This is a genomic window from Micromonospora alfalfae, assembly GCF_022230925.1.
In the GTDB taxonomy this organism is placed as follows: Bacteria; Actinomycetota; Actinomycetes; order Mycobacteriales; family Micromonosporaceae; genus Micromonospora; species Micromonospora alfalfae.
The window spans coordinates 171,160-401,039 of record NZ_JAKKFH010000008.1 but is presented as its reverse complement, the minus strand read 5'-3'; the positions used below and the strand labels follow the sequence as shown (position 1 = coordinate 401,039).

Annotated in this window: 208 protein-coding genes and 3 pseudogenes (1 of these 211 running past the window's edge); 117 read left to right on the top strand and 94 right to left on the bottom strand. The window is 69.6% G+C overall.

Annotated features, from left to right (window positions below; all coding sequences use genetic code 11):
* A protein-coding gene (locus MED01_RS08525; RefSeq protein WP_238667958.1) for a SigB/SigF/SigG family RNA polymerase sigma factor crosses the window boundary here: on the top strand, positions 1–651 show its 3' portion. 165 nt of this gene lie to the left of the window's left edge; the window shows 651 of its 816 coding nt (coding positions 166–816); the start codon falls outside the window, past its left edge; its stop codon occupies positions 649–651.
* 127 nt (positions 652–778) lie between these two features.
* Here MED01_RS08525 and MED01_RS08520 read toward each other — a convergent pair whose 3' ends face one another.
* Together MED01_RS08520 and MED01_RS08515 are read right to left on the bottom strand one after the other, a co-directional pair.
* Positions 779–1,528 carry a GAF and ANTAR domain-containing protein gene (locus tag MED01_RS08520; protein WP_238667957.1) on the bottom strand — a complete coding sequence of 250 codons (750 nt, stop codon included), beginning with the start codon at positions 1,526–1,528 and terminating at the stop codon, positions 779–781.
* A gap of 228 nt (positions 1,529–1,756) precedes the next feature.
* Positions 1,757–2,977, bottom strand: a complete 1,221-nt coding sequence (locus MED01_RS08515; protein WP_238667956.1) for a PP2C family protein-serine/threonine phosphatase — start codon at positions 2,975–2,977, stop codon at positions 1,757–1,759.
* A 194-nt stretch (positions 2,978–3,171) separates the two neighbouring features.
* On the opposite strand from MED01_RS08515, the gene MED01_RS08510 reads away from it, so the two are divergent.
* The 6 genes from MED01_RS08510 to MED01_RS08485 all read left to right on the top strand — a co-directional run bounded on the left by MED01_RS08510 (position 3,172) and on the right by MED01_RS08485 (position 7,235).
* The gene (locus MED01_RS08510) at positions 3,172–3,609 is read left to right on the top strand and encodes an ATP-binding protein (RefSeq protein WP_238667955.1); all 438 of its coding nucleotides are present in this window, start codon (positions 3,172–3,174) and stop codon (positions 3,607–3,609) included.
* A gap of 118 nt (positions 3,610–3,727) precedes the next feature.
* Positions 3,728–4,489: a cyclase family protein gene (locus MED01_RS08505; RefSeq protein ID WP_238667954.1), complete on the top strand. Its 762-nt coding sequence runs from the start codon at positions 3,728–3,730 to the stop codon at positions 4,487–4,489.
* Positions 4,490–4,500: 11 nt separating this feature from the next.
* The gene (locus MED01_RS08500) at positions 4,501–6,159 is read left to right on the top strand and encodes a thiamine pyrophosphate-binding protein (protein WP_238667953.1); all 1,659 of its coding nucleotides are present in this window, start codon (positions 4,501–4,503) and stop codon (positions 6,157–6,159) included.
* Between the two features lie 108 nt (positions 6,160–6,267).
* Positions 6,268–6,651 (top strand): VOC family protein, encoded by a 384-nt coding sequence (locus tag MED01_RS08495; RefSeq protein ID WP_238667952.1) that lies wholly within the window; start codon positions 6,268–6,270, stop codon positions 6,649–6,651.
* A 94-nt stretch (positions 6,652–6,745) separates the two neighbouring features.
* Entirely contained in the window at positions 6,746–6,928 is a 183-nt protein-coding gene (locus tag MED01_RS08490; RefSeq protein ID WP_112588640.1) for a ribonuclease, read from the top strand.
* Between the two features lie 70 nt (positions 6,929–6,998).
* Positions 6,999–7,235, top strand: a complete 237-nt coding sequence (locus tag MED01_RS08485; RefSeq protein ID WP_238667951.1) for a hypothetical protein — start codon at positions 6,999–7,001, stop codon at positions 7,233–7,235.
* 131 nt (positions 7,236–7,366) lie between these two features.
* On the opposite strand, the gene MED01_RS08480 is transcribed toward MED01_RS08485, so the two are convergent.
* The 5 genes from MED01_RS08480 to MED01_RS08460 form a co-directional block, all read right to left on the bottom strand.
* Positions 7,367–8,665, bottom strand: a complete 1,299-nt coding sequence (locus tag MED01_RS08480; RefSeq protein WP_238667950.1) for an NAD(P)/FAD-dependent oxidoreductase — start codon at positions 8,663–8,665, stop codon at positions 7,367–7,369.
* A gap of 182 nt (positions 8,666–8,847) precedes the next feature.
* Positions 8,848–9,252, bottom strand: a complete 405-nt coding sequence (locus MED01_RS08475) for a four-helix bundle copper-binding protein (RefSeq protein WP_238667949.1) — start codon at positions 9,250–9,252, stop codon at positions 8,848–8,850.
* Between the two features lie 99 nt (positions 9,253–9,351).
* Positions 9,352–10,065 (bottom strand): GAF and ANTAR domain-containing protein, encoded by a 714-nt coding sequence (locus tag MED01_RS08470; RefSeq protein WP_238667948.1) that lies wholly within the window; start codon positions 10,063–10,065, stop codon positions 9,352–9,354.
* A gap of 201 nt (positions 10,066–10,266) precedes the next feature.
* Positions 10,267–10,725, bottom strand: a complete 459-nt coding sequence (locus MED01_RS08465) for a hypothetical protein (RefSeq protein WP_238667947.1) — start codon at positions 10,723–10,725, stop codon at positions 10,267–10,269.
* A 3-nt stretch (positions 10,726–10,728) separates the two neighbouring features.
* Positions 10,729–13,164, bottom strand: coding sequence for a molybdopterin oxidoreductase family protein (locus tag MED01_RS08460; RefSeq protein ID WP_238667946.1), 2,436 nt, complete (start codon positions 13,162–13,164; stop codon positions 10,729–10,731).
* Positions 13,165–13,648: 484 nt separating this feature from the next.
* On the opposite strand from MED01_RS08460, the gene MED01_RS08455 reads away from it, so the two are divergent.
* From MED01_RS08455 to MED01_RS08445, 3 genes are all read left to right on the top strand, one after another.
* Complete coding sequence (locus tag MED01_RS08455) at positions 13,649–14,038, top strand: STAS domain-containing protein (protein WP_238667945.1); 390 nt, start codon at positions 13,649–13,651, stop codon at positions 14,036–14,038.
* Between the two features lie 351 nt (positions 14,039–14,389).
* A complete protein-coding gene (locus MED01_RS08450; protein WP_238667944.1) occupies positions 14,390–15,343 on the top strand; it encodes a hypothetical protein in 954 nt (317 codons plus the stop codon).
* Positions 15,336–16,361: an NUDIX hydrolase gene (locus MED01_RS08445; RefSeq protein WP_238667943.1), complete on the top strand. Its 1,026-nt coding sequence runs from the start codon at positions 15,336–15,338 to the stop codon at positions 16,359–16,361. Before MED01_RS08450 ends, MED01_RS08445 begins: the two co-directional genes overlap by 8 nt.
* Before the next feature lie 78 nt (positions 16,362–16,439).
* Here MED01_RS08445 and MED01_RS08440 read toward each other — a convergent pair whose 3' ends face one another.
* The 9 genes from MED01_RS08440 to MED01_RS08400 form a co-directional block, all read right to left on the bottom strand.
* Complete coding sequence (locus MED01_RS08440; protein ID WP_443677138.1) at positions 16,440–17,735, bottom strand: ricin-type beta-trefoil lectin domain protein; 1,296 nt, start codon at positions 17,733–17,735, stop codon at positions 16,440–16,442.
* 110 nt (positions 17,736–17,845) lie between these two features.
* Positions 17,846–19,207, bottom strand: coding sequence for an RICIN domain-containing protein (locus MED01_RS08435; RefSeq protein ID WP_238667942.1), 1,362 nt, complete (start codon positions 19,205–19,207; stop codon positions 17,846–17,848).
* A gap of 382 nt (positions 19,208–19,589) precedes the next feature.
* On the bottom strand, positions 19,590–20,174 hold the full coding sequence (locus MED01_RS08430; RefSeq protein WP_372493608.1) for a DM13 domain-containing protein: 585 nt from the start codon (positions 20,172–20,174) through the stop codon (positions 19,590–19,592).
* A gap of 66 nt (positions 20,175–20,240) precedes the next feature.
* On the bottom strand, positions 20,241–21,065 hold the full coding sequence (locus MED01_RS08425) for an S-methyl-5'-thioadenosine phosphorylase (RefSeq protein ID WP_238668147.1): 825 nt from the start codon (positions 21,063–21,065) through the stop codon (positions 20,241–20,243).
* Between the two features lie 59 nt (positions 21,066–21,124).
* Positions 21,125–21,535 carry a hypothetical protein gene (locus tag MED01_RS08420; RefSeq protein ID WP_238667941.1) on the bottom strand — a complete coding sequence of 137 codons (411 nt, stop codon included), beginning with the start codon at positions 21,533–21,535 and terminating at the stop codon, positions 21,125–21,127.
* The gene (locus tag MED01_RS08415) at positions 21,532–22,698 is read right to left on the bottom strand and encodes a molybdopterin-dependent oxidoreductase (RefSeq protein ID WP_238667940.1); all 1,167 of its coding nucleotides are present in this window, start codon (positions 22,696–22,698) and stop codon (positions 21,532–21,534) included. Before MED01_RS08415 ends, MED01_RS08420 begins: the two co-directional genes overlap by 4 nt.
* A complete protein-coding gene (locus MED01_RS08410; protein ID WP_238667939.1) occupies positions 22,695–23,411 on the bottom strand; it encodes a class I SAM-dependent methyltransferase in 717 nt (238 codons plus the stop codon). Before MED01_RS08410 ends, MED01_RS08415 begins: the two co-directional genes overlap by 4 nt.
* Positions 23,408–24,088, bottom strand: a complete 681-nt coding sequence (locus MED01_RS08405) for a TIGR04282 family arsenosugar biosynthesis glycosyltransferase (protein ID WP_238667938.1) — start codon at positions 24,086–24,088, stop codon at positions 23,408–23,410. The genes MED01_RS08410 and MED01_RS08405 overlap by 4 nt, the downstream gene beginning before the upstream one ends.
* Positions 24,085–24,765: a glycosyltransferase family 2 protein gene (locus tag MED01_RS08400; protein WP_238667937.1), complete on the bottom strand. Its 681-nt coding sequence runs from the start codon at positions 24,763–24,765 to the stop codon at positions 24,085–24,087. The genes MED01_RS08405 and MED01_RS08400 overlap by 4 nt, the downstream gene beginning before the upstream one ends.
* Positions 24,766–24,912: 147 nt before the next feature.
* Between MED01_RS08400 and MED01_RS08395 the strand changes: the two genes are divergently transcribed.
* On the top strand, positions 24,913–26,277 hold the full coding sequence (locus MED01_RS08395) for a hypothetical protein (protein ID WP_238667936.1): 1,365 nt from the start codon (positions 24,913–24,915) through the stop codon (positions 26,275–26,277).
* On the opposite strand, the gene MED01_RS08390 is transcribed toward MED01_RS08395, so the two are convergent.
* Positions 26,249–27,328 carry an NAD-dependent epimerase/dehydratase family protein gene (locus MED01_RS08390; protein ID WP_238667935.1) on the bottom strand — a complete coding sequence of 360 codons (1,080 nt, stop codon included), beginning with the start codon at positions 27,326–27,328 and terminating at the stop codon, positions 26,249–26,251. The genes MED01_RS08395 and MED01_RS08390 overlap by 29 nt on opposite strands.
* Positions 27,329–27,487: 159 nt before the next feature.
* Here MED01_RS08390 and MED01_RS08385 point away from each other — a divergent pair, with 159 nt between their 5' ends.
* From MED01_RS08385 to MED01_RS08375, 3 genes are all read left to right on the top strand, one after another.
* A complete protein-coding gene (locus MED01_RS08385; protein ID WP_238667934.1) occupies positions 27,488–28,183 on the top strand; it encodes a response regulator transcription factor in 696 nt (231 codons plus the stop codon).
* Complete coding sequence (locus tag MED01_RS08380) at positions 28,176–29,192, top strand: sensor histidine kinase (RefSeq protein ID WP_238667933.1); 1,017 nt, start codon at positions 28,176–28,178, stop codon at positions 29,190–29,192. The genes MED01_RS08385 and MED01_RS08380 overlap by 8 nt, the downstream gene beginning before the upstream one ends.
* Positions 29,193–29,363: 171 nt before the next feature.
* The gene (locus MED01_RS08375) at positions 29,364–29,672 is read left to right on the top strand and encodes an SUKH-4 family immunity protein (RefSeq protein ID WP_238667932.1); all 309 of its coding nucleotides are present in this window, start codon (positions 29,364–29,366) and stop codon (positions 29,670–29,672) included.
* A gap of 70 nt (positions 29,673–29,742) precedes the next feature.
* Here MED01_RS08375 and MED01_RS08370 read toward each other — a convergent pair whose 3' ends face one another.
* Positions 29,743–30,303: a GNAT family N-acetyltransferase gene (locus tag MED01_RS08370; RefSeq protein WP_238667931.1), complete on the bottom strand. Its 561-nt coding sequence runs from the start codon at positions 30,301–30,303 to the stop codon at positions 29,743–29,745.
* Positions 30,304–30,454: 151 nt separating this feature from the next.
* Positions 30,455–31,474 carry an NADPH:quinone reductase gene (locus MED01_RS08365; RefSeq protein WP_238667930.1) on the bottom strand — a complete coding sequence of 340 codons (1,020 nt, stop codon included), beginning with the start codon at positions 31,472–31,474 and terminating at the stop codon, positions 30,455–30,457.
* Between the two features lie 98 nt (positions 31,475–31,572).
* On the opposite strand from MED01_RS08365, the gene MED01_RS08360 reads away from it, so the two are divergent.
* On the top strand, positions 31,573–31,926 hold the full coding sequence (locus tag MED01_RS08360) for an ArsR/SmtB family transcription factor (protein WP_238667929.1): 354 nt from the start codon (positions 31,573–31,575) through the stop codon (positions 31,924–31,926).
* An 11-nt stretch (positions 31,927–31,937) separates the two neighbouring features.
* Here the strand turns inward: MED01_RS08360 and MED01_RS08355 are convergent, their stop codons facing one another.
* Both MED01_RS08355 and MED01_RS08350 read right to left on the bottom strand, forming a co-directional pair.
* On the bottom strand, positions 31,938–32,468 hold the full coding sequence (locus MED01_RS08355) for a GNAT family N-acetyltransferase (protein WP_238667928.1): 531 nt from the start codon (positions 32,466–32,468) through the stop codon (positions 31,938–31,940).
* A gap of 43 nt (positions 32,469–32,511) precedes the next feature.
* The gene (locus tag MED01_RS08350) at positions 32,512–33,039 is read right to left on the bottom strand and encodes a MarR family winged helix-turn-helix transcriptional regulator (protein WP_238667927.1); all 528 of its coding nucleotides are present in this window, start codon (positions 33,037–33,039) and stop codon (positions 32,512–32,514) included.
* Between the two features lie 60 nt (positions 33,040–33,099).
* Between MED01_RS08350 and MED01_RS08345 the strand changes: the two genes are divergently transcribed.
* The 7 genes from MED01_RS08345 (at position 33,100) to MED01_RS08315 (ending at position 41,783) form a co-directional block, all read left to right on the top strand.
* Positions 33,100–33,705, top strand: coding sequence for a mycothiol-dependent nitroreductase Rv2466c family protein (locus MED01_RS08345; RefSeq protein WP_238668146.1), 606 nt, complete (start codon positions 33,100–33,102; stop codon positions 33,703–33,705).
* Positions 33,706–33,801: 96 nt separating this feature from the next.
* Positions 33,802–34,155 (top strand): hypothetical protein, encoded by a 354-nt coding sequence (locus MED01_RS08340; RefSeq protein WP_238667926.1) that lies wholly within the window; start codon positions 33,802–33,804, stop codon positions 34,153–34,155.
* A gap of 525 nt (positions 34,156–34,680) precedes the next feature.
* On the top strand, positions 34,681–36,078 hold the full coding sequence (locus MED01_RS08335; RefSeq protein ID WP_238667925.1) for a family 43 glycosylhydrolase: 1,398 nt from the start codon (positions 34,681–34,683) through the stop codon (positions 36,076–36,078).
* Positions 36,079–36,114: 36 nt separating this feature from the next.
* Positions 36,115–37,554 (top strand): glycoside hydrolase family 43 protein, encoded by a 1,440-nt coding sequence (locus MED01_RS08330; RefSeq protein WP_238667924.1) that lies wholly within the window; start codon positions 36,115–36,117, stop codon positions 37,552–37,554.
* Positions 37,555–37,583: 29 nt separating this feature from the next.
* Complete coding sequence (locus tag MED01_RS08325; RefSeq protein ID WP_238667923.1) at positions 37,584–39,059, top strand: RICIN domain-containing protein; 1,476 nt, start codon at positions 37,584–37,586, stop codon at positions 39,057–39,059.
* Positions 39,060–39,984: 925 nt separating this feature from the next.
* Complete coding sequence (locus MED01_RS08320) at positions 39,985–40,695, top strand: ThuA domain-containing protein (protein ID WP_238667922.1); 711 nt, start codon at positions 39,985–39,987, stop codon at positions 40,693–40,695.
* A complete protein-coding gene (locus MED01_RS08315; RefSeq protein WP_238667921.1) occupies positions 40,665–41,783 on the top strand; it encodes a Gfo/Idh/MocA family protein in 1,119 nt (372 codons plus the stop codon). The genes MED01_RS08320 and MED01_RS08315 overlap by 31 nt, the downstream gene beginning before the upstream one ends.
* A 28-nt stretch (positions 41,784–41,811) precedes the next feature.
* Here MED01_RS08315 and MED01_RS08310 read toward each other — a convergent pair whose 3' ends face one another.
* Positions 41,812–43,311: an FAD-dependent monooxygenase gene (locus MED01_RS08310; RefSeq protein WP_238667920.1), complete on the bottom strand. Its 1,500-nt coding sequence runs from the start codon at positions 43,309–43,311 to the stop codon at positions 41,812–41,814.
* A 123-nt stretch (positions 43,312–43,434) separates the two neighbouring features.
* Positions 43,435–44,055, bottom strand: coding sequence for a TetR/AcrR family transcriptional regulator (locus tag MED01_RS08305; protein WP_238667919.1), 621 nt, complete (start codon positions 44,053–44,055; stop codon positions 43,435–43,437).
* Between the two features lie 134 nt (positions 44,056–44,189).
* Between MED01_RS08305 and MED01_RS08300 the strand changes: the two genes are divergently transcribed.
* From MED01_RS08300 to MED01_RS08250, 11 genes and pseudogenes are all read left to right on the top strand, one after another.
* Positions 44,190–44,549 carry a DNA polymerase ligase N-terminal domain-containing protein gene (locus MED01_RS08300; protein ID WP_238667918.1) on the top strand — a complete coding sequence of 120 codons (360 nt, stop codon included), beginning with the start codon at positions 44,190–44,192 and terminating at the stop codon, positions 44,547–44,549.
* A 26-nt stretch (positions 44,550–44,575) separates the two neighbouring features.
* Positions 44,576–44,674: pseudogene (locus tag MED01_RS36445) on the top strand (VOC family protein); the annotation flags it as partial.
* A gap of 162 nt (positions 44,675–44,836) precedes the next feature.
* A complete protein-coding gene (locus tag MED01_RS36315; RefSeq protein ID WP_238667917.1) occupies positions 44,837–45,451 on the top strand; it encodes a TraR/DksA family transcriptional regulator in 615 nt (204 codons plus the stop codon).
* Positions 45,452–45,607: 156 nt separating this feature from the next.
* A complete protein-coding gene (locus MED01_RS08285; protein WP_238667916.1) occupies positions 45,608–46,651 on the top strand; it encodes an aromatic ring-hydroxylating dioxygenase subunit alpha in 1,044 nt (347 codons plus the stop codon).
* Positions 46,648–46,866 carry a hypothetical protein gene (locus MED01_RS08280; RefSeq protein WP_238667915.1) on the top strand — a complete coding sequence of 73 codons (219 nt, stop codon included), beginning with the start codon at positions 46,648–46,650 and terminating at the stop codon, positions 46,864–46,866. The genes MED01_RS08285 and MED01_RS08280 overlap by 4 nt, the downstream gene beginning before the upstream one ends.
* On the top strand, positions 46,863–47,816 hold the full coding sequence (locus MED01_RS08275; protein ID WP_308193436.1) for a PDR/VanB family oxidoreductase: 954 nt from the start codon (positions 46,863–46,865) through the stop codon (positions 47,814–47,816). The genes MED01_RS08280 and MED01_RS08275 overlap by 4 nt, the downstream gene beginning before the upstream one ends.
* A 30-nt stretch (positions 47,817–47,846) precedes the next feature.
* Complete coding sequence (locus MED01_RS08270) at positions 47,847–48,608, top strand: IclR family transcriptional regulator (RefSeq protein WP_238667914.1); 762 nt, start codon at positions 47,847–47,849, stop codon at positions 48,606–48,608.
* A gap of 112 nt (positions 48,609–48,720) precedes the next feature.
* Positions 48,721–49,647, top strand: a complete 927-nt coding sequence (locus tag MED01_RS08265) for an SDR family oxidoreductase (RefSeq protein WP_238667913.1) — start codon at positions 48,721–48,723, stop codon at positions 49,645–49,647.
* 51 nt (positions 49,648–49,698) lie between these two features.
* Positions 49,699–50,580: an amidohydrolase family protein gene (locus MED01_RS08260; protein WP_238667912.1), complete on the top strand. Its 882-nt coding sequence runs from the start codon at positions 49,699–49,701 to the stop codon at positions 50,578–50,580.
* 17 nt (positions 50,581–50,597) lie between these two features.
* Positions 50,598–51,050: a MaoC family dehydratase gene (locus tag MED01_RS08255; protein ID WP_238667911.1), complete on the top strand. Its 453-nt coding sequence runs from the start codon at positions 50,598–50,600 to the stop codon at positions 51,048–51,050.
* Positions 51,051–51,110: 60 nt separating this feature from the next.
* Positions 51,111–52,637 carry an acyl-CoA synthetase gene (locus tag MED01_RS08250; RefSeq protein ID WP_238667910.1) on the top strand — a complete coding sequence of 509 codons (1,527 nt, stop codon included), beginning with the start codon at positions 51,111–51,113 and terminating at the stop codon, positions 52,635–52,637.
* Here the strand turns inward: MED01_RS08250 and MED01_RS08245 are convergent.
* From MED01_RS08245 to MED01_RS08215, 7 genes are all read right to left on the bottom strand, one after another.
* A complete protein-coding gene (locus MED01_RS08245; protein ID WP_238667909.1) occupies positions 52,561–53,448 on the bottom strand; it encodes a PaaX family transcriptional regulator in 888 nt (295 codons plus the stop codon). The genes MED01_RS08250 and MED01_RS08245 overlap by 77 nt on opposite strands.
* Before the next feature lie 39 nt (positions 53,449–53,487).
* On the bottom strand, positions 53,488–54,300 hold the full coding sequence (locus tag MED01_RS08240; protein WP_238667908.1) for an ABC transporter ATP-binding protein: 813 nt from the start codon (positions 54,298–54,300) through the stop codon (positions 53,488–53,490).
* On the bottom strand, positions 54,293–55,117 hold the full coding sequence (locus MED01_RS08235; RefSeq protein WP_238667907.1) for an ABC transporter permease: 825 nt from the start codon (positions 55,115–55,117) through the stop codon (positions 54,293–54,295). The genes MED01_RS08240 and MED01_RS08235 overlap by 8 nt, the downstream gene beginning before the upstream one ends.
* Positions 55,114–55,914 (bottom strand): ABC transporter permease, encoded by an 801-nt coding sequence (locus MED01_RS08230; protein ID WP_238667906.1) that lies wholly within the window; start codon positions 55,912–55,914, stop codon positions 55,114–55,116. Before MED01_RS08230 ends, MED01_RS08235 begins: the two co-directional genes overlap by 4 nt.
* A gap of 66 nt (positions 55,915–55,980) precedes the next feature.
* Positions 55,981–56,955 carry an ABC transporter substrate-binding protein gene (locus MED01_RS08225; RefSeq protein WP_238667905.1) on the bottom strand — a complete coding sequence of 325 codons (975 nt, stop codon included), beginning with the start codon at positions 56,953–56,955 and terminating at the stop codon, positions 55,981–55,983.
* 207 nt (positions 56,956–57,162) lie between these two features.
* Positions 57,163–58,344 (bottom strand): 4-hydroxybenzoate 3-monooxygenase, encoded by a 1,182-nt coding sequence (gene pobA, locus MED01_RS08220; protein WP_238667904.1) that lies wholly within the window; start codon positions 58,342–58,344, stop codon positions 57,163–57,165.
* A gap of 18 nt (positions 58,345–58,362) precedes the next feature.
* Positions 58,363–59,823, bottom strand: a complete 1,461-nt coding sequence (locus MED01_RS08215; RefSeq protein ID WP_238667903.1) for a benzaldehyde dehydrogenase — start codon at positions 59,821–59,823, stop codon at positions 58,363–58,365.
* A gap of 296 nt (positions 59,824–60,119) precedes the next feature.
* Between MED01_RS08215 and MED01_RS08210 the strand changes: the two genes are divergently transcribed.
* Genes MED01_RS08210 through MED01_RS08175 form a run of 8 tightly spaced genes read left to right on the top strand, consistent with a single transcriptional unit; the run spans position 60,120 to position 66,326 of the window.
* Positions 60,120–60,938, top strand: a complete 819-nt coding sequence (locus MED01_RS08210; RefSeq protein ID WP_238667902.1) for a CoA transferase subunit A — start codon at positions 60,120–60,122, stop codon at positions 60,936–60,938.
* The gene (locus tag MED01_RS08205; protein ID WP_238667901.1) at positions 60,935–61,723 is read left to right on the top strand and encodes a CoA-transferase subunit beta; all 789 of its coding nucleotides are present in this window, start codon (positions 60,935–60,937) and stop codon (positions 61,721–61,723) included. Before MED01_RS08210 ends, MED01_RS08205 begins: the two co-directional genes overlap by 4 nt.
* Positions 61,720–62,469: a protocatechuate 3,4-dioxygenase subunit beta gene (gene pcaH / locus MED01_RS08200; RefSeq protein WP_238667900.1), complete on the top strand. Its 750-nt coding sequence runs from the start codon at positions 61,720–61,722 to the stop codon at positions 62,467–62,469. Before MED01_RS08205 ends, pcaH begins: the two co-directional genes overlap by 4 nt.
* Positions 62,462–63,034 carry a protocatechuate 3,4-dioxygenase subunit alpha gene (gene pcaG / locus MED01_RS08195; RefSeq protein ID WP_238667899.1) on the top strand — a complete coding sequence of 191 codons (573 nt, stop codon included), beginning with the start codon at positions 62,462–62,464 and terminating at the stop codon, positions 63,032–63,034. The genes pcaH and pcaG overlap by 8 nt, the downstream gene beginning before the upstream one ends.
* Positions 63,009–64,349, top strand: a complete 1,341-nt coding sequence (gene pcaB / locus MED01_RS08190; RefSeq protein ID WP_238667898.1) for a 3-carboxy-cis,cis-muconate cycloisomerase — start codon at positions 63,009–63,011, stop codon at positions 64,347–64,349. The genes pcaG and pcaB overlap by 26 nt, the downstream gene beginning before the upstream one ends.
* On the top strand, positions 64,346–65,125 hold the full coding sequence (gene pcaD, locus MED01_RS08185; RefSeq protein ID WP_238667897.1) for a 3-oxoadipate enol-lactonase: 780 nt from the start codon (positions 64,346–64,348) through the stop codon (positions 65,123–65,125). Before pcaB ends, pcaD begins: the two co-directional genes overlap by 4 nt.
* Positions 65,122–65,502, top strand: a complete 381-nt coding sequence (pcaC, locus tag MED01_RS08180) for a 4-carboxymuconolactone decarboxylase (RefSeq protein WP_238667896.1) — start codon at positions 65,122–65,124, stop codon at positions 65,500–65,502. The genes pcaD and pcaC overlap by 4 nt, the downstream gene beginning before the upstream one ends.
* On the top strand, positions 65,499–66,326 hold the full coding sequence (locus tag MED01_RS08175; protein WP_238667895.1) for an IclR family transcriptional regulator: 828 nt from the start codon (positions 65,499–65,501) through the stop codon (positions 66,324–66,326). Before pcaC ends, MED01_RS08175 begins: the two co-directional genes overlap by 4 nt.
* Here MED01_RS08175 and MED01_RS08170 read toward each other — a convergent pair.
* The 3 genes from MED01_RS08170 to MED01_RS08160 form a co-directional block, all read right to left on the bottom strand.
* Complete coding sequence (locus MED01_RS08170; protein ID WP_238667894.1) at positions 66,313–66,957, bottom strand: DUF2306 domain-containing protein; 645 nt, start codon at positions 66,955–66,957, stop codon at positions 66,313–66,315. The genes MED01_RS08175 and MED01_RS08170 overlap by 14 nt on opposite strands.
* Before the next feature lie 98 nt (positions 66,958–67,055).
* Entirely contained in the window at positions 67,056–67,718 is a 663-nt protein-coding gene (locus MED01_RS08165; RefSeq protein WP_238667893.1) for a response regulator, read from the bottom strand.
* The gene (locus MED01_RS08160) at positions 67,715–68,854 is read right to left on the bottom strand and encodes a sensor histidine kinase (RefSeq protein ID WP_238667892.1); all 1,140 of its coding nucleotides are present in this window, start codon (positions 68,852–68,854) and stop codon (positions 67,715–67,717) included. The genes MED01_RS08165 and MED01_RS08160 overlap by 4 nt, the downstream gene beginning before the upstream one ends.
* 160 nt (positions 68,855–69,014) lie before the next feature.
* Between MED01_RS08160 and MED01_RS08155 the strand changes: the two genes are divergently transcribed.
* Positions 69,015–70,280 carry a prolyl oligopeptidase family serine peptidase gene (locus MED01_RS08155; RefSeq protein ID WP_238667891.1) on the top strand — a complete coding sequence of 422 codons (1,266 nt, stop codon included), beginning with the start codon at positions 69,015–69,017 and terminating at the stop codon, positions 70,278–70,280.
* A 69-nt stretch (positions 70,281–70,349) separates the two neighbouring features.
* Here the strand turns inward: MED01_RS08155 and xynC are convergent, their stop codons facing one another.
* The 4 genes from xynC to MED01_RS08130 form a co-directional block, all read right to left on the bottom strand.
* On the bottom strand, positions 70,350–72,017 hold the full coding sequence (gene xynC / locus MED01_RS36050) for a glucuronoarabinoxylan endo-1,4-beta-xylanase XynC (RefSeq protein ID WP_504898594.1): 1,668 nt from the start codon (positions 72,015–72,017) through the stop codon (positions 70,350–70,352).
* Between the two features lie 253 nt (positions 72,018–72,270).
* Positions 72,271–72,795, bottom strand: coding sequence for a hypothetical protein (locus MED01_RS08140; protein ID WP_238667890.1), 525 nt, complete (start codon positions 72,793–72,795; stop codon positions 72,271–72,273).
* Between the two features lie 119 nt (positions 72,796–72,914).
* Entirely contained in the window at positions 72,915–74,570 is a 1,656-nt protein-coding gene (locus MED01_RS08135; RefSeq protein WP_372493605.1) for an RICIN domain-containing protein, read from the bottom strand.
* Between the two features lie 62 nt (positions 74,571–74,632).
* A complete protein-coding gene (locus tag MED01_RS08130; protein ID WP_238667889.1) occupies positions 74,633–76,054 on the bottom strand; it encodes a family 43 glycosylhydrolase in 1,422 nt (473 codons plus the stop codon).
* 353 nt (positions 76,055–76,407) lie between these two features.
* Between MED01_RS08130 and MED01_RS08125 the strand changes: the two genes are divergently transcribed.
* Positions 76,408–76,842: a glutaredoxin domain-containing protein gene (locus MED01_RS08125; RefSeq protein WP_238667888.1), complete on the top strand. Its 435-nt coding sequence runs from the start codon at positions 76,408–76,410 to the stop codon at positions 76,840–76,842.
* Positions 76,843–76,855: 13 nt separating this feature from the next.
* Here the strand turns inward: MED01_RS08125 and MED01_RS08120 are convergent, their stop codons facing one another.
* Entirely contained in the window at positions 76,856–78,043 is a 1,188-nt protein-coding gene (locus tag MED01_RS08120; protein WP_238667887.1) for an amidohydrolase family protein, read from the bottom strand.
* Between the two features lie 260 nt (positions 78,044–78,303).
* Between MED01_RS08120 and MED01_RS08115 the strand changes: the two genes are divergently transcribed.
* From MED01_RS08115 to MED01_RS08100, 4 genes are all read left to right on the top strand, one after another.
* Positions 78,304–78,723 carry a VOC family protein gene (locus tag MED01_RS08115; RefSeq protein WP_238667886.1) on the top strand — a complete coding sequence of 140 codons (420 nt, stop codon included), beginning with the start codon at positions 78,304–78,306 and terminating at the stop codon, positions 78,721–78,723.
* Positions 78,724–78,810: 87 nt separating this feature from the next.
* A complete protein-coding gene (locus MED01_RS08110) occupies positions 78,811–79,695 on the top strand; it encodes a DUF1963 domain-containing protein (protein WP_238667885.1) in 885 nt (294 codons plus the stop codon).
* A gap of 114 nt (positions 79,696–79,809) precedes the next feature.
* Positions 79,810–80,763 carry a cyclase family protein gene (locus MED01_RS08105; RefSeq protein ID WP_238667884.1) on the top strand — a complete coding sequence of 318 codons (954 nt, stop codon included), beginning with the start codon at positions 79,810–79,812 and terminating at the stop codon, positions 80,761–80,763.
* Positions 80,764–80,995: 232 nt separating this feature from the next.
* The gene (locus tag MED01_RS08100) at positions 80,996–82,351 is read left to right on the top strand and encodes a glycoside hydrolase family 6 protein (protein ID WP_238667883.1); all 1,356 of its coding nucleotides are present in this window, start codon (positions 80,996–80,998) and stop codon (positions 82,349–82,351) included.
* Between the two features lie 111 nt (positions 82,352–82,462).
* Here the strand turns inward: MED01_RS08100 and MED01_RS08095 are convergent, their stop codons facing one another.
* Both MED01_RS08095 and MED01_RS08090 read right to left on the bottom strand, forming a co-directional pair.
* Positions 82,463–83,008, bottom strand: coding sequence for a hypothetical protein (locus MED01_RS08095; RefSeq protein WP_238667882.1), 546 nt, complete (start codon positions 83,006–83,008; stop codon positions 82,463–82,465).
* A complete protein-coding gene (locus tag MED01_RS08090; protein ID WP_238667881.1) occupies positions 82,995–84,014 on the bottom strand; it encodes a hypothetical protein in 1,020 nt (339 codons plus the stop codon). The genes MED01_RS08095 and MED01_RS08090 overlap by 14 nt, the downstream gene beginning before the upstream one ends.
* A gap of 232 nt (positions 84,015–84,246) precedes the next feature.
* Here MED01_RS08090 and MED01_RS08085 point away from each other — a divergent pair, with 232 nt between their 5' ends.
* Positions 84,247–86,727 (top strand): M14 family zinc carboxypeptidase, encoded by a 2,481-nt coding sequence (locus MED01_RS08085; RefSeq protein ID WP_238667880.1) that lies wholly within the window; start codon positions 84,247–84,249, stop codon positions 86,725–86,727.
* Positions 86,728–86,804: 77 nt separating this feature from the next.
* Here the strand turns inward: MED01_RS08085 and MED01_RS08080 are convergent, their stop codons facing one another.
* A complete protein-coding gene (locus MED01_RS08080) occupies positions 86,805–87,272 on the bottom strand; it encodes a cupin domain-containing protein (protein ID WP_238667879.1) in 468 nt (155 codons plus the stop codon).
* Positions 87,273–87,388: 116 nt separating this feature from the next.
* Between MED01_RS08080 and MED01_RS08075 the strand changes: the two genes are divergently transcribed.
* A complete protein-coding gene (locus tag MED01_RS08075) occupies positions 87,389–87,859 on the top strand; it encodes an RrF2 family transcriptional regulator (protein ID WP_238667878.1) in 471 nt (156 codons plus the stop codon).
* Positions 87,860–87,866: 7 nt separating this feature from the next.
* Here MED01_RS08075 and MED01_RS36045 read toward each other — a convergent pair whose 3' ends face one another.
* Complete coding sequence (locus MED01_RS36045) at positions 87,867–89,999, bottom strand: ThuA domain-containing protein (RefSeq protein WP_308193433.1); 2,133 nt, start codon at positions 89,997–89,999, stop codon at positions 87,867–87,869.
* Positions 90,000–90,544: 545 nt separating this feature from the next.
* On the opposite strand from MED01_RS36045, the pseudogene MED01_RS08060 reads away from it, so the two are divergent.
* From MED01_RS08060 to MED01_RS08045, 4 genes and pseudogenes are all read left to right on the top strand, one after another.
* Positions 90,545–90,659, top strand: a pseudogene (locus tag MED01_RS08060) (transposase); the annotation flags it as partial.
* 775 nt (positions 90,660–91,434) lie between these two features.
* Positions 91,435–91,785 carry a DUF5663 domain-containing protein gene (locus tag MED01_RS08055; RefSeq protein WP_238667877.1) on the top strand — a complete coding sequence of 117 codons (351 nt, stop codon included), beginning with the start codon at positions 91,435–91,437 and terminating at the stop codon, positions 91,783–91,785.
* Between the two features lie 14 nt (positions 91,786–91,799).
* Complete coding sequence (locus MED01_RS08050) at positions 91,800–94,058, top strand: P-loop NTPase fold protein (protein WP_372493615.1); 2,259 nt, start codon at positions 91,800–91,802, stop codon at positions 94,056–94,058.
* Positions 94,059–94,116: 58 nt separating this feature from the next.
* Positions 94,117–96,285 (top strand): hypothetical protein, encoded by a 2,169-nt coding sequence (locus MED01_RS08045; RefSeq protein ID WP_238667875.1) that lies wholly within the window; start codon positions 94,117–94,119, stop codon positions 96,283–96,285.
* Between the two features lie 165 nt (positions 96,286–96,450).
* Here MED01_RS08045 and MED01_RS08040 read toward each other — a convergent pair whose 3' ends face one another.
* Positions 96,451–97,545, bottom strand: a complete 1,095-nt coding sequence (locus tag MED01_RS08040; protein WP_308193432.1) for an RNA polymerase sigma factor — start codon at positions 97,543–97,545, stop codon at positions 96,451–96,453.
* Entirely contained in the window at positions 97,545–97,931 is a 387-nt protein-coding gene (locus MED01_RS08035) for a YciI family protein (RefSeq protein ID WP_238667874.1), read from the bottom strand. Before MED01_RS08035 ends, MED01_RS08040 begins: the two co-directional genes overlap by 1 nt.
* A 436-nt stretch (positions 97,932–98,367) precedes the next feature.
* Here MED01_RS08035 and MED01_RS08030 point away from each other — a divergent pair, with 436 nt between their 5' ends.
* The 8 genes from MED01_RS08030 (at position 98,368) to MED01_RS07995 (ending at position 106,856) form a co-directional block, all read left to right on the top strand.
* Positions 98,368–99,612: a cellulose-binding domain-containing protein gene (locus MED01_RS08030; protein ID WP_238667873.1), complete on the top strand. Its 1,245-nt coding sequence runs from the start codon at positions 98,368–98,370 to the stop codon at positions 99,610–99,612.
* Between the two features lie 212 nt (positions 99,613–99,824).
* Positions 99,825–100,829 (top strand): ABC transporter substrate-binding protein, encoded by a 1,005-nt coding sequence (locus MED01_RS08025; protein WP_238667872.1) that lies wholly within the window; start codon positions 99,825–99,827, stop codon positions 100,827–100,829.
* Complete coding sequence (locus MED01_RS08020) at positions 100,826–101,614, top strand: class I SAM-dependent methyltransferase (RefSeq protein WP_238667871.1); 789 nt, start codon at positions 100,826–100,828, stop codon at positions 101,612–101,614. Before MED01_RS08025 ends, MED01_RS08020 begins: the two co-directional genes overlap by 4 nt.
* On the top strand, positions 101,611–102,714 hold the full coding sequence (locus MED01_RS08015) for a FecCD family ABC transporter permease (RefSeq protein ID WP_238667870.1): 1,104 nt from the start codon (positions 101,611–101,613) through the stop codon (positions 102,712–102,714). The genes MED01_RS08020 and MED01_RS08015 overlap by 4 nt, the downstream gene beginning before the upstream one ends.
* Entirely contained in the window at positions 102,711–103,565 is an 855-nt protein-coding gene (locus MED01_RS08010) for an ABC transporter ATP-binding protein (RefSeq protein ID WP_238667869.1), read from the top strand. Before MED01_RS08015 ends, MED01_RS08010 begins: the two co-directional genes overlap by 4 nt.
* Before the next feature lie 161 nt (positions 103,566–103,726).
* Positions 103,727–104,368: a GNAT family N-acetyltransferase gene (locus tag MED01_RS08005; RefSeq protein WP_238667868.1), complete on the top strand. Its 642-nt coding sequence runs from the start codon at positions 103,727–103,729 to the stop codon at positions 104,366–104,368.
* Positions 104,369–104,500: 132 nt separating this feature from the next.
* Entirely contained in the window at positions 104,501–104,647 is a 147-nt protein-coding gene (locus MED01_RS08000; protein ID WP_238667867.1) for a hypothetical protein, read from the top strand.
* Positions 104,648–104,822: 175 nt separating this feature from the next.
* The gene (locus MED01_RS07995) at positions 104,823–106,856 is read left to right on the top strand and encodes a hypothetical protein (protein ID WP_238667866.1); all 2,034 of its coding nucleotides are present in this window, start codon (positions 104,823–104,825) and stop codon (positions 106,854–106,856) included.
* Positions 106,857–106,925: 69 nt separating this feature from the next.
* Here the strand turns inward: MED01_RS07995 and MED01_RS07990 are convergent, their stop codons facing one another.
* Positions 106,926–107,342, bottom strand: coding sequence for a hypothetical protein (locus tag MED01_RS07990; protein WP_238667865.1), 417 nt, complete (start codon positions 107,340–107,342; stop codon positions 106,926–106,928).
* A gap of 138 nt (positions 107,343–107,480) precedes the next feature.
* On the opposite strand from MED01_RS07990, the gene MED01_RS07985 reads away from it, so the two are divergent.
* The 4 genes from MED01_RS07985 to MED01_RS07970 all read left to right on the top strand — a co-directional run bounded on the left by MED01_RS07985 (position 107,481) and on the right by MED01_RS07970 (position 111,429).
* A complete protein-coding gene (locus MED01_RS07985) occupies positions 107,481–108,509 on the top strand; it encodes an NBR1-Ig-like domain-containing protein (protein WP_238667864.1) in 1,029 nt (342 codons plus the stop codon).
* A gap of 206 nt (positions 108,510–108,715) precedes the next feature.
* Positions 108,716–109,579, top strand: coding sequence for a peptidoglycan-binding domain-containing protein (locus MED01_RS07980; protein WP_238667863.1), 864 nt, complete (start codon positions 108,716–108,718; stop codon positions 109,577–109,579).
* A 35-nt stretch (positions 109,580–109,614) separates the two neighbouring features.
* Positions 109,615–110,499 carry a peptidase inhibitor family I36 protein gene (locus MED01_RS07975; protein WP_238667862.1) on the top strand — a complete coding sequence of 295 codons (885 nt, stop codon included), beginning with the start codon at positions 109,615–109,617 and terminating at the stop codon, positions 110,497–110,499.
* A gap of 6 nt (positions 110,500–110,505) precedes the next feature.
* Entirely contained in the window at positions 110,506–111,429 is a 924-nt protein-coding gene (locus MED01_RS07970; protein WP_238667861.1) for a peptidase inhibitor family I36 protein, read from the top strand.
* A 68-nt stretch (positions 111,430–111,497) separates the two neighbouring features.
* Here MED01_RS07970 and MED01_RS07965 read toward each other — a convergent pair whose 3' ends face one another.
* The 3 genes from MED01_RS07965 to MED01_RS07955 are packed head-to-tail and all read right to left on the bottom strand — an operon-like array spanning position 111,498 to position 117,169.
* Entirely contained in the window at positions 111,498–114,371 is a 2,874-nt protein-coding gene (locus tag MED01_RS07965; RefSeq protein ID WP_238667860.1) for an FAD-binding and (Fe-S)-binding domain-containing protein, read from the bottom strand.
* Between the two features lie 24 nt (positions 114,372–114,395).
* A complete protein-coding gene (locus MED01_RS07960; protein WP_238667859.1) occupies positions 114,396–115,592 on the bottom strand; it encodes an anhydro-N-acetylmuramic acid kinase in 1,197 nt (398 codons plus the stop codon).
* 11 nt (positions 115,593–115,603) lie between these two features.
* The gene (locus tag MED01_RS07955) at positions 115,604–117,169 is read right to left on the bottom strand and encodes a sodium:solute symporter (RefSeq protein ID WP_238667858.1); all 1,566 of its coding nucleotides are present in this window, start codon (positions 117,167–117,169) and stop codon (positions 115,604–115,606) included.
* A 252-nt stretch (positions 117,170–117,421) separates the two neighbouring features.
* Here MED01_RS07955 and murQ point away from each other — a divergent pair, with 252 nt between their 5' ends.
* Positions 117,422–118,315: an N-acetylmuramic acid 6-phosphate etherase gene (gene murQ / locus MED01_RS07950; RefSeq protein WP_238667857.1), complete on the top strand. Its 894-nt coding sequence runs from the start codon at positions 117,422–117,424 to the stop codon at positions 118,313–118,315.
* Between the two features lie 459 nt (positions 118,316–118,774).
* On the opposite strand, the pseudogene MED01_RS07945 reads toward murQ, so the two are convergent.
* The 5 genes and pseudogenes from MED01_RS07945 to MED01_RS07925 form a co-directional block, all read right to left on the bottom strand.
* Positions 118,775–119,122, bottom strand: a pseudogene (locus MED01_RS07945) (ADP-ribosylation/crystallin J1); the annotation flags it as partial.
* Positions 119,123–119,333: 211 nt separating this feature from the next.
* A complete protein-coding gene (locus tag MED01_RS07940; protein WP_238667856.1) occupies positions 119,334–119,618 on the bottom strand; it encodes a hypothetical protein in 285 nt (94 codons plus the stop codon).
* Between the two features lie 13 nt (positions 119,619–119,631).
* Positions 119,632–120,387 (bottom strand): hypothetical protein, encoded by a 756-nt coding sequence (locus MED01_RS07935; RefSeq protein ID WP_238667855.1) that lies wholly within the window; start codon positions 120,385–120,387, stop codon positions 119,632–119,634.
* Positions 120,388–120,608: 221 nt separating this feature from the next.
* Positions 120,609–121,847 (bottom strand): MFS transporter, encoded by a 1,239-nt coding sequence (locus MED01_RS07930; protein WP_238667854.1) that lies wholly within the window; start codon positions 121,845–121,847, stop codon positions 120,609–120,611.
* Between the two features lie 75 nt (positions 121,848–121,922).
* Positions 121,923–122,588: a DNA alkylation repair protein gene (locus MED01_RS07925; RefSeq protein WP_238667853.1), complete on the bottom strand. Its 666-nt coding sequence runs from the start codon at positions 122,586–122,588 to the stop codon at positions 121,923–121,925.
* A gap of 110 nt (positions 122,589–122,698) precedes the next feature.
* Between MED01_RS07925 and MED01_RS07920 the strand changes: the two genes are divergently transcribed.
* A complete protein-coding gene (locus MED01_RS07920) occupies positions 122,699–123,412 on the top strand; it encodes an alpha/beta fold hydrolase (RefSeq protein ID WP_238667852.1) in 714 nt (237 codons plus the stop codon).
* 67 nt (positions 123,413–123,479) lie between these two features.
* Here MED01_RS07920 and MED01_RS07915 read toward each other — a convergent pair whose 3' ends face one another.
* A complete protein-coding gene (locus MED01_RS07915) occupies positions 123,480–125,363 on the bottom strand; it encodes an alpha/beta hydrolase-fold protein (RefSeq protein WP_238667851.1) in 1,884 nt (627 codons plus the stop codon).
* A gap of 226 nt (positions 125,364–125,589) precedes the next feature.
* On the opposite strand from MED01_RS07915, the gene MED01_RS07910 reads away from it, so the two are divergent.
* Positions 125,590–125,982 (top strand): YybH family protein, encoded by a 393-nt coding sequence (locus MED01_RS07910; RefSeq protein WP_238667850.1) that lies wholly within the window; start codon positions 125,590–125,592, stop codon positions 125,980–125,982.
* 118 nt (positions 125,983–126,100) lie between these two features.
* On the opposite strand, the gene MED01_RS07905 is transcribed toward MED01_RS07910, so the two are convergent.
* The gene (locus MED01_RS07905) at positions 126,101–127,666 is read right to left on the bottom strand and encodes an alpha/beta hydrolase (RefSeq protein WP_238667849.1); all 1,566 of its coding nucleotides are present in this window, start codon (positions 127,664–127,666) and stop codon (positions 126,101–126,103) included.
* A 69-nt stretch (positions 127,667–127,735) separates the two neighbouring features.
* A complete protein-coding gene (locus tag MED01_RS07900) occupies positions 127,736–130,564 on the bottom strand; it encodes an AfsR/SARP family transcriptional regulator (protein ID WP_238667848.1) in 2,829 nt (942 codons plus the stop codon).
* A gap of 184 nt (positions 130,565–130,748) precedes the next feature.
* Between MED01_RS07900 and wrbA the strand changes: the two genes are divergently transcribed.
* Positions 130,749–131,357, top strand: a complete 609-nt coding sequence (gene wrbA / locus MED01_RS07895; RefSeq protein WP_091399821.1) for an NAD(P)H:quinone oxidoreductase — start codon at positions 130,749–130,751, stop codon at positions 131,355–131,357.
* Positions 131,358–131,450: 93 nt separating this feature from the next.
* On the opposite strand, the gene MED01_RS07890 is transcribed toward wrbA, so the two are convergent.
* Complete coding sequence (locus MED01_RS07890; protein WP_238667847.1) at positions 131,451–132,053, bottom strand: class I SAM-dependent methyltransferase; 603 nt, start codon at positions 132,051–132,053, stop codon at positions 131,451–131,453.
* A 131-nt stretch (positions 132,054–132,184) separates the two neighbouring features.
* Between MED01_RS07890 and MED01_RS07885 the strand changes: the two genes are divergently transcribed.
* The 4 genes from MED01_RS07885 to MED01_RS07870 all read left to right on the top strand — a co-directional run bounded on the left by MED01_RS07885 (position 132,185) and on the right by MED01_RS07870 (position 135,686).
* On the top strand, positions 132,185–133,021 hold the full coding sequence (locus tag MED01_RS07885; RefSeq protein ID WP_238667846.1) for an alpha/beta fold hydrolase: 837 nt from the start codon (positions 132,185–132,187) through the stop codon (positions 133,019–133,021).
* The gene (locus tag MED01_RS36040) at positions 133,014–133,604 is read left to right on the top strand and encodes a TetR/AcrR family transcriptional regulator (protein ID WP_238667845.1); all 591 of its coding nucleotides are present in this window, start codon (positions 133,014–133,016) and stop codon (positions 133,602–133,604) included. The genes MED01_RS07885 and MED01_RS36040 overlap by 8 nt, the downstream gene beginning before the upstream one ends.
* A gap of 98 nt (positions 133,605–133,702) precedes the next feature.
* Positions 133,703–134,590 (top strand): helix-turn-helix transcriptional regulator, encoded by an 888-nt coding sequence (locus tag MED01_RS07875; protein WP_238667844.1) that lies wholly within the window; start codon positions 133,703–133,705, stop codon positions 134,588–134,590.
* A gap of 151 nt (positions 134,591–134,741) precedes the next feature.
* The gene (locus tag MED01_RS07870) at positions 134,742–135,686 is read left to right on the top strand and encodes an SMP-30/gluconolactonase/LRE family protein (protein ID WP_238667843.1); all 945 of its coding nucleotides are present in this window, start codon (positions 134,742–134,744) and stop codon (positions 135,684–135,686) included.
* Between the two features lie 136 nt (positions 135,687–135,822).
* On the opposite strand, the gene MED01_RS07865 is transcribed toward MED01_RS07870, so the two are convergent.
* Positions 135,823–136,209: a hypothetical protein gene (locus tag MED01_RS07865; RefSeq protein WP_238667842.1), complete on the bottom strand. Its 387-nt coding sequence runs from the start codon at positions 136,207–136,209 to the stop codon at positions 135,823–135,825.
* An 11-nt stretch (positions 136,210–136,220) separates the two neighbouring features.
* Entirely contained in the window at positions 136,221–136,649 is a 429-nt protein-coding gene (locus MED01_RS07860) for a hypothetical protein (protein ID WP_238667841.1), read from the bottom strand.
* Between the two features lie 81 nt (positions 136,650–136,730).
* On the opposite strand from MED01_RS07860, the gene MED01_RS07855 reads away from it, so the two are divergent.
* Positions 136,731–137,348, top strand: coding sequence for a TetR/AcrR family transcriptional regulator (locus MED01_RS07855; RefSeq protein WP_238667840.1), 618 nt, complete (start codon positions 136,731–136,733; stop codon positions 137,346–137,348).
* Between the two features lie 8 nt (positions 137,349–137,356).
* Here the strand turns inward: MED01_RS07855 and MED01_RS07850 are convergent, their stop codons facing one another.
* A complete protein-coding gene (locus tag MED01_RS07850; RefSeq protein WP_238667839.1) occupies positions 137,357–138,241 on the bottom strand; it encodes a CDP-diacylglycerol diphosphatase in 885 nt (294 codons plus the stop codon).
* A gap of 139 nt (positions 138,242–138,380) precedes the next feature.
* On the opposite strand from MED01_RS07850, the gene MED01_RS07845 reads away from it, so the two are divergent.
* The gene (locus tag MED01_RS07845; protein ID WP_238667838.1) at positions 138,381–138,695 is read left to right on the top strand and encodes a chorismate mutase; all 315 of its coding nucleotides are present in this window, start codon (positions 138,381–138,383) and stop codon (positions 138,693–138,695) included.
* A gap of 19 nt (positions 138,696–138,714) precedes the next feature.
* Here MED01_RS07845 and MED01_RS07840 read toward each other — a convergent pair whose 3' ends face one another.
* Positions 138,715–139,506 (bottom strand): IclR family transcriptional regulator, encoded by a 792-nt coding sequence (locus MED01_RS07840; RefSeq protein ID WP_238667837.1) that lies wholly within the window; start codon positions 139,504–139,506, stop codon positions 138,715–138,717.
* A gap of 161 nt (positions 139,507–139,667) precedes the next feature.
* Between MED01_RS07840 and MED01_RS07835 the strand changes: the two genes are divergently transcribed.
* From MED01_RS07835 to MED01_RS07805, 7 genes are all read left to right on the top strand, one after another.
* Positions 139,668–140,915 carry an ABC transporter substrate-binding protein gene (locus MED01_RS07835; protein ID WP_238667836.1) on the top strand — a complete coding sequence of 416 codons (1,248 nt, stop codon included), beginning with the start codon at positions 139,668–139,670 and terminating at the stop codon, positions 140,913–140,915.
* A 76-nt stretch (positions 140,916–140,991) separates the two neighbouring features.
* Complete coding sequence (locus MED01_RS07830) at positions 140,992–141,945, top strand: carbohydrate ABC transporter permease (protein WP_238667835.1); 954 nt, start codon at positions 140,992–140,994, stop codon at positions 141,943–141,945.
* The gene (locus MED01_RS07825; protein WP_091399805.1) at positions 141,942–142,772 is read left to right on the top strand and encodes a carbohydrate ABC transporter permease; all 831 of its coding nucleotides are present in this window, start codon (positions 141,942–141,944) and stop codon (positions 142,770–142,772) included. The genes MED01_RS07830 and MED01_RS07825 overlap by 4 nt, the downstream gene beginning before the upstream one ends.
* A gap of 8 nt (positions 142,773–142,780) precedes the next feature.
* Positions 142,781–143,962 (top strand): mandelate racemase/muconate lactonizing enzyme family protein, encoded by a 1,182-nt coding sequence (locus tag MED01_RS07820; protein ID WP_238667834.1) that lies wholly within the window; start codon positions 142,781–142,783, stop codon positions 143,960–143,962.
* Positions 143,959–145,167, top strand: coding sequence for a fumarylacetoacetate hydrolase family protein (locus MED01_RS07815; protein ID WP_238667833.1), 1,209 nt, complete (start codon positions 143,959–143,961; stop codon positions 145,165–145,167). The genes MED01_RS07820 and MED01_RS07815 overlap by 4 nt, the downstream gene beginning before the upstream one ends.
* Positions 145,164–146,681 (top strand): aldehyde dehydrogenase (NADP(+)), encoded by a 1,518-nt coding sequence (locus tag MED01_RS07810; protein ID WP_238667832.1) that lies wholly within the window; start codon positions 145,164–145,166, stop codon positions 146,679–146,681. The genes MED01_RS07815 and MED01_RS07810 overlap by 4 nt, the downstream gene beginning before the upstream one ends.
* 323 nt (positions 146,682–147,004) lie before the next feature.
* Positions 147,005–148,579: an alpha/beta hydrolase-fold protein gene (locus MED01_RS07805; RefSeq protein ID WP_238667831.1), complete on the top strand. Its 1,575-nt coding sequence runs from the start codon at positions 147,005–147,007 to the stop codon at positions 148,577–148,579.
* Positions 148,580–148,701: 122 nt separating this feature from the next.
* Here the strand turns inward: MED01_RS07805 and arfA are convergent, their stop codons facing one another.
* A complete protein-coding gene (gene arfA, locus MED01_RS07800) occupies positions 148,702–150,225 on the bottom strand; it encodes an arabinosylfuranosidase ArfA (protein ID WP_238667830.1) in 1,524 nt (507 codons plus the stop codon).
* 381 nt (positions 150,226–150,606) lie between these two features.
* Here arfA and MED01_RS07795 point away from each other — a divergent pair, with 381 nt between their 5' ends.
* The 8 genes from MED01_RS07795 (at position 150,607) to MED01_RS07760 (ending at position 162,909) form a co-directional block, all read left to right on the top strand.
* Positions 150,607–152,979, top strand: a complete 2,373-nt coding sequence (locus MED01_RS07795) for a glycoside hydrolase family 3 N-terminal domain-containing protein (protein WP_238667829.1) — start codon at positions 150,607–150,609, stop codon at positions 152,977–152,979.
* Positions 152,980–153,268: 289 nt separating this feature from the next.
* The gene (locus MED01_RS07790) at positions 153,269–154,291 is read left to right on the top strand and encodes a LacI family DNA-binding transcriptional regulator (protein WP_238667828.1); all 1,023 of its coding nucleotides are present in this window, start codon (positions 153,269–153,271) and stop codon (positions 154,289–154,291) included.
* Between the two features lie 171 nt (positions 154,292–154,462).
* Positions 154,463–156,646 carry an alpha/beta hydrolase-fold protein gene (locus MED01_RS07785; RefSeq protein ID WP_238667827.1) on the top strand — a complete coding sequence of 728 codons (2,184 nt, stop codon included), beginning with the start codon at positions 154,463–154,465 and terminating at the stop codon, positions 156,644–156,646.
* A gap of 104 nt (positions 156,647–156,750) precedes the next feature.
* Entirely contained in the window at positions 156,751–158,091 is a 1,341-nt protein-coding gene (locus tag MED01_RS07780) for an ABC transporter substrate-binding protein (RefSeq protein WP_238667826.1), read from the top strand.
* Between the two features lie 77 nt (positions 158,092–158,168).
* The gene (locus MED01_RS07775; RefSeq protein ID WP_238667825.1) at positions 158,169–159,110 is read left to right on the top strand and encodes a carbohydrate ABC transporter permease; all 942 of its coding nucleotides are present in this window, start codon (positions 158,169–158,171) and stop codon (positions 159,108–159,110) included.
* On the top strand, positions 159,111–159,995 hold the full coding sequence (locus tag MED01_RS07770; protein ID WP_238667824.1) for a carbohydrate ABC transporter permease: 885 nt from the start codon (positions 159,111–159,113) through the stop codon (positions 159,993–159,995).
* 87 nt (positions 159,996–160,082) lie between these two features.
* Entirely contained in the window at positions 160,083–161,810 is a 1,728-nt protein-coding gene (locus MED01_RS07765) for an IlvD/Edd family dehydratase (RefSeq protein ID WP_238667823.1), read from the top strand.
* Positions 161,811–161,922: 112 nt separating this feature from the next.
* Complete coding sequence (locus MED01_RS07760) at positions 161,923–162,909, top strand: LacI family DNA-binding transcriptional regulator (RefSeq protein ID WP_274525393.1); 987 nt, start codon at positions 161,923–161,925, stop codon at positions 162,907–162,909.
* A 100-nt stretch (positions 162,910–163,009) separates the two neighbouring features.
* Here the strand turns inward: MED01_RS07760 and MED01_RS07755 are convergent, their stop codons facing one another.
* Both MED01_RS07755 and MED01_RS07750 read right to left on the bottom strand, forming a co-directional pair.
* Complete coding sequence (locus MED01_RS07755; RefSeq protein ID WP_238668141.1) at positions 163,010–164,644, bottom strand: cellulose binding domain-containing protein; 1,635 nt, start codon at positions 164,642–164,644, stop codon at positions 163,010–163,012.
* A 250-nt stretch (positions 164,645–164,894) separates the two neighbouring features.
* Entirely contained in the window at positions 164,895–165,830 is a 936-nt protein-coding gene (locus MED01_RS07750) for a hypothetical protein (protein WP_238667821.1), read from the bottom strand.
* A gap of 285 nt (positions 165,831–166,115) precedes the next feature.
* Here MED01_RS07750 and MED01_RS07745 point away from each other — a divergent pair, with 285 nt between their 5' ends.
* On the top strand, positions 166,116–166,949 hold the full coding sequence (locus MED01_RS07745; RefSeq protein ID WP_238667820.1) for an SAM-dependent methyltransferase: 834 nt from the start codon (positions 166,116–166,118) through the stop codon (positions 166,947–166,949).
* Between the two features lie 22 nt (positions 166,950–166,971).
* Here the strand turns inward: MED01_RS07745 and MED01_RS07740 are convergent, their stop codons facing one another.
* Positions 166,972–167,496, bottom strand: a complete 525-nt coding sequence (locus MED01_RS07740; protein WP_238667819.1) for a MarR family winged helix-turn-helix transcriptional regulator — start codon at positions 167,494–167,496, stop codon at positions 166,972–166,974.
* Positions 167,497–167,640: 144 nt separating this feature from the next.
* On the opposite strand from MED01_RS07740, the gene MED01_RS07735 reads away from it, so the two are divergent.
* The gene (locus MED01_RS07735) at positions 167,641–169,920 is read left to right on the top strand and encodes an LLM class flavin-dependent oxidoreductase (protein ID WP_238667818.1); all 2,280 of its coding nucleotides are present in this window, start codon (positions 167,641–167,643) and stop codon (positions 169,918–169,920) included.
* On the opposite strand, the gene MED01_RS07730 is transcribed toward MED01_RS07735, so the two are convergent.
* The 4 genes from MED01_RS07730 to MED01_RS07715 are packed head-to-tail and all read right to left on the bottom strand — an operon-like array spanning position 169,917 to position 175,171.
* The gene (locus tag MED01_RS07730) at positions 169,917–170,627 is read right to left on the bottom strand and encodes a DNA alkylation repair protein (RefSeq protein WP_238667817.1); all 711 of its coding nucleotides are present in this window, start codon (positions 170,625–170,627) and stop codon (positions 169,917–169,919) included. The genes MED01_RS07735 and MED01_RS07730 overlap by 4 nt on opposite strands.
* A gap of 20 nt (positions 170,628–170,647) precedes the next feature.
* A complete protein-coding gene (locus tag MED01_RS07725; RefSeq protein ID WP_238667816.1) occupies positions 170,648–171,640 on the bottom strand; it encodes an alpha/beta hydrolase in 993 nt (330 codons plus the stop codon).
* A gap of 17 nt (positions 171,641–171,657) precedes the next feature.
* Entirely contained in the window at positions 171,658–173,709 is a 2,052-nt protein-coding gene (locus MED01_RS07720) for an N-acetylmuramoyl-L-alanine amidase (protein WP_238667815.1), read from the bottom strand.
* A gap of 19 nt (positions 173,710–173,728) precedes the next feature.
* The gene (locus tag MED01_RS07715; RefSeq protein WP_238667814.1) at positions 173,729–175,171 is read right to left on the bottom strand and encodes an FG-GAP repeat domain-containing protein; all 1,443 of its coding nucleotides are present in this window, start codon (positions 175,169–175,171) and stop codon (positions 173,729–173,731) included.
* Between the two features lie 245 nt (positions 175,172–175,416).
* Between MED01_RS07715 and MED01_RS07710 the strand changes: the two genes are divergently transcribed.
* From MED01_RS07710 to MED01_RS07695, 4 genes are all read left to right on the top strand, one after another.
* Positions 175,417–176,544 (top strand): glycoside hydrolase family 183 protein, encoded by a 1,128-nt coding sequence (locus MED01_RS07710; protein WP_238667813.1) that lies wholly within the window; start codon positions 175,417–175,419, stop codon positions 176,542–176,544.
* A gap of 236 nt (positions 176,545–176,780) precedes the next feature.
* The gene (locus MED01_RS07705) at positions 176,781–177,482 is read left to right on the top strand and encodes a GAF and ANTAR domain-containing protein (RefSeq protein ID WP_238667812.1); all 702 of its coding nucleotides are present in this window, start codon (positions 176,781–176,783) and stop codon (positions 177,480–177,482) included.
* A gap of 68 nt (positions 177,483–177,550) precedes the next feature.
* The gene (locus tag MED01_RS07700; RefSeq protein WP_238667811.1) at positions 177,551–178,084 is read left to right on the top strand and encodes a hypothetical protein; all 534 of its coding nucleotides are present in this window, start codon (positions 177,551–177,553) and stop codon (positions 178,082–178,084) included.
* A 63-nt stretch (positions 178,085–178,147) separates the two neighbouring features.
* Complete coding sequence (locus MED01_RS07695) at positions 178,148–179,032, top strand: pyridoxal-phosphate dependent enzyme (protein WP_238667810.1); 885 nt, start codon at positions 178,148–178,150, stop codon at positions 179,030–179,032.
* A gap of 5 nt (positions 179,033–179,037) precedes the next feature.
* Here MED01_RS07695 and MED01_RS07690 read toward each other — a convergent pair whose 3' ends face one another.
* On the bottom strand, positions 179,038–179,679 hold the full coding sequence (locus tag MED01_RS07690) for an HD domain-containing protein (RefSeq protein ID WP_238667809.1): 642 nt from the start codon (positions 179,677–179,679) through the stop codon (positions 179,038–179,040).
* 131 nt (positions 179,680–179,810) lie between these two features.
* Here MED01_RS07690 and MED01_RS07685 point away from each other — a divergent pair, with 131 nt between their 5' ends.
* The gene (locus MED01_RS07685) at positions 179,811–180,824 is read left to right on the top strand and encodes a GlxA family transcriptional regulator (protein WP_238667808.1); all 1,014 of its coding nucleotides are present in this window, start codon (positions 179,811–179,813) and stop codon (positions 180,822–180,824) included.
* Positions 180,825–180,886: 62 nt separating this feature from the next.
* Here MED01_RS07685 and MED01_RS07680 read toward each other — a convergent pair whose 3' ends face one another.
* Complete coding sequence (locus tag MED01_RS07680; protein WP_238667807.1) at positions 180,887–181,732, bottom strand: SDR family oxidoreductase; 846 nt, start codon at positions 181,730–181,732, stop codon at positions 180,887–180,889.
* A 95-nt stretch (positions 181,733–181,827) separates the two neighbouring features.
* Here MED01_RS07680 and MED01_RS07675 point away from each other — a divergent pair, with 95 nt between their 5' ends.
* The 10 genes from MED01_RS07675 (at position 181,828) to MED01_RS07630 (ending at position 195,552) form a co-directional block, all read left to right on the top strand.
* Positions 181,828–182,295: a MarR family winged helix-turn-helix transcriptional regulator gene (locus tag MED01_RS07675; protein WP_238667806.1), complete on the top strand. Its 468-nt coding sequence runs from the start codon at positions 181,828–181,830 to the stop codon at positions 182,293–182,295.
* Between the two features lie 99 nt (positions 182,296–182,394).
* Complete coding sequence (locus tag MED01_RS07670; RefSeq protein ID WP_238667805.1) at positions 182,395–183,585, top strand: MFS transporter; 1,191 nt, start codon at positions 182,395–182,397, stop codon at positions 183,583–183,585.
* A gap of 65 nt (positions 183,586–183,650) precedes the next feature.
* A complete protein-coding gene (locus MED01_RS07665) occupies positions 183,651–184,280 on the top strand; it encodes a VOC family protein (protein WP_238667804.1) in 630 nt (209 codons plus the stop codon).
* 313 nt (positions 184,281–184,593) lie between these two features.
* Positions 184,594–185,418, top strand: a complete 825-nt coding sequence (locus MED01_RS07660; protein WP_238667803.1) for an AfsR/SARP family transcriptional regulator — start codon at positions 184,594–184,596, stop codon at positions 185,416–185,418.
* 33 nt (positions 185,419–185,451) lie between these two features.
* Positions 185,452–188,769 carry a type 2 lanthipeptide synthetase LanM family protein gene (locus MED01_RS07655; RefSeq protein WP_238667802.1) on the top strand — a complete coding sequence of 1,106 codons (3,318 nt, stop codon included), beginning with the start codon at positions 185,452–185,454 and terminating at the stop codon, positions 188,767–188,769.
* A 73-nt stretch (positions 188,770–188,842) separates the two neighbouring features.
* Positions 188,843–189,094, top strand: a complete 252-nt coding sequence (locus tag MED01_RS07650; RefSeq protein WP_112603060.1) for a mersacidin/lichenicidin family type 2 lantibiotic — start codon at positions 188,843–188,845, stop codon at positions 189,092–189,094.
* 89 nt (positions 189,095–189,183) lie between these two features.
* Entirely contained in the window at positions 189,184–189,462 is a 279-nt protein-coding gene (locus tag MED01_RS07645; RefSeq protein ID WP_091399738.1) for a mersacidin/lichenicidin family type 2 lantibiotic, read from the top strand.
* 93 nt (positions 189,463–189,555) lie between these two features.
* Complete coding sequence (locus MED01_RS07640) at positions 189,556–192,894, top strand: type 2 lanthipeptide synthetase LanM family protein (RefSeq protein WP_238667801.1); 3,339 nt, start codon at positions 189,556–189,558, stop codon at positions 192,892–192,894.
* Positions 192,887–193,381, top strand: coding sequence for a hypothetical protein (locus MED01_RS07635; protein ID WP_238667800.1), 495 nt, complete (start codon positions 192,887–192,889; stop codon positions 193,379–193,381). Before MED01_RS07640 ends, MED01_RS07635 begins: the two co-directional genes overlap by 8 nt.
* Complete coding sequence (locus tag MED01_RS07630; protein WP_238667799.1) at positions 193,378–195,552, top strand: peptidase domain-containing ABC transporter; 2,175 nt, start codon at positions 193,378–193,380, stop codon at positions 195,550–195,552. The genes MED01_RS07635 and MED01_RS07630 overlap by 4 nt, the downstream gene beginning before the upstream one ends.
* 9 nt (positions 195,553–195,561) lie before the next feature.
* Here MED01_RS07630 and MED01_RS07625 read toward each other — a convergent pair whose 3' ends face one another.
* A complete protein-coding gene (locus MED01_RS07625) occupies positions 195,562–198,399 on the bottom strand; it encodes an AfsR/SARP family transcriptional regulator (protein ID WP_238667798.1) in 2,838 nt (945 codons plus the stop codon).
* Positions 198,400–198,509: 110 nt separating this feature from the next.
* Positions 198,510–199,118 (bottom strand): TetR/AcrR family transcriptional regulator, encoded by a 609-nt coding sequence (locus MED01_RS36035; RefSeq protein ID WP_238667797.1) that lies wholly within the window; start codon positions 199,116–199,118, stop codon positions 198,510–198,512.
* 113 nt (positions 199,119–199,231) lie between these two features.
* Here MED01_RS36035 and MED01_RS07615 point away from each other — a divergent pair, with 113 nt between their 5' ends.
* Positions 199,232–200,242, top strand: coding sequence for an aldo/keto reductase (locus tag MED01_RS07615; RefSeq protein ID WP_238667796.1), 1,011 nt, complete (start codon positions 199,232–199,234; stop codon positions 200,240–200,242).
* Between the two features lie 15 nt (positions 200,243–200,257).
* Here the strand turns inward: MED01_RS07615 and MED01_RS07610 are convergent, their stop codons facing one another.
* Positions 200,258–201,085: a hypothetical protein gene (locus MED01_RS07610; RefSeq protein WP_238667795.1), complete on the bottom strand. Its 828-nt coding sequence runs from the start codon at positions 201,083–201,085 to the stop codon at positions 200,258–200,260.
* Between the two features lie 7 nt (positions 201,086–201,092).
* A complete protein-coding gene (locus MED01_RS07605) occupies positions 201,093–202,673 on the bottom strand; it encodes a helix-turn-helix transcriptional regulator (protein ID WP_238667794.1) in 1,581 nt (526 codons plus the stop codon).
* A gap of 199 nt (positions 202,674–202,872) precedes the next feature.
* Here MED01_RS07605 and MED01_RS07600 point away from each other — a divergent pair, with 199 nt between their 5' ends.
* A complete protein-coding gene (locus MED01_RS07600) occupies positions 202,873–203,133 on the top strand; it encodes a hypothetical protein (RefSeq protein WP_238667793.1) in 261 nt (86 codons plus the stop codon).
* A 13-nt stretch (positions 203,134–203,146) separates the two neighbouring features.
* On the top strand, positions 203,147–204,280 hold the full coding sequence (locus MED01_RS07595) for an oxalate decarboxylase family bicupin (RefSeq protein ID WP_238667792.1): 1,134 nt from the start codon (positions 203,147–203,149) through the stop codon (positions 204,278–204,280).
* A 56-nt stretch (positions 204,281–204,336) separates the two neighbouring features.
* On the opposite strand, the gene MED01_RS07590 is transcribed toward MED01_RS07595, so the two are convergent.
* From MED01_RS07590 to MED01_RS07570, 5 genes are all read right to left on the bottom strand, one after another.
* Entirely contained in the window at positions 204,337–205,812 is a 1,476-nt protein-coding gene (locus tag MED01_RS07590; RefSeq protein WP_238667791.1) for a PepSY-associated TM helix domain-containing protein, read from the bottom strand.
* 175 nt (positions 205,813–205,987) lie between these two features.
* Entirely contained in the window at positions 205,988–206,548 is a 561-nt protein-coding gene (locus MED01_RS07585; protein ID WP_238667790.1) for a copper resistance CopC family protein, read from the bottom strand.
* A gap of 22 nt (positions 206,549–206,570) precedes the next feature.
* Positions 206,571–207,785: a Dyp-type peroxidase gene (locus MED01_RS07580; RefSeq protein ID WP_238668140.1), complete on the bottom strand. Its 1,215-nt coding sequence runs from the start codon at positions 207,783–207,785 to the stop codon at positions 206,571–206,573.
* A gap of 23 nt (positions 207,786–207,808) precedes the next feature.
* Positions 207,809–208,411 carry a copper chaperone PCu(A)C gene (locus tag MED01_RS07575; RefSeq protein WP_238667789.1) on the bottom strand — a complete coding sequence of 201 codons (603 nt, stop codon included), beginning with the start codon at positions 208,409–208,411 and terminating at the stop codon, positions 207,809–207,811.
* A 65-nt stretch (positions 208,412–208,476) separates the two neighbouring features.
* Positions 208,477–210,540 carry a DUF8832 domain-containing protein gene (locus tag MED01_RS07570; protein ID WP_238667788.1) on the bottom strand — a complete coding sequence of 688 codons (2,064 nt, stop codon included), beginning with the start codon at positions 210,538–210,540 and terminating at the stop codon, positions 208,477–208,479.
* A gap of 222 nt (positions 210,541–210,762) precedes the next feature.
* Here MED01_RS07570 and MED01_RS07565 point away from each other — a divergent pair, with 222 nt between their 5' ends.
* A complete protein-coding gene (locus MED01_RS07565; RefSeq protein WP_238667787.1) occupies positions 210,763–211,749 on the top strand; it encodes a zinc-dependent alcohol dehydrogenase family protein in 987 nt (328 codons plus the stop codon).
* 72 nt (positions 211,750–211,821) lie between these two features.
* On the opposite strand, the gene MED01_RS07560 is transcribed toward MED01_RS07565, so the two are convergent.
* The 5 genes from MED01_RS07560 to MED01_RS07540 all read right to left on the bottom strand — a co-directional run bounded on the left by MED01_RS07560 (position 211,822) and on the right by MED01_RS07540 (position 214,653).
* Complete coding sequence (locus tag MED01_RS07560; RefSeq protein ID WP_238667786.1) at positions 211,822–212,088, bottom strand: universal stress protein; 267 nt, start codon at positions 212,086–212,088, stop codon at positions 211,822–211,824.
* A complete protein-coding gene (locus MED01_RS07555) occupies positions 212,085–213,353 on the bottom strand; it encodes an NAD(P)/FAD-dependent oxidoreductase (RefSeq protein ID WP_238667785.1) in 1,269 nt (422 codons plus the stop codon). The genes MED01_RS07560 and MED01_RS07555 overlap by 4 nt, the downstream gene beginning before the upstream one ends.
* Positions 213,350–213,808 (bottom strand): cupin domain-containing protein, encoded by a 459-nt coding sequence (locus tag MED01_RS07550; protein WP_238667784.1) that lies wholly within the window; start codon positions 213,806–213,808, stop codon positions 213,350–213,352. Before MED01_RS07550 ends, MED01_RS07555 begins: the two co-directional genes overlap by 4 nt.
* 14 nt (positions 213,809–213,822) lie before the next feature.
* Positions 213,823–214,263: an STAS domain-containing protein gene (locus MED01_RS07545; RefSeq protein WP_238667783.1), complete on the bottom strand. Its 441-nt coding sequence runs from the start codon at positions 214,261–214,263 to the stop codon at positions 213,823–213,825.
* A gap of 69 nt (positions 214,264–214,332) precedes the next feature.
* Positions 214,333–214,653: a TraR/DksA family transcriptional regulator gene (locus MED01_RS07540; protein WP_238667782.1), complete on the bottom strand. Its 321-nt coding sequence runs from the start codon at positions 214,651–214,653 to the stop codon at positions 214,333–214,335.
* Positions 214,654–215,647: 994 nt separating this feature from the next.
* On the opposite strand from MED01_RS07540, the gene MED01_RS07535 reads away from it, so the two are divergent.
* From MED01_RS07535 to MED01_RS07520, 5 genes are all read left to right on the top strand, one after another.
* The gene (locus MED01_RS07535) at positions 215,648–216,109 is read left to right on the top strand and encodes a DUF488 domain-containing protein (protein ID WP_238667781.1); all 462 of its coding nucleotides are present in this window, start codon (positions 215,648–215,650) and stop codon (positions 216,107–216,109) included.
* A complete protein-coding gene (locus tag MED01_RS07530) occupies positions 216,106–217,119 on the top strand; it encodes an Acg family FMN-binding oxidoreductase (protein WP_238667780.1) in 1,014 nt (337 codons plus the stop codon). Before MED01_RS07535 ends, MED01_RS07530 begins: the two co-directional genes overlap by 4 nt.
* Positions 217,120–217,780: 661 nt before the next feature.
* On the top strand, positions 217,781–217,948 hold the full coding sequence (locus tag MED01_RS36310) for a universal stress protein (RefSeq protein WP_372493602.1): 168 nt from the start codon (positions 217,781–217,783) through the stop codon (positions 217,946–217,948).
* A 279-nt stretch (positions 217,949–218,227) separates the two neighbouring features.
* A complete protein-coding gene (locus MED01_RS07525; RefSeq protein WP_238667779.1) occupies positions 218,228–218,518 on the top strand; it encodes a DUF3040 domain-containing protein in 291 nt (96 codons plus the stop codon).
* Positions 218,519–218,891: 373 nt separating this feature from the next.
* Positions 218,892–219,233, top strand: a complete 342-nt coding sequence (locus MED01_RS07520; RefSeq protein ID WP_238667778.1) for a cupin domain-containing protein — start codon at positions 218,892–218,894, stop codon at positions 219,231–219,233.
* Positions 219,234–219,777: 544 nt separating this feature from the next.
* On the opposite strand, the gene aceE is transcribed toward MED01_RS07520, so the two are convergent.
* From aceE to MED01_RS07495, 5 genes are all read right to left on the bottom strand, one after another.
* Positions 219,778–222,528 (bottom strand): pyruvate dehydrogenase (acetyl-transferring), homodimeric type, encoded by a 2,751-nt coding sequence (gene aceE, locus MED01_RS07515; protein ID WP_238667777.1) that lies wholly within the window; start codon positions 222,526–222,528, stop codon positions 219,778–219,780.
* A gap of 197 nt (positions 222,529–222,725) precedes the next feature.
* Positions 222,726–223,025 (bottom strand): hypothetical protein, encoded by a 300-nt coding sequence (locus MED01_RS07510; RefSeq protein ID WP_238667776.1) that lies wholly within the window; start codon positions 223,023–223,025, stop codon positions 222,726–222,728.
* Positions 223,026–223,641: 616 nt separating this feature from the next.
* Positions 223,642–223,851, bottom strand: a complete 210-nt coding sequence (locus MED01_RS07505; RefSeq protein ID WP_238667775.1) for a hypothetical protein — start codon at positions 223,849–223,851, stop codon at positions 223,642–223,644.
* Positions 223,848–224,657, bottom strand: a complete 810-nt coding sequence (locus tag MED01_RS07500) for a CBS domain-containing protein (protein ID WP_238667774.1) — start codon at positions 224,655–224,657, stop codon at positions 223,848–223,850. Before MED01_RS07500 ends, MED01_RS07505 begins: the two co-directional genes overlap by 4 nt.
* A gap of 189 nt (positions 224,658–224,846) precedes the next feature.
* Positions 224,847–225,158 carry a hypothetical protein gene (locus tag MED01_RS07495; protein ID WP_238667773.1) on the bottom strand — a complete coding sequence of 104 codons (312 nt, stop codon included), beginning with the start codon at positions 225,156–225,158 and terminating at the stop codon, positions 224,847–224,849.
* A 468-nt stretch (positions 225,159–225,626) separates the two neighbouring features.
* Between MED01_RS07495 and MED01_RS07490 the strand changes: the two genes are divergently transcribed.
* Entirely contained in the window at positions 225,627–226,757 is a 1,131-nt protein-coding gene (locus MED01_RS07490) for a PucR family transcriptional regulator (RefSeq protein WP_238667772.1), read from the top strand.
* Between the two features lie 297 nt (positions 226,758–227,054).
* On the opposite strand, the gene MED01_RS07485 is transcribed toward MED01_RS07490, so the two are convergent.
* Genes MED01_RS07485 through MED01_RS07470 form a run of 4 tightly spaced genes read right to left on the bottom strand, consistent with a single transcriptional unit; the run spans position 227,055 to position 229,860 of the window.
* The gene (locus tag MED01_RS07485; protein ID WP_238667771.1) at positions 227,055–227,828 is read right to left on the bottom strand and encodes an MBL fold metallo-hydrolase; all 774 of its coding nucleotides are present in this window, start codon (positions 227,826–227,828) and stop codon (positions 227,055–227,057) included.
* Positions 227,788–228,819 (bottom strand): cytochrome P450 family protein, encoded by a 1,032-nt coding sequence (locus tag MED01_RS07480; RefSeq protein ID WP_238667770.1) that lies wholly within the window; start codon positions 228,817–228,819, stop codon positions 227,788–227,790. Before MED01_RS07480 ends, MED01_RS07485 begins: the two co-directional genes overlap by 41 nt.
* Before the next feature lie 4 nt (positions 228,820–228,823).
* Positions 228,824–229,576 carry a class-II aminoacyl-tRNA synthetase family protein gene (locus MED01_RS07475; protein WP_238667769.1) on the bottom strand — a complete coding sequence of 251 codons (753 nt, stop codon included), beginning with the start codon at positions 229,574–229,576 and terminating at the stop codon, positions 228,824–228,826.
* Positions 229,573–229,860 (bottom strand): acyl carrier protein, encoded by a 288-nt coding sequence (locus MED01_RS07470; RefSeq protein WP_238667768.1) that lies wholly within the window; start codon positions 229,858–229,860, stop codon positions 229,573–229,575. Before MED01_RS07470 ends, MED01_RS07475 begins: the two co-directional genes overlap by 4 nt.
* Positions 229,861–229,880: the final 20 nt, after the last annotated feature.

Here is a 229,880-nt window from a genome sequence, read left to right as displayed (position 1 = left end):
CCGCTGGCCCATCACCTTGCCCGGCGGTACAACGGCCGCGGCGAGCCGAACGAGGACCTGACCCAGACGGCGGCACTGGGGCTGATCAACGCGATCGACAGGTTCGACCCGTCGCGTGGGATCGAATTCGTCAGCTACGCGGTCCCCACGATCGTGGGGGAGATCAAGCGCCACTTCCGTGACCGCACCTGGGACGTCCGTGTTCCCCGGCGGCTGCAGGAGCGGCGGATGGCCATCGGTGAGGCCAACAACAGCCTCACCCAGCTGCTCGGTCGCTCGCCGACCGTCGCCGACATCGCCCGACATCTGGACCTCACGGAGGAGGAGATCCTCGAAGGGCTGGAAGGTGCCCGCGCCTACAACGCGGTCTCACTGTCCACCCCGTTCGGCGATGGCACCACTTCCAGGGAGTTGGGCGACACGCTCGGCGGCGAAGACAACGAACTCGCCCTCGCCGAGCTGAGGGTGGCTCTCGTGTCGGCGCTCGCGTGTCTTGACGACCGGGAGCGGAGGGTCATCGCACTGCGCTTTCACGCCAACTTGACGCAGCAGGGCATCGCCGAGCAGGTCGGGGTGTCACAGATGCACGTCTCCCGGCTGCTTGCCCGCGCGCTGGCCAAGCTGAGGGTGCAGCTCACTGCCATCGCTTGAGGGGCAGGCCGGTGCCCCTGCGGCGGTCGGTGGATCCGGCCGCCGCAGGGTCGACGGTCCCGTGGCCGTACCGGCATCGGCAGGGCGGCGCCGATCTGTGTGCGATCTCGGCAGCTGGTCCAGCGCCCTAGGTTGCGGGTTTTTCGTGATGTCCGGTGAAGGTCGCGGCCTCGATGAGCGATCTGCCGGTCTCGGCCGCCTTCACCCGCAGGATCAGGTAGGCCTCCTCGGCCGTGCTGCGCCGCCGGTGCATGATTATGCCGAGGGCCTGCTGGATAACGGCACGCACGGCGAAGGCCTCGACGAGCCCGCTGACGAGTTCCTCGGTGCCCGGGTCCGACGACGGTGGGTCCGAGGCTCGGGCGTGGGTGCGCTCCGGGTCGTACACCGTCGAGACTCGGGCGATCAGCGGTGCCATCGCGTCGGGATCATGACCGTAGAGGTTGAGCGCGGCGACGGACACGCCGGCACCGGCGAACAGCGGGATCGACAGCGATGCTCGCAGACCCAGGTTCAGCGCCGCCTCGCGGAACCCGGCCCAGGCCATGGTCGCCGCGATGTCCGGCACGGCGATGGGCACACCGGCGTCGAGCGTGTCCAGGCACGGCCCGGTCTGGTCGGCGTACTGGGCAAGGTCGACAGCGAGTGCGATCTCGCTGCTCATGGCGACCGTTGTTGGCGCGTCGTCGCACGTCCGGGTGACCGACGCATAGCTAGCCGGGGCGACGAGGTCAGCGGTCAGCTGCACGATCCGTTGCAACAGTTCATCGGTCAACGACGCGTCGCTCGGGGTCTCGGCGAGACTGACCAGAGCCTCCGCGAGCGAGCCGCGTACTTCCCGTCGGGATCCAGGCGGTGAATACGGTGGCGTCGCCATCAAGAAATCTCCTTCGGTGGTCGTTGGTCCAGTGCCCCGAGGAGGTCAATTTACGCATCATCGGAGCAGCCAGCTGAGCCCAGTGATCCGCAGGAGTCGCCGGACGGTGCCGTTCGCGCCCAGCACAGCCAGCTGGCACCCGTGGGCGTCGACCCGGTAGGCGTCGACCTCTCCGACAACGGTTGCCAGCGGTTCTCGTAGTAGATCCGGATCAGCGGCCCGATTGGCCTAATCCGATGGTGGTTGGCGGCCGATGACCAGTAGGGCGATGTCGTCGTTGGGGTGCTCCTCCGCGGTGGTGGCCATGATGTGGTCGCACAACGCCTCGGCTGGCCCCGACCGCACGGCGTCGGCGAGGCGCTCGATGCCGGTGTCGATCAGCTCGCTGCGGCGTTCAACCAGTCCGTCGGTGTAGAAGACGAGCGCCGCGCCCGGCGGTAGGTCCAGAACGGTGGTGCGGCGATTGGTTGATGGTCGGCCCACACCGAGTGGCCGGTCCACCGTCAGGTTGACGGGCTGGGTGGGATGGCCGGGGACAGCCAGCAGCGGTGGTAGATGGCCTGCGGAGGAGAGGTGCACCCTCGTGCGGTCGGGGGTGATCAGGGCGTAGACGGCGGTGGTGAGGGTGCCCGCTTCGAAGTGGTGGATCTTGCGGTCGAGGGAGGTCAGCGCCACAGCGGGATCGACGGAATCGAGAGCGTAGGCGCGTAGCGCGCTGCGGATGCGTCCCATGACGACGGCGGATGGCAGCCCGTGGCCCGAGACATCACCGATGACGGCACCGAGCCAGCCCGAGGGCAACGTGAACACGTCGTACCAGTCGCCGCCGATGCCCAGGTCGTGGCCGGGCACGTACCGGGCGGCCATGTCCAGGCCGGAGATGTCGGGTAGCCGGCCGGGTAGCAGGCTGTGTTGCAGGGCCAGCGCTGCCTGCCGGTCGAGGGCCTGTGCTCGGGCCTGACCTGCGAGGCTGGCGCGATCGGCTACGAGCTGCAACAGCTTCACGTCTTCGGGGCCGAATCGCCGCAGGGCCAGGGAGCCGACGTGCAGCACGCCGACGAGGTTGCCGTTGGCGAGCATGGGCACGCCCAGTAGGGCACGTATGCCCGTGACGAGAAGGACGGGGTTGACCACGTCGTCGGGCGTCACGTTATCGATCGTGACCGGCGCGCGTGTCGCTGCCACTCGTCCGGCGAACCCACGTCCGACCCGGATGCGGAACCCGCGGCGTACCTCCTCCTCCAGGCCCTTGGCCGCTGTCGCGACAAGCTCGCCGGTGTGGTCGTCCAGCAGCAGGATGGTGGCGGTATCGACCTTGAGTAGGTCCCGGACCCGTTCAAGCAGCTCGTCGAGCAACTCGGCGATGTTCAGCCCCGACAGGGCGGCATCGGTGATCGCCTCGATACGTCGCAGCCGTTCCTCGTTCGTCACCACCTCGGCATCGGCCACCCAGGCAGCCTAGACGCCGGCACGCCGCCGACGTCACATCAGGCGCGAGATCAACGGTGTCGTGCCTCCGACGTGATGTACCTTCCCCTGTCACATTGCTGCAATGGTCGCCTGGTGAACCCGTTCCGGGAAGCTACCCATCCCCATGCCACCGGCAAGGTCACCGGCTCCACGTCCGACAGGGAGGGGAACCGATGGTGAACCCACCGCTCGACCACCATGCCCCCACCGCCAGGAGGCCCCTGCTCTCGACGTCGTTCACCCTCGCCGACCTCAATCGCGTCCGACACGAGGTCGAGGCACTCAGTCGCGGGTGCGGCCTCGACCCCGACGAGGTGCAGAACTGGATCATCGCCGTCAACGAACTGATGATCAACGTGATTCGGCACGGGGGCGGCGGAGGTGGCCTGCGCCTGCTCCTGGACGGTCAGCTCACCTGTGAGGTCACCGACCAGGGTCGGGGCTTCAACACCGCTCGCTACTTCCCGTGCGCCGAGCGACCGCCCCTGTCCGACACCGGCGGAATGGGCCTGTGGGTGGTCGGGCAGATGGCCGACTACCTCCTCGTCGACAGCGGATCCGCGGGTACCGCCATCCGCATCGCGGCACGCACCGGCGGTACTTCCGGATAGCAGCCGCCGGCACGGCCCCGGATTGACCGGGATGGGGCGGCACGCCGTGGATGACAGGGCGCCAAATGGCACCGATCGGTGCTCCATCGTGGAACATGAGCGGGTGTACCGTCGCCGCATGACGGTGCTGCAGGAGTTTGTCGCCGCTCTTTCCAACGGCCGGATCCAGGTTGTCGACCTCACCGCTCCGCTCTCCGACCAGACCCCGATCCTGGGTCTGCCCGAGCAGTTCGGCCAGACCTGGCCGTTTCAGCTCAGCGAGATCAGCCGGTACGACGACAGAGGTCCGGCCTGGTACTGGAACAACTTCTCCACAGGCGAGCACACCGGCACCCACTTCGACGCCCCGGTGCACTGGGTCACCGGTCAACAGGGCGTGGACGTGTCACAGGTCCCGGTGAGCCAGTTGATCGCCCCGGCGGTGGTGATCGACCACGCCGCCGACGCCGCCGACAATCCTGACTTCCTGCTCGAGGTCGAGCACGTCAAGGCATGGGAGGCGGAACATGGCGCCCTGCCCAGCGGTGGCTGGCTGCTCTACCGCACCGGCTGGGACGCGTACGGCGACGACCCGCAGCGGTACGCCAACGCCGGCCGTACCCCGGGCATCTCCGTGGAGTGCGCCCGCTGGCTGGCCGAGGAGTCGCCGATCCAGGGCGTCGGGGTGGAGACGGTCGGGACCGACGCGGGTGCAGCGCACTCGTTCGACCCGCCGTTCCCGTGCCACTCGTTCCTGCTCGGCCAGGACAAGTACGGCCTGACCCAGCTCCGTAACCTCGCGCAGTTGCCGGCGACCGGCGCGGTGGTGATCGCCGGGCCGCTGCCGATCGTCTCCGGGTCGGGCAGCCCGTGCCGGGTCCTCGCGCTTGTCGAACGGTAGGCCGACAACCGATGCGGGTAGCCGAGGTGGTCGGGCGGGTCCTGTACGGACACGGCGCACGGCACGTCTTCGGGGTGGTCGGCAGTGGCAATTTCCACGTCACGAACGCGCTCGTCGCGGCCGGCGCCCGGTTCGTGGCAGCGGCCCACGAGGGCGGCGCGGCGAGCATGGCCGACGGGTACGCCCGCACCGCCGGAACTGTGGGACTGCTCTCGGTGCACCAGGGCCCAGGCGTCACCAACGCGCTGACCGGCCTCACCGAGGCCGCGAAGAGCCGTACCCCGATCGTGGTCCTGGCCCCGGAGGCGACCGCGCCGCTGTCGAACTTCTTCATCGATCTGCCGGCGCTCGCCGCCGCGGTCGGGGCCGACTTCCACCGGGTACGCGCGACGCACGCGGCCGAGGACGCGGGCGCGGCGTACCGGGCCGCCGCCCGGGGCGCGACGGTGGTGCTGGGCCTCCCGTTGGAGGTGCAGGATGCCGTGACCGAAGCGTGGTCCGGCCCGGTCCCGACGGTCGCGTCGACCCCGGTCACCGCCCCACACATCGAGCCGTTGCTGGCCGCGATCCAGGCCGCCCGTCGACCGGTCTTCATCGCCGGTCGGGGCGCCCGGGCGGCCCGGGAACCGCTGACCCGGCTTGCCGACGCGTGCGGCGCGCTGCTCGCGGTCTCGGCCGCGGCGAAGGGGCTGTTCGCCGGGAACCCCTGGAACCTCGACGTGGCCGGCGGCTTCGCCACCCCGCTCGCCGCCGAGCTGATCGGCGCGGCGGACCTGGTCGTCGCGTGGGGCAGCACGCTGAACATGTGGACCACCCGGCACGGCGAACTGATCCCGCCCGCCGCCGTCGTCGTGCAGGTCGACCACGACTCGGCCGTGTTCGGGGTGAACCGCCCGGTCGATCTGACGGTGGCCGGCGAGGTATCGGCGGTCGCCGAGGCGGTGCTCACTCGGCTGGGCGTCGGCTCCACCGGACCCGGGAACGCCACCACCGGCCTGTGGCGTACGCCGGAGCTGGCACAACGGATCCGCGACCACGGCCGGTGGCGGACTGTCCCCTACCGGGACGAGAGCACGTCGGCGCGGGCCGGCGTCCCGGCGACGATCGACCCGAGAACGTTCTCGACCGCACTGGACGACCTGCTGCCGTCCAACCGGACGGTGGTGGTCGACTCCGGCAACTTCATGGGCTACCCGTCGATGTGGCTCGACGTGCCGGACGTGGCCGGATTCTGTTTCACCCAGGCGTTCCAGTCCGTCGGGCTCGGTCTGGCCAGCGCGCTCGGCGCGGCGGTCGCCCGACCGGACCGGCTCACCGTCGCCGCGGTCGGCGATGGTGGCTTTGTCATGTCCGCGACCGAACTGGTCACCGCCGTCCGGCTGGCGCTACCCCTGCTCGTGGTGATCTACGACGACGCGGCGTACGGCGCGGAGGTGCACCACTTCGGCCCGGACGGGTACCCGTTGGAGACGGTCACCTTTCCCGAGACCGACCTGGCGGCGATCGCCAGTGGTTACGGCTGCGACGGGTTGACGGTCCGGACCGCCGACGACTTCGGGCCGGTACGCCACTGGCTCGCTGGTCCCCGTACCCGGCCGCTCGTGGTCGACGCCAAGGTCTGCGCCGCGCGGGGCTCTTGGTGGTTGGAGGAGGCGTTCCGTGGCCACTAGGCCACCGCCTTACCTAGGGGCGGGCCAGCCCCCGCGCTTCCGGGCGGCAGCCGGGCAACGCCCGGTCAGGTCGGTGACAGGGTTTCATAGCTGACGTACGTTGGCGCGGTGGCCACTCCTTGGACCCTGGGATGCGATGCCGACGACCCCCAGCGGATCGCCGCTTTCTGGGCGTTGGCCCTCGGCTACGTCAAGGAACCCGGTTTCGACGAGCCCGACAACGCGTCCATCGTCGATCCGGACGGTCGGGGTCCTGCCATCAGCTTCCTGAAGGTCCCCGAGGGAAAGTCCGCCAAGAACCGTGTGCACATCGATATCCGGGTGGCCAGTCCGGGCTCCGGGGATCTGGCCGAGCGCGCCCGATTGATCCGGCAGAAGGTGCCCGATCTGGTTGCCGCCGGCGCGACGGTTGTCCGCGAGGAGTGGTACGGCGATGTCCTCGGGCACGTCGTCATGCTTGACCCCGAGGGCAACGAGTTCTGCGTCGCGTGATGCATGATCACTGTCGCGGCAGCGCTGCGGCCGGCCGATCGGGCAGCACCGGCGGGACCGTTTGCTGGTGGAGCCGGAGGGTAGGTGAGGATTCATGACTACGCCTGAGCAGAGTCAGCAGGAGAGAGCCCTCGAGACCGGCGCGGTGTATCAGGACGCCGAGGGGCGCCGAACGACGGATCCCGGCTCCGGGGCCGCGAACGCCGACAGCGAGGCCGACCGCAACGCGGAGCACCTGAGGCGGGGCGAGGTCGGGCCGCGCGTCCCGGAGGAGTAGCGGGCCGGGGTGTGTGGGAAGTACCTCGGGGTAGCGGTAGGGGGCGAGCAAAAACCCCGAGGAGGACGAGATGACCGATCCCAGGTACGTACCGATCGGACTGGCAGCCGCCGGACGGCTGATCGACGATGACGGCGCGGACGCCGGCCCTGCCGGGGAGATCATCGGCGCGGACGACGCGAAGGCGGACGCCGCCCGGACCGGTGCCGACGTGGACCTGTCCCACGTGGCCCGCGACGGCGACGGCGTGCCGACCGGCGCGGCGGACGCGCAGGCCGACCGTGACCGCGCCGCCGACGGCGGGTGACCCGACGAGGTGCCAGATCGGCCCGCCCCGCCACCCCTCCGGGCGGCGGGGCGGCTTCCCTCTCCAGGCGGACCGACTGGCACCTCTCGCCGTGGGCACCAGCTGGCGGTACGCACCGGCCCCCTGGCAGGTCAGCGGCGGTTGAGTTCCGGGGCGGCGGTGTCCAGGGGCACTGCGGCGTCGGGGACGAGGCCGAGTTGCACGCTCGGTCGGGATCCGATCGCGGCGAAGAGCCAGTCGGCGGCGGTGCGGGCGCGGTTGGCGGGCAGGGACAGCAGGTGGTAGCCGCGGGCCACGGCGCGGGCCGGTAGCCCGGACAGGGGTATGTGCAGGGGGTTCGCGGTGGCCTGCCACCCGCCAAGGTCCACCACGAAGCCCAGGTCACGGTGCCGGTACGGGCGGCGTCGGCCGACCCCGTAGGAGGCGGCGATGTTGTCGGCGGCCAACCGGCCCTGTCGCACGGCGTGCTGGGCGGTCATCGGGGTGATCTCACCGGGTCGGGCCGGGTCGGGTACGGCGGCGGCGTCGCCGCAGGCCAGGATCTCCGGGTGGCCGGGCACGGTCAGGTACTCGTCGACGGTGACCCGCCCGCGGGTCGTCTGCAGTCCGGTGGCCTCGACGAGCGGGTCGGGTCGTACCCCGACGCACCACACCAGGGTCCGGGACGGCAGGAAGCGGCCGTCGGAGAGCTGAACCCCGTCGGCGGTGGCCTCGGTGACCGACGTGCCCAGGCAGACCTCGATCCCGCGCTCGCGCAGCACCCGCTCGGCTGCCCGCGACATCCGGGCGGCGAGGCCGGGCAGGACCCGGTCGGCGGTGTCCAGCAGTAACCAGCGTGGACGGATCCCGTCCAGCCGCGGGTGGTGGCGGACGATCTCGTCGGTGAACAGCTGCCCCTGGGCGGCGACCTCGGTGCCGGTATAGCCGGCGCCGACCACGACGAACGTGCAGCGTGCCTCCCGTTCGGTCGGGTCGTCGGTGGCGTCGGCCAGTTCGATCTGCTGGATCAGCCGCTCCCGCAGGTATACCGCCTCCGGGATGCCGCGGAAGCCGTGCGCGTGGTCGGCGACTCCGGGAATCGGCAGCAGTTTGTTGACGCTGCCGGCGGCCAGGACGAGGCGGTGGTACGACAACCGGCTGGTGCGGCCTTCCGGGTCCACGTAGGAGATGGTCCGGCCGTCGACGTCGATGCCGTCGACCTCACCGAGGACCACTTGCACCCCGGGCAGGGTGTCGGCCAGTGACACGGTGACCCGGCGTGGGTCGAGCACGCCGCCGGAAACCTCCGGCAGCAGCGGCAGATACAGGAAGTAGTCGGTCGGGTTGACCAGCACCACGTCGGCGGCCCCGCGCGAGACGCCGGCCAGCCGGCGGGCGGCGTGGAAGCCGGCGAATCCAGCGCCGACGATGACGATCCTGGGTCGGGCCATGACGGTTCCCCTCAACGGTCGACTGTCGTTCCTCGTCTCGTTCAGGTGGTAACCCCACGCTGGAGGCGGAAACGTCCGAATCCTGGAACCGGGTGCCGGCGGGCGTCGTTTGCGCCTCCCGTCGTCGGGAAGGCGGTCGGTGCCGGCGGCTCTCGGGTGCCGGCACGGCCCCCGCCTGTTGCTCAGCTCATGGTGGCCAACAGGTCCCGGCAGGCCCGCTCGCACGCCCGGCACGCGTCGGCGCAGACCCGGCAGTGCTCGTGCTTGTCGGCGTGAGCGGCGCACTCGTCCCCACACGCCTTGCACGCCACGGCGCACGCCTCCAGCAGACTGCGGCTGATGTTCGCGTCGTAGCCGGTGTGTCGGGACAGCACCCGAGCGGTGGTGGTGCAGATGTCGGCGCAGTCCAGGTTCGTGCGGATGCACTTGGTCAGCTCGGCGACCATGTCCTCGCTCAGGCAGGCGTCCGCGCACGCTGTGCAGGCCTGGGCGCAGTCGTTGAGTGCGTCGATCGCCGCCGCCAGCTTCGCCCGGTCCAGGTTGATCGATTTGGGGTACGTCTCCAGCATTGCCATGGTGGTGCTCATCGGGAACCCCTCTCTCGGTTCCTGATGCCCTACCCGAAGAGCACCCGGACACACCGGGTAGACGCAAGGCCAGCGGACCGAAGCGGCCGCGCGCCCTGGTCAGCGCCCAGCTTTTCCAGCCGCCCGGTCCACCAGGGTCTGCGCCACGTCGCGGAGCTTGCGGTTGGAGTCCTGCGACACCTTGGCCAGGATGTTGAACGCTTCGGTGGCGGTGCACCGGCGCTCCGCCATGATGATGCCCTTCGCCTGCTCGATGACCGCGCGGCTGGCCATCGCGTCCTGCATCTGGCGGGCGAGGTTCGCGGTGCTCTCGTAGAGCTGGGCGTTGGCCAGGGCGACTGCGGCGTACGCGGCGAAGGTCTCCAGCACGGCGACCGTGTCGTCGTCGAAGGCGTGCGGGGTGCGGGCGTAGACGTTGAGCGCGCCGACGACCGCCTCCTGGATCGGCATGCCGATCGACACGGAACTGCCGACTCCCGCCTTGCGGCCGCGTTCGGCCCAGTCGGGCCAGCGGTCCTCTGCGCTGAGGTCGGGCACGGAGAGGATGTCGCCGACGGTGGCGGCGGCCAGACACGGACCGCTTCCCTGGGCGTACTGCCGTTCGTCCATGTCGAGAGCCAGTTCGTCGGTGAACGCCGCGGTGTGCCCGGTCCCGCCGCGAACCAGCGTGACCGACACCTCGACCGGCACGGGCAGCACCCGTTTGGCCAGCTCCGCGACGCGCTGCAGAACGATGTCGAGGCTGGTCTCACCGAGCTTGATGCGGCCGAGTTCGGCGAAGGCGTCGGCGGGGTCCGTAGGCGATTCGGTCACGGCACCAGGTCCTCACGGCTGGCGCGCCCGTGTGGCGATCAAAGATCTAGGTGGCGTGGGCGCGCGATGGCAGCCCGCGTGTCGCGGACCGCTGCACGGGCCCCAATCGGGCGGAACCGGGACCAACGCCGGTTGCTCGACGCCGATTCGTCACATCCGGTATGCGGATGTGAGCTACAGGCCGCCAGAATACCTCGGTCGTCACTCGGCGACGACGAGCGCCTGGGGTGCGGCGGCCTTCATTCGGGTCCGCAACCATTTGAGCTGGATCGCGGTCTCTCCTTCGCAGCGTCGTACGACCGCGAGCAGGTCCTGGTCGCGGACGCCGTAGGCGGCCTGGCCGACGACGGTCCAGGTGATGTCGCACTCGGCTGCCATCAGGTAGAGGTCCTGGAGGTCCCGGAGGAGGCCGATGCCGCCGGTGCGGGTGCCGGTGAACAGTTGCGAGTACAGCCGGTCGGGTTCGTCGGGGGCGTCCTCGGAGTAGCGAACCACGAACGGGTGTAGCTGTTCGGCGTGTGCGTCGCAGCGCTTCGCCTGCTGCTGGCAGAGGTGCTCGATGTCGGGTTCCTCGGCGTGCGCGTCGGCGACCTGCCGGAACGCGTCGGCGAGGTTGACCTGCGCGCGGTGCAGGAGGCCGAGGTAGTGGGCGAGGTGCACGGCTCACTCCTTCCCGCTGGTGGCTTCGGCTGTCGGCCCGCCAACGGTGGGCGGCACGTTCGCGCCCGGCGGTGGGGCGCTGCCGCCGACGGTCGGCGCCGGCGAGGGTACGCCCCGCCCGTCGGCGAGTTTCGCCACGGCGACGGCGGCTACCTTGAAGAGGGGCTGCTTGGATACCGGGTCCCAGCCGGTGATGGTCAGCTCGTTCGCCGCTCGTGGGGTGCGGTCGGCGGGGTCCTGGTCGAAGTAGCCGTAGTGGAACGGCAGGAAGACGACGCCGGGGCGGATGCCGCAGAGCCGGGCGCGGGCCTGGATGGCGCCACGAGCTGAGGAGACGCCGACCAGGTCACCTTCGACGATGCCGAGCTGGGCCGCGTCGGTGGGGTTGAGCTCCACCCACACGTCCGGTGCCGCCTGGTTGAGTTGTGGGGCGCGGCCGGTCTTGGTGCGGGTGTGGAACTGGTAGACGGTGCGGCCGGTGGTGAGGAGCAGTGGATGCTCGTCGTCGGGCACCTCGGGTGAGGGTTGGTAGTCGACGGTGTGCAGGAACGCCCGCCCGCTCGGTTCCTTGGCTCGGTATTCCGCCTCGGTGAACTCCGCGCCGGTGACGAGGTCGTGTCCGTAGGTCTCGCAGTAGTCGGGGTCGGTGTGGAACTGTCCATCGGTGTAGAGGCGCTCCGTGCCGTCGGGGTGCTCGTCGGTGCAAGGCCACTGGATGCCGGAGCCGCCGCGCAGCTTCTCGTAGGTGATGCCGGTGTAGTCGCACGGCCGACCCCGCGAACACTCCTTCCACGCCTCGAACACCTCCTCCGGCCCGCTCCAGTCGATCAGCGGCTGGCCGTCGCGGTCGCGGAAGTCCATCCGGTGGGCGAAGTCGAGAAAGATGTCCAGGTCCGGACGGGCCTCCCCAGGCGGGTCGACTGCCTTGTCGGAGATGTGCACGGTCCGGTCGACGCTGGTGAACGTGCCGGTCTTCTCGCCCCAGGTGGCGGCGGGCAGCACGACATCGGCCAACTCGGCGGTCTCGGTGAGGAAGAGGTCCTGGACCACCACGAACAGCTCCGGCCTGGTCAGGATCTGCCGGATCCGGTGCAGCTCCGGCAGCGAGACGGCCGGGTTCGTGGCGGAGATCCAGAGCAGTTTGATCGAGCCCTGCTCGGCGTACCGGAAGATCTGCATGGCATGCGTCGGCGGCGCCCAGTGCGGAATGGTGTCGACGTCCACGTTCCACAGCCGGGCCAACTCCTCGACGTGCCGCTCGTTGTCCCAGTTACGCAGGCCGGGCAGGTCGCCGTCGGCGCCGGTCTCCCGGTTGTTCTGGGCGGTGGGCTGGCCGTTCATCTGGTAGATCCCGGCGCCGGGCCGACCGATCATGCCGCGAACCAGGTGCAGGTTGTTGACGGCGCAGGCGGCGGCGGTGGCTTGGTTCGACTGGTAGAAGCCTTGCAACACGGTCGACAGCAACCGCTGCGAGGTGCCGAGCAGTTCGGCGGCGCGCTCCACATCGGCGGCCGGCACGTCGCAGATGTCAGCGACCCGCGACGGCGGGTAGCCGTCGACGATCCGACGCAGCTCCTCGAAACCCACCGTGTGGGCGTCGACGTAGTCGTGGTCGTACCAGCCGCGTCGGATGATCTCCCGGAGCAGGCCGTTCATCAGGGCCACGTTGGTGCCGTTACGCACCGCCAGGTGCAGATCGGCCTCCCTGGCGACCGGGGTGGCGCGCGGGTCCACCGCCAGCATCGCCGGGGGGTTGGGGCCACGGCGTCGGTCCAGCATCCGCATCCACAGCACCGTCTGCGTCTCGGCGACGTTGTGACCCCACAGCGCGATCGCGTCGCAGTGGTCCACATCGGTGTACGAGCCGGGCTGCCCGTCGGTGCCGAAGCTCGCCTTCATCGACGCCGCCGCGGTGGCGGTGCACAGCCGGGTGTTGCCGTCCATGTGCGGCGTGCCCAGACCGGCCTTACCGATCACACCAAGCGTGTAGTACTCCTCCAGGAACAGTTGCCCACTGGTGTAGAAGCCGAAGTGCCCCCACCCACCCGGCCCGTCGAGGAGTTCCTTCGACCGGGCCACGATCCGGCCCATCGCCGTGTCCCAGTCCGTCTCGACCAGGCGGCCGCCGTCGCGGACCAGCGGTCGGGTCAACCGGTCCGGGCTATGGTTGGCCTGCCAGCCGTACAGGTCCTTCGGGTCGACCCGACCCCGGTTGATCCGGTCCACGGCCCGTCCGCGTACCCCGACGATCCGCCCGTCGGCGACGCCGATGTCCAGCGCGTCGCCGTTGGAGTGCAGCACCGAGGCCGACTGCACCCACCGGTCCACGTCGGCATCGGCCCGGCCGTCGGCCAGGTACCGGTCCACCCGCACCGGCCACTGCTGCCCCGGCCCGTACGGGGTCCGCTCACCCCACGGGTCGGCGATCCGGTCCACCACGATGTTCTCCTTCCGGGCTCACGATCAGTGTCGTCGCACCCGCCGGGGCGTGCGACGCCTTCAGCAACACCAGCACCGACGCGGTCACCGCCAGCGACCCGGCCACCGCCACGATCCTCAACCCGGTCACCCCCTCCTGGAGCGCGGGGGAAGGCGTGCGCGGAGCGCCCGCTCGGCCTCTCACGTTCCCCCTGTCGGTCACCGAGCCACCACCAGGTCCGTCACCGTCGACTCCTTGCCTCGACCGCCCTTCAGCATGTGCCTACCCCCGGCCGGCGGACCGAACCGGACAGGCAGCACCTCTTCGAGGATCCGCACCCTGTCACTGCCGTGATCGAGACCCCGCCGCCGCTCCCGAATGGTGTCGGCGGCGAACGTAGTGGGTAGGGTGTTTCGCGGGTCAAGACATGCGCCCAGGTCCGCCGCCCGCGTCTCGTTGCCGCGGGAGGGTCCGACTCACCGATGCACCAGATCGGGAGGCGTCATGTCGATCCTCGAACAACCCACCCGGCAGCACGCTCAACCCACTCGGCGTCAGGCTCAGCCCGCCAAGCCGATCATGAGGCTCGACCTGCACAACGACCGGAATGCGCCAATGATCACCGTTTCCGGCGAGGTCGACATGAGCACCGCGCATCTCATCAGCGAGCTGGCCGAACACGTGATCACAGGGCGACCCGCACGTCTGGTGCTCGATCTCTCCGGGGTGACCTTCTTCAGCGCCCACGGCATCAGCGCTCTGCTGCGGACACAGCGCGCCGCCGAGTCTGCCGAGGTCACGTTGGCCCTGCGCGCCGCCGCTCCGTGCGTCACCTACCTGCTGGCAGTGACCGGCACTTGTCCACTGCGGCCTCATACCGATGGGCTGGCGTGAGCCTCATACGAAAGGGGCCGGTCGACGTGAGAGCCTCAACGTCGCGCTGAGCGTCATCCGTGTTGGCGACAATTTTCGTGTCGCCGCCCCAAGCGCGAAGCATTCGATCATCGAGATTTGGGTTGGCGCAACCCTTGCCGTGCTACTGAGTTGAAGTCGCAGCCTAATGTGGACTGTGCTCCATCGATAGGGCTTGCTCTTTGCCGCGTCCGACGCCATGCTGAGTCGGTGCGACGTGTGGTGGTATTCGGTGACAGCGGCATCAGTGCCAACCACTCTTCACTGCGGGGCGGGGTGGCCTCGGCGACGACCAGCAGATGCTGCAAGAACGGCTGCTAGACGTCTTCTGTTGTGCGCGCGGCGCAAGGAGTTTGCAAACTGGAAAAAGAGGAGGAAGTCTTGCATCCTGCTCGCTCGTTAACACTCAGACGGTGGTTCTTCGCCTCCCTGATTCTTGCTGCGGTGATCATTGTACTTGTGCGCTTCCTGCTCATCCCGGATTCAAAGGATGCCGCCGACTGGCAGGGCACCCTCGCCGCCATTCTGGACAACTTGCTTGCTGCGACAGCTACGTCGCTTGCGATAGGTGTGGCATACGTAGTTCTGCTTCCAAAGCTTGAGGTAGAGCAGGTGGAGATAATCCAACCTCGGCTAATTTCTGGAGCGCTCGAAGCCGCTGCGAGGGATTGCACGCGCTGGTCGATTCGAGCTAGGACGGCCAGCTATTTCGCCAGGGTGGTTGCGCCGCTGCTCAGGGACAACGCCCTTCGTGCTGGTGGGAGTATCGAAATCAAGGTTCAACTGCTTGACCCTGGGAACGATAAGGCCCTGGAGGCCTATGCGCGCTATCGAAGCAACAGGCCCGGCGCCTCGGCTGTGTGGAGTGCGGCGCGGGTTCGTACGGAAATTTGTTCCACGATACTGGCAATGGCGGTCTACCGGAATGAAGCGCCGAGGCTGGAGATAGAAGTCGGACTTAGTTCGGACTTCTGGGTCCTCAGCCTCGACTTGTGTGATGAAATCGCGTTCATAACCGGACAGAACAAGGGTCAACCCTGTCTCTGTGTTCGGCGCACCTCGCAACTGTTCAGCGGATGGCGCGAAGATTTCGAAGCCGGATTCCTGATGTGTCGAATTATTCGGCCATCCGCACCAGGTCTACGCCTGCAGGATCTCCATCGTCCCACGGCTGCAACATTGGGTGTCATTCGGACCCTTTTTGAATCGGTTGGCATTCTTGGAATGCAAGACTCTAACCTTAAAGAGATTGCTGCTTATATGCGGCGGGAGCACAACTATGCATGACGCTGAGGTAGCTGAATGGCTAGCCAATTGCACTCAACGTGACATGAGAGGGCTGCTGGAGAAGGTTGATCGTTGTTATCAACACCCATATGGATTCACGGTCTGCAGAGTTGGGGCGCGGCATTTGGCGCCATGGAATCTCCGGGTGCACTTCTGGCCGACACCGCTGGCGTCCTACGAATATTTGCAGAGGAGTCGAACTGAATCTCAGTTGATCCATGCACATGGATGGGATTTGCTGTCAGTTGTGATGGATGGAGAATTGGAGGAGCGGACTTACGACATGCAATCCGCGCACGATGGCGACTTTGTGCTCTACGAAACGACAGCTGCTCCTGGTCGAGGTGTCAGCGTGCTTCGGGCAACCGAAGAGAGAATGGTAATTCAGGGTGCCGAGAAAGTGAGTCGGCGGCCAGATGCGGGCGTATACTCAATTGCCTCCGGAACCTACCACTCAACTCTCCCCGCGACACGAAGCACCTCTGTCGTGGCGGCGAAGCAGTTGCCTGGGCAGACCTCGCAGGTTGCGGTATATCGAGGTGCTCAGAAAGAACTAGAAAACGCCGCGCCGGAACAAAACTCTTCTCACGCTCATCCGCACCCTGAGTCAACTCAGTCCGATGTGTGGGCTTCCTTTGTCTTCTTCGCTCGTGCTGACCAGATTCTCTTGGTTCGTACTGTGGCGCGTCCAGAGCAGTGGCACCCAGTGGGCGGTCGTCGAAACCACCGCGACTCTAGCCCCATTGATACCCTCATCCGAGAGGCGCGCGAGGAGACTGGGGCGAAGATAGATCCCGCCATGCTTGAATGGTTGGGCTGGCGTAAATCCGACATCGATACTGGCTTCGTAAGCTTCTGGAGGGTCAGGGATTACGCCCTCCAGAACCCATTGCCGTTGCCGCGTCGCGAGATTATCGAAGCCCGCTGGTGGAACATTGCTGAGGCGAGAGAGTTGCCCATGTACCAGGCCAGCGCCGAGGTGCTAAATTCTCTCGTCGCCTTCTCTGCGAATACCTGAGATAAGACGGCCACGCGCCGCCCGGGACAGGACCCGAGCGGCGCGTCTCCGACAAGGCGGGCGTTGCCTGGTGTGGTGCTAGGCGCGCCTGGCCCACTGCTGGTTGGCGCCGCCGTGGCAGGCCCAGAGGTGAAGCTGCGTCCCGTTGGCCGTTCCGGATGCGACGGCGTCGAGGCACAGCCCTGACTGGGCGCTGGTGATGGTGCCGTTGGAGTTCAGGTTCCACTGTTGGTTGGCCTGGCCGTTGCAGTCCCAGATGAGGACCGCGGTGCCGTTGCTGCTGCCCGCTCCGCTGGCGTCCAGGCACTTGTTGCCGTAGACGGTCAGGGTGCGGTTGGCGGTGTGGGTCCAGCGCTGGTTGGTGCCACCGTGACAGTCCCACAGTTGTGGGCGGGCGCCGTTCGTGGTGCTGGAGTTGGGGATGTCGATGCACCGGCCGGACTGACTACCCACGATCAGCACGTTCTGCTGGCTGGGCGGCGGGGTCGTCGGCGGGGGAGTGGTGGGCGGCACGTCCGACCCGAACTGGGTGAAGAACCGCCACACCTCCTGCTTGACCCAGCTCCGCGCGCCGCTCTCACAGCCGGCGCACCCGTCCACCGGGCCCTGCTGGTGGCCGCCGTCGAACGCGGCCCAGAGCACCGGGTATCCGGGCTGGCAGGAGTACGCGGTGGTGATGTGGGTCAGGCTGCCGGCCCTCGGCTCGGGCGGGCTCTGTGCGGCGCATCCGTTGTTGCGGACGAACCTGTCGCGCAGCGATCGTCCGCTGGGGATGTTGTCGTTGATGCCGTGGATGCCCAGGTAGGCCACGGGCTGGGTGCCGCCGCTGCATCCGCTGATAGCGCCGGGTGCCGCGATTGCCGCGACCGCCCGGAACACCGTCGGGCGGGAACACGCCAACGAGTAGCTCATCGCGCCGCCGTAGCTGAACCCGACCGAGAAGCGTTGTGTGGTGTCGACGCAGAGAGCGTTGTCGATCACGCGGATCATGTCGTCGGTGAAGGTGACGTCTTCACCGTTGGAGTTGCCCCAGCCGTTGTTGAGGCCCTGCGGGGCGACGAAGATGGTGCTGTTGTTCGCCTGAGACTGCATGCCGTAGTAGGCCCACGCGGCTCCGTCGGTTCCGCCCGACGCGACCTGACTGGCGGTGCCGCCCAACCAGTGGAACCCGAAGGCCAGCCGGTGGGCGTAGGTGTTGTTGTAGTTGTCCGGCAGCCGAAGGATGAAGCTGCGGCTCTTCCCGCTGCTCTGGATGGTGTGGGTGCCGCTGTTCAGTCCGGGCGCCTTGCCGCAGCCGGCAGTGGTGGCCGCGGACGCCGGTGTGACGGTCGTGAGGACGTACATTCCGACGGCGATCAGGACCATCGCCGCCATGGCTGCCCCCAGCCAGGGGGCGGAGAGTTTGCGAAGTGGCACGGCCGAGCCTCCTTGTGGGTGGTTGAACATCCGTTGGACCGGTCCCCACTCCGGGAACCTCGCCGGGCTCAACTCCGGCTCCAGCGTTGGTTGGCCGCGCCGGTGCAGTCCCAGATCTGGACGCGCGTGCCGTTGGCGGTGCCGTTGCCGACCATGTCCAGGCACCGGCCCGAACCAACTCCGGTGATCGAGCCGTCGGTGTTGAGCCGCCACTTCTGGTTGGACTGGCCATTGCAGTCCCAGATGATCACCGAGCTGCCGTTCGCGGTGCCGGCGCCGTTGACGTCGAGGCACTTGCCGCCGAAGACGCGCAGTTCCTGAGCGGCGGTCGAGGTCCAGCTCTGGTTGCTCTGACCGTGGCAGTCCCAGATGATCGCCGCAGCGCCGTTGGTCTGTGAGGCGCCGTTGACGTCGAGGCACCGTCCGGAGGACGTGCTGCGCAGGGCCGACGTGCCGCTCGGTGGCGGGGTCGTCGGCGGCGGGGTGGTCGGCGGCGTCGTGGGATCGGTGCTACCGAACTGGGTGAAGAACTTCCACACCTCGCCCTTGGTCCAGGTCCTGGCGCCGCTGTCTCCGCCGCCGTCCACCGGGCCCGGGGTGTGTCCGCCGTCGAAGGCGGCCCAGACCACTGGATAGCCGGAACGGCAGCCGGAGTAGGTGGTGGTGATGTGGGTCAGGCTGCCCGCCCTCGGCTCGGGTGGGTTCTGTGCGGTGCACCCGTTGTTCCGCACGAACGTGTCACGCAGGGACCGCCCGGCGGAGACGTTGAGCACCGGGTCCCCGATGCCGTGGATCCCCATGTACGCGACCGGCTGGTTGCCGCCGCTGCACCCGCTGAGCTGCCCGCCGGAGTAGACAGCGACAGCGCGGAAGACAGTTGGCCGGGAACAGGCCAGCGAGTAGCTCATGCCGCCGCCGTAGCTGAAGCCGAGCGCGAAGCGCTGTGTGGTGTCGACGCAGAGGTCCGCTTCGATCAGGCTGATCATGTTGTCGACGAAGGTGACGTCCTGGCCGCCGGGGTTGGCCCAGCCGTTGCCGTTGCCCTGGGGGGCGACGAAGATCGTGCTGTTGTTCGCCTGCTGCCGCAGCCCGTAGTAGGACCAGGCCGCACCGTCGGAACCGCCGCCGTCGACGTCGTTGGCGGTGCCACCGTTCCAGTGGAATCCGAAGATCAACCGGTAGGCGTGGTTCCTGTCGTAGTTGTCAGGAATCCTCAGGATGAAACTACGGTTCTGGCCGTTGCTCTGGATGGACCGTTGGCCGCTGGTCAGCGTGGGTGCCTTGCCGCACCCGGCGGTCGCTGCGGCCGCTCCGATGTTCGCGGCCGACGCGGTGGTGTTCAGACCACCGGCCAGCGCCCCCGCGCTCACTGTCACGACGACGGCCGCCGCCGTCGCAAGCAGTCCAAGGATGGGTCTACGTCTTGTCATGAAGGGGCTCCCGCCACTCGGCACGAACTTCTTGAAAGGGTCCATGGCAACCCGCACGCCGCCACGACGCGCCGCTGCTGGTCACACCCATCGACCACGTTGGCCGCGGACGAACCCCAGAAGACGCGATGTGCCGACGGCGCCCCGGCCGGCTGTCGACACAGGTCTGGCACAGGTTTGCGCCACTGGTCTCGCCGCCCACGCAGGACCAGCCGCTCCTCGAATCGATGGTGGCCACACCGTGCGCCCGAACACCACGTGACCGTTCGCCCGACGGTGCCGGAGCACCTGGCTCGGCGTCGAATCGATTCGCTCCGACGCTAGGTCTCGCAGTGAAATATGTCAATGCCGTGTCCGGCGGGTTGCGACCCGGTCGAGCCGGTCAGGCCCTCGTGAGATCTGCTGCACCGAAGGAGACCGCGAACCGCTTGCACCAGATGGAGACGCTTCGAAAATCGCCCGGCTTCACCGACGCCGGTAGCTCGTACACCTGGTTGCCCCTGTTGCCCTTGAGCTTCGCCAGCTCGACCCACACGCCGTCGTCGAACACCCGCCAGCCGGCCGTGCCCCGGACGACCGGTTGGTCGGTCAACCACACTCGCAGGTCCGGGCCGTTCGACGTGTTCAGGTCTCGGATGACGAGCTGGTGGCGCCCGTCGGCGAGCCGGTGAATCTCGGCACTTCCGGTCGTCCGGTGCTCATGGGTGACGAACTCGCCGGCCGTCAGGATCTCGTTCGCCGCCGGGGTGGCCGCCGAGGTCGCGGGGGCCGGCGTCGAGGACTCCGCTGTAGCGGACGCCGGGGTCGGGGCGGCCGATGCCGTTCCTGCGCCGGGAATCGCTTCGTCCACGTAGGTGTCGGTGAACAGCTTCCACGGCTGGAACCAGTAGAGGGCCAGCATCGCCACGACGACAGCGGCGGCGAGACCCGTTCGGACCACCGGCGACCGGAACATCCGTTTTCTCACCCCCGCAGCGTACGGCCGCAGCCGCTGTCGAACTGTTCGCGAACCATTTCCGAACTCTTACGACGTTCACCGCTCGGTATCTGCCAGCGCCTGTCCGCACGGGCAGGTTCCCTGGTCCTCCGGCAACGTCTTCACCGCGTCGGCGAGCAGGAGACGCAGGCGATCGATGTTCCGGGCGAAGACCGTGAACACCTCCTGCTGGGTCACGCCCTGACCGACCTCGACCCCCGAGTCGAGGTCGGTCACCAGGGACAACGCGGTGTAACACAGTGCCAGTTCGCGGGCCAACACCGCCTCCGGGTGGCCGGTCATGCCGACGACCGACCAGCCCTGCCGGCCGTACCACAGCGATTCGGCACGGGTGGAGAATCGGGGCCCTTCGATGACGACCATGGTGCCGCCGTCGATCGGCTGCCAACCGGCCGACTGGGCGGCGTCGAGGACCGTGGCCCGTCCGACCGGACAGTAGGGGTCGGCGAAGGGCACATGAACGACCTGGGGGAGTTTCCCGTCCGCGCGTGGCTGCCCGTCGTAGTAGGTCTGCTTCCGGCCGCTGGTCCGGTCGACCAGTTGGTCCGGTACGACGAGGGTCCCCGGGCCCAGATCCGGGCGCAGGCCGCCCACGGCGCCCGGTGCGAGCACCTGGCGGACGCCGAGTGCGCGCAGTGCCCACAGGTTGGCCCGGTAGTTGATGCGGTGTGGGGGGAGGGTGTGTCGACGTCCGTGGCGGGGCAGGAACACCACCGGCCGCCCGGCGACACTCCCGACGGACAGCGCGTCGCTCGGCGGCCCGTACGGTGTGTCGACGGTGACCTCGGTGACGTCGTCGAGGAACTCGTAGAACCCCGATCCGCCGATCACGGCGACCGGCGCGCCATCGGGTGGGCTGATCTCTCCTGCTGACATGGATGCCCCTCCTGAGCGACGAGTAGGGAACGCGTGGAGCGAATTCACTGACGGTCGGTGCGCCGGTCGAGCGTGGTGGCGACGACCAGGACGACCACGATCGCGGCCCAGAGGACAGCCAGCCCGACAGCGAGCCCCAGCGGGTAGTCGCGGTCCGGTAGGCCCGGGTTCGGAGGCGCCGAGGGTGGTCGCCACAGCAGGGGCACCGCGATCAGCAGCAACGTGGCGCTGGCCGCCAGACCTGCGGCTATCCAGGCCAGACGTAACCGGTTCGTCACCAGTCGACCCAGCGCCAACCCGACGAGTCCGACCAGCGGTGCCACCAGGACGTCGTGCAGCACCGGGCCGCCGATCAGCCACGGCAGGGCGGTGCCGAGTTGAGGCAGGAGCAACCAACAGCCGTACGCGGTGGCCGCGGCGCCGACCACGAGCAGGAGCAGTCGGGTGACTCTCACCGCAGCACCTCCAGCCGGGCCACCCACTTGGTCTGCAGGACCCCCGGCCGGCTCGGCGCGATGAGCCGGCAGGGGTAACCGTGGTCGGGCGACAGTTCCTCGCCGTTGATCCGCAGCGCGAGCAGGGTCAGCGGGTCCCGGGAATGGGCCGCGGGGAGTGTGCTCGCCGCGTACAGGCCGTCGGTTTCCAGTGAGGTGACTCGAACCGGTCGGCCGGTCGGTGCGCCGGCCCAGCGGAGCAACTGCACGACGGGCACGCCGGTCCAGTGGGCCGAGGCGCTCCAGCCCTCGACACAGGCGATCGGCAGTTCCGCTGTGCGTTGCGGCAGGGCCGCGAGGTCGGCCAGGGACAGGCTGTTCCGCCCGCCCGCCCAGACGATCTCCAGCCGCCAGTCCGGGGGAACGGAGATGTGCGCGGCAGCCGCCGTACGGTTGATCGGTACGCCCTGCGGCCCGGACGCGGAACGCCACGCCAGCGGCGACACCCGACGTAGCCACGGCACTGTGACCCCGGCGGTGGCCAGCACGGCGATGCCGGCGACGCCCGCCGAGGTACGGAGGAACGCCCGCCGCTCGGACGAGTCCCGATCGTCAGGCCCCGGCGTCGCAGCCGGCGCCGCTCCGCTGCGTCGCAGTGGCGTGCTCAGCGCCGCGCGGGCGACGGGGAGCTTCACCGCGACGTGCAGCAGCAGCGCGCCCACCACCAGCCAGGCGACCGCGTAGTGCGCCGTCGGGAAGAAGAACCCCCACGGGTACGACTGGGCGACGTTGAACAGGCCCGTGACCAGTTCGAAGAACGCCGCGCAGACCAGCACCAGGACGGAGATCCGTTCGAGGGCGTGGGCGGACAACCGGATCGGCTGACGCACTGGCGGACGGACAAACAGCCGGGGGTAGACGCTCCACAGCTTGGCCAGCAGCAACGGGACCGCCGCGACACCGGAGAGCACGTGGACACCCTGGGTGATCCGGTACAGGTTCACCGGTCGGGTCGGCCAGGTGAACCAGCCCGGCGGGTGCTGGATGTAGTGACTGAGCAGCCCGGTGCCGAAACACAGCCCGAACGCCACAGCGAGCCAGAGACCGAGCCGGGCGGTGACCAGTGGTGAGTGCGAGGGCGCGGTGAAGTCCTCGGGTACGGGGACGCGTGGCCGGCGGATCATGGACGCGCCAACTCGGCGAACCAGCGTGGACCGAACCGGAAACGGTCGACGACCCGCAGGCCGGCAGCGGCGGCGGCACTGGACACCGCCTCCGCTCCGACCCGCGCCCAGCGGAACACCGGCCCGCGCAGTTCCCGATCGCCGGACGACCCGGACACCACGTACGCCTGCCCCTGCCAGAGCCCGGTCCCCGGGGGTTCCACCTCGACCAGCAGCGTTCCGTCGGCCGCGATCAGGGTGCCGCACCGGCGCAGCAGGCGGACCGGGTCGCCACCGATGCCGATGTTGCCGTCGATGAGCAGGGCGTGCGCCCACCTCCCCTCGCCGGGAAGGGGTTCGAAGACGTCGCGTCGCAGGGCGATGACCCCCCGGTCCTGGGTCAGACGTACCGCCTCGGCGGAGATGTCCACCCCCAGTGCGACGAGGCCGCGCTGGGCGAGTGCCCTGGTCAGCCGGCCGGGGCCGCAACCGAGGTCGATTGTGGGCCCGGTGCAGCGTGCGGCGACGGACTCGATCGCCGGTTCGGGCGGGCCGTGCCAGCGCCGTACCGGCAACAGGTCACGTCGCCCGTCGGTGTGCACCAGCCAATGGTCGGGTTGGGTCGCGGGCCTCGGGCGGCCGACCGGCGTGGCGTAGGCGTCAGGGTCTGCGGACCACCCGCCGAGCCTGCCCAGCACCACGGCGAAACCGTCGAGACTGATGGTCGAAGTCACCGGGCGTGCCCGATCAGCAGATGGCGGTCCACCGCCGTGACGGCGTCCGCGAACCGGGTGCCGGGCAGGTCGGCCGCGACCGCCAGCGCCGTCGACCAGTCGTCGACATCCCGCTGTACGGGCAGGATCGCCGGTTGCAGGCCGCGCCCGTGCAGCGCGGCGAGGGTGCGTCGCCCGGTGTCGTCGGTCGACATGGGTACGTCGCGTAACGCGCTCGCGTACCTGGGATCGCGTAACCCGAGTGCCCACCAGCCGCCATCCAGCGCCGGTCCGAACACCGCCTGGTGTTCGGCGAGCCGGTCCAGGGCCGTGGTGAGCACTGCCGGCCCGATCTGCGGGGTGTCCATGCCGATCTGCAGCACCGGTCGGCCGGGAAAAGCCGCAGCGGTGTCGGCGTGGGCGTTCGCGAGGCGGTCGGCGAACGTGTCGCCACGCTGCGCAAGCAGGTGCCAGCCCGCCAACGCGGCGGTGAGTTCCGCGCTGTACTCGGCATCGGCGAACCGACCGGTGTGGGCCAGCACGGGAATGGTCGAGGCGGTGGCGCGCGCGGCCGCGAGGGTGTCCAACAGCGACGCCGCCGCGATCCGGGCCGCCTGGATGGGATCGGCGGGCGGGCAGAGGCGCGTCTTGGCCTGCCCGGCGACCGGTGCCTTCGCAACCAGGAGCAGGACGTTCACCGGCCACCACCGGCGGCGTCGGCGCGCAGCACTCCGGCGAAGTCCCGGGTCGCCCGCAGCGTGCCCCGGACCGACCCGGAGACCTTCGAACTGGTGCCGGCGGCCCGCGGCGCGTACGCGACGTCCAGTTCGAGGATTCGCCAGCCCGCTCCGGCCGCGCGCAGCAGCAGTTCCAGGGGATAGCCGAACGCGCGGTCGTCGACACCGAGTCCGAGCAGCGCCGCCCGGCGGGCGACCCGGATCGGGCTGATGTCGTACACCGGCACGCCGCGACGCCGCAGCAGGGCCGCGACCAGCGCGTTCCCGGCGCGGGCATGCCACGGCCAAGCGTCCGCCGAGACCGGTCGACGTCGCCCGACGGCGAGATCGGCCTGCCCGTCGAGCACCGCCGAGACGAGCCTGGGCAACTCGGCCGGGTCGAACGAGCCGTCCGCGTCGAGCACGCAGACCAGATCCGTCTCCGCCGCCAGCAGGCCGGCGTGTACTGCCGCTCCGTACCCCCGTCGCGGCTCGTGGACGACCCGCGCCCCGTACTCGGCCGCGACGACCGGCGAACCGTCGGTGGAGCCGTTGTCGACCACGATGGCGCGGTAGCCGGGCGGTAGCCCGCTCAGTACGGCAGGCAGTGCGGCCGCCTCGTCAAGACACGGCAGCACCACGTCGATCGTTGTGTGCATACCGGCGACGCTAGGCCCGCCACCGGCCGTCCGGACCGCGGTTGCTCCTTACGAATCGCTTACACGGCACCGGATCTTACGACTCTCTGACGTCTCACCGTGCGGCCGTCGAATGCCTGGTGGGAGGTCGTATCGTCGGCCGTCACCATGACCATGATGACCCGGCCGGGACGAACCCGGTCCGCCGACCTGATCGTCCTCGGCGTCGAGGTGGCACTGCTCGCCGTCGCCGTCGCCGTCGGCGCCCTGCTCAACCATCAGGGCGTACGACTGCACGCCGACGCGGCGCCGCTCTACGCGAGTTGGCAACCCCATCTGGGGCCCGGCACCCCCGTCGCGCTTCTCGTCGCGGCGCTGTTCGTCTGGCGGGGCACACGCTGGGGAACCGACACGCGCTGGCCGCGGCTGCTGGTGGTCGGCTATGTCGCCTCGCTGCTCTGGACGCTGTCGCTGGCTCTGGTGGACGGCTGGTCCGCGGGGTTGACCGAGCGGCTCACCGTGCAGGCCGAGTACCTGCACGAGGTGCCCCGGGTGACGGACGTCAGCATCATGTTGTCCGGCTTCGCCGACCGGATTCTCGACTTCCAGCCCGATTCGTGGTCCACCCACGCTGCCGCTCACCCACCGGGAGCGTTGCTGTTCTTCGTCTGGCTGGAGCGGATCGGCCTCGGCGGTGGGACCGCCGCCGGGCTCGCCTGCGTGCTGCTCGGCGCCACGGTGTCGGTGTCGGTTCCGGTGACGCTGCGGGCACTCGGCGCCGAGGACGCTGCCCGGGCGGTGTGGCCGTTCCTGGTGCTGCTCCCGGGGGCGGTCTGGGTGGGCGCGTCCGCGGACGGGATCTTCGCCGCGGTGGTAGCGGCCGGGTTGGCGCTGCTGGCGGTGGGTGGCCGACCGGGGGCCGTACTGGGCGGGTTGTTACTCGGTTTCGCGCTCTACCTGTCGTACGGGTTCGTCCTGGTCGGGTTGCTCGCGTTGACAGTGGTGCTGCTCCGGGCGCGGGACCGCCTCGGCGTGTTCCTGGTCGCGGCGACGGCGGTCGCGGCCGTCGTCGCCGCGTTCACAGTCGCCGGCTTCTGGTGGCTGGACGGCTACCACCTGGTGGCACGTCGTTACTACCAGGGCTGGGCGGCGGAACGCCCGTACGGTTACTGGGTCTGGGCGAATCTTGCCGCCCTGCTGCTCTCGGCCGGCCCGGTGGTCGGGCCGGCGCTGCGGCGGGCGGTGGCCGCCGTGTCGATCCGAGCGCCGCACCCACCGCTCGCGACGGCCTTTCGGCAGCGGATCGCCAGCGCCGGACCCACTGTGTGCTTGCCCATCGCGGCGGCGGTGGCGGTGCTCGCGGCGGACCTGTCCGGGCTCAGCAAGGCAGAGGTCGAGCGGATCTGGCTACCGTTCGCCGTCTGGCTGTTGGTCGCCACCGCGCACCTGCCCCGCTGTCACCGGCGGTGGTGGTTGGCCGCCCAGGCCGCCACGGCTCTCGCCGTCAACCACCTACTGTGGACGGTGTCGTGACCGAGGCCGGGTCTCGCATGACCGCTGTGGTGAAGTCGGCGATGCCAGCGGCGAAGCCGACCCGGGCGGTGAAACCAAGCAGCCGGGTGGCGCGCGCCGGGTCGGCCACGACATGCCGTACGTCGGCCGCCCGTCCGCCCCCGACCGTGACCGGCGCTGGCCCGCCCATCGCCGACGCCAGCTCGTGGGCCAGCTCGCCGACGGTGTGCGGCTCGCCCGAGCAGACGTTGATCGGGGTCAGGGGGTCCGGTGCCGGTGTCGTGAGGGCCAGCAGGTTGGCCGCCGCCACGTCGGTCACGTGCACGAAGTCGCGCCGTTGCCGGCCGTCCTCCAGCACCCGGGGCGCTCGTCCGGCGGCCAGTGCCGACCGGAAGATCGACGCGACCCCCGAATACGGGGTGTCGCGGGGCATTCGCGGACCGTAGACGTTGTGGTAGCGCAGGGCCCAGACGGATCCGCCGGTCTGCCGGGCCCAGGCGCCGGCGAGGTGTTCCTGGGCCAGCTTGGTGGCGGCGTACGTGCTGTGCGGCTCCAGCGGCGCGTCCTCGGGCACCAGACCGGGGGAGAGCGCCTGGTCGCAGCGAGGGCAGGTCGGCTCGTAGCGGCCCTCGGCCAGGTCGGCGACCCGGCGGCCGGCAGGCCTGACGATTCCATGGGTGGGGCAGTGGTAGCGGCCCTCGCCGTAGACCACCATCGAGCTGGCCAGCACCAGTCGGCGTACCCCGGCGGCGTGCATCGCCGCGAGGAGGGTGGCAGTGCCGAGGTCGTTGTGCGCGGCGTACCGGGGGGCGTCGGCCGGGTCGATGCCGTGGCCGACCATGGCTGCCTGATGGCAGACCGCGTCGATCCCGGTCAGTAGCCGGGTCAGCAACTCGGTGTTCCGCACGTCGCCGACCACCAGGTCGTGCCGCTCGGTCCAGGGCGGCGCCGTCGCACCGTGCGCCTCGGGCAGGAGCGCGTCAACGGCCACCACCTCGTGCCCGTCGTCGGTGAGCAGGTCCGCGACGTGTGAGCCGATGAAGCCGGCCGCACCGGTGACAAGTATCCGCATTCCGGTCACCGTATGACCCCGCGTACGCCTGGGCGGGTTTCCGCACGCAGCCGTAAGAACCTCGCAAGGTTTGCTGGTGCGGGCGGCGGCTGGTGCCTGGCTACGCTGGGCCGATGGACATCTGGGGGAGACGTTGACGGGGCGGAACGGGGAAGGTCCGTGACGCAGCGTGTGCTGGTGGTCGACGACGATCAGACAGTGAGCGACGTCATTCGGCGTTACCTCGAGAACGACGGCTTCCAGGTGAGCCTCGCGGCGGACGGTGCGGCGGCACTGGCGGCCGTGGAGCGGCAGGCGCCACACCTGGTAGTGCTCGACCTGATGCTGCCCCGGATCAACGGCCTGGAGGTGTGCCGGGCACTGCGGGTACGGCCCGACGGCGTGCCGATCGTCATGCTGACCGCCCGCGGTGACGAGTCCGACCGGATCCTCGGGCTGCAACTCGGCGCGGACGACTACCTGACCAAGCCCTTCTCACCCCGGGAACTGGTGCTGCGGGTCCGTTCGGTGCTTCGTCGCGCCGGAGGTGGGACGCCACCCGAGCGGCCGGAGGCGCTCACCGATGGCGACCTGGTGGTGCACACGGCCTCCCGAACCGCCCGCCTCGCGGGTGCGGATCTGGCCCTGACGTTGCGCGAATTCGACCTGCTCGTCCATCTCATGCGGCATCCGTCCCGGGTCTTCGGCCGGGCCGAACTTCTTGAGCAGGTGTGGGGGTGGAACTTCGGGGACCATTCGACAGTGACAGTGCACGTACGCCGACTGCGGGAGAAGATCGAGGCCAACCCGGCCGATCCGCAGCGGATCGTGACCGTCTGGGGTGTCGGCTACCGCTACGAGCCGGCCCATGCGTGACGTACTCCTGATCTTCGCGATCGCCCTCGGCGCGGCCCTCGGCATCGGTCTCGCCGGCGCGGTGCTGCTCCGCGCGCTCCGGCGCAGCTCGATCACCGTGCACCTCAGCGTGCTGCTCACCACCACTGTGGTCGCTGTCGCCGTCGGGGTGATGGCGGTCGCGGAAGCGATGTTCCTCTCCGCGCACGACAGTGAGGTGGTCCTGATCACCGTCGCGGCGGCGGCTGTGGTCAGCCTCGCCGTCGGCGGGCACTTCGGCCGGCGACTGGCCCGCGCCGCGGTGTGGCGTGACCAGGCTCGGGAGCGGGAACGGCAACTGGAGAAGGGACGACGCGACCTGGTCGCCTGGGTCTCCCACGACCTGCGGACCCCGCTGGCCGGGCTGCGGGCGATGGCGGAGGCGCTGGAGGACCGGGTGGTCCGCGATCCGGAAACGGTAGACGAGTACCACCGCCGCATCCGCGTGGAGACCGACCGGATGACCCGCCTCGTCGACGACCTGTTCGAGCTGTCCCGGATCAACGCGGGAGCGTTGCGGTTGTCGTTGACGGCGGTGCCGCTCGGCGAGGTGGTCTCGGACGCGCTGGCCAGCACCATCCCACTGGCCGACGCTCGCCGCATCAAGCTGATCGCCAGCGAGTCGGGGTGGCCCACTGTCGCCGCGAGCGAACCGGAACTGGCGCGGGTGGTGGCCAATCTGCTGCTCAACGCCGTCCGCTACACCCCGGCCGACGGCACCGTACGCATCGAAGCCGGCCGGGAGGAGGACCACGCCTGGCTGTCGGTTGCCGACACCTGTGGCGGCATCCCCCCGGCGGACCTTCCCCGGCTGTTCGACATCGCGTTCCGTGGTGAACCGGCCCGGACCCCTGGCGCCGGTGACGGTGGGGCGTCCGGAGGGCTCGGCCTGGCCATCGTTCGTGGCCTGGTGGAGGCGCACGGCGGTCGGGTCGAGGTGCGCAACACCTCCGACGGCTGCCAGTTCATGGTCCGCCTGGCGACCGCCTGAGGCGCACCCGGGCACTGCCCAGATCAACGAGGGCGTTCCGGCCGATCAGATTTCCGCCGAGCTGCCGCAGCCGGTCCGGAGCTGCTGGAGACCGCCAACGGCATCCTGGCCGGCGCGTTCGACCTGGCCGCAGTCGCGGCCCTCGACGACATCCAGTACTACATCGAGCAGATGCCCGGGTTCACCGGCGTCGCCGACGAACCCGCTGAATGGCTGGTCATCGGCACACTGAACGACGAGCCGCTGCTGATCCGACGCGACAGCGGCGCGGTCTGGTACTTCCCGGCGGAGACCACCGACGAGTGGTTCATGCGTGAGATGTTCCTCGACGTCGCGCCGGACCTCGACTCGTTCCTCGCCTACTACGTCTTCGGCGCCGGATACGGCGAGGTCGGCTTCGACGACGACGAGTGGCGGGGCTTCCTCGACGAGCAGGGTCTGACCTCGCCCGGTGACGATGACGAGGAGGCGGATGATTGACTGCGACGCATGAGGAGCTCACGGCGCTCTGGGGCGCCGATGGGAAGGTCTAGTTTCCGCTGGACCGGTCCTACGGTGCTGGCTCTCGATGCCATGCCTCGGCGAGGACGGCGTAGGTGTAGCCGTCGACCCAGCCCAGTTCGGCGTGCCAGGAATCGCCGACGCCGTGCTGCTCACGACGCATGCCGACCTTCTCGAGGATGCGCACCGAGGCGAGGTTGTCCGCGAAGCAGCCGGCGGTGATTCTGCGAATGCCCAGGCTGTCGAATGCGTGCGCCACCACAGCGGTCACCGCCTCGGTCGCGTACCCGTTTCCGCGGTAGGCCGGATCGAAGATGTAGCCGAGGTGGGCCTCGGTCCGTGGTGGCATGCCGGGTTGACCCATGCCGTCGACGACGTCGAGCGAGACGGTTCCGATCACCACGCCGTCGAGCGTGGCCGCCATGCTGTGGTCGTCGGGGTCTGCGGCCGCCCGTCGCCATGCCGCGCGGAAGGATGCGGGGTCGACCTGCGTGCGTAGTAGCCAGTGCGTGACCTGCGGCAGGTTGCGGTACTCCAGGATCCGGTCGACGTCCTCGTCCCGCACTGGGCGAAGCTCGAGGCGTTCAGTGCGTACGGTGGTGTTCTCCATGAGGCGGGACGCTAGTGGACGCAACCCGGCGAGACGTCCGATTATTGGTCCGCCCGACCCGACACATGCCGCTCGGGGCGGACTGGTATTCATCGCCGGTGACGGTGCACGACGACGTGTGACTACCTCTCCTCCTGCTTGCGGGTGAACTTCAGGGCATGACGTCCACCAGCACCTTGCCGACCGCGCCAGCCTCCACCGCTCGATGAGCGTCGGCGGTCCGGTGCAGTGGGAAGCGGAGCAGTGGCAGGCCGTGTTCCTCGCCAACCGGCAGGGCGCCGTCCCGAATCGCGGCGGCGACGTCCTCGACGGCTGCGGCGCGAGCGTGCGGGCCAGCGGTGTAGAGCACCAGGAACTGCAGGCGGGTGTTCAGCACCATGTTCTGCCCCACGTTCAGCGCGACAGGATGGCCACCCACGTTGGCGTACGTCGCGATGGTGCCGCGGGTGCGCAGCACGGCCAGGTCCAGAGCCAGGTTCGCGCCCAACGCCACCTCGGCGACGATGTCGACGCCGTCCGGGGCGATGGCACGGATGGCGGCGGCCGGGTCGCCCTCGCGATAGGTGATGGTGTGGTGGGCTCCGGCCAGGGCGGCCAGCTTCGCCTTCTCCGGCCCGCTGACCGTGGTGATCACGGTGGCGCCGGCCCAGCGGGCGAGTTGGATCACCGCGTGCCCGACCGCGCCGGCCCCGCCGGCGGCGAGCACCACCTTGCCGTCGAGCGCTCCGGGGTGCAGGCGGCGTGGCCCGTCCTCGGCGACGGTGAGGGCGCGGTGTGCGGTGAGTGCGGGGACACCGAGCGAGGCGCCGACGTCGAAATTGGTCTCGTCCGGCAGCGGCACGGCCTGGTCGGTGGGTACGACGGTGTACTCGGCGGCGGTGCCGGTGGGCCTCCCGGCGGCGGCCATGAACAGCCAAACCCGCTGACCGACCCGACTGGGGTCAACCCCGGCACCGACGGCGTCGATCACGCCGGCGCCGTCGAGGTGCGGGGTGATCTCGGGGAACAGCTTGCGGTGGGCGGTGCCGGATCGGGCCTGCCAGTCGGTCGGGTTGACCCCGGACACGGCGACCCGGACGCGAACCTCACCGGGTGCGGGCGTGGGCCGGTCACGCTCGACGAACTGGAGAACGTCGGGGCCGCCGTTGTCGCGGTAGATGATCGCCTTCATGATGCATCCTCTGTTCGATTCATGTCGTACCGTTCGAGCTGGATCGAACAGTACGATCAGAGTCGAACTTTCCGCAAGTTCTGGCTAGGCTTGAACTCGTGACCGAGGTGATCGAACCCGCCATCGAGACCGTGACGATCGACGTCGTGCTCAGCGCGCTCGCCGACCCGGTACGGCTCACGCTCGTGCGTGCCCTCGTCGCCGCCGGGGACTGGACGTGCGGCAGTGACGTCCTCAAGGAGGCCGGCGTCACCATCGGCAAGTCGACGGTGTCGCACCACATCAAGGTGCTGCGCGATGCCGGCCTGATCCGCACGCGGGTCGACGGCATCCGCCGGCTGGTCACCCTCCGCTACGACGACGTGGAGCAACGCTTTCCCGGGCTGCTGAGCATGCTCCGCGAACACGCCTCTGCCCGTACCGCCGCAGCGGCGCCCACTTCATCCGCGTGAAAGGGCGCCGCTCAACCGACCCGTTGGGCCAGCACCTGCCCGGGCCAGGTTCCGGCCAGGAAGCTCTCGGTGGACTTGAATCCGTGCCGCTCGTAGTACGCCACCAACTCGCCTCCGCCGCCCGCCCAGCAGTCGACCCGTAGCAACCGCACGCCCGCTCGCCGGGTTTCCTGCACGGCGTGTGCCAACAGGGCCGACCCCAGTTTCCGGCCGGCGAATCGTCGGTTGGAGACCAGGAGGCGGACGTACCGCTCGGGTTCTTCCGCGGGCGCGATCGGTACGCGCGGGTCGGGCCCGGAGCCCAGCACCAGGGCCGCGGCCGGCGTCCCGTCCACTTCCGCGAGGAACGGGAGGTTCTCGGTCAGGTACCGATCGACCTGTTCGGCCCGTGCGGGTATTTCGGAGAACGGCGTCGTGCCCCACTGCTCGGTGTTGCCGCGGTCGTTCATCCAGGCCACAGCGGAGTCCAGCATGGTCAGAACGGCAGGCGCGTCGACCGGGCCACCGCGTCTGATACGTATCCCGCGGGTGGTGTCGTCCATGGCGGAATGGTAATCCAATGCTGGCCGATCACGACCGAGGCGCTCACCCGACCTGACTCTCGCCCTCAGGGCCGAGACCTCGGGAGGTCAGGGTCCGGTTCAGCGCCGCCAGCAGCCGTTCAAGGGCTCTGCGATCGCTGTCGGTGAGACCACGAAGGATGGCAGCCTCGTTGGCCAGATGCTCCTCGATGAGCCGGTCGGTCAGACCCACACCCGCCGGAGTCAGCCCGACCACTCTGCCGCGCGCGTCGGCTGTGGAGACCGAGCGGGACACGAGGCCTCGGGCGATCAGCCGGTCCACCCGCTTGGTGACCGCCCCGGTGGTGACGAGCATCCGTTGGCTCAGCTGGCCCGCCGTGAGCGTGTATGGCTCGCCCTCGCGGCGCAGCGCCGCGAGCACGTCGAAGTCGCCGTTGCTGAGGTCCGCAGCGGCGAACGGCGGCCGCAGGGCCACATCGAGGACAGCGGCCAGTTGTTGGATGCGACCGATGATCAGCAGCGGGGTGGGGTCAAGGTCGGGTCGCTCGCGACCCCACTGACCAACGATGTCGGCGATCCGGTCGTCATCCACTGTTGCATCTTAGCTTCCACGGAAGATAAGTTGTCTTCCGTGGAAGACAACTCCCCTCGAATGTCAGCTCCGCTGGTCACGGCGTACGTGGATCCGTCCTGCCCGTTCGCCTGGATCACCTCCCGCTGGCTCATGGAAGTCGCGAAGATGCGGCCGCTCACTCTGCGGTTCGAGGTGATGAGCCTCGCGGTGATCAACGAGCATCGTGACCTGGAGCCCTGGTACCGCGAATTCAACGACCGGGCGTGGGGCCCGGCCAGGGTGTGCGTGGCGGCAGCGGCGCAACACGGCTCCGCCGCCCTCGCACGGCTGTACCCGGCGCTCGGCCGCCGGATCCACGACGGCGGCGACAAGGACTTCGACACCGTCGTCCCGCTGGCCCTGGCCGAGGCCGGCCTCCCCGCCGACCTGGCCGCCGCCGCCTCGCGCAGCGACCTCGATCCACAGATGCGGGCCAGCACCGCCCGCGCGCAGCAACTGGTGGGCGAGGACCTCGGCACCCCGACGGTCGTCGTCGACGACGTGGCCTTCTTCGGGCCCGTGCTGAGCTCCATCCCTCGTGGCGAGGAGGCCGTCCGCGTCTTCGACGGCGCTCGCCTGCTCGCCGGCTGCCGGGCTTTCTCCGAGCTCAAACGCGCCCGGTCCGACGGCCTCACTTTCGCGTAGCTCCAGCACCGGGAAGTCACCTGTCCCCGACTCGGGCCTGTCGATATCTGATAACCGGCCGTTCGGCATCGCGTCCACTGGAATCGATAGGGTCCGTTGGCTGCCACCGACGGCGGTTCGTGCGACGCGGTGGCCGGCATCGAAACCGCGGGCCGGCCGGAGGGCCTGCCGCGCACCAGGTGCGCCGAGGCGCAGTTCCAGGGTCTCAAGGAACTGGCTGTCGACAAGCAGGACGAGGGCCAGGTCATAGTGAGCGGAGACCTCAACGTCGACTTCAGCGCCGACCGGAGCTACGGATACGCGAAGTTCCCGTGGCAGGTGTTCGAGGCCAACGAGCTGCCGAATCTGCGCTCCAACTACAACCTCTACGGCGAAAAGGGCACCGGAAGCACGGCAACCGGCACATCGACTACGTCTACTTCTGGAAGCGGCTGCCCGCACACCAGCTGATGTGGATGACCGACTACGACATCGTCGGCGCCACCAGATCCGACCACAACGGTGTCGTCGCGACTTCTCCATGCAGAGCTGACGTCCGCGACCCTCGCCGGCTGCCAGAGCCTCGGCGCTCGGGCTGCCCCCACTGCTGGCGACCTCGCCTGTCGCCGAGGGCTCGACCTTGCTCGGACTCGGGCTCATGTAGGTGCGTCAGGTGCTGAGGGATCAAGGCAAACCCGATGTGGGCCGAGCGTGACAACCGGCTTCGCCGGACGCCGGGGGAGCGGCCACTGTTGATCCCTTGACACTGGTCTATGCGATCGCTAACACTTGTCCGCAACGCGAAGTTAACGAACCGAACACATTGCGCCCGTCCCCGTGAAGCGCCAGGGGTGTCCCCGTGCGGGCGCGTCGCTCATTGCTGGAACCGCTGTTGCCCGAGCCAGGATACGGCCCGTTCTTGTTAACGCTAACATAGATGATCTTGCGAGAGGGGCCGGGATGGTGGTTCCACGGCGTAGGACTGTGGCATCAACAATGCGTCTACGTGCCCTGCTCGTGCTGTCCGCCGTCGCCGCCACGGCTGTCGTGGTGGTGGCCGACAAACCGGCCCACGCCGCCACGCTGCCGACCGGTGCCGTCTCGCTGGAGGCGGTCAACCAGGCCGGACGGTACGTGCGGCACATCGACTACCTCGGTCAACTCGACCCGGTCACCTCCAGCAGTGCCAACCAGACCAAGCTGGATGCCACCTTCACAGTGGTGAACGGTCTGGCGTCGCCGACCTGCTACTCGTTGCAGACCAGGACAGGCATGTTCCTGCGGCACCGCGACTACCGGCTCCGGGTCGATCCGAACACCGGCGACGCGGCATTCCGGGCCGACGCCACCTTCTGTGCCGTGGAGGGCTCGGTCGGCGGATCGGTGGCACTCGTCTCGTACAACTATCCGAACCGGCGGATCCGGCACCGCGACTTCGCGCTCTGGCTCGACGCCTACCAGGACACGGCCGCGTTCCGGGCGGACAGCTCCTTTCGCCTCGTTGCGCCCTGGGCACCCAGGACCAGCAAGGGGCCGGTGATCCCGGGTCTCTTCGCCGACCCGCACCTTGCCGTGTTCAACGGCCGCTACTACCTGTACCCGACCACCGACGGCTACGCGAGCTGGGCCGGCACCTACTACAAGGCGTTCTCCTCGACCGACCTGGTCAACTGGACCGACCACGGCGTGATCCTCGACCACGGTCCGGACGTCTCCTGGGCGGACAACTCGGCCTGGGCACCCGCGGTGGCCAGCGCCAACGGCCGCTACTACCTGTACTTCAGCGGCGGCGCGGCCAGCGGCAACACGGCCAAACAGCTGGGCGTGGCGGTGGCCGACAGCCCCACCGGGCCGTTCCGTGACGCGCTGGGCCGGCCGCTGATCCGCAGTGACCAGTTCTCCGGCGGGCAGACGATCGACCCCATGGTGTTCACCGACGACGACGGGCAGTCCTACCTGTACTGGGGGCAGGGCGTCGCGCGGGCGGTGCGGCTGAACACCGACATGGTCTCCTTCGACGCGACGCAGACGCGGGTCGTCACCCCCTCGGGCTACAACGAGGCACCGTTCGTGTTCAAGCGCAACGGTCTCTACTACTTCATGTGGTCGGAGAACGACACGCGCAGTGAGGACTACCGGGTCGCCTACGCCACCGGCTCTTCACCCCTCGGGCCGTGGACAAGGCGCGGCGTGGTGCTGCAGAAGCGCCTCGACATCGGCGTCAAGGGCACCGGTCACCACTCTGTGGTCCGCGCACCCGGCAGCGACACCTGGTACATCGCCTACCACCGCTTCGCCGTACCAACCGGCAACGGCACCAACCGCGAGACCACCATCGACCGGATGGAGTTCAGCACCGACGGCACCATCCGGCCCGTTGTACCGACGCTCTAGCTGACTGCCAAGCCCCTGCGCGAAGGAGAGAGACACATGTCGAGAGTCCTCGCCCGGCTCTGCGCGGTTGCGGTGGCCGCGAGCCTGCTGTTCACCACCTGGTCAGCGGCCACACCGAAGGAGGCGGCCGCGCTCGACCCGACCGTCGGCTACCTGATGGCGCACTTCACCGGCGAGTCGTCGACCGACCAGCAGATCTACCTCGCCCACAGCACCGACGGCCTACGCTGGACCGACCTCAACAACGGCGGCCTCGTGCTGCGGTCCACCGTCGGCACCCGCGGCGTCCGCGACCCCGCCCTGGTCCGCTCGCCCGCCGGCGACCGGTACTGGATCATCGCCACCGACCTGTGCATCGGCTGCGGTCAGGACTGGTCGGCCGCGATCAACAACGGCAGCCGCAACCTCGTCGTATGGGAGTCCACCGACCTGGTCAACTGGTCGGCGCCGTGGCTGCTGAACGTCGCGGGCGCGATCCCGGACGGACGCAACGCCTGGGCTCCGGAGGCGATCTGGAACCCGGACACCGGCGACTACGTCCTCTACTGGGCGACGAACGTCCCGCTCAACGGTGCGACCAAGCACCGCATCTACTCCGCGCGGACGGCGAACTTCCGCAGCATCACCACACCGCAGGTCTACATCAACCGACCCGGTAATCAGGAGATCATCGACACCCAGATCGTCGAGGTCCCGACCGGAGTCGGCGCGTACCGCTACGTCCGGGCCTCCCGGGACGGCCAGATCGCCATCGAAGGCAGCAACTCCATCCTCGGCACCTGGACCAGCCTCGGAAACCTCTCCGGCATCGGGCTGACCGGCGCGCAGGTCGAAGGCCCGATGTGGATGAAGATGAACGCCCGCAACGAGTGGGTGCTCTACCTGGACCAGTACGCCAGCGGGCGTGGTTACCTGCCGGTGCTGACCGCCAACCCGTCCAGCGCAAGCAGTTACCGGCTGCCGGCGTCCGGCTCGTACGCCATGGGTGGCACCAGGAAACGACACGGAACGATCCTCAACCTGACCGCAGCCGAACAGAACCGGGTGCTCGCCCGCTGGCCCGCCACAGCTGTCAACCGGATCCAGTCGTACAACTTCCAGGACCGGTACGTGCGGCACTACGACTACGACGCCCGCATCGACCCGAACGTCAGCCCTGCCCAGGACGGCCAGTGGCGGCTCGTGCCCGGCCTGGTCGGCTCCGGCACCGTCTCCCTCCAGTCGGTCAACTACCCGGGCCATTACCTGCGCCACTACGGATACGACTTCCGGCTGGAGGCCAACGACGGCACCGCCACCTTCGCCGCCGACGCCACCTTCCGGCAGGTCGCCGGGCTCGCCAACTCGTCGTGGACGTCGTTCCAGTCATACAGCCACCCGGACCGCTACCTCCGGCACTACAGCTACCTGCTCCGGCTCGACCCGGTGTCCGACGCCCAGAGCCGTGCCGACGCCACCTTCCGCGTGACCAGCTGAACCTGGTCCTTCTTCAAGGAGTTCCGACTGTGGCACTACATCGACGGGTGCTCTCCGCCCTGGTGGCCGCGTTGACGGCAATGGTTGGCGTCGTCGCCATCGCGTCGTCGCCGGCCACCGCCGCCACCAACCAGTTCCGAGGCATGAACTGGGCCATGTTGGGTGACAACTTCAAGACCAGTCCGCTCGTCGTGCAGGGCCTGAGCATGTCCGACAGCAACGCGACAGTGCGGGCCAAGGCCAACGCCCTCTACGACGACATGGCGTCCACCATGGGGGTCAACACGATCCGTCTGCCCATCAACACCCACACGGTGGGGACAGCCTGGTGGGAGGCGTACCGAGGCGCCATCGACGCGGCCACCGCCCGCGGCTTCAAGGTCATCCTCGCGTACTGGGAGGACGGCGCCGCCTCCGGCGGCAGGATCACGAACCTCGCCGCGTGGAACGCGATGTGGTCCACGGTGACCAACACGTACGGCACGAACACCAACGTCTACTTCGAGCCGATGAACGAGCCGCACGGCTACAGCTCGGCCGAGTGGCGCAACGTCGCGGCGAACTGGCTCAGCTACCACTACTCGGCGGTGCCCGGCCGGGTGCTGATCGGCGGCACCGGCTTCAGCCAGGACCTGCGCGACATCTGCAACGACAGCCGCTTCAACTCGACGCTGCTGTCCTTCCACTACTACGCCTTCTTCTACGGCGCGATGACCTACGACGCCTTCCGCAGCCACATCCAGGCCCGCCTCGGCAACTGCGCCTCCCGCGCGGTCGCGACCGAGTTCGGCGCTCCCATGAACGACGGCCGCAACTACGGCGACGCGGGCAGCACCGACAACTTCGTGCGTTACATCCGCGCCATGGCCCAGGTCATGCGTGACAACCAGATGGGTGGCACCTACTGGCCCGCCCTCGGTGGAAAGACCGGCACCATCGGCTACGACTGGTACTCGATGTTCGCGCTGAGCGGCAGCGGCACCGACCTCAACCTGACCGTCCGCAACACCTCCGGCGCGGACCGGATCCGGTACGCGTGGGGCGACACCGTCGGCGACGGCCCGACGACGCCCCCACCGTCGACGGGCTCGTTCTACCGGATCGATGTGCGGCACAGCGGCAAGGCCATGGACGTCCAGCAGCCGAACACCGACAACGGCGCACGCGTCGGCCAGTACACGTACGGCGGTGGTGCGTGGCAGCAGTGGCAGTTCCAGGACGCCGGCAGCGGCTACTGGCGCATCGTCAGCCGGCACAGCGGAAAGTGCCTCGACGTGGTGAGCGCATCGACCGCCGACGGCGCCGAGCTCGTCCAGTACACCTGCGGCACCGGCACCAACCAGCAGTTCCAGATGGTCGCCAACGGCAGCTACTTCCAGCTCCGGGCACGGCACAGCAACAAGTGCGTGGACGTACCGGCATCCGCGACCGCGGACGGGGTCGTCCTCAAGCAGTATTCGTGCAACACCGGCGCCAACCAGCAGTGGTCCCGCACCGCCGTCTGACGGTCGTCCGGACGTAACGACCGATCAGCGGTGGCCTTCCCAGGCCGGACAACGACGGGTTGCTTGTGAGCAATCCGTCGTTGTCCGGGCGGCGGACCGCTCCGTAGCGTCGCGACTACTCCAGTCCGGTCGTCCGGGCGTACGCCGCCGCCCGGGGCGTGCCGGCCACCCCGGGAAGGACCACCATGAGGTACGCGGGCGTCGACTGATCTCGACCACCGAGGCGGACGGCGTATCCGTGATCAGGACGACGGCGGCGATGCGGTTGAGGCCCGGGGCTCGGTTCGCGCCGGCAGGCGGCAGGTAACGGATGTCCCGTCGGAGCGGGGGAACACTCGCCCGGCCTGGCGTTGCGCTACCGTCAAGGCGCGCACCCCGGCGTCGATGAGTCCGCGTTCCGGCGGCCGTCGACGGCCGGTAGACCCACCAGATCCAAGGAGAGCCCGATGCCGGAGCCTGAGCCCGCCCAAGACGCCCACTCGGTGGCTGCCGACACCTCAACAGCGGCCGAGGCCGAGATTGAGACCGACCCGCCTGCCGTTCCCGCGAATCGGGCTGCCCGACGCGCGAAGGGCAAGGTCGCCTCGCCTCAACCGCAGGGGAAGGGTCAGCACCTCGGCGGCCGAGGTTCGGTCCAGAGCCCTCGCCAGTATGGCAACCGCCGTAGCGGTTGATCAGCAGATACCGCAGCGACGCTCGCGATCTCGACCCGGCCGGCCCGGAACCTCTGCGCCGTTTCAGCACCTGTGCATTCTTGCTGCGGCGTGAGTCGACCGTGCACAGTGGAATCCGCAAGCCGGCGTAGGTCGGCCTTGTCGGCGACCAAGGGTACGGTTTCGATGCTCGACACGTACCGGAATCGACGGCACGTCGTCGGGGCGGGATCGGCCAGCCCGGTGGCGACGGACCGTGGGAGGGAGCGACGGTGGCGCAGCGGAGAGCACTGGTGGTTCGGGGCGGTTGGGAAGGGCACCAGCCGGTCAAGGCGACCGAGTTGTTCCTCCCCTTCCTCGAAGGTAGCGGCTATGCCGTACGGGTCGAGGAGTCGACGGAGATCTACGGTGACGCCGCCGAGATGGCCGAGATTGACCTCGTCGTGCAGTGCATGACGATGTCGCAGATCACCGCGGACCAGGTGGCGGGCCTCAGCGCGGCTGTCATCGCCGGCACGGGCTTCACCGGCTGGCACGGCGGCATCGTCGACTCGTTCCGCGCGTCATCCGAATACCTGCACCTGGTGGGCGGCCAGTTCGCGACCCATCCGGGCCGGGAGCCGTGTGAACGTCACGGTGGCCCGGAGGACAACTTCCTGCCGCACACGGTGCGTGTCACCGACCTCGGCCGGGAGCACCCGATCACTGCGGGCATCGAGGACTTCGACCTTGTCACCGAGCAGTACTGGGTACTGCACGACGACCTGATCGACGTGCTGGCCGTGACCACCCACCCGACGCAGGCGTGGCATCCGTGGCACCGGCCGGTCACCTCACCGGCGATCTGGACCCGGCAGTGGGGTGCCGGGCGCATCGTCGTGACGACCCCGGGGCACAGCCTCGACGTGTTGGAGCACCCGGATGTCCGTACCGTGATCGAGAGGGGGATGGTGTGGGCGACCCGCACCGCGTCGGCGTCGTAGGTCTCGGGGTCATCTCCCGCGCGTACCTGGACACACTCGCGGGCCACAGTGAGGTCGACATCGTCGCGGTGGCCGATCTCGACGCCTCCCGGTCAGCCGAGGTCGCGGCCACGATTCCTGGAGCCGAGGCGATGAGCGTCGAGCGTCTGCTCGCCCACCCGGACGTGCAGACAGTGCTCAACCTGACCATCCCCGCGGCCCACGCCGACATCTCGCTCGGCACTATCGACGCCGGCAAGAACGTGTATGTGGAGAAGCCGCTCGCCGTGACGTTTTCGGACGGCCGTTCGATCATCGAACGGGCCGCGTCGGCCGGCGTCCGCGTCGGGTGCGCGCCGGACACCGTCCTGGGCACTGGTACGCAGACGGCGCGGGCGGTGATCGACGGCGGGCTCATCGGCCGCCCGATGTCCGCGTCGGCCGTCATGGTCACTCCGGGGCACGAACGCTGGCATCCCAACCCCGACTTCTACTACGCCCCGGGCGGCGGCCCGATGCTGGACATGGGGCCGTACTACATCTCGGCGCTCATCCACCTGCTCGGGCCGGTCCGGTCGGTGACCGGAGCCGCCAGCCGCCTGCGCGCGGAGCGCGTCATCGGCTCGGGTCCCCGCACCGGCCAGCGGATCCCGGTGGGGGTGGACACCCACCTCACCGGCGTACTCGAGCACACCAATGGTGCGCTCTCCACAATTACCACGAGCTTCGACGGTGTCCGGACGACGGCCGCACCCATCGAGGTGCACGGCGAGGCCGGCACGCTCGCCGTGCCCGATCCGAACTACTTCGACGGTGAGGTCCGCCTCTTCTCGCTCGGCGACACCGAATGGCGCGCTCTCGAACCGCGTGCCGGTTACGCCGGGGCCTCCCGGGGCATCGGTCTGATCGACCTGGCCAGGGCCGACGATCAGCGTCCCCCACGCGCTGACGGCGACGTCGCACTGCACGTACTCGACACCATGACCAGCCTGCTTCGGTCGGCGACCGAAGGCCAGCGGATCGAGCTGACGACGACGGCACAGCGACCGGCACCGGTTGCGCTCACTCCGATCGAGGACTGGAAGGCGTACGACGCCAAGACACGCTGACGAGGGCCAGACTGGAACTGTCTCGCGGTCATCGCGCAGGGCCGAAGTGGTGGGTGAGCGAGGCGCGCAGCGTGGTGGCGTCCCCGGCGGACCAGGCGACGAAGCAGTCGGGGCGTACGAGCAACGCGGCCGCTGTGGTGCCCTCCAGTGGGCCGGTGACCACGTCGACCCGGTCCCGCCATGGCGCGGCGATCCCGGCGTAGGCGCCAGTGGAGTCCAGCAGCAGCGGCCGGGCGGTGCGGGTCAGTTCGGCGAGACGTGTCGCGCCGTGGTCGGTGTGCACGATGACGTCGGGCGCGCAGCGGCCGGCCAACGGGTCGGCGGGATCGGCGGGGTAGCTGATGTCCGCACCGGACATCAGCGCCGCGATGTGCCCGGTCACCTCCGGCTTGCGCAGCAGTTCGGCGAAGAGTTCCCGCAGGCCGGTGATCTCGTCGCCAGGGCCGATGAGCGCCGACTGCGCCTGGGTGGACATGACGACCCGTTCGGCGACGGGACGACGCTCGCTTTCGTACGTGTCGAGCAGCCCCTGCGGTGCCCAGCCGCGCACCGTTGCGGCGAGCTTCCAACCCAGGTTGACAGCGTCCTGCAGGCCCAGGTTGAGGCCGGGGCCGCCCATCGCGGGGTGCACGTGCGCGGCGTCGCCGACCAGGAGCACCCGGCCGGCGCGGTAGCGGGCGGCGATGCGGGTGTTTCGGCCGGTCAGCCGCCTCAGCAGGCTGGGGCCGTCGGGCGCGCCGAGGGGGATGTCGGTGCCGAGCACCCGGGCGACGCTGGCGCGGAACTCCGCCAGGCTCATCGGGGTCTCGTCGTTGGTTGGCGTGTCGGGCCACTCCGTCGTGCTCAGGATCGCCGGACGGCCGGGGAACGGGGCCCAGGCGATCAGGCCACGCGCGGTGCGGGTGTGCTGGAACGGCGTGACGACGCCAAGGCCGGGGACGCGCAGGCCGCCCGTCTCGGGGTCGAGGGATGACGCGGGCACCGTCACCGTGGCGGTACGAGAGATCGACCGGTCGTTTGTGACCCCGGGGAAGCCGATGCCGGCGAGGCGGCGCACCGCGCTACGCCCGCCGTCGGCGCCGACGACGAAACGACTGGTGAGCTGCGTACCGTCGGCGAGGTGAACCTCGACCCCGTCGGGGCGTTGGCGGAGGTCGACGACCTCGTGGCCGCGGCGCAGGTCGACTCCGAGCTCGGTAGCTCGGACGGCGAGACCGGCTTCGAGCTGGGCTTGCGGCACGCCGAGCACGTAGTGCGGGTTCTCCGCGAGCATCGTGAGATCCAGCGGGAACGCGCCGAAGGTGAAGGCCGGTTGAGGGGTCGGCGGTGTGCTTTCACCGCTGAGCCGCGCATAGAGGCCGCGCCGGTCGAGCAGGCGAACGACCTGGCCCACGAGGCCGTTGGCGCGCGGCTCGCCGGTGGGCGTGGCGTGGCGTTCGAGGACGACGGGGTGTACGCCGGAGAGCGCCAGTTCGCAGGCGAGCATGAGGCCGTTGGGGCCGGCGCCGACGATGATGACATCGATCATGGTCGTGATTCCTTCGGGGTGTGTGTCATCGCCACGGCAGGCGCGGCGCGTGGCCGGCCCGCCGCGGGAGTGTGACGCGGCTGGAGACGTGGGTGAGGTGGTGCCCTGTGTGAGGGCGGAGCTTCAGCGGGGTGGGGCCGGGAGGCCGGCGGCGATCTGGGTGAAGGCGTCGGTGATGAGGCGTTCGATCGGGGCGGGTGGGTCGGCGCTGTCGAGATAGTGCTGCATGGCGACGCTGACGGCGGCGCTGGCGGCGGCCGCGACGAGCCTCGGGTACATGTCGGTGGCGAGGTCGGTGCCGGTGCGCTCGGCGACCGCGGCGGCGAGCTCGGCCTCGGCGAGGGCGGTGGCGCGCAGCCGTTCGCCCTGCAGCGCGGGCTCGGCGAGCATGGTGCGGACGCCGGCAACCCACTGCGCGTGGTCGGGGGAGGGCATCGCCTCGACCTCGGGGCCGCGGGTGAACTGCTCCAATGCGGCCTGGGTGAGCGCTGCCCAGAGCGGCTCGTCGGCGGGACGTTCGCGCAGCGCGGCGGCGGTGCGCAGGCTGCGGTCGAGGTGGCGGGAGGCGATCGCCTCGGCCTTGCTGGAGAAGTAGTTGTTGAAGGTGCGCGGGGAGACACCGACCGCATCGGCGATGTCCTCGACGCGGACGTTGTCGTAGCCGCGCTCAGCGGTGAGATGGATCGCGGCCCAACCGAGCGCCGCCCGCGTCTCGGCCTTCTTGCGCTCCCGGAGCCCCGTCATGCCACCACGCTAGCACCATTTGCGTGACACGCAAATATGCGTGCTACGCAAAAACCCCCCACACGACGGGTACCGGCTATCCGAGGTGATCGCGTCGACAGGCGGAAGGGCGGGCCGGCGCCGACAATGGGGGAGTGGCACCTGCCTTCGTCCTGCACGACCACCGCAAACCACGACCGCACTTCGACCTGCGGCTGGAGGAGGACGGCGTGCTGCGCTCCTGGGCGGTGCCTCGCGGCCTTCCGGACAGCCCCAGCGACAACCGCCTCGCGATCGCCGTGCCCGACCACGACCTCGATCACCTCACCTACGAGGACGTCGACAAGTCGATCGCCGACATCGGCACCTGGGAGGAGCACGATCGCACCGACCGCCGGATGCTGTTCACCCTGCACGGCCGCACCGGCCCCCGGCGATACGCGCTCATCCGCACCGGCGAGGGGTGGCTGCTCCACCTGACGAAGGAGCAGCCTCCGGACGAGCGCGGACGGTAGCCGACGAAGACGGCGACGGTGGGCCGCGGCTGAAGGATCTCGGCGCGACAGCCGCCGACGTGGGTCAGGGTGACGGGCCGTGGACGGTCCTGGCCGACCCGGAAAGCAACGAGTTCTGCCTCCTCACCCCGAGCTGACCAACCGGCGACACCGGGCCGATGGAGAACCGGACGGAGTCGGTCGATTCGGACAACGGCCCTAGTGCGGCGGAAAGTGGCAGTTTGTGGCCGGAACGACGTCCCACCGCGAACGTTGGCATTAGGGCAACGCCACTCTATGGTGGGGGTATGCCGCCGGTGACCTTCCGCTCGCCCGCCGCCACCGAGGTGGCGGTGGGCGGTGCTGTGCGCGTGCCGACGGCGACCCGTCCCAAGGCCGACATGCGGGTGCCGGTTGTCCGCGCGCCGCACACCGCGCCCATGCGCACAACGTCGAGCCCGACGCGAACCGGCCGAGGCCCACCTGCGGAGTCGTTGCATACCCAGAACGACCGCCAGGGCGAAGCTACCAAGCTTCGGCCCTTTTTGTTTTTCCCATTTTTCCCACCCATTCCCCTTGAAAGGCAGATCATGAGCGTCGATCATCGTCCTACTCTCGACCAGAGTTGGCTGGCTGACCTACGAGCGTCCCTGGCGGACGACTTCGCCACCCAGACGGCTCGGCTGCGGGAACTGACCGAGCTCAACGCGGACACCGGCGACCCCGGCGAGGCCCACAACCAGGCCGCGCTGCTGCTGGCCACCCGCCAGAACATCGAGCAGATCACCGGTGCGCTGAACCGGATCAGCGACGGCACCTACGGTGCCTGCCAGAGGTGCGGCCAGAGTGTCCCGGCCGAGCGGCTCGAAATTCTCCCGCACGCTCGCTTCTGCGTGCCCTGCCAGGAGAAGCAGAACAGGTGACGCCCCGGTGTGGCTGCCGTGCCGCCGGTACGGCAGCCACACCGTCACGTACGAGAGCCCGGCCTTTCATTCAGTGAAAGCTCCGGTTCCCCAGCGGGGACACCGCACGGGACGATCCGGCTCCATCGACATCCGTCGGCATGGAGGTCCGGTCGCATGGCATTCGCGCGTAACCAGTGGTATGTGGCCGCCTACGGCGGTGAGGTGGGGCGAAACCTGCTCGCCCGGACGGTCCTCGGTGAGCCGCTGGTGCTGTACCGCACCGGTGCCGGGCAGGCGGTGGCGCTCGCCGACCGGTGCGTACACCGGCGCTTCCCGCTGTCGGAGAGCCGGCTCGACGGCGACACGATCGTCTGCGGCTACCACGGCTTCACCTACGATCCGACCGGCGCCTGCGTCTTCGTACCCGGTCAACAGCGCATCCCGCGCACCGCGCGGGTGGTCTCGTTCCCGGTTGTCGAACAGGACTCCTTCATCTGGGTCTGGATCGGCGACCTGGACCGGGCCGACCCGGCTGCGATTCCGCGCGCACCGTGGCTGGCCGACCCGCGTTACGCGGTGGTGCGGGGCATGGCGCCACTGAACGCACGGTACGGGCTGCTGGTCGACAACCTCCTGGACCTGTCCCACGAGACCTATCTGCACGGCGGTTACATCGGCACGCCGGAGGTGGCGAACACCCCGATCACCACCGAAGTGGACGAGGACCGGGGGATCGTCTACGTCAGTCGGCACATGGACGATGCCGACTGCCCCCCGTTCTACGCGCGCTCCACCGGCATCCAGGGCCGGATCACCAGGTGGCAGGACATCGAGTACCACCCGCCCTGCCTCTACCTGCTGCACAGCCGGATCGCGCCGCAGGGTGTCTACCCGCCCGCGGAGGGCGAGGACCGCGAAGCGTTCCACGCCGAGATCGTGTACGCCATCACCCCGTCGACGGAGCACACCACCTATGACTTCTGGGCGGTGGCGCGCGACTTCGCGATCGACGACGAGTCGGTCAGCGAGTACCTCCACCACAGCAACCACACGGTTGTCATGCAGGACGTGACCGCGCTCAACATTCTGGAGCAGGTGATCGCGACGGAGCCGGACAGGTATCAGGAGCTGAGCATCAACATCGACACCGGTGGCCTGGCCGCCCGGCGGCTGCTGGCCCGGATGGTCGGGTCGGGGACGGTGGGAGCGGCGCGGTGAGTTCCCGGGCAGGCACCCGCAGCGGGGACCGGGTCTACCGGATCCACTGGGTGCCGGGCACCGACACGCTGCGCGGGATCTGCCACTGTGGGGCCGAGCGCCTCGCCGAGGAGCCGGTTGAGTTGTGGGAGTGGCTGCTCGCCCACCCGCAGGGCCACCAGGGTGCGGCCGTGCCGGTGCCCGGACCGCCGAGACGGCTGGCGATGCGCGAGTGACGGTGGATGCTCTGACCGGTGCGGAGCTGGTGGTCGCCGGCCGCGATCAGGTGGCGGCCGAGGTGGTGGCGATCCGCCTGTGTCGCGCGGACGGCGGTGACCTGCCCGAGTGGACGCCGGGCGCGCACATCGACCTGGAGTTGGGCGCCGGGCTGACCCGCCAGTACTCCCTCTGCGGTGACCCGGCGGAGCGGTCGGTCCTGCGGATCGCGGTGCAGCGCGAGCCAGACGGGCGCGGCGGTTCTCGGCTGGCGCACGAGCGGCTCACCGTCGGCGCGACCGTCCGGGTGAGCGGCCCGCGCAACACCTTCCCGCTGGTCGCGGCACGCCGCTACCTCTTCATTGCCGGCGGCATCGGTATCACCCCCATCGCACCGATGGTCGCCGCGGCCGACACCGCGGGCGCCGACTGGCGGCTGGTGTACGGCGGACGCAGCCGCGCCACCATGGCCTTCGCCACCACCCTGCGGGTGAGGTACGGCGACCGGGTGAGCCTGCACCCGCAGGACGAGACCGGGCTGCTCGACCTGGCCGGGTTGCTGGGCCGGCCCGGCAGCGGGCTCGTCTACTGCTGCGGCCCGGAACCACTGATCACCGCGGTCGAGGAGCACTGCCGCGGCTGGCCACCGGGCTGCCTGCACGTCGAGCGTTTCACCGCCCGGGGCGACACCGGCGCGCCGGAGACGACGATCGAGGTCGAGCTCGCGCTCTCCGGGCGGACGGTGACGGTGCCGCCGGGCACGCCGATCCTGCTGGCGGTGGAGGAGGCCGGGGTGCAGGTCCTCTCGTCCTGCCGGGAGGGCACCTGCGGCACCTGCGAGACGCCGGTGCTCGCCGGTGTGCCGGAGCATCGCGACAGCCTGCTCACCGCCGAGGAACGGGCCGCCGGGGACACCATGATGATCTGCGTCTCCCGGGCCCGTACGCCCCGACTCGTGCTGGAGCTGTGAGCTGCCGGCGTGGGCGGGGATGATGACGGGGTGCGCGCAGAGCCGGGACGGTCGGTGACGAGCAAGGTGCTGGCGTTGCTCGACGCGTTCAGCCCGGCCACCCCGGCGTTGACCCTGAGCGAGTTGGCGCGTCGCACCGGGATGCCACTGCCCACCGTGTACCGGCGGGCCGCGGAGCTGGTCGCGTGGGGGGCACTGGAGCGCGGTGACGACGGGCGGTACCGGATCGGTCTGCGGCTGTGGGAGGTGGGTTCGCTCGCCCCCAGGGGCCTGGGGCTGCGGGAGCTGGCCCTGCCGGTGATGGAGGACCTGTACGAGGTGACCCACGAGAACGTCCAGCTCGCCGTCCGGCAGGATCTCGAACTCGTCTTCATCGAACGGATCGCCGGGCGACACGCGGTGCCCGTTCTCACCCGGGTGGGGGGTCGCTTCGCGCTGCACGCCACCGGCGTCGGGCTGGTCCTGCTCGCCCACGCGCCCGCCGAGGTCCAGGAGCAGGTGCTGGCCGCGCCGCTGGAGCGGTACACCGAACTGACCATCACCGACCCGAAGCGGCTGCGTCGCTGTCTCGCCGAGGTACGCCGGGTCGGGTACGCGGTCAGCGACCGTCAGGTCACTATGGACGCCCTCTCGGTGGCCGCGCCGATCCGCGTACCGGAGGGTGTGGTGGCGGCGATCTCGCTGGTGGTCGCCCACGACCGGGCGGACCCGGTGGCGTTGGCGCCGCTGGTCCAGGCCGCCGGCCGGGTGGTCTCCCGGGCGCTGAACAACCCCACCCGCCCTGCCGTCTGATGTAGACAGACTGCGAATCGTTGACGCCCGGTCAAATTCTGCATTACGTTGCCGGTGCGCGTGTTACTCCCCACCTTCGTGCGCAGATCGGCATCGACGAAAGGGAGCACTCATGTCACTGGACGGCAAAGTCGCCATCGTCACCGGCGCCGGGCGGGGTCTCGGCCTCGCCTACGCCCAGGAGTTGGCGCGGCGGGGCGCCTCGGTCGTGGTCAACGACGTCGACGCCGAGACCACCGCCGACGCCGTGGCGACGATCGAGACGTCCGGCGGTCGGGCCGTCGCGGTGGTCGCACCGGTCGGCCCGACCGAGACCGCGAAGGAGCTCGTCAGCACGGCGGTCGAACACTTCGGCCGGCTGGACATCCTCGTCACCAACGCAGGCGTGCTGCGCGACACGGTGCTGTGGAAGATGAGCGACGACGACTTCGACACCGTCATCAACGTGCACCTGCGTGGCACGTTCACCACTGTGCGCGAGGCGGTGCAGCACATGCGGCAGGCCGGCGAGGGCGGGCGGATCATCTGCGTCGGGTCACCCACCGGGCAGCGGGGCAACTTCGGCCAGACCAACTACGCGGCCGCCAAGGCGGGCATCGTCGGCATGGTCCGGACCTGGGCGCTGGAGCTGAAGCGGGCCGGCATCACCGCCAACACCGTCGTCCCGGTCGCCGCGACCGCGATGACCGCCACCGTTCCCTACTTCGCGGCGGCGGTGCGGGCCGAGGCGAACGGCGAGCCGATGCCCGCGTTCTTCCGACACGAACTGGGCTTCGGCACGGCGGACGACGTGGCCGGGCTTGTCGCGTTCCTCGGCTCCGACGCGGCGGCCTCGGTGACCGGGCAGGTGATCGGTGTCGGCGGGGACCGCCTGCAGATCTGGACCCACCCGGAGGCGGCGCTGACCGCGCACCGCGAGGGCGGCTGGACGTACGACGCGCTGGTGGAGGCCTGGCCGACGACATTCGCCGGTGCGGCGCAGAGTGTCGGCGAACGCTTCCCGGAACTCCCCGAGGAGTTCGAGCCCGCGCCGTCCTGACCGGCCCGAGCGGACCTGCCCGCACCGACCCGCCCGACGAAGGTTGGCCCCATGTACCAGCCCGCGATCGACCTCGACCACGTCACGGCGATCGACATGCACGTGCACATCGAGGTCGACGACCACGGTCACACCTCACTGCCCGAACCGCTCCTGGCAGCGGCGTCGGCGTACTTCAGGACGGACGGCCCACGGCCCGCGGTCGAGGCGGTGGCGCGGTACTACCGCGAGCGGCACATGGCAGCTGTCGTCTTCACTGTCGACGCGCGTACCCAACTGGAGCACCAGCCACTGTCGAGCGTCGAGATCGCCCGCGCGGCGGCCGAGCACGCCGACGTGCTCATCCCGTTCGGGTCGGTCGATCCGCGCACCGGGGGAGCGGCAGTCGAACTCGCCGACCGGTTGATCCGGGAGGAGGGCGTTCGCGGCTTCAAGTTCCACCCCACCGTGCAGGGCTTCGACCCCAGCCACGACGAGTACGCGCCGCTGTGGGGCCTGCTCGAGCGGGCCGGCGTCCCGGCGCTCTTCCACACCGGGCAGACCGGCATCGGCGCGGGCACGCCGGGCGGTTACGGCCTGCGGCTCGGCCGTTCGAACCCGATCCTGCTCGACCCGATCGCGGCCGACTTCCCCGACCTCCAGATCATCATGGCCCACCCGTCGGTGCCCTGGCAGGACGAGGCGTTGTCGGTGGCCACGCACAAGCACAACACCTGGATCGACCTGTCCGGCTGGAGCCCGAAGTACTTCCCGGCCGAGTTGGTGCGCTACGCGAACTCGCTGCTGAAGCAACGGGTGCTCTTCGGCACCGACTACCCGATGCTCACCCCGGACCGGTGGCTGCGCGACGTGCAGGCGACCGACCTCAAACCGGACGTGCTCCCGGGCATCCTGAAGGACAACGCGGCCCGACTGCTGGGCCTGGCCCGGTGACGACGAGAGGGAACGCCATGACGACGACCATCACCTACGACCGGCTCGGCGACCTCGCCGGCACCGATCTCGGCCACACCGGGTACCGCACTGTCACCCAGGACCAGGTCGACCTGTTCGCGGACGCCACGGACGACCACCAGTGGATCCACGTCGACCCGGAACGGGCGAAGACCGGCCCGTTCGGCGCACCGATCGCGCACGGCTTCCTCACTCTCTCCCTGGCGGTTCCCTTCTGGACCGAGCTGCTCGAGGTCAAGGGCGTGACCACGAAGGTGAACTACGGCCTCGACAAGGTGCGCTTCCCCGCGCCGGTGGTGGTCGGGGCGCGGGTGCGGATGCGGGCCACCGTCGTCGAGGTCGTCGAGGTGCGCGGCGGCTACCAGCTCGCTGTCGACCAGACGATCGAGATCGAGGGCGGGACCAAGCCGGCGGTCGTCGCGCGCGGGCTGTACCGCTTCTACGCCTGAGCCCGGGGGCATCCGTCGAGCCGGGCGAGCACACCACCTCCACCCCCCGGGAGAATGATGATGCACCAGCACGGAATTGGCGCCTGGCTGGCCAAGCGCCGGCTCAAGTCCCCGGACCAGATCGCGATCATCCACGGCGACCGGCCACCCATGACTTACCGCCAGTTCGCCGATGCCGCGGACCGGATCTCGGCGGTGCTGCGGGAGCGGGGCGTCGGCGAGGGCGACTCCGTCGCCTACCTGGGAGAGAACAGCCCCGAACTGCTCCAGGTGATGTTCGCTGCCGCGCAGGTCGGTGCGGTCTTCGTGCCGATCAACACCCGGCTCGCCGCACCCGAGATCGGCTACGTCCTCGCCGACTGTGCCGCGCGGGTGCTGGTCCACGACCCGGACTTCGCGGTGCCGGTGGCGTCCGCCGCGCCGGCCGCCCGGATCCCGTACGTCATCGTCAACGGTGTGGGCAGCGCGGACCGGCCCGGGCTGGCCCACCTGACCCGGGCCGCCGCCACCCCGTTCACCGACCACGTCGACACCGCCCACGAGGATCCGGCGGCGATCGTCTACACCTCGGGCACGACCGGCCGGGCCAAGGGCGCGGTGCTGACCCACGGCAACCTCACCTGGGTGGCGCTCAACTGTGTGGTCGACTATGACGTTGTCTCCACAGACGTCGCCCTCATGATCTCGCCGCTGTTCCACGTCGCCTCGCTCGGGATGGGCGCCCTGCCCATCATCCTCAAGGGCGCCACGATGGTCATCGAGAGGGGCTTCGAGCCGGGACGCGCGCTCGCGCAGATCGAGCGGCACGGGGTCACCATGCTCAGCGGTGTGCCGACCACCTACCAGCTGCTGGCCGACCACCCAGCCTGGGCGTCGACCGACCTGTCGTCGTTGACGAAGCTCACCTGCGGAGGTTCGGCGGTGCCGGCCCGCATCCTCAACGCGTACGAGGCGCGGGGCCTGTCGTTCTCCCAGGGTTACGGCATGACCGAGGCCGCGCCGGGCGCCACCGCGCTGCCGCCGGCGATGACCCGGGTCAAGCAGGGCAGTGTCGGCCTGCCGCACTTCTTCACCGACGTGCGGATCACCGATGCGGCCGGTGCGGTGCTGCCCGTCGGCGCCGTCGGTGAGATCGAGGTGACCGGTCCCAACGTCTTCCCCGGCTACCACGGGTTGCCGGAGGCGACCGCCGAGGCGTTCACCGCCGACGGGTGGTTCCGCTCCGGCGACCTCGGCCACCTGGACGCCGACGGCTACCTCTACATCTCCGGCCGCCTCAAGGACATGATCATTTCGGGGGGCGAGAACATCTACCCGCTCGAACTCGAGCAGCTGCTCACCGAGGTCGACGGGGTGACCTCGGCGGCGGTCATCGGCGTGCCGGACGAGCGTTGGGGGGAGGTGCCGTGGGCGATCGTGACCGTACGGGAGGGGGCGTCCGTGGACACCGCCACCGTCCGGGCCGGCCTGGACGGCAGGATCGCGCGCTACAAGCTCCCGAAGAACGTCGTCATCGTGGACGAGTTGCCGCGGACGGCGTCGGGGAAGGTGCGGAAGGCCGATCTGCGGACCCGGTTCGGCGCCTAGGCGCGGGCCGGGCCGCGACGAGTTCGGCGAATTCCGCAGCGGACGCCTCGGTCAGCTTGCCGTGCATCCGGCGGTAGGTCCGCACCGATCTCGCAGCGGGCCATTCCGCGTCCATGAACTCCCCGGGCAGCCTCGGGTCGGCGCGCAGCAGCGCGAGCCAGTCGGCCACGAGCATGGTTCGTACGGTGAGGGCGCTCGGTGCCATCGCCAGCGCGGACGGGTCGTCCCACACCTCGATGAAGGCGAGGTGCGCGCGTCGGATCGCCTCGATGTCCCAGGCCGTGCGCACGCTCTCACCGATCGGGAAGCCGGCGAGTTCGCGGGCGTGGAAGGCGACCACGGTGTTGGGTGCGAGGTCCTGCCGCAGCCGCTCCAACGACCCGGCGAGGTCGACCTCGCCGGGCGCCAGCCACAGCCCGTCCCGGAGCGGCGCGAAGCCCTCCCAGGTGAGGGTCGAACGCAGGCGGTGCCGCAGCATCCGCTGGCCCTCCGGGATCGAGAAGGTGACAAGGGTCCATCCGCTGCCCTGTGGGTCGAACGGCCGCGGCCCGCGAACGCGGTACGTCGCCTCGCGCAGCACAGCGGCCCCGTGCTCGGTCAGTGAGAACAGCGTCTCCCGGCCGCTCCTGCTGCGGCCGAGGATGCCGCTGTGCACGAGACGGTCGAGGGTCGCGCGGGTGGCCGGCGCGGCGACGTCAGCGCCTTCCAACACGTTGATCAGAGCGCTTGCCCGGATGGGTCCCGTGGCGGCGTCGACGACGTGTTCGCCGAAGAAGGCGAGCAACAACTGCTTCGGCTGACGACTACCCACAGCGCTTCCCTTCGGCGAACTCGTTGGCCTGGCCGCCGATCACCGCGCGGATCGCGGGGCCACAGCCTGCCCGCGCTTGGCCCGCTGGATCTGGTCGTAGACGTGCGTCCGCAATTCCGTGAAACGGGGCAGAGCGCGGGTCGTGATCTGATCGCGCTCCGGCGGCAGGTCGATCGCGAGGTCCTCCTGGACCCAGGTCGGCGACGTGGACAATACTAGAACCCGCTGACCGAGATACACCGACTCGTCGATGTCGTGGGTGACGAAGACAACCGAGATGGTGCGGCTGGCGTGCAGCTCGCGGACCAGGTCCTCCAGGTCGGCCCGGGTCTGCGCGTCGACGGCGGCGAACGGTTCGTCCATGATCAGGACGTCGGGCTGGTAGGCGATCGCCCGCGCGATCGCCACCCGCTGTTGCATCCCCCCGGAGAGCTGCCACGGGTGGCTTCGCGCGGCGTGCGCGAGGCCCACCGCCTCAAGAGCGTCGACGACCAGCTTGTCCCGGGCCGCGCGGGTGAGCTTCTTGTGCCGCAGTGGCAGCTCGACGTTCCCGCGCACCGTCAGCCAGGGGTAGAGGCTGCGACCGTACTCCTGGAACACGACGGCCATGGCCGGGCTGGGCCCGGTCACCGGCGAGCCGTCCATCTCGACCACGCCGCTGGTGGGCCGCAGCAGGCCGGCGAGGCACTTCAGCAGGGTGGTCTTGCCACAACCGGACGGCCCGACGATGCAGACGAGCTCACCGGCGTCCATGGTGAAGCTGATGTCCCCGATCGCCTCGACGGTGCCCGTCGCCGACTCGTAGACCTTCCGCAGGTGCTCCACCCGCAGCATCGTGCTCCGATCACGCACGGTTGACCTCCCTGATTCCGTGGTACCAGCGCAGAACACGCCGTTCGACGAGACCGAAAGCTACGGCGAGGAAGATGCCGACGAGACCGAGGAGGAGGATGCCACTCCACATCTCGGCGATCAGGTAGTTGCGCTGGAAGTAGGCGATCCGGTAGCCGAGGCCGGAGGAGGAGGCGAACATCTCGGAGATGACCATCAGGATCAGCGCCACCGAGAGGGCCTGCCGGACCCCGGCCATGATCCGTGGGCTGGCGGCGGGGAGCACGAGGAACCAGAGCCGCTCCCACCAGGTGACCTGAAACGATTCCGCGGTCTCCGTCATGACGCTGTCCGTTCCCCGGACACCCTCGATCGTGTTCAGCAGGATCGGCCAGATCGCGCCGGAGACGATCACGACGACCTTCATGGTGTCGGTGATCCCGAGCAGGAGCATCACCACCGGAATCAGCACCGGTGGCGGGATGGCCCGGAGGAACTCCAGCACCGGTTCGAGGAGTTCGCGCAACCAGCGGGTCAGGCCGATGACGGTGCCGGCGGCGATGCCGAGCACTATCGATCCGGCGACACCGAGGCCGAGGCGGGCGAGGCTGGGCAGCACGTCCTCGACGAACGCCGGGCCGATCCAGGTGTCCCGGAAAGCCTCGGCGATCGTCAACGGGTCGGGGAAGAAGAGACTCGTCGTCCTCGTCGCCACCAGACCCCAGAGCACCAGCAGCAGCGTCGGCAACCCCAACGGGTAGAGCAGGCTCGCCGCGATCCGGGATCCGACCGTCCGGCCGCGTACCGTGGTGGCGATCCGCCCGGTGTACGCGGTCACAACGGCTCCTCTCCTCGTACCGACTGGTGCCACGACAGCACCCGACGCTCGATGAACCGGAAGACGATGTTCACCGCGAGCCCGAGCAGGCCGGTGACCACTACCAGCGCGTACAGGCCGGGGGCGTCTCCGGCGGACCGGGACAGCTCGATCATGCGCCCGAGGCCGGGGTTACCGATCACCATCTCCGCAGTGATGGCGAGGATGAGCGCCACCGCCGCCGCGAGGCGCAGGCCCGTCATGAGGTACGGCAGGGTGGTGGGCAGGACGAGGTGCGACAACTGTTCCCGCCGGGTCAGACCGAAACTGCGGGCGGTGTCGCGAGCCACCGCGTCGACGTCGGCGACGCCGTAGATCACCTGCACGAACACCTGCCAGAACGACGCGTAGATGATGATGACGAGGGCGGCCTGCCGCTGGATGCCGAACATCAGCACGGCGAGCGGGATGAGGGCGACCGACGGGATCGGCCGCAGGAACTCGACCATCGTGTGCGTCGCGCGCCGCAGGAACGGCACCAACCCGACGACAGTGCCGAGGACGACGGCGGCAACCGTCGCCACCGTCAGGCCGATCGCCCAGGACGTCATGGTGCTGCCCAGCCGCCGCCAGAACGCGAGGTCGACGATCTGCTCGAACAGCCGCGCCAGCACGTCCGTCACGTACGGCAGATACAGCGGGTTGATCAGGCCCAGCGTCGGGATCAGCTGCCAGACGACGAGGAACCCGGTCAGGCCGACGACGCCCAGCATCGCTTTGCGTAACGCGCGCAGGCGTCGGGTGGGGAACACACGCATGTCACTCCCGTCGTCAGGCGGGCGGCGAGGCCCTTCCCGGGGGTCGGGAGGGCCGGATCGCGCCAGCTACTGCTGCTGGATGAGACGGTCGAAGTTGGGTTGCTTGTCGAGAACCTTGTACTTCTGCGCGAGCTCGGCGAGCGTCTGCAGGCTCGACCGGTCGACCTGCCAACCGAAGGCCGGCAGCCGCACCGAGTCGGCCACCGGTGGCGGCAGTTCCAGGTTGTCCTTGATGGCCTGCCGCAGTGACGTCTCGTTGGCGGGGTCCTTGGCCCACTCCAGCGTCTTCTTCATCGCCGCGGTGAAGTCCTCGACCAACTTGGCGTCCTTCTCGGTGCGTTCCTTTGTGGTGATGGTGGTGAGCGTGGTCAGGCCGGGCACCACCGCCTGGTAGGGCGCGACGATGAAGGTGTCGCCGCGGGTCTTCAGTTGGGTGACGAAGGGCTCCGGCACCCAGGCGGCGTCGATGTTGCCGGATTCGAGTTGGGCCGGGGCGTCCGGGAAGGCGACCTCGACGAACTTGATTGTCGACGGGTCACCGCCGTCCTTCTCGACCGCCGCCATGATCGTCACGTCGCCGGCCGCGCCGAGGCTGTTGACCGAGACCCGTTTGCCGGCGAGATCGGCCGGTCGTTTGATGCCGGATTTCGCCGAGGCGACCACGGCGTTGATGTCGTCGCCGTCGGCGTACGAGGAGGCGTAGTTGCCGATGATGACGACGCCGAGATCCCGCAGGTCGGCCCGGAACGGGCCGAAGGGCTGGCCGATCGCGAAGTCGATGTCGCCGTTCAGGAGTGCTGGAATGGCCTGCGCGCCGCCCTGGGCGGGCAGCACCTCGACCTGGAGCCCGCGCTCGGCGAAGAGGCCAGCCTTGATGCCGGCCCAGAGCGCGGCGGTCTCGGTGATGGGCAGCGCCGCGACCCGGACCTTGCGCAGGTCGCCGGAGGGCTGGTCGGACGGTTTGGACGCGTCGGAGTCTGTACATCCGGTGAGGGCGATCGCGGTAGCGGCGATCAGCCCGAGAGCCATGACCTTCTTCATTGACGAGGCCCTTCCTGGGCGGGGTGGTGGGTGCGTCGGAAGTCGGCGGATGCCTCGGATCTGCAGGTGAACTACCGCTGCGTGGGGGCGCACGCCGCTGTGTTGGCCATGGTCAGTCACCCTGGCATCGAAAGTCAATAATTTCTGACGCCCGTCATGAATAAGTTGAACAACGCTCTGCTGTGGAGGCGTCGCACCGGTTCGCGCTCAGACCTCGGGCAGGCCCACATAGTTCTCGGACAGGCTCCTGGCGTACGCCTCCGAGGTGGCGACGTACCTCAGCGTGGCGGTCTGCAGCTTCGTCTCGTACGGGTCGTCGCGCTCCAGCCGGTGCAGCATCGAGGTCATCCACCAGGAGAAGTGCTGGGCCCGCCAGACCCGGCGCAACGCCGTGGCCGAGTAGGAGTCCAGCAGATCGGTGCGACCCCCGTCGTACCACGCGGCGAACGCGTCCCCGAGCAGCGCGACGTCGGCGAGGGCAAGGTTCATGCCCTTCGCGCCGGTGGGTGGGACGATGTGCACGGCGTCCCCGGCCAGGAACAACCGCTCCCACCGCATCGGCTCGACCACGAAGCTGCGCATCGGGGTTATGGATTTTTCCAGGATCGGCCCCTCGTTGAGCGACCATCCCGGCACCGTCTCCAACCGGGCCCGCAGCTCCGTCCAGATCCGCTCGTCGGGCCACGCAGCGATGTCCTCGTCCGGCGCGACCTGTAGGTACAGCCGGGAAATCTCGGGGGAGCGCATGCTGTAGAGGGCAAAGCCCCGTTCGTGGTTGGCGTAGATGAGTTCGTCCACCGCCGGCGCCGCGGCGGCGAGGACACCCAACCAGGCAAAGGGGTACGCCCGCTCGTAGGTGGTCAGCACCCCCTCGGGCACCGCGCCCCGGCTCACCCCGTGGAAGCCGTCGCAGCCGGCCACGAAGTCGCAGTGCAGCTCCTCGTCACGCCCGTCGCGTCGAAAATGGACGACCGGCGAGTCCGAGTCGAGGCCGTCCAGGCGTACCGCGTCGGCCTCGAAGAGGATCGAACCGCCGGCCGCGAGTCGGGCGGCGATCAGGTCCTTGACCACCTCCTGCTGCCCGTAGACGGTGATCGCCCGCCCGGTCAGATCCGCCATCGGCACCCGGTGCGACTCCCCGGCGAAACGCAGCTCGATGCCCTCGTGGCGCAGCCCCTCCCGTCGCAGCCGCTCACCCACACCGCTGCGGCAGAGCAGGTCGACCGAGCCCTGTTCGAGGACGCCCGCCCGCAGCCGGTGCTCGACGTGGTCGCGGCTGCGGCTCTCCAGCACCACCGACTCGATTCCGCGCAGGTGCAGCAGGTGCGACAACATGAGCCCGGCCGGCCCGGCACCGACGATGCCGACCTGGGTACGCATTCCCGGCATGCTCCTCTCCTCCCGGCGTCAGAACGGATACCGCGTGATGGCACCCTGCACGGTGAGCCACTGGGTCTCGGTGAACGCCTCGACGTTCGCGGCGGCCCCACCGAACCGGGAGCCGGTGCCGGACGCCCCCACCCCACCGAACGGCGCCACCGCCTCGTCGCTCACCGTCTGATCGTTGATGTGCACGATCCCGCTGGGGATCCGGTCGGCGAGGGCCATCGCCCTCATCACGTCGCGGCCCAGGATGCCCAGCGACAGGCCGTACTCGGTCTGCCGGGCCAACTGCACGGCCTCGTCCTGGTCGGCGAAGGTGATCACCGGCGCGACCGGTCCGAAGACCTCCTGGGCGTACGCCGGGGTCGCGGGGGTGACGTCGGTGAGCACCGTCGGCCGGTAGAACAGCCCCTCGTACGTGCCCCCGGCGGCCAGTCGGGCACCCGCGTCGACGCTCGCCGTGACCAGTGCGTGGACCTTGTCGCGCTGGCGCTCGTCGATGATCGGCCCGAGCGCCACCTGCTCCTTCGCCGGGTCGCCGACCGGCAGGTGGTTCGCCTTCTCCGCCAGCCGCTCGACGTACCGCTCGGACAGGCTCTCGTGTACCAGGTGTCGGCCGGTGGTCATGCAGATCTGGCCCTGGTGCAGGAACGACCCCCAGGCGCCGGCGGAGACCGCGAGGTCCAGATCGGCGTCGTCGAGCACGATCAGCGCCGAGTTGCCACCGAGTTCGAGGTGTGCGCGTTTGAGGTGGCGTGCTGCCGCCTCGCCGACCTTGCGGCCGGCAGCGGTCGACCCGGTGAAGCTGATCACCCGTATGTTCGGGTCGGCCACCAGCGCCTCCCCGACCTCGACCCCGCCGGGAAGGACGTGCAGCAGCCCGTCGGGCAGGCCGGCCTCCTCGAAGACCCGGGCGATCGAGACACCGCCGCAGACCGCGGTGCGCGGGTCGGGCTTGAGCACGACGGCGTTGCCCAGCGCCAGGGCCGGGGCGACGGAACGGGTGGCCAGGATGAGTGGGAAGTTGAACGGCGCGATGACTCCGACGACGCCGACGGGCAGCCGGCGAGCCAGGCTGAGCCGCGGTTGCGCGCTCGGGATGATCTCGCCGAGCGGGTGCGAGGCCAGCGCCGCCGCCTCGTAGCATTCCTGCGCCGCGGTGTCGGTCTCGACGCCGGCCTTGGGTGGGACTGACCCAGCCTCCCGCACGATCCAGTCACCGATCTCGGCGGCGTGCCGCTCGAACAGCTGCCCGGCCCGGCGCAGCACCGCTGCCCGCTCGGCGTAGCCGGTGGCGGCCCAGGCGCGCTGGGCGACGGCGGCGCGAGCGCAGGCGCGCGTCACGTCCTCGGCGTTCGCCACGCCGACCTGGCCGATCTCCTCGCCGGTGGCGGGGGACCGCACGGGTGCCGTGCCGCCGGCCGGTTCCACCCAGCCGTCGCTGTGCAGGGTGCCCTGCCAGGTCGTGACGTCCAGCAGTGTCATGGCGGTCCTCCTCGGAGCGTGGGGCCGGTGGGCTGGTCCCGGGGTGACCGGGCGGACTTCCGCTCACGAAGGGCCCAGAGGTGTTCGCTTGCCGAACGGCCGTTCTCTTCCTGAACGTTGGCACGTGGTCCGGCTCGCGTCAACGCATCGCCCGGCGTGGTTGTCGGGCACTGTGGACGGCGGTCCGGCCTGTCGTTGACGGATGTCGTTCCCCGTCGTACGTTCGAGATGAGTACGGCAGTCCGCATAGCGAACGGCCGGCGGCAGCACGGTTCGCCCAGGAGGCGGGGAGGCCCATGGCGAAGCTCGTCTCGTTGACCGACGGCGTGGCGCACCTGGTCCGCGACGGCGACGTGGTGGCCCTGGAAGGGTTCACGCACCTCATTCCGTTCGCCGCCGGTCACGAGATCATCCGCCAGGGGCGGCAGGATCTGACCCTCGTGCGGATGACCCCCGACGTCATCTACGACCAGCTGATCGGGGCGGGCTGCGCCCGTCGCCTGGTCTTCTCCTGGGGTGGCAACCCGGGCGTCGGGTCGCTGCACCGCTTCCGGGACGCCGTGCAGCACGCCTGGCCACGTCCACTCGAACTGGAGGAGCACAGTCACGCGGGCATGGCCAACCGGTACGTCGCCGGGGCGTCCGGGCTGCCGTTCGCCGTCCTGCGCGGCTACACCGGCACCGACCTGCCCGGGCACACCACCAACATCCGGCCCATCACCTGCCCGTTCACCGGCGAGACGCTGACCGCCGTCCCCGCCCTGCGTCCGGACGTGACGGTGGTGCACGCCCAGCGCGCCGACCGGAACGGCAACGTGCAGATGTGGGGCATCACCGGGGTGCAGAAGGAGGCGGTGCTCGCCGCCCACCGGTCACTGGTCACCGTCGAGGAGATCGTGGACGAGTTGGAACCCGTACCCGGACAGGTGGTCCTGCCCGGATGGGCGGTCACCGCGGTGGCCGAGGTGCCCGGAGGCGCGCACCCCTCCTACGCCCACGGCTACTCGGTGCGGGACAACGACTTCTACCGGGACTGGGACGCCGTCAGCCGGCACCGCGACACCTTCCGCGCCTGGCTCGACGAGCACGTGCACAAGGCTGGGGCTGCGGCGTGACCGACGAGACCGCGATGACCAGCTGGACCGCTGACGAGATGATGACAGTCGCCGCCGCGCGGCAACTGCGTGACGGCACCGCCTGCTTCGTCGGGATCGGGTTGCCCAGCACCGCGGCGAATCTCGCGCGGGCGACCCACGCCCCGAACCTGGTGCTGATCTACGAATCCGGGTGCCTCGGCGCGAAGCCGGACCGGCTTCCGCTCTCCATCGGAGACGGGATCCTCGCCGACACCGCTGACGCGGTCGTCTCGGTGCCCGAGGTGTTCAACTACTGGCTCCAACCCGGCCGGATCGACGTGGGCTTCCTCGGCGCCGCGCAGCTCGACCGCTACGGCAACATCAACACCACGGTCGTCGGCGGCGACTACGACGCCCCGACGGTACGGCTGCCCGGCGCCGGTGGCGCCCCGGAGATCGCCGCCTCCTGCGGCGAGGTCGTGGTGATCGTCCGGCAGGACCTGCGGACCTTTACCGAACGGGTCGACTTCGTCACCTCGGTCGGCTACGGGACGGGCCCGGGCGACCGGGAGCGACTCGGCCTGCGCGGCGGAGGCCCCCGAGTGGTGATCACTGATCTCGGCGTCCTCGAACCCGACCCGCTCACCTGCGAACTCACACTGACCCACCTGCACCCCGGCGTGACCAGGGAGCAGGCGCGGGCGGCCACCGGCTGGGACCTCGCCGTCGCCGAGGGACTGGCCACCGGTGCGCCGCCGACGGCACGCGAACTCGCGGTGCTGCGGGCGCTGGAGGCGACGAAGGCCGACGGGAGACGACAATGACCACTCAGGACAGCCAGCCCGGCAGCGGACTGGTGCTACCGCGCTACCGGCGCGACGACGTCGACGCCCACCCACCCCTGCTCAGCCCCGGTTACAAGTCCACAGTGGCGCGGGCGCCGAGACACCCACTGGTCCACCTGCCGCAGCGGCTGACCGAGGTCACCGGGCCGTTGCTGGGGGAGGGGCGGCTCGGTGCGCTCGACCACGACCTGACCCGCCAGCACGACGGTGAACCGCAGGGACAGCGGATCATCGTGCACGGGCGGGTTCGCGACGGTGACGGCCGACCGGTGCCCCACACGCTGGTCGAAATCTGGCAGGCCAACGCCGCCGGTCGGTACCGCGACGCACGGGACACCTGGCCGGCGCCGCTCGACCCCCACTTCGAGGGGGTGGGCCGGGCGCTCACCGACGACCAGGGGCGCTACCGGTTCATCACAGTGCAGCCCGGCGCCTACCCCTGGCGTAACCACGACAACGCCTGGCGGCCGGCGCACATCCACTTCTCCCTCTTCGGTCGCGCGTTCACCCAGCGGCTGGTGACGCAGATGTACTTCCCGGGCGACCCGCTCTTCTTCCAGGACCCGATCTTCAACTCGGTCCGCGACCCGAAGGCCCGGGAACGGATGATCGCCCGGTACGACCACGCCAGCACCGCACCGGAGTGGGCGCTGGCGTACGAGTTCGACATCGTGCTGCGCGGCCGGGAGAGCACCCCTTTCGAGGACGGGGACGACGATGAGTGAGCAGTTGGGCGTCATGCCCGCGCAGACCGTCGGGCCGTACCTGCACATCGGCCTGCGCTGGCCCGACGGCCCGTACGTGGTGCCCGAGGGCACGCCGGGCGCGTTCTGGATCAGCGGTCGGATCGTCGACGGCACCGGGACACCGGTGGTCGACGCGATGGTGGAGAGCTGGCAGGCCGACCCGGACGGCCGGTTCGACCATCCGGACGACCCTCGGGGCGCTCGGCCGCCCGCGCTCGTGGGCTTTCGCGGATTCGGGCGGAGCGAGACCGACGGTCAGGGGTGGTACCGGCTGTTGACCGTCAAGCCCGGTGCGCTGCCCGAGCCGGACGGCGGCACCGAAGCCCCCCACCTGACCCTGTCGGTCTTCGGGCGCGGGCTGCTGCACCGCCTCGTCACCCGGCTCTACTTCCCCGACGAGTCGACGGCGAACGCCGCCGACCCCGTGCTGAGCAACGTCGACACCGACCGCCGTGGCACCCTGCTGGCGAGTCCCGCCGCAGACGGGTTCCGGTTCGACATCCACCTTCAGGGCGACCATGAGACCGTCTTCTTCGCCCTCTGAGGGACTGCTCGGCGGCCTCTCCGGCACCCCGGACGTCGACGCGGAACTCAGCGACCCGGCACTGCTCCAGGCGATGCTCGACGTGGAGGCCGCGCTCGCCCGGGCCGCGGCGGACGCCGGCATCGTGCCCGTACCGGCGGCCGAGGCGATCGCCGAGCAGTGCCGCGCCGAGCGGTACGACCCGGCCGCACTGGGCCGGGCCGCCGACGCCACCGGCAACCCGGTCGTCCCGCTCGTGAGAGAGTTGACCGCCGCCGTGCCGGAGCACGCCCGAGCCTGGGTGCATTCCGGAGCGACCAGCCAGGATGTGCTGGACACCGCGCTGGTCCTGGTGGCCGTGCGGGCGCTCGGGCCGCTGCTGGCTCACCTCGACGTCGCCGTGGGCGCCGCCGCCCGGCTGGCCGACGCCCACCGGGACACCGTGATGGTCGCCCGGACACTCGGGCAGCAGGCGGCACCCAGCACCTTCGGGCTCAGGGCCGCCGGCTGGTTGACCGGTCTCGTCCAGGCCCGGGACCGACTGCGTCAGGTCCGCGCCGCACAGCCCGCGCAACTGGGTGGCGCGGTCGGCACCCTGGCGGCGTTCGGCCCGACCGGCGTCGAGATCACCGAGCGGTTCGCGGAGCACCTGGGCCTCCCGCCCAGCCCGTTGCCCTGGCACACCCGCCGTCAACCCTGGCTCGATCTGGCCGCCGCCCTCGGTGGGCTCCTGGTGGCCGCCGGCAAGATCGCGCTCGACGTCGGGTTGCTCGCCCAGAACGAGGTGGGTGAGGTCGCCGAGGGCGGCGCCGGACGAGGCGGCTCGTCCGCCATGCCGCACAAGCGCAACCCGGTGGACTCGATCCTCGTCACCGCCGCGGCGCGACGCGGTCCGGGTCTCGTCGCCACACTGTTCGCCACGGCGGTGCAGGAGCACGAGCGGGCCGCAGGCGGCTGGCACGCCGAGTGGGAGCCGCTCCTCGATCTGCTGCACGTGACCGGTGGCGCCACCGCCCGGTGCGCCCGCATGCTGACCGGGCTCCAGGTCCGCCCGGAGCGGATGCGGGAGAACCTCGACGCGACCGGCGGCCTCCTGCTCGCCGAGGCGGTCGCCGCACGCCTGGCGCCCGCCGTCGGCCGCCGCGTCGCACACGATCTCGTGACCCGCGCCGCCGCCGAACCCTCGTTCCGCGCCGCGCTGCTCGCCGACCCCGAGGTCCGTGCCCACCTGTCCGACACGGAGCTGGCTGAGGCGCTCGACCCGTACCGCTGGCTCGGCTCGGCCGGCCGGTTCGTCGACAGTGCCCTCGCCGCCGTCCGGGGAGCGGGCGGATGACCACCCGGTTGCATCTCACCGTGGACGGCCCGGCCGCCGCGCCGGTGCTGCTGCTGGGCAGCTCCCTCGGCACCGCCGCCGCGATGTGGGAACCCCAGGTGTCGGCGCTCGCCCAACGGTTTCGGGTCATCCGATACGACCACCTGGGCCACGGCCGCTCGGCGGTGCCGCCCGGGCCGTACACGCTGGACCTGCTGGGCCGGGAGCTGCTGCGGACGCTGGACGACCTCGACGTGCCGTGGGTGCACTACGCGGGGTTGTCCCTCGGCGGCATGGTGGGCATGTGGCTCGCCGCGTACGCGCCCGACCGGGTGCGGCGGCTGGCGCTGCTCTGCACGTCGGCGTCGCTCGGCCCACCAGAGCAGTGGCGGGCACGAGCCGCGACGGTACGGGCCGACGGTCTGTCGGCGATCGCCGACGCGGTGGTGGCCCGCTGGTTCACCACGGGCTTCGCCGCCGCCCGGCCGGAGGTGGTCGGCACCCACCGCGCCATGCTGACCGAGACGCCGTCGGCCGGCTACGCCGCCTGCTGCGAGGCGATAGCCGCGATGGACCTCCGACCCGACCTCGGCCGGGTGGCCGCGCCGACGCTCGTCATCGCCGGCGCGGACGACCCGGCCACCCCGGTGGAGCACGCCCGCGAGATCGTGGGGCGTATCCCACGGGCCCGGCTGGCGGTGGTCGACGCGGCGGCGCACCTGGCCAACGTCGAGCAACCCGAGCAGGTGTGCCGACTCCTGTTGGAGCACTTCCACGAGGGACGAGGTGACGCGTGAACGACAGCGAGCGGCACGAGGCGGGCATGACGGTACGTCGACAGGTGCTGGGTGACGCGCACGTGGACCGGGCGGTCGCCGGCACTGACGAGTTCACCGCCGACTTCCAGGACTTCATCACCCGCTACGCCTGGGGGGAGGTGTGGAGCCGGCCGGGCCTCGACCGACGGACCCGTAGCTGCGTCACCCTCGCCGTGCTCGCCACCCTGCGCCACGACGAGGAGTTGGCAATGCATGTCCGGGCCGCGCTGCGCAACGGGCTCAGCCCGGAGGAGGTGGCGGAGGTCCTGCTCCAGGTCGGCGTCTACGCTGGTGTACCGGCGGCGAACCGGGCGTTCACTGTGGCCCGGGAGACCCTGCGGCAGGAGGGCGGGTGAGCGTGAGCGAGGAGGCGACGAGGTCGCCGGAGTTCGTTCAGTCGCTGGAGCGCGGCCTCGCGGTGATCCGGGCGTTCGACGGCGAACATCCGCAGCTCACGCTCAGCGAGGTGGCCAGGCGGACCGGGTTGACCCGGGCCGCGGCGCGCCGGTTCCTGCTCACCCTGGTCGAGTTGGGCTACGTGCACACCGACGGCCGGCTCTTCTCGCTGCGGGCCCGGATCCTCGAACTCGGGTACGCCTACCTGTCCAGTCTGAGCCTGCCCGAGGTCGCGCAGCGGCACATGGAGGCGCTGGTCGCGCAGGTGCACGAGTCCTGCTCGGTGTCGGTGCTAGACGGCGACGAGGTGGTCTACGTCGCCCGCGTGCCCACCAAGCGGATCATGACCGTGGGGATCAGCGTCGGCACCCGGTTCCCCGCGTACGCCACCTCCATGGGCCGGGTGCTGCTCGCCGCGCAACCGGTGGAGTGGCTGGACGACTACCTCGCCACCGCGCAACTGCGGCCGCTGACCCGGCGTACCGTCACCGACCCGGCCAAGCTGCGCGCCGTCCTGACGAAGATCGCCGCTCAGGGGTACGCCATCGTGGACCAGGAGTTGGAGGAGGGGCTGCGTTCGGTGGCCGCGCCGATCCACGGCGAGAACGGGTCGGTGATCGCCGCGGTGAACGTCTCCGCGCACGCCAGCCGGGGGTCCTTCGAGATGATCCGTCGAGAGCTGCTCCCGCCGCTGCTGGCCGCCGCAAAGCGGATCGAGGAGGACATCCGGGGCGGCCTGAGCCGGTCACCGACTGCCGGCGGGCTCGGGCTCAGCTCGGCTTGAGGGCCGGCGCGGTGACGACCCGCGCCGGACGGCGCAGGTACCACTCAGCCACCGCAAGGTTGATCAACCAGCCGGCGACCACCAGCCCGGCCCGGAGGTTCCCGTCGGGCTGCTCGCCGGTCGCGATGAGGTACGGCGCGTGGGTGAACGCCTGGGTGCCGGCGCCGAGGCCGATCGCGTAGCCGCGCACCATCCACCTGCGGTGCCGGGCGATGTCCCGGCGGAGCACGGCGGCGAGACCGACCAGGATCGAGCCGGCCATGGCCGAACCGAAGACGAGCCGCATACCGGCGAGCACGTCGTTGTCATGGGCCGGCAGGTCGTACGCGAAGGCCATCCACAGCCCGGTGAACGCGACAGTCAGCCCACAGGGGACGAGCACCCGGCCGGCCCGGCGGTGCCAGCCGTGCCGGCGCAGACGGGGTACGAACTGGAACGCGCCGAGGATCGTGTACACCACCGCGCCGACGATGTGCAGCACCACAGGCAGCGGATCGGCGACGAAGCGTGCGTTCGCCGCGGTGACCTCCGCTCCGCTGCCCAACTCGGTGAGCCGCCCCGCGCCGGCGAGCATCGGTATCAGGCCCAGCAGGATCAACGCGGCCGGTAGCCGCCACTCGCGCATCGTCATGCCATCGATGGTGGACGCCGCACCCGTCCCCGCTCATCGGCACATGGGCCGCGATCGGGTCGGCCCATGGTCGCACGCCGTCGTCGTACTTCCGGCGCTCACCAGTGCCGTCGGCGGCGGTTGGTCTCGTACGCCCACATCGCCACCTCGACCCGGTTACGCACCCCCAGCTTGGTCATCAGGCTGGTGACGTGCGACTTGACAGTGCTCAACGTGATGTAGAGCTCGTCGGCGATCTCCTGGTTGGTGCGTCCCCGCGCGACGGCGACCAGGACCTGTTCCTCCCGGTCGGTGAGCGCTTCGACGGGCTGCTGGCGCGGCGCGGCCGGATCGGCGTCGGCGAACGCCTTCAGCAGCCGGGTGGTGACGCTCGGCGCGATCAGCGCGTCCCCGTTGGCGGCGGCGTGCACGGCCTGGCTGAGCAGGTCGGGACCGGCCTCCTTGAGCAGGAAGCCGCGGGCGCCGGCTCGCAGCGCCGCGTACACGTACTCGTCGAGGTCGAAGGTCGTGATGACGACCACCGCGAGCGGCTCCGGGACCGCCGGCCCGGCGAGCGCCCTGGTGGCTTCGATGCCGTCCATGCCCGGCATCCGGATGTCGAACAGGCACACGTCGGGTCGGAGCCGCCGGGCGAGCTCGACCGCCTGCCGGCCGTCGCCGGCCCCACCGACGACCTCGATGCCGGGCTGCGTGTTCAGGATGATGGTGAGGCCGGTGCGGACGATCTCCTGGTCGTCCGCCACCAGCACGCGAACCGTCACGCGCCGACCCCCTCCCGCGGAAGCACGGCCGTGACGGTCCACCCGCGGTCGGGGTTGGGGCCGGCCTGGCAGGTGCCGCCGAGCAGGTCGGCGCGCTCCATCATGCCCACCAGGCCGAAACCGGGGAAGCCGGTCGGGCGGGCGGCGCCGGTTTCGCCGTCGTCGCTGACCCGCAGCCGCACGGACGTGTCGTCGGCCGCGACGCTGACCTCGATGCGGGTGGCGTGGCGAGCGTGACGACGGGCGTTGGTGACCGACTCCTGCGCCAGCCGGTAGAGCGCGGAGCCGACAGTGGGCGGCAGGTCGCCGAGGTCGCCGCGCAGATCCACGTCGACGGCCGGCCCGGTGCGGAACTGGCCGGCGAGCCGCTCGATGTCGGCGACCTGCGGGTTGGGCCCCAGGTCGGCGGGCTGGTCGCGGCGCATTACACGCACCATCGCGCGCATCTCGGCAAGCGCCCGGGACGCCTCGGCCTCGATGGTGTGCAGCGCCTCGACGGCGGCACCCGGCTGGCTGGCCGACGCGGCGATGCCGGCCTGGGCGCGGATCGCCATCGCCGACACGTGGTGGGCCACCGTGTCGTGCAGGTCGCGGGCGAGCCGTTCCCGCTCCAACAGCTTCACCCGATCGAGCTCGCGCAGCCGGGCGGCGGCGCGGAAGCGGATGGCGACACCCAGCGTGGCGGCGGCGAACATCACCGCGAAGCCGGCGACCAGTTCGCCACCGTCGATCGAGCCGACCAGGCCGGCGGCGGTCACCTTGGCCACCACGAAGAACGAACCGAGCACGGCGTCCCGGCCGGAGCCCCAGCGGAACAGCGCGTAGACCAGGAGGACCAGGAAGCTCGCCGTGAACAGCTGGCAGGGATCACCGGGCAGCACGTACGGGGCGACAGTCGTGCAGCCGAACGCGATCGCCACCATCGCGAGCGGTTTGGTCCGCCGCCACAGGATCGTGGGCAGCAGCGCGAGCGCGACGACGACGCAGCCCACCCGCCAGGGCAGATCGGGTCGGAAGATTCCTTCCACCACGATCGCCGGCGCGAGGACCGCGATCACCGCCCAGTCGCGCCACACCCGGGTCGGGGTGGGGGAGACCCGCGGCTCGGCAAACACCGCGCGCAGGCGAGGGTGCATGGGATCCATCGTACGAACGGTGGTGCGACTCCAGATCCTCCCAAAGTACGACCGGTGACCACCGGGTGGCCGTGCCGGCAGCGGTTGCCAGCGGATCTCCGCGACGTTACGTTGAGATGCCATCGATGAGCTTCTACATCGCAAGGTATCGGGGGCCCGCATGTCCACGTCCGTCACTCGTCGCACCGTCCTGGCCGGTGGAGCCGGTGCCGCCATCGGCCTGGCCCTGCCCGGCGTCGCCGCCCACGCCGGTGGAAACCATCCCACCAGCGTGAGCTTCACCCTCGACGCGACAACGCTCGACGGCGGTGAGCAGGTCACCTCGGTCACCCTCGACACCCGCCGGCTCGGGTCGATCGACCCGGCCGGGCTGACCCCCGGCACGTTCACGGTGCACGCCAAGGCCACCAGCCCGATCCCGATCGCTTCCGGCGACCAGATCTTCAGCGAGTACGACCTGGACCGCACGGTGACCGCGGCCCGGCTCGACCGGCACGGCAACATCGTGCTGGAGTTGAGCCACGCCGAGGGCCAACCCGGCGGTGGGACCCTCGGCTACATCCTGAGCAGGGGCCGCAACGTCCGGCTGGACCTCGTCTACACCATCACCCAGAACACCCCGATCGTTCGACGTCACGGCTCGCCGATGACCATCAGCCGCTTCGTGCAGGCAGGGCTGTCGAACCCGGAGGTGGACGCCTTCAGCTACCACGTCTCGGGCTCGGGTATGAAGTACCGGCTGTTCTCGCCCGACCACTCGCCCCGACACGGCCGGCGGCCGCTGATCGTCTGGCTGCACGGTGGCGGCGAGGGCGCCTCGCTGCCGGACGACTACTACGACAACGAGACCACGCTGCGCGCCAACCGGGGAGCGCTCGGCTTCGCCACCCCACAGGCCCAGCGGATCTTCTCCGGCGCGTACGTCGTCGCTCCGCAGAGCACCTCCTACTGGATGGAGGACGGCCCCCGGTTCGCCCCGCTGATCCGCGAGATCATCCGGGACCTCGTACGCCGCGAGCGTGTCGACCCGGACCGGATCTACGTGGTCGGTTGCAGCAACGGCGGCTACATGTCCCTGGAGATGACCTCGACCTACCCCGACCTGTTCGCCGCCTCGGTGCCGATCTGCGGTGTCGTCGAGCCGCTCAGCGGGGAGGGCCCGCCGCTGATCACCGACGCGGAGTTGGCGCAGATTCGGACCCCGACCTGGTTGGTCACCTCGCGCGACGACGACACGGTGCCACCCGAGACCAACACGATCCACGCCCACGACCTCATCCCGGGATCACTGGTCAGCCTGTACGACCACGTCGTCTGGGACGGCTACCAGTTCCCCGGTCACTGGTCCTGGATCTACGTGGCCCGCAACGACCCGAGTCTCAACGGCACCCACATCTGGCAGTGGATGGCCCGCTGCCGTCGGTGATCTGCTGGTCGGCGAGGCGGAAGCACGGCTCCGGGCCGGCCGTGGAGGTCGACCCGGAGCCGGTGACTGTCAGCCGACCGGGGTCAGGCGCCAGTTGTTCCTGGTGCTGCCGTTGTCGGCGTACTGGACGGCCTGGGCTCCCCAGGTGCTGGACCCGTTGAGGATGGCGAGCACCTTGCCGCTGTTGACGTTACGGATCCGGTAGGAACCGTCGCTGTTGGCCACCAGGGTCCAGCGATGGTCGGCGGTGCCGTTGTCGCTCCACTGCAGGACGCGGGCGTTGTCGGCGGTCGACATGTTCTCGACGCCGAGGACCTTGCCGCTGTTGACGTTGCGGAACCGGAACGCGCTGCCGTCGGTGATCCGGACCCAGTTGTGGTCGGCGGTGCCGCTGTCACCCCACACCACCGCCAGGCCGCCATCGGCGGTGGACATGTTCTGCACGCCAAGCACCAGGCCGGTGTCGACGTTCACCAGCTTGTAGGTGTCGCCGGGGGTGGTGGCGCTCACGCTGGTCACGAAGGTCATCACGCTTCGGGCGGGCAGCGTGACGGTGAGCGAGCCGTTCGACATGCTGAGCGCGCCCTGGGGTGCGACGGTCCTGCTCCCGTCGGTCAGCCAGTTCGAGACACTGCCGGAGGCTGTGGCGTTGGACAGTGTGAACTGCTGGCTCACCGACGAGGTGTTCTTGTTGATGGCGACGATGACGACTGTGTCGCCACCTCGGTACGCCGAGACGTAGACGTTCGACGCGGGGTTCGCCGTCGCGTCGATGCGTACGTACCCTGGGCGGACGAACCTGGCGAAGTGCGCCATCATGGCACCGCGCTTGCTGATCTGGCCGTCCTCCCGCATGGGGCCGTAACTGCGCCGGAGATACCACCAGACGTACGCCTGGAACTCCGCGTCCACCATGGCGCGGTGGACGTGTTCCCCCACGTCGAGCGCCTCGGGCCAGGCGTCACCCGAGTTGGTGTTGCTGTTGGGGTAGTAGACCTCCGTCATCCAGAGTTCCTTGCCCGCGCCCTTCTGCTTGAAGAGTGGGTAGGGGAAGTTGGCGTACGACGTGCCGTAGAGGTGGGCGCCGATGATGTCCACGTTGGCGAGTGCCGCGGAGTCGTTGAGGATCGGGTCCGACACTGACTTCACGTACTGGAAGGACTCCGGTGCGATGACCCTGGTGCTGATCGAGCCGGCGTTCTCCCGCAGGAACCGGAGCATTTCCGTGGACGTCCACCACGTCCACTCGGCCGCGTAGTCCGGCTCGTTCTGCACCGATATGCCGTACAGGTTCACCCCGTTGTTGCGCATGTGGGCGGTGAAGTCGTTCAGGTGCGTGGCGTAGGCGCCGTACGAGCTGTATCGGAGCCGCCTCGCGTTGGTCTGGTTGCCGCGGGTGAAGGTCTCGATCATGCTGGCCGGCGGGTTCCACGGCGATGCGAAGACGGTGGCTCCGAGGGCGACAGCGCGCTGCGCGGTCGCCAGATCGCGGCTCCAGTCCGCCTGGTTCTCGTTGACGGGGATCCGCAGCAGGGAGAACCCGAGTCGGCCCTCGCCGGTGCCGAACGCCGTGTCCCGTTGGGCAGCGGTCAGGTCGCCGATCCAGGCCGCGTGGGCCATGGCGCCGAAGCCTCGGATCGTCTGCCGCGTTGCCGACGGGTTGATGCTCGCCGGTGCGGCAAGGGCTTCGGTGGCCCCCACGACCGTCGCTACCGCTGCGACCGGTACGGCCCCCATGGTCGTCAAAACGGTTCGCCGGGTCAGCGTTTTCCGTTCGCCGGTCACCTGCTCATTCTGATCTTGCGTCATTGTCGTGTCCTCCTGGGTGGTGGTGGTGCGCGCCTTCTCGGCGCCGTTGGCCCGGTCGGCACCGGTCTGCTGCGCTGTCACGGGGTTGACCGTGATCCCGACGACCACTCCGGCCCCGATTGATCGTCATAACTGTTAACGCTAACAGAATTGTTACGCCTCTGGCATCGGCGGGTGTGGATCACTGCTTGCGGCGTAGTTCCCGCAACACGCCGTGCCGGCGCACCGCCCACGCGAGACGCCGGACGCGCGGGTGCCACACGAACAGCACCGCCGCCCGGCGGATCAGGCCGAGCCGGTTGTCGCTCAGCTGGTTCTCGATCGCCTGCCAGATCAGCTCACGCACCTTGGCGCGGGCCAGCACCGCCCGCACCTCACGCCGCACCACAGGATCCTCCGCCGCGGACGCGATGGCGGCAGCCTGACCCGGCCGGTCCGCCAGCGGCTCCACCGCCGCCGCGACGAGCGGCCTGCGCACCTCGTCCTGCTCCAGCAGCAGCAAGACCGCTTCCCGAATTTCGACAGTGTCCAGGGCGGACCGCAGCAGGCTCAGCAGGCTGCGCTCCACCTCGTGGTCATGGTCCGGGACGGACAGTGTGGCCAGCAGCCCCGCAATCTCCTCGAGATCGACGACGTGTCGCACCCCGGAGCGGAACTCCGGCAACTCCCACGCGACCTGGAGAGCCTTGACGAGATTGCGGTTCATGGACCATCCGCTACCCGCGAGCGACAGCCGACGAAACCCACGACCGGCCAGGACCGAAGCGCCAACCACGATCCGACCGAGAGCGGCCGCCCCAACCCGGACGGCCGCTCCTCACCGGGTCAACACCACGTCAGGGTCGAGTTGACCCTCGTGACGTTGCTGATCGTGTTGTTCGCCCCACCGCAGGGGCTCTGGGTGATGTTGGTGCCGCTGACCGTCAGATTCTGGAACCGGATGCCAGAGGAGATCGGGAACTCGCTCCGGGCCGCGATCCGCACCTCGCCGCCGCCCGTCACCGTCCCGGAGACCCCGGCGATGACGACGTTGTAGCAGTTCTCCACCAGGATCGAGTTGTTGCCCGTGTTCGAGATCGTCACCCGGTCGATCACCGCGCCACCGGACTCGGACACGCAGAAGATCCCCCGGCCACCGCCGGACGCGAGCACGGTGCCGACCCGGATGTTGGTCGGGTACGAGTTGCCCACCCGGCCGTTGCGGTTGGCCATCCGGAACGCCGCGTACCCGGTGCCGGCCCCGGCGCCCTGCGCGTCGACGGTGCCGATCGTGGCGTTGATCGTGTCGTTGAGCAGCAGGCCGGAGTCCCGGGTGTTCCGGGCCGTGACAGTGCCGATCGTCAGACCGTCCACTCCGTACGTCTCCACCCCGTGGGTACCGGTCCCCGACACGTAGACGTTGTCGATACGGATGTTGCGCACCTTGACCGCTCGATCTCCACCGTGGTTGTCGATGCGCACACCCAGGCCCGCGGAGAGCCGCATGTCGATCTGCCCGAGGGTCAGGTTGTTCACGTTGCGCATGAAGATCCCGTACAGCGGCGATCCGGTCAGCGTGAGGTTCTGCACCTCGACGTCGGTGGTTCCCCGCGAGTACACCGGCGCCTGGTCACCCGAGCCCGACCCGGTCACGTTGATCGTGCCGCACACGGCAAGGGTCGTGTACGACGGCAGCGACAACCGCGAGCCCGCGCTCATCGAGCCGGAGCCTCGAACGACCACCCGCTGCTTCGACGTACGACCCGCCGAGAGCGAGTTGACCGCCGCCTGCATCGCCGACAGCATGTCCGCGCCCGAGTAGACAGTCGACGAGCCGTTGCGGGCCGTCCAGGTGCCTCCGCTCAGTACGGCCTCGGCGTTGCTCGACCCACTGCCGCAGCCGGTGGCCGGTGGCGTGCCGCCGCCAACCGCCACCAGCTGCCACTGCTGGTTCGGGCCGTTGAGGTCGGCGTACTGACTGATCCGGCCCCCGTCCGCGGTGGACCGTTCCCAGACCTCAAGCGCCTTGGCCGAGTGGCGGTTGATCAGCCGGACGTAACCGCTGTCGGAGTCGAGGACCTGGAACTGCTGGTTGGCGCCGTTGGCATCGGAGAACTGGCGGTACTCGGCGCCGTCGGCGGTGTTCCACTCCCAGAGGTCGACGACCTTGCCGCTGTGCCGGGCCTTGAGGCGGTAGTAGCCGCTGCCGGAGGAGACGAACTGGAACTGTTGCCACGCGCCGTCGTTACGGGACCACTGCTGGATCACCGCGCCGTCTGCCGTCGAGGTGTCCCGGACGTCGAGGACCTTGCCGCTGTTCCGGTTGACCAGGACGTAGGAGGCGTTGGTGTCGATGGTCGCCGCCGCTGCCGGCGGCGCGCCGACCAGGGCGGCACCGGCCGCGCCGACCAGCGTGGTGATCATGGCGAGCACCAGGCCCGTACGCCGGCCGCGACGCGTCGACCCACTGCCGGACGGTCTTCTCGTGCTGGTGAAGGGCATCGCTCCTCCTGGCTGGAATGGGCTGCGGGCGTACCTGGACGGGTGTCGACGACAGCGGGCGCCTACTCCAGGTGGAAGGTGGCCGAGGCGCGTTCGGCGCTCGAACTGACCGCCTCGATGTAGAGCAGTCCGTCGCGGTGGCGCACGTGGCGACCCGGGAAGTTCTGCGACTCCAGGGAGATCCCGGCGCTGTCGGCGAGGCCGGCTTGACGACGGAAGCTCGCGTCGCCGCCGAAAAGTGCCGAACCGTCGTTCTTCTCCACGTACAGGGCGTAGCCCCGGTGGCGTAGGTAGTAACCGGGGAAGTTGGTCGACTCCAGCGACACCGATCCACCGCCGGCGAGGCCGGTGACGATGCGGAACTGGGAGTCGGCCAGGTTGGCCACGTTCGGCTCGATCCGGGCCCGGTAGTCGTAGTGCCGGATGTAGCTGTTGGCCTGGTCATGTGACCGCAGCCGCACCGGTGTGGCCCCGTCGGGCACCGGGATGCCGAAGTTCGGGGTGCCGTCGGCGTTCCAGTACACCTTCTGTAGTCGGGTGCGTCGGTTCGGGTCGTTGAGCGGATCGCCGGAGATGTCGCGGTAGTTCCGGTCGTGGTAGACGAGGATGTCGCTCTGCCCGTCCTCGGAGACGGTGAACGAGTTGTGGCCGGGGCCGTACTGGCTGGTGGCCGCGTTGCTGGCGAACACCGGGCTGGGGCTCTTGCTCCAGGAGGCGGCGTCGAGCAGGTTCGCGCTGGCCGAGGCGCTCAGCATCCCGAGGCAGTAGTTGGCGTCCGTGGCGCTGGCCGAGTAGGTCAGGAAGATCCGGCCGTTTCGTTGGATCACCGCCGGTCCCTCGGCAACCCGGTAGCCGCGGGTCTCCCAGTCGTACGTCGGCACGACGAGCCGGGTCACGGTGCCGGTGATCTGCCACGGGTTGGCACCCATCCGGGCGAGGTAGACGTTGGAGTTGTTGCCGATCGCCGGCTCCTGCTGTGCCCAGGTCAGATAGCGCACCCCGTTGGCGACGAAGGTCGAGGCGTCCAGGCTGAAGGTGTCCCAGGGTGTCGTGATCCGGCCGCGTTCCGTCCACGAGCCGGTCAGCGGATTCGCGTTGGCGTTCTCCAACACGTACATCCGGATCCGCCACACGTCGTCGGTGCGGCCCGCGGCGAAGTAGACGTACCACCGGTTGTTGATGAAGTGGATCTCCGGGGCCCAGATGTGGGCGCCCATCTCACCGCTGGTGTGGCGGCTCCAGATTGTCGTCTCCGCTGCCGTCGCCAGCCCCTGCAGGGTGGTCGCCCGGCGTAGCACGATCCGGTCGTACTGCGGCACCGTCGCGGTCATGTAGTAGTAGCCGTCGGTGTGCCGGAAGATGTGCGGATCGGCCCGCTGGTTCACCAACGGGTTGGTGTAGTTGGCGGCCGGCGCGGCGTGCGCCGGTGCGGCCATGGGCAGGCCGGCCGACACGGCCAGCAGCACCAACACCGCGGCCAGCATCGACCGCAGGCGCCGAGGGACACCGTGGCCGGCAGGCCCCCGGTGGACGGCCCGACGGGTGTTCGGGTCGGTTCGAGGGGATGGCAGCGGCATCTGTCCTCCGCGAGCTTGGGAACGGCCATTGACCAGCACCCGTAGCACCGCGGCGATGCCGTAGCCGATCCGGTCGACGCCGAGCGGCGACGTCGGGCCGGACCGGGGGGAGAGGCGCGAAGGGCTGGGAATGTGACTGTGGCGTTGCCACCAGGTGGCGGAGTTCATGTTGGCGTTAACATCGATACCTGTCAAGGTGCGATGGTTCCTCACCTGGCCGGAACAGCGGCCGTCGCGTACGTGGAGGTAGTGTCCTCGACGTGCTGCGACGGTGGATGCTGGCGATCCTGATGGTGGTGTGCGGCGTGCTGGTGGCGGTGACCCAACTGACCGCCGGTCTGTCCGTCGTCGGCGGCGTCGAGTTGCTGGTCTTCCTGGTGTTGGCGCTGCTGCTGTCACCGTGGGCCTTCCCCCGCCCGGTGAACGCCGACGAAGCGCAGCGGGCCAGCGCGGTGGACGGCCGGCCGATCGTCTACTGGCGTCCCGGCTGTCACTACTGCCTGCGGCTGCGATTCTCCCTCGGCCGGCTCGCCCGGCGGGCGCACTGGGTGGACATCTGGCGCGACCCGGCCGCTGCCGCAGCCGTTCGGGCGGTGGCCGGCGGCAACGAGACGGTGCCCACCGTCGTGCTCGGCGATCGGGCCGTCGTGAACCCCGACCGGGCCTGGTTCCGCGAGCAGCTCCGCTCGTCCTGACCGGTCGACACCCTCACCTCACGAGGTCACCGGCGAGGTACACGGCCAGCGGACGGCGCAGCACCGTGATGTCGCTCGTCGGATCGCCGTCCACGATCAGCAGGTCGGCGTCGAAGCCGGGGCGGACCCGGCCCTTGCGTCGCCCCAGACCACACACCTCGGCGCCGACCGAGGTGGCCGAGGCGAGGGCGACGGTGGCGGGAATGTCGCAGCCCACGTACTCGACGAGCGTCTCCGGCAGGATCCCGTGCGGCTTCGCGGGGCCGAGGCCCGCATCCGAACCGGCCACCAGGCGGACCCCGGCCCGATGCAGTGTGGCAACGCCGTCGCGCAGCGCGGCCTCACTGAGCCCGGCCCGCGCCGCCATCGCCACCACCTCGGGCGGCGTGACCACGGCCGGGTCGGTGCCGAGCGTGGCGCAGACCGCCACCCCGGACGCAGCCAGTCGGTCCGCGAGCTCAGCGGGGACACGGGCGCCGGCCGCCGTAACGCACGTGCAGTGTTCGATGCCGTCCACGCCGACGCGCAGCGCCTGCTCGACAGCGCTGAGCGCGTGCGCGTGCGCGGTCACCGGCAGGCCCAGATCATGGGCCTGCGTCAGTGCGGCGGTCAGTTCCTCGTCGGTGAACTGCGGTCTCGTGGTGTCGGTGCCCGGGGTGAACACCCCGCCGCTGGCCATCACCTTCACCAGATCGGCACCGGCCGCCGCCCGCAGACGCACGGCCTCACGAAGCCCGTCGACACCGCTCGCCTCACCCCCCAACGACCAGCAGTGCCCGCCGACGCTGGTGAGCGGTGCGCCCGACCCCACCACCGTCGGAAGGTCGTCCCGCACCCGCCGGTCCCGCCAACGCAGCACCGCGTCACGCCGGTCGCCCAGGTCCCGGACCGTCGTGACGCCGGCCGCCAGGTGCGTACGTAGCGACGCCTCGACGACCGCGTCGAGGTCCGACTCGCGACGATCGGCGAGCCGGCCGAGCGCGTCGGGTCCGGCGTCGGCGCACAGGTGCACGTGCGCGTCGACCAGACCGGGCAGCAGAGTGCCGCTCGGCTCCTCACGTACCGACCAGCCCTCCGGCGCCTCGGCGCCACCCCGGTGCACCCCGGCGATGCGCCCCTCGTCGAGCAGGACCAGCACTCCGCCGTCGACGAGCCGTTCGCCGTCGAACATCCGGGCCACCCGGACAGCATGCTTCGTCATCGTCACCTCACCCCGCCTGGCCACAGCCGCCACCACCGACGCCCTCGTCCCTCGGCGGCCACCGCTCATGGCCTGACCATCGCATCGCCGTAGGCGGCCCGGCCTCCCTCGCCAGAGCGATACGCCATCCCCCAGCCGGGTCGGCACCTGGTGGGTCGGTCGGCACATCACCCGCCGCAGTGGCGTTTTCACCACCATCTGCGGGGGATACGACGCCGCCCGACTTCTCGTGCTGAACGGGCGACGACAGGAGGACGGTCATGGCACTGGCCAACCCGGCACCCGACTACTTCGAGCCCGAGGACGGCATGTTCCTCGCCACCCTGCTGATCGTTCGCGATCTGGCACGGTCCCGGGAGTACTACGAGCGGGTGTTCGGGGCGACCTGCGTCCACGAGAGCAGCCCGCTGATCATGAAATTCTTCAACAGTTACATCATCATCAACGTCGAGGGCGGTCCGACGGACGACAAGCCGACGGTGCAGGCCAAGGCGCCGTCCGACTCCAACACCCTGAGCTGCGCGATGAACCTCCGGGTCCGGGACATTCGGAAACTCTACGAGGAGTGGAAGTCCCGGGGCGCGGACTTTCTCACCGAGCCGAAGGACCACGGAACGGAGATCCGCTGCTACCTGCGCGACCCGGACGGCTACCTGGTCGAGGTGGGGCAGGGCCTCTGACCGTCGGGCGGCGGCGGAGTGCCGACAGGGCGAGCCACAGGCTCACCTGGCGTCCTCTCGTCGTACCCGCCTGGCATCATGCTGATCATGGATCATCAAGGGCAGCTCCGCCGTGCCGCGGCCGAGGTGGGCATTCCGGACGACGAGATCGGGAAGTTCACCGAACACCTGCGTCTGGCGATCCGGTTGAGCGGGGGTTCCGGCGATGCCCCGGTCGGGCAGTTCGGTGGGTTGCCCCGACTGCCGGTGGGCACCGACTGGCCGACCGCCGGAGCCAATCCGTTGCCCTTCATCTTCTCCGTCGACTGTGCGGCGCTGCCGAGAGTCGACGGCTTCGGCCTGCCGTCAGCTGGCTCGCTGCTCTTCTTCCTGGCCCACCAGGAGGACCACCTGGCCGGCGCCACCGGAGACCGGAGGTACGCGCGGGTCGTGTATATACCGGCCGACACCGATACCGAGGTAGCGGAAGAACCCAACATCCCCACCTTCGTCGGCGAGCGGTACGACGTCTTCGCCACGCTGGTCGCGAGACTGCCCCCTTGGATGGCGACGCAGGACGACGACGACGAGGACGAGGACGACCTGTCGCCGTTTCAGCAGCAGTTGACCCGCGACCTGGAGCGCGATCTGCCGCATCTGGAGGAGCTTCGTGCGCTGGCCGACGACCTGTGGCCGCCCGATGAAGGGCTTGCCAGCGCCGATATCGGCGGGTATCTCGACGACGAGGTGATCAGGAGTATCGCGGAGCAGACCCTGGCCGGTCGGGAGAAGGCCGGCGAGATCGTCGTCCCGGTGGCGCAGTGGTACACCCAACTGGAGAAGGAGCAGCATCGGCTGACGAGCGAGTGGGTGTCGCTCGCCCGTTTTTCCCTCGCCGAGGAGTTCTACTACGGCAGCTTCGTCATCCGCCACGACGACCTCGCCGCCGGTCGGCTGGGCGAGGCGCTCTCCGTGACCGAGTTCAGTGAGTAGAACGGCCGCGGCGGCGCACCCGCGTTGCCTGAGGTCATCGTCCGTCGATCAAGCGGCGGGCTACCCTGACCTGCGGCGTCTCGATACCGCGTGACCAGAGGAGTCGATGCTGACATGACGGCAGGACGACCGTTGCCGACCCAGGACGAGGTGCTCGGGTACTTCGACACGCTGTCGAACTGGGGACGGTGGGGCGACGACGACGAACTCGGCACGCTGAACCACATCACCGACGACGTCCGGCTGGCGGCGGCGCGGGCCGTACGGCACGGCAGGAGCGTGTCCTGCGCGTGGGAGGTCTCCGCACCGGGAGACATGGAGCGGTCGACGACGACGTGCCCGTGCACCGCCGACATGCCGGGTGCCGAGAACATGCCGCCCGCCTTCCACGCCGACCGGCGCTGGGGCTTCTCGTCCGAGCGGCTCGGTATCTCGTTCCACGGCAACACCCTCACCCACCTCGACTCGCCGTGCCACATCTTCTGGGACGGCGCCATGTACAACGGACGGTCGCACTCGTTTGTCGACGCCGAGACGGGCTCGGCGTGGGCGGCCGTCACAGCGGCCGCGAACGGGATCGTCACGCGTGGTGTCCTGCTGGACGTCGCGGCGGCCCGCGGTGTGCAGTGGCTGGAGCCGGGGGAGGGCGTCCATCCTGACGATCTCGTGGAGGCCGAGCGTCGCCAGGGGGTGCAGGTGCGACCCGGCGACGCGGTACTCCTGCGGACCGGTTACGGGCGCTTCCGGCACGAGAACGGCGCGGCCAGCGGGTTCACGCAGGCCGGCTGGCACGCGTCCTGCCTGCCGTGGCTGCATGAGCGGGGGGTGGCGCTGATCGGCGCCGACACCCCGCAGGACGTTCAGCCGTCGGGGTACGACGACGTGTTGATGCCGGTCCACGCCGTGAGCCTCGTCGCGATGGGCCTGTGGATGCTCGACAACTGCGACCTGGAGGCGTGCGCGACGACGGCTACCGAGCTCGGCCAGTGGGATTTTCAGCTGGCGGTCGCACCGGTCCGCTTCGCCGGCACGTCCGGCAGCCCGGTCAACCCGATCGCCACGTTCTGACCACGCGCGCGGCGTCTGCCGCCGCATCTGTGGCCGGCCACAGAACAGCAATGGCGGCCATCGCGCCCGCGTAGGGCCCTCGGTCCGGAGCCCGTACTGCATAATGCTGTTACACATAGAAGTATGTGGATACTTGGCAGGGCTGTGGCCGCGCTGTGACGCGGTCGGAGCGACCGGGCCGGGCCGGTAGCCGCGGGGCGGTGCCGGATCAGGTTTTGAGAGGGCTACCACCATGACCATGCCACGTCGGGAACACGTACCCGTCCGGGTTCGGCCGGTCCTCGCCGCCGCCGTTTCCGTCCTCGTCGTGGGGGTGCTCGCCGCAGCCGGTCCAGCCAACGCCGCCGATCCGCCGCACCGTGCGGCCAACCCCTATGTCGGAGCCCAGGTCTACGTCAATCCCGAGTGGGTCGACCACGCCACCGCGGAGCCCGGCGGCGACGCTGTCGCCGGACAGCCGACAGCGGTCTGGCTGGACCGCATCGCCAGGATCGAGGGAGACGACGGGAGGATGGGCCTGCGCGAGCACCTGGACGCCGCCGTGGCACAGCACGCCGACCTCGTCCAGCTGACCCTGTACAACCTGCCGGGCCGCGACTGCGGCCGGCAGGCCCCGCAGGGTGAGCTGTCAATCGGCGACCTCGCCCGGTACCGGGCGGAGTTCGTCGACCCGATCGTCGAGATCCTCGCTACGCCCGAGTACGCCGATCTGCGGATCGTCGTCTTCGTCGAGCCGAACTCGCTGCCGGACCTCGTCGTCAACACCGGCAACCGGTACGCGGCCACAGCCGCCTGTGAGGAGGCGCTGGCGCGCGGCACCTACCAGCACGGGATCGGTTACGCAGTGGCCCGGCTCGGCACCGTACCCAATGTCTACTCGTATCTCGACATCAGTCACCACGCCGAAGTCGGCTGGCCGGAGGACTCCGGTCCGCTGACGGCGCTGCTGTCGCAGGCCGCGACCACCGCCGGCAGCACGCTGGCAGACGTTCATGGTTTCGTCGCCAACACCGCCAACTACTCTGTCCTGCACGAGGAGTACTTCCGCTCCGACGATGTCATCAACGGCCAACCGGTTTACCTGTCCAAGTGGGTCGACTGGAATCCGTTCATCGACGAGGTGCCCTACGTGCGACACCTGCGGGGTCTGTTGACGGAGGCGGGCTTCTCCCCGAACGCGGGCGTGGTCGTCGACACCTCACGCAACGGTTGGGGCGGCCCGAGCCGACCCACCGGCCCGGCGCCCTCGGGCGACGTGAACCGTTACGTCGACGGCAGCCGGATCGACCGGCGGGCAGCGATCGGGAACTGGTGCAACCAGAGGGGCGCCGGCCTCGGCCAGCGCCCAGTCGCAGAGCCGGAACCAGGCATCGACGCCTACGTCTGGGTCAAGCCGCCCGGCGAGTCCGATGGCGCCAGCGGCAGCCCGACCGTCGGCCAACCGTACGAGCCGTTGTGCGACCCGAACTACCTGCCGCCTCGCGGATCCGCGTACGACACCGGGGCGATGCCCGGCGCCCCGCCGCTCGGAGAGTGGTTCCCGGCGCACTTCCGTCAACTGCTGGCCAACGCCTGGCCGGCCCTGTGATCGTCGTTTCACACCGACACGGCGACGCCGACCCGGCTACGCGCTGCTCAGCTCAGCTCCAGGACGGGCCGGGTCAGGATCTCTTCGGCGTACCCGTCGTTGGGGCAGTCATCACCCCAGCGGAACAGAGTCGCCGCCCCCGCTCCACACGCCCACTCCCACGCGCCGGCCGTAGTCGGTGGCCACGGCGATGACGAGCGGGCCCCACCCGAGCATTGGCGCGTAGTAGCGGAGCACCTCCCAGTCGGGAGCCGCGAGCACCGGTTCGTCGTCGCCGATGCCCACCCAGCCGCTCTGCACAAAGTGGAACCTCTGGTTCAGGAGGAAGTAGACGCAGATGGCGACGAGCGACCAGCCGCCGATCAGCGCGACGCGCACGACCGGACGCGCGGGTATGCGGCGGCCCCCGATGCGGGGCACCCAGTGCGGAAATCGCTGTCCCCACCCGTGCACCAGCCCGAGTGTCAACAGGGCCAGGCCCATCGACAGCGCGGACAGGAAGATCATGTACCACTGGGTGACGGCATCGTCGGTGAACACCAACGACAGTCGCCAGGCCGCGGACGGCAGGACGCAGAGCGGGACGGCGTAGGCGGCCCAGACCGCCCAGGGCGGCGGGGCGGCGGTCGAGACGCGGGCAGAGTCAGTGTGGTTCATGGACGCTCCGATCCTGGGAGGCGGTGTCGGTCGAGGTGGCGAGGGCGTAGCCGGTGGTGGTGACGGCCAACGACACTCCCCAGCCGAGGAAGACCAGCAGCGTGGCGGTGACGGCCCATCCGTCCCACACGTCGGACCAGCGCGCGTCACCGGTGAACAGTTGGCCGACGAGCACCGCGATGCTCAGCACGCCGTAGGCGACCAGCGTGAGCGCCACCACGACGGCTGGGATCACCGCCAGCCGTCGGGGGACCTGTCGACCGTGTAGCCCCGGCACCCATCGCGGAAACTGCTGCCCCCACCGCTGTACCAGCCCGAGAACGAGCAGGCCGGCGAGCGGCGGGACGAGCGTTATCGCCACCCCGGTCGACGTGGAGAGATTTCGTTCGATGTCGTCCAGTTCCCGCTCGGAGATGCCGATCGGAACGCCGAGCACCCACAGCCCGTGCGGCACGGCCCAACCGACCACGGGCAGCGCGACGGCGACGTACGCCCAGCGGCGCGTCCATCGCGGCACCGGTCGGTAGCCGACGGCGGCCGGTCCGCGGCGGGGCCCGGATGCGCTCGCGAGCCCGGCGAACAGGACGCCACCGACCACCAGCACGAGCCGGGCCCCGAGGTCACGCCAGTCCGAGGGCCGCCCCGCCAGCGCTGCCGGGATCTCGAAGACCAGGTGCAGCGGGAACGCGACCACAAGGAGCAGTGCGGCCGCCGCCCAGCTACCGGCGGTCGCCCGGGTGCCGGGAAACCGGACAGTGCACCCGAGCACCACCGCGAGGGCGACACCGACTCCCACAGCGCCCCACCCCGACCAGAACGGCAACGCCACGACCTGGTCCGCACCGCACCCGCCCGCCGGATCAACCAGATCGGTGCGGTCGCAGGCGGTGTACCCCCACCGGCCACCCGCGATCCAGTAGAGCCGCTGAGCCACCGCAGTGACGACGAAGATGGCACAGGCCAGCGCCAACTGTCCTGCGCGGGTCGGTATCTCCATGACAGCCATGGACCTACGATCGCCGGCTGCGGATCGGTTCTCCTCCCCGACAAAAGGGGAGGCGCTCCCTCCGCCGGGGGACAGGCTGACCGGGGTACGGACGCGGGCGGTGCGGGGCTGGCGACTGTCGCCTCAAGGAATGCTCAAATTCGATCGACGTGAACCACTGAGGCTGCGAACGCACATACGCTCACCGGACCGGTCCGCCGGCAATCACCCGTCGTAGGCAGAAGGAGGGGGAATGCGGCGATCACAACGGCGCATCGCGCTACTCGCGCTGTCCACCCTGGTGGGTAGCATCCTCGTGACGACCGGCCCTGCGGGCGCGGATCCCACGGGGCCGTCAGCCGCCACCAGCCGATCCCAGCCTGAGGATCGTGAGTCGGTACGCCTCGTACACATCAGGCTGACCGGTGCCGACATGCTGGACAAGGTGGCCGCTGCCGGCTTCGACCTCGAACACGGCCTCCGGCGCGTGCCGAACGGCATCGAGGGCGAAGCGGTGGTGACCGCCGAGCAGGTCACCGAACTCACGGCGATGGGCGTCGAGCTGCTCGGCGACGACGCGGGCTTCGCCTGGAGCAACGAGGCCGACGGTGGCCTTGGCATCGACGCCGCCAGCGCGCGGGTGGCCCAGCCGGCGAACCACGACGCGACGGTACGCGTCGTCCGCGCCGACTGGTTCACCACAAAGGGTCAGGGTTTCCTCTACGTCGAGGCGCGGACCACCGAGGGGCAGCAGGCGGACCCGATCGTGTGGATGCAGCTGGAGAACGACTCGGGGAAGGGCACGCCGTTCGGCTTTGCCCGGACGATGAGCCGGTTCGTCGACTCGGGGCAGTACATGTTCCACCGGAACCTCTTCAAACTCGACGTACGCCCCAACAAGATCAAGCTGACGAGTTCCACCGGTGGCGTCGCGACCGGTGTCGTCTCCAACTGGTTGGAGGACGCCTCGCCGCCGCTGACGGCGAACCCGTCCTACAAGTCGGACTTCGTGGACGGCTACCGGCACCCGCAGCAGCTCTACAGCCGTGCCAAGGAGATCGCCCGTCAGTACCCGGACATCGCCGAGATCGTCTACCTGCCGAACCAGACGAACGGGTACCAACGCAAGGCGCAGGCCCAGATCGGCGGTACGGGGCAGGCGGCTGTCGTCGTCACCTCGGCGGCGTGGGGTCACCAGGGCGGCAACGACATCACTGTGGACTTCGTGGATCGGCCTGACGCGAACCTTCCGCTGTCGGTGGAGGTCACCGGCAAGGCGGTCCGTGTCCTGCTCGCCACGGACGCCTCGGGTGCGCCGACGAGCACGGCCGCCGAGGTGGCCGAGGCGCTGCGGACCCGCTCTGCGGGGCTCATCGACCGGGCGCACCCGTACCGCACCAACGAGGGCACCGGCATCGTCACTCCGACGGCCGGCCCGGTCGCGCTGACCGACTTCCTCGACCAGAAGCGCGTCGGAGCACCGGAGGGCGAGGTGCCGCGCGGCCCCGCGACGATCCCGGTCCTGCGGATCGGCAAGCACCGTGACGGTAAGAAGCCCGGCGTCCTCATCCAGGCGCAGGACCACGCCCGCGAGTGGGTGCCGGCGACGACCAGCCTGGAGTCGGCCGAACGTCTGGTGCACAACTACCGGTCCGACCGGGAGACGAAGAAGATCGTCGAGAACACCGATGTCTTCTTCATCCTGTCCAACAACCCCGACGGGGCGAACTACAGCTTCTACAACTTCGCCTCGCAGCGTAAGAACATGACGAACCACTGCCCGGACGTGAGCGCCGATCCGGCGCAGCGGAACTCCTGGGGCGTCGACCTGAACCGGAACTACCGGGTCGGGTCGGGTCACGACGGCTACGCGGGAGGGTCGACAAACTGCGTCAGTGGCACCTACCAGGGGCCGGAAGAGCTGTCCGAGCCCGAGTCGAAGAACATCATCTGGCTGGTCGAGAAGTACAAGAACATCAAGTTCATGATGTCGGTGCACTCCAACGGCGGCCAGCTCTTCTGGCAGCCCGGCGCCTACATCGCGGACGGCCGGATCACCACGCCGCGCCCGCCGCTGGGTGACGAGGCGTTCTACTGGCAGTCCGCCGCCAGGATCCTGTCGCAGGTCAAAGCGCACCGGGAAACCGTCGTCACGCCGGAGAACGTCGGCGGCTCGTCCGACGTCCTCTACTCCTCGGCGGGCAACGTACGCGAGGACCTGTACCACACCTACGGGATCTACGCGTTCGGCTGGGAGGTCGGCGGCTCCGTCTACAACCCGGCCACCGGCGACTGGCAGGGCGGTTCGTTCCAACCGGAGTGGGACGGCAACCCCGAGCTCGTCAGCGGCCACGCCGAGACGATGGAGTACGCCAACGGGATCATGGAGATGTTCCGGGTCGCTGCGGACTGGGGCAGGGACAAGAAGAACCCGACGTCCCAGTTGGTTCCGGGCGCGGGGCGCTACTCCGGGCCTGTCGACGTGCACTTCGAGACCAGCGAGCCGGCCACCATCTACTACACGACCGACGGCAGCCGGCCGACGCTCGAGTCGCCCCGCTACGCGGCCACCGAGTTCCGTGAGCCGGGGCAGGTGTTCCACGTGACCGAGACGACGACGTTCCGCTGGTTCTCTGTCGACAGCGCCGGCAACATCGAGAAGAACTACGACCCGACGAAGAACGACAAGCGCAACAACTACCGCAGCGCGACGATCAGGATCGCCAAGCGGTAACGCCCCGCGACAGTTGCCCCGTCGGTGCGGACCACCCGCGCCGACGGGGCAACTTCTGCATGAACAGGTCGCGGCGGTCAGCCGCGTCGACCTGCCCACAACGGGCTGTCAACGTAGTGGTTGTCGTAGCGGTCCTGGGTTTCGCCGACGTCCTGCCAGGTGGCTTCGCCCTGGTGCACCCTGTCGAGCAGCCGGTAGTAGTCGAACCGGGGCTTGCCGGGGGTGATCACGACGAGGAAGTCGGCGTCCCGGCCATCGGCGGGGGCGAAGGCGTGCGGGGTGTTCGGCGGGACGAAGAGCGTGTCTCCCTGGTGCAGGGTGTGCAGTTGGTCGTCGACGAGCATCTCGAGGGCACCGTCGAGAATGAAGAACAGCTCACCGGAGTGGGTGTGCAGGTGTGGCGGCGCACCGTCGGTGCCGTGCTTGAGCAGGGTGCGGTTGCTGGTCAGGGCGCCGCCGGTGTGCTCGGGGTCGAGGAGCAGCGTGATCACGCTGGCCGGGTCACTGTCGAGAACCTCGGCCTGGGCTGCGCGTACCAAAGTCATTGTCGGCTCCTTCGTCGTCCGTCGATTCCTAGACACTAGATGTCCAGGATCGCTCGACACCAGTGATCATGGCCTGCGTCACAAATTCTGGACAGGTAGAGTCCAGGATTATGCGGATGAGTCAGGGCGTCGAATGGGCCCTCCACACGTGCCTCAACCTGAGCTGGCTGGACGCCCCGGTGCCGACCAGCACCCTTGCCGCCTTCTACGAGCTGCCGCCGGCATACCTGAACAAGCAGCTCCAAGCCCTGGCCCGGGCCGGGATCCTCACCTCGACCTCGGGGCCGCGCGGCGGCTTCCAACTGGCCCGGACCCCGGCGGCGATTTCTCTGCTGGACATCGTGGCCGCCATCGAGGGCCCGGAGGAGCTGTTCCAGTGCGACCAGATCCTCCGCAAGGGCCCGGGCGAGCACGCAGGCGTCGACTATCGACAGTCCTGCGCGTTCGCCCAGGCCATGCGCGGCGCCGACCTGGCCTGGCGGCGGGAGTTGGCGGGTAGGACCGTGGCTGACGTTCGGGCCGACGTCGAGCGAGGGCATCCCGAGGCACCAGCCAACACCCGCGCCAGGATCGTGGAACTGCGCTAGGGGGCGGTCAGCGGCCGTGCACCTCCAGCTCCCACAGCGAGTAGCCGTACGCGGGCAGGGCCCGCTGGGTGCCTTGGACGCGTAGGTAGCGGCCGGTGGCCGAGAGGGCGATGTCGTCCACGCCGCCGTCGCCAGTGGTCGTGGTGTGCACCGGCGTCCAGGTGACGTTGTCCGGGGAGACCTGGATCTGGTACGCCCGGGCGTACGCCGCCTCCCAGGTCAGCCGGACCCGGTCGAGGGTGCGGGACGCGCCGAGGTCCACCGCGATCCACTGCGGGTCGGCGTACGCGCTGCCCCAGCGGGTGGTGGCGTTGCCGTCCACGGCGTTGGCCGCCGCGTGCGCGCTGCCCGGCTCCACGCTGGACGCGGTGACCGGCTTGCCCCGGGAGAGCACTGTGCCACCGACGGCGGTGCCGTGGACGTTGAGGTCCCACAGCGAGTAGCCCCACTGGGTGGCGCGCTGGGTGCCGTACACCCGTAGGTAACGGCCGGTGCCGGTGACAGTGAGGTCGTCGACGCCGCCGTCGCCTGTGGTACTGGTGTGCACGGTCGACCAGGTGACGTTGTCCGGGGAGACCTGGACCTGGTACGCCCGCGCGTACGCCGCCTCCCAGGCCAGCCGAACCCGGTTGATCGCGTAGGAGGCACCCAGGTCGACGATGATCCACTGCGGGTCGGCGTACGCACTGCCCCAGCGGGTGGTCGTGTTGCCGTCCACGGCGTTGCCCGCCGCGTGCGCGCTGCCCGGCTCGACGCTGGACGCCGTCAACGGCCGGCCCCGGGCCAGGTCGGTGGCAGGCGGCTCACTCGGGCCGTCGGCCTTGATCCGCACGTTGCGGTAGTTGATGTCCATTCCGGCGCCGTCGTTCTGCAAGCCGATGTAGCCGTTGGCGATGGCCCGGCTGCTGACGTAGTCGTTGATTTTGACGCCGTTGAGCCAGATCTCGACCCGCTGTCCGTGCACCCCGATCTCGTAGGTGTTCCAGGAGCCGGGTGGGTTGAGCGCCGCCGCGCGGGCGGCCTGGTTGGGTGCCTGGAAGCTGTAGACGCTGCCGGTGGTGCGCGTCGGGTCGCCGTCGGTGGCGTCGATCTGGATCTCGTGACCGGCGGCGACCGGGCCCCACGGGTCGCCCTGCGGATCGGGGAACCCGATGAAGACCCCACCGTTGTCGTCGCCCGGCATCATCCAGTCGACCTTGAGCGAGTAGTTGGCGAAGGTACGCACCGGGTACCAGAGCAACCCCATGCCACCGTTCGACGTGAGGGTGCCGTCGGCCAGGGTGAAGCCACCCGGCCCCGCCTGTCGCCACTGCCCGAGGCTGGCCTCGGTGCCGTCGAACAGCGGGCTGTAGCCGGGCTCCGGCCGGCAGTCGGCCGCCACCGCCCCGGCCGCCACCTGGATGCCGCCCAGCAGCATGCGGGTGAAGTTCGGGTCGGCGTAGCTCTGCTCGGTGTGGCCGAGGCCGGTGTACCAGGAACGTCCACCGCCATAGCTGTGGCACCAGGTGATCGGGTGGTCACCACCCATCGAGCCGCCGGTGTACGACGACTCCTCGAGGCTGGCCAGCACTTTGACCGCCGAGCGGGGGTTGGTCCGGTAGTTGTACCACTCGTCGGTGCGGGTCCAGGTCGACGCCAGGTGCGCGGTCGAGGCGTTGGCCCGGTCCTCGACCCGCACCGTCGCCTGCTGGATGGCCGGGTGCGAGGCGAAGTACCCGCCGACCAGCCCGCCGTACCACTGCCAGTCGTACTCCGTGTCGGCGGCGGCGTGCACTCCGACGAAACCGCCGCCGGCGGCCAGGTACGCCTCGAACGCGCCCTGCTGGCCGGCGTCGAGCACGTCGCCGGTGGTGCTGAGGAAGACCACCGCCTGGTACTGGGCGAGGTTGGCAGCGGTGAAGGTCGCCGCGTCCTCGGTGGCGGTGACGGTGAAGCCGTTCGTCGCGCCGAGCTGCTGGATGGCGGCGATGCCGTTGGGGATGGAGGAGTGCCGGAAGCCGGCGGTCTTGGAGAAGACCAGGACCTTGCTCAGCTCGGCGGCCTCAGGGGCCGCGGTCGCCGGCCCGGCTGGTCCGACGGCGGCGACACCAACGGCGAGCAGGACAGCGAGCGCGATTCGTAGCGGCGGCGTCATCTTCATCGACACGATCTCCTCTGGATCGTCGTGCGGATGCGGGTCTCGCACCCCGGGAACTGCCCCGGTGTGCCCACGTCCGCCGAAACGAGGGCGATGTCGAGACGGCGCGGAGCGGTGCCACAGTGCCGGGTTGACGGCATCCGAATAACATCGATCCACATCGCTGATGTGCAGTTAACCTCGGGCGTCTGTGCGGGTCAATCCCTCGCACATGGGCCGCGTCACCTCAGGCGCGGTGCGCCGCCACGTTGATGATGTTGCCGTCCGGAGCGCGGACGAAGAACCTGCGCACGCCCCACGGCTCGTCCCGGTCGTGGGCTACGCCGCATGGGGATGTCCAGCGCAATCTTGTCGCTGACCAGAGCACAGTCGGAGCAGATCCCCGGGGTCGACGGGAGACAACCTGTCCGCCCCCGGCCGAACCTGGGCTCGTACCGGGCGGCGTCTTAGCCCAGCATCCTCGTGAACGACGACCAACCAGCGTCGTGCGCGGACGTCGCGAGCCGGCTCCTGCCGAAACCGATCACGCACAGGTCCTCGACGTACACGATCTCGTGCACCTGCTCGTGAACCTTCCCGCCCAAGGTTGCCCTGGCGAAGCTGGTCAACTCCACTGAGGGCGTGTCGAGTCGGCGGATGCGCCAGAAGTCCCCCGACTCAGTGCGTCACTACTACCGGGCCAACAAGCTCAGATCAGCTTCCTAATTCGCTGGCTGTCGCCTCTAGGCAACGTTGGCAGGCCTCAGGCACGAGAAGTCTTCTCGTATGGAAGCCGCTTGCCGGGCCGTCGCCCCGCGTCAGGCGGGATTGCGAGCAGCGGCCAACCAAGCAGGTGCGTGTGGACGTCGTCGTGCAAGCGTGCGGAGCGGGTGTTCGGATGCGGGTGTGGGAGTTTGCTGACCAACCAGGGCGGAAGGCTAGGGGCGCGGTCATGACGTGTGCGCGCTGCCGCGCCTGGAGCAGCCTTCGTCGACCGGGTCCACACCCTGGTTGTGTTTCGCGGCTGACTAGGGGGCGGTGTCGGCCGCCCTCACCGAGTGCGCGTCGATGATCCCCGCTGGGGGTGCGTGTTCGGGCGGGGCGGACCCGCAGGCCCAGTTCGGTGAGGATCCGTTCGGGCACGCGCCTCATTCGTTCAGGCGGGTGAAGTGCGCGTACACGGTTTGCCGTAGCGGGAAGCGGGCCAGCAGGACTCCCTCCATACTGATCTACCCAGCCATGCGCCATGCACCGATCACGCTCGTTGTGCGGCTCGCCGGTCCCACACACATCCAAAGGTGCCCTGAGCGAGTTGTCGACGTCCGGCAGGGTGGCGGTTCCCCCATCCGGCTGCCCAGTCCAAGCAATGACCCAAACGGCGGGCCATTGGTACCTGTGAGTCGAGAACTTTGTCGTCTTGTCTCTCGTGCGTCTGGGACACATCGACTATCGTCCAGACATGACGACGCCTCATGGACTGGAACTCGCGCCTGAAACCTTATGGCGTCTCGGCTATCGCAATTTCACGCGGCAGCAGGTAAAAGATGCTTTGCATGAAATCTACGAGGCGCTGGAGTTGGCGGTGGGGAGTCGCCTCGCGAACCAAATGAATAAGAAGCAACTCGATGAGTTCGAACGCCTGTCCACCTCCGACCAGCGCGCGCTTGCCTGGTTGGAAAAAACTGTTCCGAATTACAAACAAGTAGTGCACGACGAATACGATCTCTTGTTGAGAAGACTCGAAGGTGCGATTACGCTAGCTCGACGTCAACATCGGGACAGAGGTATGTCGGGAGAAGGTCAATCGTGAGCAGTCGAGCCGATATGGTCTGGGAGGGCGTTCTCACTACGCCAGCCTCGCTCCAGCCGCAAGTTGCACAGATAGAGCAACTAATCGGACCGTCAGAAACCTTCAAGCCAAACGGGACTACTACGCATTTCAGCGACGGTGCTGGGTCATTGATCGCGATAACAGGCGGACGCGGATCGGGTAAGACTACGCTGCTTGCAGCCACATGCGCTCACCTAAGGAAGACCAATCGAGCGGTGGTGCTGCCGCCGCTGCAGCCGCAGATCTTCGAGGCGACTGATTCACTCTTGCTTGCTTTGCTTATACAGGTTGAAGATTGGATCTCGAGCAGACTCAGCCGAGCGACCAATGAGAACGGACACGGTCACGATGTCATGGCAGCCATTGCTGAGGCGACTCGAGGCATCAGCGTGTCGACCGGCGGTGCCCTCGAAGCGCTCCACGCGAGCCGCGAAAGTACCGGACAGTACGGTGTGGACGCGGCATCCATCGTCCGTCATCGTGTGCGAGCCGCCAGCCAACTGGAGCGCGTGTTCGTCGAGATCGCTCGCGGCCTCGGGCTGCCTCCGACCACGCCGGTAATCGTACCGATAGACGATGCCGACCTGAGTCCGGTCCATGTCCGCGGAATACTGGATGCGATTCGAGCCCTAGCGCAGGTCTCGCAGGCAGTACCCATCATATGCATCGACCGTCGACAGTTGCAACTTGGTGTGGCAGCGGACATAGTGGGCAGCTACAAGGGGCATCTAAATTACACGGATGCAACGCAACTAAGCACACAGGTCATCGCGAAGATGCTGCGTCCAGAACGAACCATCTCACCTCCATGGCTATCAATCCCAGAGAGGATCGCATTCACCCCGATCGGGGAGACGGTTAGCCTGGGGGCGCTATTGGGTGAGCGCTCCGATCCGACATCGCTGTCGTCGCTCATTTGGAGCCTGGCCGAACGATACGGTGATAGTGAACTACGGGGTGCCAATGCTTGGCTCCCCGAAACTCCACGTGAGCTTGAGTATGTATGGGAAACCGTCTCTGCAATTCAGCGCGTGCCATCAAGCGAGGTCCTTCCGGTCCACCACGTGCGGAGACTAATCCAACATCTTTTCGATTACGGGCGCGAATACGATGTTGCGGTGGAGAGCGCAGTCAGTGGAGTAGGCAAATCGAGTAAGAAAGGCCTGGTTCTGAAGTGGCCCGCTGCAAGTCTTGGCGTGGCTGCGGCAGGTCGATTCGCGACCGCGGTGAGCACGGGCCGCCTTCGCCTGCGAGTACGGAAGCTGGCTCGAATTACGGCCATCGTAGCGGCTGAAGCTTCGGACGCAGCTTCAGGGGCGAACGAAGCTCGCTCGCTATCACCAGGCACCGTTGCGGGTATTCAGGCCCTTGAGGAACTGGCAATTTGCGGGAGATTAGGGACCGCTGGTAAAGTAATGCCGTTTTACATTGGTCTACGTGAGTTTGAGTTCCTGCAGTCGGTCCCAATCAACGGCGAGACCACGGATGATCAATTCTTTTTCATGCCTGACTCATCAGGAGTGCAGGCAATAAATCGGGCGGGCACGGCGTGGAACGACTTGGTCTCGTACGCTAGGCGCAGTAGTCGTGAGCGACAACGAAGTGGCGCAACCGAGATGGTGCGGAAGCTTATCCACTTGGTTACGACGTACTGGTTGAAAGGAACAGAGTCCGCGCTCGCTGCTAAGCGAATCCCAGCGCTCCAAAGATCCATGCAATCGGCGAGTCTCGAGTACCTTAAACGCGTCCAGAACGATGATGTATCGCATCACGAGATGTACTCGTTGAGTCGAGCCTACTGCCATTGGTTCGAGCAGCGTCTGCCATATCTCTTCCACCAGAACCTACTTGAGCGTGAAACGGTTTCCGTCATCGAACAGTGGTTGGATGCGATTTCGGCGGGCCCGCGTGCAGTTGAGGCGACTACCGAGCTGCGCGCCGCACTGGAGGGCCGGTTTAGCAAGAAGTTCGACGAAGAGCGCCGTCGGAAGTTGGGGGAGAATAGCTGGATATACGGTTACGAGGCCCTGGCCGGCAACATTGGTACGGAATTGCATGCAGACATCCTCGTGTTCCGTGATCCGTACAACGAACGGCGCAGGTCCAGGCCAGCCGGCTCCAAAGTTCTCGTAGGTGCGGTCGGTTTGTCGGAGGCTAAGGGAACATACGAGTACTCCACCCACAACACGGTCGAGGGCGATGACGACATGAAGGTGCTTTTGGAGGTCCTAGAGCAATACCGGTCGCGGTAGCACGGTGTTACTCATACCCTTGGCTTCGGCCTTGCTCACAGACGTATCGCTCTTGGGCATGAGCTCAGCCGAACTGAACCGGCAGGCGTTCGAACTTGATCATCCTCATCGGATGGCTTCACTGGTCCGTGATCGAATACACTTGACCCAATTGGGCCATGAGATCTCCGGACTGTACGACGAAGATCTAATTAGTGTGTGTGCCGCATGCGGATATGATGTTGGTATTCTCGTGTCGCAATTGGCTGCCGTACCGGCCGCAAGTTGGGACAATTCTCGGAGCTGGATACCGTGGGATCTGATTATTGGCCCCGGTGGCATAGCTCTCGACCGTGAGGATCGATCGGCTGGCGACGGTCTAATTGCGGACCCCCATCTCCACTCTGGTGCCGCGCTCAGCCTCCGGCTGTTCTGTTCGTTGCTTGTTAGCGGATCTGGCAGTCTTCAGCCAAGTGTTGAGGGAGTCTACTCCACCGACGCGCGCGGGAATCGGTTTGATGTTTGCACGCTCATTCACGCCATTCGCCATCAACTACAATTTGTGGGTACATCTCCCAATGCTCGCTATCAGCGAACATTTTTCAAAGAATTGGATGATGGCTCATTCTGGCGGCTAACTCGCGCCGCAGTACTGAGCGATGAGCCTGATGAGTTCGTCCGACGGCTGCTCATCAACGATGGGCCAGCCGATCCAGAGGCTGCACTCGCGTGGATTGCGCGCGAAATCTCCTCTTGCAATCCTGCTGCGGTTCCGATTTTTTCCGCCCTGTGCCTGTTGAATCACGAGCTTCGCAGCATGCCGAACGATAATCTATCGAGATTTGTCGACAGATTTGACCAAATGGGATTGCTCCGCGACAGCACACTAGCGAACGGCCGTGCTGAGATAGTGGCCCAGGCCTGTGAGGTCGTGATGCCGAGCGATGCCGTGGTTGCTGCGGAGTTTCGAAAGACAGTGGCGGTTGGTCGAAATGGCGGATCGCCCGAGAATAAGCTGCGCCTCTCCCTCTTGGACCACCTCGATGGATTCGTTCGGTACTCGAGCACGAGCGGCCGATCGCCGCGGCTTTCAATGCCGGTGACTTTTCTTCGTCAGCGGGCGAATGACGGCGTGCCCAACAGTGATGAACTCTTGTCGCACTATAGGCTCCGGGCGATATGGGCTGTATATGCCGGCATCGTAAACTTTTCTGATGCTTACCCGTCGATGGCATCGTACATTACTGCACTAGATGTAGTGGGCAACGAGATCTCGACGAGTAATTGGCCTTTTGTCGCGATATATTCAGATGCGCTCGCGCGTCCATCATTGCAGCACATGTCGCTGACCGCTCACGCGGGGGAGTTTTTTCGTTGGCGAATGGAGGGCCTTCGTTCAATCGGACAACTTCTCCTCCCGAATACGGTCGTCTCTCGGATCGGTCACGCGTTGGCCTTGGACGACGAGTTGCCAATACCTGCTTTTCGAGGTTCCTTGACAGTGCGGGACCTAGTCGAAGATCTCTGTTGGCTGTTTCATGCGGACGTGCGTGTGAGCGAAGTCGAGGCACACCTCGAGCGTGTGCTCACGCTTACGAACCTCGGGTCCTATGGTGTGGCCATGTCACACATATTGGACGCGTGGCTGGTCCGACGTTCCCTGACTGGACTCGAAGCGCAGGCGTTGATCGGTAGTGATGTGCGGTCATCGAATGATTGGCCGGCGGAGGTGCTGCCTTTGTCGGCGTTCGTAACGAGACCGGATCGGCGCGCCCTCATTTCGTTGATCTATAAGGGTCCTGGGCCATTGGGGCGACTAGATGCGCCGATAGACAGTGTTTCCAACAAAGTGGTTCGCGACTATCTTGACTGGTCAGATGGAATTGGCGATGAGGTATCACATCTTCTCGGAGAACACCTTCGGCAGCGCTCGATCGTCGTAGAGAGTTGCCCGACGTCGAACGTCGCTCTATCGGGAATTGCTAGTTTCGATCGGCATCCCATCAGTCGGTTCGTCGCTCGAGATCTCGTGGTCTCTATTAGCTCGGACGATCCCATGATTTTTGGTACCGATGTGGTGGAGGAGGCGAGAATGGTTGGAATCTATTTTGGAGATGCTGTACGACAGTCTGTTTCGGCGACGTCCCTGCGTTCGTGCTGCCCGCAGTCTCGTCCGCTGGATCGCGAGCACCGTGGACAGATCCGCAAGTGGCTACGTGGGATGGATCCTGTGCGCTTCTCAGGGTGAATTCGTAGCGATCAACTCGGCTCTGGGCCGGCCATGCTGGGCTGTCAGCTCAGCGCCGCCGCCTTGCCGAGCAGCACCGAGCGTTCGCGCTGATTGGCGCAGAGCCGGGCGGCCAGCTCCAGCTCGGTGCGCGCCTCCGGTAGCCGGCCGAGGCGGGTCAGCAGCTCACCGCGTACGGTCGGGACGAGGTGTGACCCGGGGGAGCCGGTTCGAGGCGATCAGCTCGTCCACGATGGTCAGGGCGTGTGCCGGGCCCGAGGCCATGGCGACGGCGACGGCCCGGTTGAGGTCGACCACCGGCGAGGGCGCGACCCGGCTCAGCGTCTCGTAGAGCCGGACGATCCGGGCCCAGTCGGTCTCCTCGACCGAGGGCGCCGACGCGTGCGTGGCCGCGATCGCGGCCTGTAGACCGTAGGGGCCGAGGCCGCGCTGCGATGCCCTGGCCAGCGCGGCCAGCCCACGGCGGATCGCCGGGAAGTCCCACAACCGGCGGTCCTGGTCTTCAAGGAGGATCGGGGTGCCGTCCGGCTCGGTCCGGGCCGGAAAGCGCGCCGCCGTCAGCTCGCACAGGGCGAGCAGGCCGTGCACCTCCGGCTCGTCCGGCTGGAGCGCGGCAAGTGTGCGTGTCAGCCGGATCGCCTCGTACGCCACGTCGGTGCGCAGCAGCCGGTCGCCTGACGTGGCCGTCGACCCCTCTGTGAAGATCACGTAGAGGACGCTGAGCACCCCGCCCAGCCGCTCGCGGCGCTCACCGACCGGCGGCAGCTCGAACGGTACCCCGGCCGCCGCGATCGCCTTCTTGCCCCGGGTGATGCGGGCCTGCACGGTTGGCACCGGCACCAGGAACGCACGGGCGATCTCTTCGGTGGACAGGCCGCCGACCACCCGCAGGGTGAGCGCCACCCGTGCCTCGCGGGAGAGCACCGGGTGGCAGCTGACGAACATCAGCGCCAGCACATCGTCGTCGATCGCGTCGGTGTCGATTTCCTGATCGAGGGCGGGACCGGCCGCCAACAGGGCGTATCGCTCCTGGAGGGCGACCCGGCGGCGGATCGCGTCGATCGCCCGCCGCCGGGCCGTGGCCATCAGCCATCCGGCCGGATTGGCTGGAGCGGCACGTGGCCAGCACACCAGCGCCTCGGCCACCGCCTCCTGGGCGGCGTCCTCGGCCAGCCCGAAATCACCTGTGAACCGGGTCAGCGCGGCGACGATCCGCGCCGACTCGATCCGCCAGACGGCCTCGACGTCGGCCGTACCCATCAGACCTGGCCGTTGCTCTCGCCACCCTGCGGGACCTCGTCGGCCTCGGCCACCCGCCGGACCTCGATCTTGGACCCGCGGACCGCCGGGACCCGCTTCGCCCACTCGACCGCCTCCTGTTTCGTGGCGACATCGAGCAGGAAGTAGCCCCCGAACAACTCCCTGGTCTCGCCGTACGGACCGTCGGTGACCACCGGTGCCTCGCCGCTGAAGTCGACGACGACGCCCTGACGCGGATCGTCCAGCCCTTCGGCCGCGACGAGGACGTCGGCCTTCATCATGTCCTCGATGAATTGGCGGGTGGTGGCCATCATCTCGTCGAGATTGGCCATCATGGCCGCGTTCGTCTCATCGGTGCCCCGCATGATCAACAGGTACTTCGGCATCGCGTTCTCCTCATCCGACGGGGCCGTCTCCCGGCCCCAGCATTCCCACGTCGAACGGGCGGCCCACGGATCGACACGGACCCGGACCATTCTTTCCCTGTCACTGCTCCGCGATCTTGCACTTGCTGTCCCGGCATACGGGGCACCTCACCCATGTCGACAACTGAAACTGCATGATCGACGCGGCGGGGAGCGCCGCCGCCGCTTGATTCGATCGGTAATCGTCAATAGATTGAGGGTGGGCGCCGCCGGGGTCCGGGCGACCGGGCCGTCGGCGGCTGACAGGTCCACCCCCGAGCCGGGCATTTCGGTCGTACGCGCGACCGGTCGCTGTGGCGCGCCGCCGCGCCGCATCCAGGGCACGTTGTCGCGCCGCGTCCGTCCAGGGCGCGCCGCCGTGCCGCCTCCGCTCAGCTCGATGGCAGAAGGACCCTTCATGACGATTTTCCGTGCCCGCCCCGCCGCGACCCTGGTGGTCGTCGCCGCGCTGGCCGCCGCTGCGACCACAACCGGAGCGGCAGTGCTCAGTGGCCCCGCCACAGCCGCTCAGGGTTGCCGGGTCGACTACACGCCCAACCAGTGGCCCGGCGGATTCACCGCCACCGTCAAGGTCTCCCCGGGGGACGCCGCCGTCTCCAGTTGGACAGTCACCTGGACGTACGCCGGCGACGAGCGGGTCACAAGCGGCTGGAACGCCACGGTCAGCCAGTCCGGATCGACGGTGACCGCCCGCAACGCGTCGTACAACGGCAGCATCCCGGCCGGTGGCTCCACCGAGTTCGGGTTGCAGGGCACGTACGGCTCCAGTGGTGGCGCGCCGACCGGGTTCAGCCTGAACGGCGTAGCGTGCAACGGCGCCACGCCGCCGCCAACCACACCTCCGCCAACCACGCCTCCGCCAACCACGCCTCCGCCGACCACCCCTCCGCCGACCACCCCTCCGCCGACCACGCCGCCGCCGACCACCCCGCCGCCCACCACCGAGCCGCCGACCGGATGTGCCGGCGCGGTGCTCTGCGACGGCTTCGAGGGCCAGACCGGGTCGACGCCGTCCGGTGACTGGGCCGTGGTGAGCCCGGACTGTTCCGGCGCGGGTACCGCCACCATCGACACGGCGACCACGCACAGCGGCAGCCGGTCGGTTCGGATCAACGGCGCCGCCGGGTACTGCAACCACGTCTTCATCAGATCCACGAAGAACCTCGGCAGCATGGGCAGCGTCCGGTACGGCCGGGTCTGGGTCCGGCACACCACCGCCCAACCCACCGAACACACCACGATGATGGCAATGGCCGACGCCGCCGACGGCAACAAGGATCTGCGGTTGGGTGGCCAGAACGGCGCCCTGCAGTGGAACCGTGCCTCCGACGACGCGACACTGCCCGAGCAGAGCCCGGCCGGGGTGGCGCAGAGCGTGCCGCTGCCCACCAACCGGTGGACCTGCGTGGAGTTCATGGTGGACGGTGCGTCCGGTCAACTGCGCACCTGGCTGGACGGCACCGCCATCCCCGGGCTGACCGCGGACGGCGCACCGACGCACGACATCGACGGCCAGTGGTACAACCGCACCTGGCGGCCGCAGCTCACCGACCTGAAGCTGGGCTGGGAGAGCTACGGCGGCGGAGCCGACACCCTCTGGTACGACGACGTCGCGCTGGGGTCCAGCCGGATCGGCTGCTGACCCGTCGGGGTCGTGGGCGGGGGTCGTCAGCGGCGCTCGCCCTGGTGCTGAATACGTCGAGGGTGTGACCCGGGTTCCGGGTCACACCCTCGTCTGCGTCTGCGTCGACTGGAGCGGGCGGTGCCCGGAACGCCGGACTGCTTCCGCTGCGGCCTGGCACACCACACCCCCGCCTGCCAGGCCGCGGAGGCGCTGTTGCTATGTTCACGCCCATGAAAACCGTTTTCATTAAGGCGGCCATGTGCCTGGTGCTGGCCGCGGCCGGCTGCTCCGACGGTGGAGCCGCCGCACCGGTCGCGCAGGGCCACGCGGCCACCCCGGTCCACCTGACCAACTGCGGACTGCCGGTCACCGTCGCCGCGCCACCCCAGCGAGCGATCGCACTGGAACAGAACGCCACCGAGATCATGCTCAGCCTCGGTCTCGCCGACCGGATGGTCGGCACCAGCTACCAGACCGACCCGGTGCTGCCCGACCTGCGCCCCGCCTACGACAAGGTGCCGGTGCTGGCCAAGCTCTACCCCTCACGAGAGGCGGTCCGGGCGGCGAACCCGGACTTCGTCTACTCGACCTACACCTCGGCGTACGCGCCGGACGCCGCGGGTTCGCGCGCTGACCTGGCCACGCTCGGCGTACCGGCGTACCTCTCCGGGTTCGCCTGCGAGAAGCCGGCGGACGCGACCCAGACGGTCACCTTCGACGGGATCTTCGATGAGATCCGCGACATCGCCGGCGTCTTCGGCGTGCCGGAGCGGGCCGACAAGCTGATCCACGAGCAGCAGAGTCGGTTGGACGCCGCCCGACGTGCGATGCCAACGGCCGCGCCGAACGCCGGACCGTCACTCCTCTGGTACTACTCCGGAACGAGCACCCCGTACGTTGCCGGACACGGCGGGGTTCCGGACGCGATCAGCTCGCTGCTGGGCGCCCGCAACACGTTCACCGATGCCAGCCAGAAGTGGCCGGCCGGCAACTGGGAGGAGATCGCCAAACGCAACCCGGCGGTGATCGTGCTGGCCGATCTGACCAGGGGTGGAGACGGCGACAGTGCCCAATCGAAGATTGACTTCCTGCGCCGCAACCCGGTGACGTCGAAGCTGGACGCGGTGGTCGCCGGACGGTTCGTCACAGTGCCCGGCTCGTCGATGGACCCGTCGATCCGCAGCGTTCAGGCGGCGGAACTGGTCGGTGCCCACCTGCACGGGACCGTCCGATGACCCCGCCTGCCGGCACCGATGTCGCCGCGCTCGACCAGTCGGCCGCCCGCCGCCTGCTCGAACTCTGGAACGACCAGCAGTCCGCCTACGTGGCCCACCGCGACCTGCGGTTCGACGCGATGGCCGACGTGCTGCGGCTGCACTGCCCGGACGATCTCGCGATCCTCGATCTGGCCTGCGGTCCCGGTGCGATCAGCGACCGGATCCTGGCCCAGTTCCCCCACGCCATCGCCGTCGCGGTCGACTACGACCCGATCCTGCTGAAGGTCGCGCGGCGTGCCCTGGACCGGTACACGCCGCGGGTCGAGGTCCACGACGTCGACCTGGTGGCCGACGGCTGGGAGCAGGCGCTGACCAGACGGCGAATCGACGCCGTGCTCACCTCGACGGCACTGCACTGGCTCGCGCCGGAGCAACTGCTGCGGGTCTACACCACCGCGGCGCGGTTGCTGCCCGCCGGTGGTGTGCTGCTCAACGCCGACCACCTCCGCTACGACGAGTCGGCGCCCACCCTGCGCGACATCGCCGGTCGGCACGACGCGCAGGTGCAGCAGGAGGCATTCGCTGCCGGAGCGCTCACCTACTCCGCCTGGTACGCCGAGGCGGCCCGACACCCGGAACTGGCCGGGCTGGCAGCCCAGCGGGAACGGCGGTTCGCCGACCGACCGCCGCAGGCCCCGGCCGCACTGGGGTTCCACCTGGCTGCCCTTCGCACGGCCGGGTTCGCCGAGGTCGGCACCGTCTGGCAGTACCTTGACGACTACGTGGTGTTCGCGCGCCGATGAACCCGCGAGTCGTACGATCCCTCGTCTCGGCGAGCGGCCCGCACGGGTCGACGCGACGAGACCCGCCACCCCGCACCGGCATCTCGAGAAACGGCCGGTACGTCCTTCCGTCGGCAGTGCTCCTGCTGCTGGTCACCATCGCCGCGGCGGTCAGCGTGGGCTCGGCCGATCTGCCGATCGACAGCGTTCTGCGCGCGGTGGCCAGCCATGTGGGCCTCCCGGTCCAGCCCCTACCGCCGTTGCCGGACAGCATCGTGTGGGATCTCCGGTTACCCCGGGTGCTGTTGGCCGCGTTGGTCGGTGCCGGTCTGGCGGTGTGTGGGGCGGTGCTACAGGCGCTCACGCGCAACCCGCTGGCCGACCCGTTCCTGCTCGGTGTCTCGTCCGGCGCCTCCACCGGAGCGGTGGCGGTGCTGGTACTCGGCATTCGGATCGGCGCCGGCCCGGTCGACCTGACCACCGGCGCGTTCGTCGGCAGCATGACCGCGTTCGGCGCGGTGCTGCTGCTGGCCGGCCGGCGGGCCGGCGAGCCGACCCGGATCGTTCTCGCCGGGGTGGCCGTCTCGCAGCTCTTCAGCGCGGTGACAAGCCTGATCGTGATCTCCGACGCGCACACCCAGGACACCCGTAGCGTGACGTTCTGGCTGCTCGGCTCGCTGACGGCGGCCTCCTGGGCATCGGTGGCGCTGAGCGCCGTGGTTGTCGGCGTCGGCCTGCTGGTCTGCTGGGCCAGCGCGACGGCGCTGGACGCGTTCGCGTTCGGCACCGATACCGCCCGATCGCTCGGCTTCTCTCCCGGACGCACCCGGCTGCTGCTGTTCACAGTCACCGCCCTGATGGCGGCCGCGTTGGTCGCGGCGAGCGGTGCCATCGGTTTCGTCGGGCTGACAGTGCCGCACGCCGTACGGTTCCTGTTCGGCTCCGGGCATCGGACGTTGCTGCCCGCCTGCGCGGTGATCGGCGCGATCTTCCTGATCTGGGCGGACACCGTGGCGCGGACCGTCTTCTCACCACAGGAGCTGCCGGTGGGCGTGCTCACCGCGCTGCTCGGGGTGCCGGTGTTCGCGCTGGTCATGCGACGCCGGACGGGTACGCCGTGATCGCGCCGGGCGCTGCCGGTCGGGGAGTGGGCGACAGTGGTCGGGCGACCGGCGGTGACCAGTACCCGGCGGGAGCGTTGCCGGCGCGGCTGGACGCGGACGGGATCGGATGGGGCGTGGCCGGCGTGCGGATCCTTGCCGGGGTGGCGCTCACCGCCGAACCGGGCGCCACGGTCGGGCTGCTCGGGCCGAACGGCTCCGGCAAGTCGAGCCTGCTGCGACTACTTGCCGGTCTGACCCGGCCGGAGTCCGGGCGGGTGCTGCTCGATGACGTCGCGGTGGACGCGGTACCCCGGCGTGCGCTGGCTCGGCGAATCGCGGTGGTCACCCAACAGGTGGCCACCGACGTGGAGATGTCCGCACTGGAGGTGGTCCTGCTGGGCCGGACCCCGTACCGGCCACGCCTCGCCGGGGTCGGGGCCGGGGATGTGGACCTGGCGCGGCGCGCGCTCGCCGAGGCGGGCCTGGCCGGGTTCGAGCAGCGGCGCTGGTCCAGCCTCTCCGGTGGTGAGCGGCAGCGGGTGGACCTGGCCCGCGCTCTGGTGCAGGAACCGGATCTGCTGCTGCTCGACGAGCCGACAAACCACCTGGACATCCGGCATCAGCTGGAGTTGCTGCGATTCCTCGCGGAGTCGGCCAGCACCGTCGTGGTGACCCTGCATGATCTCAATCTGGCCGCGCAGTACTGCGACCGGCTGGTGCTGTTGCACGGTGGACGAGTGGTCGCGGCGGGTACGCCCGTCGAGGTCCTCACCACCGGCCGGATCGAGCAGGTGTATCAGGTGCGGACGGACGTTGCCATCGCCGCTGACGGCCGGCCCCGGATCTGGTACCGCAGCCAGGCGACGTAGGCGCCGACGGAGCGCGGGCCGAGCCGCCGCGGCACACAGATCCGTACTTCACACGCGAGGATGTCCGAACACTGTTTGGTCCGCACTGTGGCAAGGGCGGGGAGCGCGTTGCCGTGTCCGCCCTCGGCAGCCGTGCGGTCGGGGACCGAGGAGAGACGACAATGGACCGTACGTTGAGCGACATCCTGGACGCGGCGGCGCGCGGCCACTTCCCGCCACCTGACGGCGGGACGACAGTGGTGTCGCAGCCGAGCCGCCGCGACGCCGGAGTCATCGCCTTCACCGGACACTCGGTGGTGTTCACCGACGAGGATCCCCAGTGGGTACGTCGTACGCTGGCCACCCTCGACTGTGACTCCCTGGCGGCCACGATGAATCCGCGCTTTCTGGGTGCGCTGCTCGACCGCACCCGGCGGTCCATGGACACGATCGACCTGCTGACCGTCGCGAGTTGCCTTGCCGGGCCGCCCCCGCTGCGGCTGACCGAGCTTGCGGACGGCGATCATCCCCGCGAGGTAAGGGCCCGTCGGCGCCGTGACGACGTCCGCGTCTGGGCCGTCGAGGGCGGGGTGGTCGTGCTCGGCCGGGGGGTGGCCGGCCGGTGGGAGGCGGCGATAGAGGTCGACGACGAGCGTCGCCACCGGGGCCTGGGGCGGGCGCTGGCGACGGCCGCCCGACATCTGGTGCCCGACGGTCAGCCGGTCTGGGCCCAGCAGGCCGCCGGTAACGCGCGCAGCGTGCGTGCCTTCCAGGCGGCGGGGTTCCGGCCGGTGGGCGCTGAGGCGCTTCTTCTCCGGACGTAGGCGCTGTGCCGGACGAGCCGGTCGTACCACTGTGGGCCGAACCGTGATCGGCGGGACGTTTCCGCGATCACGCCCGGGGGCATCTCGGCGGGTGAAGGGCAGCCGCCCGCCCCCCTGATCGAGGAGAACAACATGTCGGCCCAGGCAGTTCTGTACGTCATCGCCGTCATCCTGATCGTGCTCGCCGCCCTGCCGCTGCCCACGAGGGGTGTCTCGCTCGCGCTTCTGGGTGCCGCCTGCGCCCTGCTCGCCTACGCCTGGCCGGTGATCACCGCGTGACCTTTCCGTGAGTCATCGTTGGTGCGGTCGGTGGCCGGCAGCCTGAGCACGATCGGGCTGCCGGCCACCGACCGTGAGTCTGTCGCCCGCACGGAGCCTGCTTGCTGAGTTTGTTTCACAAGCGTAGGAAGAACACCACCCGTCGATCTGCCGTCCAGCGTCGAAGGAGATGCGTGTGACCACCTCCAGAGGGCTCCGTCTCGCCGTGTCCGTGCTGGTGACAGCGGGCGCCGTCCTGCTCGGCACGGCAGCCCCCGCCGCACCGCCACCGGCCCCCGCTCCGGTCGGGCAGCCGTCCTGCGACCCGATCGACCCGACCGCCTGTCTGCTGCCGTTCCCGAACGACCACTTCACGGTGCCGGACCGGAGCAGCCCCACCGGCAAGCGGGTGCGGTTCGCCGCCGCCGCGATGCCCGCCAACGTGCAGGGAACCCCGATCGACCCGACGGAGTGGAACCGGCAGGACGGGTTCAGTCCCGGCTCGCCGATCCTGGTGCGGGTACCCGGCCTCGACGCCGCGGCAACCGGGATCGCGCCGGTCACCGACATCGGCCGATCGCTGGCGCCGGACGCGCCGATCGTGCTGCTCAACACCCGGACCGGTGAGCGCACACCGTACTGGGCCGAGCTGGACGCGCACGCCACCGGTCAGCCCGACCGGCAGCTGCTGATAATCCGGCCGGCGGTGGCGCTGACCGAGGGCACCCGCTACGTCGTGGGGCTGCGCGGCCTACGGGACGGCAACCGGGCGTTGATCCCGGCACCGAAGGCGTTCACCGCGTACCTGACCGGTGCCGGCCGCAAGCAGCGGGACGCTCGGGGGCCGCAGGTGAGGCGCGTCGTCACCGACCTGGTTCGGACCGGCGTCGAACGACACAGCCTCTACCTGGCCTGGGACTTCACGGTCGCCAGCCGGCACGGGCTGACCGGCCGGATGCTGGCGGTCCGGGACGACGCGTTCGCCGACCTCGGCCGGGCCGCGCCGTCGGTCACCGTCACCCAGGTGACCGACTATGCGCCGGCGCAGGATCCGCTGATCGCTCGGCAGGTGACCGGCACCATCGGCGTTCCGTCCTATCTGACCGGCGACGGCGGGCCCGGCTCCCGGCTGCACTACGGCCCGGCCGGCGGCGCCGGGACGCCGCCCACGCCGAACGCTCTGCCCACGCCGTCCGGGGCGACCGTGGCGGCGGACTTCGTCTGCAACATCCCGCGCAGTGCCTCGGCCGCGCGGCCGGCGCATCTCTCGCTATACGGCCACGGGCTGCTCGGCCGACCGACCGAGATCAACGCCGGCAACGTCAAGACGATGTCGAACACCCACAACTTCACCTTCTGCGCCACCAGTTGGATCGGCATGGCCGCCGCCGACGTCCCCTTCGTGGCCGGCGCCTTCACCGACCTCAGCGTCTTCCCCGCGGTGGCGGACAGGTTGCAGCAGAGCTTCCTGAACTTCCTCTTCCTGGGCCGCGCGATGATCCACCCGGACGGGTTCGCCGCCCACCCGGCGTTCCGGGACGCCACCGCACGGCCGCTGATCAACCGCGCCAGTGGACTGCACTACGACGGCAACAGCCAGGGCGGCATCAACGGAGGCGCGCTCACCGCCATCGCCCAGGACTGGACCCGGTCGGTGCTCGGCGTACCGGCGATGAACTACTCCACGCTGCTGCAACGCAGCGTCGACTTCGCACCGTTCCAGAGCGTGCTCGACGGCTACTACCCGGACACCGTCGACCAGCAACTGATCCTCGCGCTGCTGCAGATGTTGTGGGACAGATCCGAGGCCAACGGGTACGCCCAGCACATGACCGACCGGCCACTACCGCGTACCCCGGCGCACCAGGTGCTGATGCACGTGGCCTTCGGCGACCACCAGGTCTCGCCCGCCGCCGCCGAGGTGCAGGCACGCACCATCGGCGCGCGCCTGCACACCCCCGCGCTCGCCGACGGCTGGTCACTGGACGTGCGCCCGTACTGGGGCATCACACCGATCCGCCGCTACCCGTACGCCGGCTCGGCGATCGTGATCTGGAACAGCGGCGCGGCCCACGCGCCACCGCCGACCAACCTCGCGCCGGTCGGACCGGAGTTCGGCGACGATCCGCACGAGTTCCCCCGCGCCCAGGCCGGAGCCCAGAAGCAGAAGGCGGTCTTCCTGCTCACCGGCAAGGTCGTCGACGTCTGCGCGCGGACACCCTGCCCGTGACCTGAGACTCGTGACCCGGCGGAGCGCAGGCACGGCCAGCACCCGCCGGGATACGTCGAGCACGGCAGGTCAGCAGCGCACCTCGGTCTCCTTCTGCGCCACGTCCGAGATGCCGCCGAGCGCCCGGGTGCACACCGACAGCGTGTTGGCGCCCGAGGACCAGACCTCCGGGCCGCTGGAACACTGCAGGTCGCGCAGCGTGCTGCCGGTCACGATAGAGGTGCAGACCTGGTACGAGCCGTGACTGGCCCGGTACTGCTGCCACACGTACGTGTAGGCGTAGTTCTTGCCGCAGCCCTTGTACTGCTTGACCGAAGCCGCGGTCTGACCGCCGACGGTGACGTACGCGGTCGCGCCGATCTGCACCGAGTCGACGCAGCGCGGGTTGGTCTCGGCGTGCGCGGGTCCGGCGAACGCCAGCGTCGCGGGCACAGCCAGACCGGCGGCCGCGAGGACGCGTACGCCGCGGCGGGAAAGGTTCTTCATCGGTGACCTCCTTCAATGCACCGGGGACCGTCGCCCCCGGTGTCGTCGATGCACCACATTGATGGCCGCCGTGGCCCGTTCGGTACCCTCTGACACGCTCTGACAACGCCTGACAACGTCGTCTGACATGGGGGAGTGATGAAGGAACAGCGTTCCGCCGCCGAGCCGATTCAGGACAGACAGGCCGCCGAGAGGTTCGCCGAACAGCTACGGACCCTGCGGACCAGCGTGGGTGATCCGTCGTTCCGGAAGATGGCTGGGCGCTCGGGCCGGATCTCGCACACCACGCTGCACGAGGCCGCCGCCGGAACCAGGTTCCCCTCCTGGGAAACGGTCCGGGAGTTCGTCCGGGCCTGCGAGGCCGACGAGGCCCAGTGGCGATGTCGATGGGAGGACGCGCAGCGCCCCGGGTCGGTCCACGGCATCGAGGACGATGCTGTCGCGCCGGTCAGCGCCGAATCTCCGCCCGGCGCCGACACCCCGATCACCACTGGTGGAATGGAGCCCGACACCGGGACCGACGCCTCGCAGACCCACGGGCCCGTCGTGTCCGTCGTCCCGGCCCCGTCGCCGGAGGAGCAGAACACGCTGCGGAGCACTGACTATCCGCCGACCGACGAGGACGTCGCGGGTGCGCGGCGGCACCGACTGCCGTGGCTCGCCGCAGCCGCGGTGGTCCTGGTGGTGGCGATGGTCGCTGTCCTGGGCGTCATCGTCCGCGGCCGGTCGTCCCGGGACGACCCCGGCACCGCGGCGGCGTCGTCCACACCGTCGGTGTCGCCGTCAGCGTCGGCGTTCTCAGATTCGCTGATCCCCGGCGACTCCAGCAAGTTCATCTCCGACGTCACCATCCCCGACGGCACCCGGGTGCGGGTGAACACCCAGTTCGTCAAGGTGTGGGCCCTCAAGAACGTGGGGAAGGTCGCCTGGCACAACCGCTTCCTCGCCCGCACCAACCCCACCGCCGACGCCGACGGCTGCCAGGTGCCGGACCGGGTGGCGATCGGTGACACACCGCCCGACGAGCAGGTCATGATCAGTGTCGAGGTCACCGCGCCCAGCCGTCCCGGGAAGTGCTGGGTCAGCTGGAAGATGGTCGACGAGAACGGGCAGGAGTACTTTCCCACCCGCCGGCCGGTGTACTTCATGGTCACCGTGACCGCCTGAGCGCGCTTCCGGTCGCCCGGCGCGGTGTCAGAATGCGAACGCTCGATGTCAGCTCCCGGGTGTCACCAAAGCTGACAACACCACATCCATCGAGGTCGCTGCCGTCCTGACGGATCTGACAGCACAGCAGGGGTACCGAACAGCAGGCCGTTCTCGCAAGGTGATGTCCGTTCCGAACGACTCACCAACTGCGAGGAGGATCGACAGTGCGCCGTCCCTGGTTATCCGTCGGGATCGCCGCGCTCTGTGTGGCCGTCGGCGTCCCGGCCCACGCCTGGGCCGCGACATCCGACGCCACAGCGCAGCGAACCGTCACCACTGCCGCGCGGCCGGTAGTGGACATGGAGGCCACCGTCCTGGCCGCCCAGATCGACCCCCGCCGCGCCGACAACACACTGACCCCGGGTGCGAAGAGCTCGGTGCTCGCCGTCGAGCAGGCGTTGCAGGCGAAGGGCCTGCTGAACGCGCAGTGGGTCGACGGCTACTTCGGCACCGTCACCGTCTCGGCGTACGCGGCGTACCAACGCTCCCTCGGCTACACCGGGCTGGCCGCGAACGGGCTGCCCGGCACGACGTCGCTGACGAAGCTCGGGCTGAACCGCTACACAGTCGCCAACACGATCGGTCCGGGCGCGAAGGTCCCGCGGGACGGGTACGTCGTCAACGCCCGTACCCAGGCGATGTTGGCCGAGGCGCAGCGTCTGCTCGGCTACCCCCTGGTGCTCGACCAGGGTTCGTACAACCCCGGCGGCGACCCCACCTCGGCCGGTACGCACGACGGCGGGGGTGTGGTGGACATCTCGGTCACCGGCATGACAGCGACCAAGCGCACCGCCGTCGCCCGGGCCCTGCGTCAGGTCGGCTTCGCCGCCTGGGTCCGCAACCCGAACCAGGGCGACTGGCCGTGGCACATCCACGCCAACGCGATCAACGACACGGACCTGTCCAGCCAGGCGCAGCACCAGGTCGGCGACTACTACCTCGGCATGAACGGCCTGGCCAACCAGGGACCGGACGACGGTCCCCAGGTCCTGATCAAGACCTGGGAGCAGTACCAGCGCGGGCAGTGACCCGCACCCCCCCTCACCGTTTCTGAAAGGACACCATGAACATCCGTAAGAGTCTCGCCGCCGTCGGCGTCGCGCTGGCCGCGACCACCTCGATCCTCAGCGTCGGATCGCCCGCGTCGGCGGCGGCCCGGGACGGGGTCTGCGAAAGCGGCGAATTCTGCTACTACTACAACAGCGACAACGCGGGGTCGATCTCGGACTTCACCGGTTCGCTCGACGACTACGGCACCGAGCAGCCCTCGTGCTACGACTTCAAGGGCGCTGGCGCGGGCAAGGGCCTGTGCATCAAGAACGAGGCCGCCTCGGTCTGGAACCGCAGCACCAAGACCGTGCGCGTCTACTTCAACAGCGGCTACGCCGGTTCCTACCAGGACTTCGCGGCCGGCGCGAAGGGCAACCTCAACGCCACGCTGAAGAACAACAACGCCTCGCACCAGTTCTCGCCGTCGACGCGCACGAACCTGTCGTACGCCCTGTACCAGGCCAGCGGCGGCACTGTCACCTGCGGCTTCGACGGTTACACCACCACGCCCGGCCGGCACGAGGGCATCGACATCGCCCGCAGCGTCGGCTCGGACGTGCGCGCCCTGGTCTCCGGAACGGTCATCTACGTCGCGCGGGGCAACACCGGCAGCGGCGGCCTGTCCACGATCTCCGTCTACAACTCCTCGCTCAACAAGTCGGTGATCTACCTGCACACCGCTCCGAAGTCCGGAGTGAGCGTGGGTGACGCCATCAGCAAGGGCGAGATCATCGCCGATGAGTCGTGGCACGGGGTGTCCTCCAGCTCGGGCGCGCACACCCACGTCGAGGTCCGGGCCGGCCGGCAGACCCATGCGGCCGTCAGCGTCGGCGACCCCACCCTTGACAACGCCGACCCGACCGCGTTCTGGAACTCCCAGGGCTACAACGAGAAGTAGGACGCCGTGAATATCCGCAAGAGCCTCGCCGTCGTCGGCGCCGTCCTCGCCATGTCCACCTCCATCCTGAGTGTCGCCTCGCCGGCAGCGGCGGCCGCACGAGACGGCGCCTGCGACAGCGGTGAGTTCTGCTACTACTACAACAGCAACCAGGCCGGCTCGGTCTCCGACTTCACCGACTCACTTGACGACTACGGCACGACCCAACCGACCTGCTACGACTTCAAGGGCGCGGGCAGCGGCAAGGGCCTGTGCGTGAAGAACAACGCCGCGTCGGTGTGGAACCGCACCGGCAAGACGGTGCGGGTCTACTTCAACAGCAACTTCGCCGGTGCGACCCAGGACTTCGCTTCCGGGGCGAAGGGCAACCTCAACGCCACGCTGAAGAACAACAACGCCTCGCACGAGTTGGTGAGCGGGCAGACGGGCTGTAGCACCGACGGCACCAACAGCAAGTTGCCGAGCACCATCCTCGTCTACCGGGTCAGTCTCGGGCGAGTCGATCGGGTCGACTTCAAGACGTACGTCAAGAACGTCCTCCCGAACGAGTGGATCACGAGCTGGCCGGCCGCCTCGCTGGACGCCGGTGCGATGGCCGTGAAGAGCTACGCCTGGTACTGGGCGTTGCACTCGACCCGGAAGACGTCCGGCGGACAGTGCTACGACGTCCGGGACGACACCGGCGACCAGGTCTACCGGCCGTCGTCGGCACAGTCGTCGACGTCCGCCGCGGTGGACCGGACCTGGTCGGCGCGGATGACCCGCAGCGGCAACATCCTGCGGGCGCACTACTGCGCGACGACCACCGCGTGCGGTGGTTGGGTGGACGGGGACTGGCTGTCGCAGTACGGCTCGCGTGATCTCGCCAATCAGGGCAAGAACTACCAGGCGATTCTGCGCTACTACTACAGCGACATCGCGCTCTCCTGAGGTGACGCACCAACCGCGCCGCCCGTCGCAGCTCTGCGGCGGGCGGCGCGCCCATGGGTACGCCCCGGCTATGCCGGTGGCTCGACCGCCTCGACGAGCACTTCGAGTACATGCCGGTACGGCTTGCCGGTGGCCCGGCTCATGCCCATCTCGCAGGTGCGGTTGCAGGAGGCGTACGCGTCGTGGTCGCGTTCATTGATCTCGGCGGCCTGCGCCGCGGTGGCGCCGGCCGTGACCTCGGGGTGCAGCAGCCCCCTGTCACCGGCGAAGGCGCAGCACCCCCAACTGTCCGGCACTGTGACGGTGTCGGCGACCGCCCCGGCCACCGCGCGCAGGTCGTCGATGCCGCCCAGATGCACAGTGGAGCAGGTGGGGTGCAGCGCCAGCGAGCCCAGTCGCCGGGGCTGCGGCAGCGCCGGCAGGAGGTGCTCGGCGGTGAAGGTCACGCTGTCGACGAAGCGCAGCGCGCCGTACCGTGCCTGGTCCTCCTCGGCCAGCGCGGCGGTCAGCTGCGTCAGCCCGTGTGTGCACGATGACGCGTCGCACACGACGGGCAGGCGACCCTCGTCGCTGGCCACCCAGAGCGCGGCCAGCGTCCGCTCAGCCATCTCACGGTGACCGGCGGGGTAACCCTTCGACTGCCACGGGGTTCCGCAGCACAGGCCCGCCGTGGCGGTCGGTACGACGAGCGGCACCCCCGCCAGTTCGCAGAGGCGCAGGAACGCCGCCGCCGGTCCGCCGGACGAGCCGTCCTCGGGTGCGAAGAGACTGCCGACGCAGGCCGCGAAGAACACCGCCTGGGCGTCCGGCGCGCTGCGCGGGGTGGGGCGGGGCGCGCCGGCGCGCGGCATGTCGTCGCTCCACAACGGCACCAGTTCGGTGGCGCCGAGCCCACGGATCACCCCGGTGGCGGCGCGGGTCACCGGCGTCGGCACGGCGTGCGCGGCGGTCAGTCCCACCCGGACGCCCGTCACGGCGGCCTTCCAGTGCCGGGCGGCGGTGCGGGCGGTCCGCTGGGCGCGAGGGCTGTGCCGCTCGGCGCGCAGCCGCTTCATCGCCGCCCCGGTGTCGATGCCGACCGGGCAGGCGGTGACGCAGAGGCTGTCCGCGGCGCAGCTGTCCACCGCGGCGTACTCGTAGTCGGCGGTCAGCTCCCGGCGGCGCTCCTCGTCACCGGCGGCGGTGGCGAGGGCGATCTGCCGTTGCAGGACGATGCGCTGGCGCGGCGTGGTGGTGACGTCGGCGGTGGGGCAGACCGGCTCGCAGTAGCCGCACTCGACGCAGGCGTCCAGCTCGGGGTCGACAGTCGGGACGGCCTTGAGCTGCCGCAGGTGCACTGTCGGGTCGTCGTTGAGCAGCACACCGGGGTTGAGCAGGCCGCTCGGGTCGCACAACCGCTTGAGTTCGCGCATCACGTCGTACAGCTCGTCGCCGTACTGCCGGCGGACGAAGGGTGCCATGGCCCGACCGGTGCCGTGTTCCGCCTTGAGTGTCCCGCCCTCGGCGAGCACCAGGTCGACCATGTCGTCGGTGAACCGGGCGTAGCGGTCGATCTCGGCCGGGGTGTCGAAGGACTGGGTCAGCATGAAGTGCAGGTTGCCGTCCCGGGCGTGTCCGAAGATCACCGCGTCCGGGTAGCCGTGCCTGTCGAACAGGCGGATCAGCCCGTCGCAGGTGCCGGTCAGGCGTGGCATCGGCACCGCGACGTCCTCCAGCAGGGCCGTGGTGCCGGGCGGGCGGGCCCCGGCGACGGCTGTGTAGAGGCCCTTGCGCAGGTGCCAGAGGTTGGCCCGTTCGCGCGGGTCGCGGGTCAGCTCGGTGCCGGTGACGGCCGGCAGCCGGTCGAGCACGGGCCGGGCGTCGGCCAGCGTCGCTGCCAACCGCTCCGCGCTGTCCTCGGCGAACTCCACCAGCAGCGCGGCGTGCCCGGTGACCGTCAGCCCGCGCAGGGCCGGAGTCGCACCCGGGTCGCGCTGACTGACCCGCAGCGCGGCCGCGTCGAGCAGCTCGGCGGTACGGGCGCCGGCGGCGAGCAGAGCCGGCAGCGCGTCGGTGGCGTCGGTGAGACCGGGCAGGATCAGCAGGCCGGTGGCGGCGTGGTCGTGGATCTCGACGGTACGGAAGACGGCCTCGGCCACGAAACCGAGCGTGCCCTCGCTGCCGATCATCAGGTGGGCGAGCATCTCGACCGGGGTGCTGTGGTCGAGCAGCGAGTTCAGCCCGTACCCCATGGTGTTCTTCATCGCGAACAGCCGCTCGATGGTGGCGCGCGAGCCGGGCGTCGATCGCACCCGGTCGCGCAGGCGCAGCAGCCCGGCGTGCAGCTCGGGCTCGTCGGCCCGCAGCCGGTCGTCGGCGTCGCGGGCGCCGGAGTCGACGACGGTGCCGGACGGGAGCACGAAACGCAGCGACTCCATGGTGCGGTACGCGTTGTCGGTGGTGCCGCAGGTCATCCCGCTGGAATTGTTGGCCACCATGCCGCCCACGGTGCAGGCGGCCTCGCTGGCCGGGTCCGGGCCGAGGCGGCGTCGGTAGCGGGCCAGCCGGGCGTTGGCCTGCCGGATCGTCAGGCCCGGCTGGAGCCGGATGCGGCGGCCGTCGTCGAGGACCTCGGCGTGCCGCCAGTCGGTGCGGACGTCGACAAGCACGCCCGCGCCGCCGGCCTGCCCGGCGAGGCTGGTGCCGCCACCGCGCAGGGTCAGCGGCACGCCGGCCTCCCGGGCGCCGGCCATCAGCGCCCCCACCTCGGCGGCTGAGGCGGCGCGAACCACTGCCTGCGGCTCGAAGAGGTACGGCGAGGCATCGTGCGCCGCCGCCAGCCGCCGGGGCAGCTCGGCGCTGGCCCGGCTCGGGTCATCGAGGTGCGAGCGCAGCAGTTCGGCGACCGCGCGGGCGCGGGCGCCGGCCGCGCTGGGCGGCGGCACGGGTACGACGGGTCTCATCGGCGGATCCTCCCGGGAGCGTGGTCAGCCGGCCACCGGCGGCACGGCGGGACGGCCGGCGATCAGCAGTCGGCGGGGAGCGGTGCTGGCCGGAGCCGGCAGCCGCAGCGGCTGCCGGCCAGGGGTGATGCTGCCGAGCACCGAGGCGTGCCGCGCGCCGGTGCCCGAGCGCAGGGTGCCCGGCAGCCCGTGCACTGTCAGGTAGCCCAGCAGTGCGAAGGCCAGCGCCTCCTTGGCGTCCGACGCGACGCCCAGGTCGTCGCTGGAGGACAGCTGGACGCCGGACAGCTCGTCGGCGAGCATGCGCATCAGCGTCGGGTTGTGTGCGCCGCCGCCGGAGACGACGAGCCGGGTGACGCCGTGGTCGCGGCAGGCGCCGGCCACAGTGACAGCCGTCAGCCGGGTGAGCGTGGCCAACACGTCCTGCGGGTCCGGTGTGGGCGCGTCGGCGAGGGCGGCGAGCAGGTAGGGCAGATGGAACAGCTCTTTCCCGGTGCTCTTGGGGCCGGGCAGCCGGTAGTACGGCTCGTCGAGCAGCCGCCGCAGCAGGTCCGGATTCACCTGCCCGGCGGCTGCCCCGCGCCCGTCCCGGTCGTACTCCTCGGTGCCCCCGCTGAAGTGGCGGGCCGCGGCGTCGAGGAGCGCGTTCGCCGGACCGGTGTCGAAGGCGAGCGGGTCCGTGTCCGGCGCGACGACGGTGATGTTGGCGATGCCGCCCAGGTTCAGCGCGGCCGGCACGCCGGGCAGGCCACCCAGCAGCAGCGCGTCGAAGAGGGCGACCAGGGGAGCGCCCTGGCCGCCGGCTGCCACGTCGCGGCTGCGCAGGTCGGCCACGACCGGAAGGCCGCTGGCCTCCGCTATCCAGGCCGGCTGACCCAGCTGGAGAGTGCCCCGGACCGTGCCATCCTCGACCCAGTGGTGCATGGTCTGCCCGTGCGAGACGACCAGGTCGGCGGTGCCGTCGCACAGCTGGGCGAGGGCCCGCACGCCGGCCTCGGCGAAGGCCTGGCCGATGCCGGTGTCCAGCACGCAGATCGCCTCGGTGGTGGTCGCCGCGGGAGGCAGGGCCGCAGCGATCTGCGTGCGCAACTCGTCGGAGTACGGGTGGCTGAGCCGGCCCAGCGGTCGCATCCGCACAGCGTCGCCGCTCACCTCGAACTCGGCCGCCGCGGCTTCGATGCCGTCATAGGAGGTTCCGGACATCAGGCCGATCACGCGCATCACGTCCTCCTTCACGCCCGGCCGGCTGGCGCCGCCGCCGCGTCGTCGTCGACCTCGTCGGTACGTCCATGGTCGTACGGAGTCTCTGGGGCCGTGTGGAACCGGCTGGACACCGCGCCGACGACCAGGGTGATCAGGACGCCGATCGGGACCAGCCACTGCGCGGCGATGGCGGTGGCGGTGGTCGTCCCGGCCGTCGTCACATCGATCTTGACGTAGCGGACGATGTAGGTCATCACCGCCACCGTGACCAGGAAGGCGATCACCGCGTCGACCTGGTTGGCCCGCTTCACGAGGCGGCCGAGCAGGAAGGCGCCGAGCAACGCCCCGTAGGTGTAGCCGGCGATGGTCAAACCGGTCAGGTAGACGTTTCCGGTGCTGGAGCTGAACGCGCAGGCGAAGACCGCCATCAGCACCGCCCAGACCAGTGTCATCACCCGGGCGAGGCGGAGCATCGCGTCGTCGGACGGGACCTTGCGGAAGAAGCTGTGGATGAAGTCGGCGACTGTGGAGTTCGACATCGAGTTCAGCGCCGAGGACAGCGAACCCATCGCGGCGCCGAGGATGCCGGCCACCAGCAGACCCGAGATGCCCACCGGCAGGGCGTGCAGGATGAAGCTCGGGTAGAGGTTGTCGCTGCTCGCCAGGCCGAGTTCCTTGAAGGTCTGACCCTTGTTGTACGACCACAGCAGCGCGCCGACCAGGGAGAACGCCGCGAACTGGATCACCACGAAGATGCCCGAGGAGATCATCGCCTTCTGCCCCTCGCGCAGCGTGCGGGTGGACAGGATGCGCTGCACGATCAGCTGGTCCGACCCGTGGCTGGCCATCGCGAAGATCGCGCCACCGATGATCGCGGTCGGCAGGGCGAACGGGCTGGTGAGCACGTGCGAGAGGGCGAAGTTGGTGTCGAAGAGCTGGAACTTGCCGGCGTCCAGCGCCTGCGAGTAGCCGTCGAAGCCGACGGCGTGGCTGAGCACCGCGATGGCCAGGATCGCCCCGCCCAGGTACAGCCCCATCTGGATGGCATCGGTCCAGATGACCGCCTTGATGCCACCGAGGTAGGTGTAGACCACCGTGATGAGCGTGAGGACGATGATGATGGCCTGGTAGCCGACATTCAGCCCGAACTCGTCGAGAAGAAGCTTGATGGGGATGGCCGAGGCGAACAGCCGTACACCCTCGGCGAGCAGGCGGGTGAAGACGAACGTCACCGACGCCAGCCCCTGAAGTTTCAGGCCAAACCGCTCACCGAGGTACTGGTAGGCGCTGACGAACCCGCCCCGCTTGTAGAGCGGGATGAGCACCGCGGCCACGACGACCCGACCGATGACGTAGCCCAGGGCCAGCTCGACGTTGCCGAAGCCCTGACCGCTGTATGCGCCGCCGGGAACACTGATCACGGTCAGAACGCTTGTCTCGGTGGCAACCACTGAGAACGAGACGGTCCACCAGGGCAGTCGACCCTCGCCCACGAAGTAGTCCTTGGCGGACTTCTGTTTACCGGACAGGCGTAGTCCGACGAAGGCGATCACCACGAGGTACAGCACGATCACGACGAGGTCGAGTTGACGCACGGCTCGCTCCCAACCAGCGGTTGTCAATAAGTGACGTTGACCCACCCTAACGCGAAACTTTTTGCCACCGCCCGTCCGGGCTGGTTACGCTGTGGTTTCAGCCTGCTGATACGGGGACTGTTCGCAGCTGCGCCCTCGGCCCGGCCGCGGCGGCGGGTCGCGAGGACGCGCTCGGCGGCGAACCGCCGAGCGACCGGAGGACCTCTCCCCGCCGGCCGGCGACTGCACACCAGCGAGAGGAACGAGCACCCCGTGGACCTCAGCACCCTCGGCACCGAGACCCGCAACGACAAGACCGGCGACCTTGACCGGATGTCTCCCACCGAGCTGCTTCTCGCGATGAACGACGAGGACCAGACGGTCGCCGACGCAGTCCGCCGGGCCGTGCCGGACATCGCCGCGGCCGTCGACGTCATAGTGGCGTCGCTTCGTCAGGGCGGACGGCTGATCTACCTAGGCGCGGGCACCAGCGGCCGGATCGGCATGCTCGACGCCGTCGAGATCCCACCCACCTTCGGTACGACGCCCGAGCGGGTCGTCGGCCTGCTCGCTGGCGGGGCACGAGCCTTCGGCGTCGCCGTCGAGGGAGCGGAGGACGACCCGACCCGCGCCGTCGCCGACCTCGACGCCGTCGGCCTGACCGCCCGCGACACAGTGGTCGGGCTCGCCGCGAGTGGCCGTACCCCGTACGTGGTCGGTGGGTTGGATCACGCCCGCGCGCTTGGCGCGGCGACCGTCTCGGTGGCCTGCAACACCGACGCGGTGACCAGCCGGCACGCCGACGTCGCCATCGAGGTGCCCACCGGCCCCGAGGTGCTCACCGGCTCCACCCGGCTCAAGGCCGGCACCGCCGAGAAGCTGGTCTGCAACATGCTCTCGACCGCCACGATGGCCCGGCTCGGCAAGGTGTACGGCAATCTGATGGTGGACATGAACGCCACCAACGAGAAGCTCGTCGACCGGGCGCGTCGAATCGTCGCCGAGGCCGCCGACACCGACCTCGACACGGCGGCGCGGGCGCTCGCGGCGGCGCACGGGCACGCCAAGACGGCCATCGTGCTGCTGCTGGCGAATTGCACGGCCGAGGAGGCAGCGGCCCGGCTGCGCGCCGCTGACGACGACGTCCGGGCGGCCGTCGCGGCCTGACCGATGGGGTTCGTCGTGGCGTCGTGACCGGGTCGGGGTGAGTGGTGGCTCGTTGCCCGGCTCGGGTCAGTCCTCCAGGTCGAACGTGAAGGTGCCCGCCTCGATGCGGTCGATGAGCTGGCTGACATCGTCGGCTTGCCGGATGGCGGTGTCCCACCCGTCGCTGGCGATGTCGACAAGCAGCACCGGGGCGGGGTCACGACCCAGGTCGAGGACGAGCTGTTCCCTGGAGCCGTCACCGCCGATGATCGCGATACCGGGGTGTGTGACGGTGGCCTGGTCCCACGCCTCGTGCAGCTCGAGCATCTCGCGCGGCGAATTGAGCCACACGTAGGCCTCGGTGGTCATCCAGCCTCGCCGGAACCACGACTCGCCCTGCAGGTAGGTGCGCCACGCCTCGGGCAGCGCCCGACCCAGGGCCTCCTCCGCGTCGGTGAACTCCTCGTCGGCGACCGGGCCCCGGTACTCGGCCTCCGCGATGATCGCGCCGACGATCTGGGCGTTGAATTCGTCAAGCTCCTCGGCGGGGACCCAGTACTCCAGCACGTCGCGGCCACCGGCCTGCCGCACCTCGTAGCGGTCCAGGTAGGAACGTCGCACGTCGAACCGGGTCACGTAACCGACGCCTCCGGCGGGGACGTTCCACTCGCGGGCGATCTTCGTGGCGTACCAGCGGTTGAGCACGGGGTAGAAGATCGGCTGGTCGGGCAGGCGTGGTGGCCAAGCCCGCCAGCCGGCCGCCGCCACGAGGTCAAGTTCGGCCTGGCCGGTGGGCCGCCACAGCGTGATCGTGTCGGAGGTGCTGATGGTCTGCTCCCTGTCAGTCCCGGTGATGGCGGCATGATGCCACCGCCCGACATTCTGGTGGTACGGGTTCCCCGGGTGGGGCCGCGGCTCGTGCCGGTGGCGATCACCTCTGTCGATGTCCACGATGTCGGCGTCGATCAGCACTGCGTCTGGGTCGAGAAGCCAAATTGACGAAGCGCCCCATCCACAGTGGACGGGGCGCTCCGCGGTGTCAGTGGAGCTGTGTGTCCGGAACCGTTCGGTCCTCGTCCGCGTCGCCGTCGGAGGAGTTGGCCAGCTCGATCCGGGGGGACCGATCCGGCGGGAGGTGGGCGAAGTCGGCGATGACGACGACATCCACCTCTCCGTCGATCATCGTCTGCTCGACGGTCTCCCACGAGGCCCGCATGATTCCTGCGAATCGGTAGGAGTGTCGGTGAAGGTGGCTGAGACACCTCGCGACGGCGGGCTCCGACGGCTCGATGTGGGCGGGGATCCAGATAACGGCGATTTCCATGAACCTCTCCTGATCAACGTCGTGGACGCGAGTGGGTGATCAGGAGTTGCCGGGGCGGGGGAGGACCCCGCTCGACGGGACGGCTGGTAGCGCGCATGTCGACGGCGGTGACGGTGAGCCCTGGCCGCAGCGGCGAGTTGGGCGGCGACGCTTCGGCTGTTGACGTGGGTGAATCAGCGCCGCCGGCGCCGACGCCGGTCGGCGCGGACGCGAGCGCCAACACGAACGCCGGTGGCCCCGGCGCGGGACGGGCAGGCGGGTTGGGCCGCTGTCCGGTGACGGCGGTCATCGTCGCCCGCGCCTGCTTCGACGCCCGGCCATCGGACGTGCCGTGGCCGGCGTCCCGGCGCGTCGTCGCCAACACCCGTGCCGACGATGCCGGCGACGGACGTGCGGCAACGCGTGCCCCTGAGGACGCCGAGGTCGACGCGGGTGTGGCCTGCGGCGATCGGGTACGGGCCGGCCGGCTTGGCCGGGCGGTGGAGGGTGTGGCCGACGCCGTCGGCAGCGGAACGGCCGTCGGCAGCGGAACGGCCGTCGGCAGCGGCAGGGGGTCCGTCGTCGGCAGCGGCAGCGGCAGGGAGACGACCGCTGTCGGCAGGGGCGGGGGGACGGTCAGCTCCACCTCGACCACGTCGGCCACCGAAACCTTGATGGCCTCCGGCGAGGTGGCGATCTCCACCAGCGGGAGACGCGGCGGCGACGGGGTGTCTGCGTGAGCGGGGTTGGCACCCAGCGCCGCGCCGAGCGCCACCGCGCCGAGCGCCACCGGGGGGAGGCTGTGCCTCAGCCGCATCAGACGGAGGCCGGTGGGGTCGCCAGGTCTGCCCGGCCCGGCTCACCGGTGCGGTGCCACCGGCCGAGCTGTTGCCCCTCGCGCCCTGCCGTTACCTCCATGCGCGGGTTCTTGCCCCGGGGAACCGTGGGCTACACCCTCTGTCGATATCTTCGGTGACCGATGTGGACCGACCGGGAGCCGAGCTGGTCGGTTCACACCCGGGCCACGGTGGGTGTCGGGGTGGGGTCGAGCGGCAGGTCACGCATTCGGCGGATCGGCGTCGACAGGTAGATGATCGGGGACAGCACTGTGAGCGCACCGAAGATCAGCAGGGTGGTCCGGGCGCCGAGTGGCCCGGCCAGGATGCCGGCGAGCAGGGCGCCGACCGGGATGGCGCCCCAGGAGACGAACTTGACAGTGGCGATCACCCGGGACAGCAGCTCCGGTGGGCTGGCGAGCATTCGGTACGTGCGGGTGGTCACGCTGAGCACCACAGTGGAGCTGGCCAGGATGACGTTTCCGATGGCGAAGGCCAGGAATGCGGCGGCGCCGGTGCCCAGCGGGATGATGAGCGCGCCGCCCACGCTGACGACGGCCGCGATGATCAGGCCACGGGCGGTGCCGAAACGATCGGTGAAGCGGGTGGTCAGCGCGGCGCCGATGAGCGAGCCGAGGCCGTCGGCGGCGATCAACAGCCCGATCATGAGCGGCGGGGCGTGCAGCTCACGCGCCAGGTAGAACGGGAACAGGGCGAGCATGGCGCCGCTGACGAAGTTCGTCGCGGTGGCGTCCCACATGGCCGGTCCGATGATCGGGTGCCGGAGCACGAAGTGCCAGCCCTCGCGGATCATCGTGACCATCGGCGGCCGCTCGGCCGGTCGCTGCACCCGCCGGGCCGGCAGGGTGCGCAGCAACGTGGCGGAGAGCAGGTAGCTGACGGCGTCCACGAACAGCGTCGGCACCGCACCCAGCACCTGCACCGCGAGACCGCCCAGGGATGGCCCGCCCAGCGCGGTGGCGGCATGCGTGCCGGAGGTGAGGCTGTTGCGGGCCTGCAACTGTGCGGCCGGGACGATCTCCGGCAGGAAGGTCTGGTTCGCCACGTCGAACAGCACGTTGGCGAAGCTCACCACCAGGGCGACAGCGATCAGCTGGGCCACCGTCAGCATGTCGAACCACCAGGCCAGCGGGACCGACGCGATGGCGAGGGCCCGGACCAGATCCAGGGCGACCTGCATGCCGCGCAGTGGCAGGCGCTGCACGATCACGCCGGCCGGCAGGCTGATCAGCAGGTACGCCAGATAGCCCGCCGCCGTGATCAGACCCATCTCGAAGGCCGACGCGTGGAGCACTGTCAGCGCGGTCAGCGGTAGCGCCAGTGTGCCGACCGCCGAGCCGAGTTGGCTGGTCGTGCCGGCGACCCACCACCGCCAGAATGCAGTAAGTCCCATAATGGAACTCACTATAGGGGCGTACGGGAGGCGGCGTCGACCCCGTCGATGCGGGATCGACCGAGAACGGGCCGCCTATCCCGCTCGGCGCACCATTTCGCTGATCCAGGTGGGCGCGAACGGAGACGTACAGCCGGGGGAGGTGGGGTAGTCCCTGAGCACCTGGAGGCGTTCGCCGATGTCGATCGCCCGGGCGCGGTGCTCGGCGTGCGCGATGCCGATCTGTGCCAGGCAGTGGTTCATCGCCCACTGCAGGCGATCCGGCGCGTCCTTCATCTCGGCCTCGATCACAGTGAGCAGCCCCGGGAGGTCGAGACTCTCGGGCTTCTTCGTCACGCGTTCGGTGGTCAGCGCCCAGCCGGCACTCGCGACCACGGGATCCGGGTCGGCGAACCAGGCCAGCCGCAGTTCCTCGGAGTGCGGGCTCTTCTTCACCACGTAGTTCAGGAGCCAGTCGTGCACCTTCGGGGCGCGCGCCTCGCGCAACATGACGTCCAACTCGTCCCGCTCGAACGCCCGGGGACGGCAGATCAGGATCGCCAGCAGCCGCGCCGAGGCGTCACCCGTCGCCCAGAGCTGGCGTGCGAGATCGTGCTGCGTCTTCAGCCGCTTCGCCAGCGCCCGAAGCGCGCCGAGGTGCACACCATGATCGTCGCCGTGTCTGGCGTTCACCTCCCGTGCCTTCGGGTCCTCCAGCGCGACCAGTTCGGCCGTCACCTCGGCCAGCATCGTGGTAGCCATCGCAGCCTCCTGCCCATCGGAACGGGACGTTTCACACTCGCGTAACGGGTATCCAGGCGTACCAGTGCGACCGGCGGTGAACAGCTTCACGGAGTGAGGGGGCACCTATCATGCCTGATCCACAGCCCACCATCGTGCTCGTGCACGGCGCGTTCGCCGAGTCGGCGAGCTGGAACGGTGTGCTTGAGCGGCTGGGTTCGGCGTACAACTCGGTGGCCGTCGCGAACCCGCTGCGCAGCGTCGCGGGCGACGCCGCGTACGTGCGGGATGTCGTCCGGGGGATCGGCGGTCCTGTCGTCCTCGTCGGCCACTCGTACGGGGGCATGGTGATCACGCAGGCCGCGGCCGACGACACCTCGGTGCGGGCCCTCGTGTACGTCAACGCCTTAGCCCCGGACACCGGTGAGTCGGCATTGATGCTGTCGGCGAAGTTCCCCGGCAGCACCCTCGCCGACACGCTGGTGCAGTACCCGGTGTCCACCGGCGGCAACGAGGTGGCGATCGGCCAGGACCAGTACCACGCGCAGTTCTGCGCGGACGCGTCGGACGACATGGCCGCGCTGATGGCCCGGACCCAGCGGCCGATCACCGAAGAGGGCCTGGGCGGCAAGCTCACCGGCGACCCCGCCTGGCGATCGCTGCCGAGCTGGTTCGTGTTCGGGGACGCTGACAAGAACATCCCGGTCGACGCACACCGTTTCATGGCCGAGCGGGCCAACCCCCGGGGGCAACGCGAGATCGTCGGTGGATCGCACGCGATGGCGGTGGCCCGGCCGAGCGAGGTCGCCGAGACGATCATCGAGGCGGTTCGGGGCGTGAGCTGACGGTTCGGACGGCCGGTTGGCGGTGGGCCGACGACGAGAGGTCGCCGGCCCACCCCTGCCTGCTGGCCTACCGAACCCGTAGTTGCTGTTGGACCGCTGCGGTGGGGGCGTGGGCCGGGTCACCGGAGTAGGCGACGTGCACCGGGTACACCCCTGCGGGCAGCCCGTCGGTCGGCAGCTCGACGACGGCCGCGCCACCGCGGAGCGGAACCACCCGCGTGGTTCCGCCGAAGGTGACGGCGACTTCGCCGGTCACCTTCGGAGCCTTCCGGTGCGCAGACTGTGCCCGTACGTCGACGGTCAGCGTGAACGTGCCACCGTGCGCGACCGAGGCCGGCGTGGCCTTCGCCTTCACCGCGACCCGTGCCGGGCCCGCAGGCGTCAGGGTGACCTGGGCCGAGCGGAACTTGCTCGGATCGACGACCGACGTCGCCACGACGGTGAACGAGGACGCGGTCTCCGCGGCGGCGACCGTGAGCAGCCCTGTCGTGGAGATGGTGGTGCCGGTGGAGGTCGCACCCTGCACCGACCACGTCACCGCCGGGCTCACACCCTCGTTGGTGGTCACCTGGGCGGTGAACTGCCTTTCCCAGTTCCAGCCCTTCGTCAGGTTCACCGTCGCGGGCGTCACCAACACGGAGTCGACCCCCGACCACAGGTGGTCCCGGGCGAAGATGGTGAACAGTTGGCCGGCCGTCATCCCGTCGTGCGCGCCGGGGACCTGGGTCGTCGCGGCTGCGTAGCCCCGGGCCCGGAAGTTGTCAGCGATGGCGTTCTGGGCGTTGAGGTTGCCCTCGAAGACGCCGTTGCCGAGGAAGACGGAGAGGTCATCGTCCCCGACCGCGTTCGCGATGGTGTCGTAGTCCTGGGTGGTGAGCGACGGGTTGCCGGAGAAGTGTCCGTAGAACGCGAAGGTGGTCGGGTAGTTCCTGATGACGACGCCGCCCGTCATCCCGCCGTACGAGAACCCGGCGTAGGCCCGCCCGGAGCGCTCGGTCGAGACGTTGTAGCTGCTCTCGATGAGGGGCAGGATCGTCTGGACCAGGTTGTTGGCCGCGTTGGTCTGGTTGTAGGACGCGAAGCCGAGGCTGGTGCCGGTGAAGTGGTTGCCCATGGTGACGACCACCGTCGGCTCGATCTCGCCCCTGGCCGTCATGTTGTCCAGGATGTTCGGGACGTTCGCGGGGACCATGAAGTCGGTCTCGTCGCCGAAGATGCCGTGGGCGAGATACGCGACCTTGTACGGCTCAGCGCGGTTGGCGTCGTAGTTGGCCGGCAGGTAGACACCGAGGTAGTGGCCGCTGTCGCCCAGGATCGTGGTGTACGGGACGTACCGGACGGTTCCGCGCTTCGCGCGGTCGGCCACCGGCAACTCGTAGTCCGCACGCGCCTTCAGCACCGGGTCGTTCTGCTTCTTGGCGTACGGCACGTGCACGGCATCGAGCACGTCGTTGTTCCTGACCCGGAACGAGGACTCGCCCGGCGGGCGAGGGTTCGTCGAGGCGGGGTCCCAGATGCGCTTGTTCTCCCAGCCCTGGGTCGGGTCCCAGACCCGGTACCAGTAGCTGAGGCCTCCGGCGTGCAGCGGGACCGAGACCGACCAGTTTCCCTTCGGGTCCCTGGTCATGTCCCGGAGGAACTCGGTGCCGCCCGCGTGGTAGCGCCCCGGCTGCCACTCTTCCGGCTGGTAGCGCGTGGTGCCGGTGTTGACGTCGAGCAGTGTCAGATCCCCGGCGAGGCGGACCTGGGTGGCGTGGGGATTACGGTAGACGAACGTGACCGTGTATCCGGTCGGTGAGCTGCGGTCCGCGTTGACCGTCGCGCCCGGCACGGGCGCGGGCCTGCCGGCGGCGGCAGCCGGCGTGGGGAGGACGGCCCCCGCACCGAGTGCTGTGAGCGCGAGGATCGAGATCGCAAGCCGGAGCCTGCGTCTTCCGGTCGTTTCCCTCATGCGCGAAGACTCCTTTGTGGTGGTCGCTCGTCGCGGTCTGGTCCGGTGCTGGGAGTTGAGGGCTCTGATGACAGCTAAATCGAATTAGCATCGGGAGTGTGACTGGGTGCTCCTTTCGATGTCAAGGGTGTCGAGGGCCGAGGCCGGCCAGCGCCTCGACGGGTGCGCCCCCCGTGGCCTGCGGGTTTTGCCAGCTGACCGCCGCTGGGATGGCAAGGTGAGGTCCATGGACAGGAAGCACGTCGAGGACTGGCTTGCCACCTACGAGCGGCTCTGGCGGACCCCGGGCACTGACGCACTGGTCACGCTCTTCACCGAGGACGCGAGCTATCAGCAGGGGCCGTACTGGACGCCCGTCGTCGGCCTGCCGGCCATCGCTCGGATGTGGGAGAAGCAGCGCGAGGGCCCCGACGAGGTGTTCCAGCTGACCACTGAGATCGTCGCGGTCGACAGTGACACCGCCGTGTCACGCCACGAGGTCCGCTACGGGGACCCGGTCGACAAGGAGTACCGCGACCTGTGGGTCATGCGGTTCGCTGACGACGGACGGTGCCGCTCATTCGAGGAGTGGCCGTTCTGGCCGGGACAGCAGCCCGCCGACCCGCCCGACGGTTCCTGACGGAAAGGTCGCGGCGGCGACGCCCCAGCCACCGAGGTAGGAGACCTGGCCGACACGCCGTCGGACCGGTCGCGCTACCTACAGTGAGCTGAGGCGTCACAGTGACGACGTCGACCCGTCAGACCGGCGCGGCCGGGCAGCTCGCGCCGATCGGCGGTGTGGTTCTGGTGATGAGGTATCGCTCCACCTGACGACGTGTGCACTCGGTCCGTGGGTAGCTGGCGTGGCCCGACCCCTCGTAGGTGACGAGGTGGCCCCGGCTGCCGAGTTGGCGTACCACCCGTTGAGCCCCGTCGTACGGGGTGGCCGGGTCGTACCGCCCGTTGAGCACCAGCAGCGGCGCGCTCGTCCGGACCCGCAGTTGACGTTGTGGGTTGGTCGCCGTCCAGCCCAGGCAGATCGCGCCGAAGCGGACCGCCAACGGGGAGGCACGCAGGTGCGGCGCGGCGGCGCGGGACAGTTCGAGGTACCGGTTCCAGTCGGCGAAGCCGTCGACCGGCAGCGACCAGTCCTGGCAGAACGCCGGTAGCGCGTACTCGGTCAGGTCCTCGTCGCCGTCGACCGGCACCATCGGGGACGCGAGCGCGGCGGGCTCACCGCGCTCCAGCGCGAGCAGCATGTTCGCGAGATCGGCCCAGGTCGCGTCGAAGAAGTTGACGAATGTCGCGAACCCAAGCTCGAACCAGGTCAGCGGGGTGCCGGTTGCCGCGTCGACAAGTGTGCCGGCATCGGCACGGCGCATCAGCCGGTCGTAGAGCGCCGGCACGTCGCGTCCGTGCAGGGCGCAACCGGTGCTCCGCTCGCACCAGGTCACGAACTCGTGGAAGAGCGCCTCGTTACTGGCCGCCCCGCTGCGGAAAATTTCCCTGACCCCCTGGCTGTGGTCCATCACGCTGTCCATCACCAGTGCGCGGACACGGTCGGGGAACAGCTCGGCGTAGGACTGCCCGATCAGGGTCCCGTAGGACCACTGATAGAAGCTCAGCTGCCGTTCACCGAGTGCGGCCCGGATGGCGTCCGTGTCGCGCGCGACGCTCACACTGTCCAGGTGGTCGAACAGTGGGCCACTGTTGGCGCGGCAGTCGTCGCGCAACTGGCGGTTGTAGGTGCGGAGCCGCTCGAACTCCGTCGCGTTGGCGGGTGCCAGTGCGGGATGCCGGGCCAGCAGCGCCGACGAGCAGCGCACCGGTGCGCTGCGGACAGTGCCCCGAGGGTCGAAGCCGATGATGTCGAAGCGGCGCAGCACGTCCGGGCCGAGCTGGCTGTCGGCCGTCAGCGCCACGTCCACACCGGACAGGCCCGGACCGCCGGGGTTGAAGACCAGGGCGCCGATGCGGGCGGCCGGGTCGGTGGCGGTGCGCCGGGCCAGCGCCAGCGGGAAGGTTTCCCCTCCCGGGCGGGCCCAGTCGACCGGCAGGCGCAGGGTGCCGCACCGTGTGCCCGGATCGTCGGGTCGTTCCGGGCACGCCTGCCACTCGATCCGCCCGCTCCAACCGCCGGTGGTGTCCGCGCTGGCCGGCCCGGCGCCGCCGGCCGACGGCATGGTGCCCGCGAGCGACGGTGGGGCGTTGAGTGACAGGGCGACGAGGACCGCGACGGCGGCCGAGAGGCTGCCGAGGAGCCTCCGTCGTCGACGGTCAACCCCGCGGGGAGGCCGGAAGGTGGTTCTCTTCGTGGTGAACATTCGTCCAGCCTGCCGACGCCCGGTCCACGTCGGATCCACGCCGGTCCGCGGACGCTCGGCGCAGGGCGTTCACCGGTACGCCTCAAGCCGCTCGGACAGCACCGCGGCCTGTGGATGGCCGACCCGGTCGAGGATCGCCAAGGCCTGCCGCCACAGGTCGACCGAGGTGTCGTTGTCGCCCACCGCCTGATGGGTGTCGCCGAGGCGGACGAGTGTGTCAGCCCTCCCGCACGGGTCCTGGACGTCGGAATAGAGCGCGAGCGCGCGCCGGTAGCAGTCCACAGCGTTCGGGTGTTTTCCGAGGCCGTGATAGGCGAATCCGAGGCTGTCCCAGGTGTGGGCCGCGCCGAGCCGGTCCTCGGCCTCCTCGTAGAGCGCGAGTGCCCGCTCGCAGTAGGTGACGGCGCGGGAGTGCTCGTCCAGCCGCGCGTGGCTCCAGCCGAGCGCGTTGAGCGCCGCCGCCTCGCCGCGCCGGTCGTCGGTGCTGCTGGCCAGCGCCAGCGCCTGCCTGGCGTGCGGCAGTGCCGCCGCGGCGTCGCCCTCGATGTCCGACAGCCAGGCGAGGTGCAGGTGGGTGCTGGCCTGCCCCGGTTGGTCGCCGGCCTGGTCGTACCGGGCCATGGCGCGCTGGAGGTGATGGTGGGCCGCACCGAACTGGCGGTGCTGGATGTGGGCCAGCGCGAGGTCCCGGTGGGCCAGCGCCTCGGCCCGTGGATCACTGCGGCGCTGCGCGACAGTGACCGCGATGGTCTGCACGGTGGCCAGGTCGTGCCACTGCGAGAGCCGGCTGAGCAGGGGAGTGAGGGCCTGGGCGAGCTGCCCGGCGTGGGCGTCGAAGCTGTGCGCGACCGCGTCGTCGACGGCGGCCAGCAGCACCCGCTGTTCGATGGTGAACCAGGCCAGCGCGGCCCGGTGGTCGGCGAACGCCGACGGTGACGCGTCGGCGGGCAGGGGCGGCGGATCGAGCGGCTGCCAGCCGGGGTCGACCAGCCTCGCCGCGTCCCGGGCGACAACCAGGTAATGGTCGAGCACACGCCGGCGGGCGGCGCTACGGTCGGCCGGGCGGTCGAGCGCGTGCGTCAGCTCCTCCCCGTAGGCGCGGAGCAGATCGTGACAGCGGAAGCGGTTGGGGGACGGCTCGGCGAGCAGGTTCGCCCGGGTCAATTCGTCGAGGGCCGGCCGGATCAGGTGCGGTGGCGCCCCGGCGAGGCTGGCTGCCGCCGCCGCGCTGACGTCCGGGGCGGGGTGCAGGCTGATCTGCCGGAACAGTCGGGCCGCGTCCGCGCTGAGCAGTCGGTACGACCAGGAGAGGACAGTGCGCACGTCGGTGGCGGCGTCGTCGGTGGTCAGGGCGGCGAGCCCGCCCCGGCTCGCCGCCAGATCGTCGGCGATGGCCTGGAGCGGAAACGTGGGCCGGGCGGCGGCTCGCGCGGCCACGATGGACAGTGCCAGGGGCAACCGCGCGGTACGTCTGACCAGCTCGTCCACCGCTGCCGGCTGGGCGGCGGCCCGCTGCGCACCCAGTCGACGGACGAGCAGTTGGCGCGCCTCGTCGTCGCTGGGCAGTTCCAGCGCGAGGGGATGGGCGCCATCGCTGGCGACCAGGCCGGGCAGGGTGTGGCGACTCGTCACGAGCACGCCGCAACGGGTCGACCCCGGAAGCAGCGGCCGCACCTGTTCCGCGTCGCGGGCGTTGTCGAGCAGCACGAGCAGCCGCCGGTCTGCGGTCAGGCTGCGGTACAGGGCGAACTGGGCCGCCGGCTCCGCGGGGATCTCCAGGGGTTTCACACCCAGGGCGGGCAGAAGCGAGCGTACGACGACGGCCGAGGGCGACGCCTCCTGGGGCGTGGTGCCGAATCCACCCAGGTCGACGTGGAGCTGCCCGTCGGGGAAGTGATGCAGGTTGTCGTGCGCCCAGCGCAGCGCCAGCCAGCTTTTCCCGACGCCGCCCGTACCGGTGATGACGGCGGTGCTGGCCGGGCTGGAGTCACCGAGCAGCAGCGTGGTGAGCCGGGCCAGCTCCCCGGCCCGACCGGTGAACAACGTCGGCGGGGCCGGCAGTTGCCGGGGGACGATTCGGGGCGGGGTTCTTTCCGGTGGCGGCGGATCGGAGGTCAACAGCTCCCGCTCCGCCCGCAGGATGCGGGTGTGCAGGTGTTGGAGATCGGGACCGGGCTCGACTCCCACCTCCTCGGCGAGGAGGTGGCGGAGCTGCCGGTACGTCGCCAGCGCGTCGGCCCGTCGGCCGGTCCGTGCCAGGGCCACCATCAGTTGCCCCCATGGGCGCTCGCGCAGCGGATCGTCGTCGACCTGGCTCCGCAGCGGTTCGATCAGCTCGTGATGGCGTCCGGCGCGCAGCTGGAGGTCCGCTACCTCTTCCACCAGGCTCGACCGCTGCTCCTGCAGCCGCGCTCGGACGGAGAGCAACACCCCCCAGCCAGGGAGGCCCGCGAACGGTTCCCCACGCCAGAGCGCCAACGCGGCCTCGAACGACTCCTGGGCGGCTGACCAGTGACCCTGCCGAAGCGCGGAATACCCGCGCTGGGCCAGATCGTCGAAGGCCACGCTGTCCACCGTCAGCCCGTCCAGGGCGAGGCGGTAGCCGGTCGGCCCGGCGAGGATGGCGGGGTCGGGGAAGCCGGGTGAGCGCAGCGCCCGGCGCAACGCCCAGACATAGGTCTTCACGTTGCCGGCTGCCGTCTTCGGTGGGCGCCCCTGCCACAGCTCGTCGACGAGCTGGTCGATGGACCACCCGGTGCCCGGCTGCGACATGAGCACGGCCAGGAGGCGCACCTGCATCGGCGTGCCGAGGGCCAGCCGTTCCCCGCAGGCCGACCGGACCTCGACCGGCCCGAGCAGTTGGTACCGCGCCGCCGGTGGCGCCCCCGCGGGGTCCATCGCCTCATCGTAGGGGCCCGAATGGTTCCGGCTCATCGGCTGGACGGCCGCTGCCCACGCCCGCCTCCTGGTGTGCTGCGTCACGCAGGTGGGCATGGTCAGGACGTTGGGTGCCGCGGGGGTGGCTGCTAGAGTCGAGATTGTTGCGGCCGCAAATTTATCAGCGGCAAATACTTTGGGAAGGATGCCTCCGATGACCAAGCTCTCCGTCATCTACTACTCGTCCACCGGAACCCTCCACGCCATGGCCAAGCGCCTCGCCGAGGCTGGCGAGAAGGCGGGCGCCGAGGTGCGGCTGCGTCAGGTTCCGGAGCTCGCACCGGCCGAGGCCATCGCCTCCAACGCCGCCTGGAGCCAGCACTTCGACGCCACCAAGAACGAGCCGAAGGCGACCGCCGATGACGTCGTCTGGGCGGACGCGGTGCTGTTCGGCACGCCCACCCGTTACGGCAACGTCGCCAGCCAGCTCAAGCAGTTCATCGACACCCTCGGCCCGCAGTGGGCGCAGGGGCTGCTCGCCGACAAGGTGTACGCCGGCTTCACCGCGTCCATGACCGCGCACGGCGGCCAGGAGTCGACCCTTCTGGCGCTCTACAACACCGTCCACCACTTCGGCGGTCTGGTCGTCGCCCCGGGTTACACCGACCCGCTGAAGTTCGCCGACGGCAACCCGTACGGCGTCTCGCACGTCACGGGCGGAAGCAACGACGCCCCGCTGGGTGATGCCCAGTTCGCTGCCCTCGACCACATGGCCGAGCGGGTCGTCAAGATCGCCGGGAAGCTCAGCGCCTGATCGCGCTGGCGCCGTAACCGAGCACCGCGTCGACGCGGTGCTCGGCTGGGCGAGGGCCGGTCTCCCGCGAGGGGAGGCCGGCCCTCGGCGTCCTCACACCGCGATCGCCGCGATGACGGCAAGCGGCCGATGCTCGTCGGTGCCGGGTCGCCGGAGGCGTTCGACCTCCCGGAAGCCGGCCCGGCCGAGTCGCTCGGAGATCTCGTCGACCGGCCAGCGGTAGGCGGTCAGGACCTTGTGGTCGAAGGCGCCGACCTCATCGGCGTCGAAGACGCCCAGGACCAACCGTCCGGCCGGGCCCAGCACCCGCCGGAACTCCTTGAGCATGCCGTCGAACTCCGGCGGCGGAAGATGAATCAACGAGTACCAGGCCAGGATGCCGTTGATGGAGCCCTCGGCCACGTCAAGGGATTCCATCGAACCGATGTGGAACTCGACGCCCGGGTGGGACGCCCGCGCATGCGCAATGAACTCGGGGACCAGGTCGATCCCCATCGCGTCGACGCCCAGCTCGCACAGGTAACTGGTGAGGTGGCCGGGCCCACACCCCAGATCGAGCACCCGGCCGGGCCGGCTGCCCAGGTGTCGTCTGATGAGGACGAGGTCGTCGGTGTCCACCTGCTGGCCCGTGCCGAACATCTCGATGTAGAGCTTCGCGACGGACGTGTAAGCCTGTCGCACCGTGTCCGTTTCCATCGCGGCACTATACGGAACGCCGCCTCCGACGCCTCTGTCCCAGCTCGGCCTGGGTGCAAGGACGGCGTTTGCGCTCTGTGGCTAATGCGGTTAGCCTTTAGCTAATCACGTTAGCTGCGTTGGAGGGCGTCATGACCGAACACCTGAGCATTGCCGGCAACACCATCGCCTACGAGGTGACCGGGCAGGGCCCACTGGTCGTCCTGGCACACGGCATGGGCGACAGCCGGCACTCCTACCGGTTCCTCGCGCCGGCCCTTGCCGCGGCCGGATACCGGGTCGCCAACGTCGACATCCGCGGCTGCGGCGACTCCAGCCTCGGCTGGGACGGCTACAGCCGCACCGACATCGCGGGTGATCTCCTCGCCGTCGTGCGCCACCTCGGCGGACCGGCCGTGATCATCGGGCAATCGATCAGCGGCGGTGCGGCGACCATCGCGGCCGCCACCGCGCCCGAGCTGATCGTCGGCGTCATCGAGCTGGCGCCGTTCACCCGCGCACAGTCCTTCGACCTTGGCGGGTTGCTGCGGGTGAAGCGTTTCCGGGCCGGCTTCACCCAACTGGCGCAGGTCCTCCTGCGTGGAAGCCTGGCGAACTGGCGCAGGTACCTCGACCTGGCGATCCCCACAAAGCCCGCCGACTGGCACAGCGAGCTGGCGCGCATCGAGGTCAAGATGAGTGAGCCAGGCCGGATGAAGGTCCTCCAGGCCATGGCCAAGACCAGCCCGGCCGACGCCGGTCGGCAACTGTCCAAGGTCACCTCTCCGGTCCTCGTGATCCAGGGCAGCGCCGACCCCGACTGGGCCGACCCGCGAGCCGAGGGCGAGCGCATCATCGCCGACCTGCCGCGAGGGCTCGGCGACCTGGCTGTCATCGAGGGCGTCGGCCACTACCCGCACGTCGAGACGCCCGACGAGGTCCTCTCCCTGGCCCTGCCCTTCCTCGCCCGGACGCTGACCAGTGCCTAAGGCCCGGCTCACCCCGGCATCGGTCACCGAGGCCGCAGCCGCGCTGGTCGACGAGGTCGGCTTCGACAACCTCAGCATGGGTCTGCTCGCCGAACGGCTCGGGGTCAAGACCCCCTCGCTCTACAAGCACGTCACCAGCCAGGCCGAGCTGGCGCACCGGATCGCCGTCCTGGCCATGACCGAGGCCGGCGACACCATCCGCGACGCCATCCAGGGCCGGTCCGGCAGCGATGCCCTCGCCGTCGGCGCGCAGGCGATGCGGACGTACGTGCGGGAACACCCCGGCCGGTACGCGGCCGCCAACGCCACCCGTCCGACCGGCCCCGACGACCCGTTCATCCCGGCCAGCGAGCGGGTGCTCGCCTCCTGGGCGGCCATGCTGAGCGGATACGGCCTGGATCCCGGCCAGGAGATCCACGCCATGCGGACGCTGCGCAGCGTCCTGCACGGCTTCGCCACGCTGGAGGTGGCCGGTGGATTCCAGATCGACGCGTCCGTCGACGAGAGCTTCACCTGGCTGATCAACTTCATCGACCAGGGCCTTCGCGCCGGCACCGCCAGCGGCGGCGACGCCGCCCGCTGACACCCTGTCGCCGCGCCCCGCACCGGCTGCCTCGCCGTGCGGTGCCTACCCCTGGCAGGGAGTGGTTGGGGCCGGCAGGGCTCGCGATACTTCGAGTCATGAACGCGAGAGGACAGCTCGGCGAATTCCTCCAGGCCCGGCGCTCCCAGCTGCGGCCGGAGGACACCGGCGTGGCGACGTACGGTGAGCGGCGTCGCGTTCGAGGGCTGCGCCGGGAGGAGTTGGCACTGCTGGCCGGGGTGAGCGTTTCGTACTACACCCGGTTGGAGCAGGGGCAGGCCGTGAACGCCTCACCGGAGGTTCTCGACGCGCTTGCCCGGGCACTGCGACTCGACGACGCGGAACGCCGCCATCTGGGCGAGCTGGCGGCCGGCACCCGCCGTCGGCCGACCGTACGTCGCCCGGCCCCGGAGCGAGTTAGCCCGGCGGTACGCCAGCTCATCGCGACGCTCGGTGACGTACCCGTTGTGGTGCTCGGTCGTCGCGCCGACGTGCTTGCCTGGAACACCGCCGGTCATGCCCTGTTCGCCGGCCACCTGAACCCGGAGATCCCGGAGCGGCCGAACCAGTACCCGAACATGGCACGGCTGGTGTTCCTGGACGCGCACACCCGCGACCTGTACGCGGACTGGCCTGCCAAGGCCCGCGCGGTGGTGGCGACGTTGCGGATGGCTTCCGGGCAGCACCCGGACGACCCGCTGATGGCCGCGTTGGTCGGTGAGCTGACGGTGCGGAGTCCGCAGTTCGCCGCCCTGTGGGCCGACCACCGGGTGAAGGCCGGTGGCGACACCGTCTACCAGATGTATCACCCACTGGTCGGTGCCATGGACGTGACACAGCAGACCCTGCGTACCGAGGACGGCCAGAGCGTTGTCGTCGCCACCACCGAGCCCGGCTCGGCATCCCACGCCGCGATGACGTTGCTCGTGCACGGCGCCGTCACCACCCGTGCCGGTGCTCAGCACCCGCTCGTCAGGCGCGAGTAGCACCGTCCCCATTGGTTCGACACGAGGTGCTCCGCAAGGAGCACCGGACCCGTCGCGCCCTTTTCCAGCCCACCGATGTGAAGTAAGGACAGAAATGCGCAAGAGAACGATGACAGTCGCAGTCGCTGTCGCAGTAGCGGGGTTCGGCGTCGTGACGGTCGTACCGTCAAGCGCCGCGCGGGCCACCACCGCGTCGGCTCTCACCGTCGGGCCGACCCGAGCGTCGACAGCGGCGCCCTCGCGGATCGCGGTCCACTTCGACCTGGCGAAGGGGCAGTTGCCGGAGAACGTCGCGCTCGGCCCGGACGGCACCGCCTACGTCACCTTCGCCGCCGCCCGACAGGTCGCAGCGGTCAGCCCGTCCGGCGAGACGCGGGTCCTGGCAACGCTGCCGGCCCCGGCCGATGGCGGCGTCAACACGCCGGTGCTCGCGTTCGCGCTGACCACGGGCATCGTCCGAATGAGCGATGGCACCCTCTACGTCCTCTACGCAAGCGGCGATGCCGCCACCACGGGGCTGTACCGGCTGCGTCCCGGCGGGTCCCCGCACCGCATCGCGGCCCTGCCGGCCGACGGGCTCCCCAACGGCCTGGCGTTCGAGGCGGAGACGAAGAGGTTCTACCTCACGGACTCGGTGCTCGGCACGATCTCGACAGTTCCCCTGAAAGGCGGCCGTGCCGAGGTGTGGTCCTCGGCGCCCGAGCTCGCCGCGGCGGGCTTCCTCGGTGCCAACGGCATCAAGGTACGCGCCGGCGCGGTCTGGGCGACCAACCTCGACCAGGGCACGCTGCTGCGCATTCCGTTGCGGCACGGCCGACCTGGGCCGGTCCGGGTGGCGGCGACCGGTCTGGTCGGCATCGACGACTTCGCCTTCGTCGGTGCCGGTGACCACCAGGTCATCGCCACACTGAACGGACCGAACGCGGTGGTGAGCATCGACGCGGCCGGCCGCTCCCGGCCGCTGATGACCGCCGCCGACGGGTTGCAGAACCCGACCTCGGTGGCCGTGCGCGGTCGCACCGTCTACGTGCTCAGCGCCGCGTACAGCACCGGAATCGACCCGAACCTGGCGGTGGCCACCCTGCCGCTCCGCTGAGCCGTCCCCCGCCCGGGGATCCCCATCAGTCATTGGGGCGGTTCGCTCGATGCTGAACGCTCGGGTCGCCTGCCACAGTCAACAACTGTGGCAGGCGACCCGAGGGCTCCCGGCCAGCGGGGGAGGAGCGTGGCGGTCACGGCGCGGCCCGGAGGTGCGGCCGCTCGCTTGCCGACCCTTCGGGCCTGCTCGGGCGTCGCTGGCCGAGGTGGAAGGCAACCGCCGCGGCCAGCGCGGTCACGACGATCAGCGCGGCGAAGGCCGGGTGCATGTCCCTGGACAGGCTCGGGGCGCGGTCGGGCCCGATGGCCCAGAGGATCAGCGGGGCAGCGTAGGCGGTGGCGAGAGCGATCGTCCAGCGGCGTGGTCCGTGGAGGCGGGCGTGCCGCAGGCTGACGGTCAGCGCAAGGACGACCGGGACGAGGGCCAGCATGGCGAACTGGCCGACGACCAGGATGGGGACCGCCCAGATCGAGATGATGACGGTCCGCTCGACGCGCCGGGAAGGCGAGGTGGGGGGCATTGTCGTCGCCGTCATCGGGTCGGGTTGGTGTTCGCGGGACGCCACGCCAACCAGCCGCGGCACAGCACGTAGGCAGCCGCGACGACGGCGACGAGCCCGAAGTCGATGATGGCCGACAGGCGTGCCTCGGGGACGTCTCCGATCGACGCGCCGAACACGACGAGCGCGGCCTTGCCGACGAGCACGATCTCCCAGACGCCGGCCGCCTGACGGGGCCTGGCCGCGAGCAGGGCGAAGAGCGCCGTGAAGATGCCGAAGCTGGAGACTCGCCAGCCTTCGATGAACAGGCGCTCGTCGCTGGCGTTGATGGTCAGGAGTACGCCGTTGACGAACGCGACGCCGGTGGCGACGGCTGCGAGGGCTGCCAGCCCACGGCCGGCGAGGTCGGCGTGGTGGGTGGGGGCGGCGTTGTCGATTCGGGTAGCAGTGGCGGTGGCCATGCTCAGCCTCCATCTCTAGAAACGGCTGTGAACTTACAGGCGTTAACTTACGCGCTCGCCTAACGCATGTAAAGTCATGTGGTGACCACACCGAGAACGCGGGTCCGCAACAAGCGCGGCGAAGGTGCCCAACTGCGCGACGAGATCGTCGATGCCGCGATGGCGCTCCTGGAGGATGGCTCCCCGCAGAACGTGACACTGCGGGGGATCGCCCGGCGGGCCGGCATCTCCGCACCGTCGATCTATCCGCACTTCCCGGACCTGGATTCGATACTGCTCGCTGTCGCACAACGCGCGTTCGGCGTCCTGGAGCAGGAGTTGGGCGCACCGAATGAGACGGATCCGGTCGAGCGCCTGCGCGCGATCTGCGTGGCCTACCTGACGTTCGCCGAACGCCGGCCCCATCAGTACCGGGTGATGTTCGGTGCCGTCTGGGATGCCGGGCAGGCCCTTGAGCGGGCCCCGGCCATGGCCGACGAACTCGCCGTGCTCGGCATGGGAGCCTTCGAGGTCTTCCGGCGTACGCTCGCCGACTGCGTTGCGGCGGGACGGTCGACCAGCACGGACCCCTTCGGCGACGCGACGGCGCTCTGGGTCGGGCTGCACGGATTCGCCCAGCTCCAGGTGGCGACGCCGTTGTTCCCCTGGCCGCCGGGGCTGCGCGACTCCATCATCGACCGGATGGCGCTGCTGCGCTGAGCGGCCGATCAGGCGTACGCCAGCAGGAAGTCGACGGTGCCCGTACCGCCGGGTTGACCGGCTGGGACGGGCAGGCCCGGCTCGCTGTTCAGGACGTAGAACCCGCCGCCGCCGATCAGGCGGGGCGTCACGGCCAGCATCTGCGCGGCCATGGCCGCTCCGGTCGGCCGCACGACGCTGTCCAGCAGGAGCCGGAAGAGGTTTCCGTTCAGGTTCGCGACGTGCAGAACCCGGTACGAGCGCGGGGCGGGCAGGCCGGTGCTCGTCAGGCCCCAGATCGGCACGATCTGGTTGCGCCACCGGGCCGGGTCGTTGCTGATCGCGCTGTCGTGGTTGTTCAGCTGCGTCTGGATCCCCGAGTGGATCCCGGCCAGGTGGATGTGGAGCTGGTCCTGCTGACGGATCGTGGGGTCGGCCGAGTTGACGCCCAGCCCGAGGTGGGGATAGACGACGTGCCCCGGCTGCCCCGGCTGGGCGTTGTTCCAGGCGTCCAGCCAGTAGTTCGGCGCGTTGGCGGTGGTGATGAACGGACACTCGATGCCGCTGATCCGGCAACTGGGCACGAGCAGGAAGTCGTGGTTCGAGCCCGACCCGCCATTGAGGATGACGTACGTGGAAGTGGTCCGCAGGCACTGGGGGAATGGCGGGCCCGTCTTTGTGCCCTCGCAGACCTGGACCCGGTCCCACAGGTCGTACCTGCCGCCGGTGTCGGTGGGGTAGCCGCACAGGGCCGAGGGTGTGGGGCAGACCGCTGCGCCGGGGTCGCCGGGTGTCGAGGGGGACGGCGCGGGGGTCGGGCCGCCGTCGGCCAACGCCCGGTCCGTACCGACCAGTCCCAGCAGTCCAGTGGCGCCGGCGGTCCCGGAGAGTCTGACGAACTGACGCCGTGGCATTCCGCCCATCGTCACCCTCCGTGGTTTGCCGTGCCGAGGCGAACATGAACGTGTCGAGATTAGGGCGATAGCCGGCATTCGACGCAACGGCCGGCGAACGGGTCGCCTGATCGTGTCGCTGTCGTGCGACGATTTCCGCGTGGCAGAGACTGCGGCGACGTTGACCGAGATCCGTACCCGGATCGACGAGCTGGATCGGGAACTGGTCGGCCTGCTCGCCCGACGGGAAGCGCTGGTTCGGCAGGCCGCCCCGCTCAAGAGCGACGGCCAGGCGGTCCGTGCGCCGGACCGGGTGGCGCAGGTGGTGGCCCGGGTCCGCACGTTGGCCAGCGAGGCCGGCGCGGACCCGGATCTGATCGAGCGGATCTACCGGGGCATGATCCAGGCCTTCATCGACATGGAGACCGACGAGCACCACCGCATCATCGGCGGGTCGGCGCCGACGGCGCGGTGATCGCCCGGGACGTGCGCGTTCAGATGGCGGGGCTGCTCCCACCGTCCGCGCTCGCCAAGGCGGGCGGCGCGTAGCCGAGCTCGTACGAGATCTTGTTGGCGGTCTCCAGGAGCAGCGGAAGATTGCTCTTGAGTTGGTCGAGGCTTGCGATGACCTCGATCGCCGTGATCGAGGCGGCGGCGATGACCTGCCCCCGTGAATCCCTGATCGGCGCGGCCACGCACATCACGTACGCGTCGTGCTCGCCGTTGTCCACGGCCCAGCCGCACCCGTTGATGCGGGCGAGTTCGGCTTCCAGGGAGTCGTGGTCGGTGAAGGTGGTGTCGGTGAATTTCTCGAAGACGACGTGCGAGAGAAGGCGGTCGCGTTCCTGGCGGGGAAGGTAGGCCAGGATCGTCTTGCCCACAGCGCTCGCGTAGATGGACACCGCGCGTCCCACCCGCGAGGGGAGCTTGACGGCGTCGAAGGCCGGGCTGTCCACCTTGTCGATATAGATGATCTCGTCGCCGGTCAGTTGTGCCAGGTGTACGGTGTGGCCGGTCGCGCGTTGCAGCGCACGCAGGTGTGCGGCCGCGGGCTGGCGGAGGTCCATCGAGCCGAGCGCGAGCTCGGACAACTCGATCAGGCCGCTGCCGAGCACGTAGGTGCCCGCGCCCGTCCGGCGGACGAAGCGCGCGGACTCCAGTGTCTGCAGGATGCGCAGGGCTGTGGACTTGTGGACGCCGAGCACGTCCGCAGCCTCCGTAAGGGACAGCGGGTGCTCCGCGGATCGACGGATGAGGTCGATCGCGCGGCGGATTGATTGCGCCAAGGCTGTGTCTCCCCTCGCGCGACGGGCCTGCCGTCGCTGTCATTGCACATGATGCAACATAGATGACGCGATGCGCAATCGCCACTTGACACCGTTGCACATGACGCTACGATCGTTGCAATTTCATCGGCTTGACGCCAACTCGTAACAGTGGAGTAACGATGGGTAATAAGCGCGCTCATTTCGGCATCGCCAGTGCGACCTGTGCCCTCGGTTTGGTCGCCACCCTCCTGACCGGTTGCGGCTCGGGCGGCGATTCCGGCGACGGCGTCACCAAACTGACCTTCGCCGCCTCGACCTTCGGCGACCCGGGCCGCGGGCCCCTGTTGACGAAGTGGCTCGACGAGTTCAACCAGAGCCAGAGCAAGGTCCAGGTGTCCGCCGCCGCGGTGCCGTACCCGACCTTCGGCCAGACCGTGCTCACGCAGATGGGCAGCGGCAAGGGCCCCGACCTGGTCCGCTTCGACATGCCCGAGTTCGAGGCGGCCTCCGACGCCGGCCTCATCGCGCCGCTGGACAAGGTGATCGACGCCAGCAAGTACGACCTGCTCAAGCAGCCGGACCAGTTCATGGTTCACGACGGTGTCCGGCACGGAGTCATCTTCGAAGCGTCGAACTACGCGATGTTCTACAACGCGGACCTGATCCCGACGCCGCCGAGCACCTACGAGCAGTTCACCTCCACCGCGAAGTCGCTGACCAAGGGCGATGTCTTCGGCCTGGCGTTCCGTCAGACGGAGGCCGAGGAGGCCGGCGTCTGGCAGGACATCTTCAACTACGTCTACGGCTTCGGCGGGGCGTGGTCCGACGGCAAGAACCTGACCATCAACTCCGCGGAGAACCTCAAGGGCCTGCAGGCGTTCAAGGACCTGTACGACGCGAACGTGATTCCGCGCGGAGCAGACGCGGCCACCTTCCGGCGGATGTTCGCCGAGGGCAAGGTCGGGATGGAGCTCAACAACGGCGGCTACGTGACCGCCACCCGCGGCCAGAACGCCAAGCTGAACTTCAACGTCGCGCCCATCCCGTTCCCGGTCCGCAAGCAGGGCGCGATCCTCGCACCGATCGTGATCAACGAGGCGAGCGAGGGCAAGGACGAGGCCGGCACCTTCATCAAGTGGGCGCTGGAGCCGCAGAACCAGGTCAAGCTGCAGGAGATCCTCGGCGCGAGCAGCGTGGCCACCACCACGCAGCGCAGCGCGGAGGCGCTCAAGGCGACCCCGTTCCTGCCCGTCTTCGACGGACTCACCGAGACCAGCCTGCCGCAGATCGTGCTGGGATTCGAGGCCAAGACGCCGGACATCCGCAAGGTGGTCGTGCAGAACGTGGTCGCGGCACTGCAGGGCAAGGCCGACCTCAAGTCGGCACTGGATCGCGCCCAGCAGCAGGCGAGCGAACTGGTCCGCTGACCGCTCGACACGGCGACGCTGCCGGCGCAACGATCCGTGCGCCGGCAGCGTCCTTCCCCCAGAAGGATCGAACCCGATGACTGTGGTCGAGCAGACCGGAGCACCGAAGACAACATCCCCAGGCCGGCCCCGGCGTCGGCCCAGCCCGTTGGGCAGCAAGTGGACGCCGTACCTCTTCCTGGCTCCCGCCGCCCTGTTCATCCTCGTCTTCCAGGCGGTACCCCTCGTTCAGGAGGTGTACCTCAGCTTCACCAGGACGAGGCTGCTCAACCCCACCCGCAGCGAGTGGGTCGGGCTCGACAACTTCAAACGGATCTTCGGTGACCCCGAGTTCCACAGCACCCTGCTGATCACCGTCGTCTACGTGATCACCTGTGTGGTCGTCGCGATCGGCGCCGGGCTTGCCGTCGCGCTCCTGCTCAACAAGAAGTTTCGCGGCCGTGGCGTGGCACGGGCACTGGTGACGGTCCCCTGGGCGGCTCCGGGCATCGCGGTCGCGCTCATCGCCACCTGGATGCTCAACGCGCAGTACGGCATCGTGAACCGCTTCCTCGACGCGGTAGGGCTCGGCGTCCCCGGGGGCGCCATCCTGGACAGCTCGCGCTACGCGCTCCCCGCGGTGCTCGCCACGACCATCTGGCAGTTGTTCCCGTTCACCTCCGTGGTGCTGCTCTCCGCCCTGCAGTCCGTTCCGCAGGACCTCAACGAGGCCGCGACAGTGGACGGCGCCGGACGGTGGGCCACCTTCCGGGCGGTCACCTGGCAGGTCATCAAGCCGACGGTGGGCCTGCTGGCCCTGCTGATGACGATCTGGTCGCTGCGGCGGTTCGAGCTGATCTGGCTGATGACCAAGGGCGGGCCGGTGGGCGCCACCGAGACGCTGGTCATCGACCTCTACTCGCAGGCGTTCGACTCGAAGGAACTCGGATCGGCGGCGGCCATCGGAATGGTCGGCGTCGTCATCTCGCTCATCGTCATCATCGGCAGCCGCCTGGTCGCCCGTGCCGTGGAGAAGGGGGACGTCCGATGAGACGCTTCCGATTCGGTGTCACCGCACGGATCGTCGCCGTGCTCGTCGTGCTGGGCGTCGCGGTGTTCCCGCTGTACTGGATGTTCGTCACCGCGCTGTCCAGCAACAGCGACCTCTTCGCCGATCAACCCCGGCTCACGCCCGACCTCGGCCAGTTTGGGGTCTTCGTGGACGCGCTCGCCGAGGGCAAGGCGGCCGGGTGGCTGCTGAACAGCCTGATCATCGCCGTCGGCACCATGGTGCTCTCCGTCGGCCTGGGCATCCCGCTGGGCTACGCGCTGTCCCGGTTCTCGTTCTGGGGCAAGGCCGTGCTGACCGTCGTGCTGCTGTTCACGCAGATGCTTCCCGAGGCACTCATGGTCGTCCCGCTGTTCGCGCTGTTCCGCCGCTTCGAACTGCTCGACTCGCTGACCGGCCTCGTCCTGGTGAACTCCGCCTTCGTCCTGCCGATCGTCGCGCTGATCCTCAAGGGCGCCATCGACGGAATCCCGAAGGAGTTGGAGGAGGCCGCCCGCGCCGACGGCGCCCGGCCCTTCACCACCCTGACCCGCATCAACGTGCCGCTCATCGCGCCGTCGATCGCGGCCACCGCGGTCATCGCCTTCTTCCACGCCTGGAACGAGTACGTGTTCGCGGTGACGTTCATCTTCAACCCCGACCTGCAGCCCGCCTCCGTCGGCATCGCGAACTTCATCGGCGAACTGGGTACACCGATCCAGACGGTGATGGCTGTCGCCTTCCTGTTCACGCTGCCGGCCGTCGCCTTCTACCTGTTGGTGCAGAAGTACGTGGTGTCCGGCATGACCGCCGGTGCGGTGAAGGGTTGAGCCGGAAGATGAAGATCGTCTCTGTCGACACACTGGTCGTCGACTTCTACCGTACGAACCTCGTCATCGTGCGGGTCCACACCGACGAGGGGATCATCGGGCTCGGTGAGGCCACCCTGGAGGGCAAGGAACGTGCCGTCCAGGGCGCCATCGCCGAACTGGCCGAGGCCGTTGTGGGCCTGGACCCCACCAGCATTTCGAAGATCCTCTACGAGACCGCGCGGGACTGGTACTGGCGCGGCGGGCCGGTGATCATGACGGCGTTGAGTTCGCTGGAGATGGCCCTCTGGGACATCTCCGCGCGCGAGCTCGGCGTACCGGTCTCCCGGCTCCTCGGCGGCGCGACCCGCGACCGGGTCCGCGCGTACGCAAATGGTTGGTTTTCCGGTGCCGTCACGCCCGAGGACTACGCGGCCGCCGCGCGCCGGACGGTGCAGGCGGGTTTCCGGGGCCTCAAGTGGGACCCGTTCGAGAACTACGACATGACCATCACCACCGCCCAGTTGGACCGGGTGCTGGCCCAGATCGACGCCGTGCGTCAGGCGGTGGGCCGCGAGGTGGAGCTGTTCGTCGAGGGGCACGGCCGCTTCGACGTCCGCCACGCCATCAAGGTGGCGAAGGAGATCGCCCAGTTCGACCCGGTGTGGTTCGAGGAGCCCTGCCCACCGGACAACCTCGATGCGCTCGTCGACATCCGCCGCGCGTCGCCGGTGCCGATCGCCGCGGGGGAGCGGTGGTACGGGCGGCAGGGCTTCGCGCCGGCGCTGGCCCGCCAGGCGGTCGACTTCGTCCAGCCCGATGTGACGCACGCCGGTGGGATCGCCGAGCTGGCCTTCATCTCCACGCTCGCCGCGACCAGCTACGTGGGCTTCGCACCGCACAACCCGAGTGGTCCACTCAGCACTGCCGCGACGCTGCAACTCGGGGCCACGTTGCCCAACTTCCGGTACCTGGAGATCATGGCGACCGACGTGCCCTGGCGTCCCGAGATCACCAACGAGCGGCTGGTGCTGACCGACGACGGCGACATCCTCATCCCGACCGGGATCGGCCTGGGCATCGAGGTGGACCTCGCGGCGATCGAGCAGCATCCGTTCACACCGCACCCGCTGCGGATGTTCCAGGACGCCGTCTTCGACATCCGTCCCCGCGACGAGCGGTCCTTCTTCAACCTGGAGAGCGACTCATGACGCTGCCACGGCCCCGGGGGTCGGCCGCGGCCGCGGACTGGGTCGGCACCGCCGCCGAAGCGTTGCCGGACGATGCCGACAGCGTCCTCATCGGCCGGATCTGGGACCCGTCCGGCGGCGGCCCCTCCCCGGTGACCGTCCGCGACGGCGAGGTCATCGACATCAGCCACCGGTTCCCGACCGTCCGCGACATCTGCGAGCTACCCGATCCCGCCGCGACGGTGGCCGGGCTCGACGGGCCGAGGGTGGGTGACTTCGGGGAGATACTGGCCAACACGGGGGCCGCGACCCGGGACCATGGCCGGCCCTGGTTGCTCGCTCCGGTCGACCTCCAGGCGCTCAAGGCCGCGGGCGTGACCTTCCCGGTCTCCATGATCGAGCGGGTGATCGAGGAACGGGCGCGGGGAGACCTGGCACTGGCGGCGGACATCCGGCACCGCATGCTCGCCGACGTCGGTGTCGACCTGCACAGTCTGGAGGCGGGCTCGCCGGAGGCGGATCGGCTCAAGAGTCTGCTGGTCGCCGAGGGCATGTGGAGCCAGTACCTGGAGGTGGGCATCGGCCCGGACGCCGAGATCTTCACCAAGGGGCAGATCCTCTCCGCCGTCGGCACCGCCGTTCCGGTCGGCGTGCTTGCCGCGTCGACCTGGAACAACCCGGAACCCGAGGTCACGCTCATCGTCCAGTCCAGTGGCCGGATCGTCGGCGCCACCCTCGGCAACGACGTGAACCTGCGCGACATCGAGGGCCGCTCGGCGCTCCTGCTGCCCCTGGCGAAGGACAACAACGCCTCCTGTGCCCTCGGCCCCCTGATCCGGCTCTTCGACGACCGGTTCGGCATGGATCGGGTACGCGAACTCGAGGTGCGCCTGGAGGTTCGCGGCGTCGACGGCTTCCATCTGGAGGCGGTCTCGGAGATGACCCAGATGTCGCGCGATCCCGAGGAACTGGTCCGGCAGCTGATCGGGCCGCACCACCACTATCCCGACGGCGCCGCGCTGATGCTCGGCACCATGTTCGCGCCCATCCAGGACCGGGACCGCCCCGGCGAGGGTTTCACCCACAAGGTCGACGACGTGGTACGGATCAGCTGCCCGGCGCTCGGCACCCTGGTCAACCGGGTGCGGCACGCGGAGGAGTGCGAGCCCTGGCACTTCGGCGTCCGCGATCTGATGGGCAATCTGGTGAGGAGAGGACTGCTGTGAACGTGGTCATGACTGTCGATCCGCGCGACGGTGAGCGTCGCGCGACGGAGCTCACCGAGACCGACGAGTCTCGGCTGGAGGTGATCGCCGGTCAGGCGTCCCCGGCGGCGCAGTGGCTGGCCGCGCGCGGGAGGCTCGGCCGCGCGGAGTTGCTGGACGCGATCGCCGCGTCGCTGGAGTCCCGTCGGGTGGATCTGGTCGCTGCCGCCGAGGCGGAGACCGGGCTGAGTCATGCGCGGCTCGACGGGGAACTCACCCGGGCGGCCCTGCAGTTCCGGATGTTCGGCGAGGTGCTGCGCGACGGAGCGTACGTCGAGGCCACCATCGACCACGTTGCCGACACACCGCTCGGCCGCGGCCCGGATCTGCGGCGGATGCTCGTACCCCTCGGGCCGGTCGCCGTCTTCGGGGCCAGCAACTTCCCGTTCGCCTTCTCGGTCGCCGGCGGTGACACGGCCGCCGCGCTCGCCGCCGGGTGTCCGACGATCCTGAAGGCCCACCCGTCCCATCCGCTGACCTCGCACGCCTCCGCCGCTGCGATCGAGTCGGCCGTCCGCGACCTCGGCGGACCCGAGGGTGTCGTCGCGACCGTGTACGGGGAGCAGGCCGGTCGCGCGCTGGTGCGTCACCCGGCGATCCGCGCGGCCGCCCTGACCGGCTCGGTCAACGCCGCCCGTGCCATCCAGGCGGCCATCGACGAACGACCGGACCCCATTCCGCTGTACGCCGAACTGAGCAGTGTGAACCCGATCGTCGTCCTGCCCGACGCGGCCGCCGCCCGAGCGGACCAGATCGCCGAGGGGCTGTTCGGCTCCTTCACGAACTCGGGCGGGCAGTTGTGCACCAAGCCCGGCCTGGCGTTCGTTCCGTCGGACCCGGGTGGTGACGGCCTGGTCGAGGCGCTGCGGGCGAGAGTCGACGCGTCGGGCGGCACGGTCCTGCTCAACGAGCGCATCCGGGACGCGTACCAGAACCGGTCCACCGAGTTCGAGCGGGCCGGCGCCCGGGTGTCGGCGCGGCCCACTGTCGAACCCGGGGCGGGCTTCACAGTGGCCCCGACCCTCCTGGAGGTCGGCCTCGCCGGCCTGACCGCCGAGATCGCCGACGAGTGCTTCGGCCCGCTCCTGGTCGTGGTCCGCTACGACGACGTCGCCGACCTCGACGCCGCGCTGGCCACCGTCCCGCCGTCGCTGACCGGCTCGCTTCACAGTGGACCGGGCGACGACGCCGACGTGGTACGCCGACTGGTCGACGTGCTCGCCGCCCGCGCGGGTCGCATCGTCTTCGACGGCTACCCCACCGGTGTCCGGGTGTCGTGGGCCCAGCACCACGGTGGACCGTGGCCGTCGACAAACGCCGTGCACACGTCGGTCGGCGCCACGTCGATCCGACGGTTCCTCCGCCCGCTGGCGTGGCAGGACGCCCCGGCCTGGGTTCTCCCCGAGGAGTTGCGCGACGAGTACACCGCCATCTCCCGGCGAGTCGACGGGAGGTTGCAGCCAGCGGTCGAATAACTGCGTCTGCCGGTCTCTTCCGGGCGCGTTTCCGGGCCACCGGGAGCTGGCGCGCGAATTCCTTGACGACATTGACCCGACAGAGAATTCGCGCGCCAGTTTTCCTGGTGCCGCTGGAGCGCGCCCGAATTGTTTGGACGCGATTATCCGTTCCGATTTCCGTCTTGACCGTCAATGCAATTCATGGTTCTGTTTTTGACAGGGAACGATGTTAGCGCTCGCATGGCTGCATCGCTCGTTACTGGTATCCCTTCACCTCACCATCGAATGGTCGGTCGGCCGCTCGGTGCGGTCTGACCACACGCCGAAGAGGGAGCAGGAACATGCCCGTCGCACCTCCCCGTCCCCCGCTGCCGGCACGGACACGCCGGCTGATGCTCGCGCTGCTCGCCGCCGTCACCGTGACGGCCGGAACGCTCGCCGCCCCGGCGGCCTCGGCGGCACCGCCCGCGCCGCTGGGCCCGACCGTCACCCGCACCGACAAACCCCCGACCGGGTACACAGTCACCTTCCGGTACCGGGCGCCCGCGGACGTCCAGCAGGTCCACGTCTACGGCGACTGGTTCTACTCCCGACCGGAGAACATCGCCTGCCAGGACTGCGGCGACGCGCGACCGCCCGCCGAGTGGCAACCCGGCGACGTCGCCGCCACCCCGTGGCACATCCAGGCCATGCGGAAGGGCCCGGACGGCGTCTGGACCTTCACCACTCCGCTGCCGGCCGGCACCTTCCGCTATGCGTTCACCCACGACTGCGCAAACGAGCTCGCCACCGGCTGTGCCCTGCACGACGACCCCGCCAACCGGTGGCAGATCCAGCCGCAGTACCCCGGGGCGCCCGGCGCGGTACGCAGCACGCTCTACGTCCCGGCCAGCCGGAAGTTCCCGACGTACGACACCGGTTACCAGGCGCCGGTGGCCACTGTCGGCCGGCCGGAGTCCCGGCGGTACACCTCACCGCTGTCGACCAACCCGGCGGGAGTCCACGACATCGTCGTCTACCTGCCGCACGGCTACGACCCCAACCGGGCCACGCCGTACCCGACCCTCTACCTGAGCCACGGCAGCGGTGACCACTCGACCGCCTGGACGATGCAGGGCGTGGCCCATCTCATCCTGGAGAACGCGATCAAGGACCGGGCGGCGCAGCCCATGGTGATCGTGTCCACCGACTTCAACGGCCTCCCCGGTGGCAACGAGGGCTACGTCGACGAGCTGCGGAACAACATCTTCCCGTTCGTCGAGCAGAACTACCGCGTCTCGACCCGGGCGCAGGACCGCGCGTTCGCCGGCTTCTCCGCAGGCGGCAGTCGGGCGTACACCATCATGTACAACCACACCGACCTGTTCGGCTACCACGCGGCCTGGAGCGCGGGCGGCCCAGCAGCCACCCAGGCCCAGGTCGACAGCATGAAGTCGGTGACCGGCGGCATCATGATCGGCACCGGGCTGCAGGACCGGCTCGGCAACATCGCCGAGAACTCGCAGCGCAACGCCGCCGCACTGCGGGCCGCCGGCGTCGAGCTGGACGAGTACAACGTGCCAGGCGTGCACACCTGGCACGTGTGGCGTCCGCTGCTGAACCACTACCTGCGCACCCTGACGTTCCGGGCCACCACCACCGACCTCGACGTCACCACGTCACCAACGGGCGGATCGCACCACACGTTGGTCGCCGCCACCGCCACGGTCGGCGCGGTCAGCACCAGCACGTCGGCACCCTCCGGCACCGTCGACTTCTACGCGGGTGACACGCACCTCGGGTCGGCCCCGGTGCACCACGGCGTCGCCCGGCTGAGGAAGACCGTCCATGGTGAGCTGAACGCGCCGGTGGTCGCCCGCTACCAGGGCGACAAGCTCTTCAACGACTCCCACAGCTCCCCGGTCGACGCCCGGTAACAACGGGCTCGACGCCGTACTCCCTGTGGTGGGGAAGCCCCGGCCGCGCACACCTGGTGATTGCCAGGGTGTGCGCGGCCGGGGCACGTCCCGGTCCGCAGGGCCGGCGGTTCGTCAGCCGGTCACTGCGTCGTGTCGGTGGCGCTCAGTCGCAGCATGGTCCAGGACGCCGGCGCAAGAGTGAGCTGGACACTGGCGTCGGTGCCGCGTGCCGTGCCGTTGGGGCGCGGCGCGGCGTGGTCCGGGCCGTCGGCCGTGTTCTTGGCGTGCAGGTCGGTGCCGCCGACGGTGACGCACTCGATGATGTGGCTGACCTGCGCGCCGGCGACGTCGATTGTCACCTCGGCCGGAGTGTCGAGGGCGCGGTTGACGAGGAAGACGGTCATCTCCCCGGTGGCGTCGTCCCAGGTGGAGACCGCGTCGACAGCGTCGACCTCACCGTAGCGGTCGGTGGTCGTCGTGCTGCCCTCGCGCAGCACGTCCAACACTGTGCCCTGAGCGTGCCGGGCGGTGCGGGCGAAGGGGTGGAAGATGGTCTGCCGCCAGGCCGAGCCGCCCGTCTCGGTCATGATCGGTGCGATGACGTTCACCAGTTGGGCCTGGCAGGCCGCGCTCACCCGGTCGCTGTGCCGGAGCAGGCTGATGAGCAGGCCGCCGACGACGACCGCGTCGGCCACGCTGTAGTGGTCCTCCAGCAGGGGCGGCGCGACAGGCCAGTCCTCGCCGCTCGGGGGCGTGGACGGGGCGGCGGACTGGTACCAGACGTTCCACTCGTCGAACGCGATCATGATCTTCTTGGTGGACCGGCGGATCGCTCCGACCGAGTCGGCGATGGCGGTGACGGCGTCGATGTACCTGTCCATGTCCTCGGCCGAGGCGAGGAAGCTGGCCAGGTCGTCGTCGACCGGCTGGTAGTACGCGTGCAGCGAGATCAGGTCGACGTCGTCGTACGCCTCGGTGAGTACGTCGCGCTCCCAGCTGCCGAAGGTCGGCATTCCGAGGTGTGAGGAGCCGCAGGCGACGAGTTCGAGATCGGGATCGAAGCGACGCATGGCCTTCGCGGTCTGCGCCGCGAGTCGCCCGTACTCGGTAGCGCTGCGCTGGCCCACCTGCCACGGGCCGTCCATCTCGTTGCCCAGACACCACAGCTTGATCCCGTACGGATCGACAGCGCCGTTGTCGCGGCGCTGGTCGGCGAGGTGGCTCCCACCGCGGTGATTGGCGTACTCGAGCAGGTCGACGGCCTCGGCGGTGCCACGGGTGCCGAGGTTGACCGCCATGATCGGATCCACGCCGGCCTTGCCGACCCATCGCATGAACTCGTCGAGCCCGAATGCGTTGGTCTCCAGGCTGTGCCAGGCGAGGTCGAGCCTCGCCGGTCGTTTGTCGACGGGGCCAACGCCGTCCTCCCAGCGGTAGGAGGAGACGAAGTTGCCGCCGGGATAGCGGACCGTGGTGACGCCCAACTCGCGCACCAGCTCAAGGACGTCGCCCCGGAAGCCGTCGGCGTCGGCCGTCGGGTGTCCCGGCTCGTAGATCCCGTTGTAGACGCAGCGACCCAGGTGCTCCACGAACGAGCCGAAGAGCCGACGCGGCACCGGTGCGACGCGTCGGCGGGGGTCCAGGGTCAGGCGCGCCGTGTTCACGACGTTCTCCGGCGCGCTGTCGTGGTGGGTGTTCAGGGCTGGCTCCCTTCGTGCGGGTCCGACGCGAAGGTCTGTGCCCGAGCGCCGGGACCGAGGGGTGGTGGAGGCGGTGTGAGCTCTGGACAACGTGATCGTCTTCGATTACGTTCTCGATCTATGTAAACGTTACCGATTACGTTTACGTAAGGGAACACGGCACCTGGATCAATGTCCGGCTGGCACGGCCCCACGGCCATGCCGCCCCAGCTGACCGGGTGTCCGCTTCCGCCCGCCTCGCCGCCACGCTTCCCTGGCGTCGTCCGCAGCGCGCGCCCAGACGCCGGCGGCGTGGTGACCGACGAGGCCGAAGGACCAGCTTGTCGCGGTGATTGGGGTGACCGGGTGACAACCGTTGAGCCGGAGACCGAGGCGACCTACGCGGATGCGACAGCGCCCGTCGACGAACGGGTGTCGGATCTGCTGACCCGGATGACCCGCGAGGAGAAGCTCGCGCAACTCGGCAGCACGTGGGCGTTCACAGTGCTGGAGGGCGGACGGTTCGCGGCGGAGCGGGCCCGGCCGATCCTTCGACACGGCTTGGGGCACGTGACCCGCGTCGCGGGCGCGACCAGCCTGAAGGCGGCGCAGGTGGCGCGGGCCGCCAACGCCATCCAGCGCTTCCTGGTGAGCGAGACCCGGCTGGGGATCCCGGCCATAGTGCACGAGGAGGTCTGCTCGGGGGTCATGGCCCGCGAGGCGACCATCTTCCCGCAGGCGATCGGCGTCGCGAGCACCTGGGCGCCGGAGCTCAACCGGCAGCTGGCCGACACCGTTCGCGCACAGATGCGCGCCATGGGAAGCCACCAGGGGCTCTCGCCGGTGCTGGACGTGGTGCGCGACCCACGGTGGGGCCGGACGGAGGAGACCTACGGCGAGGACCCGTACCTGGTGTCCCGGATGGGCGTGGCGTTCGTCCGGGGCCTGCAGGGCGCCGACCTGACAGACGGCGTCCTCGCCACTGCCAAGCACTTCGTCGGCTACGGGGCGTCCGAGGGTGGGCTGAACTGGGCGCCGGCCCACCTGCCGCCGCGTCTGCTGCGCGAGGTGTACCTGTACCCGTTCGAGGCGGCGGTCCGCGACGGCGGGCTCCAGTCGGTGATGGCCGGCTACCACGAACTCGACGGCGTCCCGTGCCATGCCAACCAGGAGCTCCTCGCCGACGTCCTGCGTGGGCAGTGGGGCTTCACGGGCAGCGTGGTCTCCGACTACTTCGCCGTCAACGACCTCCACTCGTACCACCACTTCGCGCAGGACAAGCAGCAGGCCGCGACGGTGGGCCTCGGCGCGGGCGTGGACGTCGAGCTTCCGGCGACGGACGCGTACGCGGATGCCCTCACCCGCGCCCTGGACGCCGGCGAGGTCAGCGAGGCCCAGCTCGACGAGGCTGTCGCACGGATCCTTCGGCACAAGGTCGAACTCGGGCTCTTCGAGAACCCGTACGTCGACGAGGATGCGGCCGCTGCGACGGCCAACGCCGAGCGGCACCGGGACGTGGCGCTGGAGATCGCCCGCCGCAGCCTCGTCCTGCTCAAGAACGACGGCGTCCTGCCGCTGCTCGGGGAAGCCGGAACTGTCGCGCTTATCGGCCCGAACGCCGACGACGCCCGACACCTGCTCGGTGACTACTCGTTTGCGGCCCACATCGAGGCGTTGGCCGCGGCGCGTAAGCGGCGTGGCCTGCTCGGCGAGATGATGACGATCCCGGATGATCTGGAGATCGACGAGAGCACCGACGGTGTGCCGACGGTGCGTGACGAACTCGCGGCGCGGCTGGGCGACCGGCTGCGCTTCGCCCCGGGCTGCGACGTGCTCGATCCGTCGACCGAGGGGTTCGCCGAGGCGGTAGCGGTCGCCGCGGCGGCAGACGTCGCGGTGCTGGTCATGGGGGACCGCTCGGGAGTGACGCGCGAGGCCACCACGGGGGAGTCGCGGGACCGGTCCAGTCTGGACCTGCCGGGCGTGCAGGAAGAGCTGCTGCGTGCCGTCGTCGCCACCGGCACGCCCGTCGTTGCGGTGCTCGTCGCCGGCCGACCCGTCGGCAGTGACTTCCTGCACGAGGAGTGCGCCGCCGTGCTGATGGCCTGGTTGCCGGGGGAGACCGGGGCGCAGGCGATCGCCGAGGTGCTCCTCGGTGTGGTGAACCCGAGCGGAAGGCTGCCGATCTCGTACCCCCGCGGCGTGGGCCAGATCCCCGTCTTCTACGGCCACAAGGTGTCCGGCGGGCGGTCGCACTGGCACGGCGACTATGTGGACTCGCCGGTCGCCCCGCGATACGCCTTCGGCCACGGCCTCGGGTACACCTCGTTCGTTATCGAGGACGCCACGGTGGAGAGCGCCGAGGTCCGCGCCGGGGACAGCGTCGGTGTCGAGGTCACTGTCACCAACACCGGACACCGGGCGGGGGAGCAGGTGGTGCAGCTCTACGTCCGCGACCCGCAGGCCACGATCACCCGGCCGGTGCTGGAGCTGAAGGCCTTCGCCCGCGTCGAGGCCGCCGCCGGCCAGCGGGTGGCGGTACGGTTCGCGCTCCCCACCGGCCAGCTCGGTTTCTACGACCGGAGCATGGCGTACGCGGTGGAGGCAGGGCAGATCGAGGTGTACGTCGGCTTCTCGGCTGTCGACCATACCCATGCCGGCACCTTTGTCATCAGTGCGGACCCGGACCGGCCGACGCCGAAGGTCTTTACCGGGATCGTCGAAGTTCGGCAACTGTGATCGTTCACCCGGGTCGGGGAATGGTTCTTGACGGAGTGTGCCGTCCTGTTGTCAACGGGTAGCACCAACGCGGAAATCGAGCCCCACTCTGAACTCCGACAGAGGATGCCGATTGCGTTATCCGCAACGGCGTCCGAGCGTCAATCCCGCCCTCGGGAGTGTCCAGTTGGGACGGTCTTCTCGATGGTCGGGTAAGGACGAAGAGGTCTTGTGTTCGTAATCGTTCTCAGTTACGTTGGCAACATCCTGGAAACGTAACCGATAACGATTGCAGTCCAGAGAGAGCGGCATGATTGAAGTCAATGCACCGGTGACAATGAGTGATGTCGCCCGAGCTGCCGGCGTTTCCACCGCCACGGTCTCGCGCGTCGTCAACGGGCATTACGGCGTCAGCGCTCGCACAGTCGCTCAGGTGCGCTCCGCCATCGAGCAGCTCGGCTACGAGTCGAGCCTGGTGGCCACCAGCCTTCGGCGCAGCCGCACCAACGTTCTGGGCCTGGTGGCGCACAGCTTCCAGTCGTACACGGCGGAAGTGCTCAAGGGCGTGATGAAGGCGCTGAGCCGCTCGGGCTTCGATCTGATCATCTACGCCAACAGCGACCTCTACGGGTCGTATTCGGAGGGTTGGGAGCAGCGGCACCTGACCCGGCTGTCGGGCACCCTCACCGACGGGTGCATCGTCGTCACGCCCTGGGGCGAGGTCCGGAGCCGGACGCCGGTCGTGGCCATCGACCCGGTGCGGGGCTCGACGGCACCCTCGGTGATTTCCGACAACCTCGCTGGCGCCACCACGGCGGTCGAGCACCTGCTCGGCCTGGGCCATCGGCGCATCGGGTTCATCGCCGGCCGCGACAGCCTGGCCTCTGCCTGGTCGCGGGAGGAGGGATACCGGGCCGCGCTGACCACCGCCGGGGTTCCGGTCGACCCGACACTGATCGGCCGAGGAGATTTCAACCCCGAGTCGGCGACTCCGCTGGCGCGCGTCCTGCTGCAACGACCGGACCCACCATCGGCGATCTTCGCGGCGAGCGACGGGATGGCCTTCAAGGTTCTGGAGGTCGCCAGGGAACTGGGGTTCTCGGTGCCGGGGGACCTGTCCGTCGTGGGGTTCGACAACATCCCCGAGTCGGCGTTGACCCGGCCGGGTCTGACCACCGTGGACCAGTCGATGTATCAGCTCGGGTACGAAGCCGCGCGGATGCTGAAGTCACTGGTGACCGGCGAGTGGGACGAGCCGGGCCAGATCGTGCTTCCGACCAGCCTTGTCGTGCGCGACTCCACCGCACCACCGAAGAGCGCGCCACGACCATGACGTCAGCCCATTGGTGCACGAGCCTGGTCGCTCCCGACAGAGCGATCAGGTCAGGCGTGCCAGTGGCAGCAGCCCGAAGGAGGTCCACGCAGCACACACGGCCAGATCCACAGGTGAGTTGAGCCGGTCAGTCGGGTCGCATCCGCTGCCGGCACACGAAAGGAGTGGAGTGTGACTACCGAACAGTATCACGGGCGCTCACGCCGTCTGGGCGTACGCCGGCGGCTCTCGGCGGCGTTCACCGCCGGGGTCATCGCCACCGCGGCGGTGCTCATCGCGCCGCAACCGGCCGCGGCGGACACGCCGTGGCTGGACGTGTCCGCGGACCGCTACGCCACGTTCGCCGTCCCGGCGGCGTACGTCCAGGAGAACCTGGGCACCGTCTCGCAGGTCGTCGTGGAGGGAAACTTCGGGCCGTCGGCCAGTTGGGCGGAGTTCGGTCTGACCCGCCGGGGTGACGTGTGGTCGGGTGTTCTCGGCGCCCTGGAGCCCGGGCTGTACAACTACCAGGTCACGGCCGACGACACCAAGACCATCAAGGACCCGACGAACAGCACTGGTGTCGCGTCCAACCCGCTCCTGAGCACCTTCTTCATCGCGGGTGACTCGGCCCGGTGGCTGCTCGACGCTCCGGCCGGCACCGGCGGGAAGATCGAGACGCTGACCTACCGGACCAGGAACGCGCAGCGCTCCGCAGTGGTCTGGACGCCGCCGGGTTACGCGGCCAAGGCCTCCAAGGGATACCCGGCGCTCTTCCTGCAGTCGGGTGACGGTGTGGCCGCCACCGACTGGCTCGATCTCGGCCGATCCAAGCAGATCCTCGACAACCTCTCGGCCGCGGGCGCCATGAGCCCGATGGTGGTGGTGCTCAACAACGCCGACGCCTCGGACGACAAGGAGTTGAAGGACCTCCGGAAGGCGGTCACCGACAACTATCGGGTGCTTCGCGATCCGGCGCACCAGGCGATCGCGGGTGTGTCCGACGGCGCTACGCAGGCGTTGCGGGCCGCGCTCACCAGGCCGGGCCAGTTCGGTTACGTCGGTTGGTTCTCCGGCACGTCGGCTCCGACGATCGACCGGAAGGACGCCAAGGCGATCAACCGCGGCGTCAAGCTGCTCCGCCTGTACACCGGCAACGTCACCGATCCCGCTCACAACCCCACCTACCGGCTGACGAAGGCGCTGGGCCGCGCCGACGTCCGGTTCGAGTTCGACGGGGTCAACCCCGATGGCGGCGCGACCTGGACCACCTGGCAGGAGAACCTCGTCGACTTCGCGCCGCGGTTGTTCCGGCACGTGGCCGACCACGGGCCCAGCCCCGGTCACACGCAGCTCAAGGGCGAGTTCAACCCGCCACCGGCCGGCACCACCCCGACGCCCTTCGTCACCGAGGACGGGTTCGTCACCTTCGAGACCACCACGGACTTCGCTGACGCTCAGCACGTCACGGTCTGGGCGAACGTTGCGCCGGGCGGCAGTTGGCTGCGACTGCCACTGACCCGCGACGGTGACCGGTGGCGGGCAACAGTGGGCCCGCTGAAGCCCTGGTTCTACTACTACCGGCTGATCGTGGACCGGGTCGCGGTCAAGGACGCCTCGAACCCGACGAGAGTCACCACCGAGCCGATGTGGAGCACCTTCTTCATTCCCGGGCCTGGTGCCCGACTGCTCGCGGACGTGCCCGCCGGTCGGGGCGGAACTGTCGAGAGCGTGACCTACACCAGCACGGTGGCCGGCCAGGACCGGACCGCGCTGGTCTGGACCCCACCGGGGTACGACCCGAACCGGGCGCAGCCGTACCCCGTCCTCTACCTCCAGCACGGCGGTGGCCAGAACTACACGGACTGGGTCGAGATGGGCCGTGCCAAGCAGATCCTCGACAACCAGTTCCTCGACGGCGACCTCACGCCGATGGTTGTCGTGATGGGCAACGGCAACTCGTCGAACTTCAACAGTGAGTTGCGGGAGAACATCGTTCCGACGGCCCGTGCCCGCTACAACATCTCCAGCGATCCGTCGCAGCAGGCCCTCGCCGGCCTGTCGATGGGCGGCGGGCAGGCGTTCGGGGTGCTGCGGGCCTACCCGGGCGAGTTCGCCTACGTCGCCGCGTTCTCGGCCGGTTTCGGCAGCGGCACCGGCGTCGACGTGGCGGCGATCAACAACGGCACCAAGATGGTGCGCCTCTACGTCGGTGACCAGACCGACTTCGTGTACCCGAGCTTCATGGCATCGCTGACCACGTTGGACAACCTCGGTATCCGCTACGAGTTCGACGGGGTCACCCCCGGGCCGCACGGCTGGGACGTGTGGCAGAAGAACCTCATCGACCTGGCGCCCCGTCTGTTCAAGCGCTAGGAGCCGTCGCCGGTGACGCCACCGGGAGCAGGGCTTCCTGCCCCCGGTGGCGCCCGCCAGCGCATGGATGCAGTGCACCGCCATCGCCGAAGGGAACCATCTCAATGAAGAGAAGACGAATACTCGCCACGGTAGCCATGCTCGCGGCGGGGACCGGCCTCGTCGCCTGTTCCTCCGACGAGGGCGGCAGCGACGCGAGCAATTGCACGAACACCATCACCAAGCAGAACGTGCCGGTCGTGACGATGTGGGGCTGGTACCCCAACACTCAGCTCGTCGTCGACAACTTCAACAAGCAGCACGACGATGTGCAGGTCTGCTGGACCAACGTCGGCCAGGGCAGCGACGAGTACGACAAGTTCCAGACCGCCATCTCGGCGGGCACCGGCGCACCCGACGTGATCATGGTCGAGGCGGACCGGATCCCGACGTTCCAGATCCAGGGCGCGCTCGTCGACATCAAGCAGTACGGCTTCGACGCGGTCAAGGCCAACTACAGCGAGGGTGCCTGGAAGGACGTGTCGGTCGGCGACAAGGTCTACGGCGTCCCTGTCGACGGCGGTCCGGTGGCGATGATCTACCGCAAGGACATCTTCGACAAGTACAAGATCACGCCGCCGAAGACCTGGGCCGAGTACGAGCAGGCCGCGCAGAAGGTCAAGGACGCCGGCGGTCCGCTTTTCGGGGACTTTGGCGCGAACGTCCCGGCGGTCCTGATGGCGCTGCAGATCCAGAAGGGTGCCACGCCCTTCACCTCCGATCCGGCGCAGCCGAACGCTATCGGTGTGAAGCTCAACGACCAGGCGTCCAAGGACGTGCTGGACTACTGGGGTGGCCTGGCGAAGAAGGGCCTGGTCGGCACGCAAAACCAGTTCACCCCGGAGTACATCTCCGGCGTGATCAACGGCAACTACGCGACGTACATCTCGGCGGCGTGGGCACCCGGCTACCTCACCGGCGCGGGCGTCGGCAAGGGCCAGGACACCGGCAAGTTCGCTGTGGCGCCGCTGCCGCAGTGGGACCTGGCCAACCCGGTGCAGGTGAACTGGGGCGGGTCGGCGTTCTCGGTGACCAAGCAGGCGAAGAAGCCGGAGCTGGCCGCGAAGGTCGCCTACGGGCTCTACGCCGACAAGGAGTCGCTCACCGACGGCTGGACCAACCAGATCATCTTCCCGCTGAACCTCACGGCGCTCAAGGATCCCGCCTTCGTCGACCTGAAGGTGGCGTTCTTCGGCGGCCAGCAGGCGAACAAGGAGGTCTACGTCCCCGCCGCCGACGCCTACCAGGGCGTCCAGTACGCCCCCTTCGGCCAGTACTACCTCGACGCCATGGAAAAGCAGGTCAGCGAGGTCATCAAGGGCTCCGTCACCGGTTCGCAGGCTGCCGACCGGCTCCAGGAGGACGTGGCGAAGTACGCCAAGGAACAAGGCTTCACCGTTCAGTGACCGGATGGGTGGGCCGCGTCGACACTGGCCGGCCGGCCCACCCGCCCCCCTCAGCGTCCACGTCCCGGAGACCAAAGATGACACTCCTGACCGAGAAGCGCGCACCGCGTCCTCAGCCTGAGACGCGCAAGATCCGTGGCAAGGTGCACCTCCGCGAACACCTGATGGGGTGGCTCTTCGTCGGGCCGTTCGGGATCGTGTTCCTGGCGTTCCTCATCGCACCCCTGGCGTACGCGCTGTACCTCAGTCTCTTTCAGAAGAAGCTGATCGGCGGCACCAGCTTCGTTCTCTTCGACAACTACGTGAAGGCGTTCACCGACCCGAGCTTCCTGTCCGGGGTGTGGTTCGTCATCCGCTTCTCGCTGGTCTCGATCCCACTGCAGATCCTCATCGCGCTCGCGCTGGCCCTCATCCTGGATGCGGTGACCACGGCGTTCGCTCGCTTCTCCCGCCTCATGATCTTTCTTCCGTACGCGATCCCCACCGTCATCGGGGCCGTGATGTGGGGGTTCCTCTACAGCAAGGGCTTCGGCCCGCTCACCGACATCTTCGGGCTGTTCGGCGCCACCGCGCCCGACTTCCTGAGCAGCGACCTGATCTTCTACGGGCTGCTCAACGTAGTCACCTGGCAGTGGGCCGGCTACTACATGATCATCCTGTACGCGGCGTTGCAGGGCGTCGACCCGACGCTCTACGAGGCGGCCCGGATGGACGGCGCCGGACGGTGGCAGATCGCGACGCGGATCAAGATCCCGCTGATCGCGCCCGCCCTGATCCTCATCCTGGTCTTCTCGCTCATCGGCACCCTGCAGTTCTTCAACGAACCGCAGATCCTGCGATACCTCGCCGCGGGCGCCATCGGCTCGGACTTCACCCCGAACATGTACGCGTACCAACAGGCGTTCTCGCTCGCCAACTTCAACTACGGGTCGGCGATCTCCTTCGCCCTCGGCGGCGTCGTGTTCATCTGCGTGTACGCCTTCCTGTTCTTCACCCGCAAGCGGAGGAGCTTCCTGTAGATGACCGACCACACCAGCGTCCGCGCCGGCGCCCGCCGACCGCAGCGCTATCTACCGATGCAGATCCTGCTCGGCTTCCTGGTGATCTACTTCCTCGTACCGTTCTGGTGGGTCATCGTCAACAGCTCCAAGGACGCACCGGGCCTGTTCGGCGGCGGCAACACCCTCTGGTTCACCGACCAGATCGACTACCTGGGCAACCTCAGGCAGCTCTTCACCTACGACGGTGGCATCTACCTGCGGTGGATGCTCAACTCCACGCTCTACGCCATCGCCGGCGGCGTCGGCGCCACCGTCCTGGCGGTGATGGCCGGCTACGGGTTCGCCAAGTACCGTTTCGCCGCCCGACGCTTCAGCTTCGCTGTCGTGCTCGGAGCGCTGATGGTGCCCGCCACCGCCCTGGTCATCCCGACCTTCATCCTGTTCTCCCGGCTCGGCCTGACGAACACGGTCTGGGCGGTGATCCTCCCGTCGCTGCTCAACCCGTTCGGGGTCTACCTGATGCACGTGTACGCGCGCGACGCGGTGCCCGACGAACTCCTGGACGCGGCGCGGGTCGACGGTGCGGGGGAGCTGCGGACGTTCTTCCAGATCGCCCTTCCGCTGATGCGTCCCGCGGTGGTCACAGTGCTGCTCCTGTCGGCGGTGGCGTCCTGGAACAACTACTTCCTGCCGCTGGCCATGCTCTCCGACAACAGGCTCTTCCCGGTCACCGTCGGTCTTGGCCTCTGGCAGGGAATCGCGTCCGCGAACAACGCGGGAACCACCTCGCTGTGGAGCCTCATCATCCTGGGCTCCCTGGTGTCCGTGATCCCGCTGATCATCGCGTTCTTCAGCCTGCAACGACACTGGCGCGGCGGCCTCTCCGTCGGAGGTCTCCGGTAGGCCGCGTCGACGCCACCAGCCAATCCACCACACGCGCATTGATCGCCGCGCAGGACGCGGCCGGACGGATGACAGAGAGGTGTGCTGATGTCGACGACGAATCGACCGCTGCGCAGCGGGGAATGGTTCGGTGCGGAAGGTCGCAACGGGTTCATCCATCGATCCTGGATGCGCAACCAGGGGTTCGCCGACGACGTCTTCGACGGTCGCCCGGTGATCGGCATCGCCACCACCTGGTCGGAGCTGACACCCTGCAACGCCCACCTGCGCGACCTCGCCGAGTCGGTGAAGCGGGGCGTGTGGGAGAGCGGGGGCCTGCCGCTGGAGTTCCCGGCGATGAGCCTGGGCGAGCCGCTGATGCGACCCACGACCATGCTCTACCGCAACCTGCTGGCGATGGAGCTGGAAGAGTCGGTCCGCGCCAACCCGCTCGACGGGGTGGTCCTGCTCTCCGGCTGTGACAAGACCACCCCCGGTCTGCTGATGGGAGCGGCGAGCGTCGACCTGCCGACCCTGATGCTGACCGGCGGCCCGATGCTCAACGGCAAGTTCCGCGGCCAGGACATCGGCTCCGGCACCGTCGTCTGGCGCTTCACCGAGGAGATGCGGGCCGGTCGGATGACCGCGGCCGACTGCTCCGAGGCGGAGGTCGGCATGTCCCGCAGCCGAGGCCACTGCATGACGATGGGCACCGCGTCCACGATGGCCTGTGTGACCGAGGCGCTGGGCGTGCAGCTGCCGGGGGCGGCCGCCGTGCCGGCGGTCGACTCCCGGCGGTACGCGCTCGCGCACGCCGCCGGACGCCGGATCGTCGCCATGGTCGAACAGGACCAACGGTTGTCCTCGGTGCTCACCAGGCAGGCGTTCGAGAACGCCGTTCGGGTCAACGCCGCCATCGGCGGTTCCACCAACGCCGTCGTACACCTGCTCGCGATCGCCGGACGCCTCGGCGTCCCCCTGTCGCTGGAGGATTTCGACATCCTCACCGCCGACGTGCCGATGCTCGTCAACCTCATGCCGTCCGGGACGTACCTGATGGAGGATTTCGCCTACGCGGGCGGCCTTCCGGTGGTCATGAAGGAACTCGCCCCGCTGCTGCACATGGACCACGTCACGGTCAGCGGCAGAAGCGTGGCGGAGAACGTCGACGGCGCCCAGTGCTGGAACCGCGACGTCATCGGCACCATGGAGGAGCCGTTCCAGCCCGCCGGCTCGGGCACCGTGGTGCTGCGGGGCTCGCTCGCGCCGTCCGGTGCGGTGCTGAAAGTCTCCGCCGCCTCCGCCCACCTCCTCACGCACACCGGCCCGGCGCTCGTCTTCGACCGGATCGAGGAGTACGTCGTCGCCGCCGACGACCCGGACCTCGACGTCACCCCCGACACGGTGATCGTCGTCCGCAACGCCGGACCACGGGGTTACCCCGGCTTCCCGGAGGTGGGCAACGTGCCCATGCCACGACGGTTGCTCGCCGACGGCATCACGGACATGGTGCGGATCTCCGATGCCCGGATGAGCGGCACCGGCTACGGCACCTGCATCCTGCACGTGGCACCGGAGGCGTCAGTGGGTGGCCCGCTCGCGCTGGTACGCACCGGCGACCTGGTCTCCGTCGACGTTTCGACGCGCCGCCTGGACCTCCTGGTCGACGACGCCGAACTGGCCCGACGCCGCACCGCCTGGCAACCTCCGCAGCCGGTGGCCGACCGGGGTTGGGTACGGCTCTACAGCGAGCACGTCCTGCAGGCGGACAGCGGCGCGGACCTCGACTTCCTTGTCGGTGGCAGCGGCAGCGCGGTGCCCCGTCACTCACACTGACGGCCACGATCGGACGAGGTCCACGAGAAACTGATTCCATGGAAGAACGGACGGCCCGCCAGTGCGAGTTCACGCAAAGGCCGCTGTGACAGCGGCTGACCGGCCCCCGGTCATGGCCGACGTCGCTCGCCTGGCGGGCGTGTCACACCAGACGGTGTCCCGGGTCATCAACGGGGCACCCAGCATCAGACGCGAGACGCGGGAGCGGGTCCTGGAGGCCATCCGACGACTCGACTACCGCCCCAACACCGCCGCCCGCGCGCTGGTGCGCGGACGGTCCGGAATGATCGGCATCATCGGCACGGCCAGGACGCTGTTCGGCCCGACGAGCATCCATCGCAGCGTCGAGGACGCCGCCCGCGCGGCTGGCTACTTCGCCACCTCGGTGAGTCTCTCCGAGGTGACGGTACGGGCGCTCAGCGACGCCACCGAACACCTCATGCGCGTCGGCGTGGAGGGCGTCGTGATGATCGCCGGCAACGATGAGGCCCTCGAGGTGGTGCGGATGACGCGCTCGGGTGTCCCCTTCGTCGTCGTGGAGGGCGATCTGTCCAGGGCCAGCGTGACGGTCGGCGTCGACCAGGTGCTCGGCGCCCGGATGGCCACCGAGCACCTCCTCGACCTCGGGCATCGAGAGATCGTGCATGTGAGCGGTCCGCCCAACTGGGCGGAGGCGCGCGCCCGCCTCGAAGGGTGGCGTCAGGCGATGAGTTCCGCGGGCCTACGCCCGCCGGAGCCGGTCGAGGGGGACTGGAGAGCGCACAGCGGCTACGCCGCCGGGCTGCGGATCGGTGCGATGCGCGCGACCACTGCGGTGTTCGCCGCCAATGACCAGATGGCCATCGGGGTACTGCGCGGGTTGCACGAGCGTGGGCGGCGGGTGCCACACGACGTCTCCGTCGTCGGATTCGACGACGTGCCCGAGGCGCCCTACCTCATCCCGCCGTTGACGACGATCCAGCAGGACTTCGACGCGGTCGGTCGGCGGGCCATCACCGCCGTCACCCAGGCCATCGACGACACGGTGCCGCAGCGTCTGCCGCTGGTCGTCCCCAAGCTCGTGGTGCGGCAGAGCACGGCGCCGCCGACCGCCACCTGAACAGCCAGAACCTCCACCGGATGCCCGCCGACGGGGCGGGAGCCCCGGCGTGTGGCCGGGGCTCCCGCGACATCGATAGTGCGTGGGTCGAACGAGGTGTTCAGAGCGTGAAGACGAGGGTGGAGATGCTGCGGGCGCCGACGTTGATGGTGGCCTGACCGCCGTTCACGCTGGTCGGCTGGCTGGCCGCGTTGGCGTTCTGCGAGGTGAGATAGTGCTCGGCCCGGCTGACGTTCTGCGGGGCCTGGATCACGGCGTTGTTGACCGCGCTGTTCGAGCGGTTGAGGATCACCAGGGTGATCTTCCCGTCGCCCTGGTAGGCGGTCACCTCCAGCGGCGAGGCCTTCGAGCTCTTCGACAGAGCGACCCGCTGGTAGCCGGGGCGGACGTACTTCGCGTACTGCGAGAAGGCGTACCCGCGCTTGAGCGGAGCACCAGCGACGGTGCCGAACGCCGACTCACCATCACCGATGAACGAGTAGTAGCGCTTGCCGTACCACCAGATGTAGGCGTTCCAGTTGGCCTCCATCGACTTGTGCACTGTGCGCATGATGTCGTCGAGGGTTTCGTTCCAGACCGCCGTGTTGGCGGGGTTGCCCCAGATGTTGGAGCCGCCGCCGTCGGCGGCGTGCAGGTTCCACTCGGTCATCCACACCGGCTTGTTGTGCTGCTCCGCCAGCGAGTACGGCCGCAGTCGACCGGACTCCTCGGTGCCGTACAGGTGCCCACCGATGTAGCCGATGTTGTTGCGGGCGGTCGCGTCGTTGAGGGTCGGATCGGTGAAGTTGTAGTTCATGTTCACCGCCTCGGCCACCATCAGCTTGGTGTTCTGCACCTTGGTGCCCTGGTCGCGCACGAAGGTGCGCAGCTCGGTGCCGCTCCAGTCCATCGAGTCGTAGTCCGGGTGCCAGTCCGGCTCGTTCTGCACCGACGTGACGTCGATGGATACGCCCTGGCCGCGCATGTACTGCACGTAGCTGTTCAGATGGTTGGCGTAGTCGTCGTAGTAGTCGGTCTTCAGCTTGCCGCCGTTGACCCGGCTGTTGTTGGTCTTCCACGCCGCCGGCGCGGTCCACGGCGAGGCGAGGATCTTCACGTTGGATCCGTACGACTTCGCCGTCTTCAACGAGTTCACGTGCGTCGCCCACTCGCTGGATTCCGGCGACAGGCCGGTCCGCACGATGGAGAGCCCCAGCTGGTTGGCACCCATCCCGACCAGTGTCTGCGTGTCCGTCGTCGACCAGGCGCTACCCCAGATGGACTGCGCGGCCCCGAAGCCGTCGACCGTCTGGTACCTGGTCGCGCTGTTGACCGTGATGTCCGCCGGCCCGGTCGGCGGCGGGGTGGTGGGCGGCGGGGTGGTGGGCGGCGGGTCGGTCGGCGGCGGGGTCGTCTCGGTGCCACCGGTGCAGCCCACCCCGTTCAACGCGAAGATCGTCGGATCGGGGTTGCTGCCGGTCCACGAGCCGTTGAAACCGAACGAGACGGTCCCGTTGGTCGCGATGGACCCGTTGTAGCTGACATTCTTGGCGGTGACAGCGGTGCCGCTCTGCGTCAACGTCGTGTTCCACGCCTGCGTGACGGTCTGGCCGGCGTTGTAGTTCCAGGTCAGCGTCCAACTCGTCACCGCGTCGCCGAGATTGGTGATGGTGACGTTGGCGCCGAAGCCGCCCTGCCACTGCGACGACACGTTGTACTTGACCGAACAGCCGGCGGCGGCGGCCCCCGCTGGCATCGCCACGGCGACCGCTGCCGATGCCAGCAGGACGGCGCCGGCCGACACCAGGGCGGCGTTCTTCACTCTTCTTCTCACGAAACTCCTCCTGAGATGGTGGTGGCATCCACGCCTCGGGAGGGCTCGTCTGCGGCGAGATCAGCGGTGGTTGTGCGGTGGGGGATTGGGAGCGCTCCCAGGTGCTTGATTCAGAAAGTTAATTCGTATAACGAATCCTGTCAATGCAATCAGCCTGAGCGCGATGGTGCCGTCACCGGCCGCAGGCGCCGCACTGCCGGCGAGTGCGCAGGTGGTAGTCGGTGGACGCGATCACCAGGCCCACCCCCATGACGAGGTACGCCGACATCGCCACCCACAGGAACGCGTCGGAGAACTCGCTGTGCGAGTCCGAGATCACCTGCGCCATCCCCATCCCGAAGTAGGCCACGATGCCGGTGCCGAGCCCGAAGCCGGGCGCCAGCAGCAGCAGACGAGGAATGGTGCGCCCGGCGAGCAGCGGAACCCACTCCGGCCAGACCTCACCCCAGTGGTGTGCCAGCGCCAGTGGCAACAGCACTCCGGCCAGCACCAGGCCGATCTCCAACCCGAGCAGGGAGGCGCTCTGGTCGACGCGGTCGAACCCCACCACGAACTGGGCCGCGAAGCGGGTCACCAGACCGCCCACAGCGGCCCACGCGGCCCAGCGCGCCCACCGCGCGGGCGCCGAGCGCCGCGTACCCGGTCGAACTGTCCGGCAGCAGGCTGGACAGTCGCCCCGGGTGCGCCGCTGGTAACGCGCGGTAGCCAGAGCGAGCAGCACCGCTCCGGTGACACAACCGAGCCGGCTGACGAACGCCAGCGGGTCGAAGAACGGGCCGACGGTGAACAGCAGGAAGCCCACCAGCTCCGGCAGCAGGATCGCGGCTGCCGCGACCAGCGCTCCGGCGACAGCCCAGGCGAGCCCCGCAAGCGCTGGCCGCCAGGTCGCCACCCGGTCCAGGGCAACCGCCAGCCCGCCCGCGGCCGCGCACAACGCCACCGACCACCAGCCGGTGAAGCCGAGCAGGTCGAACCCGAGCCGCCCGAACTCCGGAGCCTCGCCGACCGTCCAGGCCAGACGCACGCCCCCGTATGCCACGGCCCAGCCGAGCACTGCGTACGTCAGGCCATGGAGGCTCCGTCCGACGATCTGTGTCGATGTCGTCATGCACCGATCCTGCTGGCGTCCCGCGGTGGGCGGGCCCCGCTGACGGGGGAAGGCGTTCCCTCGCGGGAGGGACCGGCCGGACCGTGGGTGCGCCGAACAGAGCCGGACAGGGGCTCGCGGTTCCAGCATGGCGGGTGCGTCAGACAGCCGTGTCACTTGTGGAGTGACAGGGTGTGGTGTGAATCCTCGGCCTTCTATACCGTGGCACGGTCACGGGTGGCCACTTCCTCGACTGGGCCGTCCCGCGACGACGTCGCGTACGCGTTCGACACGGGGGAGTTCGTCATGACCATGGAATCACCGACGACCGGCCGGGTCGAGGCCGGTGAGGCTGGCGTGCAGCAGAAGATCGACACGTCGGTGCCGCATTCGGCGCGGATCTGGAACTACTGGCTCGGTGGCAAGGACAACTTCGCTGTCGACCGCGAGGCCGGGGACCAGTATCGCCAGGTCTTCCCCGGCGTCGTCGACGTGGCCCGGGCCTCCCGGCAGTTCCTGGTCCGCTCGATCATGTTCCTCGCTGCCGACGCGGGCATCCGCCAGTTCCTCGACGTCGGCACCGGGCTGCCGACCGCCAACAACACGCACGAGGTGGCCCAACGGATCGCCCCGGACGCGCGGATCGTCTACGTCGACAGCGACCCGCTGGTGCTGGTGCACGCGCGCGCGTTGCTGGTGGGCACGCCCGAGGGCAGGACCGCCTACATCGACGGCGACCTGCGCGACCCGGCCGCTGTCATCTCCGAGGCCGGCAAGACGCTCGACTTCGCGCAGCCGATTGGTCTCATCCTCAGTGGCGTCATGGGTCACGTGCCCGACTACGAGGCGGCCCGTTCGGTCACCAGGCAGCTGGTGGCGGCGCTGCCGAGTGGCAGCTACCTCTCGCTGAACGACGGCACGAGCCTGATCAGCGCCGAGATGCAGCAGGCGCAGGACGACTACAACGACAGCGGCGCGACTCCGTACACTCTGCGCTCGCCCGACGAGATCGCCGGCTTCTTCGACGGCTTGGAGCTGGTCGAGCCCGGCGTCGTGCCGTGCCCGCAGTGGCGACCGGACGACGCTGTCGACACGCCTGCCGACATCGATGCCTTCGGCGGGGTGGGCCGCAAGCGCTGACGCCGCCGCGCGGCACTGACGGTCAGCTGGTCTGGTCGGCTGGCGGGAGGACGCTCTGCACCGCCACGCAGGGGTCCGTGGCGGGTGCGGCGGCGTGGATCGCTTCGGCGGCCCGGGCGGCGAGGTCACGAAAGACCTCGCGCTGCTGCTCGGGTAACCCACCCAGGACGTGGTCCTCGACGTGGGTGACCCGCCGCTCGGCCTCGGCGAGCGTCTGGCGTCCGCGTTCGGTGGCCACCACCCGTCGGGCCCGTCGGTCCTGGGGGTCGGGCCTGCGCTCGATGAGACCGGCGTTCGCCAGGTCGTCGATGACGTAGGTCAGCACGCTGCGGTCGATGGCCAGGCGAGCGGCCAGGGCGCCCTGCGTGGGCACCTCCTCGTGCACGACGACGGCCAGGATGTGGTACCCCCGACTGCCGTGCGGCAGGTCCTTCAGTAGCTCCTCGACGCGCTCCTGCCAGCGGCGCAGCACCATGCCCAGCGACCAACCGAAGTTCGAGCCGCGCTTGCGGTCGGCCGGCAGCTCGCACGGATCGGTCACGGACATGTCCCGATGCTAGTGGCCGGCGCGTTGATCATCATCCGACATCGCGACAGCCCAGGAATGATTGGCGACCAAGATAGGTTGTCTGACAAACGATAGGCACAGAACATCATGAGTTGATCAAACGATCGCGTGGATGGTGAGACAATGTCGGACTACGGGCACGAACTCCGGTTTGGGTCGTTCCTGACACCCAGCGTGCACGACCCGGATCAGGTGGTGGCGCTGGCCGAGCTGACCGAGGCGGCAGGGCTGGACCTGGTCACCTTCCAGGACCACCCGTACAACGCGGAGTTCCTCGACACCTGGACCCTGCTGAGCTGGGTCGCCGCCCGCACGGAGCGGCTCCGGATCTCCGGGAACGTACTCAGCCTGCCGCTGCGCCCGCCGGCCGTGCTGGCCCGGGCCGCGGCGAGCCTGGACCGGTTGTCGCACGGCCGTTTCGAACTGGGCCTCGGCGCCGGCGCGTTCTGGGACGGAATCGAGGGCATGGGCGCACGTCGGCTGACCGCGGGGCAGGGAGTCGCGGCCCTGCGGGAGGCTATCGACGTTCTGCGCGGCGTCTGGGACGACACCGCCACCGGACCGCTGCGGCTGGACGGGGAGTACTACCCGGTACCCGGAATGCAGCGCGGCCCGAAGCCGGCACACGACATCGACATCTGGCTCGGCGCGTACCAGCCGAAGATGCTGGCCCTGACCGGCCAGAAGGCCAACGGCTGGCTGCCGACGCTGGAATACCTGCGATCTCCGGACCGGGTGACCGCCAACCGGCTCATCGACGAGGCGGCCGTCGCCGCGGGCCGCGAGCCCCGGGAGATCAGGCGGCTGCTCAACCTGTTCACTGTCGACGTCTCGTCGCGCAGCAGCGGCTTCCTCCAGGGGCCCGTCGAGCAGTGGGTCGACCAACTGCTTCCGCTGGTCCTGGAGGAGGGGTTCAGCACCTTCCTGATCGGGCGCGACGACCCACGCCTCATCCAGACCCTCGGGCAGGAGATCGCCCCCGCGTTGCGGGAGGCGGTCGCCAGGGAGCGCACCGGGGGTGAGGGCGGCGTCGGGCCGGTCCGCACGAGCGTCGCGCTGGCCGAGCGGCACCCCGGCCTCGACTACGACGCGCTGCCCCCGTCGCTGGCCGACAGGTCCGTCGAGCCCGGTGACCAGGAGTACGAGCGGGTACGCCACACCTACAGCTGGCACGGCTCGCCGGCCCTGGTGATCCGTCCGCGGAACGCCGCCGAGGTGGTCGACGCCGTGTCGTACGCCCGGACGCAGGATGTGCCGCTGTCGGTGCGCAGCGGCGGGCACGGCATCAGCGGCCGGTCGACGAACGACGGGGGAGTCGTCATCGACATGTCGAGGATGAAGAAGGTCGAGGTGCTCGACCGGGCGACACGCCGGGTGCGGCTGGAGCCGGGTGCCCGCTGGGGCGACGTGGCCCAGGCGCTTGCCCCGTACGGCCTGGCCATGAGCTCGGGCGACTACGGAGACGTGGGCGTCGGTGGTCTTGCCACCACCGCCGGCGTCGGATACCTGGCGCGCAAGCACGGCCTGACCATCGATCACGTCGTCGCCGCCGAGATCGTCACAGCGGACGGCCGGCTGCTCCGCGTCGACGACGAGCATCACCCCGACCTGTTCTGGGCCGTCCGCGGCGCCGGTGGGAACTTCGGGGTGGTCACCGCGCTTGAGCTGGAGGCGTACGAGGTCGACAAGGTCGTCTACGCCCAGCTCGTCGCGGACGCGACAGACACCGCCCGACTGCTGCGCCGGTGGGGCCAACTGGTCGAGGACGCGCCACGGGAGTTGACGAGCTTCCTCTCCCTCTTTCCCGGCCGCCGTGGCAACCCCCCGGCTGCCCAGGTCACCCTCGTCTACGCCGGTGCGGACGTCGAGGCGGCACAGTCCGCCCTGAGCCCGTTCCTGGAGATCGGACCGATTCTCGACCAGCAGGCGCAGCTCGTGCCGTACCCGGCGATCGTCGCGCCGCCCGGCAACCAGCATCGGGGGCAGGGGCTGAAGGACACCCGAAGCGGTCTGCTGCACCACGTCACACCGCAGGCCGCCGACCTCATGGAAAACATGATCCACTCCGGCGACGTGATGATCATGCAGTTCCGATCCGTCGGCGGGGCGGTCAACGACGTAACCCGCGACGCGACCGCCTACCCGCACCGGGAGCAGAACTTCTCGGTACTCGCCGCCACGGTCCCGGACCGCCGGCCCCACCTCGACAAACTGTGGGACGAGCTGTACCCGCACCTCGACGGCCTGTATCTCAGCTTCGAAAGCGACACCGATCCGGCTCGACTGCTGGACGCCTGGCCCGAGCCCACCCTCGGCCGGCTGCGCGCCATCAAGGCCAGCTACGACCCGGACAACGTCTTCAACCGGAACTTCCCCATCCCACCAGCTGAGCCGGTCGACTAGAGGGCACCGGACAGGTAGTCGCGGCGACGCTGCGGTTCGAACTTCTCGATCGCGTACCGCAGCATGACCCGGGGCATGACCCGGTAGCGGCGGGAGAGGAACTCCTCCTCCGCCGCTCTGTCCCGGTTGCCCACCTCGCGCAGCATCCAGCCCACCGCCTTGCGGACGAGGTCGTGTGGGTCGTGCAGGAGCCGGTCGCCGAGTCGGAAGGTCCACTCGAAGTCTCCGGCCTTGACGAAGGCGAAGGTCGCCATGATGGCGATGCGCCGCTCCCACACGAGGCTCGACCCGGCCAACCGGTCCAGGACGCTCCGGTCCCTGTCGAGCAGCCAGGGGCCGACAATGTACGGCGCGGACGAGTCCACCAGGTCCCAGTTGTCGATCCGGCCGGTGTTGGCCAGGACGATATCGAAGATCTGACCCCGTTGCGGCTCGTCGCCAGCGGCGAACTTCCGCACCAGGATGAACAGCGCGGTCAACCGCTCCTCGTGCGCGCCTTCGATGAGCAGCTTCGTCGTCTCGGCCAGCGAGAGGTCGCGCCAGAACCGGGCGGCCACCGTGCGCTGGTCGGGCACGGAGACACCGAGGGCCCGGTCGCCCTCGCCGTACCCACCGGGGACCATCTGGAGGAACCGGCGCGACGCCTCGGCTCGACGTGGATCGGCGAGGCTGGCGAGTGCCCGACGCACGTCGACGCTGGTGGCCATGACCGTCGACGCTACCGGGGTCAGCCCGCGCGGCGTAGGCGTCCGAGCATTCCGTTGAGGTCCTGGACGAACAGGTCGTGGCGGAAGAAGTGCCCACCCGGCACCTCGCGCCACTCGTGCGGGATGCCGGCTCGGGCGAGTGCCGAGCGGAACTCGCGCTGACCGGCAAGGACCTGGGTCTCGTTGACGGTGTCGAACCAGTTGATCGGGTCGGGTGACGTGCCGGCCGCCAGGAAGATCCGCTTGTTCTGGAAGCTCGGGATGCGCTGGACCGGGTTGTCGGCGCTGACCCGGGCCTCGTCCCACAGCGGGATCCCGTAGACGGTGCCGCCGCCGAGGTCCAGCGCGGCGGAGGTGGCGTTGGCCCAGTGCACGACGAGCCCGAAGTCCCGGCGCAGGCTGGCTGGCCCGGAGTGCGAGCTGACCGAGCAAAAGTGGCCGTAGTACTTGGCCGCGTACTTCAACGCGCCGAAGCCGCCCATCGAGAAGCCCGCGACCGCGCGTCCGTTGTACTCGGCGAACGTCCGGAAGTTCGCGTCGATCCACGGGAGCAACTGGGCGATGTGGAAGGTCTCCCAGTTTCGCGGGCCCACGAAGCTGTTCACCGGATTGGAGTACCAGCCGGTCGACGCGTCCGGCATGACGACGATGACCTCCCGGCCGGCGGTCAGACCGATGACGTTGTCCTGAAGGTGGAAGGTGCGGAAGTCGGCGTTGCCGCCGTGCAGCAGGTACAGCACGGGGTACCGCTTGCCGCTGGTGTGGTAGCCGTCAGGCAGCAGCACGTTGACAGCGGGGTCCCACTCGATGGCATCCGTGGCGAAGCGGTAGTACTGGAGGCGGCCGCCGTTCTCGTTGCGGTCGACGATGCGCAGGCCGTACCCGTCACCGGCGGCCTGGGCGGCGGACGAACCGGCGAGGGCGCCGCCGAACAGGCCGGCGGCGGCCGCCGCTGCCGAGCCACCGATCAACCGGCGCCGGCTGATCGACGCGGACGGGGGAACGTCGAACATGTGCGGTCTCCCTGGGGTCAGAAGGTGGTCTCGTTGGGCAGGCCGAAGAAGTCGTGCCATTTGGTGGCGCCGAGGAAGCTGGTGCCGGTGGAGAGGCCGACGTGGACGTCGTTGAAGCTGCCCTTGGTGAAGGCGACGATGTCGTCCTTGCCGTCGCCGTTGTAGTCACCCAGGTAGGGGAATTCCCCGGGCAGGCAGAAGAGGTCGTTCCACTTGACTGTGGTGCCGACGAACGAGGTGCCGGTGGAGATGGCGGCGTAGACGTCGGCGTCGGCGTTGCAGGTGAAGGTGACGATGTCGTCGCGGCCGTCGCCGTTGATGTCCCCGACGCGGGGTTGTTCCGTCCCGACGGCGAACAGGTCGTGCCACGTCTGTGCTGCCCCGAACGAGGCTCCCGTGGACAGGGCGACGATGACGTCCGATGCCGCGACCGGCCCCTGGGTGAAGGTGATGATGTCGTCGCGGCCGTCGCCGTTGACGTCGCCGAGGGCCGGATACTCGCCGGCGATCGAGAAGTACTCGTGCCACTTGAGGCCGGGGCCGAAACCCGTGCCGGTGGACAACGCCACGTACACGTCGGCGTTGGTGTCGTGGGTGAAGGCGATGATGTCGTCGCGTCCGTCGCCGTTGACGTCCCCCACCGCGGCGACCTCGGCGTTCGGCGCGAACCAGTCATGCCACTTGGTGGCGTCGGCGAACGACGACCCGTTCGACAGCGCCACGTACACGTCGGCGAGCGAGCCGTGGGTGAAGGCCACGATGTCGTCGCGCCCGTCACCGTTGAAGTCCCCGGACAGCAGGGTCTCGCCGTTGAGGCCGAAGAAGTCGTTCCACTTCACCGACGTCCCTGCGAACGAGGAGCCGGTGGAGGTGGCCACGTAGACGTCGTTGAGGTTGCCCTGGGTGAACGCGACGATGTCGTCGCGGCCGTCGCCGGTGAAGTCCGTCGGTGAACCCGCCAGGTACCGGCCACCCGAGCCGCCGGCGTTGACAAGGGAGATGTAGTAGTTCCAGTTCCAGTTCGGCCCGGGGTCGGTGTGGTCGTTGCCGGGCAGCTCGTTGTGACCCCTGATCGACGCACGGGTCTTCGGTAGCCCGTACTTGTCGCAGAGGTAGCGGGTCAGCGCGGCTGACGACCGGTACATGGCGTCGGTGAACCACGCGGGGTTGTCCACGAACCCCTCGTGCTCGATGCCCACCGCGTACGGGTTGGCCGAGCGTGCGTGGTAGGCGGTGTCGCCCTCGCGCACCATCTGGGTGATCTCGCCGTTGCTCGATTTCACCACGTAGTGCGCGCTCACCCCCGCCGACGGGTTCTGGAACCAGCTCACCGTGCCGGCGTAGGACCCCTGGGTCACGTGCACCACCACAGTGGTTATCCGCGCCGATCGGCCGGCCTGGTAGTTGCCGCCGTAGGCGGACACCCACCGGGCCGGCGCGTACTCCGGCACCGCCGCCGCGGCGTTCGCACCGGCGTCGCCCGCGGCGGCGACCCCCGCGTAGCGGCCGAGTTCGGGTCGCAGTGGTCGGGGCGCGACCCGAACCGGTCCGGCGGCGATTCCGGTACGCAGCAGGTCGTAGACGTGGTCGGCGTAGAGCCGGGCGGTCGACGCGTCCACGGCGGCGCTGTAGCGCGCCACCACCGGATACCAGGCGGAGAGCCGGTCGCGTGCCCCGCCGGTCAGCCCCTCGTCGTCGGCCAGGTCGCGGAGCACAGCAGCACCGCCGCGGATGTTGGCGGCGGTGACCGAGCGCAGGCGGTCGACCGGTTCGTCGGTGAGCGTGGCCGCCCGCTCCAGGCTGTGCTGGGTGGGGTTGCTGACCAGGTGCATGACCCCGTACCCGTTGGCCTGGCTGGGCAGGCCGCCGTGCCCGTCCAGCCGGGACTCACCGTAGGCGACGGCGACCAGCAGGTCCCGGGGCACGTCGAACTCGGTGGCGGCCCGGGTGAAGTCAGCGGTGAGCGAGCCGGGCGTCACGGGTCCGGCCGCGTCGGCCGGCGCGACAGCGACCTGACCGGCCAGCGCCGCCGCCAGGAAGAGGGTGCACGTACGCCTGGTCAGTCGCATGAGGTCTCCGATCCGCTGATCACAGCGTCGTCTCTCCGGTGAGGCCGAAGAAGTCGTGCCATCTGGTGGCGCCGAGGAAGCCGGTGCCGGTGGAGAGCGCGACGTGGACATCGTTGGTGGCGCCCTTGGTGAAGACGATGAGGTCGTCCATGCCGTCCCCGTTGGCGTCGCCGAGGTAAGGGAACTCGCCGGCCAGGCAGAAGAAGTCGTGCCACTTCACTGTGGTCCCGGCGAAGCCGGTGCCGGTGGAGGTGGCGGCGTACACGTCGGCGTTGGCATCGCAGGTGAAGGTGACGATGTCGTCTCTGCCGTCGCCGTTGACGTCACCGACCCTGGGCAGTTCGGCGCCGACGGCGAACAGGTCGTGCCACTTCTGCGCCGCGCCGAAGGAACTGCCGTTCGACAGGGCGACGATGACGTCGCTGGCGGAGGCCGGGCCCTGGGTGAAGGTGATGAGGTCGTCCCGGCCGTCGCCGTTGACGTCACCGAGCGCGGGGAACTCGCCGAACGGGCTGAAGAACTCGTGCCACTTGAGGCCGGCGCCGAAGCCGCTGCCGGTGGAGAGTGCGACGTACACGTCACCGGCGGGGTTGTGCGTGAACGCCACGATGTCGTCGCGCCCGTCACCGTTGACGTCGCCGACCGCGCCGATCTCCGCGCCCGGGGCGAACCAGTCGTGCCACTTGAGGCCAGCACCGAACGAGGCGCCGGTGGAGAGCGCGACGTAGACGTCGCCGGTGTTGCTGTGGGCGAAGGTGACGACGTCGTCGCGGCCGTCGCCGTTGACGTCGCCGGTGGAGGCGGTCTCGCCACCAAGGGAGAAGAAGTCGTTCCACTTCGCCGAGGTGCCGGCGTAGGAGCTGCCGGTGGACGTGCCCACGTAGACGTCGGCGAGGGCATTCTGGGTGAAGGTGACGATGTCGTCGCGGCCGTCGCCGGTCACGTCGGTGTGGGATCCACCGGCGATGGCGTGGGTGCGGGCCGCCTCGTTGAGCTGGGCCCCGGCGGTCGCGGCTGCCTGGTCGTACCGGTCGGGGAAGCCGGACCGTTGGACGCACTGGGCGACCTGGCCGGCACTGTGACCGGGGTTGTTGCGGTCGCAGACGATGGCCCGGGTGACGTACTGGGTGCTGGCGTAGACCGGGTCCATGATCTGCTCCGGAGTGCCCCACCCGTAGTCCCAGCGCTGCTGGAACACCCCGAGCGACGACTTGTCGCCACACGGCAGGTTGTTCATGTGGGACTCGACCCAGCCCGCCTCGAACGCGGACAGCATGACCTTGTCGTTGGCGTTGTACGCCCGGGCGACCCGGTAGACGACAAGGGTCACCGCCGGGTCGCGGTTCGCGGGGATGGAGGGGCAGGCCAGGGTTCCGACCGGGTCCGCGTGCGCCGGCGCGGCCGGGACCGTCGTGCCAGCCATGCCGAGGGCGACCAGCAGGGCCAGGAGAGTACGTCTCACGCTGCTCCTCGTCGGGTCGGGGATGCTCGACTGGTGGCGTCACGAGACTGCCAACGGCCGGGAACCGATTGCTGAGAGTTTCTTCAGGACGCTGATGGGTGTCAATGTTCTATGAAGAATTCCTTCAATACATCGTTCAAGGCGGGCAGGTATTGACAGCCGTTGTCGTCGGCGGGTTTACTCGCCCGCAACCGCTGTCCAATCACGCGGCAGGGCCAGGACGAGTGCGACAGGAGAGGGCAGCCATGGGCGTACGTCGTCGCTCGTTGCTCGGGCGCGCCGCCGCGATCGGGGCCGCCGGCGCGGTCGGTTCCGTCGGCGCGATCCTGACCACTGCCGCTCCGGCCCAGGCGGCGGTCTGGAAGAAGCGGCTGACCGGTGCGGACCTGGACACCAGTAGCCGCTGGCGGGTGGCCGGCACCGATCTGGGCATCCCCTACGTGCTGGAGAACGGATCGGTCGGCTACCTCTTCGGCGACACCTTCGACACACCGTGGCCCGAGGGCCCGCCCCTGCCGAACGACTGGCGGTCGCCGGTCATGTTGCGCTCCGCCGTCCACCCCGGCGCGCCGGGCGGAATCGTGTTCGACAGCGCCGCACGCGTCGCCGGCAACGGACGGGCCCCGGAGCTGATGCACAACGGCCACCACGGCATCGGCATCGACGGTCTTCCCGAGGTGACAGTCATCCCCAACGACGGCATCAGCTTTCCGGAGACCGGTCGGCAGCTCATCTCGTACATGAGCATCGAGAACTGGAACTCCGCCGGCCCGGCCGGCCCGCAGTGGAAGTCCCGCTACGCGGGGCTGGCCTTCTCCGACAACGGCAACGACTTCGTCCGTACGTCGCTGAAGTGGTGGAACAGCTCGGACAACAGGGACCCGTTCCAAATGTGGACCATGCAGCGCGACGGCGAGTACGTCTACGTCTTCTCGGTCCGGTCGGGGCGGCAGGACGGTCCGATGATTCTGCGACGCGTCCGGTGGGATCGGCTGTTCTACCCCGAGTCGTATGAGGGCTGGGGCTGGAACGGCACCAACTGGGGCTGGGGGAGACCCTGCACACCCATCCTCACCGGCCGCTTCGGCGAACCATCGGTGCGCCGGCTGGCCGACGGGACCTGGGTGATGTCCTACCTCAACTGCCAGAACGGATGCCTGGTCACCCGGACCGCGTCCGGACCCGACCGAAGCTGGACGGGGGAGAAGATTCAGCTGACGGGCTGGCAGGAGCCCGGGCTCTACGGTGGGTTCATCCATCCCTGGTCCAGCCGGAACGCCAACGACCTGCACCTGATGGTCTCGAAGTGGACCCGCACCCCGGACGGCCGCAGCACCGCCTACCACGTCAGCCAGTTCACCGGCTCGGTGTGACGGGGCCACCGAACGACAGCCGTCGTGGCCGGACATTCGCGACCTCGACCCGCTGGAGCTGATCTGCGCATACGCGGGCCGCCCTGTCCTCAGCAGGGTGTGAGTGGGTGATTCACGGGGTAGGACCACGGTTGCTGACGACCGCCCCGGGGCGGGGCTGCCGAGCATCCGACGTGGTGCCGGCCGTGCCGGAATCTTCCATTCCGGCGGACGCAGATCGAGGAGGGCGTACTGCGATGACGCAGCCGACGATGGATCCCACCGACGCGTTGGCCGAGCTGGGCCGGGTCAGACTCGACGAGGTCAGCCTGGACGACATGCTGCGCCGGATCGCCGACCTCGCCAAGGGCAGCATTCCTGGGACGAGAGAGGTGACTGTCACTCTGGTGCGGGGTCGGGTCGGTTGGACCGGGGCATTCACCGGCGAGCTGGCCCGTGAACTGGACGAGTGGCAGTACGAGCAGCACCGGGGTCCCTGCCTGGATGCCTCCGCCAGCGGTGACACCATCTCGGTGCCGGACATGGCCACCGAAGAGCGCTGGCCGGCCTGGGCGGAGAGGGCTCGCGGCGCCGGGGTGAAGAGTTCCCTCTCCATCGGGCTTCCCATCCAGGGGTCGGTGGTCGGCGCGCTCAACGTCTACAGCGATTCGCCGAACGCGTTCGACCCGTCCTCGATCGTCAATGCGGAGGGCTTCGCCGCGTACGCGGCGGTGGCACTGGCCAACGCGCACCTGTACGAGAACGCGGCCACACTGGCGGCGCAGATGCAGGAAGCGATGCGGAACCGGGCCGTGATCGAGCAGGCCAAGGGGATCATCATGGGGAGCCGGCGGTGCTCGTCGGAGGAGGCGTTCGCGCTGTTGTCGAAGATCTCCCAGGACTCCAACCGGAAGGTGCGCGAGGTCGCCGAGGCCCTGGTCGCCCAGGCGGTGGGCTGAGAGTCGGGCCTCCAGGTCCGGTGACCACTCGGGGGTGTGGGTGGCTGGTCGGTGGGTAGGGCTGCATCATGCTGAAGCGAGCGGTGTGGCAGGGAGTGGTGGCGGGCCTGGCCGGGGCGGCGGTGATGACGGCCGCCGAGAAGATCGAACAGCGGGTGACCGATCGGCCCGACTCCTACGTGCCGGCCCGGGTTCTGGCCAGGCTGGCCGGCCTGCCGGAAACCTCCGGGCAGCAGCCCCGGTGGCAGAACCTGGCGATGCACTACGGCCAGGGCGCGCTGCTCGGCGTGCTGCGCAGCGTCATGGCGCAGGCCGGGCTGCGCGGTGTCTGGGCCTCAACGATGTTCACGGCGGTGCGCCTGAGCAACGACCAGATCCTGGAGAACGCCACCGGCGTGGGGGCGCCTCCGCTGACCTGGCCCCGCCCCGAGCTCGCCATCGACGTGTTGCACAAGTCCATCTACGCGTTCGCCACCGGAGCGGTGGCCGACGTGCTCGCCGCCCGCGACGGAGCGGGTCCCGGGCAGCGGCACGCGGCGCTCCGTCCCGGTCGCCACGCGGACGTCGGTCCGCTGCCCCGGGCAGCAGCAGGTCGGGCATAGCCGCCGAAGAGCGCCCACGCTCAGGTAGCTGCGTGCGGGGCCGGAGAGTGTTTAGCTGCACGGATGATCACACCCGTTCCCCTCGGTACCTGGCCGACGCCGTTGGAGGCCGCGCCCCGGCTCGCCGCCCGGCTGGGGCTGGCCGAGCTCTGGCTCAAGCGTGACGATCTCAACGGCCTCGGCGGGGGTGGCAACAAGATCCGCAAGCTCCAGTACACCTGCGCCCAGGCGATCGCCGTCGGCGCCACCACTGTCATCACCTCCGGGGCGCCGCAGAGCAACCACGCCCGGCTCACCGCGGCTGCGGCCGCGCGGCTCGGCCTCTCCTGTGTGCTGGTGCTCGCCGGCTCGCCCCCGGAGCGTCGACGAGGCAACCTGCTGCTCGACGGGCTCGCCGGCGCGGAGACCGTCTGGAGCGGCGACCGTCCGCTCGCCGAGGTGGTGGCGACCGAGGCGGAACGACGATCGGCGTACGTCATTCCGTTCGGCGGCACCTCACCTCTGTCGATCCAGGGTTATGTGGACTGCGCTCGGGAGCTGCGGGCCCAGTTGCCGGACGCCGACGGGGTCGAGGTGGTGGCGGCGCTCGGTTCCGGCGGGACGATGGCCGGCCTGGTGCGGGAGTTGGGCGTGCAGCGGGTGATCGGCGTGGATGTCGGTGCCGTGCCGGACCCACGGGCGACAGTCGCCGGGCTGCTCGCCGGCGAGGTGGAGTCGGACGCGCTGCGGATCGACGGCACCCAGGTGGGTGCGGGATACCGCACGCTCACCGACGCCGTCCGGGCGGCGCTGGAGGTGACCGCCCGTACGGAGGGAGTCTTCCTGGACCCGACGTACACCGGTCGGGCGATGGCGGCGCTGCTGACTGGCAGCTTCCCGCACGGCGACCGGGTCGTCTTTCTGCACAGCGGCGGTCTGCCGGGACTCTTCGGTCACCCCGAGCTGTAGGGGGTTCATTCGGGCCAGGCGGAGCCCTCGATGACCCGGACGAAGTCGATGTGGCGGTAGCCGGGCACCCGGTGCTCCAGCACGTCGCCGTTGACGGTCCCGAAGGTGGTGTCCGGCCGGTGCCGGAAACCAGCGGCGAAGGCGTCGACGATGGCCCGCTTGAAGTTCGGCCGCGGGTGTGCCGTGGTGACCGCGGCGATGTCGGCCGGCGACAACTCGTGGTAGCCGATCCCGAGCACGTCCGTCTCGACACCTGCGGTGACCAGGGCGACCTCGGGTTCCAGCCGGTACGGAACCTCGGGCGTGGTGTGCAGGGCGATCCCTTCCCAGACGAGTCGGGCCTCGTGTTCGCCGATGCCGTTGGATCGGAGGAAGCGGCGTGCCTCGTCGGCGCCGTCGAGTTCGAAGCGCTGATCGTCGCGGCGGTAGCGTTCGGTCAGTCCCAGATCGTGGAACATCGCTCCCACGTAGAGCAGCTCGGGGTCGGCCTTCAGGCCGAGCCGCCGACCCTGGAGCGTGCCGAAGAGGAAGACCCGCCGCGAGTGATGGAACAGCAGGTCGTCGGTGGCCTGGCGGACCAGTTCGGTGGCGTCGGTGGCGAGCTGCGAGTCGGGGATCTTGATGCCGGCGATCGTTGTCTGGCTCATCACGGTCCTGTCGGTTGGGGAGCTCGGCTGGGCTCCGATGCGTCCAGCGTCACCCGCCTGACCCGCCGCCTGCCCCGTCCTATCTGCCATGCTTCCCTCAGATCAGGACAACATCGGAGGGGGTTGACGCGGTGGGCAGCGGGGCGGCAGGGGTACACCGGGTCACGGCCCTCGTCTTCGACGGCATGACGTTGCTGGACCTTGCCGGACCGTTCGAGGTCTTCGCCGAGGCCGCCAAGTTCGGCGCCCGGTACGAGCTGGAGGTGCGCTCCAGCGATGGTGCCGCCGTCCGTGCCTCGACGGGCCTGCGCGTGCACGTGGATGGCGCGGCCGATGCGGCGACCGACGTCGGGACCGCCCTCGTGGTCGGCGGCGACGTGCTGGCGGTGCGCCCGATCAGTGCCGAACTCACCGCCGCCGCCGCAGCGCTGTCGGACCGCGCCGATCGCACCGCCGCGGTCTGCACCGGCGCGTTCGTCCTGGCCGCCGCCGGCCTGCTGGACGGTCGGCGGGCGACGACGCACTGGCAGCACGCGCGGTTGCTTGGCGCCGCATTTCCGCAGGTCAGCGTCGAGAGCGACGCGATCTTCGTGCGGGATGGGGCGATCTTCACCTCCGCCGGCGTGTCCGCGGGCATCGACCTCGCGCTGGCCCTCGTGGAGCGCGACCACGGTCCGGAGGTCGCCCGGTCGGTGGCCCAGTCGCTCGTGGTCTTCCTGCAACGGCCCGGTGGCCAGTCGCAGTTCTCGCCGTCGCTTGCTCTGCCCCGACCGCGCACTCCGGTGCTGCGGCGGGTGATCGACGCGGTGGCTGCCGACCCGGCCGACGACCACTCGGTGACGGCCCTCGCCGCCCGGGCGCACGTCAGCCCCCGTCACCTCTCCCGGATGTTCCGGCAAGAGGTCGGCAGCAGCCCCAGCAAGTACGTGGAGGGCGTGCGGGTCGACGCGGCCATCCGGTTGCTGCACGCGGGGAAATCCGTCACCGCCTGCGCCCAACAGGTCGGCATTGGCAGCCCGGAGACGTTGCGCCGGATGTTTCTCGCCCGGGTGGGGGTACCGCCCCGCGCCTATCAGCAGCGATTTCGAACGACGGAGCGTGACTCGACGATGATGCCGGACGACGAGGGCCCGCCGGACCGGTGACCGCGCGGCGGCGCCCTCCGGCGGGGTCGCGCCGGAGGGCACCGCGCCGAACCGTCGACGGATCAGACGCTGGCGAACTGCTCGCGGTGATCACGGGCGAACTCGGCGAAGGTCCGTGGCTGCCGGCCGACGATCCGCTCGACATGGTCGTTGGTGAAGTCGCCCCACCCGGAGCCGTAGGCGACCCGGTACTCGGCGAGGACCTCTGCCGACCACTGGTCGAGGCCGGCCTGGAGCAGGCCGTCGCGTACCTGTTCCGGGCTCTGCGGCACGTAGCGCACCGGCTGGCCGAGCGCACTGGCGACCTCGTCGGCGGCCTCGTCCAGGGTGATGCTCTCCGGGCCGGTGGGCGTGTAGATCTTGCCCTCGTGCCGCTGCGGCGCGGTGAGGATCGCTGCTCCCGCGGCGGCGATGTCCCGGGCGTCGATCAGGCCGACCCGCGAGTCACCGAAGAGCCCGTAGAGGTCTTCACCAGCCTTGGCGGCGAGCAGGTTCTGCATGAAGAAGCTCGGTCGCAGGATCGTCCAGGGGATACCCGACTGCTGTAGCTCCGCGTCGGAGAGCGCGTGGAGTCGGCCGTTGCGGGTGGGCGCGTCGTGCGCGGCCCCGATCGCGGAGAGCCGGACGATGTGCCGCACGCCGGCCTGTCGGGCCGCCCACACCGCGTTCATGCTCTGGCTCGGTGCCAGCGGGCCCATCGGCATCAGCAGCCACAGCGTCGTCACCCCCTCGAACGCCGGGGTCAGCGTGGTGGGGCGGTCCAGGTCGCCGACGACGTACTCGACCCCGTCCAGCCCCGGTGTGCGCGACGAGTCCCGGACAAGAGCGCGGACCGACTGTTTGCCGGCCAGCTCCCGCAGCACCTCCCGCGACACCGTGCCGTTTGCCCCGGTTATCAGAATGGTCATGGTCATCCTCTCGGTCAGGCGGACCGAGGTCGGCCCACCGGTCGCCGACGACGATATAGTCCATAACTTGTACCGTCCAATGATTGGACCAAATTATGAAGCGCAGCACACAGAAGGAGCAGGACCCCGATCTTGGGATCCTGGCCGTGCAGCTCTCCGCACGCGTCCAGCGGGAGATTTTCCGCCGCTCGGCGGAGCAGGGGTTCGACGACGTCCGTCCGCGCCACGGCGCGGTCCTCGCGTACCTGGACGCCGAGGGCACCCGTCCCGGCGAGTTGGCCCGGCTGGCCGGTCGCAACAAGCAGACGATGGGCGCGATCCTCGACGAGTTGGAACGGCTGGGCTACGTCCGGCGTACGCCCGACCCGGCCGACCGCCGGGCAAAGTTGATCGTGCCGACGGATCGGGGTCTCAGCTTCATCGCGGCCTCCGACGGCTTCGTGCACCTGATCGAGCAGAAGCTCGCCGACACGCTCGGCCCCGACCGGTACCGCGACTTCAGGGACGCGCTGGCCCGTGGCGTGGCGAGTCTCCCGGCGACGGGCCAGGACACCGAGGGCTGAGCGGGCATGTGCCGGCGCCAAGCGGGTACGCCGCCGTGGCCCTCAGGGCCGGCGGAACGCCCAGGCTGACCGTCTTTCACGCAGCCGAGGAGCACCGACATGCCTATCGCGGGGCGGGCCCGACTCACACCAACGGTCTCCCTGGTGCTGCTGGCGTCGATCCTGGTGTCCTTCCTGGCCGCGTCGGCGGCCCCGACCCCGCTCTACGGTGTCTACCAGGAACGCTGGCACTTCTCGCCGGTCACGACCACAGTGGTGTTCGCCGTCTACGCCCTCGCGGTGCTGGCGTCGCTGCTCACGTTCGGCAGGTTGTCCGACCACGTCGGCCGACGGCCGGTGCTGGCCGTCGCGATCGCGGTGCAGATGCTCGCGTTGGTCGTCTTCATCGTCGCCAACGGCGTTGCTGCCCTGTTGGTCGCCCGCCTCGTGCAGGGGCTGGCGGCCGGCGCCGCCACCGGCGCGGTGGGCGCCGCCATGCTCGACATCGACAGGGCCCGGGGCACGCTCGCGAACTCGATAGCCCCCGGCATCGGCACCGGAAGTGGCGCACTGCTCTCGGCGCTGCTCATCCAGTACCTGCCCGCGCCGACGCGACTGGTGTACCTCGTGCTGCTCGTGATCCTGCTGATCCAGGCCGTCGGAGTCGCGCTGATGCCGGAGACCGTCACCCCGATGGCCGGGGCCCGAGGCAGCCTGCGGCCGGACATCACGCTGCCCCGCTCGGTGCGCCAACCCGTCCTGGTCGTCATCCCGGTGCTCTTCGCAGTGTGGGCGCTGGCCGGGTTCTTCGGCGCGCTCGGCCCGGCGTTGATCCGCAGCCTCATGAACACGTCGATCGTGGTCGGTGGTCTGGTCCTCTTCGTCTTCGCCGTCTTCGGGTCGGTCGCCGTGCTGGTACAGCGCAACACCGCCGCGCGGACCGTGATCCTGACCGGAATCGTCGCGCTCATCCTGGGCATGGTCGTCACGTTGGTGGCGGTCATGGCGCAGTCCGTCCCGATCTTCTTCGTCGGCCTCGCGCTCGGGGGCGTCGGCTTCGGCAGCGGCTTCCAGGGCAGCCTCAAGACGGTCATGCCGCTGGTCGAGGCGCACCAACGCGCCAGCGTGCTGTCCGTGCTCTACGTCGTCTGCTACGTCGGCTTCGGTCTGCCCACGGTGATCGCCGGCTTCCTCGTGGTCTACGCCGGCGGCTTGCCGAGGACCGCCGACGAGTACTCCGTCGCCGTCATTCTCCTCGCCCTGGTCGCCCTGTTGGGGGTGCGCAGGGCCACCCGGATGGCGCCGGGCTGATGCCGGGAAGCCGGCGCCGAGCACTGATGCAGGCAGTAGCGTGGTGATCAGGAAGGGGGGCGGCGATGAGCCCGAAGGTGGCCCAGGGCGACGCGAGTGCGACGTCGCGCATCGAAAGCCTGGACGTCAAGCTTGAGGTGATCGTCATCCCGGTCTCCGATGTCGACCGGGCGAAGGCGTTCTACGAACGGCTCGGGTGGCGGCTCGACCAGACCCCGCCCGGCATCGTCCAGTTGACGCCGCACGGCTCCGCGTGTTCCGTACAGTTCGGCCCCGGGCTCACGTCGGCGGCACCCGGCTCGGCCACGGCGTACCTGATCGTGTCCGACATCGAGGCGGCCCACGACACCCTCGCCGCGGCCGGTGTCGAGGTCGGCGACGTCTTCCACGTCAGCCCGGACGGCCCGGTCGACGGGCCGGACCCGCAGCGTCGCAGCTACGTCTCGCGCGCCACGCTGCGCGACCCGGACGGCAACACCTGGCTGATGCAGGAGATCACGACCAGGCTTCCCGGACGCATCGAGGGCGGCCTCACGTCGTTCGGCTCCACGAGCGACCTGGCGAGCGCGCTTCGACGCGCGGCCGCCGCCCACGGCGAGCACGAGGAACGTACGGGCGAGCATGACGACAACTGGCCCGACTGGTACGCGGCGTACATGGTCAGCGAGCAGTCGGGGGCCAAGCCGCCCGAGTGAGCGCCACGCCGACGCCTAGGACCTACTGATCGACGTGCTGCCGGTGAGTCACCTGACGACTCACCGGCAGCGCCATTTCCGTTTCAAAATGCGCGCGGCTACCCGCTGCGCGCTGTTCGTACGGGCGATGTACGCGAGTTGTACGCCGACCGTCCTACCATCCCCTGGACACGATGATCTTCGATCCAAGCGGCGCCGCCGGACTCAGAGCTGACCCGGGTGCGTGCCGTGCCTCGTCGCCTGTGCGCGGTCCCCCGGCCGCCGGTAGGGAGGAGACCTCGATGACGAGTCCTGGTGCGGGCGGTGCGATGCCGTGACGCGGGTACGGTTTCTCGCCCTCGGTCCGCTGCACGCCGAGGTCGGTACAGAGTGGCTCGACCTCGGGCCCGTCCGGCAACAGGCGGTCTTCGCGATCCTGCTGTTCAACGCGAACCGTGTGGTCACACCGGCGTCGATCCTGCAGGGAGTCTGGGGCGGCCAGGCCCCGGCGACCGGCACGAAGCTGATCCCGCCGTACATCTATCGGCTGCGACGCACGCTCCAGGCGGCGTGCGTCGGCCACGACGGTCCCGCGATAGACAGCTCCCGGATCGGCTACCGACTGCGCCTCGGTTCGGCCCGCACCGACGTCGCGGACTTCGACGAGGCGGTTGAGCGGGCGGCTGCCGCCGAGACGGCCGGCGACCTCGCCGGGGCCGCGGCGCTACTGGCCGAGGCCGAGCGGAGCTGGGCGGGCGAGCCGTTGGCGGGCCTGACCGGTCCGTACGCGGAGAACCGTCGGCAACACCTGCTCGAACGCCGCATCGTCTGCCTGGAACACCGGCTGGAACTGCATCTGCGGCTGGGCGACTGCCACCGGGCGATCCCCGCGCTCATCGCCCTGCAGGCGGAGTATCCCCTGCGGGAACGGCTGGCGATCATGCTGATGACCGCCCTGTACCAGAGCGGCAGGCAGAGCGAGGCGATCGACGTGTTCGGCGCCTTCCGTACCCGCCTGGCGACCGAATTGGGCGTCGAGCCGACCCCGGCGCTGCTCGCGGCGTACGCCTCGATGTTGCGCGGCGACCTGGGCCCGACCTGGGTGCCGGGCCGTTTTCCCGAAGGACACGCCCGGGCACGGGCGGCCACCAACACGTGATGCGCGGCGTCGCCGCGCGGTGAGGCGGAGCAGATGGACGACGGCCTTGCCCCGGTGCAGCCGGGGGACGCCGGATGGTTTCTGGGTCACTCCCTGCGGGAGCGGCTGACCGGCGCGGTGCCGACCGGCCCCGTCGACGAGGATCTCGGCCGGATCCGGCTGAAGATGTGGTTGGACGAGCCGGTCCACGCGAGGCGGCCCGACCTGATTCCGCAGCGCCTGGCCCAGCACGGGCTCGACGAGGCCGACCTCATCCGGGTCCTGGGCGAGCAGCCCGAGACCGTTCGGTCCCGGTTCGACACGGCACCGGATCACGCCCGTCGGCTGGTCGAGGCCGCGCGGCGACATCCGGCCACCTCGGTGGCGCCCGGCCACAGCGCGGCCGGACACGACGACAGCGCGGGATTCGCGGTGCTCGTCGCACCGCTGATCGCCGACGCGCTCGAACGGTTGGGTGCACGGGTGGCGGCGTTGGTCGACGGCCACCCGCACCTGTCCGCCGAGGCGCTGACCACGCGGTTGGGCCCCGGGCCGATAGACACCGTCAACATGCTGGTGGCCCGGACCATGGCGCTGGAGCTCAACGTGCTGCGGATCCGGGGCGAGCTGTCCGGGAGCAGCCCGCACGAGCGCTTCCACGACTTCCTCCACCGGTTGGAGCAGCCGCAGCACGCGCTGCGCCTGCTGCGCGAATACCCGGTGCTGGCCCGGGATCTGGTGCGGGTCGTCGACAACTGGGAGGCCAGCCGGCTGGAGTTCGCCGAGCGTGTCGTCGCCGACCACGCGGAGCTGTCCGACCGGTGCGGTGGGCCGGACTCGCTCGGCGATCTGGCCGAGGTGAGCTTCGGGGCGGGCGACAACCATCGGGGTGGTCGCTCGGTGGCGGTCGTCCGCTTCGCGACCGGCGCGCGGGTGATGTACAAGCCCCGGCGTCTACAGGTGGACGGCCACTTCCAGCACCTGCTGGTCTGGCTCAACGAGCGCGGAGCGCACCCCGCGCTGCGGACGTTCTGGGTCGTCGACCGTGAGGTGTACGGGTGGACCGAGTTCGTCGAGAGTGGACCCTGCGCCGACCGGGACGCGCTCGGCCGGTTCCATCGGCGGCAGGGCGCCCTGCTGGCACTGTTGCAGGCCCTCGGCGCGACGGATTTCCATCAGGAGAATGTGATCGCCTCCGGTGAACACCCGATGCTCATCGATCTGGAGGCGATGCTGCACAACTGGCAGTGGGAGCGGCCGATCGGCGACCAGGCGGGCTACCTGCAGAGCGCCGGGGTCGCGTTGATGAGCCGGTCCGTCGTCACTGTGGGGCTGCTGCCGGCACCGGTGGTCTGGACCGAGGGCAACCAGGTCAACCAGTTCGACATGAGTGGGATGTCCGGGGCCGGTGGGCAGTTGACCGCCCGGCCGGTCACGGTCTGGGACGGGTTCGGCACCGACGAGATGCGCCTGGATCGGCGGCGGGTCCTGCTGCCCGGCTCGGGGAACCTGCCCACCCTGGGTGAGCAGCGTCTGGACGTGACGGAGTTCGCGCCCGAGATCGGCGACGGATACCGCACGCTCTACCGGATCCTGCTGCGACACCGGGACGAGTTGCTGGGGTCGTCCGGCCCGTTGGCCGCGTTCGCGCACGACGAGGTGCGGGTGGTCCTGCGCGCCACCGAGTCCTACGTCCGGCTGCTCGCCGAGGCGCAGCACCCGGACCTGCTGCGTGACGCGTTGGACCGGGACCGGTACTTCGAGAACCTGTGGGCCGGGCACGAGCACCGCGAGGACCGCGACGCCCTCATCGCCGCGGAACTGGCCCAGATGTACGCCGGCGACGTTCCGATCTTCGTGACCACACCGTCGTCGACGGACCTCACCGGTGGCGACGGCACCGTGGTGTCGGGGGCACTGCGCCAGACCGGCCTGGACGCGGTCCGCGACCGACTGGTGGGCATGTCCGAAGACCACCTGGCCCAGCAGAGCTGGATCATCGAAGCCTCGCTCACCGCGCTGATCATGGGGGACCCGTCGCGGTGGCGTCCACCGAGCCGCCCGGGCGCGGTGGTCCTGCCGCCGCCGGTCGTACCCGCGAAGGTCGTGCACTCGCCTGTCGCCCCCGCGACCGTCGCACCTGAGCGCTTCGTCGACGCGGCGCGCATCATCGGTGATCGGTTGCTGGCGACCGCGCTCGCCGAGGACGACCGGATCTGCTGGCTGGGCCTGAGCCTGATCGCCGACAAGGTGTGGATGCTCGGCCCCAGCGCCATGGACCTCTACAACGGCATCAGCGGCATCGCCCTGTTCCTCGCCCGGCTGGCCGACGTCACCGGCGACACGGTCTACCGGCAGCCCGCCGACCGGGCCGCCACGATGATGCTCCGCGAGGCGCGGAGCTGGCTCACCGGCCCGACCGCGACCGCGGGCGTCGGTGGCTTCGACCACCTGGGCGGTTCGGTCTACGCCCTGAGCCACCTCAGCGCCGTCCTGGACCGCGCCGACCTGGTCGACACCGCCGTGGACCTGGCCGCCTCGATGGTCACGCACGCCACCGAAAGCCGCGAGTACGACATCATCAACGGCAGCGCCGGCGGGCTGCTGGCCCTGCTGTCGCTGCACCGGGTCACCGCGGACCCCAGCCTGCTCGACGGCGCCCGGACGCTGGCCCGGCACACGCTCAGCGGCGCACGGCCGGTCGGCGACGGGGTCGGCTGGTCCGGCACCCTCTACGCGGACACGCCGCTCGCCGGCTTCTCCCACGGCGCGTCCGGTATCGCCACCGCCCTGGCCCGATGGGACCGGTACACCGGGACGCACGAGCATCGCGACACGGTGGACGCGGCGCTGCGCTACGAACGCACGGTGTACGACGAGGCGACCGGCAACTGGCGCGACCTACGTCCGGACACGCCGGAGGGCGACTCCATGGTCGCGTGGTGCCACGGCGCGGCCGGGGTCGCGATGGCCCGCGCCGAACTCCTCGGCTACGCCACCGACGACGCGCTGCTGCGCGACGACCTGCGGCGTGCGCTGACGGCGACGCTGGAGCCGAGAAACCTGCTGCACAACCACTCGATCTGCCACGGGGACCTCGGCAACGCCGAGGCCGCACTGGTCGCCGCCCGAGCCCTCGGGGACGACGAGGCGGTCCAGCGCGCCACCGCGATCGGGGAGACCGCTGTCGCGGACATCGAGAACCGCAACTGGCGGTGCGGTGTGCCACGGGGTGTCGAGACACCGGGGCTGATGAGCGGCCTGGCCGGCATCGGTTACGCGCTCCTGCGCTGGGCCGATCCGGCGGGTGTGCCGTCGGTGCTGCTGCTGGAGCCGCCGACCGACCATCGCGGTGCCATCGATCTGCCATAGCGCGGTCCTACGGTTCCGCCCGTGGAGGCCCATCCACGTATCGCGCTTCACCACCTATAGATCGGAGTTTCAGATGGACTACATCAGGGCGTGGAAGGACCCGGTCTACCGGGCGTCCCTCAGCGCCGAGGACCGGGCCAGCCTGCCGGCGAACCCGGCCGGCTTCGTCGAGCTGAACGACCAGGAGCTCGACGGCGCCGACGGCGGCACGTGGACCCCGACTCCCACGATCACCGTGGTCACCGGGGCCGCCGGCTGCTTCTCCTTCAACGGCACCTTCTGCAACGGCACCTGCGCGGCGTTCACCGCCGGCTGTTGCGGCTGACCGAGCCACCTCGGCGGGGAACACGGCCCGTCCTTCACGACTGCGTTCTCTCGCCGGCACATCCCCGAATCCCTTGAGGAGAGCCCTTAATGAACATCGTGCAAGCCTGGAAGGACCCCGAGTACCGGGCGAGCCTTTCCGCCGAGCAGTTGGCGGCGCTGCCGGAGCACCCCTGCGGCGTGGTCGAGCTCGGTGACGACGTCCTCGCGCACATCGCCGGCGCGCGCACCGAGGGCCTGTGGACCCTCGGCTGCTGTGGCGGCTTCACCGCCCGGGAGACCCCGTGCGGTTCCTGTGGCGCGACGTGCGGCGGAACCACCTGTGGCACCTGCCAGACGCAGTCGACCTGCGGTCTGTGCACCGCCTGATCCACCCGCTCCACCGGCGGTGCCCGGACACCTGAGATGTCCGGGCACCGTCCCCCGCGAGACCCGACCGCTGCGCGAGAGAGAGCACCCCCGATGACGCAGTCGCACCTGCCCGGCCACGACCCGGTGGACGTTTCGAACCCCTGCTGGTACCTGGCGTACTCCCTGCCGGAGAGGCTCGGCGGCGCGGCGCCGACCGGCTCGGCGGACGAGGACCGGGGGCGGCTCCGGCTCGATCGGTGGAAGAACGAACCGGTCTTCGCCGGTGACACGGACCTGTTCGAGAGCTGGCTCGACGCCCTCGACCTCGACGAGCCCACCCTGACCACTGTGCTCGGCGAGACGCCGGAGACGGTCCGCAGCAGGTTCGCCGACATCCCGGACTACGTGCGCACCATCGAACGCGCCTGGCGCAACCACCGGCCGGGCGAGACCGGTGCCGCCGACCAGCACGGGCACGACCATGACCATGACCACGACCACCACCACGAGCCGCACCCGCACGCCGCGTTCGTCGAGCTGGTGCGCCCGCTGGTGGACGACGGTGTCCGCCGGGTACGCGAGGCGGTGTACGCGGCCTGCGCGGGTGCGCCGGGACCACACCTCGACGCCGACCTGCTCGCCGACCAACTCTGCGAGCCGCCCTACGGGGCGATCAACCTGCTCGTCGGCCGGGTGCTCGTGCTGGAACTCAACGTCCTGCGTGTGCAGGGGCAGTTGGAGGGGGAGACCTCGCAGCAGCGCTTCGAGGACTTCGCCCGGCGGCTGCGCGACCCGAAGTACACGCTCGACGTGCTGATGGAGTACCCGGTGCTGGCCCGGGACGCGACGATCCTCATCGACAACTGGGTGGACGCCCGGGTCGAGTTCGCCCAGCGCCTCGTCGCGGACGCCACAGCGCTGACCGCCCGGCTGGGCGACCCGGCGGAGCTGGGCAGCGTGACCGAGGTGTCGTTCGGTGCCGGTGACTCACACCGCGGCGGTCGCTCGGTCGGGTTCGTCCGCTTCGCCAACGGCGCCCGCGCCGTCTACAAGCCCCGAGGCCTGCAGGTCGAGCTGCACTTCCAGCAACTGCTGGACTGGCTCAACACGCGCGGCGCACAGCCGTCGCTACGCACCATGTGGGTGCTCGACCGCGGTGACTACGGGTGGTCGGAGTTCGTCGCCGCCGGGCCCTGCGCCGATCACGACGCGCTGCGCCGCTTCTACACCCGGCAGGGCAGCTACCTGGCGTTGCTGCACAGCCTCGCGGCCGTCGACTTCCACCTGGAGAACATCATCGCCGCCGGCGAGCACCCGATGCTTGTCGACCTGGAAGCCCTCTTCCACCCGCAGGGCGAGCAGACGGACCAGCAGATCGGCGTCTCGGCGGAGTCGTTCCGGACGATGCGGGAGTCGGTCCTGGAGGTCGGGCTCCTGCCCCGGCCCATCATCTACCAGGACGACGACGGCGTCGGCGGCGTCGACTTCAGCGGCCTGGCCGGCACCGCCGGGCAGCTCACGCCCACCCCGGTCGCCACCTGGGAGGAGTCCGGCACCGACGAGATGCGCCTGGTCCGCAAGCGCATCGAGATGGGGGGCGGGCAGAACCTCCCCAGCCTGAGTGACACGGCACACCACACCCTCGACTTCAGCGCCGACATCATGGCCGGGTTCGAGCAGACCTACCGGCTGCTGCACCGCCACCGCGATGAACTGCTGGCACCGGACGGGCCGGTGGCCGCGTTCGCCGGTGACGAGGTACGCGTGATCCTGCGCGCCACCCGCACCTACGGCAAGTTGCTGCAGGAGAGCCGCCACCCCGACCTGCTGCGCAACGCGCTGGACCGGGAGCGGTTCTTCAGCTTCCTCTGGTTGCAGGAGGAGTGGCCCGGGGCCGAGGCCCGGATCGCCACCGCCGAGCAGGCACAGCTGAGCCGCGGCGACATCCCGTTCTTCAGCACGACGCCCGCCTCGCACGACTTCGTCGCCGGAGACGGCTCGGTGGTCGCCGGGGTGCTGCCCACCAGCGGCCTGGAGCGGTCGCGGCAGCGCATCGGCGCCCTCTCCGAAACCCACCTGGCCCAGCAGACCTGGATCCTGCGTAGCTCGCTCGCGGCGCTGACGATGGGCGTGGAGAGTCAGGGGCAGTGGTCGGAGTACCAGGTCACCGCCGCCACCGTTCCCGCCGATGTGGACCGGTTCATCGCCGCCGCGTGCGCTGCCGGCGACCGGCTGCTGCTGTCGGCCGACACCGGCGAGGACTCGATCGCCTGGCTCGGGCACACCCTGGTGGCCGACAAGATCTGGCAGCTGGGCCCGGTCGGGATCGACCTTTACAGCGGGCTGTCCGGGATCGCGATGTTCCTCGGCTACCTCGGCGAGGTCAGCGGCGAGCAGCGCTTCCGCAGCGCCGCCGAGGTCGCCGCCGGCATGCTGGTACGTCAGATCGACCTGCTCGACGAGACGCCGACGGAGAGTTTGGAGAACTTCACAGTCGGCGCCTTCAACGAGCTGGGCGGACCGCTGTACGCGTTGAGTCACCTGGGTGCCCTGTGGCAGCGCGAGGACCTGTTGGACGCCGCCGGACGCATCGTGCCCGTCCTGCTGCACCTCGCGCCGCAGGACGAGGCGTACGACGTGATCAGCGGCGCGGCCGGAGCGATCCTCGCGCTGCTGGCGTTGCACGCGGCACGGCCGTCGGAGCCGGTCCTCGACGCGGCCCGCACGTTCGCCCGGATCCTGCGGGACAAGGCCGAGCCGGCCGGCGACGGGATCGGCTGGGCGGGCGCGGTGAACCCGAGTCGGCCGCTGGCGGGTTTCTCACATGGGGGGTCCGGCATCGCGGTCGCCCTGGCCCGGCTGGACCGGGCCCTCGGCAACCGCGACCATCTGCCGCTGGTCGAGGGAGCGATGCGCTACGAACGCTCGGCCTTCGACCCGGAGCACATGTGCTGGCTCGACCTGCGCGACACCACGCCGGAGCGGTACTCGATGGTCGCCTGGTGCCACGGCGGGCCCGGCATCGCGCTCGCCCGCGCCGACCTCGCCGGCTACGTCGACGACCACGAACTGCTCGACCGCGACCTCGCCGACGCCAGCACGGGCATGCTGCGGTTCGGCCTGACCGGCGAGGTCATCACGGGCACCGGCAACCACAGCATCTGCCACGGCGACCTCGGTAACGTCGAGGCCCTGCTGGCCGCGGCACGGGTCCGTGGCGACGAGGACGCCGCCCGGCAGGCCGAGCTGGTGGCCGCCAGCATCCTGGACTACATCGACCGGGACGGCTGGCTGTGTGGGGTTCCGCTCGGTGCGGAGACTCCGGGCCTGATGAGCGGCATCGCCGGCATCGGCTACAACCTGCTGCGTCTGGCCTTGCCGGAGCGGGTTCCGTCGATCCTGCTGGTCGAGCCTCCGGTTCAGTCGGTGGGCGGTGACCCGCGTGGCTGAGCAGCAGCTCTGGCCGTACCGGCCGCAGGCGTTGGCGACCTACCGCGGTGGCGTGCACGACGGCCCGGCGCGGAGCCCGATCCGGTCCTCACGACGGCCGCTGGTCGCGCTCGCCGTGCTGCTGCTGATCGGCGTGGGCTTCGCGGCGGTCATGCGGGTGCCACGGACTGTCGACGGCGTCGTGATCGGTGCCGACGGGCCGAATCGGGTCTCCATGTTCGCCGGACGCCTCAGTCCGGAGCCGGCGCCGGGCACGGAGGTCACCCTCGTGCAGGAGGGTGGCCGGTCGACACTGCGGGTGGTCCGGGCCGAGGTCGTCGACGACACCGCCGATCGGCGCTGGAACATCCCGGCGGAGGTGCCCCGGCCGGTCACCATCGTCTGGCTCGCCGGAGACGCGAAGGAGAGCTTCGGCCGGCTCAGTCTCGTGGTCGCCAACCCCAGACTGCTGGAGTTGGTGCCGGGCGTTGAGGGGGTCCTCCGATGACGATGAGCTGGCTGCGACCACGTCGCCGGGTGCCGATCATGCTCCAGATGAGCGCCACCGAATGCGGTGCCGCGTGCCTGGCCATGGTCTTCAGCTCCTACCGGCGGTGGACCTCTGTCGCCGAGTGCCGCGAGCAGTTGGGCATCGGCCGTGACGGGGCCACGGCGTTGCAGATGACCCAACTCGCCCGCCGGACGGGGATGCGGGCCCGAGGTGTCAGCGTCGACATCGACGGACTGCCACAGCTGCGGTTGCCGGCGATCGTGCACTGGAACTTCCGGCACTATCTGGTGCTGGAGCGGTGGGACCGACGCGGCGCCGTCGTCGTCGACCCGGGGATGGGCCGGCGGCGGATGAGCCGCGAAGAGTTCGGCGAGGGGTTCACCGGAATCGCCATCGAACTCACCCCGGGCGAGGAGTTCGAGCGACGCTCCAGCCCGGGACGGCTGGCCTCGCTGCGGTTCGCCCGCAGCATGCTGACGTTCTCCCGTCCGTTGCTCGGCCTGGTCCTGGTCGTCTCGCTGCTGCTCCAACTGGCGGTGCTGCTGCCCGCACTGATCACCAAGTTCGCGGTCGACACGGTGATCGGGAAGGGGCAGGTCGAGGCCCTGACCGTCCTCGGCCTCGGCATGCTCCTGCTGTTGGCCACCCAGGGGGTGGGCACCTACGCCCGAGGTGCCGCTCTCAACGTGTTGCACGCCCGCATGGACGACACCATGATGCGGCGCTTCTTCGACCACCTGCTCGCCCTGCCGTACTCCTACTTCCAACTGCGCAGCAGCGGCGACCTGCTGATGCGGATGTCCAGCAACACAGTCATCCGCGACCTGGTCACCAGCCAGACGATGTCCCTCGTCCTCGACGGACTGTTCGTCGTCGTCTACATCGGCATGCTCCTGGCGTTCACGCCGCTCTACGCCTGGTTGGTGCTGGGCCTGGGCCTGCTGCAACTCGGCGCGATAGTGGCGACGTACCGGGCCATGCGGGAACGCACGCACCGGGACATCGCCGCGCAGGCCGAGGAGCAGAACTACGCGGTCGAGGTGCTGGCCGGCGCCGAGACGGTGAAGGCGATGGGCGCCGAGCAGCAGGTCCTCGGCCGCTGGTCCGGGCTGTTCCAGACCCGGCAGTTCGCCTCGCTGCACCGCCGTCAGTTGGAGACCGGGTTGGAGGCGACGCTCGGGGTGTTCCGGATGGGATCGCCGCTGCTCCTGCTGTGGGTCGGCGCGCACCAGGTCGTCGCCGGCGCGATGTCGCTGGGCACCATGCTGGCGCTCAACGCCCTCGCCGCGGCCGTGCTCACCCCGCTGATGGGCCTGGTCAACACGGCTCGTCAACTACAGACGGTCGGCACCCACCTGGAACGGATCCGGGACGTGATGGACGAGGCCGCCGAGCAGGACCGGTCCACGTCCCAGCCACCGGGCCGCATCTCCGGGCAGGTGACACTGAGCGGAGTCGGAATGCGCTACAGCGCCAACGCCGCCTGGGCCGTACGCGGAGTCGACCTGACCATCCCGCCCGGCGCGAAGGTGGCGCTGGTCGGGCGGACCGGTTCGGGCAAGACGACGCTCGCCAAGACGATCATCGGACTGTACGTGCCCACTGAGGGCGAGGTCCGCTTCGACGGGCGTCTGCTGCAGGACCTCGACTTCCGCGAGTTGCGACGCTGGTGTGGCATGGTCACCCAGGAGCCTGCCCTGTTCGCCGGGTCCGTCCGCGACAACATCTCCCTCGGGCACCCGGCCGCGACCTACGACGAGGTCATTCTCGCCGCCGAGCGCGCGCAGATCCACGACGAGATCATGGCGATGCCGATGGCGTACGAGACCCGACTCACCGAGGGCGGCGGAGGGCTCTCCGGCGGCCAACGGCAACGGCTGGCCCTCGCCCGCGCCCTCGTGCACAACCCGCCGCTGCTGCTGCTCGACGAGGCGACCAGCCACCTGGACGTGGTCACCGAGCGTCGGGTGGACGAGGTCCTCTCGGCGCTGTCGTGCACCAGGATCGTCATCGCGCACCGGTTGAGCACCGTGCTCAACGCCGACCTGATCGGTGTGATGGAGGAGGGTTCCCTGGTGGAGCAGGGCACGCACGACGAGTTGATCGCGCACGGGCGCTACTACGAGGCGCTGATCCGCGACCAGCTCCAGACGGCCCGACCGCTGTAGTCGGGCGTCTTACTCGGGCGGGGTCATCGGGCCGGGGTGGCCGGGCGCGACGCGTGCCAGCAGCTGCCGCACCACGTCGGCGGCGGGGTCGCCCAGGTCGTCGTAGATCCGGATCGCCCGCTGCCATGCCTCGGCAGCGGCCGGAGGATCCGCCATCGCCTCGCGCGCCTCGCCCAACCGGACGAGGGTCAGCCCTTCGTGATACCGGTTGGCCGATTCCTGGAAGCGTTGGACCGACTGCTCGTAACAGACCGCCGCCCTGGCCGGGTCACCGAGCCGGTGGTACGCGAAGCCCAGACTGTCCAACGTCGCGGCCTGCCCGACGCGATCGTCGATCGCCTCTTGTTCGGCCAGCGCCTCGGCGCAGTCGACGACGGCCTGGTGGTAGTCGCCGGTCAGGGCGTGCAGGTAACCCTTGACGTTCAGCGCGCGCGCCTCGGCGTACCGGTTGCCGATGAGCTGCGAGACCCGCAGCGCCTCGGCACTGTGTTTGAGCGCCTCGTCCAGCCGGCCGTACTGGGTGCAGTGCTCGGTGTACTGCCGCAGGATCAGCGCCAGGCTGTCCAGGTCCTCAAGCTGTTCGTACAGTTCGAGCGCCCGCTGCACGTGGTGCTCGGCCGCGTGCTGGTCGCCGAGCCGCATCAGCGCGCGGGCGAGCATCCGACTGGCCTGCGCCTGCGCCCGGATGTCACCGACCCGCTGGGCCGCCGCGAGCGCCGCCTGCTGGGCCGCGAGCTGCTCCTGGAACATGCCCCGAGGCGCGAGGTACGCCGCCAGGGCCCAGGCGAGCTGGCAGGCGTACCGCTCGAAGCCGGTCTCCGCGGCCTGACGCAGCACCCGCAGCAGAACGGGGTGCTCGGCGTGGAACCAGGCCGCCGCGACCACCCGGTCGGGCATCGGCACGTGCACGTTCGTCGGCATCGGTGATTCCAGCTCGGTGGGTGCCCAGGTCGGCTGGAGCAACACCGCGCCGGGGTGGGCGCTGTGCAGGTAGTGGTCGTACATCCGGCGCGCGGCGGCCTGTCGCTCCTCGGCCACGTCGGATGCCTGGGCCAGTTCGGCCGCGTACGACCGGAGCAGGTCGTGCAGGGCGTACCGCTCGGGTAGGTGCTCGGTCAGCAGGTGCAGCCGGGTCAGCTCCTTCAGCAGCGGGGTGACGGCCGCCCGGGGTCGGCCGAGCAGCGCGGCGGCGGCGTCTCCGGTCAGGTCGGGGCCCGGGTGCAGGCCCAGCAGGCGCAGCAGGCGGGCCGCCCCGCTGCTCAGCGCCCGGTACGACCAGGAGAAGATTCGGCGGACGTCCCCGTCGGCCAGTTGCTCCAACCGGGACTCTGACGGGCGTAGTTGGGCCGCGACGGCGTCGATCGGGAAGGTGGACCGGGCGGTCAGCCGGGCCGCCACGATGGACAGGGCGAGCGGGAGGCGACCGGTCGACTCGATCACCTCGCTGGCCGCCGCCGGTTCCGCCGCCACCCGGTCGTCGCCCAGCCGGCTGCGGAGCAGCCTCGTCGACTCGGCGGCCGTCAGCACCGCCAGCGTCAACGGTCGTGCGCCTTCGGCCACGGCGAGACTGCTGAGCTGGTCACGGCTGGTCACCAGGACCGCGCACCGACCCACGCCGGGCAGCAGCGGCCGTACCTGGTCGGCGTCGCGCGAGTTGTCGAGGACGACGAGCATCCGACGTGAGGCCAGCAGGCTGCGGTACAGCCCGGCCCGAGCGTCGACGCTGCTGGGGATGCGGCCGACCGGTACGCCGAGCGCCTCGAGGAAGTCGACCAGGGCGTCGGCGGGGGACACCGCGTCCGCGTCGTCGTAGCCTCGCAGGTTGACGTACAACTGGCCGTCGGGAAAGCGGTCGGCGGCCCGATGGGCCCAGTGCAGCGCGAGCGTCGTCTTGCCCACGCCGGCCATACCGCTGATGGTGACGATGTCCACGGTGGTGGGCTGTGCGGGCCGGGCGCCGAGGGTCGCGTCGAGGAGGTCGAGTTCGGCGGTGCGCCCGACGAAACCGGGTAGGGCCAGTGGTAGTTGCTGAGGGCGGTCCGGTGCCGCCCCGGCCGACGCGTCGGCCGCCGGCCCGGTCGCCGCGGCCTGCTTGCCGAGGCGGTGGTGCAGGATGTCGTCGTGCAACCTGGTCAGCTCGGGGCCGGGGTCCATCCCGGTCTCCTCGGCCAGCGCCCGCCTGGCTTGCTGAAACGCCGCCAGAGCCCCAGCGATGTCGCCGATCTGGTAGAGACCGGTCATGAGTTGGGACCAGGCCCGTTGCCGCAGTGGGTGACGGTCGAGCAGCGCCCGCAACCGGGGGATCACCTGGGCCGCCTCGCCGAGCGCGAGCCGCGCCGCAGCGTGGTCCTCCTCGGTCAGCAGCCGCCGCTCCGTGATCCGCGCGACCCGGCCGGTGAGGAGCCGGGGCAGCGGCAGCCCGGCGAAGGCGGGCCCCCGCCACATGCCGAGCGCGTGGGCCAGTTCCGGCTGCGCCGCCGCCGGGTCGCCGGCAGCCAGCGCTGCCCGTCCGCGCGCCGCCGCCGCGTCGAACCGGTCCACGTCCCGCTCGTCCGGCTCGACGCGAAGCAGGTAGCCGCACGGTGTGGTGAGGATCCGGCGGCGCTCACCCGCCGCACAGTCGAGTGCCTGGCGCAGCCCTCGTAGGTAGGTGCGCAGGTTCGCGGCGGCCGAGGCGGGCGGCTGGTCGCCCCACACCATCGTCATCAGCTCGTTGGCGGAGATCGCCTCACCCGGGCGTAGCAGCAGAGCGGCCAGCACCAGCTGCTGTTTCGTCGATCCGAGGGCGACCGGTCGGCCGTCCCGTGACACTGTCAGCGGCCCGAGCAGGTCGAAGTGGAGGGGCATCGATCAGTGACGTTAGCATCGATTGAACATGATCTTCATGTTTGGTCGGGCGGTCGCCCGCGGGGCCCGGTCGACCAGTGGCGTGGCACGGCGGCCTGACCGCTGGTCGGTCAGCGCAGTCCGCGGATGAGGTTGTCGACCAGGGTGCGGGCGAACTCCTCGGTGAGCGGCAGGTCGGCGATGAGAAGTCGGTGGTAGCAGGCGCCCCAGAGTTGGTCGACGACGGATTCGGGGTCGATGTCGGCGCGTAGCTGCCCCCGGGCCATCGCCCTGGTGAGGGTTTCGACGGCGAGGGCTCGTCGGGGTCCGGAGTAGCGCTCGCGGTAGGCGGCGGCCAGTTCCGGATCGGTCTGCGCCTGCCCGATGAGTTGGCGGACGACCCGCCCGGCGGTGGTGTCCCGCACCAGGTGGACGAAGGCGACGAGCTGGTTGGTCAGGTCGGCGACGATGTCGGCGGTGTCGGTGAAGGCCAGGGTGGGTGCGACGACAGTGAAGTAGCCGTCCAGGGCGAGTGCACCCTTGGAGGGCCACCACTTGTAGATGGTCATCCGGCTGGCTCCGGCGTGGGCCGCGACCTTCTCGATGGTGAAGCCGGCCATGCCCTCGGCCAGCAGGAGTTCACCGGCGGCCGTGAGGATCTCCGCGCGTACCTGATCGGTGGGGCGGCGGCCGCGACCACGGCGCGCTGGCGTCTGGGCATTCGGCGTGAGCTCGGCCACTGGTCCTCCCGATTATATGGACACGCTGTCTACTCGCTGGTTATATGGACACAGCGTACACAGCGGTGCCTGGTTGTCACGACGCACCGCGACGACCGAAGGGGACGAGGGACATGACGGGTCTACGACGGCGACGGTTGGGCACCTCCGGGCCGGAGGTGTCGATCATCGGGCTCGGCGCGATGGGCATGTCCGACCTGTACGGGCCGGCCGACGAGGCGGAGAGCGTCGCGACGCTGCACGCGGCGATCGACGCCGGTGTGAACCTCATCGACAGCGCGGACTTCTACGGGTCGGGTCACAACGAGATGCTGATCGGCCGCGTGCTGCGGGAGCGTCGCCGGGACGAGGTGGTGCTCAGCGTGAAGTTCGGCGCACGCCGGACACCCGACGGCGGCTTCCAGGCGGCACCGTACGACGTGTCGGCGGCGGCGGTGAAGGACCGGCTGGCGTACTCGCTGCGACGCCTGGGCACCGATTACATCGACATCTACCGGCCGTCGCGGCTGAACCCGCAGGTGCCGATCGAGGAGACAGTGGGCGCGCTGCTGGAGATGCAGCAGGCCGGCCACATCCGGCACATCGGGCTCTCCGAGGTGGGCGCGGACAGCATCCGCAGGGCCGCGGCTGTGGCGCCGATCAGCGACGTCCAGATCGAGTACTCGCTGCTCTCCCGGGGCCCGGAGGCCACCATTCTGCCGGCGCTGCGGGAGCTGGGCATCGGGTTGACCGCCTACGGGGTGCTGTCCCGAGGGCTGCTCAGCGGCCACTGGTCGGCGGACCGTGCGCTGACCGGCACGGACTTCCGGGCCAACAGCCCTCGGTTCCAGGGCGAACACCTGACCGCCAACCTGCGCCTGGTGGACGCGCTCGGCCGGGTCGCGCAGCGGCTGGGGGCGACCACCAGCCAGGTGGCGATCGCCTGGGTGGCAGCACAGGGCGAACAGATCGTGCCGTTGGTCGGGGCGCGGCGGCGCGACCGGCTGACCGAGTCGCTGGCTGCGGTCGGCCTGGTGCTCGACCAGGACGCACTGGACGAGATCGAGCGTGCCGTGCCGGCCGGCGCCGCCTCCGGCCAGCGGTACGCGACCACCATGATGGCGATGCTCGACAGCGAGAAGTGACTCCGGCGGGCGGGTTCAGGAAGCTGCTCGCCAGACCCAGTTGCGGCGTTCGTAGAGCGGCACCAGTCCGGCCCGCCGCATGTTGTTCAGCGACGGGTTCTGCTGATCGGGCGCGGGCTTGCCGGTCTCGGCGAACAGCCACCGGCATCCCGCCTCGGCCGCGGCTCGGGCGCGGGCGGCGATCAGCGCCGACTGCGCCCCGAGGCCGCGGTGCCCGGTGGCCGTCGCGGCGGCGTTCAGCGACGCGGCCTCGCCGTGCAGGAACAGGTTGCCGCCCGCGACCAGCTCGCCGCCGTCCCAGGCCGCGTACGGTCGCCACGCCGGCTGGCCGACAGTCGCGGCCAGCATGTCGGTGAGCCCACCGGTCGGCATGCCGAACCCGGTGAGCAGCACGTCGGCCCAGCGCCGCGCCTCGGCGGCCGGCACCGGGGCGACGCGCAGACGGGTCTGCGTCGCGGCGACGTCGCCCGGGCGGGCGGCGAGCTTGACCCAGGTGCTTCCTGGCTCAAGCCCGCGCGCGGCAGCGACCTCGTCGAAGCCCGCCGGCAGCACCGACGGCACGAGCTGAAGGACTGCCTGGTCGACGCCCTGCTCCCGGTAGAAGTCGAGGACGCGATCCAGGGTCTGCACCGTGAACGGCTCGGTGGTGCCGAAGCCGAGGGCCTTGTTCCAGTACCCGCCGGAGGGATCGTTGCGCATGGCGAGGGCGACACCGCCGCCGATGCGGGTGGTCGCGATCCCGAGATCGGTGTACGTGGGCCCGGGCGCCTGCGACTCGTAGGAGTGCATGAATTCGCACTCCACGGCTTCGGCGAGCGGGGTCAGGTCGGTTGGCGCGGTCATCGGCTGATTATCGTCTGGTCCGTTCCCAGGCCCGTACCAACTGCATCCGATTGTGAATGCCCAGCTTGTGGTATATGGAGCGGAGTTGGGTGTCCACGGTGTGGAAGGAGACGAAGAGACTCCTGGCCGCCTCCTTCTTCGTGGCACCCGCGGCGAGCATCTCGGCCACCCGCTCCTCGGCGGGGGTGAGCGCGCCGATGCCCCGGCTTAACGGCTCGTCGATCGACTGCCGGTGGCGCGGTGTGGCGGCGAGGTCGGCGCAGCGCCGGTCCGCGATCGCCTGGTCGCCAGGAGCGCCGATCCGGGCGTAGAGGGCAGCCGCCTCGTGCGCGGCATCGCGTGCCTCCCCGGACCGCGTTCGGGGACTGTTCGCGAGGTCGAGCAACGCGTCGGCCAGCGCCGGCCGCGCGGCGGTGGTGCGCAGCCGGTCCACCGCCGACCGGAGGGCGTCCGGGTCGTCGTCGCGCAACCCTCGGCTCTGATCGGCCAGCGCGTGCCACAGCGGCACCGGAGTACGGGTGGAGACCAGCTCGACCAGTTCGGTGACCCGGCGGGCGGCCCGGGTGTCGTCGGCCGCCACCGCCGCGCGTACCAGTCGGGGGCCGAAGTGCGGCACTGGCACCAGTGACCGGACCGACCGGTGCAGGTCGGCGACGACAGTGCTGAGCAGGTCGGCCGGGGCGCTGAGGGCGGTGTCGCGCACCGCCACACAGAACGCCAAGGTCCACATCGAACGGTCCGGCCATCGGTCCTCGGCGAGGCAGGCGCGGAGGATGGCCCGGGCATCGTCGTGTTCGCCTCGGCGGTAGCGGACCTCGCCGATCACCGCCACCAACAGAGCACGCACCTCCCTGCTGAGGTCCACAGAGCCGGAGCTGAGCGTCGTGACGGCCAGCGCGGCCGCCTCGGGCAGCTCTCCCACAGTCACCATGCGCAGGCAGTCCAGCGCGGTCAGCCGGGTGAGTGAAACATCCGTCGCCTCGGGCGGATGGCGGGTCGCGGCCTGCGCGTCCTGGTACCGGCCCAGACCCAGCTGCACGAGGATCCGCTCCGCCCGGATGGACTCGGCGTCGGCGCGTGCCGCCCAGGAGTCCGGGTCCAGGGCCGCCAGCACAGCCTGGGCACCCGGCAGATCACCGTGCCCGAGCGAGCGTGCGGCCCGGGCGAGGGCGAGATGGCGAGCGGACGCCTGATCACCCGAAGCGGCGTGCGCGGTGCCCGCGTCGCGCAGCAGGGCATCGGTGTCCGGATGTCCCGTGCGGGCCGCGACCGTGGCGACAAGGGCGAGCACTGTGCCGCGGCTCGGAGCGTCCAGTCGGAGGTTCAGCGCCTCCCGCAGACCGGCGAGGGCGATGGTCGGCTGCTCCAGTGCCACGATCTGCGCCAGGCGACCGAGCAGGAAGACGCGATGGCGCTCGCCGCTGCGACTCGTGGCGATCTCCGCGGCCAGGACGTGCAGCGCCTCCATCCCGCGTCCGGCGAGCCGGAGCTGGTCCGCCGTGGCAAACAGCCGGTGCCGTCGTTGTTCGGCGTCGGCGGCGATGTCGTCGGCCGGAAGCGTTCCACAGTTGAAGGGTGATTCGGACAATGGCGTTCTCCCCGGTTGTTACCAGGCGCGTCGAAAGGCCGTCCTGCGACCGAGCCTAGCCACGGCGGCAGGTACGGGCGACCAGATCGCCGAACCGACGCCGATTGCGCCGAATGGCCACCACCGTCCGGGATTCCGCAGGTGGTAATGGCGCGATCACGTGATGCGACGGGCTGCGTTCGCCGCCGATCATCGAATCATGGCCCAACTCACCGAACTTCCCGGCCTGCGTCGGCTTCGGGTCGTACTGCTGATCTTCGTCCTCTACGCCAGCACCGGGGCGGGTGGTCACGCTCCGGCGTGGACCCGCCTGGTGCTGATGGCGACCGCCGCGGCGATCCCGGTCGCGATCGTGGTCCAGTGCGGCTGGCCCGGGCTGCGTGCCCTGCTGGGGATCTCGTCGCGGCTACGGCTGCGGGGCGGGTCCGTTCCCGCTCCCCATCCGATCCAACCCGAGTGAGGAGACAGCGATCATGGCGAACAGCGATCCCGAGCCGCGGCGCGGCGACCAGGGCGCCCCGCCCCTCGCAGGGCGCAACGTCGAGCTCGAGCGGCAGAACCCGGACCTCCTGGTTCCACCGACGACCGACAGCCGACTGGTGCCCAACCTCAAGTTCTCGTTCTCACAGGCGCACACCCGGGTGGAGAAGGGCGGCTGGACCCGGGAGGTCACCAACCGCGACCTGCCGATCGCCAGTCAGTTGTCCGGCGTCCAGTTCGGTCTCGAGCCGGGCGCGTACCGGGAGATCCACTGGCACCAGCAGTCGGAGTGGGCGTACATGCTCAGCGGCAGCTGCCGGATCAGCGCCGTCGACCACGAGGGCCGCAACTTCATCGAGGACGTGAAGGCGGGCGATCTGTGGTTCTTTCCGCAGGGCGTGCCGCACAACATCCAGGCGTTGGAAGACGGCGCGCAGTTTCTGCTGGTCTTCGACGACGGGGCGTTCTCGGAGAACAACACCTTCCTGCTCAGCGACTTCTTCGCCCACACCCCGCGACACGTGCTGGCCAAGAACTTCGGCTGGACGCTGGAACAGATGGAGAACCTGCCCGAGCGGGAGAAGTACATCTTCCAGGGCGACGTCCCACCACCTTTGCAACAGGACCGGGTGGTCAGCCCGACCGGCGACATCCCACGAAGCTTCAAGCACCGGATGCTCGCGCAGACCCCGCAGCGATTCCGCGGCGGAACGGTCCGGATCACCGACTCGACCAACTTCGCCGCCTCCGTGACCACCGCCGCGGCCCTGGTGGAGGTCGAGCCGGGAGGGATGCGCGAGTTGCACTGGCATCCCACCACCGACGAGTGGCAGTACTACATCTCCGGAACCGGGCGGATGGGTGTCTTCGCCTCGCAGGCCGCGGCCCGGACGTTCGACTTCCAGGCCGGCGACGTGGGCTACGTCCCGTTCGCGTACGGCCACTACATCGAGAACACCGGCGACGAGCCACTGGTGTTCCTGGAAATGTTCCGCCATCCCCGGTTCGAGGACATCTCGGTGATGCAGTGGATGGCAAACACGCCGCACGAGGTCATCGCCGACACGATCAACGTGCAGAAGTCGATCGTCGACAGCCTGCCGAACACCAAACAGGTGGTGATCTGAGCGAAGCGTCCGTCCGTCCGGACGGCCGTCGGCGGACGGACGGCCGGTCCGGTGGATCAGCTCCCCGCGGGTGCCGGGGAGGTGGGAGCCGCGGCGGGCCGTCGGCGTCGAGACACCGCACCCACCACCACGTCGATGGCGAGGAAAGCGAGCACCGTGAGCCCGAACAGGGGCAGCGTCCAGCCGATCGCCACGGTCACCGGCACCCCGATCAGCAGCGCCCAGAGCGGCAGCCCGCGTACGTTGCCGCGAGCTGGCGGCGTGCCGGCGAACGCACGGCGGTCGGCGCGGGTGGGCCGGCGTTGCCACCACATGCGGTAGCCCCAGAAGATGACGCAGAGCAGGCCGAGGGCGAGCGCGGCGAGCAGGATCTGGTTGACCAGGCCGAAGAGGATCCCCATGTGGGCCTGGATGCCGAGGCCGCTCAGTTTGGCCAGCACTGGCCAGTCGGCGAAGTCGCTGCGCGCAGTCACCGTGTCCGAGGCCGGGTCGACGGCGATGCGGTCCTTCCTGACCGGCCAGGTGTTATCGACCTGCGTGACGGTCCAGGCGGAGCCCGGCTCCTGCGCGGGGCTGATCTCGACCGGCCCGGAGAGGCCCGCGCCGCGAGCGACCGCCAGGACCCGGTCGAAGGCCGCCGACTCGACAACCCCGCCCGCCCCGGCGGCACCGTGCTCGTGGCCCCCACCGGTCTCGGCAGGGGCGGGCGGACCGGCGGTGAGGCTGGTGGAGATCTCCGGGGTGCGGGCGCTGAGCGCGTCGAGGCCGGCGGCGAAATTCGCGCCGGCGTAGCGGGACCAGGTCAGGCCGGTGACCGAGAGGAAGAGAAGTCCGACGGTGAGCCAGATGCCGGTGGTGGCGTGCCATCCCCGGGTGCGGCGGACACCCTTACCGGTGGACAGGTCCGGCACGAGCAGATGCCGGGCGGCAGCTCGGGCGGCGCCGCGTCGACGCCACCAGAGGATGACCCCGCCGAGCGCCATCACCCACAGCCAGCTCGCGGCCAGTTCGGAGTAGTGCTCGCCCACCGTGCCCAGGTGCAGGTGGCGGTGCAGATCGTCCAGCCAGGTGGTCACCGGCGTGGACCCGAACCAGGTGGTGAGCTGCCCCTGGGACTCGCCGGTGTACTGGTTGATGTAGACGGTGTGCTGGTTCTCGCCCAGCTCGGGCAGGGAGAACACCACAGTGGTGGTCCGGTCGCCGTCGCCGGGTTGCACTGTGGTGATGCTGCCGTCGGGGTGCGCGTTGCGCGCGGCCCCGATCTGCTCGGCCAGCGGGAGCTGACGGTCACCCACCTGGGCGACGGTCAGCTGGTCGCCGTAGAGGATCGCGTCGAGTTGCGGGGTTGTGGTGTAGGCCAGGCCGGTCAGTGCGGCGACCACCAGGAACGGGCCGACGAGGATGCCGGCGTAGAAGTGCAGCCGCAGCAGCAGCGCGCCGAACGGTGACGTGCGCCGGGCGGGCCGGGCCGGTTTCTCGGTGGTGGTGGCGGGCTCCGGCGTCGGCGTGCCGGACAGTTCGGTGAGAGACATGGTGATCCGATCGAAGAGTCGGGAAGCGTCCGAGGCTGTTTCCCGTACTGGTCTGGTCGCCCGGTGAGGTGTCGCGTCGGCCCTGACTGGTAGTCGGGGGAGAGACGCCGGCGGTTCCCGAGGGTCGGTTCCCGATGACCCGGGCGGCGGGCGGACCGCACGAGGGCGGGTCGGATCAGCGCCGGGCCGCCCGCCGCCACAGCAGCCCGGCCGTCAGCAGGACGAGGAGGGCCAGCGCGGCGGCCGCGACGAGTACACCGACGCTCGGACCACCGCCGGACTGTGCGGCGACGGACGGGGTGGGCGCTGACGCGCTGACGTTGGCAACCGGCGCGGCGCTGGACGTCGGATCGGCCACAGTGAACGGGTAGGAGCCCTGCACCGGGTGCCCGTCCACGGAGACGACCCGGTAGGCGACCGTGTATGTCCCGTTCGGCAGGGTGTCGGTCACCTGGATCGTGGTCTTCGCTCCGGTGACCACCGGTTGGCCGGAGGGAAGCTTCCGCTTGGCGGCGTCCGTGAGCACGATGGTGGTGAACGCCGCGTCGATTCGCTGCATGAATTCGAGCGTGACCTCGGTCGGTGCGCTCGGCACCGTCGCGTCCCGAGCGGGCGTGGCCGTCTTCAGCGAGTTGTGCGCCCAGGCCGGGCCGGCCGGGATGAGTACCGCCACGAGGACGGCGAGCACCGCCGCGCCGAGCCGGACGGAGGTACGGCGGGACGGCGGCACGGTCATGACGGAACTCCGGTTGGCGTCGTCATCCGAGCACCTGCTCGCCGATCCAACCGCCCGGTTGACATCCGGGCGGGATGGCGAAGACAGCGGAACCGATCGGCGTGGTCCACTCGTTGAGCAGGTCCCGGTCGGCCAGCCGGCGCTGGATGGGCAGGAACTGTCGGGCGATGTCGGCCTGGTACGAGGTGAAGATCAATCCGCTGTCCGCGTGGCCCTCCGCCGTCGGCGCCCCGTCGTAGTTGTAGGGCCGGCGCAGGATCTTCAGCCGGTCGTCGGTGACGTGGGCGCGGGTCAGGTGGGAGAAGTCGGGGATGACGGTGAGACCGTCGGCGTCGGTGGCGGCGAAGTCGGGTTCGTCGTGTTCGGCGGTGCCGGTGAGCGGTGCACCGGTGTCGAGCCGTCGCCCGACGGCGAGCTCGCGGTCGCTGCGGCCGAGCAGGTCCCAGGTTTCCATGTTCATGCTGATCCGCCGGAGCACCACTGTGGTGCTGTCGCGCAGCCACGCCGGGCCGTCCGCGACCCAGAGGGCGGTGTCCATGGGTGCGCCGGGTCGGGGGTTGGCGGTGCCGTCGAGCTGACCGAACAGGTTGCGTTGGGTGTGGCCGCCCGGCTCGACACCGGGGCTGCGCCGGAAGCCCTGCTGGACCCACCGCACTGTGGCGAACGGTCGGCTGTCCTTGATCAGGACTCGCTGGGCGTGGGCGACGGAGATCGCGTCGTCCGCGCAGATCTGGAGCAGCAGGTCACCACCGGACCAGGCCGGCTGAAGCCGGTCGATGCGGAACGACGGCAGTTCGGTGACCGATGCCGGCCGGCGGTCGTCGACGCCGGCCGCCTGGTAGAGGCCCGGCCCGAAGCCGAAGGTCACCGTCAACCGTGCCGGCAGCAGCCCGAGTTCGGCCTCGGTGTCGGCCAGCGCAGGTCGGCCCTGGGTGAGCCGGGCGGCGTCGTCGGTGAGCAGCCGCAGCATCCGACCCAGCGCGGCCCGGTCGACGCCGGCCCGCACTGTGAGCGCCACGAACGACGCGTGCGCCTGCGGTTCGGTGGCCACCCCGGCCTGCCGAGCGCCGTGGAACGGCTCGACCAGGCCGCCGACTGACGCCACTGGCGTCGTGTCGGCAACCGTCGCGGGCGGTGGCCCGGCCCTCCCCACACTGGTAGCGGCGATGGCGGCACCGCCGGCCAGGGCTCCGCCGGTTGCCAGTGCTCCGCCGGTGAGCAGACCACGCCTGCTCAGCGGTCGGACAGGTGGTCTCCGCGTCACGATGCCGGGCTCATGCTCATCTCCGGCGTGGCGCTCATGCCGGGCGTCGGCTCGCCGTGCCCGGGGGCGTAGCTCTCCTGCGCGCCGGTGAACGGCTTGGCCATGGCGCGGAACTGCTGGGTCCTGCCGTCGGCGAAGGTCAGGGTGAAGGTCAGCTCGTCGCCCGCCTGAACGGGCTTGGTGAGGTTCATCAGCATCAGGTGGTCGCCGCCGGGCTCCAGGGCGTGCGTGCTCCCGGCCTTGATCACGACGCCGCCCTGTTTCTGCCGCATGACCATCTTGCCGTCCTTCATGGCCATCTCGTGCAGCTCCATCGGCGACAGGGACGTCGTGGCACTCGTCAGAGTGACATCGGTGTCGCCGTCGTTGACGAGGGTCCCGAAGGCGGCCGTCATGCCCTTGTCGGCCGCCTTCACCCACGGGTCACGAATGCCGAGCACACCAGCGTCCGGGTTGGCCGAGGTCGGCGCGGGCGGTCCCGCCTGCGCTGTCGACGGAGAGTCGGACGAGCCGCAACCGGCGACGCCCACCGTCAGGATCGCGGCGGCGAGGATGGCTGCCGAGCGGCGGCGTGAAGCGTTCGGGCTGGTGGTGCGCATGTGTTCTTCCTCCGAAGGTTGCGGCTGGGAGGGTGGTCGGCCGCGACTGGGAGAAAGTTCCGGGCTCACTGAACGTTGATCGTGAACTCCCCGGTGTGCACCTTGCCGGCGATCTGGAAGTCGAAGAAGGCCCGGTACCGGCCTGAACTCGGCGCGGTCAGCCAGAACTTGACGGTCCCGTCGACCAGCTCCGGCTCGGGGTGGACGTGCACGTAGCCGAGGTCACCCTCACGAACCACGACCAGGTGCCCGTACGCGCCCAGGTACGGCTCCACCTGCGCCGGTACGGTCGGGTCAGCGCTGACCTGGAAGTGCATCGGCGCCGTCACCCCCACCGTCGGGGTGCCGGTCATCGACACCGTGTACGGACCAGCCTTCGTCTGCGCCTGTGCCGGCGGCAGTGCGGTCGGGCTGTGCGCACCGGGCACTGTGTGGTCGACGCCCAGCACCAGAGGCTGCTGCGTGCCGTCGGCCGCGGTGACGGAGAAGTCGGCGTAGACGCGGTAGCCGCCGGGTCGGGCCAGCGTCAGGGGCACGCTCCAGGTGCCGTCGGGCGCCATTGTCGGATGCAGGTGCTGGTAGCCGGTCAGGTCGCGGCCCACCACGATCAGGTGCAACGGCTTGTCGTGGACGACCGCGAAGGTCGTTGCCGGCTGCCGGTCGGTCCCGACGATACGGAACCGGTAGTCGGCGCGTACACCAGAGGGTTGGGACCGCTCCAGCGGTTGCAGGGTGTACCCGCCGGCGCTGACCGTCGTGCCGGTCGCCAGCGTTGCGCCAGTCGCGTCGTCACCCCGATGCGTGTGCGGCCCCGTACCGGCAGGGTGTTGGTGCCCGTCGGTCGCGGAGCCCACCTGGCCCGAGGCGGGCGGTCCACCGGCTGACTGTCGTGCGTTGCCGGTCGCGGGACTCTTGTCGGAGGTGCCGATACGGGCCAGCCCGAACCCGGCCAGCAGGGCCAGCACCAGACCGCCGACGAACAGCGCCAGGTGGGTGTTGCTCAACCGGGACCCAGGCGTCGCGGCGGCGAGGTCCGTGTCGGGCCGTGGTCCGGGGTCGACCGTCGGCTCGCCGTCCGTACTGGCGAAGGCCCTGGTCGCCTGATCGGTGGGCGTCGGATCGACAGCAACGCCCGTGCGGGCCGTGACGACCGTGTTGCCCTTGCGCGCCGCCGGCACGGTGGCAGCCCGCCGCTTGTCGCTCGCGGTACGCGCGACGACGCCGGTCGCCGCGCCGACCTTGCCCCCGACGGGCTTGTCCCCGGCAGCCTTGCCGGGGACGGTCTTGCCGCCGACGGTCTTGCCAGTGCCCGTCCTGTTCGTGGTACGGGCGCCACCGCCGTCTCGGCCGGAGGTCGCCGCCGAGGCACGGCCCTGGCCGGCGGGTGTTCCGGCGGATCGGCGACGCCAGACGATGAACCCGGCCAGCGCCCCGACCGCCGCGACCGCCGCCGCCCAGCCGGCCCAGGCCAGCGCCCCGGAACCGCTCTCCTCGGTTGACCCGGTCGACGGGGCCGCCGCAGCCGGCGGGGTCGTCGGATCGGCCGCGGTGGTCGGCACCGCCGAGGCCTGCCCGGACGTGTTGTGCTGCTCGGTGGCGGCCACCAGCGCCGGGTCCGGTTGAGTCGACGGCGGGCTCCACCCCTTCGGCGCTGCCGTCACCCGCCCGTCGTAGCGGAAGGTCAGGGTGCCCCGCACGGTATCGCCGTCCGAGGCGACCGACAGGTAGCTCACCGAATACTGACCCTTGGCGGGCAGGTGGGCGACGGACACCACCGCGGGGAACCCCGTCGTGTACTCCCGTGGCTCGAACTGCCCGTTGACCAGGAAGTACTCGCGTACCGGCTTGTCGAGTGGCTTCGGCTCCCCCTGCGACCACCCGTTGTCGACACGGGTGCCGCCCGGGGCGGTGATCGTGAAGAACGCGTTGGCGGCGGCCTTCTCGGTGAAGAACAGCCGCACCGACGTCACCGGCTCGCGCACCGTGGCGCCTCCCGCCGGTGTGGACTCGGCGAGGGTCCCGTGAGCTGCGGCGGGCTGAGCCGGTGCGAGCAGAGCGACAGCCGAGGCGAGGAGGAACGCGAGGAGGCCCGAGACCACCCGCCCAGGAATCTGAGGGTGACGACGCATCTGAATATCCTCACTGTGTCGAGACTTTTTACAAGAGGTGACGAACTTTTTCCTCAGATGGCAAAAGCCGATCAGCCGTGACCTGTGGCATCCGGGTGGTCGGCCGGGCCGGCCAGAAGTTCCGGCGGACGCCGGCGCGGGTCACCGAGGAAGCCGCCCCGTCCGGCAATCCGGTCGGATACCGTCCACGTGACGTCTCGACCACGGAGAGTGTGGATTGCCATGCGTGCTGCGGTGCTGCGGGAGTTCGACGTTCCGCTGACGGTCGAGGAGATCGATCAACCCACCCCCGAGCGCGGTCACGTGCTGGTGCAGATCGTCGCCAGCGGGGTCAACCCGCTCGACACGAAGATCCAGGCTGGAAAGGCCGCGCACGCGCGTGTTCAGGTGCCAGCGGTGCTCGGCCTGGACCTCGCCGGTGTCGTCGCGGCGGTGGGCGCGGACGTGACCGGCTTCGAGCCGGGGGACGAGGTGTACGGGCTGTGCGGGGGCGTCGGCGACCTCCAGGGTTCGCTTGCCGAGTACGCCGCAGTGGACGCCCGGTTGCTGGCCCACAAGCCGAGGAGCCTCTCGATGCGGGAGGCCGCCGCGTTGCCACTGGCGGCGGTCACCTCCTGGGAGGGGCTTGTCGACCGGGCTGGGGTCCGGGCCGGGCAGAAGGTGCTGGTGCACGGCGGTGCCGGCGGCGTCGGGTACGTGGGCGTGCAACTTGCCCAGGCCCGCGGCGCCGAGGCGTACGCCACCGGCGGGCCGGCGAGCATGCGGGTGATCGAGAGCCTGGGCGCCGTGCCGATCGACTACACCACGAGCACTGTCGAGGAGTACGTCGAGAGGTACACCGGCGGGGAGGGATTCGACATCGTCGTGGACAACGTCGGTGGCGCGACGCTCGACGCGTCGTTCGCGGCGGTCCGCACCTACCTCGGGCACGTCGTCAGCGCGCTGGGCTGGGGCTCACACTCGCTCGCTCCGCTGTCGTTCCGTGGCGCGACCTACTCCGGCGTGTTCACTCTGCTGCCGATGCTCACCGGGCGGGGCCGCGAACACCACGGCGCCATTCTGCGCGAGATCGCGACGCTGGCCGACGCCGGCGCACTGCGCCCCCGACTGGACGGGCGTCGGTTCACGCTCGACACGGTCATGGACGCCCACCACCTGGTCGCCGGCGGCACCGCCGAGGGCAAGGTCGTCGTGGACATTGCCGGTTGAGCCGAGCCGTTCGTTCACACCGAAGAGGTCACTGGGTCGGTACCAGCATCGCCCACTCTCAGTTTTTGCAGGTCAGAAGCCCGTTACCGGAGTCACGGGTAATGGGCTTTGCGGGATGTGCGGCTTACGTTGTTCGGCGGCGTACTGGAGTCCGGCGTCGGGTGGGCCCACCACGGGTGGGCCCATCAGTTCGTTGGTCAGCGGCCATCGGAACGCGTGCACGATTCGCAGCGGGCGGTGCCGGGCGACGGCCTCCCGGGCGGCCCAGTCCAGGGCGTGCACGCTGGGCGGGGAGCCGTCAATGCCTACGACGATCGCAGCGGCCGGGTTACTGGTCATGATCTGTTGCTCCTTCCGGCGGCGAACGGCTGTGCGTCGAGGGGTGTGACGTCGTCGAGGGCGATGCCGGGGTCGGCGAGCCGGGCGAGGTCGACCGGCTTCTTGCCGCGGATCAGATTCTGGATCTGAGGGGTGACGTCCCAGATATTGACGTTCATGCCGGCCATCACCCGGCCCCCGGCGGTCCAGAACGCGATGAACTCCCGCTTGGCGAGGTCGCCGCGCACCACGACGGTGTCGTACCCGCCGGGCGGGACGTAGCCGGTGTACTCCATGCCCAGGTCGTACTGGTCGGTATAGAAGTAGGGCAGCCGGTCGTAGACGACCTCGACGCCCAGCATGGACCGGGCGGCGGCCGGACCGGAGTGCAGCGCCGTGGCCCAGTGCTCGAGGCGCAGATGCGTGTCGTACAGCGGGTGGTAGGCGTTGGCGATGTCCCCGGCGGCATAGATACGCGGGTCGCTGCTGCGCAGCGCCTGGTCGACGACGACGCCGTTGTCGACTGCCAAACCGGCCCGTTCGGCGAAAGCCACGTTGGGACCGACGCCGACTCCGACGACGACCGCGTCGGCCGGCAGCTCGGTGCCGTCGCCCAGCAGTACCGCGGACACCCGGCCTTCGCCACGGAACTCCTGCACGGCGACACCGAAGCGGAACGTGACCCCGTGGTCGCGGTGCAGATCGGCGAAGACCCGGGCGATGCCAGGCCCCAGTAAGCGCAGCAGCGGCAATTCGGAGCGTTCCACGACGGTCACGGTGGCACCGCGCTGGCGGGCGGCGGCAGCGACTTCCAGCCCGATCCAGCCGGCACCCACCACCACCAGGTGGCCGCCGTCGACGAGCGCGACCGCGATCCGGTCGCTGTCGGGCAGGGTACGCAACGGCAGCACCCCGTCGAGGTCGGCGCCGGGCACTTCTAAGCGGCGGGGGGTCGCACCGGTAGCCAGCAGCAGCGCGTCGTAGCCGATACGCTGACCCCCGGCCAGCTCAACCTGCCGGCCGGCCCGGTCGATCCCGGTCAGTCGGGTACCGGTGCGCAGGTCCACGGCGTGCTCGGCGTACCAGCCGGCCTCGTGCACGAACACCGACTCCCGGTCGGCCGTGCCCAGCAGCAGACCCTTGGACAGCGACGGCCGCTCATAGGGCTGTTCGGGTTCCTCCCCGAGCAACACGATCTCGCCGCCGAATCCGGTCTCGCGCAGCGTCTGCGCGGCCTTCGCCCCGGCCAACCCGGCCCCGACGATCACGAACACGCGTTGCTTCATCGAATTGTCTCCCTGCGATACGTCGTCGTGGCTAGCCATGGCTCGGGCAGAGATGCGTTCACGGGCCAGCGTCGGCGCCCGTGCTGGCGCTCGTACGAAGCGACCAGATGCGTGTCCACAGCGTCAGCCGGGATCGGTGTCGGACCTTCCGCGACGGTGAGCAGCACGACCGCGTCCTCCAGTGCGGTCACCGTGTGCCGGACGCCGGGCATGATCAGCAACTCTCCGGGGCGGCCGTCGGTCGTGTCATCGCCGACAGTGACCCGCACCCGGCCGCGCAGCACCTGCACGGTGGCAGCACCCAGGTTGTCGTGCTCGTCCAACCTCTGGCCACGAGCCATCGCAATCATCGTCTGGTCGAGCAGGTACGGACGTCCACCATCAACCGTGCGCATGCCACGGCCGTTCGGCGCAGTCAGCGCGTAGCTCAGCAGTCCATCGGCGAGTGCCGTCAACGACCACTTTTCCATCACCAACTCCTAGTCGTTCGCGAGGCAACACCGGCGGGCGACCGTGCCGCCGCTCCTCGCCGGTCGTCGCGGCGGCGCCCGGATCGTCGTGACCGCGTTGCTCGCGCAGGCACCGGTGCCGGCTGCGCGCGTCCGGTCAGGACGCCGAGGACACCGGTCAGCTCCAGGACCCGAAGCACCTGCCGCTGCGGGTTGACCACCGTGAAGCCGCATCGGCGACTGAGGGCGGTGTTGCGGCCGGCCACCAGCGCTCCGATGCCAGCGCAGTCCAGAAACGTCACCCGGGCCAGGTCGACGACCACGTCTACGCGGTCCGGTGCAGACAGCGCGTCCTGAAGGGCGGACCCCAGCGTGCCGACGGCGCCCATATCAACCTCACCGGCAGGGACCAGCGTGACCACCCCGTCGTCGCGCTGATGTCGGACCAAGGAGAAACGCATGGACGCCTCCGTTCGTATGCTGATGTCCTGTCGGGTCCGGTGCCGTGCAACGCGCGCCTACCGTCGGCGTCAGCCGGTCTGCGCGCGCTGGCACGGCATGCAAAACCGGGCATGCGGCAGGATCTCCAGTCGTTGCAGCGGAATGTCGGCGGTGCAGCGTTCGCAGGTGCCGTAGCTGCCCTCGGCCATACGCCGCAGCGCCTGGGCGGTGTCGGACACCGTCTGGCGGGCCGACGCGATCAGCGCGGCGAGCGCGTCGCGGTCATAGCCGCTGCGGCCCGGCTGCCGGCTGCGTAGGGTGAGTTCGGCGAGTTGGTCGGTGTTCCGCTGGAACTGCTCCTCCAGGTTGTCGCGAAGCAGTTCGATCGGATTCTGTACGGTGCTGGTCATCTCAATGGTCCTTTCCGCGGTCCGGATAACGGTGCGGATGGCCGACTACCCCGCACGGAATAGCGTCTGGGCGCGGCGCCACCACGGTGTGGGTCATGCCTTTTGCGGGGATTACAGGCCTGTGATTGCGGGCGGTCGGCTCAGCGCTTCCAGGTCGCCGGCCGCGGCGTGACCGCCGTGCTCGACGCTCCACAGCCGGGCCTGGCCGCTGCGGTGATCGCCGTTCGGTGTCCGTATCGGATGCGATCGGCGACGCATCCCGGGGCACCCGGGCGGCGGAGCACCGTTCCCGGCGCGGCGCAAGCGTCGATACAGGGTCAGCATGTGACTCCTCACCGTTCGCCTCCTGGCTCGTTTTCCGGAACAACCCGTCGGGTCCAGCCTGGGCCTCCCCGAGCGGGATGGCACGGGGCCGCACCGGTCAACACTGGTGTGCCTGGTTGCCGACCGTCGGCAAGCACAGAGCCCTATTGCGCCGACCGCCGGAAGCGGCGCCCGCATTGATGTCGTTCACTATTTGCGGACCCTGTGCACACGTGAGGGCACGGTCGAGAGCCGCCGCCCAACAGTCGCAGCGGTACCTCGCAATGCCGGCGACTACGACCGTCGAGGCGAGGTCAGCTGGTGGTGCACCGAGGCGGCCGGATCGTCGACCACCACTGCGGGCCGATGACACCTCGACGGCTGCAACCGCCGCACGGCGGACCGGACCCGAGCCCGATCATGGCGCGCTTCGTCGTGCGCCGGACGGACCCGATCCACACGGCGATGCGATCGGCGTCTGACCCCTGTCGCGGGGACGCCACGTAGTCCCACCGATGCCGGGGTCGGTACCCGGTCCCATCAATCCCGAGTTGCCGGGAACCGGCAATCTGGGACGGTCGTAGGTGCTGGCCAGATACCTGTCCAGCGACGCGCACGGCGCGAACATTGACGATGACAGCACGCACCATGGCCGCGAACGGCCCCGCGCGACCCACCTCGAGGAGGACCCATGGAAAGGCAGGTAAGGCTCCGCCGGGTCTACGACGATCCGTCACCCGATGACGACGCTCGGGTGCTGGTGGACCGGGTATGGCCGCGCGCTCTGACCAAGGCAGCGGTCCACCTCGACGAATGGGCGGACATCGCTCCGTCCACGCAGCTGCGCCGCTGGTACGGCCACCAACCCGAGCGGTACAACGAATTTCGTGGCCGCTATCTAATCGAACTCCGCGAAGCGCAACCCGCAGCCATCGTCGACCGGCTCCGGAAACTGGCCCGCACCGGGCCCGTCACGATGCCGACTCCCACCAACGAGGTCGAACACAGCCAGGCGGCCGTCCTCATCGACCTTCTGCGCGAGACCCGAACAGCACACGACCCGGCACCCGATGCCGCCGGCACCGCGCGACCCGACCACCGCGTGACTGCCGGGCGTGCGCGGCATACAGACGCCCCGGAGGTCCGAGCATGAGACACCAGACGGCTGCCATCGATCGGCTCCCCGCCGTCGCGTTCGCCGACGCCGCTACCGCGGCCGGAGACGCCCCGTCGATCCTCAACACTCAACCGTGGCTGTGGCGGGTACACCCCCATCGACTGGACCTGTTCGCCAACCGCAGCCGCCAGCTGGCGGCCGGAGATCCCCAAGGCCGGCAGCTGATGCTCAGCTGCGGGGCCGCCCTGCACCACGCCCGGATCGCACTCGCCGCTGACGGCTGGGTGGCGCACGCGACCCGACTACCGGAAGCAAGCGATCCTGACCTCCTGGCCACGCTCGTGGTCAACGGCCGCGCTCCGGTGACGATGGAGGCGTTGCGCCTCGCGCACGTGATGCGCATCCGGCACACCGATCGGCGGCCCGTCAGCGAGCGGCCAATACCCGACGTCGCGCTGCATGCCATCGTGGCCGCGGCCCGCGCGGAAGGCAACCTGCATGTCCTCACCTCCGAGAACGTGGCGGACCTGGGTTCCGCGGCAGGCCGGGCCGCCGCGGTGGAAGCCGGCGACGCGCAGATCGCAGCGGAGCTGATGTACTGGACCGGCCGTGCCAGGCCGTCGGGCACCGGACTCCCCGCGAGCGTGCTGCCCGACCACGCCACGCAGACCACCGTGCCCAGCCGCGACTTCGGCCGGGCAGGGACGCTGCCGGTCGGCGCCGGCCACGACTGGGCCGCGGTCTATGCGCTGCTGTTCGGCGACGGTGACACACCGCAGGACTGGCTCCGCGCCGGAGAGGCGCTGTCCGCGGCCTGGTTGACCGCCACCACCATCGGCGTGTCAGTGGTACCGCTCAGCGGCGTCGTCGAGGTCGCCGGCACCTGGCACACACTGTGGCGCCTGCTCGCCGGACTCGGCCATCCCTACCTCGCCCTACGGCTGGGGATCGCAGACCCGGAACAGCACGGACCACCGGCGCGAACACCACGGCTTCCTCTCGCAGAGGTGGTCGACACCTCAGCGGTGCCGTCAGAGCATCTCTGACGCCAAACGCACAGAAACAACGGGCGATGCCGCGACGCCGCTGCGCGGCCACCTGGTGGCCTGGCCGTGTCGGTTCCGCGTGAAAACCGACCCCATGGTTCCGCCCCGGAACCTGCCCGGAACGGAGGGGTCAAGGTTGAGCCGGCGTTGACAACCCAGGGAATACAACCAGAGGGCCGCCCAAGCCGGGTGTCCTTCGTCGCTGCCGTGACGGCGTTGCTCGTGACCGGCAGATTTGGCCGTCAACGTGTCCGTCGCTGACCCTGTCAGCACACCGTCAACGAACCGATTGTTGCGGGAAGCGGCTGCGCGGTGGGCCGACATCAGGGGAACACGCCGCGCCGTCCCTGACCGCGGGTTGGCGGCGCCGGTCGTTGATCTGGCCACCGTAGGGTTGCCGTTCCGGGTCTTCGCCGAAGGGCCGGTTACAGCAACGACGTCAGCGGTGCGCTCTGCGCATCGTGCATGCCTTTGGCTGGACGGTGATCGGGCCGCCCTTCCACGCTCCGTACGATCAGCGCGATCAAGGACCCCGGGCGGCGATGCTGGACCTTGTTGGCCCAGACCGCACATGAAGTCCGCACCGATCACCCCACCTTGTCGGTGACCACTCGCCTGATCGACGGATCGCCTGGTGGGGTGCTGGTCGGCGTCTCACGCGATGCTCAGCTTCGTTCGCCGCACTTCGGCCAAGCAGCTGGTCGTCGGCTCGCCAGGCCTCAGGGGATTCCGATTCCGTGGGCTGGTGGTGGGCTCGACGTCGCGGAACGTGATCGAGTGGGCACCGTGCCTGGTGATGGTGGTCCTCGCGGCCCGCGACGTGGTTTGACGTCTTGCCGTAGTGCCGATGCGTCAGCCCAGCCCGGGTCGGCTGGCTACCGGCAGGGCGTGACCGGCTGTTGCCGGAGTTCGGCAGGTCCGACTTTCTCAGTTTGCTGTTGTCGACCCTGTCGATGGAGCCGGTCAAGCCGGATGCTGTCAATTGACAAACGACCAATCGACGGCGGCGGGTCTTGTCCGCCGCCTGCACCGGGCGCAAAGGAGAACGCCACAAGGCCGGCTCCGCAGTAGGTCGTCGCGGACGGTCGCCAGTCGGAAAGGAGCAGGCATGCTCAGCGACGCAGAACAGCACAGGTTGACGGAGATCGAACGCGGACTGCGGTTGGAGGACCCCGAGTTCGCCGATCGATTCGGTCAGGTCATGCAGAGCCGCCCACACAAGTGGCGTGGCACGTCCGCACCCGGTTGGCTGATCACAGCCGCGCTGATCATGGCCTTGGCGGTGCTGATGACCAGCCTGGGAGTCGCGCTCATCGCGTTGGGTGTGGCCAGCGTGAGCGCGGCTATCTGGCTTACCGGCTACATCCGCTCGACAGATGATCGGCGGTCACCACCATAGCCCCCGGCCCGCTCACAGACCCTGCCAGTGCCCACGCCCTCGGACGATCCGAGCAGATTCGGGCGTCAGCGCCCGGCCCGCAACGGTGAATGCTGCGCCGCTTGACGCTTCTGCGCGACCCCGCGCCGCGAGGAGTTCGTCGCCACGGCCGGCGTCGGCTCCCCACCGATCGCCCGGACTGCTGGACGCCGGCGCGTCGCAGGAGTTGGCGCGGACTCGGCTCGGCGCGGCGCGCCATGCCGTCGACGACATCCAAGCCGCGCCGAGTCGTATGGCCCACGGTGGGCCTCGCCCATCACGGTCGACCGGCTCGACCCCTTTACCGACCCGAGCCAGGCTCGTGCGTGGCTCACCTCAGCTCTATAGGAGCATCATGATGAATGTCTTGTCGTTGACCGCTTTGGCCGACGAGCACGTTGCCGCGGCTCGTGTCTCGTCGGCGGGCCGTAGCGCCCAAACGATCCACGGCCGACAGACACACGCGCTGCGCCAGACGGTGCTCGCCCTGGTGGCAGGCCAGGCGCTCGGCGAGCACGAAAGCCCTAACGAGGCAACGCTGCAGGTGCTGGCCGGGCGGGTACGTCTGAGCGTCGGCGACGACTCCTGGGAAGCCGCCACGGGTGATTATGTGGTCATCCCGCCGGCCCGCCATGACCTGGCCGCGATCGACGACTCCGCGGTGTTGCTGAGCGTTGTCACGGACGCCCGGGGATGACTGCGTCATCCGAACCGGCAGGGCCTACACCTAACAACGCGCTGGCGGACAATGGAGCGACAGGTCGCTGTCCGAGCCGCGGCGCGGTCCACCCACGAACCCGGCAACCGTCCTGAGCGCGATCGGCATCTGTTCTGTCGTGCTCGGTGGTCTGGTCGCTGCGGTCACCGGACCACTCGGCCTGCCTCACGGCAGCTGGCTCGCGGCCTATCTTGTGCTGGTCGGTGGAGTGACGCAATGCGCCATGAGGCCCGGCTCCGGCGACACGATGTGATAGAGCCGTGCCGCAGCTGGTCACAGGTCGGCTGCTGGAACCTGGGCAATGCCGTGGTGATCGGTGGAACCCTGGCCGGTGAACTCCTGGTCCTCGCGTTGGCGATCGCGTTCCGCGCCCCTTCGGGTGCTCTTGGAAGGCTTCGCAGGCCCAGCCGTCCGGCGTGCTGCCGGTCTGCATGAACTCCAATTCGACGGCGGCCTGCGCGGTGAGGTCGGGTTCGGCGCGGGGGCAAGACGGTCGGCGACAACAGCTGGTTCGGTCTCGTCTCTACTCGGCGGAGTGTTCGGTGTTGTCGGGGGTGGCCGCGTGGATCTCGTTCAGCCGGTAAAGCGCGATCGCCTTGTTCGGCGCGGACTCGTCGATTTCTGCACGGTCGGCGAGTTGGGTGAGTACGCGCAGGACGATGCCGGGTGCGTCGACGTGGAAGTGGCGGCGCAGCGCCTGGCGGGTGTCGGAGTGTCCGAAGCCGTCGGTGCCCAGTGAGGACCAGGTGCCGGGCACGAAGGGTGCTATTTGGTCGGGGACGGCCCGCATCCAGTCGGACACGGCGGTGACCGGGCCCGGCGCCGCGGCGAGGCGGCTGGTGATGTAAGGGGTTTTGCGTGGTTGGCCGGGGTGGGTCAAATTCCAGGCGTCGGCGGCGAGCGCTTCGCGGCGTAGTTCCGTCCAGGAGGTCACCGACCAGACGTCGGCGGCGACGCCCCAGTCGTCGTGCAGCAGCTGTTGTGCCTGCAGCGCCCACTGCATGGCAATGCCGGAGGCGAGGATTTGTGCCCGTGGCCCGTCCATCTCGGCGGTGGGCTTGTACAGGTGCATACCGGCCAGGATGCCGTCGACGTCGACGTCGGTCGGCTGGGCGGGCTGGGTGATGGGCTCGTTGTACAGGGTGAGGTAGTAGAAGACGTTGGGGTCCTCGCCGTCGCGGGTTTCGCCGTACATGCGGCGCAGGCCGTCGCGGGTGATGTAGCCGAGTTCGAACGCGAACGCGGCGTCGTAGGCGACGCAGGCGGGGTTGGTGGCGGCCAGCAGCAGCGAGTGCCCGTCTTGGTGTTGGAGGCCCTCGCCGTTGAGGGTGGTCCTGCCGGCGGTGGCGCCGAGTAGGAAGCCACGGGTCATCTGGTCGGCGGCCGCCCACAAGCCGTCGCCGGTGCGTTGGAACCCGAACATGGAGTAGAAGATGTAGATCGGGATCATCGGTTCGGCGTGGGTGGCGTAGGCGGTGCCGGCCGCGGTCCAGGATGCCGTGGCTCCGGCTTCGGTGATGCCCTCGTGCAGCAGGACGCCCTTGGTGTCTTCCTGGTAGCTGAGCATGAGTTCCCGGTCCACGGACAGGTAGCGCTGTCCGTGTGGGGAGTAAATCTTCTTGGACGGGAACAGGGCATCCAGCCCGAATGTGCGGGCCTCGTCCGGGATGATCGGCACGAACCGGTGCCCGATGTGCGGGTCTTTCATCAGGTCTTTGAGCAGCCGCACGAACGCCATCGTCGTGGCTACCTGCTGCCGGCCGGAGCCGCGGGCGGCGATCGCGTACGCCGTGGTGGCTGGTAGAGCCAGTGGCCGGTTTGGCACGGTCCGGGCCGGCAGGTATCCGCCCAAGGCACTGCGTCGTTCGTGCAGGTAGTCCAGCTCCGGCGACCCGTCCGACGGTCGGTAATAGGGCGGCAGGGTCTCGTCGAGGGCCGCGTCGGGGATGTCGAGGTGCAGCCGATCCCGGAAGCCCTTGAGGTCCTCAAGGGTGAGCTTTTTCATCTGGTGGGTGGCGTTGCGACCCTCGAAGTGCGACCCGAGCGTCCACCCTTTGATCGTCTTGGCGAGGATGACGGTTGGCTGACCGGTGTGGGCAACGGCGGCCTGGTAGGCCGCGTACAGCTTGCGGTAGTCGTGGCCGCCGCGGGTGAGTCCCCAGATCTGATCGTCGGATAGCTCCGCGACCATCGCTGCGGTACGCGGGTCGCGGCCGAAGAAGTGCTCCCGCACGAACGCCCCGGATTCGGTCTTGTAGGTCTGGTAGTCGCCGTCCGAGGTGACGTTCACGAGGTTGACCAGCGCGCCGTCGGTGTCGGCGGCCAGCAGCGGGTCCCACTGCCGGCCCCAGACCACCTTGATGACGTACCAGCCGGCGCCGCGGAAGAACGCCTCCAACTCTTGAATGATCTTTCCGTTGCCGCGGACCGGGCCGTCGAGGCGCTGCAGGTTGCAGTTGATGATGAAGGTGAGGTTGTCCAGTTCCTCGCGGGCGGCCACGCCGATCGCGCCGAGCGCTTCGATCTCGTCCATCTCGCCGTCGCCGAGGAACGCCCACACTCGCTGCTGGCTGGTGTCGGTGATACCGCGGTGGTGCAGGTAGCGGTTGAACCGGGCCTGGTAGATGGCGTTGATCGCGCCGAGGCCCATCGAGACGGTCGGGAACTGCCAGAAGTGCGGCATCAGCCGCGGGTGCGGGTAGGACGTCAGGCCACCGCCGGGATGCGACAGCTCCTGACGGAACCCGTCGAGCTGGTGTTCGGTCAGCCGGCCCTCGAGGAAGGCTCGCGCGTAGATGCCCGGGGAGGCGTGACCCTGGAAGTAGATCTGGTCGCCGCCGCCCTCCGCGGCCCGGCCGCGGAAGAAGTGGTTGAACCCGACCTCGTACAGCGACGCGGCCGAGGCGTAGGTGGAGATGTGTCCGCCCACCCCGATCCCGGGTCGCTGCGCCCGGTGCACCATGATCGCGGCGTTCCATCTGATGTAGGCGCGGATGCGCCGTTCGATGTCTTCGTCGCCGGGAAACGGTGGCTCCAGAGCGGGCGGGATGGTGTTGAGGTAGTCGGTGCTGTGCAGGCCGGGCACGCCGACGTGCTGTTCGCGAGCCCGTTGCAGCATGCTGAGCATCAGGTACCGCGCCCGATTGGTGCCCGCGTGCTCCACGACCGCGTCGAGCGACTCCCGCCACTCCTGGGTTTCGGTCGGGTCCAGGTCAAGCAGCTGGCTGGGCAGCCCGTCGCTGATCAGCGGCTGCCGGTGGATTTCTGCGGTCATGGTGTAGGCCCTTTCTCACAGCGCTGGCGTAGTACCGGATAGCGCGCCGCTCACACCGGACGCGAAAGCTGGCGTTGGTTGCTCCGACGAGACAGGGGGTCGTCGTTCGGTTCGAGCAGGACCGAGCCGACGGGTCGCCGGATCGTGCGGGCCGCGTTCGGTTCGCTGGCCGACGGATTCGGCGTCGGCTAACGGACTCATGGCATCAGCCGCAGGGCGAGCAGGATCCCGAATGTGGGCAGGAGCAGGACTTTCGCGCGCTCGGCGGCAATGTAGGCGAGGTGCAGGTGCGATCGCGGTGGGTCGTAGCCTTGGATGAGCTGCTGGGCGCGACGGTCCAAGCGGGGGCGCACCACCGCTACCTGAACAACCAACAGCGTCCAAAGAGCAATCAACACCGTCGTCGGGACGCCCTCGACGGTGGACCTGCCGGCCGTGCTCGTGAGCACCACCAGCGTGAGCGTGGCGGCGAGAGCGCGTTCCGCGGCGTTGAGCACCCGGAAGACCAGCCAGCCGATGCCGAGCCCGGCTGAGCGCCAGGACGTAGAAATGGCCGCCCGTGCTCAACAGCGACAGCAGTGGCCGAACCACGAACCGATCGCCGACGGTCACCAGTTCGGGCAACCGCAACGGAACCCCCAGGTGACGGGGACCGTCGGGCCTGAGGAATACGGCCAGGCCGTCGCTGGGCTGGTCCCACAGCCCGACCAGGTTGGGGATCCGATGTCCTGGCTCGAGCAGCGTCTCGATCTGCGCGGTGGGCATGCCGTCGGCGCGCAGCGCGTGGTGCGCGTGTTTGAGCTGGTTCTTCAGCCGGATACGGTTGCGCTCGGTTTGCGGCCCGCTGCGGTGGGTCGGCAGGAAGATGGAGATCCGTGTGCCAGGCTGGCCGGCCACCTGGAGCAGGTCGTGCTCGTTGAGGATGTCCATGCTCACCTCGCATCCGAATTCGTGTGGGACGCCGCTGGGCCGATCACATCCCCGAGGCGATGCCGGCGTCCGGTGTCGCCGGACGACCGCTGCCGCGAGGCGTTCCGGGTGGGGGCCTGCGTGCGCCGTCCCCGCGGGCTGCGGGATCCGCACTGTCACTTCCCCTCGGCGTCGGCGTCGCTGTCACCAGTTGGCTGGCGGGTCGCTGGCCGGGAAGGATTGCCGGCCCCACTCATCGACGATGTCGCCGGTGAAGCCGTCGGCGTCGGCGTCCGGCGGACGCCCGGGCGTATCCGGTGCCCGGTCGCGTAGGTCGACGATCGTGCCGTTGCGTCCCCCTGTGGAGACGATGGCATCGGCGCCGGGAGCGGAGCCCGCCAGCGGCATGATCATTGCGGGGCCGCCGATCGGGTCGCGGTCTGTTCGTCGTAGTTGCCGGTGCGGGCTGCGGGTGCCCGGCTGGCTGACCAGGTGGGAGTGCGCCCGATCCACCAGCCGAGTAGGGGGTCACGTTCGGCCGCCTGGCGCGCTGGAGGGGCCGCGACGGTGTCGTCGACGTCAAAGGTGAGTTCGTCGACGACGTTGGTGACGCCGGGGACCGCCTCGGTCAGCTGTGCGGCGGCGACGGCGGTCGACTTGCGTGCGGTGTTCCCCGTGAGGGTGACGACACCGTCGTCGACGGTGGCCTGGACAGCTCCCGGCGGGATCATCAGTGGACGGCGCAGGACCCGGTCGATCACCTCGTCATGGATGACAGCGTCGAGCCGGGCGTGGACCTTCAGCAGGTCCGACCGGGTGATGATGCCGCGTAGCCGGTTGTCGCCGTCGACGACCAGCAGTCGGCCGACCTCGCTGCGGTACATCATCCGGGCGGCCGCCGGCAGCGACGCGTCGGCTGCGATGGTCAGCGTCGGGCCGCTCATCACCTCCACGGCGGTGCCGTCCGGCCATTGCACCAGCGGCGGCGCCCACCGGCACCACCAACTGACATGCGGCTTACCGTCCGCCGCGGCGATGTCGATCTTGTCGCGCAGGTCAGTCCAGGAGACCACGCCCAGCACGGCGTCAAACCTGTCGACGATCGGCACGGCGGTGATCTGCTGTTCGGTGAGCATGGCAACGATCTCTGCGACCGACGCGTCGTCGGGGACGGTGATCACCTCCGTGGTCATCACATCGCGTACTCGCCACTGCGGCATGGTGCTCCTTTCCTGTCGCCGCCGATCTCGGGGGAGGCCCGGCGGCGCACCCGGATCGGTGGTGACGATTGGTGTCGGCACGGGGATGGTGTCGTCGGCGTGGTGCGTTCGGCGAGTCTTGAGCGTGGACCGAACCGGCCCGTGCGCGGCTGGTGTCACTGGCACGACCCCCAACGCGCGAGGCTGCGCTCATGTCCGGTCCGGGAGGAAAGTTTCACGCGGGCCGCCAGGGTGGACGGTGTCGGCGCTGTCGACCCCGGCCGTAGGCGGGCTACTGACCGGTTCGCTGTCCGGGTGTCGCCGGCGCGGCGTGGAGCGGCGGTAGAGCAGCACGTCGCGGGCGTAGCGGCGCAGCAGGTACATACCGGCCAACACGGCGGCGACGACGATCATCAGCAGCGCATCGATGACACCGCGGGTCGCTAGCAGTGTCACGGCAAGCGCAAGGACAGCCGCGATGGTGGCGACCGCTAACGCCCGTTGGGACTTGCGCAGCAGCATGACGTCCTTCTCCTTCCGGTCGAATCCGCACCGGTGCCACGGCCTGCTGTGGCCTGCTCTCTGACGTGCCGGGGGCCTCATCGATGCCGTACGCGCCGGCTCGCGGACGCGGACGATCCGCGGTCCGGCTCCCATCGTCGCCTCGCTCGGCCTGGTCTCGGCAGGGCTACCGTGCACAGACACGGCGGATCTAGACTGCCGACCGTCGGCAACAATGCTGATGGAGGTCATGGGCGTCGCCGGGCAGCGTCGACGTGCCGGCGAGCAGATTCAGCGCCGGTGGGATTGCTGTTGTCTCGGCTCGGCACCGCTGCGGGGTGCCGTGGCAGTGGCGGTTCGGAAGGCGAGGCGGAGATGACCGACAGCAAACGGCGGGGCGGTGGGCGCCGGACTGCGAGGGCAGGACCGGAGGATGCGTGGCTGGTCGATGTCGCCGAAGGGGCCAGCCGTGATGCCGGCGGGGTTCCGGTGGACTTGCTCGGCGACTACCTGCCGCTGCTCGCCGACGCGGCCATGCACGGACGCCGAGCCAAGCGTGGCGAGCTGGACGCAATCGCCCTGCTGGGCCGGCGCGCCGCCGAGCAGGGCATCTCCGCAGGACGAGTGGTTCAGCTGTATCTGTCCGCCGCGCGGCGGCTGTGGCAGGACCTGCCGATGGTGGTGCGCTCCCGCGACCGGGAGGCGGTCCGCGCTGCCGCGACCGCCGTCCTGCAAGTCGTCGACGACGCGGTCGCGACGCTCGCCGAAGGCTACGCGGTGGCACGCCGTGACCTGGTGCGCCGGGAGGAGACCCTGCGCCGTGAGCTGATCGACGACCTGCTGCGCGGCGACTCCGACCTCGGCACCCTGGTCGAGCGCGCCGAACCGTTCGGTCTCGACCTCGCCCGGGTCCACCAGGTGGCGTTGGCCGCACCGAGCCGGCGGCTACCGGACACTGACGCGGCGATCAGCGCCCTGGAGGCGGTCATCTTCGACCGACTCGGCGACCGTGACGTCCTGGTCGCGACCAAGGATGGCCTGCTCGTCGTGCTGGCACCGGCCGATGCCGGAGCAGCCGGCCGGGTGCCGCCCGCGCTGCACGCGAGCAATGAACTCGGCCGGCTCATGCACGGCGAGCTGAGCCGGCTACCCCGCGGACGGCCCTGGCGTGTCGCCGTCGGCCGCGCCCACCCCGGCCTGTACGGCATCGCCCGCTCCTACGAGGAGGCTCGCGAGGCGCTCACCATGGCGGGTCGGCTGCACGCGGGCGCCCCGGTTATCAACGCCCACGACCTGCTCATCTACCGAGTGCTGCTACGCGACCAACCCGCCATCGTCGACTTGGTACAAGCTATACTCACCCCACTCATGCAGGCTCGCGGCGGCGCCGGACCGCTGCTCGACACCCTGGACGCCTACTTCGCCACCGGTGCGGTCGCCACCGAGTCGGCGAAACGGCTGCACGTGTCGGTCCGCACCGTCACTTACCGCCTGGAGCGGGTCAAGACACTGACCGGCTACGACCCGGCCGACGCCGCCCACCGTTTCACCCTGCAGGCGGCGGTACTCGGCGCCAAGGTCCTCAACTGGCCGCAGGAACCCCTGCCCATTCCCGCCTGACTCCCGGATCGCCAAGGCCTCGTCGGGCAAGGTGCGCGCCACGAACAGCTCCTACTGGTCCGCGTCGATGGCGATTTGCTCGCCCGGGCGCCTGGAGCTGCGGAGGACGCGCCTGCTGCCCCTGTCGATCACGACTTCCACTCACTTTGGGCCGGAGCCGATGCCGCTTCCGGCACCGCCAACCTCCACAACATCATCCTCGCCGGCTGACCATCGGCCCGGTCCAGGGCAACGCCTTCACCCAGTTACGAGACGTCCCTTAGGAGCTCTGGGGCGCATGATGGTGGATGTCCCGTGTCAAGCATTGGGGAACACACCATCACCCCAAGTCAACCCATGAATATCAGGGAGTGTCGTTGACGTCTTGGCCAGGAGCCGATCGTGAGATGTCGCCACCGTCCGCCTATCGGCGAACTCGACAAACTCCTTTCGGCTGGACAGGTGGAAATAGACATTCAGTCGCCGAAGCTCTGCGAAGGTCAGCCCGGGTCCGCGTCGGTACCGATGTCCAGAATAGAGCCGGGCGTCCTCGGAGATTTCGTGATCCAACCGCCGCACGCTGTCGTAGAGGTCTGAGGCAGAGCCTCCCTCGAAGTGCGTGAAGCCTATGCCTTCAGGAAACAGCGTGTCGCCAGCAAAGAGGGCATCGCCGACAAGGAAGCAACACGACCCCACCGTGTGGCCGGGTGTCTCCATCACACCTACCTCGATGGAGCCAGCCTTCAACGTCTCGCCGTCCCGGCAGTGCACCATTCCCGGTTCGTCGAAGCCGTAGTAGGCGGCTTCGACACCCGAGAGGTACACAGGAGCTGGCAGGAGGCTTACCAGTTCGGCAACTCCGTTGACGTGATCCGAATGCGCGTGCGTCAGCACTACCGCCTGCAGGCTCCAGCCTTCAAGGTGAATTCTTCGGGCGATGCCCTCGCTGTCCCATGCAGGATCCACGACCACGGCATGGCGTGTCTCAGGGTCCCCGATCACATACTGGAAGTTCGGAAAATGTGCTGGTCCGGCGGTACCGACCAGAATTCTATGCATCACCGACGCTTCTCTCAGCTGGAGCGCCCGCACGCGAGTTCGTCGTCCGTTCCAGTGCCTGCCATGGCAGATGCCGGAACGTCGCCGGCCGCGGTTCGGCTGCGGCGACGGGCGCGTACTCGGAAGCGTCCAGGGCGAGGAGCCCCCCCAGGTAGGCCTGCGCCTCCAGCATCGCCAGGCGGTCCCCAGGGCAGCGATGCGCTCCCGCCCCGAAGACGTAGCTCTGAACCTTGCGGCGATCGTCAGTCTCACCAATGCCCAACTGCAGGCTCGCACTGGCCAAATCCACTTCGATCAAGGCGCCTCGCGGTATCTGGCCGACCGTGTCGATGAACACATCTCGGGAGGCATAGCGTGTCGTCAGGCCCAACGGGGCGTCCTGCGTCAACAGGCGCATGACGACACTCGCGGAACCCGCACTGCGCACGGCGTCCGTTACGGCATCCGCGTCGTTCCACCACGCGGAGGTCAGGACCTCCAGGGCGACCACGGTAGTCTCCGCGCCGGCCACCAGGAAGAGGGCCAGCTCTGCCGACCGGGCCTCGTTCGACAGGTCCGAGAACCACGGCACCGTCACGTCTCGGACGAGGCGTTGGATGTAGTCCTTCGCCTGCGCCACAGAGTCGTCGGTCTCAGGAAGCCCGCCGAGGATCCGCAGCACCGGCTTGAGGCTCTCGTAGTGCTCGATGGGGTCGACCTCAGGGAGGTCCAAGAGGTCCAGGACGATGCGGTTGGGGATGTAGACGCAGCCCTGCAATAAATCGTTGCTGACGCGCGCACGAGCGAATCCGTCAGCGACGGCGGAGTCAACCATTTCCTGGACCGTGACGCTGCCGGCCCACTGCTTCCCGAAGCCGGCCCACCACCCGCGCTTCCTCTTGAGGTGCTCGCTTCCCTCCAGATCCAGTGTGGACGCTCCGAAGACCCGGCGTGACACCCGGAACGGGTGATCGACCCGGAACTTCTCCTCGCGAAGCAACCGGCCGACGTCTGCCGGGTCGCCCAGCCTGAGACGTTCCTCCATGGGCTTATCCGCTCGTTTTCCGGCCGTCACCGGCTGGGGACTGGACATCCGCCCGTGCCGCCGTGCTCTTCGCGACGAGCCGGTCGTACCCGAGGCCGAAGCAGGCGCTGTACAGGGGCTGCCCGTCGTTCGAGCGCAGGTTGCAGCTTCGAGCGAACGCCCCGAGGTGCAGGTTGACCGACGCCACGGCGAGGCCGTCGACGACGAACTCGGACTTCAGGTTCTCGGACTCCTGGAACTTCAGGTGCAGGTCCTTGGGGTCGAAGAACGGGTCGCTCGCCTTCTTCACGACCGCGTCCACCCAGAACTCCTCGGCGAGTGACGACGGCACGTCACGAACGATGTGCCCGATCCACTCGTGCACCAGGCCCAGGTCCGTCGAGAGGAAGATGAACTCTCGCATGAGGAACGAGGACTGGCGTTCGCCCGGACGGTAGGTCTCCTCGTTCCGGAAGCAGAGATTCTTGTGTGTGAACAAGGAAGGACTGGAAAGCTGGCGATCTCTCAGATGGTCGAACACCGCGTAGCAGGTAGTCGGTGCCAGGAGAAACTCGGAGTCCGAGCCCATCGCGCCCGAGACCACCAGTGCATGCTGGGGAAAGCTGCGCACGTAGTGTGTTGCCAGGACGGAGCTCCTGGGGAGCAGCGGGGAGAGTTTGAGCTCCTCGGCACCCGAGAAAGAGGGGATTCCGATGAGCATCCTGTCGATCTGGGCCTCGACGTCACTCAAGCCCAGTTGCGCGCCGACCGGACTCATCGGGCAACTGGGGTCGTATGCGAACCGTAGACGGCAGCGATTGTCCGGGCAGTGCGGATGCTGTCGAGCATCAGGTCCTCCAGCGGGACGTGCGCGCCGGTCTCCTTCTCCAGGAACACGATCAGCTCCATTATCGACAGGCTATCGACGATGCCCGCCTGGATCAGGTCCGTGTCCGCGCCGAGCTCAGTTCCCATCGTCGGGCGCTGAGTCTCTGTCGAAGTATTGAGGTCGCGCAGGAACTCCAGCACCGCTCCGAGAAAATCGTCATTGCTTCCAGTCATGCCGGGCTTTACCCTTCGTC

Excerpts from the sequence above, each read along its gene's own strand:
- MED01_RS08415 (WP_238667940.1), bottom strand. The coding sequence starts at position 22,698 with ATGATCCGCCGGCCACGCGTCCCCGTACCCGAGGACTTCACCGCGCCC.
- MED01_RS08395 (WP_238667936.1), top strand. The coding sequence starts at position 24,913 with ATGACCATGATGACCCGGCCGGGACGAACCCGGTCCGCCGACCTGATC.
- MED01_RS08380 (WP_238667933.1), top strand. The coding sequence starts at position 28,176 with ATGCGTGACGTACTCCTGATCTTCGCGATCGCCCTCGGCGCGGCCCTC.
- MED01_RS07920 (WP_238667852.1), top strand. The coding sequence starts at position 122,699 with ATGCCTGATCCACAGCCCACCATCGTGCTCGTGCACGGCGCGTTCGCC.
- MED01_RS07615 (WP_238667796.1), top strand. The coding sequence starts at position 199,232 with ATGACGGGTCTACGACGGCGACGGTTGGGCACCTCCGGGCCGGAGGTG.
- MED01_RS07860 (WP_238667841.1), bottom strand. The coding sequence starts at position 136,649 with ATGGCCACCGCCACTGCTACCCGAATCGACAACGCCGCCCCCACCCAC.
- MED01_RS07680 (WP_238667807.1), bottom strand. The coding sequence starts at position 181,732 with ATGACCATTCTGATAACCGGGGCAAACGGCACGGTGTCGCGGGAGGTG.
- MED01_RS07820 (WP_238667834.1), top strand. The coding sequence starts at position 142,781 with ATGAAGATCGTCTCTGTCGACACACTGGTCGTCGACTTCTACCGTACG.
- MED01_RS08305 (WP_238667919.1), bottom strand. The coding sequence starts at position 44,055 with ATGACGGGGCTCCGGGAGCGCAAGAAGGCCGAGACGCGGGCGGCGCTC.
- MED01_RS08170 (WP_238667894.1), bottom strand. The coding sequence starts at position 66,957 with ATGACGATGCGCGAGTGGCGGCTACCGGCCGCGTTGATCCTGCTGGGC.
- MED01_RS07470 (WP_238667768.1), bottom strand. The coding sequence starts at position 229,860 with ATGACTGGAAGCAATGACGATTTTCTCGGAGCGGTGCTGGAGTTCCTG.
- MED01_RS08075 (WP_238667878.1), top strand. The coding sequence starts at position 87,389 with ATGAGTCAGGGCGTCGAATGGGCCCTCCACACGTGCCTCAACCTGAGC.
- MED01_RS07740 (WP_238667819.1), bottom strand. The coding sequence starts at position 167,496 with ATGTCCGTGACCGATCCGTGCGAGCTGCCGGCCGACCGCAAGCGCGGC.
- MED01_RS07990 (WP_238667865.1), bottom strand. The coding sequence starts at position 107,342 with ATGAAGAACCTTTCCCGCCGCGGCGTACGCGTCCTCGCGGCCGCCGGT.
- MED01_RS07625 (WP_238667798.1), bottom strand. The coding sequence starts at position 198,399 with ATGCCCCTCCACTTCGACCTGCTCGGGCCGCTGACAGTGTCACGGGAC.
- MED01_RS08230 (WP_238667906.1), bottom strand. The coding sequence starts at position 55,914 with ATGCGTGTGTTCCCCACCCGACGCCTGCGCGCGTTACGCAAAGCGATG.
- xynC (WP_504898594.1), bottom strand. The coding sequence starts at position 72,017 with ATGGGGGCCGTACCGGTCGCAGCGGTAGCGACGGTCGTGGGGGCCACC.
- MED01_RS07585 (WP_238667790.1), bottom strand. The coding sequence starts at position 206,548 with ATGACCGTGCCGCCGTCCCGCCGTACCTCCGTCCGGCTCGGCGCGGCG.
- MED01_RS07865 (WP_238667842.1), bottom strand. The coding sequence starts at position 136,209 with ATGCCCCCCACCTCGCCTTCCCGGCGCGTCGAGCGGACCGTCATCATC.
- MED01_RS08520 (WP_238667957.1), bottom strand. The coding sequence starts at position 1,528 with ATGGCGACGCCACCGTATTCACCGCCTGGATCCCGACGGGAAGTACGC.
- MED01_RS07780 (WP_238667826.1), top strand. The coding sequence starts at position 156,751 with ATGAAGAGAAGACGAATACTCGCCACGGTAGCCATGCTCGCGGCGGGG.
- MED01_RS08355 (WP_238667928.1), bottom strand. The coding sequence starts at position 32,468 with ATGGACGACACCACCCGCGGGATACGTATCAGACGCGGTGGCCCGGTC.
- MED01_RS07480 (WP_238667770.1), bottom strand. The coding sequence starts at position 228,819 with ATGGAGGAACGTCTCAGGCTGGGCGACCCGGCAGACGTCGGCCGGTTG.
- MED01_RS07885 (WP_238667846.1), top strand. The coding sequence starts at position 132,185 with ATGACCGAACACCTGAGCATTGCCGGCAACACCATCGCCTACGAGGTG.
- MED01_RS07690 (WP_238667809.1), bottom strand. The coding sequence starts at position 179,679 with ATGAGCCAGACAACGATCGCCGGCATCAAGATCCCCGACTCGCAGCTC.
- MED01_RS07475 (WP_238667769.1), bottom strand. The coding sequence starts at position 229,576 with ATGAGTCCGGTCGGCGCGCAACTGGGCTTGAGTGACGTCGAGGCCCAG.
- MED01_RS36045 (WP_308193433.1), bottom strand. The coding sequence starts at position 89,999 with ATGAAGATGACGCCGCCGCTACGAATCGCGCTCGCTGTCCTGCTCGCC.
- MED01_RS07805 (WP_238667831.1), top strand. The coding sequence starts at position 147,005 with ATGCCCGTCGCACCTCCCCGTCCCCCGCTGCCGGCACGGACACGCCGG.
- MED01_RS07500 (WP_238667774.1), bottom strand. The coding sequence starts at position 224,657 with ATGCCGCAGTGGCGAGTACGCGATGTGATGACCACGGAGGTGATCACC.
- MED01_RS08050 (WP_372493615.1), top strand. The coding sequence starts at position 91,800 with ATGGTCTGGGAGGGCGTTCTCACTACGCCAGCCTCGCTCCAGCCGCAA.
- MED01_RS08095 (WP_238667882.1), bottom strand. The coding sequence starts at position 83,008 with ATGAACCACACTGACTCTGCCCGCGTCTCGACCGCCGCCCCGCCGCCC.
- MED01_RS07775 (WP_238667825.1), top strand. The coding sequence starts at position 158,169 with ATGACACTCCTGACCGAGAAGCGCGCACCGCGTCCTCAGCCTGAGACG.
- MED01_RS07560 (WP_238667786.1), bottom strand. The coding sequence starts at position 212,088 with ATGACCAGTAACCCGGCCGCTGCGATCGTCGTAGGCATTGACGGCTCC.
- MED01_RS08480 (WP_238667950.1), bottom strand. The coding sequence starts at position 8,665 with ATGGCCCGACCCAGGATCGTCATCGTCGGCGCTGGATTCGCCGGCTTC.
- MED01_RS07830 (WP_238667835.1), top strand. The coding sequence starts at position 140,992 with ATGACTGTGGTCGAGCAGACCGGAGCACCGAAGACAACATCCCCAGGC.
- MED01_RS08265 (WP_238667913.1), top strand. The coding sequence starts at position 48,721 with ATGTCACTGGACGGCAAAGTCGCCATCGTCACCGGCGCCGGGCGGGGT.
- MED01_RS07770 (WP_238667824.1), top strand. The coding sequence starts at position 159,111 with ATGACCGACCACACCAGCGTCCGCGCCGGCGCCCGCCGACCGCAGCGC.
- MED01_RS08365 (WP_238667930.1), bottom strand. The coding sequence starts at position 31,474 with ATGAAGGCGATCATCTACCGCGACAACGGCGGCCCCGACGTTCTCCAG.
- MED01_RS07930 (WP_238667854.1), bottom strand. The coding sequence starts at position 121,847 with ATGGGACTTACTGCATTCTGGCGGTGGTGGGTCGCCGGCACGACCAGC.
- MED01_RS07540 (WP_238667782.1), bottom strand. The coding sequence starts at position 214,653 with ATGACCAGCACCGTACAGAATCCGATCGAACTGCTTCGCGACAACCTG.
- wrbA (WP_091399821.1), top strand. The coding sequence starts at position 130,749 with ATGCCTCCGATGACCAAGCTCTCCGTCATCTACTACTCGTCCACCGGA.
- MED01_RS08260 (WP_238667912.1), top strand. The coding sequence starts at position 49,699 with ATGTACCAGCCCGCGATCGACCTCGACCACGTCACGGCGATCGACATG.
- MED01_RS07600 (WP_238667793.1), top strand. The coding sequence starts at position 202,873 with ATGGCCCAACTCACCGAACTTCCCGGCCTGCGTCGGCTTCGGGTCGTA.
- MED01_RS08005 (WP_238667868.1), top strand. The coding sequence starts at position 103,727 with ATGGACCGTACGTTGAGCGACATCCTGGACGCGGCGGCGCGCGGCCAC.
- MED01_RS07705 (WP_238667812.1), top strand. The coding sequence starts at position 176,781 with ATGACGCAGCCGACGATGGATCCCACCGACGCGTTGGCCGAGCTGGGC.
- MED01_RS07755 (WP_238668141.1), bottom strand. The coding sequence starts at position 164,644 with ATGCCAGCGGGGGCCGCCGCCGCCGGCTGTTCGGTCAAGTACAACGTG.
- MED01_RS08455 (WP_238667945.1), top strand. The coding sequence starts at position 13,649 with ATGTCGATCCTCGAACAACCCACCCGGCAGCACGCTCAACCCACTCGG.
- MED01_RS08080 (WP_238667879.1), bottom strand. The coding sequence starts at position 87,272 with ATGACTTTGGTACGCGCAGCCCAGGCCGAGGTTCTCGACAGTGACCCG.
- pcaG (WP_238667899.1), top strand. The coding sequence starts at position 62,462 with ATGAGTGAGCAGTTGGGCGTCATGCCCGCGCAGACCGTCGGGCCGTAC.
- MED01_RS07940 (WP_238667856.1), bottom strand. The coding sequence starts at position 119,618 with ATGGAAATCGCCGTTATCTGGATCCCCGCCCACATCGAGCCGTCGGAG.
- MED01_RS07725 (WP_238667816.1), bottom strand. The coding sequence starts at position 171,640 with ATGTTCGACGTTCCCCCGTCCGCGTCGATCAGCCGGCGCCGGTTGATC.
- MED01_RS08435 (WP_238667942.1), bottom strand. The coding sequence starts at position 19,207 with ATGACAAGACGTAGACCCATCCTTGGACTGCTTGCGACGGCGGCGGCC.
- MED01_RS08000 (WP_238667867.1), top strand. The coding sequence starts at position 104,501 with ATGTCGGCCCAGGCAGTTCTGTACGTCATCGCCGTCATCCTGATCGTG.
- MED01_RS08085 (WP_238667880.1), top strand. The coding sequence starts at position 84,247 with ATGCGGCGATCACAACGGCGCATCGCGCTACTCGCGCTGTCCACCCTG.
- pcaH (WP_238667900.1), top strand. The coding sequence starts at position 61,720 with ATGACCACTCAGGACAGCCAGCCCGGCAGCGGACTGGTGCTACCGCGC.
- MED01_RS07905 (WP_238667849.1), bottom strand. The coding sequence starts at position 127,666 with ATGTTCACCACGAAGAGAACCACCTTCCGGCCTCCCCGCGGGGTTGAC.
- MED01_RS08210 (WP_238667902.1), top strand. The coding sequence starts at position 60,120 with ATGGCGAAGCTCGTCTCGTTGACCGACGGCGTGGCGCACCTGGTCCGC.
- MED01_RS08310 (WP_238667920.1), bottom strand. The coding sequence starts at position 43,311 with ATGATCGATGTCATCATCGTCGGCGCCGGCCCCAACGGCCTCATGCTC.
- MED01_RS08225 (WP_238667905.1), bottom strand. The coding sequence starts at position 56,955 with ATGAAGAAGGTCATGGCTCTCGGGCTGATCGCCGCTACCGCGATCGCC.
- MED01_RS07640 (WP_238667801.1), top strand. The coding sequence starts at position 189,556 with ATGACGCAGTCGCACCTGCCCGGCCACGACCCGGTGGACGTTTCGAAC.
- MED01_RS07835 (WP_238667836.1), top strand. The coding sequence starts at position 139,668 with ATGGGTAATAAGCGCGCTCATTTCGGCATCGCCAGTGCGACCTGTGCC.
- MED01_RS07730 (WP_238667817.1), bottom strand. The coding sequence starts at position 170,627 with ATGGCCACCAGCGTCGACGTGCGTCGGGCACTCGCCAGCCTCGCCGAT.
- MED01_RS08375 (WP_238667932.1), top strand. The coding sequence starts at position 29,364 with ATGCCCGGGTTCACCGGCGTCGCCGACGAACCCGCTGAATGGCTGGTC.
- MED01_RS08215 (WP_238667903.1), bottom strand. The coding sequence starts at position 59,823 with ATGACACTGCTGGACGTCACGACCTGGCAGGGCACCCTGCACAGCGAC.
- MED01_RS08160 (WP_238667892.1), bottom strand. The coding sequence starts at position 68,854 with ATGCACCCTCGCCTGCGCGCGGTGTTTGCCGAGCCGCGGGTCTCCCCC.
- MED01_RS07825 (WP_091399805.1), top strand. The coding sequence starts at position 141,942 with ATGAGACGCTTCCGATTCGGTGTCACCGCACGGATCGTCGCCGTGCTC.
- MED01_RS07760 (WP_274525393.1), top strand. The coding sequence starts at position 161,923 with ATGGCCGACGTCGCTCGCCTGGCGGGCGTGTCACACCAGACGGTGTCC.
- MED01_RS07630 (WP_238667799.1), top strand. The coding sequence starts at position 193,378 with ATGACGATGAGCTGGCTGCGACCACGTCGCCGGGTGCCGATCATGCTC.
- MED01_RS08345 (WP_238668146.1), top strand. The coding sequence starts at position 33,100 with ATGTCAGCTCCGCTGGTCACGGCGTACGTGGATCCGTCCTGCCCGTTC.
- MED01_RS07565 (WP_238667787.1), top strand. The coding sequence starts at position 210,763 with ATGCGTGCTGCGGTGCTGCGGGAGTTCGACGTTCCGCTGACGGTCGAG.
- MED01_RS07545 (WP_238667783.1), bottom strand. The coding sequence starts at position 214,263 with ATGCGTTTCTCCTTGGTCCGACATCAGCGCGACGACGGGGTGGTCACG.
- MED01_RS08090 (WP_238667881.1), bottom strand. The coding sequence starts at position 84,014 with ATGGCTGTCATGGAGATACCGACCCGCGCAGGACAGTTGGCGCTGGCC.
- MED01_RS08110 (WP_238667885.1), top strand. The coding sequence starts at position 78,811 with ATGGATCATCAAGGGCAGCTCCGCCGTGCCGCGGCCGAGGTGGGCATT.
- MED01_RS08330 (WP_238667924.1), top strand. The coding sequence starts at position 36,115 with ATGTCGAGAGTCCTCGCCCGGCTCTGCGCGGTTGCGGTGGCCGCGAGC.
- MED01_RS08115 (WP_238667886.1), top strand. The coding sequence starts at position 78,304 with ATGGCACTGGCCAACCCGGCACCCGACTACTTCGAGCCCGAGGACGGC.
- MED01_RS08390 (WP_238667935.1), bottom strand. The coding sequence starts at position 27,328 with ATGCGGATACTTGTCACCGGTGCGGCCGGCTTCATCGGCTCACACGTC.
- MED01_RS08400 (WP_238667937.1), bottom strand. The coding sequence starts at position 24,765 with ATGCACACAACGATCGACGTGGTGCTGCCGTGTCTTGACGAGGCGGCC.
- MED01_RS07535 (WP_238667781.1), top strand. The coding sequence starts at position 215,648 with ATGGAAAGGCAGGTAAGGCTCCGCCGGGTCTACGACGATCCGTCACCC.
- MED01_RS08135 (WP_372493605.1), bottom strand. The coding sequence starts at position 74,570 with ATGCCCTTCACCAGCACGAGAAGACCGTCCGGCAGTGGGTCGACGCGT.
- MED01_RS08505 (WP_238667954.1), top strand. The coding sequence starts at position 3,728 with ATGACGGTGCTGCAGGAGTTTGTCGCCGCTCTTTCCAACGGCCGGATC.
- MED01_RS08120 (WP_238667887.1), bottom strand. The coding sequence starts at position 78,043 with ATGACGAAGCATGCTGTCCGGGTGGCCCGGATGTTCGACGGCGAACGG.
- MED01_RS07735 (WP_238667818.1), top strand. The coding sequence starts at position 167,641 with ATGTCGGACTACGGGCACGAACTCCGGTTTGGGTCGTTCCTGACACCC.
- MED01_RS07575 (WP_238667789.1), bottom strand. The coding sequence starts at position 208,411 with ATGCGCACCACCAGCCCGAACGCTTCACGCCGCCGCTCGGCAGCCATC.
- MED01_RS07925 (WP_238667853.1), bottom strand. The coding sequence starts at position 122,588 with ATGGCTACCACGATGCTGGCCGAGGTGACGGCCGAACTGGTCGCGCTG.
- MED01_RS08030 (WP_238667873.1), top strand. The coding sequence starts at position 98,368 with ATGACGATTTTCCGTGCCCGCCCCGCCGCGACCCTGGTGGTCGTCGCC.
- MED01_RS08485 (WP_238667951.1), top strand. The coding sequence starts at position 6,999 with ATGACCGATCCCAGGTACGTACCGATCGGACTGGCAGCCGCCGGACGG.
- pcaB (WP_238667898.1), top strand. The coding sequence starts at position 63,009 with ATGAGACCGTCTTCTTCGCCCTCTGAGGGACTGCTCGGCGGCCTCTCC.
- MED01_RS07695 (WP_238667810.1), top strand. The coding sequence starts at position 178,148 with ATGATCACACCCGTTCCCCTCGGTACCTGGCCGACGCCGTTGGAGGCC.
- MED01_RS08140 (WP_238667890.1), bottom strand. The coding sequence starts at position 72,795 with ATGAACCGCAATCTCGTCAAGGCTCTCCAGGTCGCGTGGGAGTTGCCG.
- MED01_RS07590 (WP_238667791.1), bottom strand. The coding sequence starts at position 205,812 with ATGTCTCTCACCGAACTGTCCGGCACGCCGACGCCGGAGCCCGCCACC.
- MED01_RS07710 (WP_238667813.1), top strand. The coding sequence starts at position 175,417 with ATGGGCGTACGTCGTCGCTCGTTGCTCGGGCGCGCCGCCGCGATCGGG.
- MED01_RS07745 (WP_238667820.1), top strand. The coding sequence starts at position 166,116 with ATGACCATGGAATCACCGACGACCGGCCGGGTCGAGGCCGGTGAGGCT.
- MED01_RS07645 (WP_091399738.1), top strand. The coding sequence starts at position 189,184 with ATGAACATCGTGCAAGCCTGGAAGGACCCCGAGTACCGGGCGAGCCTT.
- MED01_RS08025 (WP_238667872.1), top strand. The coding sequence starts at position 99,825 with ATGAAAACCGTTTTCATTAAGGCGGCCATGTGCCTGGTGCTGGCCGCG.
- MED01_RS07650 (WP_112603060.1), top strand. The coding sequence starts at position 188,843 with ATGGACTACATCAGGGCGTGGAAGGACCCGGTCTACCGGGCGTCCCTC.
- MED01_RS07765 (WP_238667823.1), top strand. The coding sequence starts at position 160,083 with ATGTCGACGACGAATCGACCGCTGCGCAGCGGGGAATGGTTCGGTGCG.
- MED01_RS07555 (WP_238667785.1), bottom strand. The coding sequence starts at position 213,353 with ATGAAGCAACGCGTGTTCGTGATCGTCGGGGCCGGGTTGGCCGGGGCG.
- MED01_RS08040 (WP_308193432.1), bottom strand. The coding sequence starts at position 97,545 with ATGGGTACGGCCGACGTCGAGGCCGTCTGGCGGATCGAGTCGGCGCGG.
- aceE (WP_238667777.1), bottom strand. The coding sequence starts at position 222,528 with ATGACCGCAGAAATCCACCGGCAGCCGCTGATCAGCGACGGGCTGCCC.
- MED01_RS08440 (WP_443677138.1), bottom strand. The coding sequence starts at position 17,735 with ATGGCGGCGATGGTCCTGATCGCCGTCGGAATGTACGTCCTCACGACC.
- MED01_RS08105 (WP_238667884.1), top strand. The coding sequence starts at position 79,810 with ATGACGGCAGGACGACCGTTGCCGACCCAGGACGAGGTGCTCGGGTAC.
- MED01_RS07975 (WP_238667862.1), top strand. The coding sequence starts at position 109,615 with ATGAACATCCGTAAGAGTCTCGCCGCCGTCGGCGTCGCGCTGGCCGCG.
- MED01_RS36315 (WP_238667917.1), top strand. The coding sequence starts at position 44,837 with ATGCCGCCGGTGACCTTCCGCTCGCCCGCCGCCACCGAGGTGGCGGTG.
- MED01_RS07495 (WP_238667773.1), bottom strand. The coding sequence starts at position 225,158 with ATGCTGCTGCGCAAGTCCCAACGGGCGTTAGCGGTCGCCACCATCGCG.
- pcaD (WP_238667897.1), top strand. The coding sequence starts at position 64,346 with ATGACCACCCGGTTGCATCTCACCGTGGACGGCCCGGCCGCCGCGCCG.
- MED01_RS07525 (WP_238667779.1), top strand. The coding sequence starts at position 218,228 with ATGCTCAGCGACGCAGAACAGCACAGGTTGACGGAGATCGAACGCGGA.
- MED01_RS07910 (WP_238667850.1), top strand. The coding sequence starts at position 125,590 with ATGGACAGGAAGCACGTCGAGGACTGGCTTGCCACCTACGAGCGGCTC.
- MED01_RS07570 (WP_238667788.1), bottom strand. The coding sequence starts at position 210,540 with ATGCGTCGTCACCCTCAGATTCCTGGGCGGGTGGTCTCGGGCCTCCTC.
- MED01_RS08020 (WP_238667871.1), top strand. The coding sequence starts at position 100,826 with ATGACCCCGCCTGCCGGCACCGATGTCGCCGCGCTCGACCAGTCGGCC.
- MED01_RS07665 (WP_238667804.1), top strand. The coding sequence starts at position 183,651 with ATGAGCCCGAAGGTGGCCCAGGGCGACGCGAGTGCGACGTCGCGCATC.
- MED01_RS07700 (WP_238667811.1), top strand. The coding sequence starts at position 177,551 with ATGCTGAAGCGAGCGGTGTGGCAGGGAGTGGTGGCGGGCCTGGCCGGG.
- MED01_RS07890 (WP_238667847.1), bottom strand. The coding sequence starts at position 132,053 with ATGGAAACGGACACGGTGCGACAGGCTTACACGTCCGTCGCGAAGCTC.
- MED01_RS07595 (WP_238667792.1), top strand. The coding sequence starts at position 203,147 with ATGGCGAACAGCGATCCCGAGCCGCGGCGCGGCGACCAGGGCGCCCCG.
- MED01_RS07915 (WP_238667851.1), bottom strand. The coding sequence starts at position 125,363 with ATGAGGGAAACGACCGGAAGACGCAGGCTCCGGCTTGCGATCTCGATC.
- MED01_RS08490 (WP_112588640.1), top strand. The coding sequence starts at position 6,746 with ATGACTACGCCTGAGCAGAGTCAGCAGGAGAGAGCCCTCGAGACCGGC.
- MED01_RS07875 (WP_238667844.1), top strand. The coding sequence starts at position 133,703 with ATGAACGCGAGAGGACAGCTCGGCGAATTCCTCCAGGCCCGGCGCTCC.
- MED01_RS08255 (WP_238667911.1), top strand. The coding sequence starts at position 50,598 with ATGACGACGACCATCACCTACGACCGGCTCGGCGACCTCGCCGGCACC.
- MED01_RS08130 (WP_238667889.1), bottom strand. The coding sequence starts at position 76,054 with ATGCTGGCCGCGGTGTTGGTGCTGCTGGCCGTGTCGGCCGGCCTGCCC.
- MED01_RS08285 (WP_238667916.1), top strand. The coding sequence starts at position 45,608 with ATGGCATTCGCGCGTAACCAGTGGTATGTGGCCGCCTACGGCGGTGAG.
- pobA (WP_238667904.1), bottom strand. The coding sequence starts at position 58,344 with ATGCCGGGAATGCGTACCCAGGTCGGCATCGTCGGTGCCGGGCCGGCC.
- MED01_RS07790 (WP_238667828.1), top strand. The coding sequence starts at position 153,269 with ATGATTGAAGTCAATGCACCGGTGACAATGAGTGATGTCGCCCGAGCT.
- MED01_RS08045 (WP_238667875.1), top strand. The coding sequence starts at position 94,117 with ATGAGCTCAGCCGAACTGAACCGGCAGGCGTTCGAACTTGATCATCCT.
- MED01_RS08055 (WP_238667877.1), top strand. The coding sequence starts at position 91,435 with ATGACGACGCCTCATGGACTGGAACTCGCGCCTGAAACCTTATGGCGT.
- MED01_RS08500 (WP_238667953.1), top strand. The coding sequence starts at position 4,501 with ATGCGGGTAGCCGAGGTGGTCGGGCGGGTCCTGTACGGACACGGCGCA.
- MED01_RS07610 (WP_238667795.1), bottom strand. The coding sequence starts at position 201,085 with ATGACCGCGCCAACCGACCTGACCCCGCTCGCCGAAGCCGTGGAGTGC.
- MED01_RS07900 (WP_238667848.1), bottom strand. The coding sequence starts at position 130,564 with ATGGACCCCGCGGGGGCGCCACCGGCGGCGCGGTACCAACTGCTCGGG.
- MED01_RS08035 (WP_238667874.1), bottom strand. The coding sequence starts at position 97,931 with ATGCCGAAGTACCTGTTGATCATGCGGGGCACCGATGAGACGAACGCG.
- MED01_RS07505 (WP_238667775.1), bottom strand. The coding sequence starts at position 223,851 with ATGATCATGCCGCTGGCGGGCTCCGCTCCCGGCGCCGATGCCATCGTC.
- MED01_RS07720 (WP_238667815.1), bottom strand. The coding sequence starts at position 173,709 with ATGCGACTGACCAGGCGTACGTGCACCCTCTTCCTGGCGGCGGCGCTG.
- MED01_RS07750 (WP_238667821.1), bottom strand. The coding sequence starts at position 165,830 with ATGACGACATCGACACAGATCGTCGGACGGAGCCTCCATGGCCTGACG.
- MED01_RS08445 (WP_238667943.1), top strand. The coding sequence starts at position 15,336 with ATGCATGACGCTGAGGTAGCTGAATGGCTAGCCAATTGCACTCAACGT.
- MED01_RS08100 (WP_238667883.1), top strand. The coding sequence starts at position 80,996 with ATGACCATGCCACGTCGGGAACACGTACCCGTCCGGGTTCGGCCGGTC.
- MED01_RS08250 (WP_238667910.1), top strand. The coding sequence starts at position 51,111 with ATGCACCAGCACGGAATTGGCGCCTGGCTGGCCAAGCGCCGGCTCAAG.
- MED01_RS08155 (WP_238667891.1), top strand. The coding sequence starts at position 69,015 with ATGTCCACGTCCGTCACTCGTCGCACCGTCCTGGCCGGTGGAGCCGGT.
- MED01_RS08370 (WP_238667931.1), bottom strand. The coding sequence starts at position 30,303 with ATGGAGAACACCACCGTACGCACTGAACGCCTCGAGCTTCGCCCAGTG.
- MED01_RS07815 (WP_238667833.1), top strand. The coding sequence starts at position 143,959 with ATGACGCTGCCACGGCCCCGGGGGTCGGCCGCGGCCGCGGACTGGGTC.
- MED01_RS07670 (WP_238667805.1), top strand. The coding sequence starts at position 182,395 with ATGCCTATCGCGGGGCGGGCCCGACTCACACCAACGGTCTCCCTGGTG.
- MED01_RS07655 (WP_238667802.1), top strand. The coding sequence starts at position 185,452 with ATGGACGACGGCCTTGCCCCGGTGCAGCCGGGGGACGCCGGATGGTTT.
- MED01_RS08015 (WP_238667870.1), top strand. The coding sequence starts at position 101,611 with ATGAACCCGCGAGTCGTACGATCCCTCGTCTCGGCGAGCGGCCCGCAC.
- MED01_RS07985 (WP_238667864.1), top strand. The coding sequence starts at position 107,481 with ATGAAGGAACAGCGTTCCGCCGCCGAGCCGATTCAGGACAGACAGGCC.
- MED01_RS07520 (WP_238667778.1), top strand. The coding sequence starts at position 218,892 with ATGATGAATGTCTTGTCGTTGACCGCTTTGGCCGACGAGCACGTTGCC.
- MED01_RS07965 (WP_238667860.1), bottom strand. The coding sequence starts at position 114,371 with ATGAGACCCGTCGTACCCGTGCCGCCGCCCAGCGCGGCCGGCGCCCGC.
- MED01_RS07850 (WP_238667839.1), bottom strand. The coding sequence starts at position 138,241 with ATGCCACGGCGTCAGTTCGTCAGACTCTCCGGGACCGCCGGCGCCACT.
- MED01_RS07675 (WP_238667806.1), top strand. The coding sequence starts at position 181,828 with ATGAAGCGCAGCACACAGAAGGAGCAGGACCCCGATCTTGGGATCCTG.
- MED01_RS08475 (WP_238667949.1), bottom strand. The coding sequence starts at position 9,252 with ATGAGCACCACCATGGCAATGCTGGAGACGTACCCCAAATCGATCAAC.
- MED01_RS07960 (WP_238667859.1), bottom strand. The coding sequence starts at position 115,592 with ATGCGCGTGATCGGCCTGATGTCCGGAACCTCCTATGACGGCATCGAA.
- MED01_RS08510 (WP_238667955.1), top strand. The coding sequence starts at position 3,172 with ATGGTGAACCCACCGCTCGACCACCATGCCCCCACCGCCAGGAGGCCC.
- MED01_RS08335 (WP_238667925.1), top strand. The coding sequence starts at position 34,681 with ATGCGTCTACGTGCCCTGCTCGTGCTGTCCGCCGTCGCCGCCACGGCT.
- MED01_RS36310 (WP_372493602.1), top strand. The coding sequence starts at position 217,781 with ATGCTCAGCTTCGTTCGCCGCACTTCGGCCAAGCAGCTGGTCGTCGGC.
- MED01_RS07530 (WP_238667780.1), top strand. The coding sequence starts at position 216,106 with ATGAGACACCAGACGGCTGCCATCGATCGGCTCCCCGCCGTCGCGTTC.